Origin of the sequence: Thioalkalivibrio sp. ALMg9, assembly GCF_000380625.1 — a bacterium.
GTDB lineage: Bacteria > Pseudomonadota > Gammaproteobacteria > Ectothiorhodospirales > Ectothiorhodospiraceae > Thioalkalivibrio > Thioalkalivibrio versutus.
In genome coordinates, this window is sequence record NZ_AQYC01000009.1 from 854006 (window position 1) to 1033170 (window position 179165).

A 179165-nucleotide genomic window follows, 5' to 3' on the forward strand; every position below is an offset into this window, starting at 1 on the left:
CCGAACGCCCACCAACACGTCGTTTTCGCACTGGCAGGCTTTCTGCATAACCCACGGCATGGCACTCCACCGCATATCCGATTCGACCCCACCGGACCTGGCCACCCGGGAGCAGGAGATCACCCTGCTGCTGGAGGTTGCCAAGCTCATGGGCCGCTCCGGCGACCCGGATGCCGCGATCTACCGCATCCTCGGGATGATGTCCCAGCTACTGGGGCTCAACCGCGGCCGGGTCCTGTTGCCGGATCCGAACAGCGGCCAGCTGCGCATCCGCCACGCCTACGGCCTGACCGATGCCGAGCGCGACCGCGGCAGCTACAGCCTCGGCGAGGGTGTCACCGGGCGCGTCATGAAGACCGGCCAGATCGCCCTGATCCAGGACATCGACAACGAGCCCGAATACCTCGCGCGCGCCATTGACCGTTCCACCCTGCCGCAGGAGACCGTCGCCTACATCGCCGTGCCCATCGTCCAGGACGAACACGCCATCGGCGTGCTGGGCGTGCACCGGCTGCGACGCCGCTCGCGCCAGTTCCAGGACGACCTGAACCTGCTGCGGGTGATCGCGAGCATGATCGGCCAGGTGCTGCGCATCCACCAGCTGATCGCCGAGCGCACCGCCGAGCTGGTCTCGGAGAACCGCTACCTCAAGAGCGCCCTGGATACCCAGGGCGGGCAGTACGGCATCCTCGGCGAGAGTCCGGCCCTGCGCCATGTCCTCAAGCAGGTCCACCGCATCGCGGACACCCAGGCCACGGTGCTCGTGACCGGGGCCTCCGGCACCGGCAAGGAGAAGATCGCGCGCATGATCCACCGGATCAGCCAGCGCAACGCGAAGCCGTTCATCTCCATCAACTGCGCCGCCATCCCGGCCGACCTGCTGGAATCCGAGCTGTTCGGCCACGAAAAGGGGGCCTTCACCGGTGCCTCCAGCGCCAAGACTGGCAAGATCGCCCTGGCCGACGGCGGCACGCTGTTCCTGGACGAGATCGGCGACATGCCGGAGGCGTTGCAGTCGAAGATCCTGCGTGTACTGCAGGAACGGGTGGTCCAGCCCATTGGCGGCAACCGCGATCTCCCGGTGGACGTGCGCGTCATCGCCGCGACCCACCAGAACCTGCAGGCTGCGGTGAATGCCGGGAATTTCCGGCTCGACCTGTTCTACCGCCTCAACGTGATCCCGCTGCACATGCCGGCCCTGCGCGACCGCGCCAGCGACATCCGCCTGCTCACCCGCCACTTCCTTGACCGCTACACCCACCTGCACGGCTGGAACGTGGTCGTCGACGAGGGCGTGCTGGAACGCCTGGAGGCCTTCGACTGGCCCGGCAACATCCGCCAGCTGGAGAACGTCCTGGAGCGCGCGGTACTGCTGTCCACCGACGGCCGCATCGGCACGCCGCTGATCGACGAGATCCTGCACGAGGAATCCCGCATCAGCCCGTTCGAGGGCGAGGGGCACGGCCTCCGCGACGAGCATGCACCGGCACCATCGCGGCACAACGAGCCCCGAACCCTGCCCTCTCCCGGCGCGTCCTGCACCAGCGCGGTGCGCCCGTATCAGCGCGTGCACGCCACCGAGGCGGAGCGCCTGAAGCGCGCGATCGAACAGACCGGGGGCAACAAGACCCGCGCCGCGATGGACCTGGGCCTGACCCCGCGGCAATTGCGCTATCGCTTGAAAAAGCTCGGCATAGAAACCACTTAGGACCATCGCTCAGACACCAGCGGACCTTTTGTCCGCTTCGTCGACAATGCCGACCAATGGTCCGATCTCCCGGCGCTCGCGCGCCGCCCTGGCGGCCCATTCCCCACGCTTGGCATGGCACCTGCAAAGACCCTCGACATGCGCGGCAACGATGCCCGCATCGATTCGACCCACGAGGAGAGCCGACCATGCCGACCAAGAGTCTTCACGATCCCTTTGACGCCAATGCCGACCTGCGCCACGGCTCCAGCTGCCGCCACGGGCACACCGGCCCGGGCAGCTGCAGCTGCTTCGACACCGCGTCCCCGGACCTGGAAGAGAAACTGGAACGACGCGCCACCCATGAGCCCGTACAGGCCGATGCCCACGCCACCGGCGAGGACCTGAGTGACGAGGCCATGGTCGATCGCGCGGTGGAGAGCGCCATCGTCCGCGGCATGTTCGGCCACAACGAGATCAACCGCCGCCGCTTCCTGCAGATGATCGGGGGCGGCACGGTGGCCGCCGCTCTGGGCTCCATCCTGCCGCTGGACAAGGTCAAGGCCGCAATCAAGGACGGCGGGCCTCTGGAAAAGACCAAGCTGCGCGTCGGCTTCGTCCCGATCACCTGCGCCACGCCGATCATCATGGCCCACCCCATGGGCTTCTACGAGCGCCACGGCCTGGATGTCGACGTGATCAAGACCGCCGGCTGGGCGGTGGCCCGCGACATGTCGCTGTCCGGTGAGTACGACGCCTCGCACATGCTCTCGCCGATGCCGCTGTCGATGACCCTGGGCTCCGGCTCCTCGCGCGAGCACTACATCATGCCGGCGGTTGAGAACATCAACGGCCAGGCCATCACACTGCACAACAAGCACAAGGACAAGCGCGATCCCAAGGACTGGAAGGGTTTCACCTTCGCCGTGCCCTTCGAGTACTCCATGCACAACTTCCTGCTGCGTTACTACGTCGCGGAGCACGGGCTGGATCCCGATCGCGACATCAGCATCCGCGTCGTCCCGCCGCCGGAGATGGTCGCCAACCTGCGTGCCGAGAACGTCGACGGCTACCTGGCCCCCGACCCCTTCAACCAGCGCGCGGTCTGGGACGGCATCGGCTTCATTCACATGCTGACCAAGGAGATCTGGGACGGCCACCCGTGCTGCGCCTTCGCCTGCTCGGCCGCCTTCGCCGACGAGCATCCGAACACCTTCGGTGCCCTGTTCCGCGCGTTGATCGAGGCCACCCAGTACAGCTCGGATATCAACAATCGCGCCGAGATCGCCGAAGCCATCTCCCCGCGTGCCTATCTGAACCAGCCGCAATCGGTGGTCGAGCAGGTGCTGACCGGGCGCTATGCCGACGGCCTGGGCGAGGTCAAGAACGACCCGCACCGGATCGACTTCGACCCCTTCCCCTGGCACTCGATGGCCACCTGGATCCTTACCCAGATGAAGCGCTGGGGCTATGTGGATCGCGACTTCGACTACAACCGCCTGGCGGAAGACGTCTTCCTCGCCAGCGAGTGCGCCGAAGTGATGACCGAGCTGGGCTACGAAGCGCCCAGTGACACCTACAAGAACTTCGAGATCATGGGGAAGGTGTTCGACTACACCGACCCGGAAGGCTATCTCGACAGCTTCGATATCCGCAGGAGCTAAGCCATGTTGAGCAATCTCAACTTCCGGGCGACCGTTCTCTCGCTGGTGATGCTCGTGGTCTTCCTGGGCGTGTGGCAGCTGGCCACCGCCCCGGAGGTCATCGCGCCACAACAGGGCGAGCTGAGCGAATACGAACAGCTGATGGGGGGCGGGGCCGATCGCAGTTCCAGCAGCGGCATCCCGGCCCCCACCCAGGTGTTCAGCCACGCCTTCGGCGAACTGAGCAACCCATTCTACGACGCGGGCCCGAACGACAAGGGGATCGGCATCCAGCTGGCCTACTCGATCTACCGGGTCCTGCTGGGCTTTGCCCTGGCCGCGCTGATCGCCATTCCGCTCGGCTTCGTGATTGGCATGTCGCCGCTACTGAACAAGGCGTTCGATCCGTACATCCAGATCCTCAAGCCGATCTCGCCACTGGCCTGGATGCCGCTCGCCCTGTTCGTGATCCGCGACTCGAACATGTCGGCGATCTTCGTGATCTTCATCTGCTCGATCTGGCCGATGCTCGTGAACACCGCCTACGGCGTCGCCTCGGTGCGCAATGACTGGCTGAACGTCGCCAAGACCCACCAGCTGTCGAACCTGCGCACCGCGTTCACGGTCATCCTGCCCGCCGCGGCGCCGACCATCCTCACCGGCATGCGCATCTCCATCGGCATCGCCTGGCTGGTCATCGTCGCCGCAGAGATGCTCGTGGGCGGCACCGGCATCGGCTACTACATCTGGAACGAGTGGAACAACCTCGACCTCGCCAGCGTGATCTTCGCGATCATCATGATCGGCATCGTCGGCTTCCTGCTGGATGCCTCCCTCGCCCAGGCCACCAAATTCGTGCGCTACGCCGACTGAGTCAGCGTGGCCCCAAAAGGAGACCAATCATGAGCAAGGGATTCCTCGAGATCGAGAACCTGAGCCAGCGCTTCCCGCAGCCCGATTCCAGCGACCTGATGACCGTGTTCGAGGGCGTGGACGTGACCATCAACAAGGGCGAGTTCGTCTGCCTGATCGGTCACTCCGGCTGCGGCAAGTCCACCATCCTGAACGTTCTCGCCGGCCTGGCCACACCCACCGACGGCAACGTGATCATGGACAATAAGGAGATCACCGGACCCAGCCTCGACCAGGGCGTGATCTTCCAGAACCACAGCCTGCTGCCGTGGCTGTCGGCGCGCGACAACGTGATGTTCGCGGTGCGCGCCCGCTGGCCGAACTGGAGCAAGGCGAAACGCCTGGAACACGCCGAGCGCTACCTGCACATGGTCGGGCTGGATCACGCCATGGACCGCAAGCCCGCGCAGCTCTCCGGCGGCATGCGCCAGCGCGTCGGCATCGCCCGGGCCTTCGCCATCGAACCCAAGCTGCTGCTGATGGACGAGCCCTTCGGGGCCCTGGACGCCCTGACCCGCGGGGTCATCCAGGAGGAGCTGCTGAAGATCTGGTCGGAGACCCACCAGACCGTGTTCATGATCACCCACGACGTCGACGAGGCGATCTTGCTCGCCGACCGCGTGCTGCTGATGACCAACGGGCCGCATGCCCAGGTCGCCGAGTCAGTGAAGATCGACATCCCGCGGCCGCGGGAACGCGCCACTTTGCACCAGAACGACGCCTACTACCCGATCCGCAACCACCTGGTCGACTTCCTCGTGAACGGCGCCAAGGAGATGTCGGCCAAGGCCCAGGCGGCCGCCGCCCGCGGCGACAACCCGCGCCACAGCCCGCGCATCGTCAACCCGGCCAAGCCCGAGGCCAGTCCGGAACCCGGCCCGCGCATGGTTCGCGCGGTCTGACCCCAGTCCATCCATCGCATTCAAGGAGCACATGATGAGTCTCAGCAAGAGCGCCATGACCACCACCATCCTCGAGGCCAAGGAGAACCGCGGAACTACCTGGGCCGCGATCGCCGAGGCCACCGGACTGCACGAGGTCTACGTGACCTCCGCCTGCTACGGCATGAACCACCTGGAGGGCGACCAGGCCGACAAGCTGGCCACCTTCATCGGGCTCGGCCCGGAGGTCTCGCAGGCGCTTCAGGCCTTCCCGCACAAGACCTGGGACAAGACCATCCCCACCGACCCGGTGATCTATCGCTTCTACGAGGCGATCAACGTCTACGGCGACACCATGAAGGCGCTGATTCACGAAAAGTTCGGTGACGGCATCATGAGCGCCATCGACTTCAGCATGGACATCGACAAGGTCGAGGACCCGAAGGGCGACCGCGTGAAGATCACCTGGAACGGCAAGTTCCTGCCCTACAAGAGCTGGTAGCGTCCCCATCGGTCACGCGGCGGCCGGGCACGCTGCGTGACCGCCCTTTCCCGCGAGCCGGTACCCCAGCGCCCGTTCGCGCCCGAACGTGTACGGCAAGTCCCTTCGCATAGTAGGCTCTTGCCGATGCGCCATCCATCCACCCTGCCCCGTCTGCTGATCCTGCTGATCAGCCTGTCCGTTGCTGCCTCCGCAATGGCGGAAAATAGTGACGACGCCAGCGTATACACCATCGGCGTGCTGGCCTTTCGCGATGCCGAAGAGACCACGGCCCAGTGGCAACCCACAGCCGACTACCTGAGCACGCAGGTCGACGCGGCCGAATTTCGCATTCAGGCACTTAACTATCCGGACCTGGAGCAGGCCGTCGCCACCGGAGGTGTTGATTTCGTCCTCACCAACACCGGCCATTACGTGCGCCTGGAGGCGCAACAAGGCATCACCCGCCTGGCCACCCTCATCGCCGAGGAGCAAGGCCAGCCCATTCGTCAGTTCGGAGGGACGATCCTGGTCCTCGACGAACGCAATGACCTCCAGTCACTGGACGACCTTCGTGGGCAGCGGTTGCTGGCGGTGGAAGAAGACTCTCTGGGCGGTTGGCTGGCCGGTTACGGGGCCCTGCGCAACGCTGGCGTGGATCCGTTCGAGGACCTGGCGTCGGTTCACTACACGGGCATGCCCCACTACCGGGTGATCGAGGGCTTGCTAACCGGCGAGGCCGACGCCGGCATGGTGCGCACCGGCGTGCTGGAGGAACGGCTGCAATCGGGCGACCTGCCCGCCGACACACTGCGCGTACTGGCGCCCCGCAAGACAGCGGGGTTTCCATTTGCCCACTCCACCCGGCTTTACCCTGAATGGCCGTTCTCGCGTCTTGGACACACCCCTGACCAACTGGCCGAAGCCGTCACGATCGCCCTGCTGAGCCTGCCCGCGGATCACCCCGCGGCGCGTGAAGGCGGCTACCACGGCTGGTCGGCCCCGTTGTCCTACGGGGCGGTACACAAACTCCTGGAAGAACTCGGCTACCCGCCCTACGACCGCACCGTGGCAATCAGCCTGCGCGCCTACTGGGAGGCCCGGCCGGAGGTCCTGCTCGGCTTCATGGCGGGGCTATTGCTGCTGAGCGGGTTGGCTGCGCTCTACTACCGGCGTCTGACTCGGCGGCTTTCACTGGAGGTCGAGCAACGCCGCGCGGCGGAGGGCCGCCTGCGCGCACACGAAGCTCGCCTGGCGTACCAGGCCGGGCATGACCCGCTGACCGGACTGCCCAACCGCACGCTGCTGCAGGAGCACCTTGACGAGGCCATGCAACAGGCTCGCCAGCGGCAAGGCCTGGTGGCCATCCTGTTCGTGGATCTGGACCGCTTCAAAAACATCAATGACAGCCTCGGCCACCGCGTCGGCGATGACCTCCTGCAAATCCTGGGCGAGCGCCTGAAGACGCGCTTCGAGGCCCGCACCGTGGCCCGGATTGGGGGCGACGAATTCATCGCGGTAATCGACGACGCCGCAGAGCATCAAGAGCTCGAGGCCCGCGCCCGCCAGCTTCTGGAGCTCATAGCCGAACCCTTTGCCGTCGGCGGCTGGACCAACTTGCAGGTAGGCGCGAGCATCGGTATTGCACTGTTCCCGGAGGACGCCACCGAAGCCGGTGAGCTTCTCACTCAGGCCGATGCGGCGATGTACGAGGCCAAGGACGCCGGGCGCAACACCTTCCGCTTTTACCGTACCGCCCTCACCGATGCCGCCAACCAGCGCCTGGAGATCGAGAACCGGCTGCGGCACGCCCTGGCCCAGAACGAACTGGAGGTGTTCTACCAGCCTCAGGTACACATGACGTCCGGGAAGATCACCGGGATCGAGGCACTGGTGCGCTGGCGGGACCCCGAACGCGGCCTGATCGCGCCGGACGTGTTCATACCGCTGGCCGAGGAAACGGGCCTGATCGCCGCCGTCGGGGATTTTGTTCTGCGCGAGGCCTGCCGCCAGGTCGTGGAATGGGATCGTCAGGGCCTGCCGCCGCTGGAAGTCTCGGTCAACCTGTCGGCGCGCCAGGTCGCCGCACCGGGCCTGCTCCATCAGCTCCGCCAGGTCCTGCACGAATCCGGACTCCCCGCACAACGCCTGACCCTGGAGCTCACCGAAAGCACCCTGATGGAACAGGCCGACACGACCCGTGGCACCCTGCAGCAGATCAAGGGCCTGGGCATCGCGCTGGCCATCGACGACTTCGGCACCGGGTATTCGTCGCTGGCCTACCTGAAGGAATTCGCGATCGACATCCTGAAGATCGACCAGACCTTCGTGCGCGACCTGCCGGAGGACCGCAACGATGCCGAGCTGGCCATGACCATCATCGACATGGCCCACAACCTGGGGCTGGATGTGCTCGCCGAGGGGGTTGAAACCGAGGATCAGCTCGGATTTCTGGCCGCAGAGGGCTGTGATGCCTGGCAGGGCTATTTGTGCAGCCGCCCCCTGCCCGCCGCATCCCTGGCCGAGCTCGTGAGCCACCACGAACCCGAACCGTTCGCGCGCCGGGCCCCGGTAAAGGCCGCCATGGCCCCACGGGGCCACCTGCGCAGCTGAACCTGAAAAAGGAAAAGGCCTGCGAAAGCAGGCCTTTTCCTTGGTGTTTGGTGGAGCGGAGGAGGATCGAACTCCCGACCTTCGCATTGCGAACGCGACGCTCTCCCAGCTGAGCTACCGCCCCAAACAGGACGCGCATTCTAGCAACTCCGCCGGGTGGCGGGAAGCCCCGCCCGCACAAGATTCGCGAGACGCCCCGCCGTGCCTCGGGATCACCTTTTCGCGCCGCACGTCACGGAACTTGGGCCTGGACCCGGTCTAGCATTAGGGCATGTCCGTCACCCACCTCCAACGACCCGGGGCGACCGACCCCAGCCTCCGGCTCGCGGGTCTGGCCACACGACGGCCCGCTGCTCGCTCGATATACTGTCCGACATGAGTTTGTCCGTTCGCATCCTTGGCGCCAGTGGCGGGATTGGCCCGGGCCGGCGTACCACATCCATCCTCATCGATAACGACATCCTTATCGACGCGGGCAGTGGCGTGGGCGATCTGACCCTGGAGGAGCTGCGGCGCATTCGCCATGTCTTCCTGACCCACTCGCACCTAGACCATATCGCCTTCCTCCCGATGCTGGCGGACATGGTCTACAGCCCGGATGCCCCGCCCATCCACGTCCACGGCCTCCCGGCAACACTCAAGGCCCTGTGCGATCACGTCTTCAACTGGGTGATCTGGCCGGACTTCACCCGTCTGCCACGGCCCGATCAGCCCTTGATCCGCCTGGAGTCGCTGCAACCCGGTCACAGCATCGCGGTGGAACATCGCGAGATCCAGGTGCTGCCCGCCCGCCATACCGTGCCCGCAGTCGGCTACAGCGTCACCAACAGCGACGGGGCCGCCTTCGCCTTCAGCGGCGACACGACCTCCTCGCACCTGCTCTGGCCCGCGCTGAACGCCCTGCCCCACCTCGATCTGCTGATGATCGAGACCGGCCTCCCAGACGAAATGGAGGGCATGGCGGATCTGGCCAAGCACTACACCCCGCAGCACCTGGGCGAGGACCTGGCACAACTGCAGCACCGCCCGCGCATTGCCATTACCCATCTCAAGCCCGGCCACGAACAGGCCATCCGCCAGCAGCTCGCCCGCTCGCCGCACCACGACGGCATGATCTTCCTGCACGGCGACGAACGCTTCGAACTCGGCGCCCACCCTTAGCGGCTATCGCTCGTCATCACGAGGCCCGCAGGGTCGCGGCGATCGGTCGCGAGCCGCCCGAACACGCCACAGGCTGGTTGCCGCCGCACCACCTCCCGTTCACACGCCTGTAACATCCCTGTTATCTAATGCGGACCAGGTAATCACGAGACGGGGCCATGGCCACTCGAATTCTGCTGGTGGAAGATGATGCAGCGATCCGCGAGATGCTGCAGGTGCCGTTCCAGAAGGCGGGCTACGAGGTCCGCGAGTCCGGAGATGTCCGCTCGGCAAAATCCCTCCTGCTGGAAGACCCGCCGGATCTGATCCTGCTGGACTGGATGCTGCCGGACATCAGCGGCATCGACTGGGCGCGTACGCTCAAGACCAGCCCCGTCACCAAGGACATCCCGCTGATCATGCTGACTGCCCGCGGCGAGGAAGAAGACCGCGTGCGCGGCCTGGATGTCGGCGCCGACGACTACGTAACCAAACCGTTCTCGCCGCGCGAGCTGGTCGCGCGCATGAAGGCCGTGCTGCGCCGCACCTCGCCCACCACCAGCGAGGAACCGATCGAGATCGAGGGCCTGCGTCTGGATCCCGTCTCGCATCGCATCACCGGCAACGGCGCGGCCATCAGCATGGGCCCGACCGAGTACAACTTGCTGCACTTCTTCATGACCCATCAGGATCGGGTGTTCAGCCGCGAACAGCTGCTGGACAAGGTCTGGGGCACCAACGTCTATGTAGAGGAACGCACGGTGGATGTACACATCCGCCGCCTGCGCAAGGCGCTGGCCGACACCGGGCATGACCACCTGGTGCAAACCGTGCGTGGTTCAGGGTACCGTTTCTCGCAACTTCCCTGACCTTCGGCGGTCCCCGTGCAGCCCCGCAAGACCTGGCCCGACATCCTCATTACCAGCCTGCTGATCGCGCTGCCGCTCCTGACGCTTGGCTGGGCCACCGGCCAGTTCTGGCCCACCCTGGCGTTTCTGCTTGGGGCTGCACTGGCCTGGAACATCGCCAACCTGCTGTGGCTGGAGACCTGGCTGCGCCGGGGCGGCCGTGCCGACCCACCGGACGTGCGCGGCCTGTGGGGCGTGATCTTCGACCACCTCTACCGCCGCCGCAGACGCCACGAGAACCGCGTGCATCGGTTGCGCCAGCTGCTGGAGCGCTACCGGGACTCGGCGAAGGCCATGCCCGACGCGGTAGTGGTCCTGAACGATGACCTGCGCATCGAGTGGCTGAACGACATGTCCTGCCAGCTGCTCGGGCTCCACTGGCCGCGCGACGAGGGCCAGCGCATTACCCATCTCCTGCGCCACCCGGAGTTCCTGACGTTCATGGAACGTGCCCGCGAGTCCCTCGCGCGGGTGACCGTGCCCTCCCCGCTGGACAGCGAGCGCCAACTGGAGATGCGCATGCTCCCCTATGGCGACGCGCAGTACCTGCTGCTGGCCCGGGACACCACCCACCTGCACCGCCTGGAGGTCATGCGGCGCGACTTCATCGCCAACGTCTCGCACGAGCTCCGCACGCCGCTGACCGTACTCTACGGCGTCACCGAGAGCCTGGAAGACGAACTGGAGGACCAGCCTCAGCTCGCGCGTTCGGTCCAGATGCTGCGCGAACAGTCCGAGCGCATGAAACTGCTGGTGGACGACCTGCTGCTGCTCTCACGCCTGGAGACCGGCGAAACCACCGGCCCGCAGGACTGGTTCAACCCGTTCCCACTGTTCCAGAAGCTGACGGACGAGGCGCGCATCCTTTCGGGCACGGAAGCGCACGCGATCGTACTGGACGCCGACCCCAAACTGGAGTTCCAGGGCAACCCGGACGAACTGCGCTCGGCCTGCGCCAACCTGCTGTTCAATGCCGTGAAGTACACCCCTGGCGGGACCACCATCACCCTGCGCTGGCGCGCCGACGACGACGGTGGGCGCCTGAGCGTCGAGGACACCGGGCCGGGTATTGCCAGCCATCACCTCGGGCGCCTGACCGAACGTTTCTATCGCGTGGATGCCGGGCGCACCCAGTCACGCGGCGGGACAGGCCTGGGCCTGGCCATCGTCAAGCACGTCCTCGCCCGCCACGAAGGCCACCTCGCCATCGAGAGCCAGGTCGGCCGCGGCAGCCGCTTCACCTGCCTGTTCCCCCTGACCCGTATCCGCCGCGCCGAACCATCAGGCCCCTCCAACTAGCGTCATTGCGAGGGCCCGCAGGGCCCGTGGCAATCGTCCGCAAACGCCCCGAACCCATGGGCCTTTCGGACCGATTGCCGCGTCGCTTCGCTCCTCGCAATGACCTATACCAATACCCGTCATTGCAAGCGCAACGAAGTAATCACCCCCCACGAACCCGGCCCCATCCCTACCGGGCCAGATGTCACGAGGCTGTCACATGCGCGTCACGCAACTGCAAGCACCGCTCCCGATAATTCGTCATCAAGGACCGAGCCACTCGGCCTTGAAAACCTCAAGCAAGCCCAAGGGAGTACACCCATGTTGTTGAAGCGAAGCATCCTCGCGCTGGCCACGGCCACAGCCCTCGCCATCGCCCCGCTGACCGCCGCGGCTGAAGTCGATGCCGACATCCCGGCCTACGAGACGGTCTCCGGCATCTCCGGCAACCTGTCGAGCATCGGTTCCGACACCCTGAACAACCTCATGACCCTGTGGGCGGAAGAATTCCAGGGCTTCTACCCGAACGTGAACGTCCAGATCCAGGGTGCCGGCACCTCCACCGCCCCGCCCGCCCTGACCGAAGGCACCGCCGACTTCGGCCCGATGTCGCGCATGCCGCGTGACAGCGAACATGCCGAGTTCGAACAACGCCACGGCTACGAGATGACCGCCGTGCCGGTCGCCATAGACACCATCGCCGTGTTCGTGAACCGCGACAACCCGATCGAAGGCATGAGCATCGATCAGGTCGACGCCGTCTTCTCCTCCACCCGTCGTTGTGGCGGTGCCGAGGACATCACCCGCTGGGGTCAGCTCGGACTGGAAGGCTCGTGGGCCAACCGTGACATCACCCTGTACAGCCGTAACGCCGTCTCCGGCACCTACGGGTACTTCCGCCAGCACGCCCTGTGCGATGGCGACTTCAAGAACGCCATCAACGAACAGCCGGGTTCCGCCTCGGTGGTTCAGGGCGTCTCCGAGTCCCTGAACGGCATCGGGTACTCCGGCATCGGGTACTCCACCTCCGGCGTGCGCGCCATCCCGCTGGGCACCGAAGAAGGCAACTACTTCGAGCCGAACGGCGAGAACGCCGCCTCCGGTGACTACCCGCTGGCCCGCTTCCTCTACGTGATGGTCAACAAGCACCCGGAAGACGGCCTGACCCCGCGCGCCGCCGAGTTCCTGAAGATGGTGCTGTCGAAGGAAGGCCAGGAGGTCGTGGTGCGTGATGGCTTCATCCCGCTGCCGGCCACGGTCGCCGAGCGCGAGCGCAAGAACCTCGGTCTGGAATAAACTGGGCGCAGTACCCGCGCCCAGGGAATGGGTGCAAAGGCCGGGACCCAAGGGTTCCGGCCTTTTTTGTGCAGTGCGCGCAGGCCTTCCTCGCCCACCGGTCAACCAGCCGTCACATGGATGTCACGTCCCTGTCACATAGCGGCCGTAGCATCACGCCCCGACATCCAATGGTTTTGCACGCCCTTCGCGGCGGCTCTCAGGGGAACTTCATGTCCACCGCCACCATCGCCCCGCGTCTCGCCGGTTTCCAGCGCTGGCGCCGCACCAAGGATCGCTCCGCGCGCTACATGATCGGGTTTTTCGGTATCGCCGTCGTCGGCGCCCTCACCCTCATGTTCGTCTACCTGCTGAGCGAAACCCTGCCGATGTTCCAGGGCGCCAAGCTCGACCCCCTGACCGAGTACGACGCCCCCGGCGGCGCCGATACCCGCACCGTGCACCTGGCGGTGAATCGCCACCGCGAAATGGCCGTGCGCATCACCGACGACCGACGTGCCGTGTTCTTCCGCCCGAATACCGGCGAGATCGTGCGCGAACAGACCCTGCCGATCCCCGATGACGTCCGGGTCACCACTTTCACCGCGGCCGAGCCGCGCACCCGCCTGGTGGCGCTTGGCCTCGACAACGGGCAGGTCCTCGCCATCGAGTACGAATACAACGAACGCTTCACCCCCGAGGGCCGCGAATATGACCCGCGCGTGGTCTACCCGCTGGGTGACGAAGACTCCGCACTGCTGGATATCGACGGCGATGGCCCCGCCATCAGCGTGGTCGGAATCCAGCGCGGGTCCAGCGGTATTCGTGTCGCCGCCACCACCGAAGACGGCCACATCCGTCTGGTCCAGTTCGAGGAGACCACCTCGATGATGACCGGCGAAACCCAGGTGCGCCGCAGTGCCTACGACATGCCCGCCCTGCCAGAAGGCAGCACGGCCACCCGCATCCTCCTCGACATCACCGGCCGCATCATGCTCGTGGGCGACGACCAGGGGCGCCTGCACTCCTACGACATCCGTCGTCCGGCCAGCGCGACCCTGGAAGACAGCAAGCGCGTCATTCGCGGAGACGATGCCGAGGTCACCTCGCTCGAGTACCTCCTGGGCACGGTGTCGATCGTCGTGGGCGGCTCGGACGGATCGGTCACCCAGTACATGCTGGTGCGCGACGACAACAACGTGAACCGCATCACCCGCGTGCGCGAATTCCCCGCGCACACCGGGCCGGTCACCAACATCCAGCCCGAATACATCCGCAAGGGCTTCCTGACCGCCGACGAAACCGGCCAGATCAAGATCCACTACCCCACCTCGCAGCGCACCCTGGTGGAACGCCAGATTACCGATCAGGCGCTGCATCGAGTGTACGTGGACCCGCGCAACCGCCTGCTGATCGCCATCGACGAGGCCGAGAACTGGCACCTGCAGCGCCTGGAGAACCGTCATCCGGAGGTCTCCTTCCACGTGCTGTGGCAGAAGGTCTGGTACGAGGGGCGCTCGGGTGGCGACTATGTCTGGCAGTCCTCCTCGGCCACCGACGAGTTCGAACCCAAGTTCTCGCTGATCCCCCTGACCATCGGCACCATCAAGGCCGCCTTCTACGCCATGCTGTTCGCCACCCCGCTGGCGATCATGGGGGCGATCTACAGCGCCTACTTCATGTCGGCGCGCATGCGCACGCTCACCAAGCCGTCGATCGAGCTGATGGAGGCGCTGCCCACGGTCATCCTCGGCTTCCTCGCAGGGCTGTGGCTGGCCCCGTTCATCGAGGCGAACCTCCCCGCCGTCGCGAGCATCCTGATTCTGCTGCCGCTGTCCATGCTGCTGATGGCCTTCGTCTGGACCCGTGTGCTCCCCGAGCAGGTCCGCGCATTCATACCGGCGGGCTGGGAGGCCGCGATTCTGATCCCGGTGATCCTGCTGGTGGGCTGGTTAGCGGTGACGCTGAGCCCCCTGATCGAGATCTGGATGTTCGGCGGGGACGCGCGCCAGTGGCTGACCGACAACGGCATCACCTACGACCAGCGCAACGCCCTCGTGATCGGCATCGCCATGGGCTTCGCGGTGATCCCGACCATTTACTCGATTTCCGAGGATGCCGTGTTCAACGTGCCCAAGCACCTGACCCAGGGTTCGCTGGCGCTGGGGGCCACACCCTGGCAGACCGTGGTGCGCGTGGTCCTGCTGACCGCCAGCCCGGGGATCTTCTCGGCGGTCATGATCGGCTTCGGCCGCGCCGTCGGCGAGACCATGATCGTGCTGATGGCGACCGGGAACTCGCCGGTGGTCAATTTCAACATCTTCGAGGGCATGCGCACGCTCTCCGCCAACATCGCGGTCGAGATGCCCGAGGCCGCGGTCGGCGGCAGCCACTTCCGCATCCTGTTCCTCGCCGCACTGGTGCTGTTCGCGCTCACGTTCTTCGTGAACACGGTCGCCGAGATCGTGCGCCAGCGCCTGCGCAACAAGTACGCCTCCCTTTAAAACGCATTCCAGACAGGTCTCGATCCGATGAATAAATGGTTCAAATCCGGCACCCCCTGGATCTGGCTGAATGCGGGCGCGGTGGCCACCTCGCTGGTGATGGTCTTCGGGCTGATCCTGATGATCGCGGTCAACGGCCTGTCGTTCTTCTGGCCGTCCAACGTCGCCCAGTTCGAATACCAGACGGCGCAGCAAAGCGAGCCCACCCAGGTCATGGGCGAGTTCCAGCGCTCCGAGACGATGACCGCCCAGGCCATGCGCGACGCCGGCTTCGACGTGCCCGAAGGCCAGGAGATCGTGGTACGGCACCTGGTCAAGCGCGGCAATCGTGACCTCGACTCGCGAGACTTCCGCTGGTATCTGGACGACTTCATGGGCGAGCGCGAGATGCCTCGCGATGCGGTGGTGCTGGAACGCCTGCAGTGGGGCAACTTCTACGGCTTTGTTCGCGAGTTCCGCGTGGACGGCGAGGCCGTGGCCACCGGCAACGAGGCCCGCGTGCGTTTCGAGGCGGTTATCCCCGAGACCCGCGGCCTGGTCCGCCAGATCGAACGCATCGAACGCGTGGACATCGGCGCGATCAATTTCCAGATCGAGCAGATTCGTATTGCCCTGCGCGGTATCGAGCGTGCCACCGAGCTGTCGATCGAGGAGCGCGCCGAGCGCGAGGCGGAACTGCAGGCCGAACGCGCGGAACTCGAGGAGCAGTACGCGGAGCTGGAAAACGAGCGTAACGAGCTGCGCCGCGAACTGCGCCGCTACGCCATCCTGATGGAGACCGCCGACGGCGCCGAATCCGTGATCGCACTGGCGGATGTCGTGAACGCCTGGTGGCCGAACGACATGAGCATCCCGCAGAAGCTCGGGCACTACGTGCACACCTTCTGGGAGTTCATGACCGGCTATCCGCGCGAGGCCAACACCGAAGGCGGCATCCTGCCGGCGATCTTCGGGACCGTGCTGATGGTCCTGATCATGTCGATCGTCGTAACCCCGTTCGGCGTGCTGGCCGCGATCTACCTGCGCGAGTACGCGAAGCAGGGCCCGCTGGTGCGCATCATCCGCATCTCGGTGAACAACCTCGCGGGCGTCCCCTCCATCGTATTTGGTGTATTCGGCCTCGGGTTCTTCGTCTACCTGGTCGGCGGCAACATCGACCAGATGTTCTTCCGCGATGCCCTGCCCTCGCCCACCTTCGGCTCGCCGGCGATCATCTGGGCCTCGCTCACGCTCGCGCTGTTGACCCTGCCGGTGGTAATCGTCTCCACCGAGGAAGGCCTGACCCGCATCGGCGCCAGCATCCGCCACGGCTCGCTGGCCCTGGGCGCGACCAAGGCGGAGACCCTGTGGCGCCTGATCGTGCCGCTTTCGGCGCCGGCGATGATGACCGGGTTGATCCTGGCCGTCGCGCGCGCGGCCGGCGAGGTGGCCCCGCTGATGCTGGTCGGGGTGGTCAAGCTGGCCCCCAGCCTGCCGGTGGACGGCAACTTCCCGTACCTGCACCTGGATCGCGCCTTCATGCACCTGGGCTTCCACATCTACGACGTCGGCTTTCAGAGCCCGAACGTCGAGGCCGGCCGGCCGCTGGTCTACGCGACCGCCCTGATCCTGGTGATGCTGATCATCGTGCTCAACCTGACCGCCATCTCGATCCGCAACTACCTGCGCGAGAAGTACCGCGCCGACAGTGACTGAGATACGACATGCACAACGTCTCTCGCATACATCGTCATTGCGAGGCCCCGCAGGGGCCATGGCAATCGCCTTCCGGTACCCCACACGCCGGAGGCACCCAAACCGATTGCCACGTCGGTGCGCGCCTCGCGATGACGGTGTTTTTCCGACCCCTCGCGGTGCCGGGATGCGTCGAACCCCATTCCCCATGGAGTACCCGAAATGAGTGACACCCAGACCCACGCCGTCAACGTGGCCCAGAATAACCAGGCCCCGCGCGGCCTCAGCCTCGACCGAGAGGACATCTGCCTGACCGCGGAGGGCCTCAAACTTTTCTACGGCGAGGACCAGGCGCTCAAGGGCATCGACATCCGCATCCCGAAGAACCGCATCACGGCATTCATCGGGCCTTCCGGTTGCGGCAAGTCCACGTTCCTGCGCTGTTTCAACCGCATGAACGACCTGATCGATTCCGTACGCATCGAGGGCACCATCCGCCTGGACGGCGCGGACATCAACGACAAGTCCGTGGATGTCCCCGAGTTGCGCCGCCGAGTGGGCATGGTGTTCCAGAAGCCGAACCCGTTCCCCAAGTCGATCTACGAGAACGTGGCCTACGGCCTGCGCCTGCAGGGCGTGAAGAACCGCCGCAAGCTGGACGAGGTGGTGGAGAAGTCGCTCAAGCGCGCCGCGCTGTGGGATGAGGTGAAAGACCGCCTGCACGAGAATGCCTTCGGCCTGTCCGGCGGCCAGCAGCAGCGCCTGGTCATCGCCCGCGCCATCGCAATCGACCCCGAGGTCCTGCTGCTGGACGAGCCCTGCTCCGCGCTGGACCCGCTGGCCACGCTGAAGATCGAGGAGTTGATGATCGAGCTGAAGAAGGACTACACGCTGGTCATCGTCACCCACAACATGCAGCAGGCCGCGCGCGTCTCCGACTACACCGCCTTCATGTACATGGGCGAGCTGATCGAATACGCGGATACCGACACCCTGTTCACCTCGCCTGCCAAGAAGCAGACCGAGGACTACATCACCGGCCGCTTCGGCTAGGGAGACACTGATGAATCCACACCTCCGCGTTGGTGCCCCATTTTGTGCGAGAGCAAGCGCTACAAACAGGCCGACAAGGCCCATGCCGGTACCAACACTCTGGAAATGGGGCAACAACCCCGTATGTCCTCACTTAGAGGTCGGGGCTCGGCCGCTTTTGCCCGCTGCCAGCGTTGCGGCTCCCTTGTGCAGAGTCACTGCACGGCAGTCACCGCGCCTTGTCAGCGGGCAAAACCGACTCGAGCGCGGACGCGTACATTTATCAGTGTCTCCCTAGGAAAACACCATGGACAAGAGCTTCTTCAAGCAACACATCTCGCAGCAGTTCAACGCCGAGCTGGAAGACATCATCAAGCAGGTGATGGCCATGGGCGGCCTGGTCGAGCAGCAGCTCGCCGATGCCGTCCACGCGATGGTCGAGGGCGATGCCGAACTTGCCGAAAAGGTCATGACCTCCGACTACGAGGTCAACGCCAAGGAGGTCGAGATCGACGAGGAGTGCACCCACATCCTCGCCCGGCGCCAGCCGACCGCCTCCGACCTGCGACTGGTGATCGCGGTCATCAAGACCATCACCGACCTGGAACGCATGGGCGACGAGGCCGAGCGGGTCGGCCGCATGGGCCTGCACCTGCTGGACGAGGACCGCAACAGCGCCCCGATGTCGGATATCGCCAGCATGGGCGAACATGTCCGCGAGATGACCCGCGGGGCCCTGGATGCCTTCGCCCGTATGGACGTGGAACAGGCCGTGCGCGTCGCCCAGCTCGATATCCAGATCGACAGCCTGTACGAGACTGTCACCCACAAACTGATGCGGCAGATGACCGCCGCCCCGGACTCCGTCCCGCGCCTGATGGACATCGTCTGGGCCACCCGCTCCCTGGAACGTATCGGCGACCGCGCGCGCAACATCTGCGAATACGTCGTCTATTTCGTCAAGGGCAAGGACGTGCGCCACACCAGCTACGAACAAATGGCCGAGCAGGCCACCGGGGACCGCCACTGACCCCGGCGACTCGACTCTGCCCACGCGCGGGAGCCCCAATTCGGATGCCCCCGTGCGCGGATGTTTGCTTCGTCCGGCGATCCCCGCTTGAATGGGGCCATGTGGATTACTCGCTCACGCCCTCGACCATTTCCGCTTCCCGCCTGGCTGTTCGTGGGCGGCCTCATTGCCATGCTGGCCGTGCCCAGCCTGCACGCGGGCCCCGTGACCTCCTCTGACCCGCTGCCCCCGGGCGAACCCTCCGCGGCCGTCCTCGAACTCCTGGAACGCGACAAGCTTCCCGAAGGCGTGGTCTTCGAGATCATCGAGAACTACCGCGCAGCGCTATCCGCGCTTCTTCCCGAGATTCGGGCCAGTGTCACCCGCCTGCGCGAACGCGACCCCGACTACCCGGTGGCCGTCGTCTCCCACGGTGCGGAACAATTCACCCTGACGCGTAGCGAGGCGACGCAGCACCCCAGCCTGCACGACGAGGTGGAGGCCCTGGTCCGCGACGAAGGGGTGAACGTGGCAGTCTGCGGCACCTTTGCCGACTGGCGCGGCCTGGACGCGGAGGCATTTGCCGACTTCGTCGAGGTCGCCGAGCGCGCCCCGGACCGCCTCGATGACTATCGCGAACTGGGCTTCGAAGTGATCCGCCTGCGCCCGTCGCTACTCGACGCGCCCCCGGAAGACCCTTGGGAGTTCGACTTCGGCACCCCCTGAGCTTGCCGATTCACAAAGATACCCACCACGAAGACGCAAAGACGGTCGAGAGCATGTAACCATGGAGGTCACGGCCGGACACCGAGAACGGCAGGATGGTTAACGGGATCGGAGCTTTGATGCGGGCTGAGCAGCACGGATCGGTGTGCCAATACCCTTTTCTGCTCACTCTTGCCCCACTCCACGCCGCGCCCTCTGTAATACGCCGTGGTAAGACCGCCCTTAAAACCTTCTTCGTGCCTTCATGCGCTGCGTGCAAAAAGCGCTCTAGGGAAACTCTGATCAATGAACGCGTTCGCGTTGGTACCCCAGGTTTTCCGAGACAAGGCGCGTCGTGCAACAGGTAGTGGTTCTACCTGTAAGCGGCGCAACGCAGGATCGGGGAACCTGGGGTGCCAACCCCGCAAGTTATTGAAAGCAGGGGCTCGGCCGCCCGTTGTTATCAAAAACGGGCGCGCGCACAGCGTTGCGGCTCCCTTGTGCAGAATGACTGCACGGCAGTCACCGCGCCTTGTTCGCACGCAAAAGCGACTCGAGCGCGAACGCGTTCATTGATCAGTGTTTCCCTATGGTTTGAGGGTGAAACTAACGCCGCCATCGCTCGAGATGCTGTAACGGTGTCGGGCTCCTGTGGCATCCTTTCGCCATGAGATTCCTGATTCGCACCTTCTTCCGTGGCGTCCGCCTGATTCTGACCCCGTTCATGCTGATCGGTGAGCGCGTCTCGCGCCCACGCGGCATCGAACGGGACCCGGCCGAGCAAGCCCGAATCGACGAACAGACGCAACGCCTTGCCCTGTATCACTTCCCGGCGTGCCCGTTCTGCATCAAGGCCCGCCGCGCGATGCAGCGCCTGTCGCTGGATATCGAACTGCGCAACGCCCAGGCCACCGGCCCCTGGCGCGAGGAACTGCAGAACGAGGGCGGCCGCCTGCAGGTGCCCTGCCTGCGAATCGAGGAAGAAGACGGCTCGGTGCGCTGGCTGTACGAATCCGATGCCATCATCCGCTACCTGCGCGAGCGCTTCGATCCGGCACAGACGACCGATCCGACCCCTGCGCCCAACAGTCCGCCGCGTTCCTGATGTCGAATCGGCTTCCGAAGGGTCTGTCCATGCACCATCGCCTCCACCGTTCCCTGCTCGGCGCCACGCTCGGGCTGGCCCTGCCCTTCACCGTCGCCAGCGCCGAGCCGCCGATCTTCGATGCCCACCTGCACTATCGCCCGGCGGTGGCCGAAACCTTTGGCATCAGCGACGTGGGCCGCACCCTGGCCTCCAATGACGTGCGCAGCGCCATCGTCATGTCGACCGAAGGCGGCTTGATTCGTCGCCTGCAAGCGGGCTCGGATACCCGCATCGTGCCGTTTCTGGAAGTCTCCCACCGCCTGGGCAAGAAGATGGACTGGATGCACGTCGAGGACCTGGGCGCCCGCATTGCCGACATGCTGGACGAATCCGACGTGGCCTGGCGCGGGCTGGGCGAGTTTCACATCCTGGCAGACGACCGCTTCGGACCCGGCTTCGAACAGTTGCTGGACCTGGCCGTCGCCCGCGATCTGACCATCATGATCCACGGCGACCCCGCCGTGATCGACCATGCCTACGCCACCCACCCCGAGGTCCGCATCCTCTGGGCCCACGCCGGCAGCTACGCCTACCCGCCCCTGGTGCAGGACTACCTCGAGCGCCACCCGCGCATGAACATGGACCTGTCCATGCGCAACCCGCGCATCAACCCCGGTGGTCAGATCGACGACGCCTGGTTCGAGCTGTTCCTCACCCATCCGGATCGCTTCATGATCGGCGTGGACACCTTCACCACCACGCGCTGGGAACAGTACACCCACCTGAAAGACGAGACCCGCGCCTGGCTCGACCAGCTGCCCGACAACGTCGCCCGCGCCATTGCCTTCGAAAACGGCGAACGCCTCTTTCCCGCTCAGTAAGGGCCTTTATTCACCACGAAGCCGACGAAGGCACGAAGACGGGTAAAAGGCCTGAACCACAGAGGTCACAGATAACGGCAAGGACAGTGACGAAGGATCACGATCGAACTGTGGTCTGACATCGTACGGCCATCATCCGACCTGTTCCTTCCCAGCCCTTCTCCCAGCCCTTCTCCCAGTCCTCTGTGTCCTCCGTGGTCCAATCGCCCTTGACCTGGCCCTTCTTGGTGTCTTCGTAGACTTCGTGGTGAAACAGCCCTTTTCCCCACACGCATAAAAAAGCCCGCGCTCCCCGAACAGGGAGGCGGGCTCGATACCATCAAATCGTGTATCAGACCTTGAACTGACCCACGCGCTCCTGCTGCTGGGACGCGAGCTTGGACAGCTCCTCCGAGGCATTGCGGATCTGCTCGGAGCCCGCCGCGGTCTGGTCCAGCACCTCGGTGATGTTGGCCACGTTGCGGTTGATCTCCTCGGCCACGGTGGACTGCTCCTCGGCGGCGCTGGCGATCTGCGTGTTCATGTCGCTGATGCGGGTCACCGACTGGGTGATCGCGTTGAGCGATTCGCCGGCGAGGTTCACCTGCTCGACACTCTCGTGGGCCTTGGAACGCCCATCTTCCATCGCCTGCACCGCCTCGCGCGTACCGCTCTGGACCCGCTCGATCATCTGCTGGATCTCGTGCGTCGAGTCCTGCGTCCGGCTGGCCAGGGTGCGTACCTCGTCGGCCACCACGGCGAAGCCGCGGCCCTGCTCGCCAGCGCGGGCCGCCTCGATCGCGGCATTCAGCGCCAGCAGGTTGGTCTGGTCGGCAATGTCGCCGATCACCTCGAGGACCTTGTTGATCTGCTCGGCATCCTGCGACAGCCGGGTGACCACCTCGGCCGCATTGTCGACCTGCCTGGACAGGCCGTTGATCGCGGTGACCGTCTTCTGCACCACCTGCTGTCCGGCCACGGCGTCCTGGTCCGTAGCCTGGGCGGCCGCCGCCGCATCCGCGGCATTGCGGGCGACTTCCTGCACGGTGGCGGTCATCTCGTTCATCGCGGTGGCGACCTGGTCGGTCTCCGCCTTCTGACGGCGCACCTGCTCGTTGGTCTCCTCGCTGGTCGCGGACAGCTCGTTGGACGCCGCAGCGACCTGATCGGAACCCGCCGCCACTTGCTGGATCAACACGCGAATTTTCTCGACAAAGCGGTTGAACACCACCGCCAGATCGCCCAGCTCGTTCCGGCCGGACACCTCCAGCTGGCGCGTCAGGTCACCCTCGCCACTGGCGATGTCGTCCAGACGCTCCACCGTCTGGCACAGCGGGCGCACGATGCTGCGGGTCAGGAACCAGGCCAGCAGCGCGCCCAGAACCACCGCGATCACGCCGACCATGACCACCGTGCCGGTGGCGTTGCGGGTCATGGTCACGTAGGCGCTGCGGTCCACCATCAGTTCCAGCACACCCACCGCATCGCCGGAGAAATCGCGCACCGGCCGGGCAATCACCGCCATCGGCTCGCCCTGGTAGGTCACGTTGCGCACCAGACGCTCGCCCTGGAGCACTTCGCGCATCTCGGCCGCATTGAAGGTCGCTTCGCCTTCGATGGTCCCGCCAAAGCGGTTGAACCGTCCCTCATCGCGCAGGTAGAGCGCGACCGGCGCTCCCAACTCCTCGGTGAACTGCTCGAAGAAGGGGTCGCCGAAGGACAGCCCGAACTCCACCGAACCCACGTGCTCCCCGTTGTGAGCGATCGGGACCACGCCGCGGATTCCCAAGCCGGCCACGCCCTCTTCCAGGCCCGAGATCGGGGCCCGGCGGTCGTTGGTGTCGACGACCGTCTGGCGAAAACCGGACAGGTCATCGCCATAACGATCCGGGCGATGCACGCGCAGGAAGGAGGTCGCCGGCGGCGTGTGGAACTGATACTGGCGCACGCCGTAATCGGCGCTCAGGGACTCGAAACTCGGAACGGTCAGTGCGGCCAACCGATCGCGATCCCCATTGGCCATGGCCTCCTGCACATCCGGGATGCGCGCCACGGTCTCCGCCATCGCGGTCGCGCGCGCCGACTCCTGGTCCAGCCGGTCCAGCAACTGGCCAGCCAAGTCGTTCAGCTCACGCTGCTCCGCCCTGTCCGCCATCGTACCCAGGGCATTCATCACCACGACCAGGGTCAGCACCACGGCGAGGACCACCACGCCGATGATGCCCACCATGAGCCGTACGCCAATTCGAATATTGTTGAACATGTCTGTGCGTCCTTCGGTCCGCCGGTCAGCGCCAGCTCGCAAAATAATGGGCCGTTCGCCCTCCCTAGCGGCGGCGAATCCTAGAACTTGAGCATGGAAGGCTTTTCATCCCCACAAGAACGTCGGGGACACGGCCATCACAGAACGAATCCGCGCAGCAGCTACAACAGCAGGGCCTCGGCGAAGACGTAGACCGCCAGGCTGATCAGCACCAGCGCCACCACGGAAAGCAGTGCCCCGCCCCGCACCATGTCCAGCACCTGCAGGCGGTTGCTGGCGAACACGATGGCATTCGGCGGGGTCGCCACCGGCAGCATGAAGGCCACGGAAGCGGCAAAGGCGACGGGTAGTGCCAGCATCAGTACCGGCACGTCCATGCTCAGCGCAAACGCGGTGACCAGGGGTAGCAACGTCGCGGCCGTGGCCGTATTGCTGGTTACGTGGCTCAGCGTCATGGTCAGCAACACCACCCCGGCCATGATCAGGATCAGCGGCCAGGTCTGCGCGATCACCAGGGCATCGGCCGCCAGCTCCGCCAGACCACTGGACTCGATGGCCGCCCCCAGGCTCAGGCCGCCTCCGACCAGCAGCAGAACGCCCCAGGGCAGCTCGCGGGTGTTGTCCCAGGCCAACAACCTGCGCTGCCCCATGGAACCCGAGGGGATCAGGAACAACAAGCCGGCGCCCAGGATCGCAATGCCGGCATCGGTCAGCGAGATGGGCAACCAGCCCTCCAGCAGCGGCCGTGTCAGCCAGGCGAGCGCGACCAGCACGAACACCGCCGCCACGCGCTTCTCTGCGGTCGACCAGCGCCCGACCGTGGCGCGCTGCTCGTCCAGCAGGGCGCGCAGGCCGTTCAGTTCTATCCGGTGCACCGGGAACACCCAGCGCGTCAGCAGCCACCACGCGAGGGCCAGGAGGATCGCCGCCAGCGGCAGGCCCAGGGTCATCCACTCCAGAAACCCGATCTCCATCCCGTGGCGATCCCCGAGATAGGCCGCGGTCAGGGCGTTCGGCGGCGAGCCGATAATGGTCGCCATGCCCCCGATGTTTGCGGCAAAGGCGATCCCCAGCAACAACGCCAGGGCCGGGCGCCGCGACTCCGCACTCGCCCCCGGCCCCTGTGGCGATGCACCACGTTCAATCAGGCCCAGTACCGACAGGGCGATCGGCAGCATCAGCGCCGCGGTCGCGGTATTGCTGACCCACATGGACAACCCGGCCGTGGCCAGCATGAAGGCCCCGACCAGGGCGTGCAGACGATTCCCGGAACGGGCCACGATCGCCAGCGCCATGCGCCGGTGCAAATCCCAGCGTTGCACCGCCAAGGCGATCGCAAAGCCACCCATGAACAGGAAGATGATCGGGTTCGCGTAGGGCGCGGTCGCGTTCTCCATGGAGGTGATGTCGAGGACAGGGAGGATCGCGATCGGCAGCAGCGCCGTGACCGGCAGCGGCAACGCCTCGCTGATCCACCAGGTCGCCATGAACAGCGTCAGCCCCAGCACCCACCAAGCGGCCGGATCGAACCCCGTCGGCGCTGGCACCAGCAGGAACAGCACAAAGATCGCCGGGCCCAGCATCAGGCCGATCCGGGCGCGCCAGTCCACCGTCGAGCCCTTCGCCACCGCCGCTTCGCCTTCCTGCCCCGTCTCGTCGGTATCCGCCATGCGCCTCGTCTTGTGGGAAATCCGCCGGGGTGAAAACCAACCGGCATCATCGGGAATTGCATCGCCCGGGCAACGTGACTATCGTTAACCCGTTATGCGTCGCTCCCGGTTCGGGTGCGACGCCGCCTCAGTTTCTCACGACACCGTACAAGGAGTCTTTCATGGCCTACGAACTGCCCGATCTGCCCTACGCCAAGAACGCGCTGGAGCCGCACATCTCCGCCGAGACGCTGGAATACCATCACGACAAGCACCACGCGACCTACGTGACCAAGCTGAACGGCCTGTTGCCGGGTTCCGAGTTCGAAAATGCCTCGCTGGAAGACATCATCAAGAAGGCCCCGGCCGGCGGCATCTTCAACAACGGCGCCCAGGTCTGGAACCACACCTTCTACTTCAACTGCATGGCCCCGAACGCCGGCGGCGAACCTTCCGGCAAGCTCGCGGACGCGATCAACAGCGCCTTCGGTTCGTTCGATGCCTTCAAGGAGAAGTTCAACGAATCCGCCGTCGGCAACTTCGGTTCCGGCTGGACCTGGCTGGTGCAGAACAGTGATGGCTCGGTGGAGATCGTCAACACCTCCAACGCCGCCAACCCGCTGCGCGACGGCAAGACCCCGCTGCTGACCTGCGACGTCTGGGAACACGCCTACTACATCGACTATCGCAACGCGCGCCCGAAGTACCTCGAGAACTTCTGGGCCGTGGTCAACTGGGACTTTGCTGCCCAGCAGATGAAGTAAACCCCAAAGGGTTTATATACTAGGCGCCTTTGGCCGCATGATGCGGCTGCGCCTTTCATCGAGCCGGCGGTCCTCCGCCGGCTCTTTGGTTTCGGAGAACCCAATGAACGACGCCCTGCAGAACACCTACAAGCGCCTGCCCGTCGCCTTTGAACGCGGCGAAGGCGCCTGGCTGTGGGACACCGACGGCAAGCGCTATCTGGATGCCCTGTCCGGCATTGCCGTGTGCGGTCTCGGACATGCCCACCCCAAGGTGGCCCAGGCCATCTGCGACCAGGCCAGCACGCTGGTGCATACCTCCAACCTGTACCGCATCCCGCTGCAGGAACAGCTGGCCCGGCGTCTGTGCAAGCTGGCCGGCATGGACCGCGCGTTCTTCTGCAACTCCGGAGCCGAGGCCAACGAAGCGGCGATCAAGCTCGCCCGCCTGCACGGCCGCGCCCGGGGCATCGCCGAGCCCAAGATCGTGGTGATGGAGGGCAGCTTCCACGGCCGCACCCTGGCCACGCTGTCCGCCACCGGAAACCCCAAGGTGCGGGCCGGGTTCGAACCGCTGGTCTCGGGCTTCGTGCATGTCCCGCATGGCGACTTCGATGCGGTGGAGGCCCTGGCCGAAGACCCCGACGTGGTCGCAATCCTGGTTGAGCCGGTCACCGGCGAAGGCGGGGTCCATGTCCCGCCCCCTGGCTACCTGCGGCGCCTGCGCGAGCTGGCCGACCGCAAGGACTGGCTGCTGATGCTGGACGAGATCCAGGCGGGCATCGGGCGCACCGGATACTGGTTCGCCTTCCAGCACGAGGGCATCACGCCGGACGTGGTCAGCCTGGCCAAGGGTCTCGGCAACGGCATCCCCATTGGCGCCAATCTGGTGGCCGGTGCGGCGCGCGAGCTGTTCAGTCCCGGCATGCACGGCACCACCTTCGGCGGCAATCCGCTGGTGTGCCGGGCGGCGCTGGCCGTGCTCGACGTCATGCAGGACGAGGCCCTGTGCGAACAGGCCGCCCGCCAGGGCGAATTCCTGCTGGGTCGCCTGCGCGACCGCCTGAGCGATCACCCGGGCGTCGTCGCCGTGCGCGGCCGCGGCCTGATGATCGGCATCGAGCTGGACCGCCCGGCGGGCGAGCTGGTGATGGCCGCCCTGGAACGCGGCCTGATCCTGAACGTGACGGCGGACCGCGTGATCCGCCTGCTGCCGCCGCTCATCATCGACGACGACCAGGTGGAACAGATCGCCGCCACCGTAGCCGACCTGGTGGATGCCTTCCTGTCATCGTCTGTCCCCAAGGAGGTCTCTGCATGAACCCTCGCCATTACCTCTCGTTCCTCGATCTCTCCGGGGATGAAACCCGTGCCCTGCTGCAACGGGCGATCGAGCTCAAGCAGCAGCTGAAGTCGGGCGGGCACCACGACGACCTGCTGCGCGGCAAGACGCTCGGCATGATCTTCGAGAAGTCCTCCACCCGCACCCGGGTGTCGTTCGAGGTGGGCATGCAGCAGCTGGGCGGCAACGCCCTGTTCCTGTCCCCGCGCGACACCCAGCTGGGCCGCGGCGAACCGATCGAAGACACCGCCCGCGTACTCTCGCGCATGGTCGACTGCGTGATGATCCGCACCTACGAGCACGAGAAGATCGAACTGTTCGCCAAGCACTCCTCGGTCCCGGTGATCAACGGCCTGACCGATCTGGAGCACCCGGCGCAGCTGCTCGCCGACCTGCAGACCTACGTCGAGCACCGCGGCGACATCCGTGGCAAGCGCGTGGCCTGGATCGGCGACGGCAACAACATGTGCCACAGCTACATGTACGCCGCCCGCCAGCTGGATTTCCAGCTGGTCGCCGCCTGCCCGGAAGGCTACGACCCGGAGCCCAGCGTGGTCGAAACCACGCAGGAACACTTCGAGCTGACGCGCGACGCCCGTGCCGCGGCCGAGGGTGCGGATCTGGTCGTCACCGATGTCTGGGCGAGCATGGGCCAGGAGCAGGAAAAGAGCGCGCGGCGCCGGGCCTTCTCCGGCTTCTTCGTCGATGCCGACCTGATGCGGCTCGCCAACGACGACGCCCTGTTCATGCACTGCCTGCCGGCCCACCGGGAGGAAGAGGTCTCCACGGATGTCCTGGAAGGCCCGCAAAGCGTCGTCTGGGACGAGGCCGAGAACCGCCTGCACGCCCAGAAGGCCCTGCTCGAATTCCTGATCACCCTCAACGCCAGCTAGCGTCCTTCGCGCCCCCCTTTTATCCACTACGAAGCACACGAAGAAGGGCAAGGGCGGTTGACGACGAAAGGCACAGAGGAAACAGAGCAGGTCCAGGGTGGAAAAATCGCCTGATTAGCGACGAGAGTCAGCCAGTCACGGGGATCATCCGGGGACGTAAATGGCCCGTCGCAGGTCGCTTAAATCCGGACGTTTTGGGAATGTCACCCTCCCCGGCCCTGGCCCCTGCACTGTCATCCCGGCCGGAGCGAAGCGAAGAGCCAGGATCTCCCCCGTCGGGGCAACCCCAGCCGCTGCGATCCCGGATAACCGCTACGCGGTTTCCGGGATGACGAAGCAGGCGGCGCGGGGAGTCCTGGAGCGCGTACCGCTGCGCTCCAGGGCCACCTTCGGCCGACGGGTGCGGTACACACCCGGGCCCGCACGGTTCCTGGGCCAGGCTGACCCATGTGGCGAATCAGGAAAAATCGAGAAGTAGTGGGATGCGGCCTCCGGGCGCCAAGCCTGTTGTCCGCATCCCATCAGCTTTCCTGCCCTTCTCTGTGAACTCTGTGGTTCCAGGCTATTGGCCTCCTTCGTGGGCTTCATGGTTGGCGTAACGGCGTCGGGATCACGCGCTAACGCGGCGGGCATGGAAGCGGCGGCGGGATTGCCAGCGGTAGAGCACGCGCCAGCCGAGCAGGAAGGCGAGGATGGCCGCGTACAGTGCGACCTCCGCGTAGTCGGCGCGTGCCAGCCACAGGAAGTGCAGCACCGCCAGCACCCCGGCCAGATACACCCCGCGGTGCAGCCAGACCCATTTCTTCTTGAGCCAGCGCTGGGCGCCGTCGGTGGAGGTCAGCGTCAACGCCAGCAGGATCACCCAGGCGGCGAAGCCGACCATCACGAACGGGCGCTCAGTCAGGTCGTAGAGCACCAGTTCCCAGTCAAAGAACAGATCCACCCCCAGCCAGATCAGGGCGTGGGCGGTCACGTAAGCGAACGCCACCAGCCCCAGCATTCGCCGCAGCCGCACAATCCACGCCAGCCCCGTCATCTGCCGCAGCGGTGTGACCGCCAGCGCGATCAGCAGCGCAATCATCGCGTGGGTGCCGGAGAGTTCCAGCAGCTTCTCGATCGGATTCACGCCCAGCCCGTCGAACCAGCCCAGCGTACGCAAACCAATCCAGGCCGCCGGGACCAGCGAGGCCAGCAGCACCGCCCACCAGACGCCACGCGGTGGCCGGGCGCGCGCCCGGCGCGTTGAGGACGTCATGCCGTCACCGCGTCAGATGTACCGCGTCAGGTCCATCCCCTCGTACAGCGAGGCGACTTCATCGGCATAGCCGTTGAACATCTCCGTGCGCCGGCGGCGGAACTCGCCGATCCGGCGCTCGGTGCGCTGTGACCAGCGCGGATGGTCCACGTCCGGATTCACGTTGCTGTAGAAACCGTACTCGTCGGACTGCGCCTGATTCCACAGGGTCGGCGGCTGGTCCTCGACAAAACGGATGTGCTGGATCGACTTGATGCTCTTGAAGCCATACTTCCACGGCACCACCACGCGGATCGGCGCCCCGTTCTGATTCGGCAACACCTCGTCGTACAACCCCACGGCCAGAATCGTCAGCGGATGCATCGCCTCGTCCAGGCGCAGCCCCTCGGTATAGGGCCACTCGAGCCCGCCACTACTGCCGCGGCGGCGGCGCTGGCCGCGCAGGTTGTCCGGATCGTAGATGCTCTCGAAGGCAACATAGCGGGCACCGCCGCGCGGCTGCGCCTTCTCGATGATGCGATTCAGCTCGAAGCCGATCCACGGGATCACCATGGACCAGCCCTCGACACAGCGCATGCGATAGATCCGCTCCTCCAGTGACCAGGGGCTGATGAAGTCCTCGACCGCATACTCGCCGGGGTTCTCGCACAGCCCGTCCACGGTGATGGTCCAGGGGTCGGTCTTCAGCTGGTCGGCGTAGGTCTTGGGGTCACTCTTGCCCGGCCCCATCTCGAAGAAATTGTTGTAGCTGGTGATCTCGTCATACGCGGTCTTCGACTCGTCCGTGGAGTAGTCGCTGCCCTCGAACTCGAGCGGGTAGCCGCGCAGCGCGGCCGAGGCCGGCAACGCCATGCCCAGTCCCCCCAGGGCAAGACCCGCGCCCAACCCGACCCCGGCACGCAGGAACTCGCGCCGCCGCGCATAGACCTCCGGCGGGGTGATCTCGCTATGGGAACACTCGGAACGACGTCGGGTGCGGATCAGCATGGCCTGCCCTCGCGACTGGTTGGGATGACAGTGAGAAGCGCTGTCACTCGTGCACGATGGACCAGAAGCAGCGTCCCGAGTTCGGCGTGCCATGCCCATAAGACAATCCGCCGAACAATAAGAATTTTCTGCTTGCGCAGCGCCGGGAACGATATATAAGGCTTTTCTGATACCGCAGTCCGGGGTGGCCCGGCCGGCTTGTCAGGAGACCCGACAATGGATCCGACGATCGACGACGTGGCCGATGGTGCCGACGAAATCGCCAGCCTGTTCGACAACCAGCTCGTCAATGACCGCGGCCCGGCACGCCACGCCGCTCGCCGCGCCCTGGAACGCCTGATGGAAGAACGCGCCCTGCGCGCCCACCTCGAGGACGACTTCGACCTGGCCCCCGCCCACGAAGCCCTGGAGTGGTAACCCCCGGGGTGGCGCGCACCGCCACCCCATTTTCCAAACGCCCCACATCATCGATGCAATGAGCGAAGCGAATCGCATCAACGCCCGGGGGCAGAGCTACCCCCAAGCCAAGGCCTTCACCCGTCCTCATACCCCGTCAACTCCACGAAGCCCCGGCCGACCGGCTCGCCATCCGCGTCGAGGATATCCACGGCCCCTTCCCAATAGCGGACCACCGTGTCCATCTCCTGCTCGTCGCGCACCGCGACCACGGTCCACTCGCGCGCCGGCCCGCCATCCGGAGGCTCGATGCGCATCGACCATTCCACCGGATAGCGATTGCCGGACGGCTGGGTGGCGTAGCGGGTGGGTTCGAGTTGCATATACTCTGGCTCCAGTAGGGCGTCCTCGGCATCCACCGGCATCCAGCGACCTTTCGATAACTCGTGCGGCGTCCCATCGGGGCGGCGCAACTGGTAATACATCACGTCCAGCCCGTCATCCAGCTGCAGCGCAAACCAGTCCCAGCCCGCCTGATCCTCGGCCAGCGCACTGGTGCTCCATTCGCGATCCATCCACGCCTGCCCGGTCACGTCCAGCGTTGCCCCCGAGGCACGGCGCACCTCGCCGGCCACCGCGATACGCGGCATCGAGTAGTAATACGAGGCATCGCCCGGCTCCGGCCCCTTCTGGCTCAGGCCGGCCTCGCCCTGCAACACCGGCTCGCGCGCAGGCTCCAGTTCCAGGGACAGCACGTAGTCCTCGACCGTGAAGCGCAGCGTCCAGCGCGCCCCCTCCAGCCCGGCCAGTTCCCAATCTTCGGCCCAGACACGCCCTACCGGCTCGGTCGCCCCGGCCAGCCCGCCGCCATCGCGCACGAACCGCTCCTCGGATGCGTAAAACCCCGCGTAACGGTCCAGCACCGCGGTATGCACCATCCACAGATCGGGGCTGGCCCAGGCCGACTCGTGCCAGACCGGATCCCCGGCGAGCCCAGGCGCCAGCCCCACGCGGAAGAACGTCACGTGAAAACCGAACCGCTCGCCTTCGGGCCCGTCCAGATTCCCCGTCAGATACCACCACTCGTTGCGAAACCCCGGATGCGGCCCATGATCGCGCGGAAACTCGAACGCCCGCGGCGCATCGGCGCGGCGAAAGCCCGTGGTGTCCTCACCCCCGAGGGCCTCGCTCACCCGCAGCCCGGTCACCCCCGAATCGTCCGCCTCCGGCGGCTCCACACCCCCGCATGCGGCCAGTAACCCCACCAACAACATGACCAGAAGCCCCTGTAGGAGCGGGCTTGCCCGCGAAGCCCCCGCCCGCGCTGGATTCTGCCGCGAGCCATTCGCTGGCAAGCCCGCTCCTACAAAATCAAACCACCGCATTACGGCACCTCCCTAAGCGCCGGCACCAGCCGCATCCGCGCCATCCGCCAGGCGGGGATCACCGACGCCAGCAATGCAGCCCCCACGCCCAGCAGTACGGTCTCCCCGACCTCGACCCAGGGCAGGCGCAGGTCCATCCCCCAGCCAAAGGCCTCGCGGTTGATCACCTCGATCAGCAACCAGCCCATCCCCAGCCCGAGCGGGATCGCCGCCAGGGCGGCGAATACCCCGAGCACCCCGCCCTGCAGCACCACCAGCCCGCGCACGCCGCCGGGCAACAGGCCGAGGCTGCGCAGCGTGGCGAACTCGCGCGCCCGTTCCATCTGCAACGCAATCAACGCCCCCAGGATCGCGATGAACGCGACCACCAGCGTGATCACCCGCAACAGATGCGTGATCGCAAAGGTCCGATCGAAGATCGCCATCGACTCCTGCTCGATATCCCCCGGCCGCGTCACCAGCGCCGCGTGGTCCTGCGCCGCCAGCCACGCCTTCAGGTGCTCCACCGCCTGCTCGGCGTCGGCACCATCCGGCAGGCGCAGCCCGAACGAGCCCACCCCGTCCGCGGGCACGCCCCCGCGCGCGAACGCCGCCTGCGTCATCAGCACCGTGCCCTGCGGGTTCCCGTAGTCGCGATAGATCCCGAGGATCTCGAATGCCCGCCGCCCACCAGACGCGGCCAGCGAAAGCCGATCGCCCACGCCAACATCGTGATGCGCGGCAAACGGCTCGGTCACCAGCACGGCATCGTCCGCAGCCAGCCGTGCCCCCAGCGCCTCGCGGGGCACGGCCGCCTCCAGCAGCGGCAGGTAGTCCAGCCAGTCGGCATGCGGACGCACCACGTACAGGTCCACCAGCCCCCGGTCACTGACGACCTCCTGGCTGGTGCCGGAACTGACCGACACAGCACCCGACCGGGCCACCAGCTCGGCCGTCCAGTCCTCCGGCAGGCGCGCCCCACCGCGCGCCGAGGCCGGGGCCGCCGGCACCACGTACAGGTCCGAGGTCAGTGCCTGCCCCAGCCACTGCTCCACGCTGCCGCGAAAGCTCCCCACCATCACCGCCACGCCGATGGCCGCCGCCAGCGCCAGGGTCAGCGCCGAGGTGGCGGGCGCGCTGCGCGACAGGCTGCGCTCCAGGCTGCGGACCGCAATGCGCGGCAGGGCCGCCCCGCGCACCAGCACCGCCAGGCCGCGCAGCGTCCCCGCCAGCACCCAGGGCAGCAGCAACACGAACCCCGCAATCAGCAGGAACAGTGCGACAAACCCGCCCACCAGCGCCCCGGCACCGGTCACGATCAACCCGACGCCCGCCAGCAACAAAACGATAGACGCCAGCGCCAGCCACGCGGCCCAGCCACGGGCACGCCTTTCCAGCCCTCCGCGCCCGGTGCCGGCCGGGCTGGCCACCCGCGCCGCCTCCCAGGCCGGGGCCAGTGCGGCCGCCAGCGACAGCCCCACGCCCAGCAGCAGCACCGCGGCCAGCGCCAATGGCCGCGGCGTGACCCCGGTCACCGCCACCGCAAAGAAGTGGTCCGTCACCGTCTGCGCGACCTGCGCGACCAGCACCTGCGCCAGGGCCACCCCCAGCAGCGCGCCCAGCAGCGTGCCGATCACGCCGACCAGCAGGGCCTCCAGCAGCACCACGCCGAAGATCGCCCGGCGCCCGACACCAACCAGGCGCAGGCTGGCAATCACCTCGCGCCGGCGCAGTACCGCAAAGGTCTGCGTGTTGTAGATCAGAAACGCCGCGATCAACAGCGCCAGCAGGCTCATCGCGGTGAGGTTGATGCGGAACGCCTGCGCCAGCTGGCGCGCGGCCTGGCCCCGGCTCTCGACCGCCACCAGCTCCAGTTCCGCGGGCAATACGTCGGCCAGGGCCCCGACCTCGTGATCGGCCAGCCGCACGTCGATCCGGTCCAGCCGCCCCAGCCGGTCGAGCAATACCTGCGCCGTGGCGATATCCGTCACCCAGAGCGCGGCGCCCGCATCCTCAGACGCGCCATCCCCATCATCATCACTCGGGTCCTCGTCCCGTTCGGCGGCACGGTCGATCAGCGTGACCTCGCGCTCGCCCCCGGCCGCCTCCAGCGCCAATCGAGCCCCATGCGCCTCCCCGCTCGCCCGGAACCAGCCCGCAGGCGGCAGGATGGTCCCCGGCTCGGTCACCAGGCGCTGCACCGGGGCATCGCCGATATCCGAGGCCGCCCCGCGAAACGGCCCCTCGGCCAGCGGATCGACGCCCAGCACGTAGATGGTCGTCCCATCCGGCAGTCGCGCCGGGCCCTCCACGATCGGGGCCGTATCCCGCCACCCGGCCATGCGCAGCTCGCGGTAAAAGGCCTCGTCGAAGCCGCTCGCCGGCCCCAGCACCTGATGCGTAGCGGCCCCGGCCACCTCGTCCATCGAACGGTCGAAGGCCCGTTGGGCGGACTGGTTCGCCAGATCCACCGCCAGCACCACCGCCACGCCGATGATCACACCGACCAGCGTCAGCACCCGCTGCAGCGGCCGCCGACGCCAGTCGCGCAGCCACGCACGCAGAACGAGAGCGCTCACGCCGGCAACCCCTCCGCCGATTCCGGAGGTTGAAGGACCCCGTCGCGCATCGTCAGCACCCGATCCAGCCGCCCCGCCAGTTCATTGCTGTGGGTCACCAGCAACAACGAACAACCGGTCGCCCGTACTTGCTCCAGCAGCAGCCCGAACACCGTCTCGCCGGTGCGCGAGTCGAGATTGCCGGTCGGCTCGTCGGCGAGGATCAGCGCCGGCTCGTGCACCAGCGCCCGCGCGATCGCGACCCGTTGCTGCTCGCCGCCCGACAGCGCCTCCGGATACCGCTCACCCTTGTCCCCCAGCCCGACCGCTGTCAGCTGGCGTCCGGCGCGCTCGCGGCGGGCGGCCGCATCGGCCTGCGTTGCCAGCTCCAGCGGCAGCATCACGTTCTCCAGCACCGTCAGCGTCGGAATCAGATGGAACGACTGGAACACGATCCCCACGCGGGCCCGGCGCAGCCGCGTGCGTGCCGCCTCGTCCAGCCCCGCGAGCGCCTCGCCCGCCAGATGCACCTCGCCGCGATCCGCCGCCTCCAGCCCGGCCGCCAGATGCAGCAGGGTGGACTTGCCACTCCCGCTCTCGCCCACAATCGCCACGCGCTCGCCGGGCGCCAGCTCGAAGTCCACACCGTGCAGCACCTCGCCCTCGCCGGGGTAGGCAAACGCCGCGCCGATCAGCCGCAGGACCGGCCCCGAAAACGCTGATGACTCAGCCATACAATCCGCCTTTTGTTGTCCGTTCCAGCCGGGGTGTCGCGCCGTCCCGGGAGACACCCGGCCCCGACTCCACATGACCATGAAGAGTAGATGAATGTTTCAAAATGCCACACAAGCGGTTGATTGAGGCCCGGCATCCGTTAGAATAAGCGGCATCTCCACACACGGGAACGCGCCTTGACACGCCGATCAAGCAGCCGATCACGCAGCCGATCTATCTGCGCCTAGCGGCAAGCGTCCGTTCCCTAACCGGTCGCTTCCCGTCAGGCCTCTTTGATCAAAGAGCCGGGAACGGCCGGGCCCCACCCGACCCGAACCTGCACCATTCACCGCATTCGTGCGGCGCCGCGATGGCCTGTGCCCGTGCACAGTCCGCGCGCTGCCCCGATGCCGCCGGGAGAAGGGCATGGAGCTTCACCTCGAGCAGTCCATCATCGAGCTGAAGGAGCTGTTGCGTCTGGACGACCGCGACGGGCTCCACGAACTGCTCGACTACATGCGCGTGCAGGATATCGCCCACGCGCTGATGGAGCTGGGCGAGGAAGACCTCATCGCCGTCTTCAACCTGCTGCCCCCCGGGCGCAAGGCGGACGTCTTCGCCTACCTCGACACCGGGCACCAGATCCGCCTGCTGGAGGCCTCGCCGCGCGAGGACGCCCGCTTCATCCTCTCCGAGATGGAGGCGGACGACCTCACCGCCCTGCTGCAGACCCTGGACCCGGACACCCTGCGCGGCTACCTGCGCCTGCTGCCGTTTCGCGCGATCCGCCGCGCACTCAAGCAGCTCAACTACCCGGAGGACTCGGTCGGCCGCGTGATGTCGCCGGACGTGGTCGCGGTGGACCCGGACTGGACACTCAAGCGCGCCCTGGCCTTCATCCGCCGCAACGCGGACGAGCACTCCAACAACGTGATCTTCGTGGTCGATCAGGACCGCGTGCTGCTGGCCGCCATACCCATCCGCCACTTCCTGCGCGCCAGCGCCGAAAGCCCGGTACGCGAACTGCTGGGCGAAGCCGACCCGATCACCATCGCGGTCTCCGAACACGCGGTGGAGGCCGCCCGCCGCATCCAGCACTACGACCTGGAGAGCCTGCCGGTGGTCGGCGAGATCGGCGAGCTGCTGGGCGTGGTCACGGTCGACGACGTGATGGACCTGATCGAGGCCGAGTCCACCGAGGACTTCCACAAGCTGGGCTCGGTGGGCACCCTGCCGCTGTCCCCGCAGGAGGCCAGCCCGTTCCTGCTCTATCGCAAGCGCATCGGCTGGCTGCTCGGTCTGGTCGCCTTCAACACCATCGGCGCGCTGATGATCTCCCAGTACGAGGACATCATCGAGGCGGTGGTGGTGCTGGTGTTCTTCCTGCCGCTGCTGATCGCCTCCGGCGGTAACGCGGGCGCGCAGAGCTCCACGCTGATGGTGCGCGCCATGGCCACCGGCGAGGTCACGGCGCGCGACTGGCTCCGGCTTTGGGCCAAGGAGATGGGCGTGTCCCTGACCCTCGGGCTCAGCATGGGTGTCGCGGTATCGCTGGTCGGGCTTTGGCGTGGCGGGCCGGAGATCGCGCTGCTGGTCGCGCTGTCGATGACCATCATCGTCACCGTGGCCAGCATCCTCGGCATGCTGCTGCCGGTGGTCCTGAACAAGTTCCGCCTCGATCCGGCGACCGCCAGCGTACCGCTAGTCACCTCGCTCGCCGACATCGGCGGTATCCTCATCTACTTCACGCTGGCCACCGCCCTGCTCGGCCTGGCAATCCCATAGGACCTCCCGGATGAGCCCGACCGAACCGGATCTCGACACCCTGCCGCAGGCCCTGCAGACCGCGCTGACCGCGCCCACCGCGGAGGCCCTGCAGAGCCTGTGCGCCGAGCACGCGGCGCCGGATCTCTCCGACGCGCTGGAGGCCCTGCCGGCCCAACAGATGGAGGCCTTCTTCCAGCGCCTGGATGTCGAGTGCACGGCGGATATCTACGCCCACCTGGAATCGGATCACCAGTCCCGCGTGTTTCAGGCGCTGGACGACGAGCACGCCAGCCGCCTGGTCGCGGCGCTGTCCTACGATGACGCGGTCTCGGTGATCGACGGGCTGGAGGACGAACAGGCCGAATCCCTGCTGGAGACCCTCCCGGACGAAGACCAGGAGGCCCTGGAGACCCTGCTCGGCTACCCGGAGGAGAGCGCCGGGCGCCTGATGACGCCCGAGTTCGCCACGGTCCAGCCGGACTGGTCGGTGGCCGAGGCGATGGATCACCTGCGCGAACAGAGCGACCTGGCCGAGACCATCAACACCATCTTCGTGGTCACGCCGACCGGCGAGCTGCTCGGCTGGGTGCGCCTCAAAGGACTGCTGCTGTCGCGCCCCACCACCAGCGTGCGCGAGCGCATGAACACCGATGTCGTCAGCATCAGTGCGGAGGAAGACCGCGAAGAGGCCGCCCACCGCATCAGCCATTACGACCTCGACGTCCTCCCGGTGGTCGACGACAACGGCCACCTGCTCGGCATCATCACCGTCGACGACGTGATGGACGTACTGCGCGCCGAGACCACCGAGGACTTCCACCGCATGGCCGCGGTGGGCGATGTCGTGCTCTCGCTGCGCGATGCCAGCATGCAGCTGCTCTACCGCAAGCGCATCGGCTGGCTGGTCATCCTAGTCGCCGTGAACATCCTCTCCGGCCTGGCCATCGCCCACTTCGAAGCGGCCATCGAGACCGTCGTCGCACTGATCTTCTTCCTGCCCATGGTCATCGCCTCCGGCGGCAACGCCGGCGCCCAGGCCTCCACCCTGGTCGTGCGCTCGCTCGCCACCAACGACATCAAGCCCCAGGACTGGTGGCGCCTGGGCGGCAAGGAGATCCTGGTCGCCTCCGCCCTCGGCGCCACCCTGGCCGGCGCCATCTGGCTCTCCGGCAACTGGCTGGGCAGCCTCGAGGTCGCCAACGCCATCGCGCTCGGCATGTTCCTGGTGGTCCTGTTCGGCTCCCTGTTCGGCCTGCTGCTGCCGTTCACCCTCACCCGCCTGGGCGTCGACCCCGCCGTCGCCAGCGCCCCGCTGATCACCTCCGTGGTCGACGTCGTCGGCATCACCATTTACTTCGCCACCGCCGTCGCCATCCTCGGCCTCTAGCTCCCCAGCCCCGGTAGGATGCGATGGGCGCAGCGAATCGCATCAACCCCGCCCCACCCCCAACGCCCGGTGCGTTTCGCCAAGCTCAACGCATCCTTGTGTCTTGCGGTTCACGGATCGCTACCATGAACCGTACCGGGCTCGGGGTAACCCGATCGCATCCTGAGGTCACGAACCTGTTTCGTAGATGGGCCCCTGAGTCCTTTTTCATCTCGAAGTTTGAACGGTATCCAATGCCCCCCGTGAGGGACGGGTGAGGCTGTACGGACAAGGTGAGAGGACGAGATGGCACATATCGGCATTGATGTCAGCAAGAACAAGCTCGACTGTATGTGGATCCGGGATCTGAAGGCGGGCAAGGTCAAGCCCAAGGTGTTCCCGAACCGCCGGGACCAATACCCGGAGCTGCTGCACTGGCTACAGCGCAACACCGGCGAGACGCCCGAGATGCTGCAGGTGTATCTGGAGGCCACCGGCATCTATCACGAACCCCTGGCGTACTGGCTGCATGAGCAGGGCGTTCGCGTCTATGTGCTGAACCCGGCTCAGGTGCGCTTCCATGCCCAGGGCATAGGGGTACGCAACAAGACCGACCGCAAGGACAGCATGATGCTGGCGCGCTACGGCATCGAACGCGCGCCACGACCCTGGCAGCCTGAACCGCCCGAGGTGCGTGAGCTCAAGCGCCTGCTCAGCCGGCTGGAGGCGCTTGAACAGGACATCCGGCGCGAAGGGAACCGCCTGGAGAAGGCGCAGTTCAACGAGGACACCCTGGCCCAGGCATCGATCGACAACGTGCTGCAAGCCCTGCGCGAGGAACACCGCCGGTTACAGCAGCAGATCGATGATCACTTCGACGCGAACGACCATCTGAAGCGGGACCGCATCCCCGGGGTCGGCCCGGTGTTGTCCGCGTCCATGACCGCGACGCTGCGCAGCCGCGTGTTCACCAGCGCCAGGCAGGCGGCGGCGTTCCATGGGTTGGTACCGGTCCAGCCGGAGTCCGGGACCTCGATCCAGCGGCGCCCGCGGCTGGCGAAGGCCGGCTCGGGGCGACTGCGCAAGACGCTCTACATGGCCGCCGTGGTGGCCACCCCCTACAACCCGGACGTGCGGCATCAGTACCACCGGCTCCTGAGGCTGGGAAAGGCCAAGATGTCCGCGCCATCGGGGCGGCCATGCGCAAGCTCCTGCACATCTCCTTCGGCGTGCTCAAGTCGCAAACCCCGTATCAACCCCGTAATGACACGCCTTGCACCTCATAGAGCAAGACGGTATCTACGAACTGCCCCGAACGCGTAGGAGCCGAGCCTCTCGGCAATCACGACCTCACCAACACCCCTCCGCGTCATCCCGGACACCGCACCACCCACCGTCATCCCGGCCGCAGCGCAGCGAAGAGCCGGGATCTCCGCCGTTCGAACACCCCCAAATCACGCACCCGCCATCGACCCCCGCTATGACAACCAGCGGCACCCCAGCCCCAAGGTGACAACTCACGTCACTTACCGTGACCATTTTTGTCACGTGACACACCCAGGAAGCACGCGTGCGTGACTCATGCCACAGACCCCACCGCGCCCGGGCGCCGTTTTCACGCATTCCCGCACTCTTGGCACGCCCAATGCATCTCCCCAGACAGCTGCCCACGGGGTGGCCGGGCCTCCGGCCCAGCTTTTATGACATCAAGGGAGAACGACCATGCAGAAGAAATCCGTCCAACAGGGCTTTACGCTTATCGAACTGATGATCGTGGTGGCGATTATCGGTATCCTCGCCGCTATCGCTCTGCCGGCTTATCAGGACTACACCGCGCGCGCTCAAGCGTCTGAAGGCTTCACCTCCACTGCTGGGATTCGTGCGGACATGGCGGTCTTCCTCTCCGAGCAGGGCTTTCTGCCGGGTGATGGTGACGACACCGAGATCGATAACGCCGTTGACGCTCTTGCCGGCAGGTACTTTTCCGCTGGCGACGTAACCCTTGCCGGATCGGGCGAGTTGCGAGTCACCTTCGATGATGGCGTACACAACGGCAATACGCTGAACATCGATGCTGTCGAAGCGAACGGTCAAATCAGCGAGTGGCAGTGCGGCGGCCTCACCAGCAAGTACCTGCCAGCCGCCTGCCGGTAAACCCGCGTCACAACGCAGTTTGCATAGCGAATCACACGCTATGTACAACAAAAGGGGCCCGCAAGGGCCCCTTTTTTGTAGACGTACGCTCCCCTGACACACGAGAATGGTTACGTCGCTGCAACACCCAGCGCCCCAGACCCGGCCACCCCATGACGAGAAACCAGCAAACGACTCTGTTCCTAGGCCTGGCATCGGTTGTTGCCGCAGCGACCCTCGCCGCATACCTCCCCGGCCTTGCGGCCGGACTGCATTTCGACGATGCGCGCAATCTCGATGAGCTGCGGGAAATCAAGGACATCGGCTCGGCTCTCGCCTTCATTCTGGGAGGAGATTCCGGCCCGCTAGGGCGTCCAATCGCCCTGCTCAGTTTTGCTCTACAACATTCGCACTGGCCGGAAAACGTACGCGCCTTCCATGGCGTCAACATCGCGCTGCACCTTCTGAATGGGCTGCTCCTCGGCCTGCTCGCCTACCAGCTGGCTCGCCTATCGCCTGCGTTCGGCCAACCAGAACGCGCCCGCTGGGCCGCGCTCGGCGTCGCGGCAGTCTGGCTCGCACTGCCGCTACTCGCATCCAGCAGCCTTTTCATCATCCAGCGAATGACCACCTTGGCTGCAACCATGGTCCTTTCCGGATTGCTGATACACCTGCTGGGTCGTCAGCTTTCCGCTGAATCGCCCCGGAAGGGGCTGGCCCTGATGACTCTGGCGGCAGGCGTCGGGATCGGGCTTGGCACGCTGACGAAGGAAAATGCCGCAGTTTACGTGTTGGTGGTCCTAGCGCTCGACCGAACGCTGCTCGCGGGACTCCCGGTAGATCGCGGTTACCGCCTCTGGCGCATTCCCTTCATCATTCTTCCGGCCGTCCTCCTAGTCTTCTACATGCTGGACCGCCTCGTCGGGGGGCTCGACGGGGGTACTGGCATCCGCCACTTCACAAGTCTTGAACGTCTGGCCACGCAGTCGGTAATCCTGCTGGATTATCTACGCCTTATGCTTGTACCGCAGAGTCCTGCGTTCGGCCCATTCCACGACCACTACCCCATCTACGGGGGATGGCCCGCCGGGCTGGCAATTGCACTCACTGGCGGCTGGTTCGCCCTGGCCGCCCTAGCCATCGCCTTCGGCCCCCGCTGGCCGTTCCCCGCGTTTGCGGTACTTTGGTACCTAGCAGCGCATTTTGTTGAGTCAACTTGGCTCCCATTGGAGCTCTACTATGAACACCGGAATTACCTTCCGGCTGTGGGCGTCGTTATTGCGCTCGTCTTTGGGTTAACTCGCCTCCCCGGGCGCCAAAGTATTCTGGCAGGCTCCGCGCTCGGCGCGTATACCGTGGTGCTGCTCTTCGCCCTGGTGCAGGTCACCGCCCTTTGGGGTAACCCTCGCCTCGCCGCGGAAATATGGTGGGCCCGTGACACCGGCTCCTTGCGCGCCGCTCTATATCTGGCCAACTATTACAGCCACGAGGGATACCCCCTGATCGCCGCACGGGTGATCGATACCACAGCGGAGCACAACCCGACACAAGCCACCCTTCCGCTTACCTCTGCGCACCAGCTTTGCATCGCAGGGGTGGAAGACCGCTCGCGGGAGAGGTTCAACTCCATTCTTCGTCTCGCCCCCAACGCGCGCTACCTCAACCACCAGCCCGACAACGACGCCCGTGCACTTGAGTTGCTCCTGAATGACATCGTAGCTGGCCGATGCAAGGCCCTTGGACTCCACGAGGTGCATGCACTGGCCCAAGCGTTCCTGGAGAATCCAATCGTACAGAATCGATCAAGTACCGCCGCCAACTATCATGTAATCCGCGCGATCGCTTTCCGCCATCAAGACGATCACCTCGAGATAATGCAGCAACTGCTGGCGGCCATTGAGCGCAGCCCGAGGCTCCAGAACATCGAAACGGCCTCACGGCTGGCACATGAATCGGGCCTACGCGACTGGCTGCACCGGATTCATCGGACGCTGCCGCCTCCACCCCCCGCATGGAAACCGTTTGAACGCAAGGCATGGGAACAGACGGCGAACATCGTGGAACAACGTGTCCGCGACCTAGAGAATGGAAACCCATGACAATCGACCCACTTCAGGCCGACCAAGACCACTCATCACCGTCGCTCAGCGTTGTCGTTCCTGCCAAGAACGAGTCTCGGGCCATCGGAAAGGTTATCTCGAGCATCTTTCGGATCATCCCCGACGCGGAAGTACTCGTGATCGACGATGGCTCCACGGACAACACAACCGAAATAGCGGAAAAGGCCGGAGCCCGAGTGATCGCTCAGCCCTATAGCATGGGGAACGGCGCGGCGATCAAGCGCGGCGCACGCTCGGCGCATGGCGAGATTCTCGTGTTCATGGACGGGGACGGGCAGCACAATCCCCAAGATATTCCCCGACTGCTGGAACAACTCGACCGAGGCTACGACATGGCAGTCGGCGCACGCCAGAAGGGTTCGCAAGCGAATGTAGGCCGAGGGCTGGCAAACCGGTTCTACAACCGCCTGGCCAGTTACATGACGGGGCAGAGGATCGAGGACCTCACCTCGGGGTTTCGCGCTGTACGGGCCCGGATGTTTCGGGAGTTCCTGCACCTGCTACCCAACGGGTTCTCCTATCCAACCACGATCACCATGGCGTTTTTCCGCGCCGGCTATCCGGTGACCTACGTACCGATCCATGCAGCCAAGCGGGTCGGCAATAGCCACCTGAAGCCGCTGCAGGATGGTCTCCGCTTCCTGCTGATCATCTTCAAGGTCGGCACGCTGTATTCGCCCCTCAAGCTGTTCGTGCCCGTAAGTTTCGGCTTTTTCCTGCTCGGCGTCGGCTACTACCTTTTCACATTCATCACCATGAGCCGTTTCACCAACATGAGCGCGCTGTTGCTGACCACCTCGGTCATCATCTTCCTGATCGGCCTCGTCTCCGAACAGATCACGCAGCTCATGTACAAGGATGCCATCGCGGAAGACGGCTAGCGGCTTCATGCAAAGCTGCCCAGTCAGACAGCTGAGCACCGGATCCACAGCCGCTTCCGAACCACGAGCTACAGCCACACGTTCCAGACCACCAGACTCACGCTGGTCACCACAGTCGCCCCAGTCACGCCAAACAGAAGCCCCCGGCCCGAGCCCACACCCTGCGCGCAGGGCCAAAGACCGCGCACCGCGGCCCACCCACCCGATACCGGCGCCGCCGCGCAGCAGACGCACTGCCAAGACCATCACTTCTCCACATCCCCACGCGGGTGAGTGCGACTCTTGACCGCTCTCCCCGCTAGAGATCCACTGCCTCCTGCCCCGTCAGTCATCCGCCGATATCTCCCTTGCCATGATACGCTATTCAGCGTCTCGACCGGCCCGGAAACGGGCCGGTCAACAAGCCCCGCAGGGAAAGGAATTCATGCCCGAACCCCCCACGGACAGCCCACGCCTGGTGGCGATCCTGGGCACCCGCGCCCAGACCATCAAAATGGCGCCCCTGCTCGGCGAGCTGGAGCATCAAGGCTTACCCTATCGCCTGCTATTGACCGGCCAGCACCGCGAAACCATCGACGAACTGCTGGATGAATTCGGCATCCGCACTTCGCGCGAGTGGCTATACGAAGGGCCGGAAGTCAAGGGGATGGCTCAGGCCGCGAACTGGATGTTCCGTACCGCATGGACTCTCTGGCGCAGCCGCAACGACTGGGCAGCTCGGCCACGCAGGAAAACCATCGTCCTGACCCATGGCGACACCTTTACAACCCTGCTGGCGGCCAGCGTCGGCTGGCTCGTCCGCGCCCGGGTGGCGCACGTGGAAGCCGGCCTGCGCTCTTACGACTGGCGACACCCATTTCCCGAAGAACTTACCCGCCTGATCGTCACGCGCTTCGCGAAAATCGCCTACTGCCCAGGGGAGTGGGCCTGCGGCAATCTCAATACCCGTCGGCAGACAATCGTCGATACCGGCGCCAATACCATCCTCGATGCCCTGCGCACCGTCACCTCCGCCCCTGCGCGGCCCGAGGCACAGATCTATACCCCCTACGTCGTCGTCTCCGTACACCGCTTCGAGAACCTCTACTCGCGTGAACGGCTCGACATCATCCTGGACACCGTTCAGCACCTGGCGGAACGCCTGCGCGTGGTCCTCGTCCTCCACCCAACTACCCGGAAACGTCTGACCGAACTCGGCGAACTGGAGGCACTTGAACAAAACCCCAAGATAGAGTTGCGCCCGCGGATGACCTACGTCCCTTTCATGCAAATGATCGGCCACGCCAAACTGGTGATCACCGACGGCGGCAGCAACCAGGAAGAACTCTCCTACCTGGGCATTCCGACCCTCCTGATGCGTATGGCGACCGAACGCCAGGAAGGCCTGGACGACAACGTAATCCTGAGCCGCTTCGACCCCGAGCTCATCCGCGAGACCATCCAGCAGGCCATCACCGCGGATACCGCCACCCCCCAAAGCCAACTGCCTGCCAGCCGGCCAGCGGCAGCCATTGCCCGAGACATTGGCGAGCGTTTAGAACAGAGCATCGACAGCCACGAATGAAAGTCCTCGTCCTGACAAAACGCCACCACATGGGCATGGACGCTTATGCCCAACTCCATGGGCGATCATTCGCGATCCCGGAGATCCTGGCTGAACAGGCTAAGGCGGAAATACGCGGACTTGTCGCCGATTACCATCCGGAAGAACCGCCATCTGCGGGACCGGCGCGAGCTCATGCCGACTGGCGCCTTATCCCCATTCGATCGGGCCCATTCCCCCGCTATGACCGTTATTGGAGCGCCATCCGCAAGGCCCTCCAAGAGTTCCGTCCGGATGTGGTCTGGGCAGGAGCCGATGCTCCCATCGTCATCATCGGCCAACATGTCGCCGCGAAAACCAATATTCCCTGCGTAATCGACCTCAAGGACAACTACGACTCTTTCCGCGTTACCCGGATTCCCGGGATGCGTGCCGCCCTCCATCGAGCGATCCGCCAAGCACACGTGGTCACCTGCGCCTCTACACGCCTGATTAAATACGCGCGGCGCCACGGATCGAGCAACAACGTTCTACTGCCAAACGCCGCCGACGGAACCATTTTCCACCCCAAACCTTCCGAGGAGGCCCGCCAGCTTTTGGGCCTGCCAACGAACCAACACTACATCGGCACGGCCGGTGCCCTTACACGCGATCGAAATATTGCCGTACTATCTGAAGCCGCTAGGATCCTCGCTGACCGCATTTCTGGCATTGCCCTGCTCGTCGCGGGCCAACGGGATACGTCCTGGCACCCACCACCCAACCTCCCGGTGTACGACCTGGGGCACGTATCCATCACCGACGCTGGGCTGATTTTCAACGCGCTTGATGTCGGGGTCATCTGCAACATTCCCGGGGCCTTTGGCACTTATTGCTACCCGCAGAAGTTTCACGAGATGCGTGCCTGCGCCCTGCCCATAGTCGCCGCGCGCACCGGACCATTCGAGGGGGACCTCGATCTTCCCCAAGATGTCATGACCTTTTCACCAAACAGCCCAGCGGATCTAGCTGACCGCATCGAGCTTCAACTCAAGCTCAAAGACTCTACCGAACACCACTCACCGGCAACGTGGCTCCATCGCGCCCATGACCTCCACGCCGTTTTCGAGCATATAGCCCGCCCTACCGCGCCGATTACCCAGAACTAGCTGCTGGGTCCTCAGTACTTGTACGCTGCCTTCGGATATCCCAGCCCGACCACCGGGGCCCGCCCTTTGAGCGTTCAAACCAGTGTTTCCCTAGCACCGTCGGCTCTGCATACCGCTTCTCAACCGCATACCTTCGGACAGCGTGGCGACGACAATTGCCAGCATGATGTTCACCACTCGCAGCGCTGGAATCACTCCATACTCGCGACGTAGCGCAACTAGCTGCGCCAGGGACCCCCGTGCCAATCGGGTTCGCTCTCCTCCACGCATGCTCGAGGTGTGATCCTTGCTCGACTTGGCTTGGAGGTCATGTCGACCACCGGCCTTACGTCGGACTTTCGCCAAGAGCGCGTCAAGAGTGTTACGGGCCGGATGTCTGACTACCAGCGCCTCGATGTAGACGATGCGGTATCCGCAAGCGTGAACGCGATGTCCCCATTCGCGATCACCACTGGACTTGAGGTCCGCATTGAAGGGCCCACAGTTGGCAATGACACGCTTGGGCACTACGAGGTTGGCCGTCGCGCCGAACCCATATTCCTGAACAAAACGGGCCTGCCGCAACCCGAAATAAAGATCATACAGCTCTGCTGGGTTCGGTCGTACCACCGCCTCCGGGAAGAGCGAAATCTTTCCGGCTAACACCACGTCGTGAGCTTTGTCATCAAGAACCGCGACGGCTGTTGAAAGCCACGTGCGGCTGGGCAAACAATCCGAATCGGTAAATGCAAGGATATCGCCCCGCGCTTCCCGGATCCCACGATTCCGGGCCGCATATGAGCCAGGAGACAATTCAACCACCAGGGTCACCTGAAGATCCTCGGGTAATTCCGAGGGTAGAGGTAGCGGCGGATCGGAGCCGTTGTCAACCACCACAATCTCGAAATCGGAACGCGGGCAATCCTGCTCCGAAAGCGCCCACAAGCAACGGAGACACCGTTCGGAATCATTGTAAGTGGGGACAATTACGCTAAACCGAGGAAGAGATAGCGCTTGCGCTAGATTTGGCATCCTGATACCTCAAGATTCTTGGTACACCAGCGAAGGGTGAAGATAACGACGCCGCAGTGGCTACAACGCTCTTACACCACTTGACGCGACACTACCGCACTGGTCAACCAGCCCCCCCGGCGTGCCATGGAGAATCGTCAACCGGGCCGCCTGTTCGCGCGGGCAACGGCGCGTTAAGGAGACGGTGATTAACGCGCCTTCCTGCCTGGCATATAGCCCCCCGCCGATCTGAAGGTAGGAGGAGTTTTCCGGTCTTACGGTCGCGCTACCCCTACGGTAGTAACTCCCATCGTCGCGCACGGTATAGGCTGCGCAGCTGCGCGGTGCTCTGGGCCAGACCCCGGTAGTGCAACTTGGGGTAGCCGAAGAGGTTCCTCACCATACGGAACGGGTGCGCGACGAGGGCACGCAGCTGCGCCTTGCAGCGCTCCCCGGGCCGGATCCCATCCTTGTCGGGACCGTCCGGCGGCGCCGCACCGTACCGTACCGCGCTAGCGTGCGATGTCGCACTGGGGCCGATGCTTCGTCTACCGGTTCTCGGCGCCGGAGTAACCGGCATCGCAATGCAGATTGTCTTCTGCGCCATGGAGCAACTCCGGGACCTGCGAGACATCCGGGATGTTGGCCGCCATGGCCACCACGATGTGCACCAGCCCGGTCACGACATCGGCGCCAATATACACCTTCATCCCGAAAAACCACTGGTTGCCCTTCCTCGCCTGGTGCATATCCGGATCGCGGGCCTTCTCGCGGTTCTTAGTCGAGGGTGGGGCCGTGATCAGCGTGGCGTCCGGGACCGCCTCGCAGCTCAGGTCGATGCCCACAAGAATGGCGGTTCGCCTGGCTGTCGTACGCCGCATCCTCAATTCCTTAATCAGCAGGTTGAAGCATTGTGCTGCTCCACGTACATCCACAACATCCGCTTCAGTTCGATCAGGGGGCGGCCGCGTTTCCCCTTCGGATTGCACTTCTCGATCGCCTCCAGCTGCGCCGTCCACGGCGTGATCGCGTCCATCTCCTCCAGGAACCGGTCCCGCCATGTCCACCTGCGCTCGGCCGAGTAGTCTAGGTCGGAAAACTGCGCTGGGACGTCGCCTATCACATCCCTAGTGTAATTATCCCAAACTCGGCGCGACGGGCGGGAACGGCGGCAGATGAAATCAGCGCCTCCTTAAGAGCCCCCAGCCCATAATCACTACCAAAGCTGAAGTAGGGTTCGGCGCTGTGCGTGCCGGAGCCCGCATCACGCGAACCGAAGCATGGCCTGACTCTTGCTTGCTATGTGACGTAGCCCTCGAAACGGTGACTTGCCAAGGAGAAACGCAACATGCACAAGCACAACCCGGATGGATTCACCCTCATCGAACTCATGATCGTCGTCGCCATTATCGGCATCCTTGCCGCCATTGCCCTGCCGGCCTATCAGAACTTCACCGCACGGGCCCAGGCAACGGAGGGCCTCACAGTCACGGCAGGCCTGCGCACCGACATCCTCGAACACATCTCGAACAGCCTTGGCACAACCCCGGACCCCGCCAACTATAGCTTCGATTCCAAGTACGTCGACAGTATTACAGCCAATCTGGACCCCGGCGAGGACGGATCGCTCCTCATCAAGTGGGACACAAGCTCATCGGCACTGGCTGGCTCCATGCGACTCACCCCAAGCCTCGACGGAACCATTGATACATCCTCCCGAATCAATGGTTGGGTCTGCAGTGGAGATAACGGAATGGACCCTGCTCACTTGCCCGGGGGGTGCCGCTAACCAAGACTCCTGGTCGGCATCCGCGGGGCGTGAAAGGCACTAGTGGCACGACAAACTTTGTCACCCTGACTGACACGGGGCGTCAATGTATCGCTCGAACTCACCCAAATGACCGGCATTATCTGGGACACCCACTTTGTTGACATAAGCCGGACTCCCTGAAGCAATCGCTCGCAAGCCCCGCGTCTGCAACTCGTCCCTCACGCCAACCGATTTTTCGGACGGTTGCGCCAAGGTACGATTGACCATCTACATGGTCAGGGGAGTGCGGAATGTCCGAGACGACGGTTAGTTTGGCGAACGCCAAAGCCCACCTGAGCGAACTGGGGGAACGGGCCGCTGCAGGTGAATCCATCCTCATCACCAAGCGCGGCAAGGCCATCGCGCGCCTTTCCAGCGCCACCGCCCCCAAGAAACCGATCGATGCGCATGCGCTCCGCCAAGTAACGGATACCCAGCACAACCGGACCGATTAGAGCTTCATGCGGCGAGTCCGTGACGGTGCCCGCTGCTGATGCGCCGAACCTCGGGCAAACCCACCTTGCTCGCCCCGCTCTAACGGAACCCTGGAACGCGGTTTCGCTACGCCCTGAAAAACTCCAAGGCATTCACTATCCTAACGACAGGAACGTAACGAATCTGCGTTGCTGCAAGGCCTACTCCACGGAAGGAGTTCATCATGACCCAGCCCCGCTCGACCCTCGTCTCTCTGGACGATACTCCTTGGTACCACGTCGTTTCCCGCTGCGTCCGCCGCGCGTTTCTCTGCGGGCACGATGCCCACTCCGGGCGATCCTTTGAGCATCGCCGCAGCTGGATCGCCGATCGTCTGAAGCAGCTTGCGTCGGTCTTCGCCGTCGATATCGCAGCCTATGCGGTCATGAGCAACCACTTCCATATCGTTGTGCGAGTGGACGAGGCGCGCGTCGAGCGCCTGGAGCGCGACGAGATCCTGCGTCGCTGGACACAGCTCTTCACGGGGCCGGTGATGGTGCAGCTGGTATCTGGCCGATCCACAGGGGCTCGGTGCGGCCGAGATGAAGGTCGTGGATGCCTGGGTCGAGACGTACCGCTCCCGACTCAATGACCTATCGTGGTTCATGCGCGTGCTGAACGAGTCGATCGCCCGTCAGGCGAACGCCGAGGACGGCGTGACGGGACGGTTCTGGGAGGGGCGCTTCAAGAGCCAGGCCCTGCTCGACGAGCAAGCGGTTCTGACGGCCATGGCGTACGTGGACCTGAACCCGATCCGGGCCGGGATGGCCCCCACGCCGGAGGCCTCCGAGTACACCTCGGTCGCGGAACGGCTTGCCCTGCTGCGCGCGACGTCCGGGGATGGAACAACGGTAGCCGGACGCGCCGCCGCCGACCCCGCGGTTCCAGGCGACAGCACTGCGCCGGGACACACCAACGCTACGAGATCCGACACACGAGCGAACCGGCCACTCTCCGTTCCGCACGAAACAGAATCCTTGCAGCCGGAGACGGTCCTGGACCAACTGGTCAGCGCCCCGCTACTTCCATTCGACGCCACTGGCCGCGCGGAGTGCGCCGTGCCCTTCGGCTTCGAGGACTATCTGGAGCTCGTGGAGGCGACGGGGCGCGTCATCCGCGAGGACAAGCGCGGCTTCATCCACGATGGCACCCCGCCCCTGCTGGCGCATCTGGGCATTGATCCCGATCAGTTCGTCCGTGCGGCCAGCCGCATGTTGCAGCAATTCGGCAGCGCCATCGGAACACCGACCCATCTCACGGCCCGGTGCGATGCCCGCCAAACGCGCTATCTGCGAGGCATGAAGGCTGCCCGGCAGCTCTTCCCTCGGTCGGCAGCCTGATCCCGACCCCCGGAACCAAGACCAGCCATTGGCCCAGCAATGATTTTGTACATACAATAATCAAATGGAGATTGAGTTCGACGCGGACAAGGATGCCGCGAACCAGGCCAAGCACGGGGTCTCACTCGCGCTGGCCGTGAGCCTGGAGTGGGAGACCCTTCTGGCCATGGAGGATCGTCGAAAGGACTACGGCGAATGTCGCATGCTGGGATACGCCCTGATGGGTGATCGCTTGTACTGCGTCATCTCCACGGACCGAGAGAATGTGCGAAGAATCATCCGCCTGCGGAAGCGCACACAACCGGGAGACCGTCGTTATGCCCAAATCGTTGACGTTACGTAATGGCCGTCGGGTCTTGCTGAACAACCCGGAAGAGGAAACGGCCATTGAGGCCCGCATCGAAGCAGACCCTGAGACACACGCGCCTGACGAGGAAGAAACGCGGGCACTGCGGCGCCCCGGCCGCCCCCCAATGGTGGTCACCAAGGAACGGATCACGATTCGCCTGTCGCCGGAGGTTGTGGAGGCCTTCCGCGCGACCGGAAAGGGCTGGCAAACCCGCATGGATGGTGCCCTGAAAGAATGGCTCAGGGAGCATCATCCAACGACGAAGTCCTGAATTGCCGACGCCTCGCAGGACGCCAGGTGTTGGACCCTTGATATCTCTCCCCTCGGGTCCGCCCTGCACAGCTTTAAAGCCCGACGCGCTATCGAGTGAAACCGACCCGCGCAGTCACACCCGCACCCCGTGCTGTTGGATCTCCGAGCGCAGCGTCTCGCTTGCCTCGCTGATATCAACCAAGTCAAAGCTGTACAGCGTCGGAAGCTCCTCGATGCGCTCCCGAAGCCGGCCCCAATCGCGGCTTGTCGCCTCTCCCGAAGGGATCACGGCCAGGTCGATGTCGGAATGCGGCCGGGCTGTTCCTTTGGCCCATGAACCGAACCCAATCACTTCAGAAGCCTCCCCAAGCTCTTCCCTCACGAACTCCGCCGCCTCGGATGCCAAACCCGTGACGCGGTTCAGGGCCAACTTCGCATCCTGATCATGGGCTGCCGTCACGCGGAAAGTCATCCATCCACCAATCACTCAACTGGGTACGAATATAGCATCCGCCGGGGCTTCGCTCGCCGCCTAGTCCAGGCGCTCACGCCTGGCTAGATCACCTCGCCGCTCAGAAACTCCCTCGCCACACGATTAGCGAAACAAATCAGCGGCTGGCGCCGGGCGGTGGAGCAGGAAGCCCTGGCCGATGGCGCAGCCTTCCTGCAGCAGGAAGGCGCGCTGGGGTTCTTCTTCCACGCCCTCGGCGATGAGGTCCAGTTCCAGGGCGGCGGCCAGCGCGATGATCGCGCGGATGATGGATTCGTTGTGGCGGGAATGGCCGATGTCGCGCACCAGCGACTGGTCGACCTTGAGGCGGTGCAGCGGCAGGCGGCGCAGATGCGCGAGGTTCGAGTAGCCGGAGCCGAAGTCGTCCATGGCCAGACGCACGCCGAGGCCGTCCAGCCGACGCAGGACCGCCAGGGCGCGCTCGGGGTACTCCATGATCATGGTTTCGGTCAGCTCGACCTCCAGGCGTTCGGGCGCGATGGCGAAGCGCCCCAGGGTCTCGCGTACGGTGGTGACGAGTTGCTCGTCGTGCAGCTCGCGCGCCGACAAGTTTACGGCGATCAACGGGATGTTCCGGCCCGCCTCGTCCCAGGCCGCGAGCTGGCGGCAGGCCGCCTCCAGAACCCAGCGATCGATCGCCTGGATCAGGCCGGTCTCCTCGGCCAGCGGGATGAACTCTGCGGGGGATACCATGCCCCGGTGCGGATGGTTCCAGCGCACCAGGCTCTCGACCCCCACGCACTCGCCACTGGCCAGGTTGAATTGTTGCTGGAAGTGGAGCACGAACTCGTGGTTGACGATGGCCTGCCGCAAGTCGTTTTCCAGAAACAGCCGATGCTCGGTCAGAGTGCCCATCTCGGCGTCGTAGGCGCACCAGCTGTCCCCTCCCCGGCGCCGCGCATCCTGCATCGCCAGCTCGGCGGCAGTGAGGAGTTCTTCGCGCGTCTGGCCGTCGCCAGGGAAACGCGCCACACCGACACTCGCCGTGAGTACCAGCGAGCGCCCCGCGATCTCGAAGGGGGCTCGCAGGGTATCGATCAGCGACTGCACGAAGCTGCCGAGGGCTTCCTCGGGCGGGCTCTCGATGATCAGGCAGAATTCGTCGGCACCGATGCGGGCTACCGTGTCCTCGGGCGAAAGGGCCTGGTTCAGGCGCTGTGCAATGCCCTGCAGCACGGTATCCCCCGCCGCGGTCCCCAGGGTCTCGTTCACGTTGCGGAAGCGGTCCAGATCCATCAGCACAACCCAGCGCGCCTCGCCGTCCGCCATGGCGCGCTCCACCGTGTGCCCCAGGCGGTCCTGCAACAGGGCGCGATTGGGCAGGCCGGTGCGCGCATCGTAGTGCGTCATCTGCCGCAGCTGTTCCTTCTGTTCCATGCTGGCAGTCAGGTCGGTCCAGCTGCCCACGATCTCTAGCTCACCGCGCCCGTTGCTCCCTTCCACCACACGCATCTCGTCACGCACGTGGCGCAGCTTGCCCCAGCCGTCGAACAGGCGGAACTCGCGAACGAGCTCGCCATCCTCCAGCAGCCGTTCGTTCTCGCGCAGGACGTTCGCGCGATCCTCGGGATGCAGCTGATGCTCGAACCAGCCAGGACGCATCGCATCGTCGAGGTCGACTCCATACAGACGCTGGAGGTTGGGGCTAACCCATACCGGACAAAAGTCGTGAGCATCCAGCTGGTAAATCACCGTAGGCCCACTGTCCAGCACATGCTCCAGGCGCTGGTTGACCGCGCTCAGCTCGCGGGTTCGCAGACGCACCTGCCAGCGCAGCAGTAACCCCGTAACCGTCAGCAGCACGACCAGAGCCAGCGCGATGATCAGCGCCCACACCACCCATCCCGGCAGCCCCGGTTCGCCCTCCGCGAGCAGCGTGGCCGCAAGGGCCTCCTGGTAGGGCGAGCCCGCCAGGGGCTTCCAGCGCTCCAGATAGGCGTCGATCAGTGCCAGACGCTCCGCCTGTGCCCCCGGCGCGGCCGCGTAGTGCAGGCCCACCTGGCCGAAGGTGATCGGCGTCTCCACCAGCCCGTAGGCGCGGGCGTGCTGGCGTCCGTAGAAGTTATTGCTGACGGCGGCAGCGGCTTCGCCGGCCGGCACCGAGGCCAGTACCGCTGGCAAATCGCTGTAGGGAACCAGTTGGTACTCGAGACCCGGGTTGCCGATTTGTTGCCGGCGCAGGTGGCTTTCCTGCACCGAACCCTCCAGCACGGCGATGCGCCGCGAACCCATGGATTCCAGACTGCTGAACCCCGACTGCGGGAACGCGTATACCTGGCTCCAGCCCTGGACGACCGGAATCTGGTGAAACCCGAAGAACGCCTCGCGCGTGTCGGTCCGGGCCACATCGGGCATCAGATCCAGTCGGCCTTCGCGCAGATCGGCAAGGCATTGCGACCATTGGCAGGGGACGTACTCGATCTGCCAGTGCTCGCGGCGGGCGATGGAGTCCAGCAGGCGGACGAACAGGCCGTCGGCCTCCCCGTGCGCGTCCACGCTGACCTTGGGCGCGTTGTCGTACACGCCCACGCGCAAATCCGGCGCGGAGGCCGCGGAGGACGGCGCCCCGAACGCAACGAGCAGGCAGGCCAACGAGAGGCCAAGGCCGCGGAAAACGCGCATCTCCCGCACCCACCGTAGCAGGGGCCGCCTGGTTCGGGCCGATTGGGGCAAATCCGTTGCGCGCACACACACTCTCGGGAAGTCGGACTCCCGCATAGTGCCATGCACTGATCGGCAATGCGCGCCCGATGCGCGAGTTCGGCTCTGGCGTCGTCCGAAGCACCCGCCCCACGAAAAACGGGGGGGCTTTTGCCGCGCCTCGCACATTGAGGGAACGGGGCTTCATGCAGGACCCTGACCGGCGACAACACCTCGGGTGCGGGCGCCGCAAACGCGAAAGGCCGCCCCAAAGGGCGGCCTTTCGCAGATGCTGCAGTGATGGAGGCTGGGGTCGGAATCGAACCGGCGTACACGGATTTGCAATCCGCTGCATAACCACTCTGCCACCCAGCCTGTATCGGGTGGGTTTCGGCCCCACAGATGCTGGCGCATCTCCAGAGGCCGAAACAGAAAACCCCGGCGAACCGGGGTTTCAAAAATCTGTTGGAGCGGGAAACGAGATTCGAACTCGCGACCCCAACCTTGGCAAGGTTGTGCTCTACCAGCTGAGCTATTCCCGCTCTTCGTTATCGGCGCGTATTCTACCGCACATTGGCCGCAGGTCAATACCCACGGTAACCAATCGCATCTCCGCCGTGCACCGCCCGGTCGAATACGACCACCTGGTTGCGCCCGGCGTTCTTGGCCACGTACATCGCCGCATCCGCCGCACGCGACAACGCAGGGCCATCCGCCGCATCCAGCGGGAACAGGGCGACCCCGATACTGCAGGATATCTGAACCTCGGTCCCGTCGCAGTCGAACGGCTCGGCCAGCGCAGCCCGGATCTTCTCGCCGATTGCCACGGCCTGCGCACGACTCGTCTCCGCCGACTGGAAGCGTGGCAGCATCACCACGAATTCGTCGCCCGCGATGCGCGCCGCCACATCGCTTTGCCTTATGGAGCCCAACAGCCGCCCGGCCACCAGACGCAGGAGCAGATCCCCCATTGCGTGACCATGCTGGTCATTGACCGGCTTGAACTCGTCCAGATCCACAAACATCAGCGCGACCTGCTGGTCCTCACGGCGCGCGCCGGTCAGCTCGTGATCGAGGATCTGGTAGAACAGGGTCCGATTGGGCAGGTCGGTCAACGGATCGTAATGCGCCAGGCGCTGCATCTGCGCCTCGGTCTCCTTGCGCTCGGTGATGTCCCGAGCAATGCCGAGGAACGCCGTCACCCGGCCCGCGTCGTCCAGCACCGGCGAGACATTGCTGGTGTGCCAGCGGTAATGCCCGTCCTGGTGGCGGATGCGGTACTCGATACCGCTTTCCTTCTTCCCGGTGTCCGCAATCCGTTGCAGGAACGCGTAACACGCGGGCAGATCCTCCGGGTCCACATATTCGTCGATCGAGTGATCGATCGCCGCGCTGACCGGATGGCCGAGGTTCTCCGTCCAGTTGGGGGAGACGTAGGTGAGCACGCCGTCCGGGCGCAGCGAATAGATCACGTCGCTGGCAGTCTCGACGAAGGCACGGAACTGCGCCTCGCTTTGGCGCAGTTCCGTCTCGAGCTCCTTGCGCGTGGTGATATCGGTGGCGAAGCCGGTCCAAATGATCGTGCCATCCGCCAGCCGACGCGCGGTGTCATAGGCGGACAGCCAGATCACTGTGCCATCGCGGCACTGCATGCGGAATTCCTGAAGCCAGGGCTCCGAATGCTCGACCGATTCCATTGAGCTCCCCATCACCGCTTCGCGATCCTCGGGGTGGATACAGTCCAACAATGGCGCCCCATCCTTCTTGAGGGCCCCACGATCCACACCGAACCAGCCCTCCACCACTTCACCCACATAGGGAAAGTCGAAGTGCCCATCGGGCGTCCTGCGCAATTGATAGACAAAACCCGGCAACAGACCCTGAAGGGCCTCCAGGGTCTGCGTGTTGTCAAGATCAAGATCAGAAACGGGCATGGGCAGTCCACGCGCAGCACCGGGCAGGTGTCCGCAGTGTAGCCCCAAAGCCCCGGCCGACAAACAGGCCGCCCCTTACTGCGAGCGCGCGGCCGCCAGCATGTACTGGATCATGGAGACCAGGGTCAGGGCGGCGGCCAGGTACAGCAGCCACTCGCCGATCACGAACGTCGGCAGGCCGACAATGGGCTCGGCCCACAGCAGCAGGAAGATCGCCACCATCTGCGCGGTGGTCTTCACCTTGCCCACCCACGACACCGCCACCTTGGCGCTGCCACCGACCTCGGCCATCCACTCGCGCAGCGCGGAGATCGCGATCTCGCGCCCGATGATGACGATCGCGGCCAGCGCAATGCCGAGCTCGGGGTTGTGGTCCACCACCAGCACCAGGGCCGCGGCGACAATCAGCTTGTCCGCCACTGGATCGAGGAATGCCCCGAACCGACTGGTCACCTCCCAGCGCCGGGCCAGATAGCCGTCCAGCCAGTCGGTCACGCCCGCCAGGGCGAAGATGATGGCCGCCACGATTCCGCCCTGCGGCATGGACAGGCCGTAGAACGCGAGCACCAGTAACGGGATCATCACGATCCGCGACCAGGTCAGCCAGGTGGGCAATTGGGGAAACATGGCAGTGGCTCAACTCTCGTGAAACTGGTCGTAAATCGCCTGCGCGAGCCGGCGGTGAATCCCCGGCACCTTGGTCAGCTCCTCGACCCCGGCCCGGCTGACCCCGCGCAGGCCGCCAAAGTGCTTCAGCAGCGCGCTGCGACGCTTCGGCCCCAGCCCCGGGATCGCCTCCAGGGTGGACTCCTTGCGCGCCTTGGCACGGCGGGCGCGGTGCCCGGTGATCGCAAAGCGGTGGGCCTCGTCGCGGATCTGCTGGATCCAATGCAGCGCACCCGAATGCGCGGGGAGTATAGAGGGCGCCTCTACCCCGCTCAATATCAGGGTTTCCATGCCCGCCTTGCGCTCCTCGCCCTTGGCCACGCCCACGACCTTGATGTGGTCCAGCCCGAGGTCGGCCAGCACGTTCAGCGCCTGGGTCACCTGGCCCTTGCCGCCATCGATGAACAGGATATCCGGTTCCTGCCCCTCGCCCTTCTTGAGCCGTGCAAAGCGCCGGCTGAGCGCCTGATGCATGGCCGCGTAGTCATCGCCCGGTTCGATCCCCTCGATGTTGAAGCGCCGATAATCCGACTTGATCGGCCCTTCCGGCCCGAACACGACGCAGGAGGCCACCGTGCCCTCACCGCCGGTGTGCGAGATGTCGAAGCACTCCATGCGCTTGGGCGTCTCCTCCAGGCCCAACTCGCTGGTCAGCGCATCCAGGCGCGCCGTCTGTCCCGCCTGGCTGGCAATCCGGGTCTTCAGGGCCAGTTCGGCATTGCGCCGCGCCATGTCCAGCCAGCGTGCGCGGTCGCCGCGCAGCGACCAGGCCAGGGCGACCTTTCCGCCCCGCCGCTCGGCCAGGTAAGCCTCCAGGGTCTCGGCGCCCTGCGGCTCGTGCGACAGCAGGATGCGCGCCGGCGGCTCGCGTTCCGCGTAGTACTGCGCCAGCACCGCGGCCATGATCTCGTCGGTCTCGGTCGCCTCCGGCACGTTCGGGAACAACTCGCTGTTGCCCAGGTTCTGCCCATTGCGCACGAAAAAGATCTCCACCGCGCAGGTCCCCGCCTCCTGCGCCAGGGCAAACACGTCGGCATCCCCCTCGCCGCCGGAGACGAACTGCTGTTCGGAGATCTGGCGCAGCCGTGCGATCTGGTCGCGCAGGCGCGCGGCATGCTCGAAGTCCAGGCGCGTCGAGGCCGCCTCCATGCGCTCCATCAGTTCCTCGATCACGGCCTCGCTCTTGCCTTCGAGGAACTTGACCGATGCCTCGACGTCGCGCGCGTAGTCCTCCGGGGAGATATGGCCGACACAGGGCGCGGTGCAACGCCCGATCTGGTACTGCAGACAGGGGCGCGAACGGTGCGCGAACACGCTGTCCTCGCACTGGCGCACCTGAAAGAGCTTTTGCAGCAGCGCCAGGCTTTCGCGCACCGCGCCGGCCGAAGGGTACGGCCCGAAGTAGCGCATGCCCTTCTTGCGCGCGCCGCGATGAAACCCCAGGCGCGGGTATTCCTGGTTCGAGACGTAGATGTAGGGGTAGCTCTTGTCGTCACGCAGCAGCACGTTGTAGCGCGGCCGGTGACGCTTGATCAGGTTGGCTTCCAGCAGCAGCGCCTCGGCCTCGGTATGCGTCACCGCAACACGGATATCCGCGATCTGCCGCACCATCGAGCGGATGCGCGGCCCGCGGTCGTCGCTCCCACGAAAATAGCTGGGCACCCGGCTCTTCAGGTTGCGCGCCTTGCCGACGTACAGCACGTTCCCGGCCGCATCCAGCATCTGGTAGACGCCGGGCGACTGCGTCAGCGTCTGCACAAAGCGCTTGTGATCGAATCCGGTTTCGGAGGTACTCATGATCGTTTCAGGATACCGGAATTCCCCCGCCGCCCGGCATAGCCCGCGTGCGGGTCCGGCGATGTCCGGGCTGGCCTGATACTCCGTTTTTCGCTTGTCTCGCCGCCCGAAGGCCAACGTATCGCGTCTCGCAATGACGGGGAGACTGGAGTCCCCTGATCGCGTACTCCCTACCCGAGGTAGGTGCGAATGCGAGCGAAGAGTTCGTTGAACATGGCGGGGGTCAGGCGGCGGGTTTGGGTGTTGTAGCGCGAGCAGTGGTAGGAGTCGATCAGACGGGTGTGTGCGTCCAGCTCGTGTTCGGCGCCGTGGGCGAAGCGCAGACTAGACAGCGGCAGGCCCTTCGCACGCAGGATGGCGTCGTGGGCGATCTTGCCCAACGCCAGAATTACCCGCGGCTGCATGGCCGCCATCTCGGCGGCGAGGAAGCCGTTGCAGGTGCGGATCTCTTCGGTGGTCGGCTTGTTCTGCGGCGGGAGGCACTTGACCGCGTTGGTGATGCGGCAGTCGATTAGCTCCAGATCGTCGTCCGCGCGCACGCTCTCCGGTGCACTGGCGAAGCGGTGTTCGTGCAGGGTCTGATACAGGAGGACACCGGCATAGTCGCCGGTGAACGGGCGCCCGGTGGCGTTGGCCCCGTGCATGCCGGGTGCCAGGCCAACGATCAGCAGCCGCGCATCCAGCGGGCCGAAGGACGGCACGGGCGCGGCGTGATACTCGGGGTGCTTCGCCCGCACGCCCTCCAGAAAACCCGCCAGGCGCGGGCAGGCGCGGCAGTCCGCGGCGAAGATCTCGCTAGGAGGCATCCGGCCACTCGCGATAGGGATTCCGGGCGAGTTCGGTGTTGTAGTAGCGCGGGTCGTGCGAGACCTCCTCGCCCAGCCAGTCCGGACGCGGGAATTCGGCGTCGCTGCTCGGCAACTCCAGCTCGGCCACGATCAGGCCTGCATTGGCGCCCTCGAACACGTCGACCTCGTATTCCCAGCCTTCGACGTCCACCCAGTGGCGGGTCTTTTCGACCTGCGGGCCGGCCAGCGTGTCCAGCAGGCGGTGGGCCTCGTCCACGGGGATGTCGTACTGGTATTCGTCGCGTTCCACGCCGAGGGTCGCGCTCTTGATGTTGAGGTTGGCACCGCCCTCGTCCACTCGCACGCGGATGGAGGCACGGTCGTTGCCGCACAGGTAGCCCTGCCGCATGCGCTGCGCACGCACGACACGCTCGCGCCAGGCATCACTGGCCAGCAGGAATTTGCGTTCGATCTCGCGGCCCATGCCGAATGCTCCTTGTGTTTCCCCAGGACGCCGAGGACCCTCCCGGTCGATCGCCACGGCGCTGCGCGCCTCGCGATGACGCGTCCGCGGACCCCGGTTACATCCGGATGAGCGCGGAGCCCCAGGTGAATCCGCCGCCAAAGGCCTCGGTCAGAATCAGGTCACCCTTCTTGATGCGACCGTCGCGCACGGCGGTATCCAGCGCCAGCGGGATGGACGCGGCCGAGGTGTTGCCGTGGCGATCCACCGTGACCACGACGTTGTCCATGGACATGTTCAGCTTCTTCGCGGTCGCCTGGATGATGCGGATGTTCGCCTGGTGCGGCACCAGCCAGTCCAGCTCGGATTTGTCGATCCCGTTGTACTCGAGGGTCTCGTCGACGATCTGGTCCAGGGTATTCACTGCCACGCGGAAGACGGCTCGGCCTTCCATGCGAATGAAGTCGAGATCCGGGTTGCTGTCCGGCTGCGACACGCCACCCGGAACCTCCAGCAGGCTCTTGTGGTGGCCGTCGGCATGCAGGTGCGTGGAGATGATGCCCGGGTCCGGCGATCGCGACAGGATCACGGCACCCGCACCGTCGCCCCACAGGATGCAGTTTCCGCGGTCGGTGTAGTCGGTAATGCGCGAGAGCGTCTCCGCCCCCACGACCAGCACATGCCGGATCTCGTCGCTCTGCATGAAGCGGTCGGCAGTGGCCAGGGCGTACACGAACCCACTGCACACCGCCTGGATATCGAAGGCCGGACAGCCCCCCACACCCAGCTTGGCCTGCAGGATGCACGCGGTGCTGGGGAAGATCTGATCGGGGGTGGTGGTTGCGACCAGGATCAGGTCGAGGTCGGCGGCGCGGATGCCGGCGGCGTCCATTGCGCGCTCGGCGGCCTTCAGCGCGAGATCCGAGGTCACCTCGTTCTCGGCGACGATATGCCGCTCGCGGATTCCGGTGCGGTCGCGGATCCAGGCATCCGAGGTATCGACCATCGCCTCCAGCTCGGCGTTGGTCAGGATGCGCTCGGGCAGGTAGCTCCCGGTCCCGCTGATGCGTGCATGCTTCACTCGCTTGTCTCCTGGCCCAGGAGCTGGCCAAGCTGCTTGTCGATCCGACTCGAGATGTTCGCCTCGGCCTCGATGCGGGCAATGCGGATCGCATGCTCGAAGGCCAGCTCGTCGGCGCTTCCGTGGCTCTTGATCACCACGCCCTGCAGTCCCAGCAGCGAAGCGCCGTTGTAGCGGCGGTGGTCGAACCGATGACGGATCCGGCGCAGTACCGGCAGTGCGAACAGGCCGGACAACCGAGAAAACACCGATGCATCGAACTCCGCCTTCATTTTGGAGGAGATCATCTTGGCCACGCCTTCGCTGATCTTCAGCGCGACGTTGCCGACAAAGCCGTCACAAACCACCACGTCCACATCGCCACAGTAGACATCGTTCCCCTCGACGAAGCCGATGTAATTGAGGCTGGATTCTTCCAGCATGCGGCCGGCCTCGCGCACGCGGTCATTGCCCTTGATCGCCTCGGAGCCGATGTTCAGCAGGCCGACCCGCGGGGCCTCCAGACCGTCCACCGCATTCGCCAGCACCGATCCCATCACCGCGAACTGATACAGATGCGCGGCCTCGACATCCACATTGGCGCCCAGGTCGAGCATGTGGGTATGCCCGTTCATCGACGGCAGGGCCGTGGCGATGGCCGGACGATCAATGCCGGGGAGGGTCTTCAGGACGTACCGCGCAGTGGCCATCAGACCACCCGTATTGCCGGCGGAGACGCAGGCCTGGGCCGCCCCGTTCTTCACCTGGTCAATGGCGACCCGCATCGAGGAGTCGCGCTTGGTACGCAGGGCCACGGCCGGCAGCTCGTCCATGCCGACCACCTGGCTGGCATGCACCATCTCGACCCGCTCGCGTTCGCTCGCGGACCAGCCGGATATCCCGGACTCGATGGTCTCCTGGTCACCGACCAGCAGCAGGCGGAAATCGTCTGCGACCTTCAGTGAACGGCGCGCAGCCGGAAGGATGACGGACGCACCGTGGTCGCCGCCCATCACGTCCAGTGCGATGGTAAAACTGGCAGTCATGCTCGGGCCCGACGGACGACCGCACAGCGGCCGTATTCAAACGCGGAAAGGCCACGGCGCAAACGCAGCCGTGGCCCCGGGACGGTCATTCCCTGGACCTTAATCTTCGTCTTCGTCGACTTCGACGGCCTGCTGGATCACCTGACGACCGCGGTAGAAACCATCCGGAGTCATGTGGTGACGACGATGGATCTCGCCGGTGGTCGGGTCGGTCGACAGAGTAGCGCCCGTCAGACTGTCGTGGGAGCGGCGCATATCGCGCTTGGAACGAGTCTTGCGGCGTTGCTGAACAGCCATGATGCATCTCCAGATTGATCAAAATCCCGTGGCGACGGGAGTGAGCCCGGTATCAAATCGGGCGCAAGTATAACGGTTCGGCCCGGACAATGCCCCGGCCGGCGCTCACGTCATGAGCCGCCCCGGTCCGGGCCGCCCTTCTTGAGTTGTTCGAGCACCGCGAACGGATTTTCGGCGCCCTCGCCTTCCTCGAATTCGGCCCCGGCGGCGGGTTCGCAGTCCGCATGGCGCGGCACCAGTGGCCACGCCAGCAGGATCTCTTCCTCGACCCATGCCGCGGGGCGCAACAGGCCATCCGCCTCGAGAGCGACAAAGTCATCGCCCTCGCTCATGCCCGCCGGAGTGCCTTCCGGTGGCAGCAGCACGGCATCCGGTTCAAGGCGGAATTCCCATGCCATCGGCTGCAGGCAGCGCTGGCAGGTCTGCCACAGCTCGCCGGTAATCATCCCGCTCAGCCGTATCTCGTCCAGCGCCCCGCGTTCCAGCTGGAATTGCGCGTGCACCCGCAACGGGTGTCCCGGCAGGGCATCGGCACGCAACCGCGGCAGCTCTTCCGCACGCAGGTCACCCTCGAATTCCAGGTGCCGCGCACGCGGTTGCCACGGGTCAAGAGAAACGGGGATGCGACTCATAAACGGCTCGGTTGCAAGGGCGCGGAATATACGCGCGCGAGGGCGATCTGTCAAAGCGAAACAGAAACTTGCAGCCGCCCCAAACGACGTCGATACTCGGGTTGTCATCGACCTGCCCGGGGCCTTCCGTTTGATTCGCAAGCTGCTCATTGCCAACCGGGGCGAAATCGCCGTGCGCCTGATCCGGGCATGCAGCGAACTGGGGATCATCTCGGTCGCGGTCTATACCGATGCCGACCGCCACGCCCTGCACGTGAAGAAGGCCGACGAGGCCTACGCCATCGGCCCGGACTCCATGGGCGGCTATCTCAGCATCCATCGCCTGATCAGCGTCGCGCGCGCCGCCGGCTGTGACGCGGTGCACCCGGGCTACGGCTTCCTCTCCGAAAACCCCGACTTTGCCGCGGCCTGCGCCGCCCGCAATCTGATCTGGGTCGGCCCGGATGCGTCGGTGATCCGCCGCATGGGCGACAAGGTGGCCGCGCGCCGGGCGATGATCGAGGCCGGGGTGCCGGTCACACCCGGCTCGGAGGGCAACCTGGAGGGCGTCACCGCGGCGCTGGAGGTGGCCGAGCGCATCGGCTATCCGGTGATGCTCAAGGCCACCAATGGCGGTGGCGGACGCGGCATTCGCCTGTGCGAGGATGCCGCCGCTCTGGAGCACAACTTCGAGCGCGTGCGCTCCGAGGCCACCCGTGCCTTCGGCAGCACCGAGATCTTCCTCGAGAAGGCCGTGGTCAATCCGCGACACATCGAGGTGCAGATCCTCGGCGATGCCTACGGCCATGCGATCCACCTGTTCGAACGCGACTGCTCGGTGCAGCGCCGCCACCAGAAGCTGGTGGAGATCGCCCCCTCGCCGCAGCTGGACGAGGCGCAGCGCCAGTATCTGGGCGAGTTGGCGGTGCGCGCCGCGCTCGCCGTCGGCTACCAGAACGCCGGCACCGTCGAGTTCCTGATGGACGCAGATGATTCGTTCTATTTCATGGAAATGAACACACGACTTCAGGTAGAACATCCAGTTACTGAGATGATCACCGGGGTCGACATCGTGCAGGAACAGCTGCGCATCGCCGCCGGAGAGCCGCTGCGCTACGAACAGTCGCAGATCACCCGCCGCGGCTATGCGATGGAGTTCCGCATCAACGCGGAAGACCCGAAGAACGACTTCCTGCCGAGCTTCGGCCGCATCACCCGCTACTTCGCCCCGGGCGGCCCGGGCGTGCGCACCGACGGGGCCATCTACACCGGCTACACCATCCCGCCGCATTACGACTCGATGTGCGCCAAGCTGATCTGCTGGGCCCTGGAGTGGGACGACCTGCTGGCCCGCGCCAATCGTGCCCTGCGGGACATGGGCGTGTTCGGGGTCAAGACCACCATCCCGTTCCACCTGGCCATCGTTGACCACCCGACCTTCCGCAGCGGGCACTTCGATACCGGGTTCGTCGCGGCCCACCCGGAGCTGACGCACTTCCCCGGCAAGCGCTCGGACCGCCAACTGGCGGTGGCCGTTGCCGCAGCCCTCGCCGCCCACCACGGGTTATAACCCCGGCCACCGGACTGACCATGGATCGAGTTCACATCACCGATGTCACCCTGCGCGACGGCCACCAGAGCCTGATCGCCACGCGCATGCGCACCGAGGACATGCTGCCAATCTGCGAGCAGATGGACGCCATCGGCTTTCACTCGCTGGAGGCCTGGGGCGGTGCCACCTTTGATGCCTGCGTGCGGTTTCTCAAGGAGGACCCCTGGGAGCGGCTGCACCAGCTGCGGGCCGCGCTGCCGAACACCCCCCTGCAGATGCTGCTGCGCGGACAGAACCTGCTCGGCTATCGCCACTACGCCGACGACGTGGTGCGCGCCTTTGTCGAGCGCTCGGTCGCCGGTGGCATCGACATCATCCGCATCTTCGACGCGATGAACGACGCGCGAAACCTGCGCACCGCGATCGAGGCCACCCGCGAGGCCGACGCCCATGCCCAGGGCACGCTCTGCTACACCACCGGCCCGGTGCATTCGGCCGCCGAATTCGTCGCCCTGGGCCGCGAGCTGGTCGCGATGGGCGCGCAGAGCATCGCGATCAAGGACATGGCCGGGCTGCTCACCCCCAGCGCCACCCGCGAGCTGGTCACCGAGCTGGTGGATGCCCTGGACGTGCCGATCCACCTGCACGCCCACGCCACATCGGGGCTGTCCGAGCTGTGCCACTGGCAGGCCATCGAGGCCGGCTGCCGGCATATCGAGACCGCGATCTCGGCATTCGCCGGGGGCACCAGCCACCCGCCAACGGAGAGCCTGGTCGCCGCCCTCGCCGGCACCGAACACGACACCGGTCTGGATCTGGTCGCGCTGCAGAAGATCGGGCTGTACTTCCACGAAGTGCGCAAGAAGTACCAGCGCTTCGAGAGTGAGTACACCGGCGTCGACACCCGCGTGCAGATCAACCAGGTGCCCGGCGGGATGATCTCCAACCTGGCGAACCAGCTGCGTGACCAGAACGCGCTGGATCACTTTGATGCGGTACTGGAAGAGATCCCCCGGGTCCGCGAGGACCTGGGCTACCCGCCGCTGGTCACCCCCACCTCGCAGATCGTCGGCACCCAGGCGGTGATGAACGTCCTCGCCGGGGAGCGCTACAAGACCATCACCAACGAGGTGAAGCAATACCTGACCGGGCACTACGGCCGGGCGCCCGGCCCGATCAACAGCGTCGTGCGGCAACAGGCCATCGGCAATGCCGATGTCATCGATTGCCGCCCGGCCGACCTGCTGAAACCGGAGATGGCCACCCTGACTGACGAGATCGGAGACCTCGCCGGGGGCCCGGAGGATGTCCTGACCTTCGCCCTGTTCCCCGAAGTAGGACGGCAATTCCTGGAGCAGCGCCGCGACGGCACGCTCAGCCCGGAACCGCTCAACCTGCCGGAGAACACCCAGGCCGGCTGCCCGGCCCCGGTGGAGTTCAACGTCACCTTCCACGGCGAGACCTATCACATCCAGGTCAACGGCTCCGGCCATCACCGGGAGGACACCCGCCCAATGTACGTGACGGTCGACGGGATGCCGGAAGAGGTCCAGATCGAGACCCTGGACAGCATCGAGACCGCCGGCAACGGCGGCGCCGAACGCAGCCGCGGGGGCAGCGGAGGCAAGAAGTCGCGCCGTGCGACCCGGCCGGGCGACGTCACCACCTCCATGCCCGGCACCATCATCGACGTGCTGGTGGCCGAGGGTGACAAGGTCGAGGCCGGGCAGCCAGTGCTGGTGCTGGAGGCGATGAAGATGGAATCGGAAATCGCCGCCCCCGTGTCCGGCACGGTCACCGCAGTGAACATCACCAAGGGGGCCGCCGCCAATCCGGACGACGCCCTGATCGAGATCGACGGCGACGATGGCTGATACCGCACGAAGACTGGTCCTCGCCTCCACCTCGCGCTATCGCGCCGAACTGCTGGAGCGGCTGCATCTGCCCTTCGAGACCGCGCGCCCGGCGGTGGACGAGACCCCTCTGGCGCATGAATTGCCCGAGGCGATGGTGGCGCGCCTGGCCGAGGCCAAGGCCCGGGCGGTCGCCGATGTCTATCCCGACCATCTGGTCATCGGCTCCGACCAGAACGCCAGCCACGCCGGGCAGGTCCTCAGCAAGCCCGGCGACAGCGTCCGCGCCGAGGCGCAACTCGCGGCGCTGTCCGGGGAAACGGTTACGTTCCACACCGGCCTGTGCCTGCTGGACACGGCCACCGGGATGGTGCGGACAGGCCAGGTCCCGTTCACCGTGACCTTCCGCGAGTTGAGCCCCGAGGAGATCCGGCGCTACGTTGCACTGGACCAGCCGCTGGACTGTGCCGGCAGCTTCAAGTCCGAGGGGCTGGGCATCAGCCTGTTCGCACGCATGAGCGGCGACGACCCGACCGCGCTGGTGGGGCTACCGCTGATCACCCTGGGAAACTGGTTGCGCGAAGCGGGTGTGGCCGTCCCGCCCGCAGCGGCCTGAACACCGGCCCGGCAACCTCCAAGAACGGGCGCGCCCGCGTCTAGCCCCAGTCGTTCCGCGGCTTGTGCGCCAGGACCTGCACCACCGCGCCGCGCCCGGTGTGGAAACGCCCCTCGATCACGTCGCGTTCGCGTTCCACGGCCTCTTCGAACTCCAGCCCGTCCAGCTCCTCGGTCAGCGCCTCCCGCGTCATCATCAACTCCGCAATGGGCGGACCTCCCGTGCCCCATTCGAGTTGCGCCGGCGTATAGGCCTCGAGGATGAACACCCCGCCCGGGCGCAGGCCCGCGACCACCTCGGCGTGCAGGCGGCGCCGAACGTCCGGGGGCAAATGGCAAAAGATCGATACGATCAGATCCCAGGAGTCCGGCTCGATCGCGTAGTCGGCAAGATCCGCCACCAGGGTCTCGATCTGCACCCCGCGGTCCTCGGCCAGGCGCTGGGCCTTCTGCAGGCCGACCGCGGAGCTGTCCACCGCCAGCACGTCGAACCCCTGCTGCGCCAGGAACACCGCGTTGCGGCCCTCCCCCTCGGCCAGGCACAGGGCCCGCCCGCGCGGCACGTTGGCCACTGCCGCGCGCAGAAAATCATTCGGTTCAGTGCCGTAGACGTAGTCGTCCTCAGCGTAACGTTCATCCCACATCCGTGCTCTCCTTCCGTTCCCGGGAATCTGTCCATTCGTGCCGTCTGCCAGGCACTCCTGACGTGGCGCGTGCTTGCGCTCGCGCGATTGCCGGAACCCCGGCTTTACCCTACTCTTGCGCGTCCCCAAGGACTCCAACGATCTTCGACACCATGAGCGAAACCCCCACGCTGCGCGCACGCCTGGAACACTTTATCGAGGCCCGGCTGACCCAGCGCTTCATCATTGGCCTGATCCTGCTGAACGCCCTGACCCTGGGGCTCGAGACCTCGGACACCGTAATGGGCTGGATCGGCCCGGTGATCCTGAGTGCGGACGCCATCATCCTGTCAATCTTCACCGCCGAGGTGCTGGCCAAGCTGTTCGTCTACCGCCTGCGGTTCTGGCGCAACCCGTGGAACGTGTTCGATTTCTTCGTGGTGGGGATCGCACTGATCCCGGCCTCGGGGCCATTCTCGGTGCTGCGCGTGCTGCGTCTGTTGCGCCTGGTCTCCATGGTGCCGAAGCTGCGCTTCATCGTGGAGGCGCTGCTGCGGGCGATCCCCGGCATCATCTCCATCATGGGATTGCTGGTGCTGATCTTCTACGTGTTCGCGATCATCGCTACCGGCCTGTTTGGTGAATCCTTCCCACAGAAGTTCGGCACGCTCGGCGCCACCATGTACAGCCTGTTCCAGGTGATGACGCTGGAGGGCTGGTCCGAGGACATCGCCCGCCCGGTGATGGACATCTACCCCTGGGCCTGGGCGTTCTTCGTGCCCTTCATCCTGATCGCCACCTTCACCGTGCTGAACCTGTTCATCGCCATCATCGTGGACGCCATGCAGCGCATGCACGACCGCTCGATGGAGATCGAGCAGCAGATGATCCATGACAGCGTGCACGAAGAGAACCAGGCCCTGCACGCGGAGATCCACGAGATACAGCAGGAAACCCTCAAGCTCCAGGAACGCCTGACCCGCATGCAGACCATGCTGGAGAAGCGCGTGCGGTGATCAGGCGCGAAGCCTCCCGTCCGCTGTGATGCGAACGGGAGGCTTGGTTGCAAGCACCCTCCCACAGGGGCCAGGAAAGGCCCCGCGGGCCCGGCGAGATCAGGCGCTGACGGCGGCTGACTCCACGGCGCGCTCGCCCAGGCGGCGGCCCGTGGCGTTGAGCACGGCCTGCAGGGTGGCGGCCGTGGTGTCCTCGCCCAGGGCGACGCCCACGGAGCGTTCGCCATCGACCTGCACGTCCACGGCGGCCATGGCGCGCGCCTCGGTGCCGGACTCCATCGCGTGCTCGTCGAAGTGGGTGACCTTCACCTGCACGCCACGCTCGGCCTCCATGGCGGAGGTCAGCGCCGCGACCGCGCCGTGGCCCTCGCCCCGCAGGCGGGATTCACGCCCGGGCGGGCCCATGGTCGCATCCAGCCGCACCACAGGACCGTCCTTCTCGATCTCGTAACGCACCAGATCCCAGCCGGTAACCGGCGTCAGGTAATGCTTTTCGAACAGCTCGTGGATGCGCTTCGAGGAGACCTCGATCTGCGAGGTCTCGGCATCCTTCTGCACGATGCGGGCGAACTCGATCGCCAGCCAGCGCGGCAATTCGATGCCGTAGTCGCGCTCCAGCACATGCGTGACCCCACCCTTGCCGGACTGGCTGTTGATGCGCACGACCTCCTCGTAACGCCGGCCCAGGTCGCTCGGGTCGATCGGCAGGTAGGGCACGTTCCAGTGGCCGCCCTTCTCCTTGTAATGCGCCAGGCCCTTGCGGATCGCGTCCTGGTGACTGCCGGAGAAAGCGGTGTAGACCAGCTCGCCCGCCCACGGGTGGCGCGGGTTGATGGGCATGTCGGTGCACTCCTTGTACACGTCCATCAGCCGCTCCATATCGGACAGGTCAATGGTCGGGTCAATGCCCTGCGAGTACAGGTTCATGCCGACGGTGACCAGATCCATGTTGCCGGTGCGCTCGCCATTGCCGAACAGCGTGCCTTCCAGGCGGTCGGCCCCGGCCAGCAGGCCCAGCTCGGCCGCGGCCACACCGGTGCCCCGGTCGTTGTGCGTATGCAGCGACACGCAGAAATGCTCGCGGTACTGCACGTGGTCGCAGAACCACTCGACCTGGTCGGCAAAGACGTTCGGCGTGGCGGACTCGACCGTGGCCGGCAGGTTGATCACGACCTTCTGGCCCTGGTCCGGGCGCCAGATCGCATTCACCGCATCGACCACCTCGACCGCGAAGTCCAGCTCGGTGGTGGAGAAGCTCTCCGGCGAGTACTGGAAGATCCAGTCGGTCTGGGGGTACTTCGCCGCGTAATCCCGCACCCAGCGTGCACCGTTCTCGGCAATGCCGCGCACGCCGTCGCGATCCATGCGGAAGACCTGCTCGCGCTGCGCCGGGTTGGTGGAGTTGTACACGTGCACCACCGCGCGCGGGGCGCCCTCCAGCGCCGCGAAGGTCTTCTGGATCAAGTCCTCGCGCGCCTGGGTCAGCACCTGGATGTACACGCCCTCGGGGATGCGGTCTTCATCGATCAGGCGGCGGGTAAAGTCGTAGTCGATCTGCGAGGCGGCCGGGAAGCCGATCTCGATCTCGGTCAGACCGATTTCCACCAGCACCTCGAAGAAGCGCATCTTCTGTTCCACGCTCATCGGGTGCACCAGCGCCTGGTTGCCGTCACGCAGATCCACCGCGCAGAAACGCGGGGCGGCCGTGGTGCGCTGGGCCGGCCAGCGCCGATCGGACTTGTCGATCGGCGGGAACGGGGCGTACTTGGTGTGATCGAAGGCCATCGTGTTCGTCTCCTGTAAGGGGCGCGGCCTCGCCGTGTGGTCGGGTGCCGCGCTCCGGATTTCTATCTGTGCATTATCCTAACGCATTGTCCCCGGCATAACCTTGCGTTTTTCCCTAAGAACGCAATAGTTGCGCACTATCCTTGCGCAATAAAGCCACTTTAGAGCAATATTCAACCATGAAACCCGAACCACACCGACTCGACCGCTATGACCGCCGCATCCTCGAGATCCTGCAGGAGGATGCGAGCCTGTCCAATCAGGCCCTGGCCGATCGCGTGGGGCTCAGCCCCTCCCCCTGCCTGCGTCGGGTGCGTGCGCTGGAACAGGCCGGCGTCCTGTTGAGCCGCGTAGCCCTGCTGGATCGGCGCAGCCTGGGGTTGGAACTGACCGCCCTGATCCATATCGGCATGGACCGCCATACCCCGGAGCGCTTCGCCCACTTCGAGGAGACCGTGGCGAGCTACCCCGAGGTCCAGCACTGCTACCTGATCACCGGCCAGTCGGCGGACTACATGCTGCAGGTGGTCGTCCCCGACATGGATGCCTACCAGGAATTCCTGCTGCGCCGCATCACCCGACTGGAGGGCGTGGACAGCGTCCATTCCAGCTTCGTGCTGCGCCGCGTGGTCGACCGCACTGCCCTGCCACTGGACTACACCCCCACCTGAATACCACCTCAAGACCCAGGGCGGGTTGACCACGAAGGCACGAAGAAAGGCAACGGCCGGCAGGATGTGATGAGCGAAGCGAATCGCATCGTGTAGCCATCCCAAGGGTGGCGAGGTTCGCGGATCGATGCGTTTCGCTTCGCTCAACAGCATCCTACGCCCGGGTCGCGACACCTCCTTGGGTTTTCTCCGTAATCCTCTGTGGTGCAACCGCACTTGAGCTTCTTCGTGCACTTCGTGGTGGAACAAACCGGCCGTCAGGAGCAAACACGCACTCCGGATGGATGCGCCGCTCTTGTCCTCGCGCCAGCCACCCCTGTACTGTATATATAGACAGTAACCGGAGGGTGCCCCGTGTCGCTCACTGCACGCCAGCAAGCCATCTTCGACTACATCGCCGAGACCATCGCCACCCAGGGCACGGCACCGACCCGCAGCGAGATCGCCCGGGCCTTCGGCTTCCGCTCGCCCTACGCGGCCGAGTGCCATCTGAAGGCCCTGGAGAAGAAGGGCGCGATCGAACTGCTGGGCGGCACCTCCCGCGGCATCCGCCTGCCGGGCGCCGCCCGTGGCGCACCGGCCGAACTCCCTCTGGTCGGGCGCGTCGCCGCCGGCTCGCCGATCCTCGCCACCGAGCATATCGAGCGCCACTACCGGGTCGACGACGCCCTGTTCCGCGCCCGCCCGGACTATCTCCTGCGCGTACACGGCGAGAGCATGCGCGACGCCGGCATCCTCGACGGCGACCTGCTGGCCGTGCGCCAGACCCCGGAGGCCCGGCCCGGCCAGATCGTGGTCGCCCGCATCGAGGACGAGGTCACCGTCAAGCGCTTCGCGCAGGACGGCCCGAAGGTGCGCCTGCTCCCGGAGAACCCCGACTTCGCCCCCATCGAGATCGACCTCGAGCGCCAGGACCTGGCCATCGAGGGCATCGGCGTGGGCGTGCTGCGCGATCTCGACCCGCAGGCCTAGGGAAACACTGACTCATGTACACACTCGCGTTGGCACCCCAGGTTTTCCGAGACCAGGCGCGTCGTGCAACAGGTAGTGGTTCTACCCGCCCGTTTTTGATGGATTCGGGGCGCAACGCAGGATCGGGGAACCTGGGGCGCCAACCCCACAAACGATTGAAGGCAGGGGCTCGGCCGCCCGTTGTTGATGAAAACGGGCGCGGGAACGGCGTTGCGGCTCCCTTGTGCAGAATGACTGCACCGCAGTCACCGCGCCTTGTTCGCACGCAAAAGCGACTCGAGCGCGAGCGTGTACATGAATCAGTGTTTCCCTAAGCCATGAGCGCGCTGGATACCCTGCTCGACCACCCGGCGCTCTGGCGCGGCCGCAGTGCGGCTCCGGCCACGGATGCCCCGGTCTGGCCCAGCGGCCATGCGGAGCTGGATCGGGCCCTGGGCGGCGGCTGGCCGCGCGGCCAGTTGATCGAACTGCTGGGGGCCCCGTTCGGCTGTGGCGAGACCCGGCTGCTGGTCCCCATGCTCGCCGCCTGCGGCCGCGAGGGCTACTGGATCGCGCTGATCGCACCGCCGGCCACGCCCTGGCTACCCGGCTGGCAGACACTCGGCATCCCGCCGGAGCGGGTCCTGCTGATCCATACCGAGCATGATCGCGACACCCTGTGGGCCGGCGAGCAGTGCCTGCGCGACCCGGCGTTCGGCGTCCTGCTCGCCTGGCTGCGCGGCCCCGTGGAGACGGCCCTGCTGCGCCGGTTGCGTCTGGCTGCCAGCGAGAGCCGGGCCTGCGCGATCCTGTACCGGCCACCAAACGCCGCGGCACAGCCCTCGCCGGCCCACCAGCGCCTGCGCTGGCAGCCCGCGGCCTCCGGCCTGGAACTGCACTGCCTGAAGGGGGCCGGCCACTGGGCCCGCTCCGGCCACCCCCTGCAGGTTCCCGAACCACCGGAGGCCTGAGATGGGCCAGCCTGCCCGTCCCTCGCGTGCGACCACACACCCGGAGCCGGTCCGACAACAACTGAGCCTGCTTCCGGCCGCAGCCCTGCCCGTCACCGCACCCCGGCCACCGGAGACGCATACCGCCAACCGCGCCGCCCGGCCGCGGCAGGAACACTGGATGGCAATCGACCTGCCGCACCTTGCGCTGGACGCGCTGGCCCGGACGGAGCCGGACCCCGGGCGGCTGCAGCGCCCCCTGCTGGTGGTGGAATCCGACCCTGCCCCCCGGGTGCACGCCGCCAACCGCGCCGCCCGCCAGGCGGGTGCCCGCCCCGGCATGGCGCTGGGGGATGCCCTGGCGGTGCTGGATACCCCGGAACTGGTCGAGCATGCCCCGGACACCCTGCAGGCCCAACTGGAGATGCTGGCCGGCGTACTGCTGCGGTTCTCCGATCACGTGCACCCGGAGCCGGAGGCACAGCGCATCCTGGTGGAGGTCGGGCGCAGCCGCCGCCTGTTCGGCGGCCTCGAGGCCCTGCGCGACCAGGCGCGGGACACCCTGACCGAACTGGACTTCCATCCCCGTATCGGACTGGCCCGCAGCCCCGCCGCCGCGCGCCTGCTGGCCCGCCTGCGCAACCCCGCGATCGCGGAAGACCCCGAGGCCCTGCGCCGCATCCTGTCCCCGGTTCCGCTGGAGGCCCTGCCACTGGCCGCCGCGACCCGCGAGGGCCTGCGCGCCGTGGGCCTGCGCCAATTGGGCGATCTGCTGCGCCTGTCGCGCCCCGAACTGGCCCGACGCCACGGACCGGAGTTGCTGGACCTGCTGGACCGACTGCTGGCGCGGCGCGCGGAGACCCTGCCCCGCTTTGCGCCACCCCCGGTGCTGGATCTGTCCCTGCGCCTGGAGCACGAGATCCACGCCACGGCGACCCTGGCCTTCCCGCTCAAGCGGCTGCTGCGCCAGGCCGAGGCGCAGTTGCGCGGCCTGAACCGCAGCCTGCAGGGGATGACACTGGAACTGGCCCACCGCGAGGCGTGTACCCGCATCTCACTGGAGCGCGGGCAGCCGGGCATTCGCACCGACGAGTGGCTGCCCCTGTGGCAGACCCGACTGGATCGCGAGACCCTGCCGGCGGCGGTGATCGGCCTGCGCCTGCAGGCACCCCGCTTGCTGGACCCACCGGCCCGGGGCGACAGTCTGCTCGCCGCAGACCCGGCGAGCAGACCACCGGCCGATCAGCTACCCGCCGTGCTGGCTCGCCTGCGCGCCCGGCTGGGCGAGCAGGCCGTCGCCCGTCTGATCAACCGCCGCACACCGAGACCGGAGGATGCCCAGCGGCCGCGACACGATCTCGCCACCACTCCGGCCCCCACCGCTCCAACCCCGGGCCAACGGGCCTGCGGAACTGCCCTCTGGCTACAGGGCCCCGAGCCCGCCGCGCCCCCCGACCAGCCCCAATGGCTGGGACGACTGGAAGATGGCTGGTGGGATCACGGCCAGGACGCGCGCCGCGACTACGCTTGCAGCCGCGACCGTCAGGGCCGCCGGCTCTGGCTGTACCGCTGCCTGCGCAGCGGCCAGTGGTATCGCCAGGGTTACTGGGGCTGAGGGGGGACGCCGCCTCAGCGGTGGTATTCGCCCGCGCGCTCCGGCTGGTACTCGACCTCCTCGATGCGCACGTGCATCTGCCCCCCGCCCGGGCGCGGCCACTCGATCTCGTCGCCCTCGGACAGGCCCAGCAGCGCACTGCCCACCGGCGCCAGGATCGACAGCGTGCCGCCACTCTCGTCCACATCACGCGGGTACACCAGTGTCATCGAGAACTCGTCGCCGGACTCGATCACCCGGAACCGGACCTTCGAGTTCATCGTCACCACCGAACCCGGAACCTCGTGCGAATCCACGACATCCGCGCGATCCAGTTCGGACTCGAGATCGGCCTTGCCGGGGAAACTGCCATCCGGAAGGGACTCCAGCAGCTTGTCCAGGCGCTCCATGTCCGTGGTGGAGACAATGATCTTCGGCTTGTTCACTTTCTTACTCCAGAATGCAGAACGCGCCTCCGGGGAGACGCGCCAGGCAAATAATATTCAGGGAATTTCCGGAAACCGGGAAACTTACTCGGGAGACTAGCCAAGACCCGGCAAAAAAGCCATAGCGCCCATCACAGTGCTCGTAAGCGGGAGCCGCACATAGGGAGACGCTGATTAATTCGCACGTCCGCGCTCGATCGATTTTGCTCGCTGACAAGGCGCGGTGAGCGAAGTGTAGCCGAGCTACATAAGCAAGCCGCAACGCGGTCAGCGGGCCCATTTTCGTCAACAACGGGCGGCCGAGCCCTCAAGGGGTTGGCGCCCCATTTTCCCCGATCCTGCGTTGCGGCGTTTGACCGTAGAGTGACTACGGCGCTGCGCACCGCGCCTTGTCTCGGAAAAAACGGGGCACCAACGCGGACGTGCGAATTAATCAGCGTCTCCCTAGCCTTTGCCTTGCGCCCTCACCGAGGCCAGGTCTCCCGCCACGCCGCGTAGCCCCCGCGCAGCACATGCGCATTGATACCCATCGTGCGCAGGCTGTCGGCCACGAGCTGGGACCGGCCGCGACCGCCACAGAACACCACGACGGGCTGGTCCGCATCCGCCATATGAGACTCGATACCGGCCTCTAGCTTGGGCCGCGGGATGTTGATCGCGCCCTCGATCGTCCCCGCGGCCGCCTCCTCGGGCTGGCGCACATCCACCAGCAGAAACGGTTTCTCTTCCTCAAGCCAGCGCGCCACCTCCCCTGGTTCCAGATGCGGCAGGCTTTGTTCCAGCTCGCGAATACGCTTCTCGAAAAGACTCACAGGAGGACTCCGTTGGCTGCGTGAACCGCAAGTTTAGCGCGCGCCCGGGTCACAACGACGGACGTACCAGCAGTGGGACCACCCGAAGGGTGAACAGGACCAGCCCGACCAGCGCCGCCACCGCACCCACCGCCGTTAACATCGCAACGCCCAGGATCCAGCCGAGCCCCATGCCCAGCACGGCCAGATGCACCAGGACCTGCGGCGTCCAGGCCCACAGCCAGCCACTGGCGATCGGGTGGCCGGTAAAGCGCGGCAGCATGTGCTCGCCAAGCCCCATGATCAGCAACAGAAGAAAACCCAGGGTAAAGCCATGCAGCGCGGCCGGACGCGCCGCACCCTCGAGGAAGAACCCGCCCAGTGGCAACGCGGCACCCGCGATCAGCAGCCAGATCATCGCGCCCAGCACCGAGGCCCGGCTGGAGGCCGACAACCCCAGCCCGACATGGCGCGCGGCCTTCTGTGTGCGTTCCGGGGCCTCCGCCACCAGTGCGGTCGCGGCAGTGCGATCCAGCAGCCCGATGTGCTTGAGCTCGCCATCCACCACCACGGCCGGGATCGACCGGATGCGCAGCCGGGTCGCCAGTTCGCGCCCTTCGGGCTGGCCCATGTCGACCACCGCGAAGTCGATCTGTTTGTTTTCCGACACCTCGCGCCAGATGCGCTCGGCATCGTGGCAGGAGGCGCACCACTCGGACACCAGCAGTTCCACTTTCATGATCCCGCCCTTAGTCCGCGCAGCGCATGCAGTGGATGTCGTAGCGATCGACCCATTGTTTCAGACCGGCAATCGCCTCGGCCCCGGTATGTAGCCGCTCCAGCGCCGCTTCCGGATCGTCCGGGCGCATCACCACGACCCAGGCATCGGTATAGGGGGCCACGTTCACCAGCCCCGGATCGGCCTCCACGGCCGGATTGATGCGCTCAATGGTGCCGTCGAACGGCGTAGGGATGCCCCCCGCCCACTTGCCGGACTCCAGCCGCGCCACCGGCTTGCCCGCGGCGCGGTGCGAACCCGGCTTGCGAAAGCGGAAGTATTGCACCCGCCCCGCCATGGTCTGGGCGGGATCGGTAATCCCGAGGGTAAAGGTGCCGTCGTCCTCCGGACGGACCCAGACATAATCCAGGTCATAGAACAGGTCGTCCGGCAACTCGCAGCCGTTGTATTCCGTATGACTCATTACGCCCCCTTCGGACCGTAGTGACGCACGGTGAGTGCAATGTTCAGTGCGAACAGGATCATCGCCCCCCAGGCCATCGCCCCGCCGACCGCGACGGTCGGGTTATGAAAGGCCAGCCAGCCCGCGATCATCACCAGGAGCCCGAGATTGGCCAGCAGGAACTGCACATGGCCCAGGCGCTCGGAGAACAGCGAACGTCCGGAAAAGCGCGGCAACACATGCAGACCCACGCCATAGATCATCATGGTCACGAACCCCAGCAGCATCAGGTGGCCATGGATGCGCGGCACATTGCCGGGGATCAGGCCGGGATGGGCCAGCCAGAGGATGCCGAGCAGCCCGCCCAGCAGGGCATAGGCGAGGGCCGCGAGGATGAACATCCGGTTCCGAGGGTGCATCAAAAGCTCCAGGCCAGGTTTCGCACAGCATACTTTAAGCTATATTCAGTTTACATTGATCGAGATCAAGACGGGGCGCGAGCGCTTCGGCGAAAGTCGCCTGCTTGTTGACCACTCTGCGAAGGTCCGATACCCCATGCACGCGCAACTCCACGAAAGTGTTCCCGGATTCCAGCAGCCCATCGAGTTGCTGCGGGCGTGCCATCGCCGAATCCTCAACTCTCTGGACATCCTCGAGCGCCTGCCCGCCCATTTGGCCGACAAAGGCGCCGACGAAGAGGCCCGAGGCGCCGCGCAACGGGTCCTGAACTACTTTCACGAGGCAGCGCCCAACCACCACGCGGACGAGGACCAGGACCTGTTCCCCGTGCTGCGCCAGCACTGTGGCCACCCCGAGAGTCATCCGCAACTGTGCGAATGGCTGGACCGCCTGACCGCCGAACATGACGAGATCGAGGCCGGCTGGGATCGACTGGAGCCGGCCCTGCAACGCATCGCCGCGGGCCAGCCGGCGGACCTCGACGGGGCCGACGCCTGGATACGCCAATACCGCATCCACCTCGATCTGGAAGAGCGCGCCGTACTCCCCTTTGCCGAGCACCTGCTAAGCCCGGAAGACCGCCGCGCCATCGGTGCCGCCATGGCCGCACGCCGGGGCATCACGGGCGCAGACCGTGGCTGAATTCGTACTCGACCTCCGCGGCCTGGCCGAACATGCCCACACCCGCGCCTACTACACCCTGCGCGAACTGCGCAGCGGTCAGGTCTTCGAGGTCTGGCTGGATCAGGAACCGAAGATGCTGATGGACGCGGTCAGCCTGCAGCTGCGTCAGGCCATCCACTGGCGGGTGCTCGAAGACGGCCCGCCCTTGTGGAAGCTCGCGGTACAACGCCGCGAGGACGTCGCCCCGGTGGACCTGGTCGACCTGCTGGAACGCGATCACCTGCGCATCGACCGCCTGTTCGCCAGCGCCCTGCACAAGGTCAACGCCGGCGACCTGGAAGGCGCGGCGCCGGATTTCCACGCCTATGTCGACGGCCTGCGTCGCCACGTGGAGGTGGAAAACGAACTGATCGTCCCCCTGCTGGACCTGCCCCGCAGCCCGAACGGCCAGGATCCCACCTCGATCATGCTGCGCGAGCACGACGAGATCCTGGAACAGACCGCGATGCTGGAACACGAATTCAGCGAAGGCGCGGACGAGGCCTGGGCCGTGGCCCCGTTCTTCGCCCTGATCTCCGGCGCGCTGGCCAAGCACGAGGGCCGCGAGGAACAGAACCTGTTCCCGCACTGGAGCCGCGCCCTGCGCGAACAACCCGATGCCGCCGCCGAGTTGCTTGAACGCGCCCAGACCCTGCTAACGGCACCCGACCCGGCACCCCACAGCAACTGAGCGCCCCGCATGGCTGCGCGGCCGCCGCAGCCCGGCACTCGAGTCAATCCACGGCTTCCCGGGCGCGATGCGGCGCCGACAGGCGCGCCAGCGCCCAAAGCCCCAGCAACGGGCCGGGCAGCAACAGCCACAGGACCCAAACCCCGCCATCCGCCCATAACCAGCCGGTCAGCCAGATGCCCGGCAAGGTCAGCGCAAAGCCGATTGCATTCATCACGCTCAACGCGGAACCCACGGCATCCTCCGGCGCGCTGTCCGCGGCCAGCGCGGAGAACTGGGGCGAGTCCGCGATCACCGTGAGCCCCCACAGCGCCAGGAGGCTGAACAGCAACCAGGGCGACTGCCCCGCAAGCAGCGGGTACAGCAGACAGGCCAGGCCCGAGGTTGCCAGTGCCACCCGCGCCACACGCAGGCTTCCCAGGCCCCGACTCAGGCGACCGCCCCAGACACAGCCCGCCAGACCCAACGCGATCACGCCAAAGGCCAGCCACGGAATCAGGGCCGCATCGGCCTCCATCCGTGCAAGCTCACGGGCTACCAGCAGAGGCACCAGCGTCCAGAACGCATACAGTTCCCAGCAGTGCCCGAAGTAGCCCCCGGCCACGGCGCGAAAATCCCGCCGTGCCAGGGCATGGAAGCCCTTCCCGAGCCCCGGCGTGCGCCCCGGTGGCGGCAGATGCGGGCCATCCCCCAGACGCAGGATCATCAGCGCGGCCAGCAGGGCCAGGCCCGAGGCCAGAAGCACGGGCACCGCCCACGGGAAATCGAGCGTGGCGCCACGCAGCAGATGCGGGAGCGCGGTCCCCAGGGTCAGCATTCCGAGCAGCCAGGACAGCGCCCAGCCCTTGTACTGCGGGGTCCAGCCGATTACCAGCTTCATGCCCAGCGGATAGACCCCGGCCAGTGCCAGCCCGACCAGAAAGCGCGTCAGCAGGGCCAGCTCCCAGACGCCGGCGAGCAGGATGAAGATGGCGTTGAGCCCGGCCCCGAAAAGCGCCGAAATGGCGAACACACGACTGGCGCGAAAGCGATCCGCCAGCCCCGTGGCGGCGACCGCCAGGGTCCCGGTGATGAAACCGAGCTGGGTGGCCATCGTGAGCCAGCCGATCTCGGCGGGCGACCACCCCAGTGCCTGCTGCAGCGACAGCCCGACCCCGTTGACCGAAAACCACAGCGACGTCCCGAACAGCTGCGCCACCACGATCACCGCCAGCGGATGGCGGCGGATCATGTCAGCCATCGAGGGATGCCGCCCCGAAGGACACCACGCGGCTCAACGACTGGCGCCGCGTATCCAGCGCTTCAGCAACGCGACCAGGGCACCCCCGGAGACCAGGCCCAGCAGGTAGATTCCGACAATCAGCAGCGCCAGTGGCAGGGTTACGTACAGGGTGAGGAAGTTAAGCGTTACGAGACGCAGGTTCTGGATCGCAAAGATCGCAACCACCGCGACGAACACGATAATCAACAGGGTGTACAGGTAACGCATGGGACCTCCCTGGTCAGTCGGACATGCCTCTCAGGTTCCGGCGCCCCGCCGCGGGCGTCAACCGGCCGGGCGGTGGGTTTCAGGCCTCGGCGTGGGTGCAGTGCCGCCGCACCGGACAGGCATCACAGCGCGGCCGTGGCCGGCAGCGCTCCTTGCCATGTTCCACGATCAGCGCATGCAGGTCGTTCAGCGCCGCCACATCCGGCCCCAGTGCCACCTCGACGTGCGCGCGCAGCGCATCGTACGGAGCCCGTGCCTGCGGCAGGTCCAGACGTTCGAACAACCGGCGGGTATAGGCATCCACCACGAACACCGGGCGCCCGAAGGCGTACAGCACGATATCGTCGGCGGTCTCCGGCCCGACACCCTTGACCCCCAGCAGCGCCGCGCGCAGCGCGTCGGTGTCCAGCGCCGCCAGACCCTCAATCCCGCCGGACGCCTCCAGGAAGGCCAGCAGGTGGCGCAAGCGATCCGCCTTCACGTTGAAATAGCCACTGGGACGAATGTGTTCGGCCAACTCTTCCCGGCTCAGGGCCATCAAGCCCTCCGGCGACAGCGCGTCGATACCGCGCAAGTTGGCCAGCGCCTTCTCGACGTTGGTCCAGCTGGTGTTCTGCGTCAGCACCGCGCCGACCATCACCTCGAACGCCGTCTCCGCCGGCCACCACTGCAGGTCGCCGTACTCCGCGCGCAGGGCATCCAGAAGCTCGGGGATCCGCACGGGGGCTACCGCTGACGGCTACCGCCCGGTTTGCCACCGCCGCCCGAGCGGCCGCCGGGTCGACCTCCCGCAGGCTTCGCGCCCCGGGAGCCGCCGCGCCCCGCGGGGGACGAAGACTTGCCCGGCTTCTTCGGCGGCGACGAACTCCAGCCGTCCTCGCGCGCCGCCCGGCTGGTGCGGGCCTTGCCCGCCGGCGCCGCCTTGCCGGGGCGTTGATCCCGCGGTTTGCCGCGCGGATCGCGTCGCGGGCCGCCGCGACCGCGCGTGCGCACGGAGTCCGGCACGGGCAGGTCCGCCGCCTCGTACAACCCGGCCACCTCGCGGGTCTCCAGATCCCGCACCGCACCGGTCTTCAGCCCGTGCCCGAGGACCACCGGCCCGTAGCGCACCCGGATCAGGCGGCTGACCGTGACCCCGACCGCATCCCACAGGCGGCGCACCAGCCGGTTGCGGCCTTCGCTGACCACCACATGAAACCAGTGATTGGCGCCTTCCCCACCCTGCTCCTCCAGACTGTCGAAATGGGCCGCGCCATCCTCCAGTTCCACGCCTTCGCGCAGCATGTCCTGGGTCGCCGGCGGCACCTCGCCCAGCACGCGCACCGCGTACTCGCGTTCCAGGGCCATGCTCGGGTGCATCAGCCGGTTGGCCAGTTCGCCATCGGTGGTGAACAGCAACAGGCCCGAGGTATTCAGATCCAGCCGGCCCACGGCCACCCAGCGCTGCCCCTTCAACCGCGGCAGGCTGGCAAACACCGGCCGCCGCCCCTCGGGGTCCGAGCGGCTGCAGATCTCGCCCACCGGCTTGTGATACACGATCCACCGATGCGGATGCTCCGGGCGCCGCACGATGCGCCCGCGCACGCGGATCACGTCGTGCTCGTCGACCTGGTCGCCCAGCTTCACGGTGCGGTTGTTCACCTGCACCTCGCCGCGCTCGATCCAGCCCTCGATCTCGCGCCGCGAACCCAGCCCGCGCGCCGCCAGGACCTTCTGTACCCGCTCCGACATTCCCGGAACTCCAGCAACTCATTAAGATGGACGCCACGATACACCAACAGGACGTTGCCATGACCGATTCCGCGCCGGAAACCACGCCCGTCAAGACACCGCTGAACATCGCCGTGCTCACCGTCTCCGACAGCCGCGAACTCGCGGAGGATCGCTCCGGCGACGCCCTGGTGGAACGCCTTGAAAGCGCCGGTCACCGGCTGGCCGAGCGCAAGATCGTGAAGGACGACATCTATGCCATCCGCGCCGAACTCTCGCGCTGGATCGCCGATCCCGCTATCGACGCGGTGCTGACCACCGGCGGCACCGGCATTACCGGCCGCGACGGCACCCCCGAGGCCGCATCGGTCCTGCTGGACAAGACCATCGAGGGCTTCGGCGAGCTGTTCCGCATGCTCTCCTTCGACGAGATCGGAACCTCCAGCCTGCAGTCGCGCGCCCTGTCCGGCGTCGCCAACGGGACCTATCTCTTCGTGCTGCCGGGCTCCACCGGCGCCTGCCGCACCGCCTGGGACCGCATCATCCAGGCCCAGCTCGACGACCGCACCATGCCCTGCAACCTCACCATGCTGATGCCGCGCCTGAAGGAGGTTTGACGAGACACGATCAATCCGGGGCCGGCCCGGACTCGTCGGGCGCGAAGCATACCGGCGAGGCGCGCTCGCCCGTTGGTTCCTCCTCGGCCCGTTCGGCGTCGAGGAGGGCACGCAGGACCGCCACATGGCTGTGCTCGACGTCCCGGGTTGCCGTCAGCAGCGTCAGGCGGCCGTGACGGGCATACCCCAGCAAGCGGCCCCAGGCCTCGGGCGCCGCTCCCAGTTCCGCCCGGTACCGGCGACAGAACTCGCGCCAGCGCTCCACATCGTGGCCGAACCAGCGTCGCAGGTCGGTGGACGGAGCGAGCGACTTTTCCCAGGCGTCCAGCAGGAGCGCCGACTTTTTCACCCCGCGCGGCCACAGGCGATCGACCAGCACACGCGTCCCATCCCCGGGATCGACCGGGTCATAGACGCGCCGGATCCGCACCCGTTCCATACGGCGATTACCGGTCCACGTGGGTCTGCAACCAGTACTCCAGCAGGGCGGCGTGCCAGAGCTTGGAGCCCTGGATGCGGGTGAAGTACTGATCGGGCGCATCCAGCAGCTTGTCGATGTAGGCCGGCTGATAGAGGCCCCGCTCGCGCGAGGCGCGCGAGGTGAGGATGTCGCGCATGAACTCGAGGAAGTCACCGCGTACGTACTTCAGTGCCGGCACCGGGAAGTAGCCCTTGGGCCGGTCCAGCACCGCGTCCGGTAGCCGGCCACGAGCGATGCGGCGCAGCACGTCCTTGCCGCCATCGCCCAGCTTCAGATGCGGCGGCATCGCGGCGGCGGTCTCGACCAGCTCGTGGTCCAGGAACGGCACCCGCGCCTCCAGGCCGAAGGCCATGGTCATGTTGTCCACGCGCTTGACCGGGTCGTCCACGATCAGCGTGGTCACGTCCAGCGCCAGCACGGCGTCGATGAAGGAATCCGCGCGGTCGGTCTCCAGTTCGGCGAACTGCTCGCGCAGCCAGTCACCAGTGACGTCGTTCGCCGGCGGGTGACGCAGCATCTCGGCCATCTCCGGATGATCGCGGTCGAAGTAGTGGCGCCGGAAGCGTTCCACCCAGTCGCCATGGCGATCCTCCGCCATCTGCGGATACCAGAAGTAGCCGCCGAAGACCTCATCGGCGCCCTGACCGGACTGCACGACCTTCACATGCTGCGAGACCTGCTCGGACAGCAGGTAGAACGCGACCGCATCCTGGCCGAACATCGGCTCGGCCATGGCACCCACCGCCTCCGGCAACCGGGCCAGCACCTGGTCGTTGGGGATCAGCGTGGCCTGATGGTCGGTCGCATAGCGCTCGGCGACGGGGTCGGAATACTCGAACTCGGAGCCCTTCTCCTCCGGCTGGTCTTCGAAGCCGACGGTAAAGGTCCGCAGGTCCTGGGCGCCCTCCTCCATCGCCAGCGCGACCAGCAGGGAGGAATCCAGCCCACCGGAGAGCAGCACGCCGACGGGCACATCGGCCACCTCCAGCCGCTTGCGCACCGCCTGGCGCAGCGAATGCTCGATGCGTTCCTGCCACTCGCCGTCCGATACCGGCTCGGACGGGCGGTGTGCATGCAGCGTCCAGTAGCGCTGCAACCGCTCCTGGCCCCGCGCGTCGATGCTCAGGTAGTGCCCCGGCTCCAACTTGCGGATGCCGCGCAGCACGGTGCGCGGCGCGGGCACCACCGCGTGCAGCGAGAACAGCATGTGCAGGGCCTCCGCATCCAGCTCGGTGTCCACGTCGCCGGCCGCCAGCAGCGCCTGGGTGTTGGAGGCGAAGCGGATGCCCTCACCGACGCGGGCCAGGTACAGCGGCTTGATGCCCATGCGGTCGCGCGCCAGCAACAGACGCTGGGCGTTGCCATCGAACAGTGCGAACGCGAACATCCCATGCAGTCGGGCGACGATGCCCTCGCCCCACTCGGCGTAGCCGCGCAGGATGACCTCGGTGTCGCCGGTGGAGAAGAAGCGGTGGCCGCGTCCTTCCAGTTCGCTGCGCAGCGCACGGAAGTTGTAGATCGCGCCGTTGAACACCAGCGCAAGCCCGGTCTCCGGATCGAACATCGGCTGGTGCGCGCGCTGCGACAGGTCCAGGATCGACAGCCGCCGGTGGCCGAGGGCGACCCGACCAGAAGCCCACAGGCCGTCGGCATCCGGCCCGCGCCGTTCCAGACAGGGCAGCATGCGCGCGACCGCCTCGCCGCTCGCGCGCCGTTCACCCCAGACGAATTCTCCTGCGATCCCGCACATGATTGGTTCCTTGCTGGTTGGGACTTCTTGGGTTGTGCTTCGTGGCCATCGTCCGACGCGGGCGGGGCTTCGCGGGCAAACCCGCTCCCCCAAGCGGCGATCAGGACGATCGCTCGGTTCGAAACGCCTGCTCCAGTGCGTCCATCAGGGACTGACTGGCCGCGCCGGCGCGGTCGCGATCGGCATGTGTAATGTAGAACGGCACCGCATGCCGCGCCCCGGCCTCCAGATTCAGTTCGACCAGGCCTCCCGCGGCAAGATCCTCGGCGATCCGGTCCTCCGGCATCCAGGCGAAGCCGATCCCGGAGCGCAGGATCTCGCAGGCCGTACCCATGTGCGACACCGTCCAGCGCTGGTCCGCCTCCACCCAGCCGCCCTCACCGGAGGCCTGGGCACCCGAGTCCCGCACCACGACCTGGCGGTGCGGCTGCAGATCGCGCCGGGTCAGCGGCGCTTCACCCTGCGCCAGGGGATGCGAAGGGTGCGCCACGCACACCATCGACAACTCGCCCAGGCAGGTCCCGAGGTAGCCGGATGGCAGTTCCGGACCCAGCAGGATGTCCACCGCCGCTTCGCGCAGCAGATCCGGCCCACCGCTCAGCACCACCTCGTGCAGCTGGATGCGAGTGGCCGGGTAGGCCCGCGAGAAGACCTCCAGGGCCCCGATCACTGGCGCCCGCGGCAGGAGCTGATCCACTGCCAACCGGATTTCGGATTCCACCCCGGCGGCCAGCGCACCGGCCAGGGTCTCGATCTCCGCCGCCTCTTCCAGCAGGTGGCCGGCCCGGCGCAACAGCGCCGCGCCGGCCGCGGTAAGCACCGCCTTGCGGCCCTTGATCTCGAAGACGTCGACGCCCAGCTGTTCTTCCAGCTTTTGCACCGCGTGGTTGATGCTCGACGGACTCTTGTGCACCCGTTCCGCAGCCCGCGCAAAGCCCCCGGCGTCCACCACCGCCTGCAGCATGCGCCACTGTTCGAGAGTGACGCGGATCAATCTACCCGCTCGCGCTGGTGCCCCGGGTTTCCCGGGACCTGGCGCGGCGCGCCACCGAGCGTGATGCTACCGGCCGATTCTGGTCTGTCTTGGGTCGCAACACAGGGTCGGGAAACCTGGGGCATCAACCCCACACACCATTGCATGACGCGCCGCGGCCGCGTTTGCCTTCTACTAACGTTGGGCCCGCTGGCGGCGTTGCGCGTCCCTTGTGCAGAGCGAGGGCATGGCAGTCGCTCTGCCGGGTCCGCGAGCACAATCGACTCGAGCACGAACGGGACCATTGATGCGCGCACCCCTAGTGTTCCTCGGGGCAGCCGCAGCCCGGATTGTGGGTCCGCGCATGCCATTCCTCGCGCATGCGGGCATAGGCCGCGCCGGTCAGCAGGACCAGGTGTACGGTGGAGGGGTAGATCCGCCCGTCCAGGCGCAGGGTCTCGGTGAGCTCGGGGTCGCGGCCTTCCGGGATGTAGAAGAAGTCCACGCCCTCGCGCAGCTGATGCTTGCGCGCCTTGAACAGACGGAAGGCCGTGCCCTTGGGCACGCCGTTCCATGCATCGACCTGGCGCAGACTCAGGGTCGCATACCCGGCATGGATGATCGGCTCCGGCGTCGGCCCGGCCGCGGAACCTTCCTGGCCGTGAAACCGTCCCGCGCTACGAGGGTCTTCAACTGTATCGGTATCCATGCTGGCATTATGCCTGCGCGGACATCCCGGCTCATCAAGGACACCCAATGGAATTTCTTCAGGAATACGGACTTTTCGTCGCCAAGGCCGCCACGGCCGTCATCGCCGGGCTCATTGTGTTGAGTGCGATCGCCGGCCTGGTCGGCCGGTCGCGCGAGGGCAAGCCGGACCGGTTGCACGTCAAACGCCTGAACGATCGTTTCGAGCGGATGGAGAAGACCGTGCGCCGGGCGGTGGAGCGCCGCCGCGGGCGGGTGGAACGCCTGCGCCACTGGGCCGCACGCAAGCTGCCGCGCAAGGGGATGGGGGACTCGACCGCCACAACCGAAACCGAACAGACCGACAAGCTCGGTGGCACCCGTTCCGACCGCGAGGCGGATGCCGAACGCTCGCGCGTGTACGTCCTGCGCTTCGACGGTGATATCCGCGCCTCCAGCGTCGAGAGCCTGCGCGAGGAGGTCACCGCCATCCTCACCATGGCGCGACCGGAACAGGACCGCGCCATCGTCTGCCTGGAGAGCCCCGGCGGGCTGGTGCCCTCCTACGGGCTCGCGGCCGCCCAGCTGGCACGCCTGCGCGAAGCCGGGCTGGACCTGACCGTGGCGGTGGACCGCGTCGCCGCCAGCGGCGGCTACATGATGGCTGCGGTCGGTCACCGCATTGTCGCCGCGCCATTCGCGGTGCTCGGCTCGATTGGCGTGGTCGCCCAGATCCCCAACTTTCACCGCTGGTTGTCGCGCAACGATATCGACATCGAACTGCTGACCGCAGGCGAATACAAGCGCACCCTGACCATGCTTGGCGAGAACACCGACGAGGGCCGCAAGAAATTCCGCGAACAACTGGAAGAGGCCCACGAGCTGTTCAAGACCTTTCTCGCCCGCTACCGCCCGCAACTGGACCTGGACCAGGTCGCCACCGGCGAACACTGGTACGGCGAACAGGCCCGCGAGATGGGGCTGGCCGACGAACTGCGCACCAGCGACGATCTGCTGCTGGAGCTGACCCGCGAGGCGGACGTATTCGAGCTGATCTACCATCGTCCGCAGACCCTGGGCCGGCGCATCACCTTTGCGATGGAATCCATCCTCGAGCGCGTTTTGCGCACCCAGGGGCCGGAAACCCGGATGTAAAGCCCACCTGCCGGGGAACGCTTCGGCGGGCGAGAACGTCAACCCCACACGAACTACTACAAAAATCGGAGCCCCCCCATGAAACGAAACAACCGCCCACTGACCCGTCTTCTGCTGATCCTGCTGGCCGCCGCCAGCCTCCTGGCCACGCCGCTTGTGGTCGGCGCGGACGACAACCTGCCCTGGGGCTCGGCCGAAAAGATGGACCGGCAGTACGATCCCCGCAAGGTGGTCTACGACGTGTATACCAGCAGCCCCAGCGAACTGGAGGGCGTACTGGACCGCGTGAGCATGCTGAACAACATCTACGAGGCGGACCCGTTCGAATCGCACATCGTCCTGGTGCTGCACGGTGCCGAGGTCCCGTATTTCACTCGCGACGAGTTCGGCGAGCACGAGGAACTGATGCGCCGCGCCCGCTCGCTCACCCAGGCCGGCAATATCGAGTTCCGCATGTGCGAGGCCTCGGCGCGCCTGCGCGGCATCGACGTGGAAGACGTGCATGGCTTCGTGAACGTAGTACCGATGGCCGATGCCGAGATCATCGAACTACAGCACGAAGGCTATCTGCTGATGCAGTAATCCTCGAGCGGTGTTCGGCCACCCAGGGCCGAACACCGCACACGGGCGTCGTCCCACGACCCGATCACGCTTCCGCCGACCGGTCGCTGAAAATTCTGCATGGGTCGCCTACCTTTTCCGGACGTGATGACGAAACCACCCGGTCGATCGTCGCCACCCGCTCGACGCGCCCATTACTGCACGAGGACGTTGTCATGAAGAAGACGCTACTGACCGCTCTGTTGCCCCTGGCCCTGATCGCGACCCCGGCGCTGGCCGCCGACGTACCCGGGATGATCGCCAAGGCCAGCCCGCATTCCGCCTCCGAGACCCTGGATCGGCTGGAGAATGCCCTGGCAGCCAACGATATCGGCGTCGCCTTGCGCTGGGACCACGCCGCCAAGGCGGACGGCGTGGATATCGAACTCGGCCCGACCGAACTCCTGATGTTCGGCAACCCCGCGCTCGGCAGCCACTTGTTCACCAGCCAGCAGACCGCCGGCATCGACTTGCCGATGAAGGCGCTGGCGTGGACCGACGCAGACGGCCAGACCTGGCTCGCCTACAACGATCCGGAATGGATGGCCGAGCGCCACGGCATCGACGACCGCGATGACATCCTCGATACCATGAGCAACGCGCTGGACAATCTGACCAACGCGGCAATCGCCGAGGACTGAGCACCTGCTCGATCCCCGCCGCACGGGCGCAGCCCCGCTGAGGTTCACTCGCGCCGGGCGGGCGATTGGTTATAGTGAGGCTTCCATCCTTTCCGGGAGCCGACGTGAATCGCCCGTCCCCTTCCAGCCAGACCTCACCCGACATCCGCGACCGGCCCATCCTCGGCTGGCGCGAATGGGTCGGCCTGCCCGACCTCGGCATCCCCGCGATCAAGTGCAAGGTCGATACCGGAGCCCGCAGTTCCGCGCTGCATACCTTCCAGATCGAACCCTTCACGCGTGATGACCATGATTGGGTGCGCTTCGGCATCCACCCCCACCAGCACGATACCGAGACCGAAATGTGGTGCGAGGCGCCGGTGCTGGATGTCCGCAAGGTGACGGATTCCGGCGGGCACACCGGGGAGCGCTACTTCATCGCCACCCGGGTGCAACTCGGTGCCGTAGTACTGCCAGTTGAACTCTCCCTGACCAGCCGCGATACCATGCTCTTTCGCATGCTGCTCGGCCGCGAGGCCATGCGCGGTCGCTTTCTTGTCGATCCCCAGGCCTCGTTTGTCGCCAGCCACCGACCGCAAATCCCTACAGCCCAGCAGGCGCCTGAATGAAACTCGGCATCCTTTCGCGCAACAGCAAACTCTATTCCACCCGACGCCTGGTCGAGGCGGCCGAACAGCGCGGCCACGAGGTCCGTGTGGTGGATCCGTTGCGCTGCTACATGAACATCACCGCGCACAGCCCGCAGATCCACTACAAGGGCGACATCCTCGACCAGTTCAACGCGGTCATCCCGCGGATCGGGGCATCGATCACCTTCTACGGGACCGCCATCCTGCGCCAGTTCGAGATGATGAACGTCTACCCGTTGAACGAGTCGGTGGCCATCTCGCGTTCGCGCGACAAACTGCGCAGCCTGCAGTTGCTCTCGCGCCGCGGCATCGGCCTGCCGGTGACCGGGTTTGCCCACTCGCCGGACGACATCGATGACCTGCTGGCGACCGTGGGCGGCGCGCCCTGCGTGATCAAGCTGCTGGAAGGCACGCAGGGGCTGGGCGTGGTGCTCGCCGAGACCAAGCAGGCGGCCGAGAGCGTGATCCAGGCCTTCATGGGCCTGAAGCAGCACATCCTGGTGCAGGAATACATCCAGGAGGCCAAGGGCTCGGATATCCGCTGCTTCGTGATCGGCGACAAGGTGGTCGCGGCGATGAAGCGCCAGGCCAAGGACGGCGAGTTCCGCTCCAACCTGCACCGCGGCGGCAGCGCCTCCCTGTGCCGCATCACCCCGGAAGAACGTGCCACCGCGGTACGCGCGGCCAAGGTCATGGGCCTGAACGTCTGTGGCGTGGATCTGCTGCGCTCCAACCATGGCGCGGTGGTGATGGAGGTGAACTCCTCGCCCGGCCTGGAGGGCATCGAGAATGCCTCGGGCAAGGACGTGGCGGGCATGATCATCGAGTTCATCGAGAAGAACGCCAAGCCCAACCGGACGAAGACCAAAGGGAGCGGCTAGTGTCCTCGAGTCGCAAGGCTACACGTCACTCGCAGCGGGTGGACCGCACGCAAGAACGACCCGCGCGTGCGTTTGCACATTGTTCGGTGGCTCCCTGATGCCCGGCATACCCCGGTCGCTGCGCAACAAGCCGATCACCATTGGTGGCACCACCGTCCGCCCCGGCGAGCGGCGCACGGTGGAACTGGAACTGGGAGCGCTGTACACCCACACCCCGACCAACATGCCGGTACAGGTGCTGTGCGGTCGGCGCAAAGGGCCCGTGCTGTTTGTCAGCGCCGCCATCCACGGCGACGAGATCAACGGCGTCGAGATCATCCGCCGCCTGCTGAAAGTCCCGGCCCTGCGGCGCATGAAGGGAAGCCTGATTGCCATCCCTGTGGTCAACATGCACGGCTTCATCAACCAGAGCCGCTACCTGCCCGACCGGCGTGACCTGAACCGCTGTTTCCCCGGCTCGCAGAAGGGCTCACTGGGGGCTCGCGTTGCGCGCCTGTTCATGCGCGAAATCGTGCAGAACAGTACCCATGGCATCGACCTGCACACCGGCGCCATCCACCGCTCCAACCTGCCGCAGATCCGCGCCAACCTCGATCACGCCGAGACCCTCGATCTGGCGCGCGCCTTCGGGGCCCCGGTGATTCTCAACTCGGCCCTGCGCGACGGCTCCCTGCGCGAGGCCGCCGCGGAACGGGAAGTCCCCATCCTGCTGTACGAGGCCGGCGAGGCCCTGCGCTTCGACGAGCTCTCCATCCGCGGCGGGGTGCACGGCATCATCGAGGTGATGCGCCATCTGGGCATGCTGCCGGCCGTACGCCGGCGCCCGCGCAAGGAACCCATCATGGCGCGCACCAGCGGCTGGGTCCGCGCGCCCCAAAGCGGCATCCTGCGCACCTTCGTGCGCCACGGGGACCGCGTGGTCCGCGACCAGACCCGCCTGGCGATCATCTCCGACCCGTTTGGCGAAACCGAGACCGAGATCCTCGCCCCGGCCTCCGGCATCATCATTGGTCAGCTCAACCTGCCGCTGATCAACGAGGGCGATGCGCTGTTCCACATCGCCCAGTTCAACCGTACGGACCTCGCCGTGGAACGCCTGGAGACCTTTCAGGAAAACCTGGAGGCCAGCGACTACCCCTACGCCGATCAGCAGCGGCTCGAGACACCCTGAAGGAGACGCTGAGGGACACGCCGGGGCGCGGCTCTTGCGCCGGCTATCCGGCTCAGTGGCCGATGTCCTCGTGCCACAGCTCGGGGTGCGTCTCGATAAACGCACGCATCAGTTCGCGGCAGCCCGGGTCCTGGACCACGTCCACCTGGATGCCGTGACCGCGCAACCACGCCTCCTCCCCCAGGAACGACTCGTTCTCCCCGATCACCACTCGCGGAATGCCGTAGAGGACGATCGCGCCGCTACACATCGCGCAGGGCGAGAGTGTGGTATAGAGCGTGCATTCGCGATACACCTGCGCCGACTGCCGGCCGGCGTTCTCCAGCGCATCCATCTCCGCATGCAGGATCGCGCTGCCCTGCTGCACTCGCCGGTTGTGCCCGCGCCCAATCACCTCGCCCCGGTGCACCAGCACCGACCCGATCGGGATCCCCGCCTCGCCCAGCCCCGTACGCGCTTCGTCGAGCGCCATCTCCAGAAACGGATCCATCGTCGTCACCCAGTTGTCGCAACGAACTCAGGCTGACGGTAGCTGATATGGCATTGCAAGATCGATCCGACCCACGCGTGAGACGCTGATGGAGCGGACGTCAGATGTGGGCGCTGAACTGGCCCCGCCGCGGCTGGCCGAGCAGATGGAGGAAATCCGTTTCGCGCAGCCGGACGAGCGACTCGTGATCGCCAGCCTCGAAATACACGTTGCGCGGTTCCAGCATACTGTCATCAAGCAGGGTTTCCAGCCCGTAAGCGGCGCCCAGAGCGGGGATTGCGCCGCGTTCGCAGTCAGCAAAGACGCTGGCCACCTCGTCCTCGGTAGCCAGGCCCACGTGCTCGCCCAACAACCGGTGCAACTGCCCCAGTTTTACGCGGCGCGTGGCCGGCACGACGGCCAATCGGTACTGTCCATCCTCCTCGACCAGCAACACCGCCTTGGCCACGGCGTCGCCCGGGACATGGGCCGCCTCGGCCGTGCGGCTGGCCGAATTCGAATGCGGATGGGGCACCAGCTGGTAGGTCACCGCATGTTCGTCCAGAAAGTTGTTCAGGGTCCTGGGGATACTCATGGCGCACCCTCCGCAGTGTCTTCCTTCGACTATAGACCCCATCGGGATCGCCCACGTCTGCACGGATCGAGCAGGTCGGTACAATCAGGCACATGACTGCCTTTTCCGTACTCGACCTGGCCCCGATCACCGCTGACGGGGACGCCACCCACGCCTTGCACAACACCCTCGATCTTGCGCAACACGCCGAGGCCCTCGGCTTCCAGCGCTACTGGCTGGCGGAACACCACAACATGCCCGGCATCGCCAGCGCAGCCACGGCGGTGGTGATTGGCCAGGTGGCAGCCGCCACACAGCGCATTCGGGTGGGCGCCGGCGGTATCATGCTGCCCAACCACGCCCCGCTGGTGGTCGCCGAACAGTTCGGCACCCTGAACGCGCTGTACCCGGGCCGCATCGACCTCGGGCTGGGGCGCGCACCCGGCACCGACCCGACCACCGCGCGCGCCCTGCGCCGGGCCCCGGATATCGACCCGGACCAGTTCCCGCGTGACGTCGCCGAGGTCCTGAGCTATTTCGACGACCCCCAGCCGGACCAGGTGATCCGCGCCATCCCCGGCGCCGGCCAGCACGTGCCCGTCTGGATCCTCGGTTCCAGCCTGTTCGGTGCCCAGCTGGCCGCGCAGATGGGCCTGCCGTATGCGTTTGCCTCGCACTTCGCCCCCGGGCATTTGATGAACGCACTGGAGCTGTACCGCAGCCAGTTCCGGCCGTCCGCATGGCTGGATCGCCCCTATGCGATGCTCGGCTACAACGTGTATGCCGCCGACACCGACGCCGCGGCGCGGACGCTGGCCAGTTCCATGGAACAGGCCTTTGTCAGCCTGCGGCGGGGTCGGCCCGAACCGATCCAGCCGCCGATCGAGGGCTACCGCGAACGCCTCGACCGCGCCGAACGCGCGATCGTCGAACAGACCATGGCCTGTTCCGCGGTTGGCGCGCCGGATACGGTCGAAGACGAGATCCGCCGGTTTCTCGAGCAGACCGGCGCCGACGAACTGATCGTGACCACCTCCACCTTCGACCATGCGGCGCGCCGGCGCTCGCTGGAACTGACCGCGGAGGTGCGCGACCGCATCGCTAGATAAGCACGGGTCGCCGGTTCACCTGACCGGAATGCGTACCCTATGCTTGAGACAAGGGCCGTAGTAGCCGAGACCATTCAGCACGGGAGAGACACATGCGCGTCAAGGTTCGCGGCGTCACCATCGAATGCACCATGGGCGACATCGCCGCCCAGCGCGACATGGACGCGGTCGTCAATGCCGCCAACGCCTGGCTGCGGCCCGGCGGCGGCGTGGCCGGGGCCATCCACCGCGCTGCGGGGCCCGGCCTGGAGCGTGAATGCCAGCCGCTGGCCCCGATCGAGCCCGGCCAGGCCGTACTGACCGATGCCCACAACCTGCCCAATCGCTTCGTGATCCACTGCCTGGGACCGGTCTACGGGCACGACGAACCGGCCAGCCGGTTGCTGGCTGCCTGCTATCGCAACGCCCTCACCCGCGCCGAAGAGGCCGGGGCCTACAGCATCGCATTTCCCGCGCTGTCCACCGGGGCCTTCGGCTACCCCGTCGAGGAAGCCGCGCGCATCGCCCTGGAAACCGTGATCGCCGCCACGCCCAGACTGGATGCCGTCGGCCATGTCCGCTTCGTGCTGCACACCAAGGATGATCACGACATCCACGTCCGGATCCTGGAGGAACTGACCGCATGATCGCGGCCGGGCGCAGCGCAACCCCAAACGACGATGGCCTGGCGCTCTTCACCGACTTCTACGAGCTCTCCATGCTTCAGGCCTATTTCGAAGAAGGCCTGTACGAGCCAGCGGTCTTCAGCCTGTTCGTACGCCGCCTGCCGCAACGGCGCAACTATCTCCTGGCCTGCGGACTCGATACGGTGCTGGAACAACTCGAAGGCCTCCGTTTCGAGCCGTCGGATCTCGACTACCTGGCCGCCCTCGACCGCTTCTCCGAACGGTTCCTGCGCTGGCTGGAGGCTTTCCGCTTCACTGGTACGGTACGCGCCGTGCCCGAGGGCACCCCGGTCTTCGCCAACGAGCCCATCCTCGAGGTCACCGCGCCACTCCCCGAGGCCCAGCTGATCGAGACCCTGGTGATGAACCAGATTCATCTGCAAACGGTGCAGGCCAGCAAGGCCGCCCGCCTGGTGACCGCGGCCGGCGGGCGGCCGGTGGTCGATTTCGGGGCGCGCCGCATGCACGGGCTGGATGCGGCCTTGAAGGGTGCACGCGCCTTCCATGTTGCGGGCGTCGCCAGCACCTCCAATGTACTGGCGGGCAAGCAGTACGGCGTACCAGTGAGTGGCACCATGGCCCACAGCTACATCCAGGCGCACCATGACGAAGCCGAGGCCTTCGGCGCCTTTGCCCGTCTCTATCCGGAAACGGTGCTGCTGGTCGATACCTACGACACCCTCGAAGGGGTGCGCCGGGTCATCAAGCTGAGCGGTGAGCTGGGCGATGACTTCCGCGTACACGCCGTCCGCCTCGACTCCGGCGACCTGGGAGAACTGGCCCGCCAGGCGCGGCGGATGCTGGATGAAGCGGGCCTGCAACAAGTCGGGATCTTCGCCAGCGGCGGGCTCGACGAACACCTGATTGCCGAGCTACTGGCACACGGCGCACCGATCGATGCCTTCGGAGTCGGCACCAGCATGGGCATTGCCCCCGATGCCCCCGACCTGGACATTGCCTACAAGCTGGCCGAATACGCCGGCGAAGGGCGTCTCAAGCTCTCCAGCGGCAAGCCCATCCTGCCCGGTGCCAAGCAGATCTATCGCCGCCGGGAAGGCAACCGGTTCGCGGGCGACACCATCGGACGCCAGGACGAGACCCAGCCCGGGGAGCCGCTGCTGCAGCCCGTGATGCGTGACGGCCAGCGCCTGCCGGGCCATTCTCGTGACCTGGATACACTGCGCGAATATGCCCGGGCGCAGCTGGAACAACTGCCCCCCGGGATCCGCGCCATCGAGCCCGCCGAAACGCCGTATCCCGTAGCCATCAGTCCCGCGCTGCAGGCACACCAGGATGCAGTGACCCGCACCATCCAGGCCCGCTACGCCGCATCGGGTCGAACGTCCGAAACTGGAGACGGAGACCACTCAAATGACTGACGATCCGCGCAATCACCTGCAAGCCGGCGACGCCCTGCTGGTGATCCACGTACAGAACGATTTCTGCCCCGGCGGCGCGCTGGCTATCGAGCACGGGGATACCGTGATCCCGGTACTCAACCGCTGGCTGGAGGCGGCCGCCGCGCTGGATATTCCGGTGTATGCCTCGCGCGACTGGCACCCAGCCGGGCATGCGAGCTTCGTGGAACAAGGCGGGCCCTGGCCCCCGCACTGCCTGCAGGATTCGCCCGGGGCACGCTTCCACGCCGATCTGGCCCTGCCGGCCGGCACCGTCAAGGTCACCACGGGGGTACGCTTCGACCAGGACCAGTACTCCGCCTTCGACCAGACCGGGCTGGCGGGCGAACTGCGCAACCGGGGTGTGAAACGCATCTGGATGGGCGGACTGGCCCTGGACGTATGCGTTGCGGCAACCGCCCTGGGCGCACGCGAGGAAGGATTTGACGTTCACCTGATCCCTTATGCCTCGCTGCCGATTTCGCCGCAGGGCGGCACGGAGGCGCGCGCGAAGATGAGGGCAGCGGGCGTGGAGATCGCCGAGCATGGCTGAACCCGGCAAGATGCCCGTGCAGTTGATCTCGGTCGAGGAAGTGGTCCGCCGCGCCGACGACCTGGCACGCCAGATACGGGCCAGCGACTTTCGGCCGGACACGATCGTGGCCATCGCCCGCGGCGGATTCATGCCGGCGCGCTTTTTGTGCGACTTCCTCCACGTGCACAAGCTGCTCAGCCTGAAGGTCGAACACTACACCTCGGGGGCCCGTGAAAAACAGCGAGCGGCGGTGACGGTCCCGCTGGCCGGAGATGTGCGCGGTGAACAGGTCCTGCTGGTGGACGACGTCAACGACTCCGGCGACACCCTGGTGGCCGCCCGCCCCCACTTGGAGGGCTTCGAGCCGGCCGCCGTGCGCACCGCCGTGCTGCATGAAAAGGCCAGCACCCAGTGCCCCGCCAATTTCCACAGTCAGGCCGTGCAGGAGTGGCGCTGGATCCTCTACCCCTGGGCCGTCATCGAGGACGTCGGCCAGTTCACCCGCGAGATGGACCCACCCCCGACCACCGCCACCGAGCTGCGCACGCGTCTGCAGCAGGACTACGGCCTCGAGCTCGACGCGACCCAGTTGGACCGCGTAATCCGCTATAACGACCTGCCCTTTTCCGCGTAGGACGACGCGGACCGGGATCCGCCCGGGTTGGCAATCGGGTTCGGGGAACGGATGATATGGACCCAACCCGGTCGTGCCGGGTCACGAAACCCTGTCCGACCCAACGGCCACTTCCACCCGGCCCACCAACCTGGCACCGAGACCGCCCATGTCGTATCTCAAGGACTACCCCAACCCGGAAGGCTACTTTGGCGAATTCGGCGGCGCCTTCCTGCCGCCGGAGCTGGAACCGCATTTCGCCGAGATCAACCACGCCTATCGGACCCTGGCGCGCTCCGGCGATTTCCTGAACGAACTTCGCTACATCCGCAAGCACTATCAGGGGCGCCCGACGCCGGTGTACTACGCCCATAACCTGAGCCGTTCGGTGGGCGCGCATATCTATCTCAAGCGCGAAGACCTGAACCACTCCGGCGCGCACAAGCTGAACCACTGCATGGGCGAGGCGTTGCTGGCCAAGCACATGGGCAAACGCAAGCTGATCGCCGAGACCGGGGCCGGCCAGCACGGCGTGGCGCTGGCCACTGCGGCAGCCTACTTCGGCATGGAATGCGAGATCCACATGGGCGAGATCGACATCGCCAAGGAAGCGCCCAACGTGACCCGCATGAAGCTGATGGGGGCCCAGGTGGTGCCGGTCTCCTTCGGTGGACGCTCGCTGAAGGAGGCCGTGGATTCCGCCTTCCAGTCCTACCTGTCGCAGGCAGACGAGGCCCTGTTCGCGATCGGTTCCGTGGTCGGGCCGCACCCGTTTCCGCTGATGGTGCGCAACTTCCAGTCGGTGGTGGGCATCGAGGCGCGCGAGCAGTACCTGGAGATGAGCGATGGCGAGCTGCCCGATCACGTGGTCGCCTGCGTCGGCGGCGGGTCCAACGCCATGGGCATGTTCGCCGGCTTCATCGAGGACGCCCAGGTGCAACTCAACGGCGTGGAGCCGCTGGGGCGCGGCACCAAGCTCGGCGAGCACTCCGCCACCATGACCTACGGCAAGCCGGGCATGATCCACGGCTTCAAGTGCATGCTGCTGGCCGACGCGGAGGGCAACCCGGCCCCGGTCCACTCCATCGCCTCCGGGCTGGACTATCCCGGCGTCGGCCCCGAGCACTCCTACCTCAAGACCACCCAGCGCGTCGCCTACCACGCCATCAACGACGACGCGGCCCTGGATGCCTTCTACCAGCTCTCGCGCACCGAGGGGATCATCCCGGCCCTGGAAAGCGCCCATGCGGTGGCCTGGGCCATGAAGCACGGCCGCGAGAACCCCGGCACGACGATCCTGGCCAACCTCTCCGGTCGTGGCGACAAGGACATCGACTACGTCGCCCGCGAGTTCGGACACGGATAGCCCGCCTCGCCAATACGGCTCGAAGGCGGCGCGACGGGAACTTCAGGCCAGGTTGCGCCGGTCTCAGTCTTGTTGACCACGGGCGGAGGCCTCGCGATGGCAGGCGGATGGGCAAAAGACGGTGCGGAGCAGGAGCAGATCGACAACACGGTCGAGGACGCCCTGCAACGGGTGCGCAGCCAGATTCCCACCGGGGAAGGTCTGAAAGAATGCGAGGAATGCGGCGCGCCGATTCCCGAAGGCCGGCGCCAGGCCCTGCCGGGCGTGCGCCTGTGCCTAGGCTGCCGGGAGGCGGAGGACGCGGCACAGCAGGCCACCAGCCCCTACAACCGGCGGGCCTCCAAGGACAGCCAGCTTCGTTGAGCTCGCCCTAGAGATACTTCATCCGGCCCCGGATGGACTCCAGATCGGATGCGACGTCCTTAAGGGTCGCGCCATCGTCGTCACTGCCAACCACGAGCCCCTTGCCGGAAACCGGGATCACGCTGTCGATCTGAAAGCGCCCGGTGGTTCCGCGCAGGAAGCACTCTTCGTCGAAGAACAGGCGATCACCATCCGGCCCGATCTCGTCGGACTCGAGCGTGTCGTACCCGATCAGCCGGGCGATGTCGTCGCGTCCTTCGATGTCCACGGCTTCGATCGTCTGCTGCTCTGGATCAATCAACAAGGCCTTCATGCGGTTCCCCTCTGCACGGGTGGTTCATCGTCGGTACCACGGTAAAGGTCCGGCGGCCGCGCGGCCACCGCACACGTACTCCGCATGCACCTATACTCCCTGGAGATGATCGCGCGGAGGCTTTCCCGTGACCCATACGGCGTATATCTCGCATCCCGACTGCCTGCTGCACGACTCGGGGCCCCACCACCCGGAACGGGCCGACCGCCTGCACGCCGTTCGCAACGCCCTGCTCGACGAAGGCCTGATGGAAGGCCTGCACCTTCTGGATGCCCCGCCAGCCACCGATGCGCAGCTCCAGCGGGTGCACACCCCGACGCACGTCGCCCGCATTCGCGCCAACGCCCCCGCCCTAGGACATCACGCGCTGCTGGACCCGGACACGGCCATGGGCGAACACTCGCTACAGGCCGCCCTGCGCGCCGCCGGGGCCGGCATCGAGGGCGTGCGGGCCGTCATGGAGGAGGACGTGGACAATGCCTTCTGCGCCATCCGTCCGCCCGGCCATCATGCCGAACGCGAACGCGCGATGGGCTTTTGCCTGTTCAACAACATCGCGGTGGCCGCTGCGCATGCCCTGGAGCACTACGCGCTGTCGCGCGTGGCCATCGCCGATTTCGACGTGCACCACGGAAACGGCACCGAGGACATCTTCCGGGATGATCCCCGAGTGCTCTACTGCTCCAGCTTTCAGCACCCGTTCTACCCGGACACGCCGCGAGCCGAACGGGACCATCTGATACATACCCCGCTTGCCGCCGGCACGACCGGGGCGCAGTTCCGCGCGGCGGTCCGCCACGACTGGTTGCCGGCACTGGAACAGTTCCGCCCCCAACTGGTGCTCGTCTCGGCTGGCTTCGACGCGCATCGGGACGAAGCCCTCGCGGGCCTGAACCTCGACGCGGACGACTTTTCGTGGATCACCCACGAACTCACCCGCATCGCCGCGCGGTATGCCGGCGCGCGTCTGGTCTCGATGCTGGAAGGCGGCTACGCCCTCCCGGCCCTGGGCCGAAGTGCGGCGGCCCATGTGCGCGCGCTTTGTGAGGCCCCGCGCCGCTAGGGAAACACTGATCAGTGTTTTCTTACGCCGGCACAACAAGAACCGGCCGCGGCCTTTGCAATCCGCCGATTGCCGGTCTTTACTCAACGAGATTGCCACCGCGGCAGTTGGTGTGGCCGCCATACAAGACCAAGAAGCGAGGAGAAGACGGTGAGCGAGAATCCGCACGATCTCGAAGAGCAGAAAAAGGAACTGGAAGCGGAATACGACACCGAGCACGAGATCGGTGATCAGAACATCAACCCGCTTGGGCTGGACCTGCACAATCCGGTCTTCGTCACCAGCGCCCTGTTGATTGTCGTATTCGTCATCCTGTCCCTGGTCTTTCCGGAACAGGCCAACGAGCACCTCGACAACACGCGTCAGTGGATCGGCCGCTCCTTTGACTGGCTGTTCCTGTCGGCCGGCAACATCTTTGTCCTGTTCTGCCTGGCCCTGGTCGTCCTGCCCATCGGGCGCATCCGCATCGGCGGCCAGGACGCCAAGCCGGAATTCTCGGTCATTTCCTGGTTTTCGATGCTGTTCGCCGCCGGCATGGGCATCGGTCTGATGTTCTGGAGCGTAGCCGAACCGGTGGGCTACTTCACCGAATGGTTCGGCACGCCGCTGGGGATCGAAGGCGGGACCGAAGAATCCCGGCAGGCGGCGCTGGGGGCCACCATGTATCACTGGGGCCTGCACCCCTGGGCGATCTACGCGGTCGTCGGCCTGGCGCTCGCATTCTTTGCCTACAACAAGGGCCTGCCACTGACTATCCGTTCGGCGTTCTATCCGATCCTCGGTGAGCGCATCTGGGGCCCGATCGGCCACGTGATCGACACCCTCGCCGTGCTGGCGACCATGTTCGGCCTGGCGACCTCACTGGGCCTCGGCGCGCAGCAGGCCGCCTCGGGCATGGAGTTCCTGTTCGGCATCGATTCCGGCCTGAACACTCAGGTCGCCATCATCATCGGCGTGACCATCATCGCCCTGCTGTCGATCATGCGCGGCATCCATGGTGGGGTGAAGCTTCTCAGCAACATCAACCTGGTGTTCGCCGCGTTGTTGCTGCTGTTCGTGATGATCGCCGGCGGCGTCCTCGCATTCCTCTCCAGCATCGGCACCACGGTCACCGGGTACGTGCAGTACTTCATCCCGCTCAGCAACCCGGTCGGGCGCGAGGACGAGACCTTCTACCACGCCTGGACCATCTTCTTCTGGGCCTGGTGGATCTCCTGGTCGCCGTTCGTCGGCATGTTCATCGCCCGCGTCTCCCGCGGCCGTACGGTGCGCCAGTTCGTCACCGCCGTACTGCTAGTGCCGACCCTGGTCACCGTCGTCTGGATGAGTGCCTTCGGCGGCTCCGGCCTGGCCCAGGCACGCGACGGCGTTGGCGCCCTGGCGGACGGCATCTCCGACTCCTCCCTGGCCCTGTTCCAGATGCTGGAGCACCTGCCGTTCACCGCCATCACCTCGTTCCTGGCGATCGCCCTGGTGCTGGTGTTCTTCATCACCTCCTCGGACTCCGGTTCCCTGGTGATCGACTCCATCACCTCGGGCGGCAAGACCGACGCCCCGCAATCCCAGCGCCTGTTCTGGGCCACCACCGAGGGCGTGGTCGCGGGGGTCCTGCTGGCGGTTGGCGGCGCGGCGGCCCTCAATGCACTGCAGGCGGGGGCGGTGAGCACCGGCCTGCCATTCGTCGTCGTGCTGCTGCTGATGTGCGTCAGCCTGATGAAGGGACTGTTCCACGAACTGGCCCTGATCCGCATCGAGGAAGCCAAGACCTGACGCCGGCCGCCGTCTGGATGGTCACCACAGGCCATCCAGCCTCCCCACCCGGCCCCCGCGCCCGCCGGTCTCGGCGCCGCGGGGGCCGTTCCGTTCGGGACAACCACCCCCGGAATCGGGCATCCTCTCGCGGATGAGTCCACACGCCCCGGCCCAACACCCATGAGCTTCCGTCAAGCGGTCGCGCGACACCCGCTGCTGGCCGGGATGGCCTTTCAGGCCGCGCTGATCCCGCTCGCCCTGATCCTGGCCCGGGTGGCCGGCATCCCGCTCGACGAGCGAATCGACTGGAGCCTGGAGGCCGCAGCGCTGGGCGCCCTTGCCGTGTTGCCCATGCTGATGCTGCTCGGCACGCTCGCACTCAGCGGCTGGGAGCCCTACCGCGCACTGGCCGACCAGGTCCGCGATTTCGTGCACCAGCTCTTTCGCAACGCCCTGCCTGGCGCCGTGCTGCTGATCGCCATCCTCGCCGGCGTGGGCGAGGAACTGCTGGTGCGGGGCGTGCTGCAGGGCTGGCTGACCGAACGTTGGTCACCCGAGTGGGCCATCGTCGCCGCGGCAATTGTGTTTGGACTCGCCCATTCGATCAGCCGCCTGTACTTCGTGTTCGCCACCGTCATCGGGCTCTACCTCGGGCTGCTCTATCACCTGACCGGCAACCTGCTGGTGGTGATCGTCACCCATGCCCTGTACGACTGGATCGTCATCCACTGGTACCTGCGTTCCCGCGATGCCGGCAGGCGCGGCGCATGATCATCCAGCAATCACCCAGGGGGAACGGGCCCGCCAAGTCCCGCCTTGCCACTGCTGGATGACACTCCACGGGCCGGGGGTCGACGTCACCGACTGCCTGTCCCGGGAGCACGCGACAGGCTTCCGGACTACGGGATCGGTGCGCTGGCGCGCCGAACGAGGACGGGGTGGGCGCGTTCAGAACGCGCTCGGGCCATGGCCCGAGCGCGTCTGTTCCATGAATTGAGCCAGGCGCGCCGGCCGCCCGAGATAAAAACCCTGTACCAGATCACAGCCCAGAGCGCGCAGGCGCTCGAGGGTTTCCTGATCTTCCACGCCTTCGGCCACCACGCTCAAGCCCATTTTCTGGCCGAGCCCGATCATGGATTCCACGATGCGCTGGTGCGGCCGGCTGGACACCAGTTCGTGGACAAAGGTCATATCGATCTTGAGCTCATCGAGCGGCATGCGCAGCAGCCGCTCCATCGACGAATAGCCAATACCGAAGTCATCCATGGACACCCGCAAGCCCAGGTCCTTCATCCCGTGCAGGGCCGCACGCGCCTCGGCGTCGTGACTCTCCATCACCGCGGTTTCGGTCAGCTCCACCGTGACGCTCTCCGCCGGCACCTGCCAGACCTCCAGTGACTGGGCCACCAGATCCACCACCTCCCGTTCCTGCAGGTCATCGGCAGAAAAATTCACCGAGATCCCCGCGTCCAGTCCGGCCTGGCGGTACTCGGCACACTGGCGCAGGGCCGTGTTGAAGACCCAGTGCGTCAGCCGGGGCATCAGGTCCGTTCCCTCCGCCGCGCGCACCATGGTGTCCGGACGGATCGAGCCGTACTGCGGGTGATCCCAGCGCAACAAAGCTTCCACCGACTGCACGCAGCCCGATGCCAGCGCGACCTGTGGCTGATACTCGAGGTGCAGGCTTCCCTCCTCGATGGCCTGCCCCAGCTGGGACCACAGATCCACGCCCTCCAGCATGGTTGCCGCCGCCTCCGGGGCATACAGGCGCAGGCGCGCCCGAGCCCGCCGCGCCTGCCGAACTGCGGCATAGGCATGGGCCAGCAACTCCTGCGGGCGCACCACCCGGGGGCCCGCCAGCGCCAGCCCGGCACGCGGCCAAAGCAGCACCTGCCGCTCGCCACAGGCAAACGGTTCACTCAACACCCGCAGCATCTTGTGGGCCGCCAGCTCGGCGAACCCGCTCCCGGCCACGGCCAGCTGCGCACAGGTGATCTGATGGCGTCCAGTGATACCGACCAGGCCGTCCGCCAGGGCGCGGGCCAGTGCCTGACCCGCGTTCCGGATCAGCTCGTCTCCCGCGGCATACCCCAGGGCCGCGTCCACGTCCCTTAGCCCCTCCAGTTCGATGACGGTCACGGCTGCTTGCGCCCCGGCGTCCTGCGGGCACGGGGAAACCCCATCCAGGGCACGGAGAAAATCTTGATAATCCAACAGCTTCGACATCGGCAGAGTTCCGGCGGCTACGCCCATGCGGCGAAATCAGTAGATGCGGATCCCATGTACGGAATGCGCATCTACTTAAAGATAATAGCGCGCCGGATCGACCCCGTAGGCACCCGCCGGAAGGTCGCGCAGGATCTGGCGCCGCGCCTCCTCGGAATCCGGCGCAGGCGAGCCCAGATCCAGCTCCCACGGGTCGGGATACGGCATATGGGACGGATCGAGGATGCGCATCACCCGGGGCATGAAGCGCTGCGTGCGGCGGTGACTCAGCACGATCGCGACCTCACCGTTATCCAGCTCCACCAGGCTGCCCACGGGAAACAGCCCCACGCAGTGGGTGAACTGATCCACGAGCGCCGAATTCAGCCCCCAGCGCGCGTTCTCCCGCAGTTCCTTCAGGGCCTCGAAGGGGGTCCCGGCCAGGCCGCCTTCCGTCAGCATCTCCTCGTAGGAATCCACGATAGCCGCCATGCGCGCATAGGCACTGATCTGGTTGGCCACCAGACCCCGTGGGTAGCCACGCCCGTCCTCGCGTTCGTGGTGCTGGGCGACAATGTCGCGCACGCCCTCCGGGATCCCGTGGGAGCACTGCAGAATGGTCTCGCCATATTCCACGTGCCGCTGAATCTCGCGCCGCTCATCCGGGGACAGCCGCGTGCGGCGCCCCAGGAGCGTCCGCGGCATCTGCATCTTGCCGATATCCATCAGCAGCCCCCCCAGCCCGAGGACCGACAATTCGGCTCGATCCAGCCCCATGTGCCGACCCAGCGCCAGAAGATGGATCGCGACATTGAGCGAGTGGGCGTACAGCACGTCGTCCGAGTGGCTCAGCCTAGCCAGCAGCAGCAGGGCGTCCGGGTTGCGCTCCACGCTCTCGCGCAACGCCTCGGACGCCTCCCGGGCCGCCGACAGAGGGACCCCGGGATTACGCTCCATGCCGGCACGGATCTGCTCCAGAACACGCCCGACAATCGCCTGAGCCTCCTTTGCCGCCGGGAGCTCCTGCTCCACCGAGCAGTGATCGCGATACACCGTCATACCGCGGAACTGGGCGGCCTCGGCCCGGCTCGAGGCCGTCGCGGCAGCCCGCGCGGATCCCGCGGCCGGTGGCAGCCGGCTCAACGACTCCGGCGCGCTCTTATCCAGATCAACGAATACATGCACACAATGCCGGGCGAGCTCGTCGACATCGTCCTGCGAGCGAATCCGCACCCCCTCGACCAGATAGGGCGTCTCCAGCCACGGGCGATCGAGCCGGCTGACGTACATACCAACCTGCAGGTCGGAAACCGGGATCTCCTGCTGTAACAGTCCCCAAGGCATACCACTGTTGTCCAACTGTCGCATCTGGCCGCGACGATGTTCGGCCAGCTTTGCATCACCTCTACCTTAGCGCCGCTCCCCGAGGCGGAACAGCGCTTTAGTACAGAACCCGCTAGGCGTTCGCAAATGTCGGCACCGGCTGGCCCAATCCGGCGGACAGAGGGCCGCGCTCGACACTGCGGCGGCCGCCGCCACCCGCGGACGTGCGCGGGTGAAGGCGGCGTCAGTCGCGCGCCTGCCGAATGGCCAGAGCCATCTGATTGCGCACCGCTTTCAGGGCCCGCAGGACCGTCGGTTCCACGGCGGCGCCGGCCGGCAATTCCAGATACAGCAGCCCGATACAACGATCACGCACCGCCAGCGGCAGCAGCAGAAAACTGCGCGCATCCAGAGCCTGGCGGAACTCGTCGGGGATATAACGGCTGATCGAGGCCTCGTGGCTGTCGGTGATGACCAGGTCCTTCTTCTGTTCCAGGGCCAGCGACAGAATGTCGCCCTTGCCCGCAAGCGTGAGTCGCAGCCGTCCGGACAGCGTCTCGGCATCCTTTCCGAAGGCGGTATGCGCCACCAGCACCCGATGCTCGCGATCGGCGAGCATCAGCATTACCCGGCGCAGACCGAGTGTCTGGTACAGGGTCTCGAGCGTTGTCTGCATCAAGGTGTTCAGCTCGAACTCGCCCACCATGCTGTCCAGCATGTCGGTCAGGGTCTCCATCAGTGCCGCGGCCTGTGCGTCGGGATCGGCGGTGGCGGATACCGCCGCTTCGCCGCTCGCCCCCGCGGGCTCGATATCCGCCGCGTCGCTGTCATCGATCTGCACACCCAGATTCGCCTTCAGCCGGTTCAGCGGCTCGCGGCCCTCCGGCGGCAGCTTGACCACCGTCAGGAAGTGATCCATGTGCTCGCGCCCGGACTTGATGGCCCGCTGCATGCCGCGGGCATCCACGCCCAGGGCACGTTCGTAGCGCTTGCGCAGATCGGTGAGCAAGGCGCCCTGCTGGTCGCGATCCGCCTGGGTAATGCATTGCCCCATCTCCGACGCCAGGGTGACGATGCGGTGCAGGCGCTGGTCGGCATCCCGCGCTGCCGGCAGCGTGCCCGAGGGAGCCCGTTCCACCGACGTGACGATCTCGCGCGGGAAGTTCCAGTCCTCCAGCACGCTGCGCGCCAGGGCCTCGTAGGAGATACCGAGGACCTGACGGGCGGCACTGCCCTCGCTCGTACCCTGACCCACACGAATGCGGATTTCGTCCGCCTCCTCCGGCAGGTAGTACAACACCAGCATGCGGCCGATATCGTGGAACAGAGCGCAGACAAAGGCCTGCTCGCTCTCCACCCCGCCGACCTGTTCCGCCAGGTCGCGCGCCAGCATGGCGCTGAACAGTGTGCCGACCAGCGCCTCCATCAGGCGTCCGGAATGACGTCCGCCCTTGAGGTTTTCGAACAGCACCAGCCCGAGCGCCGCCGTGCGCACCTGCTCGAAGCCCAGCAGCACGATCGCGCGCGAAACGGTGCGGATATTGCCGCCAAAGTTGCTGTAAAAGGGGGAGTTCGCCAGCCGAAGCAGCTTCTGCGTGGTAGCGTAGTCCTTTAGCACGGCATTCGACAGCTCGGCCACCGAGCGCTTCATGGTGTCGTCGGAACACTGGGTAATCTCGCGGATATGGCTGGAGATGCCGGGGAAATCAGGCTTGCGTCGGATCCGCCGCAGGATGAAGTCCTGCGATCCGTCGCCCGTCTGGCCTTCGCCCTCGACGGCCACCACCAGCGCCTCGCGAAACTCGCGGGCCGATGCAAAACGCTCGGCGGGATCCGGGCGGGTGGCCCGAAGTACCAGGGCGTCGAAGCGTTCGTCGCCATTGCCGGTGCGACCGGAGGGTGGCTCCAGCGCCCCCGCCTGCATCGCCTGCCGGATCGCCGCGGGGGTATCACCGGCAAACGCGCGCTCGCCCGTCAGCATCTCGAAGAACAAGGCCCCCAGGGAGAACACGTCGGACCCTTCGGTCGCGGCCTCGTTTGCCAGCCGTTCCGGCGCCAGATAGTAGGGTGTATCCGGCAGGTGGCTCTCGCCGCGCGCGGCCACGTCGGGCAACGCCATGCCCAGCCCGGTGATGCGCGCATGCCCCTCGGGGTTTACGGTCACGTTCGCCGGCTGCAAGGCCCCGTGCAGGATGCCCTGCTCGTGCGCCGCCGCCGCCGCATCCAGCAGCTCGCGCATCAGGGCCAGGGCGCGATCGATCGGCAAGGGTCCGCGCGCCAGGATTTGCTCCAGGGTCTCGCCCTCGACGTACTCGAACACCAGGTAGACGCCCTCGGCGTAGTCCCCCGCCTCGAAGATTGGAGCGATGTTCGGGTGTCGAAAGCGGCTTAACCGGCGGGCATCTTCAAGCAATGCCTGGCGGGTCGAAGCGTCCGCCGCGACGTTGGTCAGCGTTCGAATCGCGACCTGCCGATCCAGCAGCGGGTCGTGTGCGACATAGAGCCCGTCGCGGGCACTCGTACCCAGCGTCCGCGTGATCCGGAAGCGTTCGATCTCGGGCACGGCCATGCGGTCAACCACCGGCCACCCCCCGATTCCCCATGCCCACGTTATCGACCCGAGCGATTGTCAGCCCCACCATGTACGGATCCATCCGTCTTCTCCCTGTATTTCAGCGGGGCCCACCCCGGCCCCCTACCGACCCTCCGAGGAGGGCCTCCATCTCAATCAGCTGGGTCGCGCGCGTGTTCCTTGAGGATGTCCAGCGGGATCACCGCCAGGGTCTCCTCGTGCGTCGCGCGCAGGAAGACCCCGGGCGCCGCCCCCGCCCGGTAGGCCTCCAGCCAGCGCGCGGCGCACAGGCACCAGCGATCCCCGGCCTCCAGGCCGGGGAAGCCGAATTCCGGAACCGGCGTGATCAGATCATTCCCCCGTGCCAGGGAGAAATCGAGAAACTCGCGGGTGAGCTCGGCGCACACGGTATGCATGCCCTGGTCGTCGTAGCCGGTGGCACAACGACCGTCGCGATAAAACCCGGTGACCGGTCCGCGACTGCAGGGCTCCAGGGCCCCGCCAAACACGTTCTTCGAGGGAAATGGCTGCATTGAGGGAATCTCCGTCTGCTATTCCTACAGGATAACGGAGACCCGGCCTCCCAACGCGAGCGTTTACTCCGTCCGGGGGAATTCAGTCGGCGTCCGGCCAGCCCCATTCGTCCAGAAACGTGCGCAGGTTCCCGGGCTGGTAGTCGACATCCTGCCGGTAGCGTTCCAGGGCACTTGGATGCACCTCGGTCGGGTGACCCGACTGGTACAACGGACGCCGATAGCGCCGTCGCAGGCGATAGATGTGCCGCCGCGAGCGGTGCAGCGACGCCAGCGGGTCGGGGCGCAGGTTATCCGGCAGATACCCCTCCACTTGCAGTCCGGCCATCCGGGCTTGCTCGATCATCCACGCCAGCGGGGCCTCTGACGCGAGACGCCCCTCGGCATCCGGGGCGTAGCCGCCGCCCACGTCGGCATGCACGCCACTGAACCACAGCTGTTTCAGGTCCAGCCCCGGGCGCGGATCCCACAGGGTGGGCTCAAAGTCGGCTCGTGTCTCGTCGATCGCCATGGCATGGCGGGCGATGCGCACGTTGGACCCCAGCTTGGTGTCGTAGAACTCGTCCGTACGATCGAACATTCCTAGCAGAGAGAACGGGATTCCCAACGCGCCGACCGTATCCCAGACACCAACAAAGCGGATCTCCCGCGAGGGATGTGCATGTTTCGCGCGAAAGGTACGCGAGGCTTCGCCCTCGGGCGCATGGCTGGCGCCGGTGTTCTTGTAGTGCCGAAAGGCCTGCTCGATCAACCGTGCATCCGGGCGCTTCAGGACCCCGCAGTTGTTGATCAAGCCGCACAGGCTGCGAACGGTGTACGCCCCGCGGCTGAAACCGAACAGGAATATCTCGCTGCCGGGGGCGTAGTTCTGCACGATGTAGCGATAGGCATCCTGGATGTTCTTGTGGATGCCACGCCCGGTCACGCCACCCGAGATCTTTGCGTAGTACGCCCCCACGCCCCAGTCGTAGTAGACCTGCTGCGGGTCGCCCATGGCATCGGCGGGCGCAATGGCCCGCGCCAGGCGCAGGACATTGGTCGGCACGTCCGACTCGACGTCCTCCTCCGGGCGATTCCAGGTTCCGTCCGCACAGATCACGATCCGCCGTGTCATTCGCTGGTCTCACATCCTTGTCGTCGGGCGGTCCCGGCGATCATTCAGCGCACGGCATACCGCCGTGTGATGCCCCCCTCAGGAGCCGATCTCGATCCGGCGCACGCCCGGCCGGGCGTCGTCCTTGCGCCGGGGAATGTCGATCTTCAGAACACCGTTCTTGAACCGCGCCTGGATGGCATCGATATCGGCGTCCCCGGGCAGGCTGAGGATACGGCGAAACTGTCCGTAGGCCCGCTCCACCCGATGGTAGCCCGCGTCGTCTTCCTCGGTCTCCTGGCGCTTCTCGCCGGAGATAATCAGGTCGTCGCCATCCACCGTCAGGTCGATCGCGTCCTCCTCGATCCCCGGCACCTCGACGCTGATCCGGTAGGCCTCGCGGCTCTCCGCGATATCCACACTGGGCTTGAGCAGCATCGAGGCGGCGGCATCACCCCCGCGCATCCCGAGGGCCGAGCCAAAGAAATCCTCGAACATCCGGTCCATCTCGCGGTGCATGCGCATCAAGGGGTCGGCGCCCTCGCGCCGAGCCGGCACGACCTCCGTGCTCGCGGTCTCCTCGCGCTTGAACCAGTTCCACGGCTTGAGCTTTTGCAGGTCCATGGTGATCACCTCCGTTGCAAATCCTGTCTACCGAGTTAACTAGGTCGCGGAGAGGGACTTTTCAAGCCCTGCGAATCAGCCCCCCCGAAAATCGGCTAGCCGCACCGGCTGACGCCGCGCGCCCCAGTTGCCGGGGAGCGCCTCGAACACCCCGGGCACCGATGCCCCGCAGGCGTTGCAGCAACCATCGGCGGTCAGTTTCCAGTCCGAGAGTTCGTACCCGTCGCGGCCAATCACGCGTTGCCCGCAGCCCGCACACCAGGTGCTCTGGCCCTCCGTGTCATGCACATTGCCGGTATACACGTGATGGAGACCCTGCTCGCGAGCGATGCGCCGCGCCCGCTGCAGCGTATCGATCGGCGTGCGCGGGTGTTCGGTCATCTTGAAATCCGGATGGAAGGCGGTGAAATGCAGCGGCACATCCGGCCCCAGATGCTCCCGGACCCATTGCGCCATGGAGGTGATCTCCGCATCGCTGTCGTTCTCCCCCGGGATCAGCAGCGTGGTGATCTCGACCCAGGTATCGGTCTCGTGCACCAGCCATTCCAGGGTGTCGAGTACTGGCTGCAGATGGGCCCCGGTCAGCTTGTGATAGAAGCGCTCGGTAAATGCCTTCAGGTCCACGTTCGCCGCATCCATGGCGGCAAAGAATTCGCCGCGCGCCTGCTCGGTGATGTAACCGGCCGTCACGGCCACCGTGCGGATATCCCGGGCGCGGCAGGCCGCCGCCACGTCGATGGCGTACTCGTGGAAGATCACCGGGTCGTTGTAGGTAAAGGCCACCGCGCGACAGTCCAGCGCCTCGGCGGCACGTGCAATGGTCTCGGGATCAGCGCGATCGGCCAGCGTGTCGATCTCGCGCGACTTGCTGATGTCCCAGTTCTGGCAGAACTTGCAGGCCAGGTTGCAGCCGGCCGTGCCGAACGACAACACCGGACTGCCCGGGAGGAAGTGATTGAGCGGCTTCTTCTCGATCGGATCCACGCAGTAGCCGGAGGAACGCCCATAGCTGGTCAGCACCACGGCATCGTCGAGATTGGCGCGCACAAAGCATGCGCCGCGCTGTCCGGGCTTCAGCTTGCAGTAGCGCGGGCACAGATCGCACTGTACGCGGCCATCCTCCAGGGCATGCCAGTAGCGCGTGGGGACGGTGAATGCGTCGTGTTCGGGGATGTCGTTCATATCCAGTCCAGACCGTGATTCATGGTCTTGAATATGAGGACACAATCCCAATATTCAACAACATAATTCTTGATGGAGCCCCCCAATGACGGCACAGCCCCGCATCCGCGAGCCCGCCATCGCGGGCCAGTTCTACCCTGCCGATCCCGAGGAGCTGCGCGCCACGGTCACCCGCTTGCTCGATGCCGTCCCACTCGTAGCGGACGCGGCGCCGCCCAAGGCCCTGATCGCGCCGCATGCCGGCTACCCGTACTCCGGCCCGGTGGCGGCCTCGGTCTATGCGCACATCCGCCCCCTGGCGGGGAAGATCCAGCGCGTCATCCTCTTGGGTCCGTCGCATCGCGTGCCCTTCCGCGGCATCGCGACCACTACGGCAACGGCCTACCGCAGCCCGCTGGGAGACCTCCCCGTGGACCACAAAGCCCTGGAAGCCATCGCGGACCTGCCCGGCGTCCAGTTACTGGACATCGCCCACGGACCGGAACACAGCCTGGAGGCCCACCTGCCGTTCCTGCAGGTGGCACTGGGGACATTCGAACTCGTCCCGCTGGTGGTCGGGGATGCCTCGTCCGAGCAGGTCGCGAGCGTGCTGGAACGGCTGTGGGGCGGCCCGGAGACCCTGATCGTCGTGAGTTCGGATCTCTCCCACTTCCACGACTATGCCACCGCGTGCCGCCTGGACACGGCCACCACCCGTGCCATCGAACAGCTGGACGAACACGCGCTGGGGCCGGAACAGGCCTGCGGCTGCCGGCCGCTGGCGGGCTTGTTGCGGCTCGCGCGGCAGCGCGGTCTCACCATCACCACACTGGACCAGCGCAACTCCGGCGACACCGCCGGCCCGCGCGACCAGGTGGTCGGCTACGGCGCCTGGATGCTGCAATGACGCACACCATCGACCTGCCCGCGCCGGCGCGCGAGCGCCTGCTGGAACTGGCCGCGGATGCCATCCGGCGGGCCGCGCACCATGCCCCCGCCCGCCCCATTGCACTGGAACAGGAGCCCGACCCGCTACCCGATCCCGGCGCCAGCTTCGTCACCCTGAAGCAAGGGGAAACCCTGCGCGGCTGCATCGGCACGCTGGAGGCCCACCGGCCCCTGGCCGCGGACGTCCTGCACAACGCTCGCGCGGCGGCGCTCAATGACCCGCGCTTTCCGCCGCTGCGCACGTCGGAACTGGCCGGTCTCGCCTACTCGGTCACGCTGCTGACCGCGTCGCGACCCATGGAGGCCGCGCAGCGCAAGGGCCTGCTGGATCAGCTACAACCGGGCCGGGACGGCCTGGTCGTTCAGGCCGGAGCGCGCCGCGCCACCTTCCTCCCTGCGGTCTGGGAACAACTGCCCGACCCCGAGACCTTCCTCGATGCCCTGCTGCAAAAGGCCGGGCTGGCGCCGGGCGGCTGGCCCGACGGCCTGCAGGCCTGGCGCTACGGGTCCTTGGAGGTTGCCGGTGAACTTTGAACCGAGTGTGACGCTGTACCTGATCGTCGCCACCGTCGCGGTCTCCCTGCTCGCATGGCAGAACCCGCGCTGGTTGCAGGCGATGATCCATCACCCGCCATCGGTGCAGCGCGGCGAATACTGGCGCCTGGTGACCCACGGCTTCATCCATGCCGATGGCACCCATCTCGCATTCAACATGATCACGCTGTTTTTCTTCGGCATGGCCATGGAGCGCGTGCTGGTGCCCGCGATCGGCATGGGCGGCTTCGTGCTGTTCTATCTGGCCGCCATCGTCCTCGCCAGTCTGCCAAGCCACCTGAGCCATCTGCGTGACCCGGGCTACCGCTCGCTGGGCGCTTCCGGCGCGGTCTCCGCGGTGCTGTTCGCCTACATCCTGCTGCAGCCGTGGTCGCTGTTGTTCGTGTTCTTTATCCCGGTCCCGGCCATCGTGTTTGCGGCGCTCTATGTCGGCTATTCGCTCTATGCCCAGCGCCAGAACCGCGACAACATCAACCACAGCGCCCACCTGTGGGGCGGCGCCTGGGGCATCGCCTTCATGCTGTGGCTGGAACCCGGCCTGCTGGCGCGGTTCTTCCAGGAACTGCTCTCGCCCCTCGGGTGACCCCGGTTACTTGTCGGGCGCCCCGGGCAGTTCTAGCCTCTGCGCACTTTCCTCCCCGACACCGCAGGATCCCGCCATGCAAGACGCCATCGCCACGCTCCCCAAGGTCGAGCTGCACCTGCACATCGAGGGCTCCCTGGAACCCGAGCTGATGTTCGCCCTGGCCGAGCGCAACAATGTCGAGCTCCCGTATGCATCGGTCGAGGAGGTTCGGGCCGCCTACCAGTTTCACGACCTGCAATCCTTCCTGGATATCTACTACGCGGGCGCCTGCGTCCTGCTGACCGAGCAGGATTTCTACGACCTGACCTGGGCGTACCTCGAACGCTGCCGGGACGACCACGTCCGCCACACCGAGATCTTCTTCGACCCGCAGACCCACACCGAACGCGGCGTGCCCTTCGCGACGGTCATCGACGGCATCCACCGCGCGCTGGTCGACGGCGAACGGGAACTCGGCATCACCAGCCGCCTGATTCTCTGTTTCCTGCGCCACCTGAGCGCCGAGGCCGCGATGGAGACCCTGGAGACCGCCCTGCCCTGGCGCGAGCACATCCACGCGGTCGGGCTGGACTCCGCAGAGCTGGGCAACCCGCCGGAGAAATTCCAGGCCGTGTTCGAGCGCGCGCGGGCCGAGGGATTCCCCGCCGTGGCGCATGCCGGCGAGGAGGGGCCACCGGACTACATCTGGCAGGCACTGGACCTGCTCAAGGTCACGCGCATCGACCACGGCGTCCAGGCCGAGCAGGACCCCGACCTGATGCAGCGCCTGGCGCGGGAGCAGATCCCGCTGACCGTCTGCCCGCTGTCCAACATCAAGCTGTGCGTGTTCGAGCGCCTGGAACAACACAACCTGAAGCGCCTGATGAACGCGGGGCTGTGCGTCACCATCAGCTCGGATGACCCGGCCTATTTCGGCGGCTACGTGGGGGAAAACTTCCGCGCCACGGCCGCGGCCCTGCAGCTGGACCTGGATGACCTGGAAAAACTGGCACGCAACGCCGTCGACGCCGCGTTCCTGGAAGCCAGCGCAAAACAGCGCCTGCACGACGAGATCGGCGACTGGCGGGCCCGGCAGGCCGCCTGAACCGCGAGTGCGGGTCCGGGATTCCTACCCGGAGAAGCGTGTCGGGCGGGCCGGAAGACGCCCCTTCGCCACCAGGCGCTCGATGCGGGTGAACACCTCTCCGCGGCCGAAGGGTTTCTTCATGAAGTCGTCGGAGCCGATGCGATCGAGGAAGAACTGCTCGACCGCGTCCTCGTTGCCGCTGATCATGATCACCGGCACCTTCGCGGTGGCGGGGTCCCGGCGCAGTTGACGCAGCATGGCAAACCCGGTCATCCCGGGCAGGAGGATATCCAGGAAGATCAGGTCCGGTGGATTCTCGCGCGCCAAAGCCAGCGCCTCCTCGGCATCGCCGACGCCAATCGGCTCCAGCTCGTTCTGCTTGAGCATGCTGGTGAGCAGCGCGACCACCGTGCGCGAATCATCCACCACCAGCACCCGCAGCCCGCGAGCGGCCTCCTGGCGTGCCTTTGTACGCCGCTCGCCAGCCTTGCCGAACCGCAGCAGACTCCCCATTCGCTGCATGTAGCTCATGCCGGACTCCTTTCCCCTGGCCGTAGTGTGTTGTCGCACGCCAGATGACCGCATTGTTCCCGTGCCCGCACGCGCTGTCCAGCGCGCCTTGACGGCTCGTTTGAAGCCCGGTGCGAAGACGCGCATTATCCTGGTTTGCCTGCGGATCACTGAATGGAGTCAGGGCCCAGCATGACGGCAGACACGCTCCGGCCGCCGGGCACGGCCGCGCCCCGGCGAGACCGCCCAATGGACGGCCCGCCATGAAGATCCTGGTCGTCGACCACTCCCGCGTATTCCGGGCGCTGTGGAGCCGCATGGTCCTGGCCGCCGGACACAAGCCGATCATGGCCGCAAGTGGTGCGGAGGGCCTCGCCCGCATCGAGGAAAACGACCTCGAGCTGGTCTGCGCCTCCATTACCCTGCCCGACATGAGCGGGATCGAGTTCTGCCGCCAGGCACGCGCCAAACCCGCCGGCCATGATCTGCCGCTGATCCTGCTGACCACCAAGCAGGACCACGACATACGCCGCGCGGCCTTCGAGGCCGGCGCCACCGATCTCCACGACAAGACCAACATCCGTGACCTGTTCCACCAGGCCGCACGCTACGGCCGGCCGGTGGAACACGCCCACGAGGGGCATGTGCTGTATGTCGAGGACAGCCCCACCGTCGCCCGGGTGATGACTCGCATCCTCGAGGGTATGGGTCTGGAAGTAGCGCACTTTCGCAGCGCCTCCGCCGCCCTGAATGCCTTCGACGAGGGCACCTGGGATCTGGTCCTGAGCGATATCCTGGTCGAGGGCGACATCAGCGGCATGGGGTTGGTCAGCCGCCTGCGCCACCGCTTCCCCGACAAGACCAGCCTGCCGATCGTCGCGATGTCCGGCCTCGACGACCCGAACCGACGCGCCGAGCTCTTCCGCCTGGGGGTCAACGACTTCGTGACCAAGCCGGTGCTGGAAGACGAGGTCCGCGCCCGCATCGGCAACCTCCTGGCGAACAAGCGCCTGCTCGAGGAAGTCCAGAGCCAGCGCCAGAAACTCTACGACATGGCGATGATCGATCCCCTCACCGGCCTGCGCAATCGCAATGTCCTGGCCGAATGCGCCGCACGCTTCTTCACCGAAGCCAACCAGAAGGACATGGCCCTCAGCCTGATCCTGCTGGATATCGACCATTTCAAGCAGATCAACGACAGCCACGGCCACCTGGTGGGCGACGAGGTCCTGGTTGGCATCGGCGAACTACTGCGCACCACCGGGCGCGAGGTCGATGTGGCCCTGCGCTTCGGCGGCGAGGAATTCCTGCTGGTCCTGCCCGAGTGCGACCTGTTCGATGCCCATACCCGTGCCGAGGAGCTGCGCCAGCAACTGCGCGAACTCCAGCCCGCCGGACTGACCATTACCGCCAGCTTCGGCGTGACCAGTCGTCCCTGCGGTCGCGAGATCGACATGAACGACCTCTTCCGGGTCGCCGACCAGGCCGTCTACCAGGCGAAGAGCGAGGGGCGTGACTGCGTCGTCTCGCGCACCCTCGATGCTGGAGCCGAATCCGACTTCCAGGACACCCGGACCGCCGACGACTCGCCCGGGCCGGGGCAACCGACCCCCGAACCGTCTGTCTGAGACGCGGACCAGGCCCGCCACTCAGCCCTGGATACGCCAGCTGCCGTCCGGCTGCCGACAGGCGGTCCCGTACACCTGCTCGGTCTGGCCTCCGATCACCGCATCGATGGTGTACTCGCGGCACGGGCCGGCGGTGGTCTCGTAGGTCCGCGTCGGCACCACGGTGTACTGGTTGCCGCTGTCGGGATTGACCCACCGCGAGGGCACACCCGTCCGCACACTCTCCAGGGTCTGGGCCGTCTTCAACCGGTCGACCTCGTCCATGGACTGGCCCACCGAGCCACCGATCGCCGCGCCCGCGAGGGTGCCGGCGATGATCGCCGCGGTCCGGCCACGCCCGGAGCCGACCTGCGAGCCAAGCACGCCCCCCAGCACGCCGCCGATCACCATCCCGGCCTGTTCCTGCGACCCTTGATAGGTCGCACAGCCGCCGAGACCCAGGACCGCCGCCAGGACAATCGCGAAAGAAACATTGCGCCACATGAGCATTCCTCCACCGGCGACCCGTATCCGAACCCGTGGGGGACCGGGACCCGTACCGGCTCTGGCGTCCCCCTGACCGGAGTATAGGCCACCCGGGGCCCACGCTCCGGCGCCCGGAAAACCAGGCCGGGCGGTCAGCCGGGCGGCTTCGGCGGGCCGGACGCGGCGCCCTTCGGCTCCGGCTTCGACGCATTGATCGCGCGCTGGAAGACCCAGCTCTTGATCTCGCGGATCTGCTCCACCATGGTCCGCGACAGCGGTACCGTGTTGATCACGTTGCGGATCACGTCGCGCTGGTTGAACACCCGCCCCTCCTGGTAGGCGTCGATCCGCGCCGACTTCACCGCCTGCTCGATCTCGGCCCCGCTCCAGTCCTCGGTGCTGGCCGCCATGTAGTTCAGGTTGAAGTCCTCCAGGTTGCCGCCGTGACGCTCGACGTGGATGCGCAGGATCTCCTTGCGCTCATCCACATTCGGCAGGTCGAGGAAGAACAGCTGGTCAAAGCGCCCCTTGCGCATCAGCTCGGCCGGGAGCTGCTGGATGCGGTTCGCGGTCGCCGCCACGAACACCCGGGGCGACTTCTCCTGCAGCCAGGTGAGAAAGCTGGAGAAGATGTTCACCTTGCCGGCGCTGCCCGCGGCGTGACTGTCGAAACCGAAGGCGTTCTCCAGCTCGTCGACCCACAGCACCATCGGCGCGATCTCCTCGGCGATCCGGGTGGCCCGGGCAAAGGCGTATTCCGGGGTACCGAAACTGCCGGACAGCACCAGGCTCATGTCCAGCCGCACCAGCGGCAGCCCCCAGGCGGTGGCGATGGCCTTGGCGGCCATGCTCTTGCCGCAGCCGCTCACCCCCATGAACAGCACCCCGGCCGGCAGCGGGACGTTGTCGTTCCAGGCCTTCTCGGTGAACAGGTCGGCGCGTGTGCGCACCCATTCCTTGAGGTTCTCCAGACCGCCGATATCCTCCAGCGAGCGCTGTGGCGGATAGAACTCGAGACAGCTCTCCTTGCGCAGGATCTGGCCCTTCTCCTCCTGGATCTCGGCCAGCATGTCGGCCTCGGGCAGCGGCTTGCCACGGAACAGCCGCGCACTCAGGTGCCCGACCTCGTTGAGCGACAGGCCGCGCATTCCCGCCGCCACCCGGAACAACTGCTCGCGCGGGACCGCCTCGGCGCCGCGGGTGTGTTCGAGCTGCTCCAGCACCTCGGCCTCGGACGGCAGGTCCACCTCGACCAGGAAGACCTCCTTTTTCAGGATCTCCGGCAGCTTCAGCAACGGGCAGCTGAGGAACACCACGTTGCGCCCCTTCTTCAGCTGGTAGTACAGGTCGCGCACTCCGCGCACCAGCGCCGGGTTGTCATCGAACCACATGGGCAGATCCTTCAGCAGGACCATGCGCGGGGCATCCGTCTCGCCGGCCGCCACCCGCGCCACTGCCGCTACCGGGTCCGTCGTCGGTGCATTCGGGTCGTCGTGCTCGCCAAACCCGTGACTCGCCGACCAGACCTCCAGGTGGCCGTCTTCGCCGTAGAACGAGCGTGCGACCGAACGCAGCAGCCGCTCCATGCGATCTTCGTCCCAGCCGAGAAGGTAGAACACCGGATAGTGCGACTTGAGCCCGCGCAGGATCTTGTGTGCCGTCTGATTCTCCAGCTTCTTGCTCAATGCGCGTCTCCTCCCCGGGTACCTGAGCCGAGTGTACCGATCCGCGGCGCCGATGCGACCTGCCACCGAACCTTGGGATTGCGCATCCGCTACTCTGACCGCATCACGCCGGACGCTCCCCGGAGGCCCCGCTCAATGACGCACCCCCGCCCCCGACCCAACGGGTTTTCCCGCGCCAACATCGGGCGCGGCCTGCTGGTGCTGCTGATCGCGCTGGGCATCGGCAGCGCGCTGTGGGTGGGCGATCCGGTACGCCTGCTGGCCTGGGGCGATGCCGTCGCGGGCGGCCCCTGGGCCACGGCAGGGCTGGTGCTCCTGATGGCCCTGATGCTGACCTTTGCCCTGCCCGGCACGCTCATCCTCTGGTTGATCGCCCCGTTCCATCCGCCCCTGTTAGCCATCGGTCTGCTCCTCGCAGGTAGCGTCAGTGGTGCCTGGGGTGCGTACCGCGTGTCCGCCCGCCTGGCGCGCCATCCCGATCACGAACGCCGCGAAGACGCCTGGCTAGCCGATTTCCTGCACCGCCACAGTGGCCTCGCCACGCAGATCGCGCTGCGCGTGCTCCCCGGCTTTCCCCATTCGATGGTCAACTACGCCGGCGGCGCGCTGGGCCTTCCACTTGGCCGTTTCCTGCTGGCAGCCGTGCTTGGGCTCGCCGTCAAATGGAGCGTGTACGCCACCGCCATCCACGGGACCACCGACGCCCTCGCGAGCGGCGAGGCCCTGCAACCGCAAACCCTCCTGCCCCTGTTTGCGCTGGCGGTGCTGTTGCTACTGGGCGCCGCGCTGCGCCACCGGATTCAGCGCCGCCACTCACGGCACATTGAGACCGACGAATGACACAGCGGATGGCGCTGACCCGCCCACCAAACCGAGAACGGCTTCCCGGAGTCTACCCAGTCAGCCTGTGACCACCCGTCAGGTTGGTTACACTGTTGCGCACCACTCAAGCCCGGCCACCGCGTGACCCACGATACTGCCCCGCAGCAACATTCGGACATCGGCGACGTCAACCAGCGCTTCTACGATGGCTTGTGGGCGGACACGCGTCTGGTGCACCCGGAGCGCTTCAACACCTGGAGCCTGGTGTCCAGCCTGGCCGAATCGCATACCCGCCGGCTCGAAGTCGGGCCCGGCATGCGCCCGCGCCTGCCGATCGCCGGCACCCACTTTGTCGATATCAGCCCACCGGCCCTGGCGGCACTGGAAAGCGCGGGCGGCATCACCCACACCGCCCCCATCTCCGCCCTGCCCTACGCCGACCAGAGCTTCGACCTGGTGTGCGCGCTGGACATCGTGGAGCACGTGGAAGACGACGAGGCGGCCCTGGCCGAGCTCTCGCGGGTGGCGGCACCCGGGGCCCGGGTACTGCTCTCCACCCCGCTACACCCGGAATACTGGACACCGTTCGACGACATCGTCGGCCACTACCGGCGCTATGAACCGGCCAAGCTGACGCAACTGCTGGAACGCCACCACCTGCAGATCGAGCAAAGCGCAATCTTCGGCATGAAGCCCAAATCCTCGCGCCTCAATGACCTCGGCATGTGGTTCCTGCAACGTCATCGGCCGGTCGCGATGAAGGTCTACAACCGCTTCCTGATGCCCCTGGGACTGCGCCTGCAAAAGCCCCTCGAATTGACCCCCGGCATGGTCGCCACCGACGGCGTCGAAGAGGTCTTTCTGGTCTGCCGCCGCGCCTCCTGAAGCAACACGCCCCCGGCTGCCCCTGACACGACCCGGGTCGGTGGCGACTCAAAGCCCCGCTCCGCACCGGGCCTGCTTGATGGAAACCCTAGTCCGGGCGTACTGTCTATGCAGGTAATACTCCCGCGAGACCATCCAATGCTCGACCTGCTGCGTTCACGTTCCACCTATAGCGATCAGCGCTTCCAGTTTTCCCTGCTGGTGCTGGCCACCGGCTTCGTGCTGACCCTGCAAAACCCGCAGGCGCAGGAATCCGCTGCGGAACTGTTCTCCAAGGTGGAGTTCCCGAATTTCGCCCAGGTCCAGGACATGCGTCCGCAGCTGCCGCCACCGTGGATGGAAGGCGATCAGCTGGTGAGCGAAGACAGCGAGTCGGTCCCGGTCGTCACCCTGCTTGAACGCGAAGATGCCCGCTCCGCCGATCCGCGCGAACGCCCGACGCGCGCCGCCGGCGCAGAATAACCCCGGCGGGGGTAATCAGAGCCCCGCCGCGCAGACCCGGTTGCGTCCCTCGCGCTTGGCGCGGTAAAGCTGCCGGTCCGCCTCCCCCAGAAGATCCTCCGGCGCCACGGATCGCCCCCCGTCGACTGCGGATACTCCGAGACTGACCGTCACCGCATCCGTCACGTTATCCGGGTGGCCCAGCTGCAACGATTCGACCTTGCGGCGCACCCGTTCGGCGACCGCCCGCGCACCCTCCAGCGTGGTGTCCGGCAGGATGCAGGCAAACTCCTCGCCGCCATAACGCGCCACCAGATCGGTGGGCCGGTGTGCCGCGGCGCGCAATACCTCCGCGACCTGGCGCAGGCAGTCATCCCCACGCTGGTGGCCAAAGCGGTCGTTGTACGGCTTGAAGTGGTCAATATCGATCATCAACAGCGCCAGGTTCACCTCGCGCCGCGAACCGCACTCGCGCTCCAGCACGGCATCGAATTCGCGCCGGTTGGCGAGGCCGGTCAGGCCATCTACCCGCGCCTGGCGTGCCAGCTCCGCCTCCACCTCCTTGCGCGCGAAGGTGCCGGCGATGATATCGGCTACCACCTGCAGCACGGCGATCTGTTCGGGGCTCCACTCGTAGTGCCGGGCCACCGAATCAAGGCCCAAAAGCCCGAAGGCCTTCTGATCACTGATCAACGGGATGAGCAACAGGGACTCGATATCCTGGCGCCGGAACTCGGCCTGCTCCACCACCGCAGCCTCGGGGAGCGCACCCACATCGGGGACGTGCACCGGGTGTCCCTGCCGAATCTGGCGGGTCACCCAACCATGCGCCTCCATGGGTATCCCTTGCATCTCGTCGAGAAAGGGGCCGACCCCGGGCGCGCACCACTCGCTCACCAGGTCCATCGTCTCATGGTCCGGGCGAAAGCAGATCACGTAGGCTCGCCCCATCCGGAAGAACTCGCCCAGACGTTGCAGGGCCTGCACAACGGCCGCGTCCACCGCGTCCGCCGACAGGTCCGCAAACTGCGCGGAGATCGCCGAGACCACCTCCTGCAACCGGTATTGGTGCTGTGCCCTGAGTTCCAGTTGCTTGCGCTCGGTGATGTCCTCGCCCATCACGCTGGCCCCAAGCAGCGTGCCCTCGGTATCGAAAAACCGCTGGGCATACCAGGACAGCGTGCGCTGTTCGCCACTACGGGTGCGGATGGTGGACTCCAGGCCCGCGATCTCGCGGCCTTCGTGAATGATGGCCTGCCCCTCGGCGTAGACCGCTACGCGATAGTCCGGGTCGGGGAAAAGCCATTCCCAGATACTCGCGTGTCCCACGACTTCCTCGCGGCTATAGCCACTGATCCGTTCCGCCGCCCGATTCCACAGCGTCACCCGCCCCTCGGGATCCAGGGTATTCACCCAGACCGGGGCGTATTCAATGATCTGTGAATGGAAACACCCGGAGGGGTCTGCCGCCATGATGATCCTCGCAACGGGAAACAATCGGCGCGTGGCGCAACGCCGCCCGGCGAACACGCGCAATCCCGTTCGCCCATCTCAATGAGGTTAGCAACATTCCCCGCCCTTCGCGCCAGAAAAGACGGCCGTTTGTTAGGCTGCCGTTGCATTCCCTGACGAGACGCTGATTCGCATGACCGAATCCTTCAAGGCCCTGCTCCTGGAACAGCAGCCCGACGGCCCGGTGGCCACGATCCGGACACTCACCCTCGACGACCTGCCCGCGGGCGAAGTCCTGCTCCAGGTTCACTATTCGGGGCTCAACTACAAGGACGGCATGATCCTGCAGGGGCGGGGCAACCTGGTGCGGGATTATCCCCACGTGCCGGGCATCGACCTGGCCGGGACCGTGCTCGAATCGGCGGACCCGCGCTACCGCCCGGGCGATCCCGTCGTGCTGACCGGCTACCGTGTCGGCGAGGCCCACTGGGGCGGTTACGCCCAGCGCGCGTGCGTCCGCGGCGACTGGCTGATCGCTCAGCCGTCCGGATACAGCGCGTGCCAGGCGATGGCCGCGGGCACCGCCGGCTTTACCGCCATGCTGGCGGTGCAGGCCCTGGAAGATCACGGATTGCAACCGAGCACCGGCGAGGTTCTGGTCACCGGTGCCTCCGGCGGCGTGGGCAGCATCGCCGTGCGGCTCCTGGCACGCCTGGGCTACACGGTCACCGCCGTGACCGGACGCCCGGAGAACGCCAACTACCTGCACCAACTGGGCGCCAGCACCATCTTGGCTCGCGAGGCGCTGGCCGACGCGCCGGCCAAGCCGCTGCTGGGCGAACGCTGGGCGGGCTGTGTGGACACGGTCGGCGGCGACATGCTGGCCCATGTACTCGCCGGGATGGCGTACGGACGTTCGGTGGCCGCCTGTGGCCTGGCCGGCGGCGCGCAGCTCCAGACCACGGTCCTGCCGTTCCTGCTGCGCGGGATCAACCTGCTGGGGATCGACTCGGTCCTGTGCCCCGCCGAGCGGCGGCGGGGCACCTGGGAGCGCCTGGCCGCTCTGCTCCCCGGGGCCGATCTCGACGCCATCACCAGCGAGATCGGCCTGGAAGACCTGCCGGACTACGGCGAAGCGATCCTGAAGGGCCAGATCCGCGGCCGTACAGTAGTCCGGCTGGATTAACCCCCGTCGAACTCGAACCGACTATGCTGGGCATACCACCCTGGAGGCGCCCGTGACCGAACTCGAAACCCGTCTAAAGCACATCCGTGACCGTCTGGCCGAGCTGGAGGCCATGGCCCGCGAGGACACCACAGAGGCCGCCCACCGGGTCACGGCCGAGTTGACCCGGGAGCTCAATCAGGCAATCGAGGACGCCGCCGACAGGACCGAAGGCACCGACACGCCTGCGGCCAGCGAGCCACGTGCGCCCCGCGACCCGGTCGAAAAATGCCCGCGCTGCACCCTGCGCAGCTTCACCTTCCAGGACGGTACGATCCGAGAACGTGCGAACCAGCCGGGGCATTTCGAGGCGCAATACCACTGCATGAGCTGCGGCCACGAGGCCTGGCGCGAACTGGGCAGCCGCTGATTGATTACCGTCGGCACCCTACGATGCTGACGACCGCGACGAAGCCACCTTTGCCCGGCTAAACCTGGCTCTGGGTCCAGCGCACGATATCCGCCGCCCCCATCGCGCCCGCCTGGCGCGCCACTTCGCGTCCGCCGCGGAACAGCGCCAGGGTCGGGATACTGCGGATCGCAAACCGCCGGCCCAGCTCCGGCTCCGCCTCGGTATTCACCTTCGCCAGCCGCACGGTCGGCTCGAGATCCGCCGCAGCCTGGCGGAACTGCGGGGCCATCATCTTGCAGGGGCCGCACCACGGCGCCCAGAAGTCCACCAACAGCGGGATATCGTTGCGCTCGAGGTGGCGGAGGAAATTCGTGGCGGTCAGTTCCAGCGGATCCTGGCCGAACAACGACCGATGACACTGGCCACACTTCGGGCCGGCACCCAGCCGTGTCGCAGGGATTCGATTCACCGCGTCACAATGCGGACAGACCACGTGCAGGGCTTCACTCACGGCAGCACCTCGTTCCAGGCAGAAGAAGAAAAGGCCAGCACCCTGATCTTACTCCGCGAGCGCGTGCCTGGATCCATCAGGCCGCGGGATGCCGGGCGAGAAAGTGTTCGGTGCGTTCCACCGCGCGGCGTTCGTTGCGGTCGTTCCAGGATTGCCCGACCAGTTTGCGCATGGTGCCCTCGATGGTCCGCGTCACCAGCAGGTTGCTCAGCATCCGCGCGACATTCGGCAGGTCACGCGGAAACGCCCGCAGTGCCATGGAAAAGCCGATGTCGTCATACAGCACGTAGTGCCAGAACCCCGGCGGGATATAGAGCACGTCCCCGTGGTGCAATTCGGCCAGGTGCCCCCGCACATGCCGCAGGGCCGGATGGCGCTGGTAGTCGGGATCCTCGAAGTCCACCGAGGCCAGCGCACTGAACGAGAAAGGCACGTGATACATGTACGGCGTGTACTCGGGAGCGACCAGCAGTACGCGTTTCGGCCCGCCAAAGTGGCACAACAGGATATCCGGGCGGTCGATGTCGAAGTGCATCTGCACGCGCGCGTCCTTGCCGCCCATGAACAGCACGGGCAGCTTGCGGAACAGTCGCAAACCGATGTCGGGAAACTCGAAGTCGCGCGCCAGCGTCGGCCGGGCGGCAAACAGATTGAAGAAGAACAGGCGCAGATCGCGCTCGCCCCCTTCCAGAAGGTCCAGATACTCCGCCAGCGGCATGTGCAGGGACGCGGCGTGCTGATGCTCGTTGTCGCGCGCGGGCCGGCTGTCGTACAGCGGCACCACGGCATCCCCGGCGACCTCGCGAAAATAGTCGGGTGTCCAGCGCTCCCGTGCCGGCCACTCTCGGGTCAGCTCCTCCAGGATCACCGGTTGCGCGACCGCCTTGTACTGCCGCAGGAACGTGTCCGGTTCGACAAGCCCGACCCGCTCTACCGGCGTAGTCTCGATCATTTCCGCTCCCGTTTCCTCGCTCGGGGAAGCCCGTCAGCCTACCAAGCCCGCCCGCAGCGCGCGATGCTGCGCTGCGGCAACAGCCAGGCAGACAGCAGATGCGTGAGCCACCACACCCCGGAACATACCGCCATGACCACCGCCAGCCATGCCACAGGGTGCATCCACTCCTGCACCTGCCCACCCGGACCCAGCACCCAGTTCACGTTGTTGTCGGCATCCGCGAGCGCGAAGGTCAGCAACAGGATGACCCAGCCTAGCCCCACCATGTAACGCCAGGCACGGGGGTCATACCCGAGACGCCAGACCATCCAGATCAGCACGAACGGAAGCGGCAGGTGGTAAAGCGACAGCAGGCGCACGAACAGCGGGATCTCGGGGTTGAACATGTAGTGCACAACCCCCAGCGGGGCCCAGCCCCAGACCGCCATGCTCAGCAGGAAATCCAGCACCCAGCCCAGCTCCAGAAGCACGACGGCCACCAGCATCATGCTCGCGATCCGGCGACTCTCCAGCCAGGCCGCCAGCAGCCCGCCCAGTAACGCCACGTTGGAAAACCAGAGGAAATTGAACCAGCCATGCACCACGGCATACACCGGAACCAGCACCAGCAAGAAGGCAAGATAGCTCCACTTGAAGGCGCGGGGGACCCTCTCGCCACTCCCTGTTGTGACCCGCATGCGCGACCCTCTGCTTGCCCGTCCGTGCATTCGGGCTCAGGGTAGCAGCATGACACCCACACGCCCCGGAAGCGCATCGCCCCATGAAACGGCTGTCGTTCCTTTTCCTCGCCCTGTTCCTGGCCACCGCCCCGGTCGCACTGGCTGCAGACACCGCTGAACCGCCCACCCCCACCATTGGCCTGGCGCTGGGCTCGGGCGGGGCCGGGGGGCTGGCGCATATCGCCATGCTGCAGGTGTTCGACGACCGGGGGGTTCTGCCCGACCGCATCACCGGCACCAGCATCGGCGCCGTGATCGGCGGCCTGTACGCCGCGGGGCTCGATGCCGACGAGATCTTCGACCTGTTCGACGACTTTTCCGGATCCGAGCTTGATGCCCTGACCGGGCTGGCGCGCTCCGAGATCAAGCTGCTGGACCTGGTCCCCCTGCGACTGGGCCGCAATGCCCTGTTCGATTCGGGCGAGTTCCTGCGTTTCCTCGCCGAGCACACCGAGGCGCGCGACTTCGACGACCTGCGCATCCCCTTCGCCGTGGTCGCCACCGACTTTCGCACCGGCGAGAGCGTGGTGATCGACCAGGGCGACCTTTTCCTGGCGATCGAGGCAAGCATGGCAGTGCCCGGCCTGTTCGAACCGGTCCGGCACGACGACGGCCAGACCCTGATCGACGGCGGGGCCTCCAATCCACTGCCCTATGATCTGCTGCAGGGCGAATACGACTACGTGATCGCCGTGGACGTGTCCGGCAATGGCTCGCCGAACGCCACCGAGGACATCGGCATCACCGACCTGCTGTTCAAGAGCTTCAGCATCATGCAGGGCTCCATCATCCGCCACATGACCCGCCTCGACCCGCCGGATCTCTACCTGGTACCGGATACCGGTGGCATCCGTTTGCTGCACTTCAACCGGATCGACGAGATCCTGGAGAAGGCGGAGCCCGCCGCCGGGGAACTCCGCGACCAGCTCGATACCTGGGGCATCCAGCCCCCGGCCCCCAGCCGGTAATCCGTGCCCAGAAGCCCTGTTCCATGCCCTATACTCGCGGCATCCACCGTAACGGACGCGGTGCCAAGGGAAGCCAGCAAGAACCGTGACCAGCGATAACCCCGATCCCCGGCCAGACGCAAAAGATCCGCCCCCGGGAACCGGCGACGGACGCCATGAGCTGTGGTTTACCCGACGCGATGATCAGGTATGCGGGCCCTACCCTCAGCGCTCGATCGGGCGCTTCCTGATCCTGGGCCGGCTGCGCCCGGATGACCAGGTCAGCCTCGACCGCGAGACCTGGTGGCGCATCGACCAGCGCCCTCACCTGATCCCCGAAGAGTTGCAGAACGCCCACACCCCGGAGGGCCGCGAACGCCTGAACCAGGCCCGCCTGCGCGAGGACGAACGCCGGCGGGAACGGCGCGACGACAACCCGCCCGCCGAGATCCGCGAGCGCCGCAAGGGGGACCGCCGTTGTCCCGAATCGCCCGCGACGATCTCCCATCGCCAACAATGGGCCGAGATACTGGAACGGCCGGCGCCGCCCTGGAGTGAGTGGGTCCGCGGGCCGCGGCCCTGGATCGCGGGTGGCCTTGCAGTCACCCTGGCCATCGGCCTGCTGCTCGCCTTCGGGATTGCCTTGGAGCGCGACCCCGGGCCCAACTGCGAACAAGCCGCGGGGCCCGGGGTCAACTGGAACTACTGTGACAAGGCCGGTGCCGACCTGCGCGATGCCGACCTGACGGGCGCGTCACTTCACAGCACCCGCCTGGCCGGCGCGCGCCTGCACGGTGCACGGCTGACCGACGCGGATCTGCGTTTCGCGGACCTCGCCCTGGCCGGACTGGAGGGCGCGAATCTCGCTGGCGCCAACCTGACCGGCGCGGACCTGATCCAGGCTCGCCTGGTCGACGCCAACCTCGAGAATGCCAATCTCGCCCACGCCAACCTGACCGATGCCGACCTCTCCGGTGCCCGGCTGGACGCTGCTTACCTAAGCCGCAGCATCTGGACCGACGGCCGCATCTGCGCCCGTGACTCAGTCGGGAGCTGCGACTGACCCGCGGGCGCGCCCTCCACGTGCCACGCCCGGATCCGGATCGATTCCCAGCTCCTCGGCCACCTCCGCCCAGTACGGCTCGGCCTCGCAGGAACAGCAGTCGCACCAATCGGTGACACCGTCATGCATGCTGATCCGGCTGCGCAGGGCCTGCGGCATTCGCGTTCCGGATGTTTCGTGCGACATCGTCGCGCCCCCATCTCCGCCCTCTTTCCGATCCTGGTTCATGGCAACACCTCCCGGCACGGACTCCTCATTCTGACCATAGACGTTGCCGAATCTCCGTGACATTACGGGTACCGGCCTGAGGTCCGCCCCGTGCTACTCTCGATCCGTTCGATTCCAGCCCCTGGTGAATATGATCACCCGACGCGACAAGGTCCTGCTCTCGGTCTCCGCCGCGACCCTGCTCGGCATCCTGCTGCCGCTCGCCGCCCTGGGCTGGTTCCTGTGGCAGGAGTCCGTGGTCGCCGAGGAGAAGCGCCTGGCCGAACTCTCCCAGCGCCTGGGCGAACAGACCGAAGCCGCGCTGGTAGACGCCCGCGAACTGCTGGACAGCCTCAACCAACTGGACCTGGAACCCTGCTCCCCGGAGCACCTGGAACGCCTTCAGGACGCGGCCATCGCACGGCCTCATGTGCGTGCCATCGGGTACTGGCGCGCGGCCGAACGCCAGTGCGGTGCGGGGTTTGTCCAGGGCGAGGCCCTCACACCACCGCGTGCCAGCCGCATCTACGACACCGGCGTGGTCGCCTGGTGGCCGAGCGCGGACACCGCCGTGGGCGGTGTGGAGCTGTTCCTGATGCGCTTCGGCCAGCATGATGTCGCGATCGACCCACGCCTGTTGATCAGTCCGGGCCTGCTGGACAAGCAGCGGGTCGGCCTGTGGGTCGAAGGCCTTCCCATGAGCCGCTATCCCGCTGACGCCGACCTGCCATCACCCGCCGCCACCCCCATTGGCCTGAGCGTCGACCGCGCCCAGGGACGCATCGTCAGCCGCTTCTCGCTGGACACGATCTTCCCTGTCGACATCATTGCCGTGCAGCCGCTGGCGGCCTTCTGGGATCGCTACCTTTCCACCCTGATCGTGGCGGGCATCTTCGGGCTGCTCCTGGTGACCCTCTGGCTACTCCTGGTCCTGCATTACCTGCGCCGCCACCTGAGCCTGGCCAGCGAGCTGCGCGAGGCCATTGCCAACGAGCGCCTGAGTGTCGAGTACCAGCCCATCGTCGACCTCGCGGACGGCCGTTGCCGGGGTGCCGAGGCCCTGGCCCGCTGGCATCGCGAGGGCGACGAGACCATCCGCCCGGATGTCTTTGTGCCGCTCGCCGAGGACACCGGGCAGGCCACCGATCTGACCCTGGCGATCCTGCGCGCGATCCTCCGCGATCTGGGCGACAACCTGCGGGCGCATCCCGAGCAGGCCATCAACCTCAACATTACCGGCCACGACCTGGCCTCCGACCGCTTCGGGGATGCGTTGCGCAAGGCCCTGCGCGAGGCAGGTGTCGCACCCTCCGCGATCAAGCTGGAGCTGACCGAACGCTCCCTGCTCAACGAAGACGCCATACGCGCCCGCCTGCGGGAACTGCGCCGGCGCGGCCACCACATCGCCATCGACGACTTTGGCACAGGATATTCGAGCCTTTCCTACCTGGAACGTTTCGAACTCGATACACTAAAAATCGACAAGACCTTTGCCGATGCCATCGCCCACGAAGCGGTGACCAGCAATGTCATCGGCCACATCATCGAGATGGCCCGCTCGCTCAATCTGCAGATCGTCGCCGAGGGCATCGAATCGGCCCACCAGGTGGAATGGTTGCGCGCGCAGGGCGTGGAAGGCGGACAGGGCTACCACTTCAGTCGGCCCTTGTCCGCCGAGGCCTTCCGCGACTGGTGCCGCCAACACTGAGGAGACCATGTTCCAATCTTCGAACACCCGTCGCTCGGGCCGCATCCTGGCGCTCCCCCTGTTACTGTCCGCGATGGCCTCGGGCTGTGCCCTGTTGCCGGTGGAGCAGGATGCACCGGCTCCCACTGGCGACCGCCCCGCCTCCGAACCCACGGCGCCGGAAACCGATACGGCGCCACCCGCAGGCACCGATAGCCAGCCCGAAACGGATACGGATACGGATACGGCCGCAGGTACGGATACGGATACCGAGACGGAAACCCGCTCGACGGAACCCACCGAACCGTCGCTGGGCCTGCACATCGCCCGCTCGTCCAGTGCCGAAAGCGAACGACGCGTCTTCCTGAGGGAACAGGGTCACGAAACCCTGGACCCCGGTCGCCTGGGCTACTACATGGACGTCCTGGGGGCCCGCCTGCGCCAGGAGTTGTCCGGACAACCCAGCGCGATCGATCATCAGGATTCGGGTATCCGTGTGACCCTGCCGGAAGGTGCGGACCAGGCCCGCGCACTGGATACCATCGGCCGGCTGCTCGACGAGTTTGGTGCCAGCCTGGTGACCGTCATCGCGCATGGACACGGCATGGACGCATCCGACACCTCATCGGAGGGCACGGAGGACGATGCGATGGCGGCGGGCCGCCGCCTGGAGAACGCCGGGGTCGCCCCCGAACGCCTGGTCCTGCGCGTCTTCGGCACCACCACTCCGGCCGGGAACCTCGGCAGCGAGGCGTTCTCCCCGCAGATCGAGCTGCTGATCCAGCCCCTCGCCGCCAGCTGATCAATCCAACCACCACGCAATACCGCCTGCGCCCCGAAGAAGGACTTGATTCGCCATGAACGCGACCGCAGCCGACCAGCCGGAGAACACAGGGACGGCCCCGGGACCGGGCATCGAATCGCCCACCACGCACCCCGAGATGGAACCGGACAGCACCGTCTATCGCACGCTGCTGGAATCCACCCGCGCCATCCCGTGGAGGATCGACTGGGCCACCATGCGCTTCACCTATATCGGCCCGCAGATCGAGGCGTTGCTGGGCTGGACGCCGGAGAGCTGGGTCAGCATCGACGACTGGGTGGAGCGCATGCACCCGGACGATCGCGAATCGGTCGTCAACTTCTGCGTCACCCAGTCGCAGTCCGGGGTCGACCACGAGGCGGACTACCGCGCCCTGACACGGGACGGGCACTACATCTGGATCCGCGATGTGGTCCACGTAATGCGCAAGAACGGCGAGGTCGAGGCCCAAGGGCAACACTGACCAATGTACACGCTCGCGTTGGCACCCCAGGTTTTCCGAGACCAGGCGCGTCGTGCAACAGGTAGTGGTTCTACCTGTAAGCGGCGCAACGCAGGATCGGGGAACCTGGGGTGCCAACCCCGAAGGGGCTCGGCCGCTTTTGCGCGCGCACAGCGTTGCGGTTCCCTTTTGCAGAATGACTGCACGGCAGTCACCGCGCCTTGTTCGCACGCAAAAGCGACTCGAGCGCGAGCGTGTACATTGGTCAGTGTTGCCCTCCTCGGTTTCATGTTCGACATCAGCGAGCGCAAGCAACAGGAAGAAGAACTACTGCGCCTGAAGTCCGAACTGGAGGCCCTGTCCTACCGCGACTCGCTCACCGGCATCGCCAACCGTCGGCAGTTCGACCTCGTACTCGAACGCGAGTGGGCCCACGCCCGGCGCGACAAGCGCCCGCTCTCCGCCATCATGCTCGATATCGACCATTTCAAGGAATACAACGACCGCTACGGGCACCCGGCCGGCGACGGCTGCCTGCAGCGGATCGCCACCTGTCTCGCCGGCGTCGTCGGCCGCGAACAGGACCTGCTGGCACGCCTGGGCGGGGAGGAGTTCGTACTGATCCTGCCGGACACCGATATCGACGCGGCCCACGCGCTGGCCGAGCGCTGCCTGCAGCGCATCCGCGAGGAGGCGATCCCGCACGCGAGTTCCCGCGTGGCCCCCACACTGACCGCCAGCGCCGGGGTCGGCTGCCTCACCCCCAACGAGACCCGCCACGCCACGCAGGTGGTCGAGGCCGCGGACCGCGCCCTGTACCAGGCCAAGCGCGGTGGGCGCGACCGGGTCGCCATTGCCGCGGCCGACACCGCCGAACCCAGGCCCTGAACCATCCCCATCGCCGGTGATCTGAACGGATAGCAACCGGCCCAAGCCCCGCACGGGGGCCGGAACGCAGTCCATTCGCGGCCGGGCCGAGCGCCAGGGCCGTGATCCACGTCCAGTCCTCGCGCAGCGGGCGCCGGGCCACGTGGAAAACATCCCGGATTCGGACCAGACTCCGGGGAAAGCGGCACCCCGGAGAGAGGGATCGACATGACCAGCCTGCATCAACCCGCGCGGGAACCTGCGCTCTACCGTTTTCTCGGCATCGTGTTGCCGCCGGTGGCGGCGTACCGCTACGGCGCCGCCGCCCACAGCTGCGCCGCGCCGATCGCCATTGCCTGGGCGGCCGCCCTCGTGTCGATCGCCTATGCCCTGCTGACCGGCCTGGCCGGCATCTCCGGCTACGGCGGCTTTCCGCTGGCAATCGGTCTGTTCCTGTGGGTGTTTGCGACGGTATGGACCTTCCTCGTCGTGCGAAACGTGCAGGCGGATCCCTCCCTTACCGACCCCCGGACACACGAACAACGCGTCCGCCAGCGCGAGGACGCCCACGACCCGCTGGATCAACTCGATTCCGGCGAACGCCCGCGCTGACATCTCCGCCCGTACCCGGGCCCCACTGAACCGCGCCGCGTTGACGCCGCTTGACCGCCCCTGAAATCTGCCTCTTGAATACGGTTTGCGCCTTCAGAATTCCCCTGACAGACTCGGGACAACGCGTTCGGGTGGAAGGGGCCAGCAGGACGCGTCCGACAGGGGAAATGCATGAGCAATTCGTCCGGGGTGAAGGTCCAGTACGAGGACCTGGTGGAAAACCACCCCTTCATCATCATCTGTTATCGACCCGACACCACCATCTTCTATGCCAACCGGGCGGCCCACGAGTACTTCGCGGCGCGCCCCGGAAGCCTGCTCGGGCACCGCTGGATCCATGACCTCCCCGAAGAGCGGCAGCCCGAGAACCGTGCCGACCTGCTGCGCTATACCCCCGACGCGCCCGTGCGCACCATCGAGAACCCGGTGCGCCGCGGCGACGGGGCCGACCGCTGGATCCGCTGGACCAGCCGCGCCTTCTTCAACGAAGCCGCCGAGATCACCCATTTTCAGACCCTCGGAATCGACGTCACGGACCGCAAGCAGGGCGAACTCCTGCGCGAAAACCTGCTGGGGAGCCTGGCCGAGGGCGTCTTCGGCATCGACGCCGATGGCAACTACACTTTCCTCAACCCCGCGGCCTGCGCACTGCTCGGGTTCGCCAGCGAAGACGAGGCCCTGAGCCACAATTCGCACGAACTGTCGCACCACAGCCGGCCCGACGGCCAGGCCTTCCCCGCCATGGAATGCCCGGTGTACCGAGTCTTGCGCACCGGCGAGCCGTTGCAGGCCTGCGAGGAGTATTTCTGGAGCCGCGCGGGACACGGGTTCCCGGTACTGATCAACGCCGCCCCGCTGTTCGATGCCCGCAACCGGGTTACCGGCGCCGTGGTCTCGTTCCAGGACATCACCGAGCGTCGCGCGGCGCGCGAGGCGCTGGAACGGCGCGAGGCGGAACTGCAGGAGGCGCAGCAGATCGCCCATCTGGGCAACTGGATCTCGGACTTCGACGCCGGGGGCATCCGCTGGTCCAGCGAGGTGTTCCGCATCTTCGGCCTCGAATACGACCAATGGGGTGCTACCCACGAGGCGTTCATGCAGGCGGTGCACCCGGACGACCGCGAGCGCGTGCAGCGCGCGGTCGACGACGCCCTCACCCCCGGAGGACCGGAATACGACATCGAGCACCGCATCGTCCGCCCCGATGGCTCCGTCCGCATCGTCTACCAGCGCGGGAGCGTGGACTTCGATACCCAGGGCCGGCCCCAACGCATGGCCGGCGTGGTGCACGACATCACCGAACGGCGCGAGGCGGAGCGCCACCTCCATTTCATCACCTACCACGACGCCCTCACCGGCCTGCCCAACCGCACCCGCTTTGCCGAACGCGCCGACCAGGCCGTCACCGATGCCGAGCGCCTGGGGCGTCCACTGGTGCTGGCCCACATCGGCCTGGATCGCTTCAAGAGCGTCAACGAAGGCATGGGCCAGGCCACCGGCGACGAGGTCCTGCAACATGTGGCCCGGCGCCTGGAAAACCGTCTGCCGGTCGGTGGCGTACTGGCACGCCTGGGCGGCGACGAGTTCGGCGCCCTGCTCCCGGTGGAGTCTCCCGGCTCGGTCGCCGGCGCGGTCACCCGCCTGCTGGAGCCGCTGCGCCAGATCATCAAGGCTGGCGAGCACGAGCTCTATGTGCCCGGTTCCGTCGGGGTCGCCGTATATCCCCACGACACCCAGGATGCGTCCGACCTGATGCGCCGCGCCGAATCCGCGATGCACCAGGCCAAGCGCACCGAGGGCAATGCCATCCAGTTCTGTTCCGGCGAGCTCAACAACGACGTGCGGACACGCGTCTCGCTGGAGGGCCAACTGCGGCGCGCGGTCGATCACCAGGAAGGTTTCTTTCTCCACTACCAGCCGCGGGTGGCGGCCGGCGATGGCCGTATCGTCGGCGTCGAGGCCCTGCTGCGCTGGGAGGATGGAGCCGGAACGGTGCATTCGCCGGGCGCCTTCATCCCGATCCTCGAAGAGACCGGGCTGATCGTCGAACTGGGCCAGTGGATACTGACCGAGGCCTGCCGTCAGTGTCGGGCCTGGCATCAGGCCGGGCTGCCACCGGTCCGCGTGTCCGTCAATCTGGCCGCTCCCCAGTTTCGGGATCGCCAGATGGCGCACAGCATCGACCGGGTATTGGAACACACCCAGCTGAGTGCGGACGCCCTGGAGCTGGAGGTCACCGAGAGCATGCTGATGGCCGATACCGACCAGGTCATCCGCACCTTGGGGCAATTTCGCGAGCGCGGGGTGCGCGTAGCCCTGGACGACTTCGGCACCGGGTATTCATCGCTGGCCTATCTGCGCCGTTTTCCGCTGGATGTGCTGAAGATCGATCGCTGCTTCGTCGCGGACCTGGAGACCGAGTCGAGCGCGGGCGCCATCGTGCGCACCATCCTCAGCCTCGCGGATAACCTGGGCCTCGAATCCGTCGCCGAGGGCGTGGAGACCGAGGCGCAGCAAGCCTTCCTGCAGGAGGCCGGTTGCCAGACCCTGCAGGGCTTCCTGTTTGCCCGCCCGCAGCCAGCCGCCGACTGCCAACAGATGCTCGCCGAGCCCGCATCGTCCGCCGCCGCGCACCCGGGCCGCAGCGCCTGAATCAGCCCGGTCCACGCGACCCGCACGGTCGGAACACCCTCGGGAAACACTGATTAATGTACACGCTCGCGCTCGAGTCGCTTTTGCGTGCGAACAAGGCGCGGTGACTGCCGTGCAGTCATTCTGCACAAGGGAACCGCAACGCCGTTCCCACGCAAAAGCGGCCGAGCCCCTGCATTCAATCGCTTGTGGGGTTGGTACCCCAGGCTCCCCGATCCTGCGTTGCGGCCCTTGCCGGTAGAACCACTACCGGCTGCGCACCGCGCCTTGTCTCGGAAAACCTGGGGTACCAACGCGAGCGTGTACATTAATCATGTGTTTCCCTCGGTAACACAGGGCCACATGCAGTACCGACCGGCCGAACGCTACGATAATCCATCATCAACGGGAGACCACCGCGTGCGCCTAGCAATCGTACTGGCAGGAATCATGCTGATCGCCGGCTGCAACGCGCTGCCGCGGGGCGATGATGCCCCGCGCGAGATGGCCTACATCTGCGCCTACGGCCCCGAACTCACCGCCACCTTCGAGGGCGAGCAGGCCGTGCTGGCCTTCAACGGGGCCCGCGCTCGACTACAAGCCACCGAGACGGCCTACGGCGGGCGCTACGCCAATCCCACCGACGACATCGTGTTCTGGACCCGCGACGACGCCGCCATGCTCGAGATGCTGGGCGTGTTCTGGAGCTGTCGCGCCCTGCCCGACCGCGGATGACCGACGCAGCGACCCGTTTCGTCCTGCAGGCCACCAGTGCCCGCACGGCGGTGCGCGGCCCGGTCATCCAGACCCTCTGGAGCGGCTACGGCGAGATCGTGCGCTACCTTCTTGAAGGCGGCGACTCCCCCACAGTCATCCTCAAGCACATCGTGTTCCCCGACGAACTGGACCATCCGCGCGGCTGGAGCAACAACCGCTCGCATCAGCGCAAGCTCCGCTCCTATCAGGTGGAGATGGCCTGGTACCGCGACTGGGCCAACCAATGCGACGCCAGCACCCGTGTCCCCCGCTGTCTGGATACCGCGACCATCGGCGGCGAGCACCTGATCGTGCTGGAGGACCTCGACGCTGCCGGTTTCCCGCAGCGCAGGGACCACCTGACCCGCGCCGAGGCGCGGCTCTGCCTGCGGTGGCTCGCCCGCTTCCACGCGCGTTTCATGGGGCGGGAGCCCACCGGCCTGTGGCCCGAGGGCAGCTACTGGCATCTGGCCACCCGCCCGGACGAATGGGCCGCCATCGAGGACCCGGCGATTCGCGAGACGGCAGCGGCCCTCGACAACGCCCTGACCGGCGCCCGCTATCGCAGCTTGGTCCACGGCGATGCCAAGGTCGCCAACTTCTGCTTTGCGCCAGAGGGCGACGCCGTCGCAGCCGTGGATTTCCAGTATGTCGGGGGCGGCTGCGGCATGCGCGATGTGGCCTATTTCCTCGGGAGCTGCCTGGACGAACGGGAACAGGAGAACTGGGAGGCCGACCTGCTGGATGCCTATTTCGCGGCATTGCGCGAGGCCCTGAACGAACGGGGCAAGGGCACGGAAGCCGACGCCATCGAGCACGAGTGGCGTGCGCTGTTCCCCATTGCCCAGGCCGACTTCTACCGCTTCCTGGTCGGCTGGATGCCGGATCACTGGAAGATCCACGACTACAGCCGCCGCACGGCACTGGCCGTGGTCCGGCGCCTTCAGGAAGGTGGCTTGTCCGACATCCCGTCGGGGGCGGATTCGAGCGCTTCCGCGACCTCCAGCCAGTAGGGCCCGACCGCACAGCGACCCCACAAGCAATCGGCGACCGCCGGCGCATCCGGAACCGCGGGGGCATTTGGAGTCGGCAGATCGGCCCTGGGTCGGCTCACGTCGTTCATCGCGGGCCGATGATGGCACACCCGAACATCCCTTACGGTGCGGTAGTGTCCGCCGCGGGGGACGCCGCAGCCCCCGAGAAACCGGGCCCACGGACATCCGCAGGCGCCCAGTCGCGTCCGCTGTCCCGACCGGTCACCCACCACTCGTGCACGAACAGCCGCAGCGGCCCGCGCACCCGTTCCTCGAAGCGCGTAGGCAGGGTGTACCCCTCGATCTCCGCGTACTCCAGGAAGGTCGTATCCACGTGGGCACCCTGGGTGGGGCCAAAGCCGTTCAGGGTGACATGCACGCGATAAAGCAGGTCGGTTTCGGGGTGGATCCACATCACCACCTGGTCTTCGTCCGCCTCGCCGAACCCGGGCTCAATGGTGGCCAGTACCCGGCGGTAGTTCACACCGCCCTCGCGCTGGTCCGCCAGCCGCTCCATGTCGGTCGCCCGGTGTTTGACGAAGCTCGGACCGTAGTGGAACAGCTCGCCGGCGTCCGTGGTCATCGCGCTGGCGCGAATCCGGTCGCGGTCCGAACTGCGCTCGCCATCGTAGTACAAGCGGAATTCGTCACCGTGGCGGAAGACGCTCTTGGTGCCCTCGGGTCCGGTGTAGTGGACCGCATACAGATCATCGGCGGGGCGATAACGCTCTTCGCCCTGGCCACGGTAGTCGCCGTCGGCTACCAGCGGCTGGAGGCGCTGGATCACGCGCCCCCACTCGCCATCGGTCGCCTGATTCAGATCACCCGGGTATTCGCGCAGGTCCCCGCCGTGGGCCGCAAGCGTTCGCTGAAACAGGGCCTCCGCACTCAGTCCGTCGTCGAATTCCGGATCCGGACCGGGCTGCGGGAAGGTTCCCCCGCACCCAGCCAACAGCACCGCGAGTCCCAGCGACAGGACGGCCGCCAACACCCCTGCCCGTGTACGCTTATCCATTACCTGGCTCCTTGCACAATGAATCTGTACCGCCCTTTTACATTGCGTGCAACGGCGGTTGCCGTACCCTTCCGCAAGGGGTTCGTCATGTCATCCATCCCCGCCGCATACGCAGACGCCCTCCCGCCACGAAAAGTACGGATCACGCCGTGCGGGACGCAATCCGCGAGGTCGTCGCCACATCGAGTTCACCCCGCGTGGCCAGATCCTCGATACCAGCGTGCTCTTTCCCAAAACAGTAGGCCACTCCCGCGGAGAAATCATCGGCCAGCACCACCGGATGTCCTGCAGTGGCACCAGGTTCGGGGTCTGGTCCATCGCCTCCATCCCTCGTGATAACCAGTAGGGACTGATCCAGGCGCCCGCGACCGCTGGACCGGGCACCTTGAACGCGGCTCGGGGTCTGAAGATCGGATCGCATGCATTCGTGAGGCATCATGTCCTTCGCTCGCACACTCTGGCTTGCCGCCCTGCTCCTGTTCTCGGCGCCGGCCCTGACACAGGCCGAGGGACCCGAACAGGCGGTACTGGCCGGCGGTTGCTTCTGGTCCATGCAGGCACCCTTCGATGCGCTGGAAGGCGTGCTTGAAACCGAGCTTGGGTATACCGGGGGGCATACCCTTGATCCCGGGTACTGGCAGGTGGTCACTGGGCGCACCGGCCACGTCGAGGCCGTGCGTATCCTCTTCGACCCCGGGCGCATCGGCTTCAGCGAGATCCTGGAGGCCTTCTGGCGCAGTATTGACCCGCTGGATCCCCACGGGCAGTTCTGTGATCGCGGGCCCCACTATGGAACCGCCATCTTTCCGCAGGATGCCGCCCAGCGCGCCATCGCCGAAGCCTCACGGGCCGAGCTGAACCGCTCGGGCCGCTTCGACCAACCGGTGGTGACACGCATACGGGACGCTGCACCCTTCTATCGGGCCGAGGACGAACACCAGAACTACTACCGCAACCACCCGGACCGCTACGCCGACTACGTGACCCATTGCGGCCGGGAGGAGCGCCTGCAAGCGCTATGGAGCGTACCGAACAGGTCGGGGCCGTGAGATCCGACACCATGGCCCATGATCAACGCGACTCTCCTGTCGCTGAACGCGCAGCGCAACCTGCGGCTTTCCCAGGGCGCCCTGCAGGTGGCCCTGCAACGCCTGGCCTCCGGGCGCCGCATCAACTCGGCGCGCGACGATGCCGCCGGAATGGCCATCAGCGAACGCTTCACGACCCAGATTCGTGGCCTGAACCAGGCCATGCGCAATGCGCAGGACGGCATCGGGCTGGCCCGCACCGCCGAGGGCGGGCTGGGGTCCATGAGCGGCAACATCCAGCGCATCCGCGAGCTGGCCCTGCAGGCGGCCAACGGCACCCTGTCCGCCTCCGACCGCCAGGCCCTGAACCGCGAGGCCCGGCAGTTGCTGGCCGAGACCGACCGGGTGGTCACCCAGACCACCTTCAATGGACGGACCCTGCTCGATGGCAGCACCCCCACCGCGTTCTTTCAGGTTGGCGCCAACGCCGGGCAGACCCTCGCCGTGGACCTCGGCGACGGCATGGGCACGCGCCAGCTCGGCGCGATCGCGACCAGCCGGTCGGGGGATCTGACGGCGCTGTTCGCCAGCGGTCCGTTCACGGTGGCGGGCGACTTCCGCATCCGCATCGGCGAGCGGCCGGAGATCGACGTCCCGGACGGGGATTACGACTCGGTCGCTGCCCTGGCCACCGCCATCAATCGCGAGCTCGGAGACCCAAGCCGCGCCTCCGCCACCTTCGATGGGCGCCTCGAAATCACGGCACGCGAGATCATCACCATCAGCGGCGACGCGTCTCCTTTATCCGTTGCCGCCGGGCAGACCGGACCACAGCTCATCCAGGTCCGGGAACGGCCATGCCGTGGGGTCCTCGCGCCCGGCAATAGCCTCCTGAACGTGCGTCGCCGAGAGGTCCACGACCTTCGGGGGAATGCGGCACCCCGAGCTGGTTGAGTAAAAGACCTTCACGACCGGCTTGAGCAACGAACCCGCGGACTGGTCCACGACCACACCGATCCGCCCGGACTCCAGTCGCACCAGGGACCCCACGGGGTAAATACCCAGGCTCTTCACGAACGCCTGGAAAACGGTTGGATCGAAATGGCCTTGAGCCCACTCGGCCATCTTGCGAATGGAGTCGCCCGGGTCCCAGCCCGCCTTGTAAGGGCGATTCGACGTAATCGCGTCATAGACATCGCAGACCGCGCCCATCTTTGCGTACAGGGTAATCTGGTCCCCAACCAGCCCCTCGGGATACCCCGAACCATCCATCTTCTCGTGGTGATGCAGACAGACATCCAGGGTGACCGGGTAGAGATCTTCTTCGGCCGCCTGCAGGATGCGACGCCCCTCCGCCGGATGGCGCTTCATCACGGCAAACTCTTCGGGGGTGAGCTTGCCCGGCTTGTTGAGCACCTCCAGCGGCATCGCGGCCTTGCCGATGTCGTGCATCAGACCCGCCTCACCAGCCGCCAGGACCGCGTCGTCCTCAAGTCCCAGTTCGCGGCCCAGCGCCACAATCAGCGCGCATACCGCCACCGAATGCATGTAGGTGTAGTCGTCCGCGTTCTTCAGCCGCGCCAGGCTGACCAGCGCCCTGGAGTTGCGAGCCACCGAGTCCGTGATCTCCTCAACCACCTTGCGCGCCAGTTCCGTGTCCACGGCGCGGCCCATGCGCGCCTCCCCGAAGATCGAGGTCATCGCCTGCCGCGATTTCCGGCAAATGGTCGCCGCCCGATCCAGTTCCTCCCGCATGGACGCGGGCTCCCAATCGCGCCCGGCATCCGGGACCGACTGCAGCGACGCCTGCACCTCGGCATCCCGCTCCGCCGGCGTCATGGCGGCCTCCGCACCCTCCACGTCCCGCCCCCTGGTGGTGTCGATCCAGACCTCGCGGATACTGCTTTCGCGCAGGGTCGCGAGGTCCTTCGCATCGTCCAGCAGGAAGCGCGTGCGCCAGAAGGGATGCTCCATCCACGAGCCACAAAGTTCCCGGATGTACATTCCCTCGACGACATGTTCCAACTTGATCTTCTTCAGCATTCGGGGCCCAGGCTTGCAATGGCTGGCCGGGGCTGTGCCCCGGGCGGCGGATTATCATCCCGATCTCGATTGCCCACAACTCAGACCTAACACCGCCTAACGAGAGTCCTTTCTGGCCACCCGGGCATCGCGAGGAGGGGGCATGAAAAGCCAGATCATCGAAGGCGAGGGCCCGCCTTTTATATGCACCAGGAACGACCCCGCAGCGTTCATGGGGTACCGATTTGCCAGATCCGCGCTGCCGATCTGCAGAACGGTGTTCTGACTCACATGTACTACACTCGGGATACAGGCGCGGTCGCTTGGACGACTGGACATGCCACCCTGAAGCCGTGCCGCTTTGTCGCACAGCCAAAGGTGTAATAACCGGCCCGGGATTGGCCAAAGGAAGAGCGCGATGTCCAGGTTTCCCTCGGCCCTGCCCTCCACCGGTAGCATCCGCTACACCGACTACCTCGCCCGCACCACACTCCGTGCCTGGGTGGGCATGTCCTTCGTGGGCGCTAGTCTGCTGATCTTGGGTGGGCTCGCCCTGTCCTGGCTGGTCGTCTACACCGCCGGTGGCGCCGACAGTATCGTCCCGCACTTTTATTACGTGCCCATCCTGTTCGCCGCGGCGCGCTTCGGCGCGGGCGCCGCCCTGGTCGTGGCCCTGGTGGCCGGCGTGCTGGCCGGACCCATGACGCCGGTGGATGTCACCGCCGGCATCGCGCAGGAGACCGAACGCTGGCTAACCCGTACTGGATTCTTCGTCGGCATCGGCCAGCTGATGGCCTGGCTGGTCATCCCCGCGCTGCACCCGGTCACCGAGGAACTGCGGCGCATGCGCCAGGAGTTCGATATCCGGCGCGGGCTGCGGCACAACGAATTTTTCCTGCGCTACCAACCGATTTACTCCCTGGCGCAGGAGCGCCATGTCGGCGTCGAGGCGCTGATCCGCTGGCAACACCCCATCCGCGGAGAGCTATCCCCGGCGGAGTTTCTGGACGTGGCGGAGGATTCCACGTTAATCCATGACATCTGCGATCTGGCCCTGGACGAAGGCTGCCGCCAGGCGGCCGCGTGGAAGGCCCTGGCCGCCGAACACGGCCGCCCCGCATGGTATGTGGCAATCAACCTCTCGGCGCACGACATCGTCCGCCCCGAAATGGCGGCCCATGTCGCGGCCGCGCTGGATCGCCATCGGCTACCGCCGGAGTTGCTGCACATCGAACTGACCGAAACGGTACTGGCGATGGACGCGGCCACCGATGCCCTGAAGCAGCTCAAGTCACTCGGCATCCAGCTCGCCATCGACGACTTCGGCACGGGTTATTCCTCGCTGGCCTACCTCAACCGCTTCCCCATCGACATCCTCAAGATCGACCGCCAGCTGATCTCCGGACTCGGGATCGATCCATCCGCCCACGACCTCTCGCGCGGCATGGTCCTGCTGGCCGAGTCACTGGGCCTGCGGACCATTGCCGAGGGCGTGGAGACGAAGGAACAACTGGCAATCGGCCGCGAACTGAAATTCGATTGCATCCAGGGCTACTACTTCGCCCGTCCGTTACGGGCCGAAGAGATCCCATCCCTGCTGCTTTCCGACACGCCGCGCATCGGCCATCTGCACGCAGTGCGCTACTGACCGAAATAGTCGCGCAGGAGCTGGGTCGTGCGGGCGGCCGGATCCTCGCGGATGCGGCGCTCCTCGTCCGCGAGGATGGTAAACAGGCCATCCAGGGCGTGATCGGTCACGTAGCGATCCAGATCGACGTCCAGCCCCGACAGGCCCGGAATGCGGCCCGCCGCGTCGCGCAGCGGCTGGTACACCCGATAGACGTCGGCCCGCTCCATCTGCTCCTGCACAATCGGCATGTAGCGCTCGCGCAGGGTGGACTCCGACGCATCGCGCAGATACTGCGTGGCGGCATCATCGGCCCCGCGCAGCACGCCATACACATCCTCCGGCCGCATCCCGCGGATGGCGCTGACAAACACCGGAACGGCCTCCCGCGCTGCCGCCTCCGCCGCGCGGTTCATCCGCCGCTCCAGATCGTCCACCTGGCTGGCAAACCCGACGCGCCGCAGCGTATCGCCGGCCTGCTCCAGCTCCGGCGGAAGACCGATGCGGATCAACGCGTTGCCCCAGTAGCCATCCTCGCGGCCGGTCCGCTCCACCGTGCGCTCGGTGCCCACCCGCAGGGCCTCACGGATCGCCTCCTCGGCACGATCACCACCACCCCCGTCGAGGCCGAAGTCGCGGACATCCAGCCCGGCGCACGCGGTCAGCAGAAACGGGATCAGCAACAGGGGCAAAAAAGGCAAAACCGGGATCTTCATGGAGCGTCTCCAGAACTACGAGTTACGGACATAACGACCCAGCGAAGACGCAATTAAATGTACGTCCGAATCCGCCAAAACCGTGTCACTATGCGCGATAAATGCGGGCAGGGCCTTGGGGTTCAGCACCCATGCGTCGCTTTTCTTGGACTGAGCCGTGGGCTGGATGAACCAACCGGGGAACACGACAACCGGGCGCACCGGAACCTTCTTCCCCGTAGTTTCTTCGATCCTCTCACGCACCCAGGAAGCACAGGCTCGAGCCTGTCGGATCGGATCCCTTTCGGGCCGTCGCCCCATAATCTCGACGTGCTCGCCATCGAACACGATCTGCGGCTCACCTGTCACTGGCTTCGAATAAGCCTTCGTCTCAATGGCGTATACACCGCTTGGATGGACCACCACATGGTCCACATTGAAACCCTCCCCTGGAAAGTCATGAAGCACTTGCGCACCGTTAGCCCGCAGGCGTTCAAGATACTGCCCAACCGCTTTTTCTCCATCCAAACCCAACTTCATCGCCCGAACCTTCTTTTTTGTCCGGACGACCTTGTAGGCAGCAACCATCACAGCGACCAACGCCACGACGGAGAACACCCCAGGGATCGGCTCCGTCCCGGTAACGCTTCGGATCCACTCCAAAGCCGTGAACGCCAGAAGCACGAGAGCGAAAAGCACGTACTTCATCGCTTCCCGGTCAACTGTTTCATCGATGTGACGTGCCAACGACTCCCCAGGGTTACGCAGAGGCTTGGCTTTTAAAGGTGACTTTCCCGCCATCGTGAATTCCTTGTTCGGCGAAATCTCCATGTGCACTGTGCCTAGCAGGCTCCGAAAGAGAAAGCTGACCCGACCCTTGCCGAGGCGCGACACATGTCGGATGGTGATACGCCATGAGCCGCCGCACACGTCCAAAGCCTCGCCTGCGCACTCGCCTGATTGTGGTGGGCATGCTCGTCGTACTGCCGCTAATGGTCCTGGCGGCCTGGCTAAGCTGGACGGAACAGCACCCGGAACAGGAACGCGAGCTGCGCATTGAAGTACAGGATCGCCTGCACGAGTGGTTTCCCGAGGCAATGGAGTTGCCGGAGGAACTGGTGGGTTTCGTGCCCCGCTCCGAGACATTCGGCACATCCGCGCCACCCGATGTATTGATGCTGCACGGCCTGGATGAACCCGGCAACATCTGGGACGAACTGGCGCAGGCCCTGGATGCAGCCGAGCTCAACGGCTGGGAGTTTCGCTACCCCAACGATCAGGCCATTGAGCACAGCACCGACCTGCTGGCCGAATACTGGGGCGAACTGGATCCGGACCATCCAGTGATCCTGATTGGCCACAGCATGGGCGGCCTGGTGATTCGCGACTTCATCACCCGCTACCGCCACCCAGTAGGCGCCGCGCCGAGCGCGAAGGGACCCCGCATCGACGGCGTGATCCTGGTGGCCACCCCCAATCATGGCTCCGAGTGGGCCCGGCTGCGGGTCTGGCTGGAGGTACGCGAGTGGCTGGCCGACATCCAGCAGCAGCGCTTCTCGCTGTTTGCCGGCCTGCGCGACGGCACCGGCGCGGCCAAGATCGACCTGCGCCCGGACAGCCGCTTCCTGGCCGAACTGAACGCACGCCCCTGGCCAGACGACATACCGATCCGCATCATCGGCGGCAAACTGCCCGAACCCACCCCCGCCATGCGCGAGAGTCTCGCCGCGCTGGACGAACAGATCGACCTCGAGGCGGTGGCCGGGCGCATCAGCGAATGGTGGGAGCAGACCGACGACGAACTGGGCGACGGCGTGGTGCCGGTCGAATCCCTGCACCTGGACGGGCATCCGGGCCCGCTGATCCTCGAGGCCTCGCATCGTGGGCTGCTGGTACCCGGCCCGCTGACGGACGAACCCCCGGCCATCGACGCGATCCTGGAGATCCTCGACCACTGGCACCACGGCCCCGACACGTGAGGCCCGCCACCAAGCGGCCACGCCGGCCGCACGCCTCGCCACCCTGCGGGCCGTCACCCGGTGTCCGTGCGGAACCTGGATCCGCATCGCCGTTCTCAAGGGAATGGACATCCCGCTGCTCGTCATTGGCGCGTCGCTCGTCGCCAGCCTGACCGCCTTCTTCTCCGGCGTACTGCCCTATCCCATTGGCTGGATCATCCTGGGTATCGCCTTTATCGCCCGCCTGCTGTATCTGCGCGGGCGCTGAGCGAGCCGCCGTCACCCGGACGCGGACTTGTTGTATCGTCGAGACTCCGCGCCAGCCCGGGAGTGCCCCTGCATGACCACCACCCGACTCATCGGCATCTACACCGGCCGCGTAACCGCGGACTACGCCAGGGGCCGCGCCAGCGCCATCGATAAGCAGCCTGTGGAAGGCCCAGTCGTGCTGGGCCCCCTCGGCCTGGCCGGTGACGAACAGGCGGACCCGGAAAACCACGGCGGCGCGGAGCGCGCCCTGCTCCACTACAGCCTCGATCGGTACGCCGGGTGGCAGGAGCAGTACCCCGATCGCGCCACCCGCTTCGTGCCCCCCGGCTTTGGCGAAAACCTGGCCAGCCACGGCATGGATGAACACAGCGTGCACATCGGCGACATCTATCGCATCGGCACCGCCCGGGTACAGGTCAGCCAGCCCCGCACCCCGTGCTGGAAGCTCGACGCCCGCTTCGACGTCCCGGGCCTCGCGCGCGAGGTCCAGGAAACCGGGCGCTGCGGCTGGTTCTACCGCGTACTGGAACCAGGCACCCTCACCGCGGGCGACATGATCGAACGGCTCGAACGCCAGCCCGAAAGCCTCAGCATCGCTGCCGCAATGGCCGCGGTCTATCGGCGCCGGAATCACCAGCACCTGCAGCAACTCGCTGATTGCGAGACCCTGGCCCCCAACTGGCGAGACAAGGCGCGTAGGAAACTGCACGGCGCCGCCGATGCCAGCAGCCAGCAGCGGCTGACTGGCGAGCCACCCTCCGCATAAGCCGCCTCTCCACCCGCAAGTCATCGATTACGGCCGCATCCCCGGGCCTCAAGCCAACACCTGAGCCAATGATGGCTGCCCCCGCCCGCTTCCCGCCTGCACGCGAACCCCTCCACAACTTGCCGCCTACATCTGTGAACTAGCGTTCAACTCCTCACGCACAGGGTTTATCCGACCCCCAACCAGCGTTATCCATGGCTTGCACGCGACCGATGCACCCCCGAGGGGTGGCATCCAGTCGGTGCGACTTTTGCCAAAAATGCAGGAGCAAGAACCATGTGGAACTATCGAAAGACCGGCATTGCCATTGCCCTGAGCTCGCTGTTCACACTCGGTGCCCTGGGCGCCGCCCAGGCCCAGGATCTAGGCTCCTCTGCCGAAGGCGCTGCCGAAACCGGAGCCGAAGCAAGCGGCGGCATGGGTAGCGAACGTGGCATGGGTAGCGACCGCGGCATGGGTGACGACCGTGGCTTGGGCAGCGACCGTGGCTTGGGCAGCGACCGCGGCATGGGTGACGACCGTGGCTTGGGCAGCGACCGCGGCATGGGGGCCGGCGCGGGAGCCGGCGCTGACACCGACATGGACGATGATGGAGTCGACGCCGAAGGCGATGCCGAGGCCGGAGGCGGCTTCGACCTGGATAGCGACGACGAAGAAGACAACAACTAAACCCACCCTGAACGAGAGGCCGGCCCCAACGGGTCGGCCTGTCATGGCCTGGCCGCCAGGAAAACACTGATCAAGGAGTATGTTCGCGTTGGTGTCCCATGTTTTCCGAGACAAGGCGCACCAACCCCACAACGCCTTTAAAGACGGGGCACGGCCGACCGCTGTTGGTGAAAACGGGTGCGCGCACGGCGTTGTGGCTCACCTGGGGCAAAGTGACCGCACGGCAGTCGCCGCCCTTTGCTGACACCCAAAAGCGACTCGAGCGCCAACATGCACCTTGATCAGTGTTTCCCCAGGACACCGGGCTCGCTGCCCTCATCCTTGCTGGAGCCTGGTGGATGCCCCTTCATCCTGTTCCTGTCTGTCCTCTCCGTTGCCTTCCATGGCTATTGGCTTCGTCGGAGATACTCACCATCAGCCCATGACCAGGTTCACCAGGGGGAACAGTCCGAACCAGAGCACATAGCCCAGGGATGCCGCCATTAATCCATCGATGCGCCCCCTGGGGTCTTCGCGGTGCAGCGCACGCCACAGGAGCCAGACCAGCCAGGCGGCATACGGGACCACCACATACCCGATCCCGGCATAGGCCCCCTGCGCCCATCCCAGCGCATCGAACGACGCGCCGCTGGCGGCCGCCAGGATGGTGAACGACAACGCCACCCAAAGCGCACCGTCGTTCCCCAGGCGCACGGCCAGGGTGCCCTTGCCCACCGCGGCGTCCGCCTCGCGGTCGGGAATCCCGGATAGCGTGATCGACGGCACAATCGCCAGGAACAGCGGCAGGCTCAACAGCCAGGGCAAGGACGCGGTCCAGTCGCCCGCCAGGAACACATAGCCGCACAGCAGCACGCCCAGGCTGTGCGTAAGCGCGACATCGAGCTCGCCCAGCCCCCGATAGCTAAGCTTCAGCGGCGCCGCCGTGTAGCCGATCGCCAGAATCGCGAGGACGGCCATCACCGTCAGGATCGCCCCCGAATCTCCGGGTGCGGTCGCCAGCAACGCCACGAACGCGAGGGCGAAGCCCACCAGCGCGACGGCAATCCCCACGCCCAGCTCGCGCGCGGACAACAGCCCCTCCACCAGCACACGCGACCCACCGGTAAAGGGACCATAGAACCGGTTTTGCCGGTCCGAGCCGAAGTCCACGCGTTCGTTCACCAGCACCGTGGCCACTTCCAGAAGAAACAGGCACAGGTACCCGAGCCAGAACACCGGATTGCCGAACACCCCACCCGCCGGGGCGGCCACCAGCGCCCCCACCGCGTAGGCCACAAAGGTCATCGGATAGAACTGCAAGCGCAACGCCTGGAGCCAGGCACCGGCCTTGTGCGCAAGCCACTCACCCGCACTTTCGCGCCCCTTGGCCAGACGCAGCCCTTCCTGGCGTGCGCGCTGCAACCAGGCTTTGCGCTGGGCCTCGTCGCTATGGCGCACCGAACCGAACATCAACGAGCGCACCGGCCGGACCCCACAGAACCCCAGCGTGGCGCGCGCCATCGCATTGGCACCTGGCTGGCGATAAACCAGCCGGTGGATCAGCGGCGGCGTATCCATGGTCGTGATCAGTTGCGCCGATCGGCCCTGAAGCAACCCTTCGTACCCGGTACCGCCCTCGCAGGAGCGAAAGGCGAATTCCGGCGTCATGATCCGGTCCAGAAAACCCTTGAGCAGCGCCGGCATGGTGCCCCACCAGGTGGGATAGACAAACACCAGATGATCAGCCCACGCGACGAGGCCGCGTGCGGCCTCCAGATCCTGTTCGAGTGGCTGCTGATTGGGCGAAGGGGTGTGGACGTGCGGATCAAATTCCAGGCTCGCCAGATTCAGGGACTGCACCTCGGTCCCGGCCGCGCGCGCCCCTTCGCTGTAGGCTTCGGCCAGCGCCCCGCACAGGCTATCGGTGCGCGGGTGGCCGAGGATGACGAGCACCTTCAAGCGGGGTCACTCCGTACGGTGGTCATACCTTCGTTCTCCAGCCCGCCGCGGTGACAACCACCGACGTCATGGGTACCGCAAGCCAGGCCCTGCCCGCGAATCGGATTCCACCCTGCCGACGACGTATCCCTGCATGACGAAACCCTCCGTACCACGCTACTCATCCATACCCACGACCCCACACAAGTCCTCCGTCCGCGCCGACCGACCGTTTTAGGGCCGATCCCGCGGGTCGAGGAATTCGTCCACCACAGCGGCTCCACCCAGAACATAGCCCGCGTCGGAGAGGCTTGCTACCGATCCGTCATACCCGGAAGCGCCGTTCCGTTAGAGAGCTCACAAGATCCGGTCCACCGGAACAGTTCACCGGGCGTATACGAAGCGGTCGCGGCGACCTGCGTCTGCGGGTGGCTCAGCGACGCGGGTTACGGATTCCGAGCGCAGCGGTATCCCGTTGCGGTTCGGACGGCCGGCGCAGTTCCACGACGATCATGCGGAGCGATACGGCAAAAAGAACCGCCCCCAGCACCAGCATGCCGTCGACCAGCCAGCCATTCGCCAGAAACGGAAAGATCGGACCATCAGTACCCCCGAGCTTTTCGGCCAGTCCCAACCCCAGCAGGAGCGCCCCCGGCGTCTGCACCATCGCCGCACGGCGGAAGGGGTGCATCCGCACAGTCGACCGCTGTGCCGCGGCCACCGTGGACTCCTGGACGGCATCCGGCGCGGCCGTTCTGGCCGCCTTCGGCGGCGGTGAGCCCGGCGCGATGCCCCTCTCAGCAGTGTCCTCGGGGCCCCCTGCAGGGTGGCGATAGGCAAACACCCACCACATCAACAACGGGCTGCCAAGGAACGCAAACAGCACCAGCCCGAAAGCCCCCGCCCCGGATGTCTCGCCACCGTTCAGCGCATGCGCGAGCCATACCGTGGCAAAGGGCAGCACCAAGGTCGCGAAGGCATACAACACCCGCACGCCAAGCGCGGCGCGCCGTCGCGACAACAGCATCACCAATGCGGCCAGTACCGCGAAACTGTATACAACCAGAAGAATCATGAACGCCTCCCTGCGTCATGTGATTGGAACGGTCCGTCGCTGCGGGGCCTGGCGACCCCGCCTGCCGATCCTACCGTCCTGGACCATCCGTTGCTCGTGCCCCCCCTGCGCCTTGCCAGCCTGACCGCCAGCCTTTGCAGGCGTACTGTCCTGTCTGACCGAGCCGATCAGCCCGCGTCGTCCAGGCCTGGAAACTCGAGTTCGTAGCGCAGCTCTTCCTCTGGCTGCCGGATGAAGTTCCCCTGCACCAGGTCGATCTGGGCCTGCCACAACAAGGCCAGACCATCGGCATCCTCCACATAGCTGGCCATGGTGTAGGCACCGACCTCCTTGGCCTGACCCAGGAGGCCGTTGAGCCGTAACGAAGGCGTGGCGGAGTGATGCAGCCCCACGGTGAGTTCCCGCGCGATCTTGACGTAGTCGGGCCGCATTTCGGCAAGCATCCGGCGCGTATCGGCATCGGTACTGGCGCCAAAGTGTTCCAGGGCGATGCGGATCTCCAAATCCCGAAGCGCATCGCCAAAGGCCGAGAGCTGATCCATCCGGCCCAGCACATCGCCCTCGCGGAGTTGCAGAACCAGGCTTCCCGGCCATACCGGGTGCACGGCAAGTTGTTTGCCCAGCCAGGGCAAAAAGCTCGAATCGCCGAGCGAGCCGCGGGACATCTTCACAAACAGCCGCGACTGCGGATGGCTCACGGTTCGGGCATTGAGGATGCCAAGGGCATTACTGATGACCCAGCGATCGAGATGCCGGTCGAGCTCGAGCCGTTCCGCCATCTCGACGAACTGTCCCGGCAACAGGATCTTGCCATTCGGCTCGCGGATTCTCAGCAGCACCTCGTGACGCTCGATCTGATCGGACCCACTGATATTCGCGATCGGCTGAAACACCGGGAACAGTCGCTTTTCCTTGATGGCATGGGCAATGGTGCGCCGCCAGTGATTGCGCTCTTCGACCTCCAGATCCGGCGTCAGCAACTCCGGATCCAGTTGCACCCGGTTGCCGCCGCTGTCGCGGGCCTCGCTACAAAGCGCGATGGCACGGTCCAGAGCCTTGAGCGGACGTTCCCACATCACCTGTCCGACACCGATGCTGGCCACAACGGTTCCACCCGGGAAACCGGACACAGCGGCACCGGCAGTCTGCTCATGCACGCGTTGCGCGAGTTCGACGATCTCCTTCACGTCCTTGCGCTGGGCAATCGCAATCAAGCCCGCCTCACCATGGCTCACTACCAGATCACCCGGGGCCATGGCCTCGCGAACCCGGCGCACGAACTGGTTGCGAGTCTGCTGGTAGTCGATCGGACCGAGGCGGGCGAGGAGTATCCCCGGGTCATCGAACGCCCACTGCAGGACCACCGCGGCCCCCTGCGCAGGATCAAGGCCGTCGAGATGGCATAACACGAGACGCTCGAATTCCAGGGGATGCACCAGTGTCGGCGAGCGATCACGCACGGCCTGGCCGTGCGCTCGCGACCGGATACGGCGGTGCCATGCAGCCCGCGCACGAACCCGGCAGACGATGTCCGCATCGGTACTGGCGGGCGGCAGGTAGTCGAGCACCCCATTGCCGGGCGAGCCATCCGGTGCCCCCGGCACACCCAAAGCCAACAGAGGGATATCCAGAGACATGTCGTGGGGCAACAGCAGGCGGCCGATCTCCTCCGCGGTGACCCCCGGCAAAGACCCGGCGATCACGACCGCCTCTGGCCGACTATCCGCCACTCGATCAACCACCTCCAGGGGGTCTACGCTGATACCTACCTCCAGCCCGGCCTGCCGCAACATGGACGCAGGCTCCTCGACAGACCCGGCGTCCGCGCCGAGCATCAGCACCCGGTACGGGATCAGAAAGTCGTCCTGCACCAGCCCGCGTATGGCCCCCACCAAGTCCAGGTCCGTCACGGGCCGCTTCAACAGGGCATCGGCACCGGCGCGGAGCACATGCAGCTCGGCCTGTCCTGCTGCTCCTCCGCTGGCTGGCGCCAGGATGACCAGCGGCACGCCCGGCAGCGAACCGTCACGCAGGTGGACAAGCCGCGACAGTTCGGCGTCATCCATCGCCGCCAGTTCGGCGATCATCACGTCGGGTGGGGTCGCGTCGCCCGGATGCGGCAGGGCTGCCTCGTCGACGCACGCAACAACCGCATAGCCGTGTATTCCCAGCAGCAAGGCAGTCTCGCTCTCCGGCGAAGCATCCGCCCCGAACAGGCATACCAGAGGCCGCTGGATCGTCGGGGCCGGCGCGGCCGTCTCGGCGTCGTACGCGGCGAGCGGCACTTCGCCCCGCACACTTTCACGCAGCCGCAGAACCAGGGCTCCAATGGTCTCGAGATCGGCCGGGTTGGGACGCACCGTGGTGGCCGCATACTGCGCCAGACGCTCATCAATCCGGCGAGCGGTGGTGAAGGAGTCATCCATTGCCGAGCCGGTCAGACCGCTCACCAAAGCCCGCGTTATGCCCCGGACATCCATCACGTCCTGTGGCCGGAACCCGCGCTGGCGCACGATGTACCAGCGGTCCCTGAGGTCATCGACCACCTTCGGAAGTTTCTTCAAGAAGTCCGTATCAAGGGCATCCGAGGCGCCCCCGGATGACTGGGTTTCGGAGTTCTGCATCATGTAGACCCGGACGTGAGCAATTCAGCGTCACTATAGACAAGTATCCACGGCCCATGGGGCCGAGCGTCCGGCCCTGACCTCCAGGACGCTGCCCGACCCAGCGAGCTCTTCGCGGGGCATAACGCCGAGGGGCCTTGTGGCAGCCTGATTCGGTTATTCCCGAACCGAGCCCCGGGTTAGGATGACGCCTTGCGCATAACGGGAGAGGGATCGTGCTGTTCTGGCTCACGTTGTTGCCGTTCGTGTTGCTGTTCGTGTGGCTCGTGCCGTTGCGGCGGCCGGCCTTTGAAGCGGCGCCCATCGCCTATCTCGCCACCCTGGTGCTGGCCGTTCTGGTCTGGCAGATATCGGGCACGGTGCTGGTAGCGAGTCTGCTGGATGCTGCCATCGTTTTCGTGGAGGTCCTGCTGATCATCCTGATGGCACTGCTGGTGCTGAACGTGATGATCGGGACCGGGCACATGAGTGCAATCCAGTCAGTCATCGCTAGCGTCTCGCGCGACCACCGGGTGCTGGCCATGCTGCTGGGGTGGGGGCTGGTCGGTTTCGTAGAGGGCATCGCCGGCTTCGGCACCCCCGCGGTACTGGCGGCACCGCTGCTGGTGTATTTCGGCATGCGGCCCCTGAAGGCGGTCGCCATCGCCCTGATCGGCAACAGCACCGCCGTCCCCTTCGGTGCGGCCGGAACGCCCGTGATCATCGGCTTCGCCGGCCTCGGCCTGGATACGGAGACCACCCGCTCGGCCGTGTTGCAGACGGCGGTCATCCACACCGTCCTCGCACCGTTCATTACGCTATTCATGGTCTGGGTGGCGACCCTCGGCGAGGAACGCGGGCGCTTCCGCGAGTTCGTGCCCTTCGCCGTGCTATCGGCGCTGGCGTTCGGCATCCCCTATCTGCTGGTTGCCTGGCTGGTGGGGCCGGAACTGCCCGCGATCATCGGCGGCGTGGTGGCAATGGCGGTGATTGCCCTGGCGGCCCATCGCGGCTTCCTGCTACCTGGGCACGAACGGCGCCCAGAGGTCGAGCGGGCCCCAGTCGGGCGCGTGCTCCTGGCCTTTGTGCCGTTCGCGGTCATGGCCGTGGCACTGATCGCCTCGCGCACCATCATGCCGCTGCGCGAGGCCCTGCAGTCCGTGCGCTGGTCACCGGGCGAGTTCCACGGCATTGAGCTGGGACAAAGCCTCGCCCCGCTGTACACACCCTATTTCTACTTTGGGTTGGCCCTGCTCACCGCGCTGATCCTGTTCCGCGTGAGCCGCGCCACGCTGGGTCAGGCGGTGGCCGCCACCTGGGGCAAGCTGCGCGTGGCGGCCATCGTGCTGGCGTTCATCATCGCCCTCACCCAGCTCCTGCTGAGCTCCGGCTCCAACGCCGCCGGCCTGCCGTCGATGCCACAGGTGCTGGGGCAGGGCCTGGCGGAATCACTGGGCGGGACCTTCGTGATGTTCAGCGCCTTCCTCGGCGCGCTGGGCTCGTTCATGACCGGAAGCGCGACCGTCTCCAACCTGCTGTTTGCACAACTCCAGGCAGACACTGCCGATGCCGTGGGCATGGCGCTCCCGACCGTACTCGCCCTGCAACTGATCGGCGCCGGGGTGGGCAACATGATCTCGCTGCACAACATCGCCATGGCGGCCGGAGCCGCCGGTCTGCAGGCGCGCGAGGGTCAGGTGATCCGCGAGACCATCATCCCGGTCATCGTCGTCTGCCTCGGAGCCGGCTTGCTGGCACTCGCCTGGTAGCCAGGGGCGGCGTCGGCCCGCGCTACGGGTTACCGGAAGGCGACACTGGGGCGCCTTTCCGTGGCCTCGGCTACCACCGATAACAACTGGCCTCCTTGCCCATAATTTGCATCCCGATACGCTCCGCCGCGGGGCCACCCGCCACTCCGTAGCAGACATGCAGCGGCAACAAGTGCTCCGCCCGCGGATGGCAGTACCGGGCGCCCGGCGCGCCATCCCAGTGCACGAGCTTGGCCGCCCGTGCATCTTCCGCGTCCGCGCGCCCGCAGCAGACGGCCTCCAACCAGGCCTCGAACGACTGGTTGAGCTGCCGGGACTCCTGCGTATCGGGCGTGAAAAAGGCGCGCAGGTTGTGGAACGAGAAGCCAGACCCCACCACCCACACACCGGATTCATGCAGCCCTGCCAGAGCCCGTCCAATCTCGATATGCTGCGCCGGGTCCAGCGTCTCCACCAGGGAGAGCTGAACGCATGGGACCTGCGCCTCGGGATACATGATCTTCAGCGGCACGAAGAGCCCGTGATCGAACCCCCGCTCCGGGTCCAGGTGCGCATCGATGCCCGCCTCCTGCAGCCGTCGATGAACCTCCGCGGCCAGTGCCGGCTCGCCCGGGCAGGGATACTCGATGGTGTACGACTCCCGGGGAAACCCGTGGTAGTCGTAGATCAGCCCCGGATTCGCCCCGGACGTGATGGTCGGCACCGACGCCTCCCAGTGCGCACTCACCACCACCAGCGCATCGGGCACCCGCACGCGCCCGGCCAGACCCTCCAGATTCGTCACCATGGCCGTGTGCCCTGGGTCCCCCAGCAGTGGCAGCGGCCCACCGCCATGGGACAAAAACAACGCCTGCGTCTTGTCCATCATTCGCTCCCGCCCTTGCATCCCGGTCGTCCGGTCACCCACACAAGCCCGCTACCTACCTACGCCCGTCTCCATCAACGCTGAAACCGGCACCCCTGGAGCCGACAAGCGCCCTCAGTAGCTTCCAGACCAACGACCGCCCTGCACTGATCGTCCGATTCAGGGCTGGGCCCGTCACCCCAACCCCTTCGGGGCGCGCTTCAATGATCGCGCGACCAATGCCAAACGGCATACCGAAGTCCTGCAGGGCCCACTTGCCGGAACGTCGCTACGCGTGGACGTCCAGGACATCACAATGCGGAGCGATGACACGGCCTTCACCGCAGCCCTGTTGCGGGTCTCGAACATCGCATCCATGCCTGCGGGCCTCCCGGACCGGGGGGACGGCGCCCTGTACACGCGCATGAGCTTCCTGCTCGAACACGACGATCATCACGGCTGGCAGATTCGGTTCGGGCAAAACACCGCCGTGCATCGGTAGGCACGCGGAACCGGCACACTGGCACGGCAGCGAACAAGATCATGGAGACCCTCTGGCTTCGTCTCCACCGGACATGACGCGGTAGCGTTCGGGTGACGCCTGGATCTCGCGATGTCCGCCCATGCTCACTCCGATGGATGCGAGACCACTCCCGCCCGCACCATGTTCCACCCCGCATACACCAGGCCGCGCGCCAGAGGTGCCCCCGTCTCCACCGCCGTCACGTGGGCATCGGTCCTCCCAGAAGGTGCCTTTGCATCCCTTGTGCTGGTTGAAAGCCTGACCGCCCCAGCCCGCGCTCAACGGCATGGCATCCGCAATCTCGGCGTGAGACGCAAGGAGACGCTGATCAGCCGCCCCTCGAATCGCCAAGTTTTCGACGGTTACCGCAGCCAACCCCGTTCACAGGCAAATTTTCCGTCGAGAAATTGACATATATCAGATTATCTGGATTTTCTTCTTTTACGATGCAAGCCGCTAGGTACTGGCGGGCCCAAAACCCCGCCCTCCAGCAGGCGGGGCCCCGAATGCCCCGAGACATTTGGTCTTGTTTAAGTGGTTGTTAACTTGAGGAGGTATTGCCATGAACAAGCTGGCCAAAGCTCTTTCTACCGCTGCGCTGATCGGCGCCTTTGCGATCCCGATGCATGCCTCGGCCCAGTGGTGGGGTCCCGGCTATCACGCGCCGAATTATGGCCCCTACTACGGTCCCGGCTACGGGTACGGTCCCGGCTGGGGTCGCGGCGTAGGTGACTGGTTCGGCCTCGGCGACATGTTCGGCGACTTCGACTTCAGCATGCGCGGTCGCGGACATGGATATGGCAGCGGGCATGGATACGGCGACTACTACGGCCGTCACTACGGGAACTACTACCCGCATTATGGCTATGCCCCGTATTACCACCCCGCCCCCTACCAGGGTGCAGCCTGGGCTCCGCAACAGATGGCTGCGGATCAGCCTGAAGATCAGGACAACTGATCGCGATCGCGCCTTCCGGCCGCTAGCCAACCGGCCCGGTCTGCCCATGGCAGGCCGGGCCGGTCACGTTCCTGCACCCCGCATTTCACACCGGATCTCGCTTCCCAGAAAATCATGGGCTTCCTCATCTAGCCTGAAATTGACGCTTTATCCTCGTTTCATCGCTGTTTTCGACGTTTCGCGTGTTCCGCCCCCGTTTTGCGGCCAAACCTGACCTATAGTTCTTTCAAAAACCCCGCCGGGCCGCAGATCCCATGACCGAGACCTCGGACATCCGCAGGAAGAGCTTCGTCGCCCACATGGCGACGGTCTTCATCAACGCCCTCAACGACAACTTCTTCCGGCTGGTGGTCATTTTCATCGCCATCCGCGAGTTCGTCGCCGAGGGCGAAGGCACCTTCTACTACAGCCTGGTCGGTTTCGTGTTCCTGCTTCCGTTCGTGCTGTTCTCGCCATGGGCGGGCTACATCGCCGACCGCTACAGCAAGAAGATCGTGATCGTCTGCACCCGCATGGCCGAGGCCGCGGTGCTGCTGACCGCCGCGCTGATGCTGATCACCGACAACTTCCCCGGCCTGCTGGTGACCACCTTCCTGATGGGCCTGCAGAGCACGTTCTTCAGCCCGGCGAAGTTCGGCATCCTGCCGGAGCTGGTGCGCTACCAGCAGCTATCGCGCGCCAACGGACACATCCAGCTATGGACGTTCCTGGCGATCATCCTCGGCACCGCGCTGGCCGGCTTCGTGATGGAATTCGCCGGCGAGGCGCTGTGGGTCCCGGCGGCCCTGATCGTGGCGCTGTCCGTCACCGGTCTGGTGACCAGCTTGTTCATCGCCCCGACCCTGGCCACCGACAACCCCGCGCCGTTCCGCCTGAACCCGTTCGCGACCGTCATGCAGTCGGTCACCGAGATCCGGCCACACCGCGTCCTGTTCATGGTAATCCTCGGCATCGCATGGTTCTGGGCTCTGGGCACGCTGTACCAACTCAACGTCCCACTGTTCGCCGAGGTCCATCTGGAGCTGGGCGAGCTCGCGACCGGCATCATCCTGACCACGCTGGCGCTCGGCATCGGAACCGGCAGCATCCTTGCCGGCTACCTGTCGCGTGGCGGCATCGCCATGCACCATGCCCCGGCCGGCATGATCGCGGCGGCCCTGATTAGCGCATTGCTGTACTTCGCCACCGACAGTTACCCCGCGACGCTGGTGCTGATGGCCCTGCTGGGCATTGCCTCCGGTTTCTTCATCGTGCCGATCACCGCCTACCTGCAGGGTCACAGCCCCGCTGACCGGCGCGGCCGCTTCATCGCCGCCAGCAACTTCCTGGCTTTCTCCGCCATGCTGGTGGCACCGGTCCTGTTCTGGCTGCTTACCGGGCCCGCCGGTGCCACGCCCGCACATGTGTTCGTGATCGGTGGACTGGCCTCGCTGCTGGTCGGGCTAACGGCCCTGCGGCTGTACCGCCGCCACCGCGCGGAGGCGGATGCCTGAGCCATCAGCCTGCATCCCGCAGCCGTTCGATCAGGCGCTGGGCGTCGCGGGGCGCGGCGCCCTCGGCATCGTTGTCGAAGTAGACATGCACCTCACACCCCTGCGCCAGCCACTGCCGCACGCGGTCGGCCCACTGGTCCAGCAGGCGGTCGCTGTAGGCCGAGGCATAGGTGCGGGTATGCCCGTGCAGACGGCAGTAGACCAGCGGGCCCGCTATGGCCTCCCAGCACGGCCAGTCCGGGGCATCGGACTGGCAGATCCCCACTCCGGCCGCGTCCAGCTGCCCCGCCACCGCCACGGTAAACCAGCTGGGATGGCGAAACTCGATCGCATGCCGCACCTCCGGCCAGAAGCCCAGCGCGTTGGTGAACGCCTCCAGACGCTCCTGGTTCACCGCGAAGTTCGGCGGCAATTGCCACACGACCGCCCGCAGCCGGCTCCCCATCGGTTGCATGCGGTCGCGCAGCAGCCGAACCGAGTCCCCGGCGTCCTTCAGTCGGTGGATATGCGTGACGAACCGGCTGCCCTTGATCGCGAAGCCGAAATCCGGCGGCGTCTGCTCCGCCCACCGCTGCACAGTCGTACTCGCGGGCAGGCGGTAAAAGGTGGCATTGATCTCCAGCCCGCTGAAATTCCGCGCACAGTGGGCGAGCCACTCGCGCTGTGGAACCCCGCGGTAGAAGTCGTCCTTCCACGCCCGGTAGTTCCAGCCGGACGTCCCGACATACGCACAGGCCATCGAGACCTCCTTCAGGCGTGCCTGCAACGAGTGTAGCCACAGGCCTGACGCCCTATCCGGAGGGTGCCCCAATCTCGCCTGCACTCATGCAGTGGAGTCGCGTGCGGAAAGCGGGCGGCCCAATGTCCGCCCGTTCCCGGACGGCTCGCGCCCCCCGGTCACGGACGGTGACGACTCGCCCCGGTCGCCACCCCGCCTGCGATCATGTGCGCCACCCGCAGTGGTTCCGGCAACCGGCTATGGACGCGCTGGTCTTCCAGGAGCCTCTGCGCCGCCTCGGGACTCAGCCCGCAGCGCTGCACGTACAACCCCGCCAGCGGTTCCATGACGCCGGCGGCCTCGATCAGTCGCCACTTGCGCACGCCCCCTGGAACAGGCCCGAGCAGCGCGCGACGAATCGCGGGCAGATCCGGTGCGTGGCGCGCCACCGCGAGGATCGGTAACCCGGTGCGCGCGTGCAGCGCCGGCAGGTCCACCACGTTGAATCCGGCCAGGGTGATCCCCTGCAACAGGATCGCGTGCAGTTGCGGTGCAAACGGACTGTCCAGCACGCATTCGGCCAGACGCGCGGTGGCGTTGGCTCCGTCACGGCGCACCCGCGTCGAGATCACACCGTCCAGCCGCATGCCGGCGAATACCGCACCGACCACCAGCACATCACCCCGATGTGGCCGCGCGAACGGCGCATCATCGAAACCCACCACGTGTGAAAGACGCTCCTGCATCCGCTTCCCGGTCTGCCGCCTCTCGCGCCGCGGCGTTTCACAGTTCCACTGGTGTCCGCCCAGGCCTCGCCAACCCGGAGCGCACTCGGGGCGGGCCCCACCCGCAGCGGCCCCGCCCGCTCCGGCGGCCCATAACGGACTCGCCTCGAAGGGCCACCGGTTGCAGAGGCGCCCGCAATACCCTACATCATGGCAGATACAAGCCCCGTTCCAGAGCAGACCGTGACCGACGAACTGCAACGCATCCGCTTCCTGATCAAGCGTGACGGCGAGGCCGCCACGCGGGAATGGGTCGAGCGCACATTGAACATCTACCGCGAAGCGCTGGCCGGTGCGGGCAATCACCCCCCGGCAGCGCACTACCGCTCGGAGTTCGAGCACTCCATCCGCCGCTTCGAACAGTGGCTGCACGGCAACATGAGGGACGACACGATGACGTTATCCGTCGAGGAGTTCTCCCGGGCGCGGGAGATGGTCAGCGGCCTGCTGGAGGAACTGCATTTGGCGACCTACACGTTCGATGTCGAGCCGCACGACGATGGCTGGGAGATTCGGGTCGAATGCGCCGCCGAGGACGGCTGGATGACCCAAACCTTCGCCGCTAGCCGCGAGGAGCTGCGGCGCGGCGACGACGCCGGTGTGCGTCAGCGGCTGCTTGATGCCTGGGCCGGGCAGCTGGCCGGATGTCGACGCACGCGCTGACTGGACGCCTGACCGTTCCCAAAAGGCACAGACAGCCCTTGAATCCACGCCGGCCCGGGACATTTCGTACTTCTGCGCGGTCTCACCCAGTACCTGGACGACTGATCATTGACACCCCACATCTGGCACCTACCTAGAGCGCACAAAGGGGGCTCGCCATGCGCCCGGACCTGATCACGGTATTTGGCGGCACCGGCTTTCTCGGCAGCGCGATCGTGCACGAGCTGATCGACGCCGGACATCCCGTGCGGATTGCTTCGCGCCGGGCGGCGTTACCCGCCGCGCTGGAACAACATGCCCAGGTGGAGCACTGCAGCGCCGATATCCGTGACGATGCCGCCGTCACCCGGGCACTGGAGGGGGCCAGCGGCGTGGTGAACGCGGTCAGCCTGTATGTGGAACACCGCGACCTCCGCTTCACCACCATCCACGTGGAAGGCGCTGCGCGCCTCGCCCGATCGGCGCGCGCCGCGGGCCTGGCGAGAGTCGTGCAGATCTCCGGGATCGGGGCCGACAGCCAGTCGCGCTCCGCCTACATACGCGCCAGGGCCGAAGGCGAGTCGGCCGTGATCCGCGAGTTCCCCGACGCCTTGATCGTGCGTCCCAGCGTGCTCTTCGGCCCGCATGATGCCTTCCTGCGCAACCTGGCCGGCCTTGCGCGCCTGCCGGTGATCCCCCTGTTCGGCCGCGGAGAGACCCGCCTGCAGCCGGTGCACGTGGCCGATGTCGCCCGCGCCGTGGCCAGGCTGTTCACCGCCACCCCGCCTGCACACCCGCTCTTCGAACTCGGTGGTCCCGACATCATGACGTACCGCCAGATCCTGACTCGGGTACTGGTTCACCTGGAACGCCAGCGCCCGATGGTGCCAGTGCCCTTCGCGCTCTGGCACGCACTGGCCCGGCTCGGCTCGCTGCTACCGAACGCACCCCTGACCCGGGACCAGATCTTCCTGATGCAGCAGGACAACGTCGCCGACGAAACGGCGGGAAGCTTCGCCGACCTCGGCATCACGCCCCGCAGGCTGGAGGATTCCCTTCCGGACTGCCTCCCGGCGGAATGATTCCCGGATGCGCCGCCGCGCCGTGCGAAACCCAGGAAGCAGGGTGTCCTCTTCCTGCTCTCTTCCCGTCCTTTCCTGGTCGCCCCGGATGCGGCACGCCGGACCGCGGCTATATCCGGCGGCGCACACCTCACAAGCCCGCCAAATGTGCACCGCAATTGCACCATCGTTGAAACCGCCCTATGTTCCTGAAGATAACGTCCTGCAATCGTGGTGACCCAATGGCACGAGCGCACACCTTCAACCGAATCACTGTCCGGCCACTCGCGCTGTTAACCGCCCTGTGGCTGCTGGGCGGCGCCGCCGTCGCCGAGGACGCCCCCGGCGCCCAAATTGCGCAGGGAGGCAATGATCGCGGCGCGACCGCCTGCATCCAGTGCCACGGCGAACAGGGCCAGGGCCAGGCACAGCCCCCATTCCCGCGCCTGGCGGGGCTCCCGAAGGCCTACTTGGTCGAGCAGATGACGGCCTACCGGGAAGGCCAGCGCCCGAATGCCACCATGGGCCAGATCGCCCAGCATCTGGACGATGACGAGATCGAGGCGGTCAGCCGCCACTACGCCGAGATGAAACCCGCGGGCGGGCCGCACCGGGTGCCCGAAGACCTGGTAGAAAAAGGGCGCGAGATTGCGCTCGAAGGGCTGCCGGAGCGAAACATCCAGTCCTGCGCCTCCTGCCATGGCGAACAGGGGCGCGAGCGCAACCCCAGCCTGCCACCGCTCGCCGGCCATCCCCCGCGTTATCTCATGGCACAGCTCCAGGCCTATGCCCAGGGGGCCCGCAAGACCGCCCTGGCCGGTTTGATGCAAGGCATCGCCCAGGAGCTGGAGGAAGAAGAGATGGCCGCCGTGTCGGCCTACTTCGCCTCGATTCCCGCCCGCGAGGAATAACCCCTTTGCTGCCGCCCGGACCGGACATCAACGAGCCCCGGGGGCGCAGGGCCGTGGGGGCCCGGCTTCCGTCCATCCCGCCGGCGGGCTCAATCCCTAGATAGCCCCCCGACGCGTAGCGAGCCTCGACCGCAGTGCGGAAATGTCCCGGAGTGGGTATCTTGTTGGCGCGGGACAAGGCAATCCCGCTGTCGGGTCCGGTATCTCGCGGCCCGGATGAGTCAAAACAGGGAGAGAAACATGCCAGGGAAACTGATCGTGGGCGGCCTCGTGGTCGCCGCCGCCGGTGTCGGGTATTACCACTACGAGGTCCGGCAGGTCGAGCAGAAGCTCGACGACATGGTGGAGATGCTCCAGCCGCTCGGCACGCTGCACTACTCCGACGTCGGGTTCGGCCTCGGGGGCGAACTGCACGTCAACGGGCTGCTGTTTGAACCCAACAACACGGCCATCGGCCGCATGCGCGCTGACCGCATCACCCTGGAAGCCGGAAACCTGTGGCGGCTCGCCCGGCTTCGGCACACGCTGGATGCCCGACGCCTGCCGCGGCAGCTCGGGTTTTCCGTGCACGGGCTGACCCTGCCGGCCGGCATCGCCACAGGCGCGCAGGGCGACACGCCTGCGCTGTGGCTCGACACCGCCGGCTGCGGGGCCTATCAAGCCGCCCCGCCGGACGCCCTGATGGCCGCACTCGGCTATCGCGACATCCCGCTGGACTTCGGCGCCCACTACCACCTCGAAGAGGACCGCAACAGTCTGACCGTGCACAGCACGTTCGGCATGGGCCCACTGGGCCAGGGCACCTCCACCGGACGCTTCGACATCCAGGCCGCCTCGAACCGGGCCCGCGATCTCGCTCCGGCGCTAATGACCGCCTCGCTACAATCCTTGACCGTGGGGTACGCGGACCGGGGGTACTACCCTGCACTGATGGAATTCTGCGCGAACGAGATGGAGATGGCTCTCGAGGACTATACCGAGCACCACAAAGGCGCCTGGGTCGAGGCCTGGCGCCCCTTCGGCGTGCAGCCCGGGCCCACGATGGTCGATGCCTACGGACGCTTCATCGAGGATCCCAAGGACGTTTCGCTGCGCATTGGCCCGATCGACAACCCGGCGCTGCTCTGGGCCAACGTCGACACCCCGACCCACCTGCTACGTCGGGTCGAGTCCAGCCTGACCGTGGCCGAAAAACACTACGGTCGCGTCGATCTGCGCCCCGTCACCCCGGGCCCCGCCAGACCGACGACGACCGAGAATACGAACTTGAACACGGGCCCGGCCGCCTCGACCACGGCACCCGATTTATCGCCTGTCCCGAACATCGCACTGAATGCCCTGGGCGACCACATCGGCCGCAATATCCGCATCCAGCTCGCCGACGGGCGCACCCGCGATGGCGAACTGCTCGGAATCGAGGAGGAGCACATCCGTGTGCGCCGACGCTTCGGCAGCGGCTACATGGTCGTGCCACTCGCGCTGTCCGACATCGCCGAGGTGCGCCCACTCCGCTGAGGCCAGCGCGCCCCGCCATTGCAGAAAACTGCTGGAGCACAACATGGCATTGCACCACGCCACACCCGGAGAAATCGTGGACGTTCGCCCCCTGGGGAAAGAACTGCGCGAATCAAAAAGTGCAACGCTGCTGCGTTCGGAACATTTGCAAGTCTTCCGCGTCGTGCTCCCCAAAGGCGAAGAGTTCAGTGATCACGCCGTACCCGGAGAGATCACGGTCCAATGCCTGGAAGGCTCGGTCGATTTCCGTATCGGGGAAGACAAGGTCCAGCGACTCACCGCCGGCGCCCTGATCTATCTGAATGGGGGTCAGCCCCATGCCCTCAAGGCGCTGGAAGACGCGTCAGTCCTGGTGACCATCTACCACCCACGATAGCCTGATCAACCGATATTTGGCGTGATTCCACGCCACCATCCCGTACTGCACCGGGCCGGTTCCAGGCCCAGGCGCCACTCAGCGCCTGCTTGAGACGGAGCCGACTGCCTCTGCGCGCTCGAGTAGGCCGCCCCCCGAGTCCCATCCTCGCGCAGGCGAGATGACCGGGGCTGACCTTGCCCTTTACCCATCCACTGCCAGCCGAAATGCTCGGGGTCGAACCTTGCCCTTTGCCCATCCGCCGCCAACCCGCCGACCTGCTAAATCCGCAGGTAGAATTCTTAGCCCTGCCGGCAGCGACTTCACAGGGTGTTCCGGTACATCCGCCCGCCCTTCATGATCAACCACAACGAGTTCTCCGGCTCCGCCAGGAAGGACAGATCCCGCTCCGGCTCCCCGTCGACCACCAGCAGGTCTGCCAGGCCGCCGGGCTGAACAACCCCCAGACCGCTGCCGTAGGGCGCGCGCGGCCCGGATAACGCCAGGCAGCGGCCGTTGTCCCCAGTAGCCATGCGCAGTACCTCGAGGGGTTCGTAGAAGCGGGTCATCTTGGCCAGCTGACGCCCCTGGGTATGGGTCTTGTCGGGGGCAAACAGGATGTCCGTGCCCCAGGCGGTCTGTACCTCATGCTCGCGTGCCCACGCGTAGGCCTGTTCCGTACCCCTGGCCACCCGCGTCTGCTTCGCCACCTGTTCCGGATCCCGGTAAACGTTGGAGTCCTCGTCCTGGAGAAATGGCTGCAGGCTCCACCAGACGCCCTCGCCCGCCATCATGCGGACCGCCTCCTCGTCTGCCAGCTGGCCGTGTTCGATGCAGCCGACACCCGCGCGGATGGCGCGCTTGATCCCTTCGGGCACGTAAACGTGCACCGTGGCGTAGGTGCCCCAGTCCCTGGCGGCCTCGACACCCGCGCGCAACTCCCGCTCGGTGTACTGCACGCTATCCAGGGGATCGTAGAGGGAGGCCACACCGCCACCAGCCATTAGCTTGATCTGGCTTGCGCCCAGCATGAGCTGTTCCCGCGCGCGACGGAGCACCTCGTCGGCGCCATCGGCGATCACCGAAACCCCGGAAAGCTCCGTCTGGGTGGGGCCAGACAGGGCCGTGCGCGGTACTTCATGGCGCATGCGGAAATCACCGTGCCCCGAGGTCTGGCTGATCATCGCGCCGGAGGGGAAGATGCGCGGCCCCGGGGTAACGCCTTCGTCAATGGCGCGCTTGAGAGCGAAGGCGGGGCCGCCCACGTCGCGCACCGTGGTGAAACCACGCATCAGCGTCGCCCGCGCCTCGCGCGCCGCCTGCAGGTGAATGTAGGCCGGATCCGCCGTCAGGGCGGTGCGCATGTCCACCCCCGCCAGGGTGGTATGCCAGTGGGCATCGATGAGTCCGGGCATCACCACCCGTCCTCCGCAATCCACACGCAGCACACCCTCGGGCGCTGCGTCCGGCGTGATCAGATCGACGATCCGCTCACCCTGGATCAAAACCGCCACGCCTTCCCTCAAATGGAGGGACTGGCCATCGAACAGGCGCAGATTCACCAGTAGCAGGGGGCGATCCGGCAGGCCCGGCCGCTCATCCGGCCCGGCCGCTACTCGGAACCCGGCGAACATGCCCACCAGCGCCGCCATGCCTCCCAGCATACGCCGGCGGCTGATGTCCGCCTCGATACGCTGCATGGCGCGCATGGTCTCCGGCCGGCCGCACAGGCACGACATGCCCCCGGGGTGTTCGGTACCGCAGCAGGGGTGGGAGTGGACAGGCTCGTGCATCACTGGGCTCCTTGGGCAAGGCCGCTGACCAGTAAACACCGGGAGACGTCCGCGCCGCCCGATCCCTAGTTCAGATTAGCAGGGATGAGTGCATCCTTGACCCTCATTCTCATCCCTTTGTCTCTTTCGAAACATTGTCGGAAGATGAGCCGTGACGGCGATATCGGACCCCACGAATCCAGCTCCCCGGAGCAGGTTCAAGCGCTAGTCAGCGCGTGGCTGGGGCGGAACCGATTGCTTCTGCGAGCTGGAATAGACGCTCAGGGCGGTCACGGTCAGCAGGATCAATCCCATGCCAAAGACCTGGAGTGCGCCCAGGGTCTCGCTCAGGAACACCACGCCGAACAGCGACGCAGTCACCGGCTCGACCATCGCCACGATGGACGCGACGGCGGGTGCCGTGTGGTTCAGGCCGATGATGTAGAAAATGAACGACAACCCGGCGCCCAGCACGCCCAGTATCACGAACAACGGCCAGCTCGGCGTGCTCAGCACAGCCACGGTCTGGTCGGGATCGCCCAGCCCGAACAGGATGACGACCAGGACCGCGAACGCGATCACCAGAATCGCCTGCGGGCTGCCGTGGGGTGCCGCGAACTTGAAGCCGAAGATAAAGACCGCGTAGGACAGCCCGGAAGCCAGACCGGCCCCGGCGGCAATCGGCGTCACGTCACCGGCGCCGATATCGTAAATACCCGTCAGCAGCACCACACCCAGCATGACCATCGCGATCGCGAGCCACTTGAACAGGGTGGGTTTTTCGAGCCCGAGTGCAAAAGAGACGAGATAAACGAATACCGGCGCGCAGTACATCAGTGTCGCAGCCACCGCGACACTGCCCTCGGCGATGCTCAGGAAGTAGAAGGTGAAGTTGCCCGCGACCCCCAGGCCGGCGATCGCCGACCAGAACCACATGCGGCCACTGGCCAATCCGCTGCCATGCGGGCGAATCGCAAGCCAGGCGAGCACGAACAGCAGCCCGATCGCACCCCGGTAGAACGACACCACCACCGGATCCCAACCCTGGCCCGTGAGAATGCCCCCAATCCCGCCGGACAGCCCCCAGGAAAACGCCGCCAGGGCGACGAACAGCGTGCTCAGACCCACCACTTTTTCGGATGAAAGCGACCTCAGCGGGGTCGGTGCGCCCTGTGCCATTCAGCCAGTCCCTATCGTGGGTCGTGAGTGAGTCCCGACCCGTCGATCTGCTGGTCGGCGACATGTTTCGCGTTGACCCCGCGATGGGTCAGCGAAACGCCGCACAATATAACAGCGCCACGCGTCGTGATGTTGTGAGACATCAACGAGCGCGGGACATTAGAGAAGCCCTTGCCGCTTGGGTGGAGGCGCGGCGCGAAAGGACGGCCTGAGCCCTTGCCGCCCTCGCGGCTCCCGGGCAAATCAGTCGTGGACGATGATGCGCGCGCCGGCGGGGTCGATATCGACGCGGGAACTCGAATACTCGCAGGCGTCCGCGATTTCCTTCAGCTCTGGCATATTGTTGAGCTCCGCCAGTTTCCGCAACAGGCCGCCTTCGCAGTCGCATTGCATCCCTCTGTCGGGATCGGCTGTGCACTTGAACTCACCCCCATCCACCGACCAGTCCATGCCCGATGGCATCTGCAGGATGACGGGCTCCTCGCGCATTACCTGCACCTTCACCCGATCCGTGTTCTCGCCACGCTCCCAATCCACGGTCGGCAAATTGTCTCTGGCCATCATGTCACTCCTTCCATCCGAATATCCCGCGTAGTGTCACGCGATCCATGCCCAGCGTACGAGGCGCCTTCCGGCCCTTGCTTTGATGCCAGGCCCCTTCCACTTTCCGCCAAAATGGGCTGATGTCAGGATGCAGTCCGTACGGTGTCAAACATAACGAAGATCGTTGGTGTCCTTTGTTGCTCGCACATCCATTGCGCCACTCAAGCCGACGGGGGACCCATTTGTGCGGGAAATCGCCGCAGCTGCTCCCTTGGCGATGCCGGCCTGCTACATCCGAAGGTAGACCCCATAGCGCGGGCTCGCTGGCACTCAGGCCGACACTCCTGTACACAGGGGGCGCCTGTCACAAACACCATCCGGAGCTTGCATGTCCAGGAAACCGTTCCTACTGATCGCCTTGCCCCTGGCCGCACTCATGGCGGCCCCTGCTTGGGCCGACGACGGCGAGATCCAGCGCATCCTGGAGGCCAAGGGGGCCGCATGGGAAGCCGGCGATGGCGAGGCCTGGGCACGCGACTATGCGGAGAACGCCGGGGTGATCAATCTCGTCGGCACGCGCCTCGAGGACCGTTCGAGCAATGCACAACGGCATACGGACTTGCTGCAGGGCCCCTTTGCCGGAACCTCGCTAAGCGTCGACGTACAGGACATCATCCTGCTCGGCGACGACACCGCCTTCGCGGAGGTCATGTTTCGGGTTTCGGGCATTGAATCCATGCCGGACGGCCTGCCGGACCGCGGCGACGGCGAGCTGCACACGCGTATGAGCTTCCTGTTCGAACGCCACGATCACCACGGCTGGCAGATCCAGTTCGGACAGAACACCGCCGTGCACCCATAACAGACGGCGGCGGCGACGGGGTCGGACCACGATAACCTACTGACTTAATGTAGTTATATCGCGCCAAACCCCCTTTCTAGACGCTTATCCGCCCTGTTTGGTGGTCAAGACCGTGTATCCACCCGATAACCTGCGCCGGTTTAGGACTGGCCACCCATCCCGCGATCCACGACGTCACCCGCCATCTCGCCCTCCCCACATGGCGTACCAGCAGGTGCACGCGCAGCGAGGTGACCATGGCGTTCAGCACACACAAACCGTAGTGCTGCCGCGCGTCATACAGCCAGTACCGCCCGAGCCTGCGGTCACGGGCAAACTTCAGCAGGAACTCCTGCTTGAGACAGCGATGGACCACATGCCAGATTGGCCCAGACAGTGATGGGCTTCCCTCCCTGAAATAGCCATTTGACGGTCGAAATGGCGGCTTCAAGCCCGAATTCGTGCCCTAGGCCAGATATGTTCACCGCCTTTTCCAACCCTTACCCTGGTCCGCCCCCCCGATGCGCAGCCACTCTCGACGATTCAGCCCTTCAGGGTCGCGATGGCCTGCACCGTGTTCTCCTTCACCGGGCGCGGCCGCTCCGGCTTGAAGTTCCGGATGTACTCGACCACCTCGGGGCCGGTGAGCACGGGTACCGACAGGTCGGACGAACGCCCCAGCGAGACATCCGGGTGGGTGAACAGCACGATCGGCTGGATCCAGCGCTTCGCCTTGCGGCTCTTCAGGTATTCACTCAGCAACCACACCTGCTTCTTCACCTGCCTGATGGGATTGCGCATCTCCTTGCCATAGCGGTTTCCGCGACGCCCCGTCTTGCTCACGGTCCATTGCGGCCGGCTCTCGTCACAGTTGATCGCCCCGTTGTTGTGCTTCACCTCGATCACGAACACCGCCTCCGGTCCGGTCACCACCAAGTCGGTCTCCACCATCCCGGTGCGGGACTGTTCGCTGGGCAGATCCACCTGATTGAAGATCGCGAATGAATCCGGGAGCTTCGAAAGCCAGTCCAGGGCCGCATCCTCGCCGCGCGCCCCCGCCTCGATTACCGCGCTGCCACCGATGCTTCCATACAGGGCCGCCACGCCCGCAAGCGCTACGAGCCCTACGAGCGGATGAATGAAGAAGGCCGCAACCGCGACCGGAAGGCCCATGATCAGGACCAGATTCCGCCCCTTCGCCTGAATCGCCTTCGACTCCTCAGTCAATCGATTCGCGGTCACATACCGAGTATTCGCCATGGCCCCTTCCTTTTCATTTCCGGAACGAATCGAACGCCTCCACGATGCCAGATTGAGCCCGGCTACTGGACCGGCTTCGTTCCGCGGCAACCGGGATACTGCGTACACCCCCAGAACTCCTGGCCGACCCTGGAGCCGCGACGTGCCTTCCGCTTCATCATCGCCTCGCCGCATTTCGGACAGGCCGGCCCGGCCGGGGCCTCATGCCATTCGCGTAGCTGCTGCACGTGGGTCCGGTGCGTATGCCGAGAAGGCTCCAGCCGGCGACCCTTCAGCTGGTCCACCAGGGCCTGCACCTCGTCATCGCTCCACACCTTCGTGCGGAACGAACGGATGTAGCCCAGCAGCCCGAGGCCCCGGACCACGTTCTCGGGCATCGGTGTCTTGAAACGACTGCTGCCGACAAAGACCACCACCGAATGGATCGTCTCGGGCTCGACCTGCAGCGCATCGGAAATCGCCCGTTCATGCCGGTAGTTCTGGCGCAGCGGATTCTGGAAGCGAAACGACCGGCGGTAGAAACGTTGCGTCCATTGAGCCTGCCGCGCATCGCCAAAGATCCACCCGCGCATATTCTTCGTCTCGATGACGAAAATGCCGAAGCGGGACACCAGCACATGGTCCACCTGCGTCGTGCCGTCGCCCGTCTCCAGCGTGACATCGTGAAGCGCGTGCCCCGCCTTGCCGTCCAGCCCAACCGACAGAATCAGGCGAACCACAAGCTCACCCACCCAGCCCTTGACCATCGGCAGCCGACCGATGGCGAACAGCACGACCAGGATCCAGGCCCACCAGAATCGCAGCATCCCCTCCAGAAATGCCCCGCCCAGATTGATCTCCATCACATCCCCTTCTTGGCTCTCCGGACTAGTAAAGCTGGACCAAGCGTCGGCCCCCAAAAAGGTCATGGGTGCCCTCTTCTTCATGGGAAGCCAATCATTCCTGCGCCAGATCCAGGCACAGCTGGATATCCGCGCCGTCGATCACTCCGTACGCACCGACTCGGACGCTTCACACCTCGCCGAAGACCCCGCACGTTACAGCCCCACTCATGGCCGAAAATGGCCACTCCAAGGCCCAAACCCTTTGCCGATCAGGGCGCAACCTGTTCATTACACCCTACGCCTGGAGGTCCGACCCGGTCACTCCGGATATAGACTTAGGGTACCGGCGGGACTGGTACCGCTCATCTGACAGGAGAATCGCATGCTGCGCATCGCTGCTGTGTTGCTGGGTCTCTTGCTGCTTGCCGGCTGCATCAGCACCCAAAGCTGGGAGGCGACGCGCGTGCTCCAGGACATCGAGGCCGGCGCGGGACCGAGCACGCTGAAGGACCGCACCCCCGAGCCCACGCGCCAAACGCTTACCCTCGAGACGGACGAAGGTGACATCGCGGCCGACCTCTATCATCCCCAGCAGAATGTGGGGGCCCGCATCGTCCTCGTGCCGGGCTTCACGCCGCAGGGCAAGGACGACCGCCGGCTGGTGCAACTCGCCAATACGTTGGCGCGGGCGCGCTTCCTGGTGCTGGTGCCCGACCTGCAGGGCTCGAAAGACCTCAGCGTGCGCCCCGACGAGGCCGCTGCCATCGGTGATGCCGCGGCCCTTCTGTCCCGTCTGGAGGTGGAACGCGCAGCGGATGAACAATACGTGGGGGTCGCGGCGATCTCTTATGCCGTGGGCCTGGCCGTCCTGGCGACGCTGACGCCGCAGGGGGAAGAGGCCATCGACTTCCTGGTCGCGATCGGCGGCTACTACGACACGAAGAACGTGATCACCTTTGCCACCACAGGGGCCTTCCGGGAGCCCGGATCGGCCCACTGGCAGACGCGCACGCCTGACCCGCAGGCGAAGTGGATCTTCCTGCGCGGCAATCTGCACATGCTGAATGACCGCGAAGACCGCGCGATTCTCGAAGAAATCGCGCGACGGCGCATGGGCGACCCCAAGGCCCCCATCGACGACGTGGCCGATGATCTCGGGGATGAGGGGCGAAGCCTATTGGCGTTAATCCTGAACGATGACCAGGAGCGCGTGCCGGAGCTCCTGGACGATCTGCCGGCCAGCGCGCAGGCGGCCATCGAGATGCTGTCCCTGACCAACCGCGACCTCTCGCATCTTTCCAACGGTGCCATCCTGATCCACGGTCGGGCCGACACGATGATCCCGCACACCGAAAGCGAGCGCCTCGCCCGTGCAATCGGCGACGCCGACCTGCACCTGATCGATGGCTTTTCCCACATCGATCCGCAAGGCGTGGGACTTATCGGCCAGTGGCAACTCATCCGCGCGGTGATGGACCTGATCGCGCGGCGATCGAATTGACCCTGTGGATGGTAACGAGGTCCGACCTCGTCATGCGGAATAGAAATTCTCGCCACACAGGAACGCACGGCGAACACAGCGACAAATGCAGTGGTAATACGGCGTCGCCTCGATCGAGACGAGCTCCTTCCTGGCTCGCGTCATCAGGACCCTCCTTGGTCCATGAACTCACCCCAAAACCTAGCCAGACCGCCTCAGACCGTCAAGAAGATCATGGGTGTCCACTTCTTCTGGTTTCTCAGCGGAAACTGAATTTCCAAGAAGCACCGCTCATCTGTGCGCCATCCAACAGATGAATCGTTTCCATGTGTAGTAGTTTTTTCGTGTAGTAAGAAGATCCTGCGCACTCGACACGGAATGGCCGCCCGGGATCGCTAGGGGCGATTGCCTCCGCATGAAGCTCCATCAAAGCCGGCCGACATACGTTGGGATCTCCAATTGATCATTAGAGGACTTACGAGCGCCCGCACTAAACACCCGCTTTCAACCGCTGCACCCGGCTGGCGGCGGCACACCCCAGATTCAGGATAGGGGACTCATCGCAAGCCAACATTCCGCCGGCGACCACATCAAGCCACTCGTAATCCAAATTCGCAGCCATCACCGGACTGTCGGTGGGCCTGAAAGCTCGCCCTAATACCTAGAACATTCGCCCACCCAACTGCCCGCCGAATCCCCCTTACCTACGTAATTTCTCGATGGATGCCATGGCGCACGATCTGTTCCAACAGGTACTCAGCCTGCTTCAGACCTATCCGTATCTGTTCATTTTTGTCGGCATGCTCGTCGCGGGCGAAGTCGTGCTCTTGCCGGCGATATACCTGGCTGCGACCGGGCGCCTTGATCTTGCTGCAGTCATCTCGCTGGCAATATTGGCCACCGTCTTGTCGGACCTCGTCTGGTACGGGCTGGGAAGAAAATTCCCCGCTTCTGCACTCGACCGCATCCCTGGACGCCACAGCAACAACGCCGTTCGTGGTCTGGAACGCCTGTTCAATCGCAAGGGCGTGCAGATCTTGTTTCTATCCAAGTTTGTATATGGAACACGGACGGCGGCCCAAGTGCTTGCGGGGGTACACGATATGCGTTTTCGCACCTATATCATCGTCAATTTCCTCGGCGTCCTAACCTTATTCGCCGTCTTCGTTGCTCTCGCCTATTCGGTCGTCGGAACGACGCGTCGACTTGCCGATTTGGTTGAGGATCTGGAGATCGCCTTCCTGATATTCATCGTCATTGCGGTGTCCGCCAATTATATCGCGAGCCGGGTCTTGAGGAACCGATGGTCTCGGTAGTCATACCAGCCTTCAATGAGGTCGGAACCATCACCGATGTCATTACGTGTGCACGCCAGCATCCTTGGGTTGGGGAAGTCCTCGTGGTCGATGATGGCTCTACGGATGCGACGGCCCAGGTCGCAGAGGCCGCGGGCGCCCGCGTCATCCGTCTGGCTCGAAACACGGGCAAGGCGACTGCATTGGATGCAGGCGTGTGTTCGGCGAAATCTAACGTCCTGTTATTTCTCGACGCTGACGTGACTGGCCACACACAGCAGACCTTGTCCCGGATCATGCAGCCCGTCATCGAGGGACGCGTCGAGATGAACGTTGGCTTGCGCGCGCGATCGACGCTGATGCTAAACCAGGCGCTGCGATTCTTCCCAATTATCGGCGGAGATCGGGCATTGACCCGCCGGCTCTGGGAGGCCGTCCCGACGAATGGCGTGCGGGGTTTCCAGATCGAGATCGCCTTGAACTACACCTCCAAGCAATTCGAGAAGGGGATGGCATTCGAACTAGTGCGTGGTACGTTCCATCACATTAAAGAAAGGAAATATGGTGTCGTGGCTGGCGCTACCCAACGCGCGATAATGATCCGACAAATCCTGTCGATATCATTCCGGCTTTACATACTTTGCTGGATCAAGCAGAGGGCTGTACGCATCAGGAAGAGGAACAAGGTCGATAGCGGAATTGATTTTTAGATAATGTCTGATTCCCACCGCCAAGGAGGCTCTAATTGGTCTTCACGTTCGCGCAGACATCGGGGGTCAAGACGTCGGGGTCAGGCCTTGCCTTTTTCCATCCACCGGAAGCCTAGGAGGAAAAAGGCAAGGCCTGAGCCCAGAGCCCCTGCTGTGGATGACAACGAGGTCCGCCCCCGTCATGTGGTCATGAATCTTATCCTTTGGCAGATATGGCCCTGAGGGTGCTGGCGATTGGCATGGCTTCCCTCCCTGGAATGACCCATTTGAAGACAGAAATTGCAGCTTTAAGCCCGAATTCGGGCCTTGATCCGACGATTTTCTTTTCCTGTTCCACCGTTGGCGTGGTCCCGCCGCTCCTCCTATTCCCGGCGCCCACCAGCCCCGCGCCGCACAAGCGGCCCGGGGCTTTCGGCCGCTTCGGCGTTCCGGGTAGCCGCTACGACGACGAACGCGCATTCACCGCGCCCCGGCCGCAGGGGTTCGATATCCCGCATCCCGGCAAGCGGCCCCGCAAGGGTCTGTACCCACCCATCGATCGAGAAGCCGCCATGCACAAGCAGCTGTTCCACTTCGTCCGCGGAATAAAAAGTGGCGTCGCGGTAAAACACGCTCTCCGACTGATGCGCCAGGTACTCCTGCCCCAGTGGACTGTCGCGGTCGATAAAGCCGATTACCAGACGGCCACCAGGCCGTAGCACCCGCTGCGCCTCGGCAAGCATGCGCGCGGGAGAGTCGACAAAACACAGGGTTGTCTCCACCAGGGCATAGTCGAAGCTGCACGCCTCAAAGGGCATGTCTTCGGCCGTCCCCTCCACGATCTCGATACCCCGGGCAGCCGCGTGGGCCAGCATTGCCGGGGAGGGATCGAGGCCCACCTGCACCCCGAGCGGCGCGGCGAAGCGTCCCGACCCTACGCCGATCTCGAGCCCCCGGCCTACCCACGGCACAAACGCGCGCAGGGCCAGCAGTTCGGAGAGATAGGCCGGTTCGTGCTTGTCGAACCACGCCTCATAGCGCTCATGGTGCGCGTCGAATGGGGCCACCCTGGGCATCGGCCAGTCACTCCCGCTAATACGTCGACGAATCTGCGATTGGCGTCCGGCTATGACGTAGTAGTACGCGTCTAACCGCGGCCGCGCGCGGTGGCGCGCAGCAGCTTCATCAGGATATAGCGTTCCCGAAACCGGGCTGCCAGCTCCGCCGCATCACGGGGCACAAAATCGGCCCAGGAAAGCGTCAGCCTCTGCCTCTTGGCCTGACTTCCCTCCCTGGAAGTCCCATTTGATGGCCGAAATGACCGCTTTAAGCTCGAATCGCGCCCTTTCTAGACCGGTTCCCTTCGGCTTTTCCGTACGTTACCGAGGTCCGACCCCGTTATCTTCCTCAGAGAGCCAAGTCATGGGTGTCCTCTTCCATTTCATGCGGCGGGCGTGCCTCCTCCGCGGACGAGCTCGGTCAGCGCATTCAGGGCGTCGCTGGCCGTGAAGATCCCCAGGAACCGGCCATCTTCATCGTTGACGATCACGCTGCCCACCTTGTTTTCCGACATGGCATACGCCACTTGGTCCAGAGGCGTGGTCGCCGTCACCGTCAGCGGGTCGGACGCCATGATGTCGGAGGCTCGCACCTGATTGATCTCGGTGAGCGGCAACCCGAGGACCACGCGGACCTCGCGGTCACTGACCAGCCCCACCACCGACTCACCGCGCACGACCGGAAGATGGCGCACCCCATGCCGCTCCATCAACGCCCGCAGCTCGTCGATCGCCATATCTTCGTTGGCAGTGACGGGGTCGGGGGTGGTGAACTCCTCCACCGGTACATTCATCGACGCCATGTCCAGCACTCCTGTGATTGCTGCAGCCCACGGTACCAGATACACGCGAGCGTATCGGGCCCGGCCCTTCCCGAGGTGATGCGTCCCTGTGCAGTTGGCCTTCAATGGCTGCCCCCCCCTTGTCTCCCTGGTTCTAGCGCTTGACCTCCATGTGGATCTCGATGGTGCGCAGAAGCTTCTGGCGGTCGATCCAGCCAATGGCCCGGCCGGATGCCTCCAGCACCGGGATCTGGTTGAGGTTGTGCTCACTCATGAGCTGCAGGATCTCCTCGGCCTGCGTATCCGGCGCGACGTGTCTCAGCGAATCCGCGCGGGTCATGATGTCGGCGATCCGGGTGGTCGCCCACCGCTCCCGCGGCACCTTGCGACTGTCGCTCAGGGTCACCAGCCCTTGCACCCGCTCCGGCTCGCCGACCAGAAAGGAGCGGCGCCCGCCCGGCAGGACGCCCTGGTCGATCCACTCCTGGATGGATGCATCCGGGCTGACGAAGGGCGGCTCCGGATCGGCCAGATCCCGCGCACGGACATCCGCCAGCCGGTCGCGCATCTCGTACATCCGCCCCTGCCCTTCAGCCATGGTCAGCAGGAACCAGGCGATCAGCATGATCCACACGCCGCCGATCAGGTTGCCGATCACCACGAGATTCCAGAAACCGAAGCCGAACAGGAGGTACGCCACCATCCGCCCGCCCCAGACCGCGGCCGCCACCGCCTTGCGCGGGTCGCCGGTGATCTTCCACACCAGCGCCCGGAACACCCGCCCCCCGTCCAGCGGAAAACCGGGGATGAGATTGAACACCGCCACCACCAGATTGATGAACGCCAGCCAGCCCAGCGCTACCGACACCGGCTCGTACCAACCGGAGGTGGCCTGCGCGAGCCCCCCGAAGATCAGCGCCAGGCCCACACTGACTGCTGGCCCGGCGATGGCGATCCAGAACTCGTCGTCCGCGCGCTCGGTGTCCCTTCCCATCTGGGCCAGCCCGCCGAAGATGAACAAGGTGATCGATTCCACCGGCACACCCCGCCGGATGGCCACCACGCTGTGGCCTAGTTCATGGGCCAGAATGGAGGCAAAGAACAGCAGGGCCGTTACCCCCGCAGTGCCCACCACCATCGGCAGGGTCCACTCCGGAAACTGGTAGTGGAAGCCGGTGCTCATGGTCGCCAGCAGCAGCAAGACAATAAACACCCAGCTCACGTGGATCTGAATGCGGATGCCGCTGATGTGGCCAAGGACCAGGACCGTCTTGAACATACTTCCGCTCCTTGCAAGGGGGAGCGGCCCCGTATCGAACTGCCAGGACCACCTGACACCCATTATGTGGCCCCGCGGCACCGCCCGCACAGGGGAGAGACCCGTGCGACGCCGGGGTCAGACCGTGCCCCATCAAGGACACTCTGGCGGGCCCACAAACATTCGACCCGAAACGCCGATACCCTTGATAAAGTGCCGGCCGCGATCCATCGCCGCCTTCCGCATGCGCTCGACACGGCCCAGTGCCGCCACGTGGTAACTCCTTCCACCTCTGCGGACGTGCCGGACAAAATGTGCCGGATCGATCTGCAGGCGTTCCAGGATCGGCGGGATGTGCTCCGGAATCGCCCCGCGCTTGTCCTCGCGGATCGCGCGCCCAGTCCACTCGACCAGTTCCAGGTAATCGTCAGTGGTGAAAACCACCGCATTGGGATGCCCGTCATCGCCCTCGTGGCCCAGCGTCGTCAGGCGGGGTTCCGTGCGCTCCCCGTGTCGACTTCCCCGGATTAGGTCCACGCATAACTAGAGGTTTCCGGGGTGTGTTGTCGACTTCCCCGGATTAGGTCCACGCATAACTAGAGGTTTCCGGGGTGTGTAACTGCCGGTATTCGACCGGCGTCAGGTCCCCCAGCGAATCGTGAGGGATGGTTTCGTTGTAGTCCTGCAGCCACTGCTCGGTGTGTTCCCGGACTTCGGTCAGCGTTCGGAAGACGTAGAGGTCCAGGACCCCGCGGCGGTAGCTGCCGTTGAACCGTTCGATGAAGCCGTTCTGCATCGGTTTGCCCGGCTGGATGAAGCTCAGTTCCACGCCGCGCTGTTCGGCCCAGTCGGCGATCGCGGCCGAGACGAACTCGGGGCCATTATCGAGCCGGAGCT

At 66.0% G+C, this 179165-nt stretch carries 166 protein-coding genes, 3 tRNA genes and 11 pseudogenes; 102 read left to right on the forward strand and 78 right to left on the reverse strand.

What is annotated here, in order from left to right; genetic code table 11:
• The first annotated feature begins 58 nt into the window (after nucleotides 1-58).
• The 6 genes from F792_RS0113155 (at nucleotide 59) to F792_RS0113180 (ending at nucleotide 8217) form a co-directional block, all read left to right on the forward strand.
• On the forward strand, nucleotides 59-1708 hold the full coding sequence (locus F792_RS0113155) for a sigma-54-dependent Fis family transcriptional regulator (protein ID WP_018169996.1): 1650 nt from the start codon (nucleotides 59-61) through the stop codon (nucleotides 1706-1708).
• 188 nt (nucleotides 1709-1896) lie between these two features.
• On the forward strand, nucleotides 1897-3351 hold the full coding sequence (locus F792_RS0113160; protein WP_018169997.1) for a CmpA/NrtA family ABC transporter substrate-binding protein: 1455 nt from the start codon (nucleotides 1897-1899) through the stop codon (nucleotides 3349-3351).
• Between the two features lie 3 nt (nucleotides 3352-3354).
• Entirely contained in the window at nucleotides 3355-4203 is an 849-nt protein-coding gene (ntrB, locus tag F792_RS0113165) for a nitrate ABC transporter permease (RefSeq protein WP_018169998.1), read from the forward strand.
• Nucleotides 4204-4232: 29 nt separating this feature from the next.
• A complete protein-coding gene (locus F792_RS0113170; protein WP_018169999.1) occupies nucleotides 4233-5144 on the forward strand; it encodes an ABC transporter ATP-binding protein in 912 nt (303 codons plus the stop codon).
• 34 nt (nucleotides 5145-5178) lie between these two features.
• Complete coding sequence (gene cynS, locus F792_RS0113175; RefSeq protein ID WP_018170000.1) at nucleotides 5179-5625, forward strand: cyanase; 447 nt, start codon at nucleotides 5179-5181, stop codon at nucleotides 5623-5625.
• 126 nt (nucleotides 5626-5751) lie between these two features.
• Nucleotides 5752-8217, forward strand: coding sequence for a bifunctional diguanylate cyclase/phosphodiesterase (locus tag F792_RS0113180; RefSeq protein WP_018170001.1), 2466 nt, complete (start codon nucleotides 5752-5754; stop codon nucleotides 8215-8217).
• Nucleotides 8218-8265: 48 nt separating this feature from the next.
• On the opposite strand, the gene F792_RS0113185 is transcribed toward F792_RS0113180, so the two are convergent.
• Nucleotides 8266-8341, reverse strand: a tRNA-Ala gene (locus tag F792_RS0113185).
• Between the two features lie 251 nt (nucleotides 8342-8592).
• Here F792_RS0113185 and F792_RS0113190 point away from each other — a divergent pair.
• From F792_RS0113190 to F792_RS0113240, 11 genes are all read left to right on the forward strand, one after another.
• Nucleotides 8593-9378, forward strand: a complete 786-nt coding sequence (locus tag F792_RS0113190; RefSeq protein ID WP_018170002.1) for a 3',5'-cyclic-nucleotide phosphodiesterase — start codon at nucleotides 8593-8595, stop codon at nucleotides 9376-9378.
• Nucleotides 9379-9536: 158 nt separating this feature from the next.
• On the forward strand, nucleotides 9537-10226 hold the full coding sequence (gene phoB / locus F792_RS0113195) for a phosphate regulon transcriptional regulator PhoB (protein WP_018170003.1): 690 nt from the start codon (nucleotides 9537-9539) through the stop codon (nucleotides 10224-10226).
• Nucleotides 10227-10241: 15 nt separating this feature from the next.
• Nucleotides 10242-11564 (forward strand): phosphate regulon sensor histidine kinase PhoR, encoded by a 1323-nt coding sequence (phoR, locus tag F792_RS0113200; RefSeq protein ID WP_018170004.1) that lies wholly within the window; start codon nucleotides 10242-10244, stop codon nucleotides 11562-11564.
• A 300-nt stretch (nucleotides 11565-11864) separates the two neighbouring features.
• Nucleotides 11865-12839, forward strand: a complete 975-nt coding sequence (locus F792_RS0113205) for a PstS family phosphate ABC transporter substrate-binding protein (protein WP_018145418.1) — start codon at nucleotides 11865-11867, stop codon at nucleotides 12837-12839.
• Between the two features lie 212 nt (nucleotides 12840-13051).
• Nucleotides 13052-15322, forward strand: coding sequence for an ABC transporter permease subunit (locus F792_RS0113210; RefSeq protein ID WP_018170005.1), 2271 nt, complete (start codon nucleotides 13052-13054; stop codon nucleotides 15320-15322).
• A 27-nt stretch (nucleotides 15323-15349) separates the two neighbouring features.
• Nucleotides 15350-17017, forward strand: a complete 1668-nt coding sequence (gene pstA, locus F792_RS0113215; protein WP_018170006.1) for a phosphate ABC transporter permease PstA — start codon at nucleotides 15350-15352, stop codon at nucleotides 17015-17017.
• Nucleotides 17018-17218: 201 nt separating this feature from the next.
• Nucleotides 17219-18049, forward strand: a complete 831-nt coding sequence (gene pstB, locus F792_RS0113220; protein WP_018170007.1) for a phosphate ABC transporter ATP-binding protein PstB — start codon at nucleotides 17219-17221, stop codon at nucleotides 18047-18049.
• A 286-nt stretch (nucleotides 18050-18335) separates the two neighbouring features.
• Nucleotides 18336-19058, forward strand: coding sequence for a phosphate signaling complex protein PhoU (phoU, locus tag F792_RS0113225; protein WP_018145414.1), 723 nt, complete (start codon nucleotides 18336-18338; stop codon nucleotides 19056-19058).
• Between the two features lie 99 nt (nucleotides 19059-19157).
• A complete protein-coding gene (locus F792_RS0113230) occupies nucleotides 19158-19763 on the forward strand; it encodes a DsrE family protein (protein WP_026305978.1) in 606 nt (201 codons plus the stop codon).
• A 646-nt stretch (nucleotides 19764-20409) separates the two neighbouring features.
• Nucleotides 20410-20847 (forward strand): glutathione S-transferase N-terminal domain-containing protein, encoded by a 438-nt coding sequence (locus tag F792_RS0113235; RefSeq protein ID WP_018170009.1) that lies wholly within the window; start codon nucleotides 20410-20412, stop codon nucleotides 20845-20847.
• A gap of 29 nt (nucleotides 20848-20876) precedes the next feature.
• The gene (locus F792_RS0113240) at nucleotides 20877-21710 is read left to right on the forward strand and encodes an amidohydrolase family protein (protein ID WP_018170010.1); all 834 of its coding nucleotides are present in this window, start codon (nucleotides 20877-20879) and stop codon (nucleotides 21708-21710) included.
• Nucleotides 21711-22041: 331 nt separating this feature from the next.
• Here the strand turns inward: F792_RS0113240 and F792_RS0113245 are convergent, their stop codons facing one another.
• Together F792_RS0113245 and F792_RS0113250 are read right to left on the reverse strand one after the other, a co-directional pair.
• Nucleotides 22042-23952 carry a methyl-accepting chemotaxis protein gene (locus F792_RS0113245; protein WP_018170011.1) on the reverse strand — a complete coding sequence of 637 codons (1911 nt, stop codon included), beginning with the start codon at nucleotides 23950-23952 and terminating at the stop codon, nucleotides 22042-22044.
• Nucleotides 23953-24113: 161 nt separating this feature from the next.
• Nucleotides 24114-25622 (reverse strand): DASS family sodium-coupled anion symporter, encoded by a 1509-nt coding sequence (locus F792_RS0113250; protein ID WP_018170012.1) that lies wholly within the window; start codon nucleotides 25620-25622, stop codon nucleotides 24114-24116.
• Between the two features lie 161 nt (nucleotides 25623-25783).
• Here F792_RS0113250 and F792_RS0113255 point away from each other — a divergent pair, with 161 nt between their 5' ends.
• From F792_RS0113255 to argF, 3 genes are all read left to right on the forward strand, one after another.
• Nucleotides 25784-26365, forward strand: coding sequence for a superoxide dismutase (locus F792_RS0113255; RefSeq protein WP_018145408.1), 582 nt, complete (start codon nucleotides 25784-25786; stop codon nucleotides 26363-26365).
• Nucleotides 26366-26468: 103 nt separating this feature from the next.
• A complete protein-coding gene (locus F792_RS0113260) occupies nucleotides 26469-27665 on the forward strand; it encodes an acetylornithine transaminase (RefSeq protein ID WP_018170013.1) in 1197 nt (398 codons plus the stop codon).
• The gene (gene argF, locus F792_RS0113265; protein ID WP_018145406.1) at nucleotides 27662-28579 is read left to right on the forward strand and encodes an ornithine carbamoyltransferase; all 918 of its coding nucleotides are present in this window, start codon (nucleotides 27662-27664) and stop codon (nucleotides 28577-28579) included. Before F792_RS0113260 ends, argF begins: the two co-directional genes overlap by 4 nt.
• A gap of 610 nt (nucleotides 28580-29189) precedes the next feature.
• Here the strand turns inward: argF and F792_RS0113270 are convergent.
• A complete protein-coding gene (locus tag F792_RS0113270; protein ID WP_026305979.1) occupies nucleotides 29190-29834 on the reverse strand; it encodes a sulfite oxidase heme-binding subunit YedZ in 645 nt (214 codons plus the stop codon).
• Nucleotides 29835-29846: 12 nt separating this feature from the next.
• A complete protein-coding gene (gene msrP / locus F792_RS0113275) occupies nucleotides 29847-30821 on the reverse strand; it encodes a protein-methionine-sulfoxide reductase catalytic subunit MsrP (protein WP_018170015.1) in 975 nt (324 codons plus the stop codon).
• A gap of 216 nt (nucleotides 30822-31037) precedes the next feature.
• Here msrP and F792_RS0113280 point away from each other — a divergent pair, with 216 nt between their 5' ends.
• Nucleotides 31038-31238: a PA3496 family putative envelope integrity protein gene (locus F792_RS0113280; protein WP_018145403.1), complete on the forward strand. Its 201-nt coding sequence runs from the start codon at nucleotides 31038-31040 to the stop codon at nucleotides 31236-31238.
• A 116-nt stretch (nucleotides 31239-31354) separates the two neighbouring features.
• Here F792_RS0113280 and F792_RS0113285 read toward each other — a convergent pair whose 3' ends face one another.
• The 3 genes from F792_RS0113285 to F792_RS0113295 form a co-directional block, all read right to left on the reverse strand.
• On the reverse strand, nucleotides 31355-32491 hold the full coding sequence (locus tag F792_RS0113285) for a lipocalin-like domain-containing protein (RefSeq protein ID WP_026305980.1): 1137 nt from the start codon (nucleotides 32489-32491) through the stop codon (nucleotides 31355-31357).
• 110 nt (nucleotides 32492-32601) lie between these two features.
• On the reverse strand, nucleotides 32602-35160 hold the full coding sequence (locus tag F792_RS0113290) for an ABC transporter permease (protein ID WP_018170017.1): 2559 nt from the start codon (nucleotides 35158-35160) through the stop codon (nucleotides 32602-32604).
• Entirely contained in the window at nucleotides 35157-35873 is a 717-nt protein-coding gene (locus F792_RS0113295; protein WP_018170018.1) for an ABC transporter ATP-binding protein, read from the reverse strand. Before F792_RS0113295 ends, F792_RS0113290 begins: the two co-directional genes overlap by 4 nt.
• A 406-nt stretch (nucleotides 35874-36279) precedes the next feature.
• Between F792_RS0113295 and mgtE (F792_RS0113300) the strand changes: the two genes are divergently transcribed.
• From mgtE (F792_RS0113300) to F792_RS14850, 8 genes and pseudogenes are all read left to right on the forward strand, one after another.
• Nucleotides 36280-37638 (forward strand): magnesium transporter, encoded by a 1359-nt coding sequence (gene mgtE / locus F792_RS0113300; RefSeq protein ID WP_018145399.1) that lies wholly within the window; start codon nucleotides 36280-36282, stop codon nucleotides 37636-37638.
• Nucleotides 37639-37648: 10 nt separating this feature from the next.
• A complete protein-coding gene (gene mgtE, locus F792_RS0113305; RefSeq protein ID WP_018145398.1) occupies nucleotides 37649-39007 on the forward strand; it encodes a magnesium transporter in 1359 nt (452 codons plus the stop codon).
• Between the two features lie 285 nt (nucleotides 39008-39292).
• Nucleotides 39293-40272, forward strand: a pseudogene (locus F792_RS14250) (IS110 family transposase).
• A gap of 436 nt (nucleotides 40273-40708) precedes the next feature.
• Nucleotides 40709-41140 (forward strand): pilin, encoded by a 432-nt coding sequence (locus tag F792_RS0113315; protein WP_018170019.1) that lies wholly within the window; start codon nucleotides 40709-40711, stop codon nucleotides 41138-41140.
• Nucleotides 41141-41292: 152 nt separating this feature from the next.
• On the forward strand, nucleotides 41293-43218 hold the full coding sequence (locus F792_RS14335; RefSeq protein ID WP_018170020.1) for a hypothetical protein: 1926 nt from the start codon (nucleotides 41293-41295) through the stop codon (nucleotides 43216-43218).
• The gene (locus F792_RS0113325) at nucleotides 43215-44120 is read left to right on the forward strand and encodes a glycosyltransferase family 2 protein (RefSeq protein ID WP_051080708.1); all 906 of its coding nucleotides are present in this window, start codon (nucleotides 43215-43217) and stop codon (nucleotides 44118-44120) included. Before F792_RS14335 ends, F792_RS0113325 begins: the two co-directional genes overlap by 4 nt.
• A 424-nt stretch (nucleotides 44121-44544) precedes the next feature.
• Nucleotides 44545-45684 (forward strand): UDP-N-acetylglucosamine 2-epimerase, encoded by a 1140-nt coding sequence (locus F792_RS0113330; protein WP_018170022.1) that lies wholly within the window; start codon nucleotides 44545-44547, stop codon nucleotides 45682-45684.
• On the forward strand, nucleotides 45681-46811 hold the full coding sequence (locus F792_RS14850) for a glycosyltransferase (RefSeq protein ID WP_156000339.1): 1131 nt from the start codon (nucleotides 45681-45683) through the stop codon (nucleotides 46809-46811). Before F792_RS0113330 ends, F792_RS14850 begins: the two co-directional genes overlap by 4 nt.
• Nucleotides 46812-46901: 90 nt before the next feature.
• Here the strand turns inward: F792_RS14850 and F792_RS14755 are convergent, their stop codons facing one another.
• Complete coding sequence (locus F792_RS14755; protein ID WP_081620155.1) at nucleotides 46902-47822, reverse strand: glycosyltransferase family 2 protein; 921 nt, start codon at nucleotides 47820-47822, stop codon at nucleotides 46902-46904.
• Between the two features lie 271 nt (nucleotides 47823-48093).
• Nucleotides 48094-48921: pseudogene (locus F792_RS14265) on the reverse strand (transposase).
• A gap of 228 nt (nucleotides 48922-49149) precedes the next feature.
• On the opposite strand from F792_RS14265, the gene F792_RS0113355 reads away from it, so the two are divergent.
• The 5 genes and pseudogenes from F792_RS0113355 (at nucleotide 49150) to F792_RS14280 (ending at nucleotide 52045) form a co-directional block, all read left to right on the forward strand.
• Nucleotides 49150-49590: a pilin gene (locus F792_RS0113355; protein WP_018170028.1), complete on the forward strand. Its 441-nt coding sequence runs from the start codon at nucleotides 49150-49152 to the stop codon at nucleotides 49588-49590.
• Nucleotides 49591-49862: 272 nt separating this feature from the next.
• Nucleotides 49863-50066: a type II toxin-antitoxin system Phd/YefM family antitoxin gene (locus tag F792_RS14270; protein ID WP_018170029.1), complete on the forward strand. Its 204-nt coding sequence runs from the start codon at nucleotides 49863-49865 to the stop codon at nucleotides 50064-50066.
• A gap of 203 nt (nucleotides 50067-50269) precedes the next feature.
• Nucleotides 50270-51425: pseudogene (locus tag F792_RS14275) on the forward strand (transposase).
• A gap of 64 nt (nucleotides 51426-51489) precedes the next feature.
• Nucleotides 51490-51768: a BrnT family toxin gene (locus F792_RS0113370; RefSeq protein ID WP_018170030.1), complete on the forward strand. Its 279-nt coding sequence runs from the start codon at nucleotides 51490-51492 to the stop codon at nucleotides 51766-51768.
• Nucleotides 51769-51781: 13 nt separating this feature from the next.
• A complete protein-coding gene (locus F792_RS14280; RefSeq protein WP_081620156.1) occupies nucleotides 51782-52045 on the forward strand; it encodes a BrnA antitoxin family protein in 264 nt (87 codons plus the stop codon).
• Nucleotides 52046-52159: 114 nt separating this feature from the next.
• Here F792_RS14280 and F792_RS15035 read toward each other — a convergent pair whose 3' ends face one another.
• The 13 genes from F792_RS15035 to F792_RS0113440 form a co-directional block, all read right to left on the reverse strand.
• Nucleotides 52160-52498, reverse strand: a complete 339-nt coding sequence (locus F792_RS15035; protein WP_018170032.1) for a nucleotidyltransferase family protein — start codon at nucleotides 52496-52498, stop codon at nucleotides 52160-52162.
• 123 nt (nucleotides 52499-52621) lie between these two features.
• The gene (locus F792_RS0113385) at nucleotides 52622-55066 is read right to left on the reverse strand and encodes an EAL domain-containing protein (RefSeq protein WP_026305983.1); all 2445 of its coding nucleotides are present in this window, start codon (nucleotides 55064-55066) and stop codon (nucleotides 52622-52624) included.
• 412 nt (nucleotides 55067-55478) lie between these two features.
• A tRNA-Cys gene (locus F792_RS0113390) sits at nucleotides 55479-55552 on the reverse strand.
• A 91-nt stretch (nucleotides 55553-55643) separates the two neighbouring features.
• A tRNA-Gly gene (locus F792_RS0113395) sits at nucleotides 55644-55719 on the reverse strand.
• A gap of 42 nt (nucleotides 55720-55761) precedes the next feature.
• A complete protein-coding gene (locus F792_RS0113400) occupies nucleotides 55762-57111 on the reverse strand; it encodes a sensor domain-containing diguanylate cyclase (RefSeq protein WP_018170034.1) in 1350 nt (449 codons plus the stop codon).
• A 75-nt stretch (nucleotides 57112-57186) separates the two neighbouring features.
• Nucleotides 57187-57738 carry a CDP-diacylglycerol--glycerol-3-phosphate 3-phosphatidyltransferase gene (pgsA, locus tag F792_RS0113405; protein ID WP_018170035.1) on the reverse strand — a complete coding sequence of 184 codons (552 nt, stop codon included), beginning with the start codon at nucleotides 57736-57738 and terminating at the stop codon, nucleotides 57187-57189.
• Between the two features lie 9 nt (nucleotides 57739-57747).
• Nucleotides 57748-59574, reverse strand: a complete 1827-nt coding sequence (gene uvrC / locus F792_RS0113410) for an excinuclease ABC subunit UvrC (RefSeq protein ID WP_018170036.1) — start codon at nucleotides 59572-59574, stop codon at nucleotides 57748-57750.
• Nucleotides 59575-59744: 170 nt separating this feature from the next.
• Nucleotides 59745-60380, reverse strand: a complete 636-nt coding sequence (locus tag F792_RS0113415) for a uracil-DNA glycosylase (protein WP_018170037.1) — start codon at nucleotides 60378-60380, stop codon at nucleotides 59745-59747.
• Entirely contained in the window at nucleotides 60370-60846 is a 477-nt protein-coding gene (locus F792_RS0113420; protein ID WP_018170038.1) for a CYTH domain-containing protein, read from the reverse strand. Before F792_RS0113420 ends, F792_RS0113415 begins: the two co-directional genes overlap by 11 nt.
• 97 nt (nucleotides 60847-60943) lie before the next feature.
• Nucleotides 60944-61906 (reverse strand): beta-ketoacyl-ACP synthase III, encoded by a 963-nt coding sequence (locus tag F792_RS0113425; protein ID WP_018144161.1) that lies wholly within the window; start codon nucleotides 61904-61906, stop codon nucleotides 60944-60946.
• Complete coding sequence (gene plsX, locus F792_RS0113430) at nucleotides 61903-62931, reverse strand: phosphate acyltransferase PlsX (protein ID WP_018144162.1); 1029 nt, start codon at nucleotides 62929-62931, stop codon at nucleotides 61903-61905. Before plsX ends, F792_RS0113425 begins: the two co-directional genes overlap by 4 nt.
• Before the next feature lie 99 nt (nucleotides 62932-63030).
• A complete protein-coding gene (gene rpmF, locus F792_RS0113435) occupies nucleotides 63031-63228 on the reverse strand; it encodes a 50S ribosomal protein L32 (protein ID WP_018144163.1) in 198 nt (65 codons plus the stop codon).
• A 110-nt stretch (nucleotides 63229-63338) separates the two neighbouring features.
• Nucleotides 63339-63860 carry a DUF177 domain-containing protein gene (locus F792_RS0113440; RefSeq protein WP_018170039.1) on the reverse strand — a complete coding sequence of 174 codons (522 nt, stop codon included), beginning with the start codon at nucleotides 63858-63860 and terminating at the stop codon, nucleotides 63339-63341.
• 130 nt (nucleotides 63861-63990) lie between these two features.
• On the opposite strand from F792_RS0113440, the gene F792_RS0113445 reads away from it, so the two are divergent.
• From F792_RS0113445 to F792_RS0113455, 3 genes are read left to right on the forward strand one after another with little or no spacing between them, the layout of a single operon-like run.
• The gene (locus F792_RS0113445; RefSeq protein ID WP_018170040.1) at nucleotides 63991-65409 is read left to right on the forward strand and encodes an acetyl-CoA carboxylase biotin carboxylase subunit; all 1419 of its coding nucleotides are present in this window, start codon (nucleotides 63991-63993) and stop codon (nucleotides 65407-65409) included.
• Between the two features lie 20 nt (nucleotides 65410-65429).
• Nucleotides 65430-67265, forward strand: a complete 1836-nt coding sequence (oadA, locus tag F792_RS0113450; protein WP_018170041.1) for a sodium-extruding oxaloacetate decarboxylase subunit alpha — start codon at nucleotides 65430-65432, stop codon at nucleotides 67263-67265.
• Nucleotides 67258-67860: a nucleoside triphosphate pyrophosphatase gene (locus F792_RS0113455; protein WP_018170042.1), complete on the forward strand. Its 603-nt coding sequence runs from the start codon at nucleotides 67258-67260 to the stop codon at nucleotides 67858-67860. The genes oadA and F792_RS0113455 overlap by 8 nt, the downstream gene beginning before the upstream one ends.
• A gap of 40 nt (nucleotides 67861-67900) precedes the next feature.
• Here F792_RS0113455 and F792_RS0113460 read toward each other — a convergent pair whose 3' ends face one another.
• Entirely contained in the window at nucleotides 67901-68503 is a 603-nt protein-coding gene (locus F792_RS0113460) for a cyclopropane-fatty-acyl-phospholipid synthase family protein (protein ID WP_018170043.1), read from the reverse strand.
• Nucleotides 68504-68655: 152 nt separating this feature from the next.
• Between F792_RS0113460 and F792_RS0113465 the strand changes: the two genes are divergently transcribed.
• The gene (locus F792_RS0113465) at nucleotides 68656-69498 is read left to right on the forward strand and encodes an ion transporter (RefSeq protein ID WP_018170044.1); all 843 of its coding nucleotides are present in this window, start codon (nucleotides 68656-68658) and stop codon (nucleotides 69496-69498) included.
• 99 nt (nucleotides 69499-69597) lie between these two features.
• On the opposite strand, the gene F792_RS0113470 is transcribed toward F792_RS0113465, so the two are convergent.
• Nucleotides 69598-71283, reverse strand: a complete 1686-nt coding sequence (locus F792_RS0113470) for a 2-isopropylmalate synthase (RefSeq protein WP_018170045.1) — start codon at nucleotides 71281-71283, stop codon at nucleotides 69598-69600.
• A 179-nt stretch (nucleotides 71284-71462) separates the two neighbouring features.
• Between F792_RS0113470 and F792_RS0113475 the strand changes: the two genes are divergently transcribed.
• The 4 genes from F792_RS0113475 to F792_RS0113490 all read left to right on the forward strand — a co-directional run bounded on the left by F792_RS0113475 (nucleotide 71463) and on the right by F792_RS0113490 (nucleotide 75470).
• Nucleotides 71463-71954 carry an Lrp/AsnC family transcriptional regulator gene (locus F792_RS0113475; RefSeq protein ID WP_018144171.1) on the forward strand — a complete coding sequence of 164 codons (492 nt, stop codon included), beginning with the start codon at nucleotides 71463-71465 and terminating at the stop codon, nucleotides 71952-71954.
• A 354-nt stretch (nucleotides 71955-72308) separates the two neighbouring features.
• Nucleotides 72309-72926, forward strand: a complete 618-nt coding sequence (gene lexA, locus F792_RS0113480) for a transcriptional repressor LexA (protein WP_018144172.1) — start codon at nucleotides 72309-72311, stop codon at nucleotides 72924-72926.
• A 317-nt stretch (nucleotides 72927-73243) separates the two neighbouring features.
• Entirely contained in the window at nucleotides 73244-73876 is a 633-nt protein-coding gene (imuA, locus tag F792_RS0113485) for a translesion DNA synthesis-associated protein ImuA (protein ID WP_018170046.1), read from the forward strand.
• A 160-nt stretch (nucleotides 73877-74036) separates the two neighbouring features.
• A complete protein-coding gene (locus F792_RS0113490; RefSeq protein WP_018170047.1) occupies nucleotides 74037-75470 on the forward strand; it encodes a DNA polymerase Y family protein in 1434 nt (477 codons plus the stop codon).
• Between the two features lie 14 nt (nucleotides 75471-75484).
• Here the strand turns inward: F792_RS0113490 and rnk are convergent, their stop codons facing one another.
• The 5 genes from rnk to F792_RS0113515 form a co-directional block, all read right to left on the reverse strand.
• Complete coding sequence (gene rnk, locus F792_RS0113495) at nucleotides 75485-75895, reverse strand: nucleoside diphosphate kinase regulator (RefSeq protein ID WP_018144175.1); 411 nt, start codon at nucleotides 75893-75895, stop codon at nucleotides 75485-75487.
• 464 nt (nucleotides 75896-76359) lie between these two features.
• Nucleotides 76360-76707 (reverse strand): rhodanese-like domain-containing protein, encoded by a 348-nt coding sequence (locus tag F792_RS0113500; RefSeq protein ID WP_018170048.1) that lies wholly within the window; start codon nucleotides 76705-76707, stop codon nucleotides 76360-76362.
• A gap of 49 nt (nucleotides 76708-76756) precedes the next feature.
• The gene (locus F792_RS0113505; RefSeq protein ID WP_018649956.1) at nucleotides 76757-77425 is read right to left on the reverse strand and encodes a thioredoxin family protein; all 669 of its coding nucleotides are present in this window, start codon (nucleotides 77423-77425) and stop codon (nucleotides 76757-76759) included.
• 10 nt (nucleotides 77426-77435) lie between these two features.
• The gene (locus F792_RS0113510; protein WP_018144178.1) at nucleotides 77436-77888 is read right to left on the reverse strand and encodes a glycine cleavage system protein H; all 453 of its coding nucleotides are present in this window, start codon (nucleotides 77886-77888) and stop codon (nucleotides 77436-77438) included.
• Nucleotides 77888-78286, reverse strand: coding sequence for a hypothetical protein (locus F792_RS0113515; protein WP_026305984.1), 399 nt, complete (start codon nucleotides 78284-78286; stop codon nucleotides 77888-77890). Before F792_RS0113515 ends, F792_RS0113510 begins: the two co-directional genes overlap by 1 nt.
• A 55-nt stretch (nucleotides 78287-78341) precedes the next feature.
• Between F792_RS0113515 and F792_RS0113520 the strand changes: the two genes are divergently transcribed.
• Together F792_RS0113520 and F792_RS0113525 are read left to right on the forward strand one after the other, a co-directional pair.
• Nucleotides 78342-78968, forward strand: a complete 627-nt coding sequence (locus F792_RS0113520) for a hemerythrin domain-containing protein (protein ID WP_018170051.1) — start codon at nucleotides 78342-78344, stop codon at nucleotides 78966-78968.
• Entirely contained in the window at nucleotides 78961-79680 is a 720-nt protein-coding gene (locus F792_RS0113525) for a hemerythrin domain-containing protein (protein ID WP_018170052.1), read from the forward strand. Before F792_RS0113520 ends, F792_RS0113525 begins: the two co-directional genes overlap by 8 nt.
• A 43-nt stretch (nucleotides 79681-79723) precedes the next feature.
• Here F792_RS0113525 and F792_RS0113530 read toward each other — a convergent pair whose 3' ends face one another.
• The 4 genes from F792_RS0113530 to rluB form a co-directional block, all read right to left on the reverse strand.
• Nucleotides 79724-80911, reverse strand: a complete 1188-nt coding sequence (locus tag F792_RS0113530) for a nitrate/nitrite transporter (protein WP_018170053.1) — start codon at nucleotides 80909-80911, stop codon at nucleotides 79724-79726.
• 42 nt (nucleotides 80912-80953) lie between these two features.
• Nucleotides 80954-81169: a lipopolysaccharide assembly protein LapA domain-containing protein gene (locus F792_RS0113535; RefSeq protein ID WP_018144183.1), complete on the reverse strand. Its 216-nt coding sequence runs from the start codon at nucleotides 81167-81169 to the stop codon at nucleotides 80954-80956.
• A gap of 79 nt (nucleotides 81170-81248) precedes the next feature.
• The gene (locus F792_RS0113540) at nucleotides 81249-81890 is read right to left on the reverse strand and encodes an endonuclease III domain-containing protein (protein ID WP_018170054.1); all 642 of its coding nucleotides are present in this window, start codon (nucleotides 81888-81890) and stop codon (nucleotides 81249-81251) included.
• A gap of 5 nt (nucleotides 81891-81895) precedes the next feature.
• Complete coding sequence (gene rluB / locus F792_RS0113545; protein WP_018170055.1) at nucleotides 81896-82900, reverse strand: 23S rRNA pseudouridine(2605) synthase RluB; 1005 nt, start codon at nucleotides 82898-82900, stop codon at nucleotides 81896-81898.
• 59 nt (nucleotides 82901-82959) lie between these two features.
• On the opposite strand from rluB, the gene moaB reads away from it, so the two are divergent.
• Nucleotides 82960-83496: a molybdenum cofactor biosynthesis protein B gene (gene moaB, locus F792_RS0113550; RefSeq protein ID WP_018170056.1), complete on the forward strand. Its 537-nt coding sequence runs from the start codon at nucleotides 82960-82962 to the stop codon at nucleotides 83494-83496.
• Nucleotides 83497-83506: 10 nt separating this feature from the next.
• Here the strand turns inward: moaB and F792_RS0113555 are convergent, their stop codons facing one another.
• The 4 genes from F792_RS0113555 to F792_RS0113570 form a co-directional block, all read right to left on the reverse strand.
• Complete coding sequence (locus tag F792_RS0113555; protein WP_018170057.1) at nucleotides 83507-83935, reverse strand: DUF488 domain-containing protein; 429 nt, start codon at nucleotides 83933-83935, stop codon at nucleotides 83507-83509.
• Nucleotides 83936-83942: 7 nt separating this feature from the next.
• Nucleotides 83943-85727, reverse strand: coding sequence for an N-acetylglutaminylglutamine amidotransferase (locus F792_RS0113560; RefSeq protein ID WP_018170058.1), 1785 nt, complete (start codon nucleotides 85725-85727; stop codon nucleotides 83943-83945).
• Nucleotides 85728-85827: 100 nt separating this feature from the next.
• Nucleotides 85828-86721, reverse strand: coding sequence for a LysR family transcriptional regulator (locus F792_RS0113565; RefSeq protein ID WP_255346784.1), 894 nt, complete (start codon nucleotides 86719-86721; stop codon nucleotides 85828-85830).
• Between the two features lie 298 nt (nucleotides 86722-87019).
• Entirely contained in the window at nucleotides 87020-87409 is a 390-nt protein-coding gene (locus F792_RS0113570; RefSeq protein ID WP_018144190.1) for a hypothetical protein, read from the reverse strand.
• Nucleotides 87410-87456: 47 nt separating this feature from the next.
• On the opposite strand from F792_RS0113570, the gene sohB reads away from it, so the two are divergent.
• The 6 genes from sohB to F792_RS0113600 all read left to right on the forward strand — a co-directional run bounded on the left by sohB (nucleotide 87457) and on the right by F792_RS0113600 (nucleotide 92464).
• A complete protein-coding gene (sohB, locus tag F792_RS0113575; RefSeq protein WP_018170059.1) occupies nucleotides 87457-88542 on the forward strand; it encodes a protease SohB in 1086 nt (361 codons plus the stop codon).
• A gap of 78 nt (nucleotides 88543-88620) precedes the next feature.
• The gene (locus F792_RS0113580) at nucleotides 88621-89124 is read left to right on the forward strand and encodes a DsrE family protein (RefSeq protein ID WP_018170060.1); all 504 of its coding nucleotides are present in this window, start codon (nucleotides 88621-88623) and stop codon (nucleotides 89122-89124) included.
• Between the two features lie 194 nt (nucleotides 89125-89318).
• Nucleotides 89319-89783, forward strand: coding sequence for a DUF302 domain-containing protein (locus tag F792_RS0113585; protein WP_018170061.1), 465 nt, complete (start codon nucleotides 89319-89321; stop codon nucleotides 89781-89783).
• A gap of 104 nt (nucleotides 89784-89887) precedes the next feature.
• Complete coding sequence (locus tag F792_RS0113590; RefSeq protein ID WP_018170062.1) at nucleotides 89888-90391, forward strand: ATP-dependent zinc protease; 504 nt, start codon at nucleotides 89888-89890, stop codon at nucleotides 90389-90391.
• Nucleotides 90388-91293 carry a 30S ribosomal protein S6--L-glutamate ligase gene (rimK, locus tag F792_RS0113595; protein ID WP_018144195.1) on the forward strand — a complete coding sequence of 302 codons (906 nt, stop codon included), beginning with the start codon at nucleotides 90388-90390 and terminating at the stop codon, nucleotides 91291-91293. The genes F792_RS0113590 and rimK overlap by 4 nt, the downstream gene beginning before the upstream one ends.
• A gap of 97 nt (nucleotides 91294-91390) precedes the next feature.
• Nucleotides 91391-92464 (forward strand): succinylglutamate desuccinylase/aspartoacylase family protein, encoded by a 1074-nt coding sequence (locus F792_RS0113600; RefSeq protein WP_038034714.1) that lies wholly within the window; start codon nucleotides 91391-91393, stop codon nucleotides 92462-92464.
• Between the two features lie 52 nt (nucleotides 92465-92516).
• Here F792_RS0113600 and F792_RS0113605 read toward each other — a convergent pair whose 3' ends face one another.
• Together F792_RS0113605 and F792_RS0113610 are read right to left on the reverse strand one after the other, a co-directional pair.
• The gene (locus tag F792_RS0113605) at nucleotides 92517-92954 is read right to left on the reverse strand and encodes a nucleoside deaminase (RefSeq protein WP_018170064.1); all 438 of its coding nucleotides are present in this window, start codon (nucleotides 92952-92954) and stop codon (nucleotides 92517-92519) included.
• Nucleotides 92955-93054: 100 nt separating this feature from the next.
• Nucleotides 93055-93528 carry an aminoacyl-tRNA deacylase gene (locus F792_RS0113610; RefSeq protein WP_018144198.1) on the reverse strand — a complete coding sequence of 158 codons (474 nt, stop codon included), beginning with the start codon at nucleotides 93526-93528 and terminating at the stop codon, nucleotides 93055-93057.
• A 92-nt stretch (nucleotides 93529-93620) separates the two neighbouring features.
• Here F792_RS0113610 and F792_RS0113615 point away from each other — a divergent pair, with 92 nt between their 5' ends.
• From F792_RS0113615 to F792_RS0113645, 7 genes are all read left to right on the forward strand, one after another.
• The gene (locus tag F792_RS0113615; protein WP_018170065.1) at nucleotides 93621-94616 is read left to right on the forward strand and encodes an LLM class flavin-dependent oxidoreductase; all 996 of its coding nucleotides are present in this window, start codon (nucleotides 93621-93623) and stop codon (nucleotides 94614-94616) included.
• A 92-nt stretch (nucleotides 94617-94708) separates the two neighbouring features.
• On the forward strand, nucleotides 94709-95242 hold the full coding sequence (locus F792_RS0113620) for a macro domain-containing protein (protein ID WP_018170066.1): 534 nt from the start codon (nucleotides 94709-94711) through the stop codon (nucleotides 95240-95242).
• Entirely contained in the window at nucleotides 95239-96660 is a 1422-nt protein-coding gene (locus F792_RS0113625; RefSeq protein ID WP_018170067.1) for a nicotinate phosphoribosyltransferase, read from the forward strand. Before F792_RS0113620 ends, F792_RS0113625 begins: the two co-directional genes overlap by 4 nt.
• A complete protein-coding gene (locus F792_RS0113630) occupies nucleotides 96653-97231 on the forward strand; it encodes an isochorismatase family protein (RefSeq protein ID WP_018170068.1) in 579 nt (192 codons plus the stop codon). The genes F792_RS0113625 and F792_RS0113630 overlap by 8 nt, the downstream gene beginning before the upstream one ends.
• Nucleotides 97224-97847 (forward strand): phosphoribosyltransferase, encoded by a 624-nt coding sequence (locus tag F792_RS0113635; protein ID WP_018170069.1) that lies wholly within the window; start codon nucleotides 97224-97226, stop codon nucleotides 97845-97847. Before F792_RS0113630 ends, F792_RS0113635 begins: the two co-directional genes overlap by 8 nt.
• A gap of 148 nt (nucleotides 97848-97995) precedes the next feature.
• A complete protein-coding gene (trpB, locus tag F792_RS0113640) occupies nucleotides 97996-99192 on the forward strand; it encodes a tryptophan synthase subunit beta (RefSeq protein WP_018170070.1) in 1197 nt (398 codons plus the stop codon).
• Nucleotides 99193-99288: 96 nt separating this feature from the next.
• Nucleotides 99289-99555 carry a DksA/TraR family C4-type zinc finger protein gene (locus F792_RS0113645; RefSeq protein WP_018170071.1) on the forward strand — a complete coding sequence of 89 codons (267 nt, stop codon included), beginning with the start codon at nucleotides 99289-99291 and terminating at the stop codon, nucleotides 99553-99555.
• 7 nt (nucleotides 99556-99562) lie between these two features.
• Here F792_RS0113645 and F792_RS0113650 read toward each other — a convergent pair whose 3' ends face one another.
• On the reverse strand, nucleotides 99563-99868 hold the full coding sequence (locus F792_RS0113650; protein WP_018170072.1) for a hypothetical protein: 306 nt from the start codon (nucleotides 99866-99868) through the stop codon (nucleotides 99563-99565).
• Between the two features lie 127 nt (nucleotides 99869-99995).
• On the opposite strand from F792_RS0113650, the gene F792_RS0113655 reads away from it, so the two are divergent.
• The 3 genes from F792_RS0113655 to F792_RS0113665 all read left to right on the forward strand — a co-directional run bounded on the left by F792_RS0113655 (nucleotide 99996) and on the right by F792_RS0113665 (nucleotide 103454).
• Nucleotides 99996-100931, forward strand: a complete 936-nt coding sequence (locus tag F792_RS0113655) for a histone deacetylase family protein (protein WP_018170073.1) — start codon at nucleotides 99996-99998, stop codon at nucleotides 100929-100931.
• Nucleotides 100932-101081: 150 nt separating this feature from the next.
• Nucleotides 101082-102701, forward strand: a complete 1620-nt coding sequence (locus F792_RS0113660; RefSeq protein ID WP_018170074.1) for a BCCT family transporter — start codon at nucleotides 101082-101084, stop codon at nucleotides 102699-102701.
• 162 nt (nucleotides 102702-102863) lie between these two features.
• Nucleotides 102864-103454, forward strand: coding sequence for a CPBP family intramembrane glutamic endopeptidase (locus tag F792_RS0113665; RefSeq protein ID WP_018170075.1), 591 nt, complete (start codon nucleotides 102864-102866; stop codon nucleotides 103452-103454).
• Nucleotides 103455-103631: 177 nt separating this feature from the next.
• Here the strand turns inward: F792_RS0113665 and F792_RS0113670 are convergent, their stop codons facing one another.
• The 7 genes from F792_RS0113670 to amrS form a co-directional block, all read right to left on the reverse strand.
• Nucleotides 103632-104909 (reverse strand): EAL domain-containing protein, encoded by a 1278-nt coding sequence (locus F792_RS0113670; protein WP_018170076.1) that lies wholly within the window; start codon nucleotides 104907-104909, stop codon nucleotides 103632-103634.
• A 75-nt stretch (nucleotides 104910-104984) separates the two neighbouring features.
• Nucleotides 104985-106232 (reverse strand): HD-GYP domain-containing protein, encoded by a 1248-nt coding sequence (locus F792_RS0113675; protein WP_051080709.1) that lies wholly within the window; start codon nucleotides 106230-106232, stop codon nucleotides 104985-104987.
• A 223-nt stretch (nucleotides 106233-106455) separates the two neighbouring features.
• Entirely contained in the window at nucleotides 106456-108780 is a 2325-nt protein-coding gene (locus tag F792_RS0113680) for an HDOD domain-containing protein (protein WP_018170078.1), read from the reverse strand.
• A 155-nt stretch (nucleotides 108781-108935) separates the two neighbouring features.
• Nucleotides 108936-109316, reverse strand: a complete 381-nt coding sequence (locus F792_RS0113685) for a DUF2237 family protein (protein ID WP_018144213.1) — start codon at nucleotides 109314-109316, stop codon at nucleotides 108936-108938.
• A gap of 82 nt (nucleotides 109317-109398) precedes the next feature.
• Nucleotides 109399-110430: a DUF2235 domain-containing protein gene (locus F792_RS0113690; protein WP_018170079.1), complete on the reverse strand. Its 1032-nt coding sequence runs from the start codon at nucleotides 110428-110430 to the stop codon at nucleotides 109399-109401.
• Nucleotides 110431-110508: 78 nt separating this feature from the next.
• The gene (locus tag F792_RS0113695; protein WP_018170080.1) at nucleotides 110509-111033 is read right to left on the reverse strand and encodes an Hsp20/alpha crystallin family protein; all 525 of its coding nucleotides are present in this window, start codon (nucleotides 111031-111033) and stop codon (nucleotides 110509-110511) included.
• A 75-nt stretch (nucleotides 111034-111108) separates the two neighbouring features.
• On the reverse strand, nucleotides 111109-112215 hold the full coding sequence (gene amrS / locus F792_RS0113700) for an AmmeMemoRadiSam system radical SAM enzyme (protein WP_018170081.1): 1107 nt from the start codon (nucleotides 112213-112215) through the stop codon (nucleotides 111109-111111).
• An 85-nt stretch (nucleotides 112216-112300) separates the two neighbouring features.
• Here amrS and amrB point away from each other — a divergent pair, with 85 nt between their 5' ends.
• The 4 genes from amrB to F792_RS0113720 all read left to right on the forward strand — a co-directional run bounded on the left by amrB (nucleotide 112301) and on the right by F792_RS0113720 (nucleotide 115367).
• Nucleotides 112301-113101 (forward strand): AmmeMemoRadiSam system protein B, encoded by an 801-nt coding sequence (gene amrB / locus F792_RS0113705; RefSeq protein ID WP_018170082.1) that lies wholly within the window; start codon nucleotides 112301-112303, stop codon nucleotides 113099-113101.
• Nucleotides 113098-113676, forward strand: coding sequence for an AmmeMemoRadiSam system protein A (gene amrA / locus F792_RS0113710; RefSeq protein ID WP_018170083.1), 579 nt, complete (start codon nucleotides 113098-113100; stop codon nucleotides 113674-113676). Before amrB ends, amrA begins: the two co-directional genes overlap by 4 nt.
• Complete coding sequence (locus tag F792_RS0113715) at nucleotides 113666-114280, forward strand: rhomboid family intramembrane serine protease (protein ID WP_018170084.1); 615 nt, start codon at nucleotides 113666-113668, stop codon at nucleotides 114278-114280. The genes amrA and F792_RS0113715 overlap by 11 nt, the downstream gene beginning before the upstream one ends.
• A gap of 76 nt (nucleotides 114281-114356) precedes the next feature.
• On the forward strand, nucleotides 114357-115367 hold the full coding sequence (locus F792_RS0113720; RefSeq protein ID WP_018170085.1) for an adenosine deaminase: 1011 nt from the start codon (nucleotides 114357-114359) through the stop codon (nucleotides 115365-115367).
• A 24-nt stretch (nucleotides 115368-115391) separates the two neighbouring features.
• On the opposite strand, the gene F792_RS0113725 is transcribed toward F792_RS0113720, so the two are convergent.
• Nucleotides 115392-115880, reverse strand: coding sequence for a PleD family two-component system response regulator (locus F792_RS0113725; RefSeq protein ID WP_018144221.1), 489 nt, complete (start codon nucleotides 115878-115880; stop codon nucleotides 115392-115394).
• Nucleotides 115881-116122: 242 nt separating this feature from the next.
• Here F792_RS0113725 and F792_RS0113730 point away from each other — a divergent pair, with 242 nt between their 5' ends.
• Complete coding sequence (locus F792_RS0113730; RefSeq protein ID WP_018170086.1) at nucleotides 116123-117487, forward strand: diguanylate cyclase; 1365 nt, start codon at nucleotides 116123-116125, stop codon at nucleotides 117485-117487.
• Nucleotides 117488-117508: 21 nt separating this feature from the next.
• On the opposite strand, the gene F792_RS0113735 is transcribed toward F792_RS0113730, so the two are convergent.
• Both F792_RS0113735 and F792_RS0113740 read right to left on the reverse strand, forming a co-directional pair.
• Nucleotides 117509-117970 carry a glycine zipper 2TM domain-containing protein gene (locus F792_RS0113735; RefSeq protein ID WP_018144223.1) on the reverse strand — a complete coding sequence of 154 codons (462 nt, stop codon included), beginning with the start codon at nucleotides 117968-117970 and terminating at the stop codon, nucleotides 117509-117511.
• A 134-nt stretch (nucleotides 117971-118104) separates the two neighbouring features.
• On the reverse strand, nucleotides 118105-119637 hold the full coding sequence (locus tag F792_RS0113740; protein WP_018170087.1) for an AAA family ATPase: 1533 nt from the start codon (nucleotides 119635-119637) through the stop codon (nucleotides 118105-118107).
• A 135-nt stretch (nucleotides 119638-119772) separates the two neighbouring features.
• Between F792_RS0113740 and F792_RS0113745 the strand changes: the two genes are divergently transcribed.
• The 3 genes from F792_RS0113745 to F792_RS0113755 all read left to right on the forward strand — a co-directional run bounded on the left by F792_RS0113745 (nucleotide 119773) and on the right by F792_RS0113755 (nucleotide 121806).
• Nucleotides 119773-120477, forward strand: a complete 705-nt coding sequence (locus F792_RS0113745; protein ID WP_018170088.1) for a TVP38/TMEM64 family protein — start codon at nucleotides 119773-119775, stop codon at nucleotides 120475-120477.
• Between the two features lie 123 nt (nucleotides 120478-120600).
• Nucleotides 120601-121344, forward strand: a complete 744-nt coding sequence (locus F792_RS0113750; protein ID WP_018170089.1) for a class I SAM-dependent methyltransferase — start codon at nucleotides 120601-120603, stop codon at nucleotides 121342-121344.
• 138 nt (nucleotides 121345-121482) lie between these two features.
• Entirely contained in the window at nucleotides 121483-121806 is a 324-nt protein-coding gene (locus F792_RS0113755; RefSeq protein WP_018170090.1) for a hypothetical protein, read from the forward strand.
• A gap of 15 nt (nucleotides 121807-121821) precedes the next feature.
• On the opposite strand, the gene F792_RS0113760 is transcribed toward F792_RS0113755, so the two are convergent.
• A complete protein-coding gene (locus F792_RS0113760; protein WP_018170091.1) occupies nucleotides 121822-123258 on the reverse strand; it encodes a diguanylate cyclase in 1437 nt (478 codons plus the stop codon).
• A gap of 172 nt (nucleotides 123259-123430) precedes the next feature.
• Between F792_RS0113760 and F792_RS0113765 the strand changes: the two genes are divergently transcribed.
• The gene (locus tag F792_RS0113765; RefSeq protein ID WP_018170092.1) at nucleotides 123431-124423 is read left to right on the forward strand and encodes an MDR family oxidoreductase; all 993 of its coding nucleotides are present in this window, start codon (nucleotides 123431-123433) and stop codon (nucleotides 124421-124423) included.
• Between the two features lie 52 nt (nucleotides 124424-124475).
• Entirely contained in the window at nucleotides 124476-124832 is a 357-nt protein-coding gene (locus F792_RS0113770) for a hypothetical protein (protein WP_018170093.1), read from the forward strand.
• A 58-nt stretch (nucleotides 124833-124890) separates the two neighbouring features.
• Here F792_RS0113770 and trxC read toward each other — a convergent pair whose 3' ends face one another.
• The 3 genes from trxC to F792_RS0113785 all read right to left on the reverse strand — a co-directional run bounded on the left by trxC (nucleotide 124891) and on the right by F792_RS0113785 (nucleotide 126891).
• The gene (gene trxC, locus F792_RS0113775; RefSeq protein ID WP_026182010.1) at nucleotides 124891-125325 is read right to left on the reverse strand and encodes a thioredoxin TrxC; all 435 of its coding nucleotides are present in this window, start codon (nucleotides 125323-125325) and stop codon (nucleotides 124891-124893) included.
• 76 nt (nucleotides 125326-125401) lie between these two features.
• Complete coding sequence (locus tag F792_RS0113780; RefSeq protein WP_018170094.1) at nucleotides 125402-126277, reverse strand: cupin-like domain-containing protein; 876 nt, start codon at nucleotides 126275-126277, stop codon at nucleotides 125402-125404.
• A 38-nt stretch (nucleotides 126278-126315) separates the two neighbouring features.
• Nucleotides 126316-126891: a hypothetical protein gene (locus tag F792_RS0113785; protein ID WP_018170095.1), complete on the reverse strand. Its 576-nt coding sequence runs from the start codon at nucleotides 126889-126891 to the stop codon at nucleotides 126316-126318.
• Nucleotides 126892-127040: 149 nt separating this feature from the next.
• Here F792_RS0113785 and F792_RS0113790 point away from each other — a divergent pair, with 149 nt between their 5' ends.
• Entirely contained in the window at nucleotides 127041-127967 is a 927-nt protein-coding gene (locus tag F792_RS0113790) for a patatin-like phospholipase family protein (protein ID WP_018170096.1), read from the forward strand.
• 85 nt (nucleotides 127968-128052) lie between these two features.
• Nucleotides 128053-129009 carry a pentapeptide repeat-containing protein gene (locus F792_RS0113795; protein ID WP_018170097.1) on the forward strand — a complete coding sequence of 319 codons (957 nt, stop codon included), beginning with the start codon at nucleotides 128053-128055 and terminating at the stop codon, nucleotides 129007-129009.
• Here F792_RS0113795 and F792_RS0113800 read toward each other — a convergent pair.
• Nucleotides 128989-129168 carry a hypothetical protein gene (locus F792_RS0113800; RefSeq protein WP_018170098.1) on the reverse strand — a complete coding sequence of 60 codons (180 nt, stop codon included), beginning with the start codon at nucleotides 129166-129168 and terminating at the stop codon, nucleotides 128989-128991. The two genes, F792_RS0113795 and F792_RS0113800, sit on opposite strands and share 21 nt — an antisense overlap.
• 199 nt (nucleotides 129169-129367) lie before the next feature.
• Here F792_RS0113800 and F792_RS0113805 point away from each other — a divergent pair, with 199 nt between their 5' ends.
• The 8 genes and pseudogenes from F792_RS0113805 to F792_RS0113835 all read left to right on the forward strand — a co-directional run bounded on the left by F792_RS0113805 (nucleotide 129368) and on the right by F792_RS0113835 (nucleotide 138047).
• Nucleotides 129368-130924, forward strand: coding sequence for an EAL domain-containing protein (locus tag F792_RS0113805; RefSeq protein WP_018170099.1), 1557 nt, complete (start codon nucleotides 129368-129370; stop codon nucleotides 130922-130924).
• A 7-nt stretch (nucleotides 130925-130931) separates the two neighbouring features.
• On the forward strand, nucleotides 130932-131705 hold the full coding sequence (locus tag F792_RS0113810; protein ID WP_018170100.1) for a hypothetical protein: 774 nt from the start codon (nucleotides 130932-130934) through the stop codon (nucleotides 131703-131705).
• 55 nt (nucleotides 131706-131760) lie between these two features.
• A pseudogene (locus F792_RS14285) lies at nucleotides 131761-132171 on the forward strand (PAS domain-containing protein); the annotation flags it as partial.
• 270 nt (nucleotides 132172-132441) lie between these two features.
• A pseudogene (locus F792_RS14290) lies at nucleotides 132442-133056 on the forward strand (diguanylate cyclase); the annotation flags it as partial.
• 207 nt (nucleotides 133057-133263) lie between these two features.
• Complete coding sequence (locus tag F792_RS0113820) at nucleotides 133264-133647, forward strand: hypothetical protein (RefSeq protein ID WP_018170103.1); 384 nt, start codon at nucleotides 133264-133266, stop codon at nucleotides 133645-133647.
• Nucleotides 133648-133818: 171 nt separating this feature from the next.
• Nucleotides 133819-136299, forward strand: a complete 2481-nt coding sequence (locus F792_RS0113825; protein ID WP_018170104.1) for an EAL domain-containing protein — start codon at nucleotides 133819-133821, stop codon at nucleotides 136297-136299.
• A gap of 429 nt (nucleotides 136300-136728) precedes the next feature.
• Nucleotides 136729-137013: an MliC family protein gene (locus F792_RS0113830; protein ID WP_018170105.1), complete on the forward strand. Its 285-nt coding sequence runs from the start codon at nucleotides 136729-136731 to the stop codon at nucleotides 137011-137013.
• Nucleotides 137010-138047 carry a phosphotransferase gene (locus F792_RS0113835; RefSeq protein WP_018170106.1) on the forward strand — a complete coding sequence of 346 codons (1038 nt, stop codon included), beginning with the start codon at nucleotides 137010-137012 and terminating at the stop codon, nucleotides 138045-138047. The genes F792_RS0113830 and F792_RS0113835 overlap by 4 nt, the downstream gene beginning before the upstream one ends.
• A 142-nt stretch (nucleotides 138048-138189) precedes the next feature.
• Here the strand turns inward: F792_RS0113835 and F792_RS0113840 are convergent, their stop codons facing one another.
• The gene (locus F792_RS0113840; RefSeq protein WP_018170107.1) at nucleotides 138190-139083 is read right to left on the reverse strand and encodes a hypothetical protein; all 894 of its coding nucleotides are present in this window, start codon (nucleotides 139081-139083) and stop codon (nucleotides 138190-138192) included.
• A 92-nt stretch (nucleotides 139084-139175) separates the two neighbouring features.
• On the opposite strand from F792_RS0113840, the pseudogene F792_RS15125 reads away from it, so the two are divergent.
• From F792_RS15125 to F792_RS14775, 3 genes and pseudogenes are all read left to right on the forward strand, one after another.
• A pseudogene (locus tag F792_RS15125) lies at nucleotides 139176-139375 on the forward strand (hypothetical protein); the annotation flags it as partial.
• Nucleotides 139376-139520: 145 nt separating this feature from the next.
• Nucleotides 139521-140132, forward strand: a complete 612-nt coding sequence (msrA, locus tag F792_RS0113850; protein ID WP_018170109.1) for a peptide-methionine (S)-S-oxide reductase MsrA — start codon at nucleotides 139521-139523, stop codon at nucleotides 140130-140132.
• An 18-nt stretch (nucleotides 140133-140150) separates the two neighbouring features.
• Nucleotides 140151-140906: pseudogene (locus F792_RS14775) on the forward strand (flagellin); the annotation flags it as partial.
• Between the two features lie 6 nt (nucleotides 140907-140912).
• Here F792_RS14775 and F792_RS14295 read toward each other — a convergent pair.
• Nucleotides 140913-142154 (reverse strand): HD-GYP domain-containing protein, encoded by a 1242-nt coding sequence (locus F792_RS14295; protein WP_018170111.1) that lies wholly within the window; start codon nucleotides 142152-142154, stop codon nucleotides 140913-140915.
• 397 nt (nucleotides 142155-142551) lie between these two features.
• Between F792_RS14295 and F792_RS0113870 the strand changes: the two genes are divergently transcribed.
• Nucleotides 142552-143781, forward strand: coding sequence for an EAL domain-containing protein (locus F792_RS0113870; protein ID WP_018170113.1), 1230 nt, complete (start codon nucleotides 142552-142554; stop codon nucleotides 143779-143781).
• Here F792_RS0113870 and F792_RS0113875 read toward each other — a convergent pair.
• Both F792_RS0113875 and F792_RS0113880 read right to left on the reverse strand, forming a co-directional pair.
• On the reverse strand, nucleotides 143775-144476 hold the full coding sequence (locus F792_RS0113875) for a DUF4197 domain-containing protein (RefSeq protein ID WP_018170114.1): 702 nt from the start codon (nucleotides 144474-144476) through the stop codon (nucleotides 143775-143777). The two genes, F792_RS0113870 and F792_RS0113875, sit on opposite strands and share 7 nt — an antisense overlap.
• A 15-nt stretch (nucleotides 144477-144491) precedes the next feature.
• Nucleotides 144492-145286: a nuclease-related domain-containing protein gene (locus F792_RS0113880; protein WP_231362650.1), complete on the reverse strand. Its 795-nt coding sequence runs from the start codon at nucleotides 145284-145286 to the stop codon at nucleotides 144492-144494.
• An 83-nt stretch (nucleotides 145287-145369) separates the two neighbouring features.
• Between F792_RS0113880 and F792_RS0113885 the strand changes: the two genes are divergently transcribed.
• The 4 genes from F792_RS0113885 to F792_RS0113900 all read left to right on the forward strand — a co-directional run bounded on the left by F792_RS0113885 (nucleotide 145370) and on the right by F792_RS0113900 (nucleotide 148118).
• Complete coding sequence (locus F792_RS0113885; protein ID WP_018170116.1) at nucleotides 145370-146434, forward strand: triacylglycerol lipase; 1065 nt, start codon at nucleotides 145370-145372, stop codon at nucleotides 146432-146434.
• Nucleotides 146435-146537: 103 nt separating this feature from the next.
• Complete coding sequence (locus F792_RS14940) at nucleotides 146538-146681, forward strand: hypothetical protein (RefSeq protein ID WP_018170117.1); 144 nt, start codon at nucleotides 146538-146540, stop codon at nucleotides 146679-146681.
• A 72-nt stretch (nucleotides 146682-146753) separates the two neighbouring features.
• Entirely contained in the window at nucleotides 146754-147449 is a 696-nt protein-coding gene (locus F792_RS0113895; RefSeq protein ID WP_018170118.1) for an MOSC domain-containing protein, read from the forward strand.
• 276 nt (nucleotides 147450-147725) lie between these two features.
• Nucleotides 147726-148118, forward strand: a complete 393-nt coding sequence (locus F792_RS0113900; RefSeq protein ID WP_018170119.1) for a hypothetical protein — start codon at nucleotides 147726-147728, stop codon at nucleotides 148116-148118.
• Nucleotides 148119-148532: 414 nt separating this feature from the next.
• Here F792_RS0113900 and F792_RS0113905 read toward each other — a convergent pair whose 3' ends face one another.
• The 3 genes from F792_RS0113905 to F792_RS0113915 all read right to left on the reverse strand — a co-directional run bounded on the left by F792_RS0113905 (nucleotide 148533) and on the right by F792_RS0113915 (nucleotide 153737).
• Nucleotides 148533-150056, reverse strand: a complete 1524-nt coding sequence (locus tag F792_RS0113905; protein WP_018170120.1) for an NAD(P)H-dependent oxidoreductase — start codon at nucleotides 150054-150056, stop codon at nucleotides 148533-148535.
• Between the two features lie 412 nt (nucleotides 150057-150468).
• Nucleotides 150469-151110: a hypothetical protein gene (locus tag F792_RS0113910; protein ID WP_018170121.1), complete on the reverse strand. Its 642-nt coding sequence runs from the start codon at nucleotides 151108-151110 to the stop codon at nucleotides 150469-150471.
• A 167-nt stretch (nucleotides 151111-151277) separates the two neighbouring features.
• Entirely contained in the window at nucleotides 151278-153737 is a 2460-nt protein-coding gene (locus tag F792_RS0113915; RefSeq protein ID WP_018170122.1) for an EAL domain-containing protein, read from the reverse strand.
• 212 nt (nucleotides 153738-153949) lie between these two features.
• Here F792_RS0113915 and F792_RS0113920 point away from each other — a divergent pair, with 212 nt between their 5' ends.
• Nucleotides 153950-155482, forward strand: a complete 1533-nt coding sequence (locus tag F792_RS0113920) for an L-lactate permease (RefSeq protein WP_018170123.1) — start codon at nucleotides 153950-153952, stop codon at nucleotides 155480-155482.
• 70 nt (nucleotides 155483-155552) lie between these two features.
• Here the strand turns inward: F792_RS0113920 and F792_RS0113925 are convergent, their stop codons facing one another.
• On the reverse strand, nucleotides 155553-156347 hold the full coding sequence (locus F792_RS0113925; RefSeq protein WP_018170124.1) for a class III extradiol ring-cleavage dioxygenase: 795 nt from the start codon (nucleotides 156345-156347) through the stop codon (nucleotides 155553-155555).
• A 181-nt stretch (nucleotides 156348-156528) separates the two neighbouring features.
• Here F792_RS0113925 and F792_RS0113930 point away from each other — a divergent pair.
• The 3 genes and pseudogenes from F792_RS0113930 to F792_RS0113940 form a co-directional block, all read left to right on the forward strand.
• A pseudogene (locus F792_RS0113930) lies at nucleotides 156529-156828 on the forward strand (DUF4440 domain-containing protein); the annotation flags it as partial.
• 583 nt (nucleotides 156829-157411) lie between these two features.
• Complete coding sequence (locus F792_RS0113935) at nucleotides 157412-157807, forward strand: sulfur globule family protein (protein WP_018170126.1); 396 nt, start codon at nucleotides 157412-157414, stop codon at nucleotides 157805-157807.
• A gap of 254 nt (nucleotides 157808-158061) precedes the next feature.
• Nucleotides 158062-159300 carry an MFS transporter gene (locus tag F792_RS0113940; RefSeq protein ID WP_018170127.1) on the forward strand — a complete coding sequence of 413 codons (1239 nt, stop codon included), beginning with the start codon at nucleotides 158062-158064 and terminating at the stop codon, nucleotides 159298-159300.
• Between the two features lie 4 nt (nucleotides 159301-159304).
• Here F792_RS0113940 and F792_RS0113945 read toward each other — a convergent pair whose 3' ends face one another.
• On the reverse strand, nucleotides 159305-160039 hold the full coding sequence (locus tag F792_RS0113945) for a DUF72 domain-containing protein (RefSeq protein WP_018170128.1): 735 nt from the start codon (nucleotides 160037-160039) through the stop codon (nucleotides 159305-159307).
• A 158-nt stretch (nucleotides 160040-160197) separates the two neighbouring features.
• Nucleotides 160198-160764 carry a DUF99 family protein gene (locus F792_RS0113950; RefSeq protein ID WP_018170129.1) on the reverse strand — a complete coding sequence of 189 codons (567 nt, stop codon included), beginning with the start codon at nucleotides 160762-160764 and terminating at the stop codon, nucleotides 160198-160200.
• 222 nt (nucleotides 160765-160986) lie between these two features.
• On the opposite strand from F792_RS0113950, the gene F792_RS0113955 reads away from it, so the two are divergent.
• The 5 genes from F792_RS0113955 (at nucleotide 160987) to F792_RS14780 (ending at nucleotide 165308) form a co-directional block, all read left to right on the forward strand.
• A complete protein-coding gene (locus F792_RS0113955; protein ID WP_018144261.1) occupies nucleotides 160987-161466 on the forward strand; it encodes a hypothetical protein in 480 nt (159 codons plus the stop codon).
• Between the two features lie 158 nt (nucleotides 161467-161624).
• Nucleotides 161625-162527: a complex I NDUFA9 subunit family protein gene (locus F792_RS0113960; protein WP_018170130.1), complete on the forward strand. Its 903-nt coding sequence runs from the start codon at nucleotides 161625-161627 to the stop codon at nucleotides 162525-162527.
• 221 nt (nucleotides 162528-162748) lie between these two features.
• Nucleotides 162749-163417 (forward strand): cytochrome c, encoded by a 669-nt coding sequence (locus tag F792_RS0113965; RefSeq protein ID WP_018170131.1) that lies wholly within the window; start codon nucleotides 162749-162751, stop codon nucleotides 163415-163417.
• A 240-nt stretch (nucleotides 163418-163657) separates the two neighbouring features.
• Nucleotides 163658-164932 carry a hypothetical protein gene (locus F792_RS0113970; RefSeq protein ID WP_018170132.1) on the forward strand — a complete coding sequence of 425 codons (1275 nt, stop codon included), beginning with the start codon at nucleotides 163658-163660 and terminating at the stop codon, nucleotides 164930-164932.
• Nucleotides 164933-165008: 76 nt separating this feature from the next.
• The gene (locus F792_RS14780; RefSeq protein WP_231362652.1) at nucleotides 165009-165308 is read left to right on the forward strand and encodes a cupin domain-containing protein; all 300 of its coding nucleotides are present in this window, start codon (nucleotides 165009-165011) and stop codon (nucleotides 165306-165308) included.
• Between the two features lie 302 nt (nucleotides 165309-165610).
• Here F792_RS14780 and F792_RS0113980 read toward each other — a convergent pair whose 3' ends face one another.
• The 3 genes from F792_RS0113980 to F792_RS0113990 all read right to left on the reverse strand — a co-directional run bounded on the left by F792_RS0113980 (nucleotide 165611) and on the right by F792_RS0113990 (nucleotide 168802).
• A complete protein-coding gene (locus F792_RS0113980) occupies nucleotides 165611-167080 on the reverse strand; it encodes an amidohydrolase family protein (RefSeq protein ID WP_026305989.1) in 1470 nt (489 codons plus the stop codon).
• Nucleotides 167081-167284: 204 nt separating this feature from the next.
• Nucleotides 167285-168187 (reverse strand): EamA family transporter, encoded by a 903-nt coding sequence (locus tag F792_RS0113985; RefSeq protein WP_018170135.1) that lies wholly within the window; start codon nucleotides 168185-168187, stop codon nucleotides 167285-167287.
• A gap of 294 nt (nucleotides 168188-168481) precedes the next feature.
• A complete protein-coding gene (locus F792_RS0113990) occupies nucleotides 168482-168802 on the reverse strand; it encodes a hypothetical protein (protein ID WP_018170136.1) in 321 nt (106 codons plus the stop codon).
• A 367-nt stretch (nucleotides 168803-169169) separates the two neighbouring features.
• On the opposite strand from F792_RS0113990, the gene F792_RS0113995 reads away from it, so the two are divergent.
• On the forward strand, nucleotides 169170-169643 hold the full coding sequence (locus F792_RS0113995; protein ID WP_018170137.1) for an SgcJ/EcaC family oxidoreductase: 474 nt from the start codon (nucleotides 169170-169172) through the stop codon (nucleotides 169641-169643).
• A 151-nt stretch (nucleotides 169644-169794) separates the two neighbouring features.
• On the opposite strand, the pseudogene F792_RS15130 reads toward F792_RS0113995, so the two are convergent.
• The 3 genes and pseudogenes from F792_RS15130 to F792_RS0114010 all read right to left on the reverse strand — a co-directional run.
• Nucleotides 169795-170019: pseudogene (locus F792_RS15130) on the reverse strand (hypothetical protein); the annotation flags it as partial.
• A gap of 146 nt (nucleotides 170020-170165) precedes the next feature.
• Nucleotides 170166-170882, reverse strand: coding sequence for a nuclease-related domain-containing protein (locus tag F792_RS0114005; protein WP_018170139.1), 717 nt, complete (start codon nucleotides 170880-170882; stop codon nucleotides 170166-170168).
• A 62-nt stretch (nucleotides 170883-170944) separates the two neighbouring features.
• A complete protein-coding gene (locus F792_RS0114010) occupies nucleotides 170945-171724 on the reverse strand; it encodes a nuclease-related domain-containing protein (RefSeq protein ID WP_018170140.1) in 780 nt (259 codons plus the stop codon).
• Between the two features lie 364 nt (nucleotides 171725-172088).
• Here F792_RS0114010 and F792_RS0114015 point away from each other — a divergent pair, with 364 nt between their 5' ends.
• A complete protein-coding gene (locus F792_RS0114015) occupies nucleotides 172089-173207 on the forward strand; it encodes an alpha/beta hydrolase (RefSeq protein ID WP_018170141.1) in 1119 nt (372 codons plus the stop codon).
• Nucleotides 173208-173243: 36 nt separating this feature from the next.
• Here the strand turns inward: F792_RS0114015 and F792_RS14860 are convergent.
• A pseudogene (locus F792_RS14860) lies at nucleotides 173244-173351 on the reverse strand (transposase); the annotation flags it as partial.
• A 563-nt stretch (nucleotides 173352-173914) separates the two neighbouring features.
• Here F792_RS14860 and F792_RS0114020 point away from each other — a divergent pair.
• Together F792_RS0114020 and F792_RS0114025 are read left to right on the forward strand one after the other, a co-directional pair.
• Complete coding sequence (locus tag F792_RS0114020; RefSeq protein WP_018170142.1) at nucleotides 173915-174502, forward strand: DedA family protein; 588 nt, start codon at nucleotides 173915-173917, stop codon at nucleotides 174500-174502.
• Nucleotides 174490-175191, forward strand: a complete 702-nt coding sequence (locus F792_RS0114025; RefSeq protein WP_018170143.1) for a glycosyltransferase family 2 protein — start codon at nucleotides 174490-174492, stop codon at nucleotides 175189-175191. Before F792_RS0114020 ends, F792_RS0114025 begins: the two co-directional genes overlap by 13 nt.
• Nucleotides 175192-175553: 362 nt before the next feature.
• Here F792_RS0114025 and F792_RS0114030 read toward each other — a convergent pair whose 3' ends face one another.
• The 5 genes and pseudogenes from F792_RS0114030 to F792_RS0114055 all read right to left on the reverse strand — a co-directional run.
• The gene (locus F792_RS0114030) at nucleotides 175554-176246 is read right to left on the reverse strand and encodes a class I SAM-dependent methyltransferase (RefSeq protein ID WP_018170144.1); all 693 of its coding nucleotides are present in this window, start codon (nucleotides 176244-176246) and stop codon (nucleotides 175554-175556) included.
• 365 nt (nucleotides 176247-176611) lie between these two features.
• Entirely contained in the window at nucleotides 176612-177031 is a 420-nt protein-coding gene (locus F792_RS0114040; RefSeq protein ID WP_018170146.1) for a CBS domain-containing protein, read from the reverse strand.
• Nucleotides 177032-177164: 133 nt separating this feature from the next.
• A complete protein-coding gene (locus F792_RS0114045) occupies nucleotides 177165-178289 on the reverse strand; it encodes a site-2 protease family protein (RefSeq protein WP_018170147.1) in 1125 nt (374 codons plus the stop codon).
• A gap of 132 nt (nucleotides 178290-178421) precedes the next feature.
• Nucleotides 178422-178778, reverse strand: a pseudogene (locus F792_RS0114050) (transposase); the annotation flags it as partial.
• 70 nt (nucleotides 178779-178848) lie between these two features.
• Nucleotides 178849-179165 (reverse strand): integrase core domain-containing protein (locus tag F792_RS0114055; protein ID WP_018170149.1); only part of this gene is annotated, 317 nt, incomplete at its 5' end.

What these genes read in the sequence shown, in the direction of transcription:
- F792_RS0113155 (WP_018169996.1), top strand. Translation starts at nt 59, where the DNA reads ATGGCACTCCACCGCATATCCGATTCGACCCCACCGGACCTGGCCACC.
- F792_RS0113160 (WP_018169997.1), top strand. Translation starts at nt 1,897, where the DNA reads ATGCCGACCAAGAGTCTTCACGATCCCTTTGACGCCAATGCCGACCTG.
- ntrB (WP_018169998.1), top strand. Translation starts at nt 3,355, where the DNA reads ATGTTGAGCAATCTCAACTTCCGGGCGACCGTTCTCTCGCTGGTGATG.
- F792_RS0113170 (WP_018169999.1), top strand. Translation starts at nt 4,233, where the DNA reads ATGAGCAAGGGATTCCTCGAGATCGAGAACCTGAGCCAGCGCTTCCCG.
- cynS (WP_018170000.1), top strand. Translation starts at nt 5,179, where the DNA reads ATGAGTCTCAGCAAGAGCGCCATGACCACCACCATCCTCGAGGCCAAG.
- F792_RS0113180 (WP_018170001.1), top strand. Translation starts at nt 5,752, where the DNA reads ATGCGCCATCCATCCACCCTGCCCCGTCTGCTGATCCTGCTGATCAGC.
- F792_RS0113190 (WP_018170002.1), top strand. Translation starts at nt 8,593, where the DNA reads ATGAGTTTGTCCGTTCGCATCCTTGGCGCCAGTGGCGGGATTGGCCCG.
- phoB (WP_018170003.1), top strand. Translation starts at nt 9,537, where the DNA reads ATGGCCACTCGAATTCTGCTGGTGGAAGATGATGCAGCGATCCGCGAG.
- F792_RS0113205 (WP_018145418.1), top strand. Translation starts at nt 11,865, where the DNA reads ATGTTGTTGAAGCGAAGCATCCTCGCGCTGGCCACGGCCACAGCCCTC.
- F792_RS0113210 (WP_018170005.1), top strand. Translation starts at nt 13,052, where the DNA reads ATGTCCACCGCCACCATCGCCCCGCGTCTCGCCGGTTTCCAGCGCTGG.
- pstA (WP_018170006.1), top strand. Translation starts at nt 15,350, where the DNA reads ATGAATAAATGGTTCAAATCCGGCACCCCCTGGATCTGGCTGAATGCG.
- pstB (WP_018170007.1), top strand. Translation starts at nt 17,219, where the DNA reads ATGAGTGACACCCAGACCCACGCCGTCAACGTGGCCCAGAATAACCAG.
- phoU (WP_018145414.1), top strand. Translation starts at nt 18,336, where the DNA reads ATGGACAAGAGCTTCTTCAAGCAACACATCTCGCAGCAGTTCAACGCC.
- F792_RS0113230 (WP_026305978.1), top strand. Translation starts at nt 19,158, where the DNA reads ATGTGGATTACTCGCTCACGCCCTCGACCATTTCCGCTTCCCGCCTGG.
- F792_RS0113235 (WP_018170009.1), top strand. Translation starts at nt 20,410, where the DNA reads ATGAGATTCCTGATTCGCACCTTCTTCCGTGGCGTCCGCCTGATTCTG.
- F792_RS0113240 (WP_018170010.1), top strand. Translation starts at nt 20,877, where the DNA reads ATGCACCATCGCCTCCACCGTTCCCTGCTCGGCGCCACGCTCGGGCTG.
- F792_RS0113245 (WP_018170011.1), bottom strand. Translation starts at nt 23,952, where the DNA reads ATGTTCAACAATATTCGAATTGGCGTACGGCTCATGGTGGGCATCATC.
- F792_RS0113250 (WP_018170012.1), bottom strand. Translation starts at nt 25,622, where the DNA reads ATGGCGGATACCGACGAGACGGGGCAGGAAGGCGAAGCGGCGGTGGCG.
- F792_RS0113255 (WP_018145408.1), top strand. Translation starts at nt 25,784, where the DNA reads ATGGCCTACGAACTGCCCGATCTGCCCTACGCCAAGAACGCGCTGGAG.
- F792_RS0113260 (WP_018170013.1), top strand. Translation starts at nt 26,469, where the DNA reads ATGAACGACGCCCTGCAGAACACCTACAAGCGCCTGCCCGTCGCCTTT.
- argF (WP_018145406.1), top strand. Translation starts at nt 27,662, where the DNA reads ATGAACCCTCGCCATTACCTCTCGTTCCTCGATCTCTCCGGGGATGAA.
- F792_RS0113270 (WP_026305979.1), bottom strand. Translation starts at nt 29,834, where the DNA reads ATGACGTCCTCAACGCGCCGGGCGCGCGCCCGGCCACCGCGTGGCGTC.
- msrP (WP_018170015.1), bottom strand. Translation starts at nt 30,821, where the DNA reads ATGCTGATCCGCACCCGACGTCGTTCCGAGTGTTCCCATAGCGAGATC.
- F792_RS0113280 (WP_018145403.1), top strand. Translation starts at nt 31,038, where the DNA reads ATGGATCCGACGATCGACGACGTGGCCGATGGTGCCGACGAAATCGCC.
- F792_RS0113285 (WP_026305980.1), bottom strand. Translation starts at nt 32,491, where the DNA reads ATGTTGTTGGTGGGGTTACTGGCCGCATGCGGGGGTGTGGAGCCGCCG.
- F792_RS0113295 (WP_018170018.1), bottom strand. Translation starts at nt 35,873, where the DNA reads ATGGCTGAGTCATCAGCGTTTTCGGGGCCGGTCCTGCGGCTGATCGGC.
- mgtE (WP_018145399.1), top strand. Translation starts at nt 36,280, where the DNA reads ATGGAGCTTCACCTCGAGCAGTCCATCATCGAGCTGAAGGAGCTGTTG.
- mgtE (WP_018145398.1), top strand. Translation starts at nt 37,649, where the DNA reads ATGAGCCCGACCGAACCGGATCTCGACACCCTGCCGCAGGCCCTGCAG.
- F792_RS0113315 (WP_018170019.1), top strand. Translation starts at nt 40,709, where the DNA reads ATGCAGAAGAAATCCGTCCAACAGGGCTTTACGCTTATCGAACTGATG.
- F792_RS14335 (WP_018170020.1), top strand. Translation starts at nt 41,293, where the DNA reads ATGACGAGAAACCAGCAAACGACTCTGTTCCTAGGCCTGGCATCGGTT.
- F792_RS0113325 (WP_051080708.1), top strand. Translation starts at nt 43,215, where the DNA reads ATGACAATCGACCCACTTCAGGCCGACCAAGACCACTCATCACCGTCG.
- F792_RS0113330 (WP_018170022.1), top strand. Translation starts at nt 44,545, where the DNA reads ATGCCCGAACCCCCCACGGACAGCCCACGCCTGGTGGCGATCCTGGGC.
- F792_RS14850 (WP_156000339.1), top strand. Translation starts at nt 45,681, where the DNA reads ATGAAAGTCCTCGTCCTGACAAAACGCCACCACATGGGCATGGACGCT.
- F792_RS14755 (WP_081620155.1), bottom strand. Translation starts at nt 47,822, where the DNA reads ATGCCAAATCTAGCGCAAGCGCTATCTCTTCCTCGGTTTAGCGTAATT.
- F792_RS0113355 (WP_018170028.1), top strand. Translation starts at nt 49,150, where the DNA reads ATGCACAAGCACAACCCGGATGGATTCACCCTCATCGAACTCATGATC.
- F792_RS14270 (WP_018170029.1), top strand. Translation starts at nt 49,863, where the DNA reads ATGTCCGAGACGACGGTTAGTTTGGCGAACGCCAAAGCCCACCTGAGC.
- F792_RS0113370 (WP_018170030.1), top strand. Translation starts at nt 51,490, where the DNA reads ATGGAGATTGAGTTCGACGCGGACAAGGATGCCGCGAACCAGGCCAAG.
- F792_RS15035 (WP_018170032.1), bottom strand. Translation starts at nt 52,498, where the DNA reads ATGACTTTCCGCGTGACGGCAGCCCATGATCAGGATGCGAAGTTGGCC.
- F792_RS0113400 (WP_018170034.1), bottom strand. Translation starts at nt 57,111, where the DNA reads ATGCCCGTTTCTGATCTTGATCTTGACAACACGCAGACCCTGGAGGCC.
- pgsA (WP_018170035.1), bottom strand. Translation starts at nt 57,738, where the DNA reads ATGTTTCCCCAATTGCCCACCTGGCTGACCTGGTCGCGGATCGTGATG.
- uvrC (WP_018170036.1), bottom strand. Translation starts at nt 59,574, where the DNA reads ATGAGTACCTCCGAAACCGGATTCGATCACAAGCGCTTTGTGCAGACG.
- F792_RS0113415 (WP_018170037.1), bottom strand. Translation starts at nt 60,380, where the DNA reads ATGCCTCCTAGCGAGATCTTCGCCGCGGACTGCCGCGCCTGCCCGCGC.
- F792_RS0113420 (WP_018170038.1), bottom strand. Translation starts at nt 60,846, where the DNA reads ATGGGCCGCGAGATCGAACGCAAATTCCTGCTGGCCAGTGATGCCTGG.
- plsX (WP_018144162.1), bottom strand. Translation starts at nt 62,931, where the DNA reads ATGACTGCCAGTTTTACCATCGCACTGGACGTGATGGGCGGCGACCAC.
- rpmF (WP_018144163.1), bottom strand. Translation starts at nt 63,228, where the DNA reads ATGGCTGTTCAGCAACGCCGCAAGACTCGTTCCAAGCGCGATATGCGC.
- F792_RS0113440 (WP_018170039.1), bottom strand. Translation starts at nt 63,860, where the DNA reads ATGAGTCGCATCCCCGTTTCTCTTGACCCGTGGCAACCGCGTGCGCGG.
- oadA (WP_018170041.1), top strand. Translation starts at nt 65,430, where the DNA reads ATGGATCGAGTTCACATCACCGATGTCACCCTGCGCGACGGCCACCAG.
- F792_RS0113455 (WP_018170042.1), top strand. Translation starts at nt 67,258, where the DNA reads ATGGCTGATACCGCACGAAGACTGGTCCTCGCCTCCACCTCGCGCTAT.
- F792_RS0113460 (WP_018170043.1), bottom strand. Translation starts at nt 68,503, where the DNA reads ATGTGGGATGAACGTTACGCTGAGGACGACTACGTCTACGGCACTGAA.
- F792_RS0113465 (WP_018170044.1), top strand. Translation starts at nt 68,656, where the DNA reads ATGAGCGAAACCCCCACGCTGCGCGCACGCCTGGAACACTTTATCGAG.
- F792_RS0113470 (WP_018170045.1), bottom strand. Translation starts at nt 71,283, where the DNA reads ATGGCCTTCGATCACACCAAGTACGCCCCGTTCCCGCCGATCGACAAG.
- F792_RS0113475 (WP_018144171.1), top strand. Translation starts at nt 71,463, where the DNA reads ATGAAACCCGAACCACACCGACTCGACCGCTATGACCGCCGCATCCTC.
- imuA (WP_018170046.1), top strand. Translation starts at nt 73,244, where the DNA reads ATGAGCGCGCTGGATACCCTGCTCGACCACCCGGCGCTCTGGCGCGGC.
- F792_RS0113490 (WP_018170047.1), top strand. Translation starts at nt 74,037, where the DNA reads ATGGCAATCGACCTGCCGCACCTTGCGCTGGACGCGCTGGCCCGGACG.
- F792_RS0113505 (WP_018649956.1), bottom strand. Translation starts at nt 77,425, where the DNA reads ATGAAAGTGGAACTGCTGGTGTCCGAGTGGTGCGCCTCCTGCCACGAT.
- F792_RS0113510 (WP_018144178.1), bottom strand. Translation starts at nt 77,888, where the DNA reads ATGAGTCATACGGAATACAACGGCTGCGAGTTGCCGGACGACCTGTTC.
- F792_RS0113515 (WP_026305984.1), bottom strand. Translation starts at nt 78,286, where the DNA reads ATGCACCCTCGGAACCGGATGTTCATCCTCGCGGCCCTCGCCTATGCC.
- F792_RS0113530 (WP_018170053.1), bottom strand. Translation starts at nt 80,911, where the DNA reads ATGATCCGCCGCCATCCGCTGGCGGTGATCGTGGTGGCGCAGCTGTTC.
- F792_RS0113535 (WP_018144183.1), bottom strand. Translation starts at nt 81,169, where the DNA reads ATGCGTTACCTGTACACCCTGTTGATTATCGTGTTCGTCGCGGTGGTT.
- rluB (WP_018170055.1), bottom strand. Translation starts at nt 82,900, where the DNA reads ATGTCGGAGCGGGTACAGAAGGTCCTGGCGGCGCGCGGGCTGGGTTCG.
- moaB (WP_018170056.1), top strand. Translation starts at nt 82,960, where the DNA reads ATGACCGATTCCGCGCCGGAAACCACGCCCGTCAAGACACCGCTGAAC.
- F792_RS0113555 (WP_018170057.1), bottom strand. Translation starts at nt 83,935, where the DNA reads ATGGAACGGGTGCGGATCCGGCGCGTCTATGACCCGGTCGATCCCGGG.
- F792_RS0113560 (WP_018170058.1), bottom strand. Translation starts at nt 85,727, where the DNA reads ATGTGCGGGATCGCAGGAGAATTCGTCTGGGGTGAACGGCGCGCGAGC.
- F792_RS0113570 (WP_018144190.1), bottom strand. Translation starts at nt 87,409, where the DNA reads ATGGATACCGATACAGTTGAAGACCCTCGTAGCGCGGGACGGTTTCAC.
- sohB (WP_018170059.1), top strand. Translation starts at nt 87,457, where the DNA reads ATGGAATTTCTTCAGGAATACGGACTTTTCGTCGCCAAGGCCGCCACG.
- F792_RS0113580 (WP_018170060.1), top strand. Translation starts at nt 88,621, where the DNA reads ATGAAACGAAACAACCGCCCACTGACCCGTCTTCTGCTGATCCTGCTG.
- F792_RS0113585 (WP_018170061.1), top strand. Translation starts at nt 89,319, where the DNA reads ATGAAGAAGACGCTACTGACCGCTCTGTTGCCCCTGGCCCTGATCGCG.
- rimK (WP_018144195.1), top strand. Translation starts at nt 90,388, where the DNA reads ATGAAACTCGGCATCCTTTCGCGCAACAGCAAACTCTATTCCACCCGA.
- F792_RS0113600 (WP_038034714.1), top strand. Translation starts at nt 91,391, where the DNA reads ATGCCCGGCATACCCCGGTCGCTGCGCAACAAGCCGATCACCATTGGT.
- F792_RS0113605 (WP_018170064.1), bottom strand. Translation starts at nt 92,954, where the DNA reads ATGGATCCGTTTCTGGAGATGGCGCTCGACGAAGCGCGTACGGGGCTG.
- F792_RS0113610 (WP_018144198.1), bottom strand. Translation starts at nt 93,528, where the DNA reads ATGAGTATCCCCAGGACCCTGAACAACTTTCTGGACGAACATGCGGTG.
- F792_RS0113615 (WP_018170065.1), top strand. Translation starts at nt 93,621, where the DNA reads ATGACTGCCTTTTCCGTACTCGACCTGGCCCCGATCACCGCTGACGGG.
- F792_RS0113620 (WP_018170066.1), top strand. Translation starts at nt 94,709, where the DNA reads ATGCGCGTCAAGGTTCGCGGCGTCACCATCGAATGCACCATGGGCGAC.
- F792_RS0113625 (WP_018170067.1), top strand. Translation starts at nt 95,239, where the DNA reads ATGATCGCGGCCGGGCGCAGCGCAACCCCAAACGACGATGGCCTGGCG.
- F792_RS0113630 (WP_018170068.1), top strand. Translation starts at nt 96,653, where the DNA reads ATGACTGACGATCCGCGCAATCACCTGCAAGCCGGCGACGCCCTGCTG.
- F792_RS0113635 (WP_018170069.1), top strand. Translation starts at nt 97,224, where the DNA reads ATGGCTGAACCCGGCAAGATGCCCGTGCAGTTGATCTCGGTCGAGGAA.
- trpB (WP_018170070.1), top strand. Translation starts at nt 97,996, where the DNA reads ATGTCGTATCTCAAGGACTACCCCAACCCGGAAGGCTACTTTGGCGAA.
- F792_RS0113645 (WP_018170071.1), top strand. Translation starts at nt 99,289, where the DNA reads ATGGCAGGCGGATGGGCAAAAGACGGTGCGGAGCAGGAGCAGATCGAC.
- F792_RS0113650 (WP_018170072.1), bottom strand. Translation starts at nt 99,868, where the DNA reads ATGAAGGCCTTGTTGATTGATCCAGAGCAGCAGACGATCGAAGCCGTG.
- F792_RS0113665 (WP_018170075.1), top strand. Translation starts at nt 102,864, where the DNA reads ATGAGCTTCCGTCAAGCGGTCGCGCGACACCCGCTGCTGGCCGGGATG.
- F792_RS0113670 (WP_018170076.1), bottom strand. Translation starts at nt 104,909, where the DNA reads ATGTCGAAGCTGTTGGATTATCAAGATTTTCTCCGTGCCCTGGATGGG.
- F792_RS0113675 (WP_051080709.1), bottom strand. Translation starts at nt 106,232, where the DNA reads ATGCCTTGGGGACTGTTACAGCAGGAGATCCCGGTTTCCGACCTGCAG.
- F792_RS0113680 (WP_018170078.1), bottom strand. Translation starts at nt 108,780, where the DNA reads ATGGCCGTGCCCGAGATCGAACGCTTCCGGATCACGCGGACGCTGGGT.
- F792_RS0113685 (WP_018144213.1), bottom strand. Translation starts at nt 109,316, where the DNA reads ATGCAGCCATTTCCCTCGAAGAACGTGTTTGGCGGGGCCCTGGAGCCC.
- F792_RS0113690 (WP_018170079.1), bottom strand. Translation starts at nt 110,430, where the DNA reads ATGACACGGCGGATCGTGATCTGTGCGGACGGAACCTGGAATCGCCCG.
- F792_RS0113695 (WP_018170080.1), bottom strand. Translation starts at nt 111,033, where the DNA reads ATGGACCTGCAAAAGCTCAAGCCGTGGAACTGGTTCAAGCGCGAGGAG.
- amrS (WP_018170081.1), bottom strand. Translation starts at nt 112,215, where the DNA reads ATGAACGACATCCCCGAACACGACGCATTCACCGTCCCCACGCGCTAC.
- amrB (WP_018170082.1), top strand. Translation starts at nt 112,301, where the DNA reads ATGACGGCACAGCCCCGCATCCGCGAGCCCGCCATCGCGGGCCAGTTC.
- amrA (WP_018170083.1), top strand. Translation starts at nt 113,098, where the DNA reads ATGACGCACACCATCGACCTGCCCGCGCCGGCGCGCGAGCGCCTGCTG.
- F792_RS0113720 (WP_018170085.1), top strand. Translation starts at nt 114,357, where the DNA reads ATGCAAGACGCCATCGCCACGCTCCCCAAGGTCGAGCTGCACCTGCAC.
- F792_RS0113725 (WP_018144221.1), bottom strand. Translation starts at nt 115,880, where the DNA reads ATGAGCTACATGCAGCGAATGGGGAGTCTGCTGCGGTTCGGCAAGGCT.
- F792_RS0113730 (WP_018170086.1), top strand. Translation starts at nt 116,123, where the DNA reads ATGAAGATCCTGGTCGTCGACCACTCCCGCGTATTCCGGGCGCTGTGG.
- F792_RS0113735 (WP_018144223.1), bottom strand. Translation starts at nt 117,970, where the DNA reads ATGTGGCGCAATGTTTCTTTCGCGATTGTCCTGGCGGCGGTCCTGGGT.
- F792_RS0113745 (WP_018170088.1), top strand. Translation starts at nt 119,773, where the DNA reads ATGACGCACCCCCGCCCCCGACCCAACGGGTTTTCCCGCGCCAACATC.
- F792_RS0113755 (WP_018170090.1), top strand. Translation starts at nt 121,483, where the DNA reads ATGCTCGACCTGCTGCGTTCACGTTCCACCTATAGCGATCAGCGCTTC.
- F792_RS0113760 (WP_018170091.1), bottom strand. Translation starts at nt 123,258, where the DNA reads ATGGCGGCAGACCCCTCCGGGTGTTTCCATTCACAGATCATTGAATAC.
- F792_RS0113765 (WP_018170092.1), top strand. Translation starts at nt 123,431, where the DNA reads ATGACCGAATCCTTCAAGGCCCTGCTCCTGGAACAGCAGCCCGACGGC.
- F792_RS0113780 (WP_018170094.1), bottom strand. Translation starts at nt 126,277, where the DNA reads ATGATCGAGACTACGCCGGTAGAGCGGGTCGGGCTTGTCGAACCGGAC.
- F792_RS0113790 (WP_018170096.1), top strand. Translation starts at nt 127,041, where the DNA reads ATGAAACGGCTGTCGTTCCTTTTCCTCGCCCTGTTCCTGGCCACCGCC.
- F792_RS0113800 (WP_018170098.1), bottom strand. Translation starts at nt 129,168, where the DNA reads ATGCCGCAGGCCCTGCGCAGCCGGATCAGCATGCATGACGGTGTCACC.
- F792_RS0113805 (WP_018170099.1), top strand. Translation starts at nt 129,368, where the DNA reads ATGATCACCCGACGCGACAAGGTCCTGCTCTCGGTCTCCGCCGCGACC.
- F792_RS0113810 (WP_018170100.1), top strand. Translation starts at nt 130,932, where the DNA reads ATGTTCCAATCTTCGAACACCCGTCGCTCGGGCCGCATCCTGGCGCTC.
- F792_RS0113820 (WP_018170103.1), top strand. Translation starts at nt 133,264, where the DNA reads ATGACCAGCCTGCATCAACCCGCGCGGGAACCTGCGCTCTACCGTTTT.
- F792_RS0113825 (WP_018170104.1), top strand. Translation starts at nt 133,819, where the DNA reads ATGAGCAATTCGTCCGGGGTGAAGGTCCAGTACGAGGACCTGGTGGAA.
- F792_RS0113830 (WP_018170105.1), top strand. Translation starts at nt 136,729, where the DNA reads ATGCTGATCGCCGGCTGCAACGCGCTGCCGCGGGGCGATGATGCCCCG.
- F792_RS0113835 (WP_018170106.1), top strand. Translation starts at nt 137,010, where the DNA reads ATGACCGACGCAGCGACCCGTTTCGTCCTGCAGGCCACCAGTGCCCGC.
- F792_RS0113840 (WP_018170107.1), bottom strand. Translation starts at nt 139,083, where the DNA reads ATGGATAAGCGTACACGGGCAGGGGTGTTGGCGGCCGTCCTGTCGCTG.
- msrA (WP_018170109.1), top strand. Translation starts at nt 139,521, where the DNA reads ATGTCCTTCGCTCGCACACTCTGGCTTGCCGCCCTGCTCCTGTTCTCG.
- F792_RS14295 (WP_018170111.1), bottom strand. Translation starts at nt 142,154, where the DNA reads ATGCTGAAGAAGATCAAGTTGGAACATGTCGTCGAGGGAATGTACATC.
- F792_RS0113870 (WP_018170113.1), top strand. Translation starts at nt 142,552, where the DNA reads ATGTCCAGGTTTCCCTCGGCCCTGCCCTCCACCGGTAGCATCCGCTAC.
- F792_RS0113875 (WP_018170114.1), bottom strand. Translation starts at nt 144,476, where the DNA reads ATGAAGATCCCGGTTTTGCCTTTTTTGCCCCTGTTGCTGATCCCGTTT.
- F792_RS0113880 (WP_231362650.1), bottom strand. Translation starts at nt 145,286, where the DNA reads ATGGAGATTTCGCCGAACAAGGAATTCACGATGGCGGGAAAGTCACCT.
- F792_RS0113885 (WP_018170116.1), top strand. Translation starts at nt 145,370, where the DNA reads ATGAGCCGCCGCACACGTCCAAAGCCTCGCCTGCGCACTCGCCTGATT.
- F792_RS14940 (WP_018170117.1), top strand. Translation starts at nt 146,538, where the DNA reads ATGGACATCCCGCTGCTCGTCATTGGCGCGTCGCTCGTCGCCAGCCTG.
- F792_RS0113895 (WP_018170118.1), top strand. Translation starts at nt 146,754, where the DNA reads ATGACCACCACCCGACTCATCGGCATCTACACCGGCCGCGTAACCGCG.
- F792_RS0113900 (WP_018170119.1), top strand. Translation starts at nt 147,726, where the DNA reads ATGTGGAACTATCGAAAGACCGGCATTGCCATTGCCCTGAGCTCGCTG.
- F792_RS0113910 (WP_018170121.1), bottom strand. Translation starts at nt 151,110, where the DNA reads ATGATTCTTCTGGTTGTATACAGTTTCGCGGTACTGGCCGCATTGGTG.
- F792_RS0113915 (WP_018170122.1), bottom strand. Translation starts at nt 153,737, where the DNA reads ATGATGCAGAACTCCGAAACCCAGTCATCCGGGGGCGCCTCGGATGCC.
- F792_RS0113925 (WP_018170124.1), bottom strand. Translation starts at nt 156,347, where the DNA reads ATGGACAAGACGCAGGCGTTGTTTTTGTCCCATGGCGGTGGGCCGCTG.
- F792_RS0113935 (WP_018170126.1), top strand. Translation starts at nt 157,412, where the DNA reads ATGAACAAGCTGGCCAAAGCTCTTTCTACCGCTGCGCTGATCGGCGCC.
- F792_RS0113940 (WP_018170127.1), top strand. Translation starts at nt 158,062, where the DNA reads ATGACCGAGACCTCGGACATCCGCAGGAAGAGCTTCGTCGCCCACATG.
- F792_RS0113945 (WP_018170128.1), bottom strand. Translation starts at nt 160,039, where the DNA reads ATGGCCTGTGCGTATGTCGGGACGTCCGGCTGGAACTACCGGGCGTGG.
- F792_RS0113950 (WP_018170129.1), bottom strand. Translation starts at nt 160,764, where the DNA reads ATGCAGGAGCGTCTTTCACACGTGGTGGGTTTCGATGATGCGCCGTTC.
- F792_RS0113960 (WP_018170130.1), top strand. Translation starts at nt 161,625, where the DNA reads ATGCGCCCGGACCTGATCACGGTATTTGGCGGCACCGGCTTTCTCGGC.
- F792_RS0113965 (WP_018170131.1), top strand. Translation starts at nt 162,749, where the DNA reads ATGGCACGAGCGCACACCTTCAACCGAATCACTGTCCGGCCACTCGCG.
- F792_RS0113970 (WP_018170132.1), top strand. Translation starts at nt 163,658, where the DNA reads ATGCCAGGGAAACTGATCGTGGGCGGCCTCGTGGTCGCCGCCGCCGGT.
- F792_RS0113980 (WP_026305989.1), bottom strand. Translation starts at nt 167,080, where the DNA reads ATGCACGAGCCTGTCCACTCCCACCCCTGCTGCGGTACCGAACACCCC.
- F792_RS0113990 (WP_018170136.1), bottom strand. Translation starts at nt 168,802, where the DNA reads ATGATGGCCAGAGACAATTTGCCGACCGTGGATTGGGAGCGTGGCGAG.
- F792_RS0113995 (WP_018170137.1), top strand. Translation starts at nt 169,170, where the DNA reads ATGTCCAGGAAACCGTTCCTACTGATCGCCTTGCCCCTGGCCGCACTC.
- F792_RS0114005 (WP_018170139.1), bottom strand. Translation starts at nt 170,882, where the DNA reads ATGGCGAATACTCGGTATGTGACCGCGAATCGATTGACTGAGGAGTCG.
- F792_RS0114010 (WP_018170140.1), bottom strand. Translation starts at nt 171,724, where the DNA reads ATGGAGATCAATCTGGGCGGGGCATTTCTGGAGGGGATGCTGCGATTC.
- F792_RS0114015 (WP_018170141.1), top strand. Translation starts at nt 172,089, where the DNA reads ATGCTGCGCATCGCTGCTGTGTTGCTGGGTCTCTTGCTGCTTGCCGGC.
- F792_RS0114020 (WP_018170142.1), top strand. Translation starts at nt 173,915, where the DNA reads ATGGCGCACGATCTGTTCCAACAGGTACTCAGCCTGCTTCAGACCTAT.
- F792_RS0114025 (WP_018170143.1), top strand. Translation starts at nt 174,490, where the DNA reads ATGGTCTCGGTAGTCATACCAGCCTTCAATGAGGTCGGAACCATCACC.
- F792_RS0114030 (WP_018170144.1), bottom strand. Translation starts at nt 176,246, where the DNA reads ATGCCCAGGGTGGCCCCATTCGACGCGCACCATGAGCGCTATGAGGCG.
- F792_RS0114040 (WP_018170146.1), bottom strand. Translation starts at nt 177,031, where the DNA reads ATGGCGTCGATGAATGTACCGGTGGAGGAGTTCACCACCCCCGACCCC.
- F792_RS0114045 (WP_018170147.1), bottom strand. Translation starts at nt 178,289, where the DNA reads ATGTTCAAGACGGTCCTGGTCCTTGGCCACATCAGCGGCATCCGCATT.